Origin of the sequence: Halomonas sp. OfavH-34-E (assembly GCF_024124525.1) — a bacterium.
Lineage (GTDB): Bacteria > Pseudomonadota > Gammaproteobacteria > Pseudomonadales > Halomonadaceae > Halomonas > Halomonas litopenaei.
In genome coordinates, this window is record NZ_JAMXRY010000002.1 from 1 (window position 1) to 186,579 (window position 186,579).

General features: G+C 63.0%; 172 protein-coding genes, 1 tRNA gene and 3 pseudogenes. 96 read left to right on the forward strand and 80 right to left on the reverse strand.

The features are described 5' to 3' along the window. Both waaF and rfaD read right to left on the reverse strand, forming a co-directional pair. Positions 1–963, reverse strand: a 963-nt coding sequence (waaF, locus tag NH448_RS00970; protein ID WP_253028362.1) for a lipopolysaccharide heptosyltransferase II, incomplete at its 3' end; no start/stop codon positions are given. Positions 964–976: 13 nt separating this feature from the next. After that, positions 977–1,933, reverse strand: coding sequence for an ADP-glyceromanno-heptose 6-epimerase (gene rfaD, locus NH448_RS00975; RefSeq protein ID WP_108131940.1), 957 nt, complete (start codon positions 1,931–1,933; stop codon positions 977–979). A gap of 92 nt (positions 1,934–2,025) precedes the next feature. Here rfaD and glyQ point away from each other — a divergent pair, with 92 nt between their 5' ends. Together glyQ and glyS are read left to right on the forward strand one after the other, a co-directional pair. After that, on the forward strand, positions 2,026–2,988 hold the full coding sequence (gene glyQ, locus NH448_RS00980; protein WP_108131941.1) for a glycine--tRNA ligase subunit alpha: 963 nt from the start codon (positions 2,026–2,028) through the stop codon (positions 2,986–2,988). A gap of 2 nt (positions 2,989–2,990) precedes the next feature. Next, entirely contained in the window at positions 2,991–5,057 is a 2,067-nt protein-coding gene (glyS, locus tag NH448_RS00985) for a glycine--tRNA ligase subunit beta (RefSeq protein WP_253028341.1), read from the forward strand. Positions 5,058–5,552: 495 nt separating this feature from the next. On the opposite strand, the gene NH448_RS00990 is transcribed toward glyS, so the two are convergent. Beyond that, complete coding sequence (locus tag NH448_RS00990; RefSeq protein ID WP_253028342.1) at positions 5,553–6,719, reverse strand: zinc-binding dehydrogenase; 1,167 nt, start codon at positions 6,717–6,719, stop codon at positions 5,553–5,555. 204 nt (positions 6,720–6,923) lie between these two features. Between NH448_RS00990 and NH448_RS00995 the strand changes: the two genes are divergently transcribed. Together NH448_RS00995 and gmhB are read left to right on the forward strand one after the other, a co-directional pair. Continuing rightward, complete coding sequence (locus NH448_RS00995; protein WP_253028343.1) at positions 6,924–7,883, forward strand: LysR family transcriptional regulator; 960 nt, start codon at positions 6,924–6,926, stop codon at positions 7,881–7,883. A 501-nt stretch (positions 7,884–8,384) separates the two neighbouring features. Continuing rightward, positions 8,385–8,954 (forward strand): D-glycero-beta-D-manno-heptose 1,7-bisphosphate 7-phosphatase, encoded by a 570-nt coding sequence (gmhB, locus tag NH448_RS01000; RefSeq protein ID WP_124804525.1) that lies wholly within the window; start codon positions 8,385–8,387, stop codon positions 8,952–8,954. A gap of 1,286 nt (positions 8,955–10,240) precedes the next feature. On the opposite strand, the gene gyrB is transcribed toward gmhB, so the two are convergent. Genes gyrB through dnaA form a run of 4 tightly spaced genes read right to left on the reverse strand, consistent with a single transcriptional unit; the run spans position 10,241 to position 16,456 of the window. Continuing rightward, entirely contained in the window at positions 10,241–12,661 is a 2,421-nt protein-coding gene (gyrB, locus tag NH448_RS01005; protein ID WP_045995091.1) for a DNA topoisomerase (ATP-hydrolyzing) subunit B, read from the reverse strand. After that, positions 12,658–13,788 (reverse strand): DNA replication/repair protein RecF, encoded by a 1,131-nt coding sequence (gene recF / locus NH448_RS01010; protein WP_222516260.1) that lies wholly within the window; start codon positions 13,786–13,788, stop codon positions 12,658–12,660. The genes gyrB and recF overlap by 4 nt, the downstream gene beginning before the upstream one ends. 28 nt (positions 13,789–13,816) lie before the next feature. Beyond that, positions 13,817–14,920: a DNA polymerase III subunit beta gene (gene dnaN / locus NH448_RS01015; RefSeq protein ID WP_045995089.1), complete on the reverse strand. Its 1,104-nt coding sequence runs from the start codon at positions 14,918–14,920 to the stop codon at positions 13,817–13,819. Between the two features lie 60 nt (positions 14,921–14,980). Beyond that, positions 14,981–16,456: a chromosomal replication initiator protein DnaA gene (gene dnaA / locus NH448_RS01020; protein WP_045995088.1), complete on the reverse strand. Its 1,476-nt coding sequence runs from the start codon at positions 16,454–16,456 to the stop codon at positions 14,981–14,983. A 600-nt stretch (positions 16,457–17,056) separates the two neighbouring features. On the opposite strand from dnaA, the gene rpmH reads away from it, so the two are divergent. From rpmH to NH448_RS01045, 5 genes are all read left to right on the forward strand, one after another. Next, positions 17,057–17,191 carry a 50S ribosomal protein L34 gene (rpmH, locus tag NH448_RS01025; RefSeq protein ID WP_008959105.1) on the forward strand — a complete coding sequence of 45 codons (135 nt, stop codon included), beginning with the start codon at positions 17,057–17,059 and terminating at the stop codon, positions 17,189–17,191. A 13-nt stretch (positions 17,192–17,204) separates the two neighbouring features. Beyond that, positions 17,205–17,654 (forward strand): ribonuclease P protein component, encoded by a 450-nt coding sequence (gene rnpA, locus NH448_RS01030; RefSeq protein ID WP_253028344.1) that lies wholly within the window; start codon positions 17,205–17,207, stop codon positions 17,652–17,654. A gap of 199 nt (positions 17,655–17,853) precedes the next feature. Further along, complete coding sequence (gene yidC, locus NH448_RS01035; protein WP_108131947.1) at positions 17,854–19,533, forward strand: membrane protein insertase YidC; 1,680 nt, start codon at positions 17,854–17,856, stop codon at positions 19,531–19,533. 153 nt (positions 19,534–19,686) lie between these two features. Further along, the gene (gene mnmE, locus NH448_RS01040) at positions 19,687–21,057 is read left to right on the forward strand and encodes a tRNA uridine-5-carboxymethylaminomethyl(34) synthesis GTPase MnmE (protein ID WP_253028345.1); all 1,371 of its coding nucleotides are present in this window, start codon (positions 19,687–19,689) and stop codon (positions 21,055–21,057) included. A gap of 261 nt (positions 21,058–21,318) precedes the next feature. Further along, positions 21,319–21,891, forward strand: a complete 573-nt coding sequence (locus tag NH448_RS01045) for a hypothetical protein (RefSeq protein ID WP_253028346.1) — start codon at positions 21,319–21,321, stop codon at positions 21,889–21,891. Positions 21,892–21,929: 38 nt separating this feature from the next. Here the strand turns inward: NH448_RS01045 and rlmJ are convergent, their stop codons facing one another. From rlmJ to rdgB, 5 genes and pseudogenes are all read right to left on the reverse strand, one after another. Beyond that, complete coding sequence (gene rlmJ / locus NH448_RS01050; protein ID WP_253028347.1) at positions 21,930–22,805, reverse strand: 23S rRNA (adenine(2030)-N(6))-methyltransferase RlmJ; 876 nt, start codon at positions 22,803–22,805, stop codon at positions 21,930–21,932. 617 nt (positions 22,806–23,422) lie between these two features. Next, a pseudogene (locus tag NH448_RS01055) lies at positions 23,423–23,572 on the reverse strand (OmpA family protein); the annotation flags it as partial. Between the two features lie 51 nt (positions 23,573–23,623). Next, entirely contained in the window at positions 23,624–24,298 is a 675-nt protein-coding gene (locus NH448_RS01060) for an OmpA family protein (protein WP_045992732.1), read from the reverse strand. 38 nt (positions 24,299–24,336) lie between these two features. Then, positions 24,337–25,506 (reverse strand): radical SAM family heme chaperone HemW, encoded by a 1,170-nt coding sequence (hemW, locus tag NH448_RS01065; protein WP_253028348.1) that lies wholly within the window; start codon positions 25,504–25,506, stop codon positions 24,337–24,339. Next, a complete protein-coding gene (rdgB, locus tag NH448_RS01070; RefSeq protein WP_045992730.1) occupies positions 25,506–26,117 on the reverse strand; it encodes an RdgB/HAM1 family non-canonical purine NTP pyrophosphatase in 612 nt (203 codons plus the stop codon). The genes hemW and rdgB overlap by 1 nt, the downstream gene beginning before the upstream one ends. Positions 26,118–26,445: 328 nt before the next feature. On the opposite strand from rdgB, the gene NH448_RS01075 reads away from it, so the two are divergent. Continuing rightward, positions 26,446–27,117, forward strand: a complete 672-nt coding sequence (locus NH448_RS01075) for a LuxR C-terminal-related transcriptional regulator (protein WP_045992729.1) — start codon at positions 26,446–26,448, stop codon at positions 27,115–27,117. A gap of 160 nt (positions 27,118–27,277) precedes the next feature. Here NH448_RS01075 and NH448_RS01080 read toward each other — a convergent pair whose 3' ends face one another. From NH448_RS01080 to NH448_RS01100, 5 genes are all read right to left on the reverse strand, one after another. Next, positions 27,278–28,519: a bifunctional aminoglycoside phosphotransferase/ATP-binding protein gene (locus NH448_RS01080; RefSeq protein ID WP_045992728.1), complete on the reverse strand. Its 1,242-nt coding sequence runs from the start codon at positions 28,517–28,519 to the stop codon at positions 27,278–27,280. Positions 28,520–28,531: 12 nt separating this feature from the next. Further along, positions 28,532–29,824, reverse strand: coding sequence for a glutamate-1-semialdehyde 2,1-aminomutase (hemL, locus tag NH448_RS01085; protein WP_045992727.1), 1,293 nt, complete (start codon positions 29,822–29,824; stop codon positions 28,532–28,534). Between the two features lie 174 nt (positions 29,825–29,998). Continuing rightward, complete coding sequence (locus tag NH448_RS01090) at positions 29,999–30,811, reverse strand: hydroxymethylpyrimidine/phosphomethylpyrimidine kinase (RefSeq protein WP_108131954.1); 813 nt, start codon at positions 30,809–30,811, stop codon at positions 29,999–30,001. A gap of 35 nt (positions 30,812–30,846) precedes the next feature. Continuing rightward, positions 30,847–31,278 carry a protoporphyrinogen oxidase HemJ gene (gene hemJ / locus NH448_RS01095; protein ID WP_045992725.1) on the reverse strand — a complete coding sequence of 144 codons (432 nt, stop codon included), beginning with the start codon at positions 31,276–31,278 and terminating at the stop codon, positions 30,847–30,849. Between the two features lie 9 nt (positions 31,279–31,287). Continuing rightward, entirely contained in the window at positions 31,288–33,234 is a 1,947-nt protein-coding gene (locus tag NH448_RS01100; RefSeq protein WP_253028349.1) for a chloride channel protein, read from the reverse strand. Positions 33,235–33,497: 263 nt separating this feature from the next. On the opposite strand from NH448_RS01100, the gene argC reads away from it, so the two are divergent. The 27 genes from argC (at position 33,498) to NH448_RS01235 (ending at position 64,219) form a co-directional block, all read left to right on the forward strand. Continuing rightward, the gene (gene argC / locus NH448_RS01105; protein WP_108131955.1) at positions 33,498–34,532 is read left to right on the forward strand and encodes an N-acetyl-gamma-glutamyl-phosphate reductase; all 1,035 of its coding nucleotides are present in this window, start codon (positions 33,498–33,500) and stop codon (positions 34,530–34,532) included. A 170-nt stretch (positions 34,533–34,702) separates the two neighbouring features. Continuing rightward, a complete protein-coding gene (gene erpA, locus NH448_RS01110) occupies positions 34,703–35,056 on the forward strand; it encodes an iron-sulfur cluster insertion protein ErpA (RefSeq protein WP_222516265.1) in 354 nt (117 codons plus the stop codon). A 221-nt stretch (positions 35,057–35,277) separates the two neighbouring features. Continuing rightward, the gene (locus tag NH448_RS01115) at positions 35,278–36,033 is read left to right on the forward strand and encodes a transporter substrate-binding domain-containing protein (protein WP_253028350.1); all 756 of its coding nucleotides are present in this window, start codon (positions 35,278–35,280) and stop codon (positions 36,031–36,033) included. Between the two features lie 164 nt (positions 36,034–36,197). Continuing rightward, positions 36,198–36,869: an amino acid ABC transporter permease gene (locus NH448_RS01120; protein ID WP_045992720.1), complete on the forward strand. Its 672-nt coding sequence runs from the start codon at positions 36,198–36,200 to the stop codon at positions 36,867–36,869. A gap of 28 nt (positions 36,870–36,897) precedes the next feature. Continuing rightward, complete coding sequence (locus tag NH448_RS01125; RefSeq protein ID WP_045992719.1) at positions 36,898–37,668, forward strand: amino acid ABC transporter ATP-binding protein; 771 nt, start codon at positions 36,898–36,900, stop codon at positions 37,666–37,668. 540 nt (positions 37,669–38,208) lie between these two features. Continuing rightward, positions 38,209–40,104: a tRNA uridine-5-carboxymethylaminomethyl(34) synthesis enzyme MnmG gene (gene mnmG, locus NH448_RS01130; protein ID WP_253028351.1), complete on the forward strand. Its 1,896-nt coding sequence runs from the start codon at positions 38,209–38,211 to the stop codon at positions 40,102–40,104. Continuing rightward, positions 40,101–40,769 carry a 16S rRNA (guanine(527)-N(7))-methyltransferase RsmG gene (gene rsmG, locus NH448_RS01135; RefSeq protein WP_253028352.1) on the forward strand — a complete coding sequence of 223 codons (669 nt, stop codon included), beginning with the start codon at positions 40,101–40,103 and terminating at the stop codon, positions 40,767–40,769. The genes mnmG and rsmG overlap by 4 nt, the downstream gene beginning before the upstream one ends. Positions 40,770–40,843: 74 nt before the next feature. After that, positions 40,844–41,614: a ParA family protein gene (locus NH448_RS01140; protein WP_045992716.1), complete on the forward strand. Its 771-nt coding sequence runs from the start codon at positions 40,844–40,846 to the stop codon at positions 41,612–41,614. A 66-nt stretch (positions 41,615–41,680) separates the two neighbouring features. Continuing rightward, on the forward strand, positions 41,681–42,604 hold the full coding sequence (locus NH448_RS01145) for a ParB/RepB/Spo0J family partition protein (RefSeq protein WP_045992715.1): 924 nt from the start codon (positions 41,681–41,683) through the stop codon (positions 42,602–42,604). A 278-nt stretch (positions 42,605–42,882) separates the two neighbouring features. After that, complete coding sequence (locus NH448_RS01150; RefSeq protein ID WP_231498561.1) at positions 42,883–43,242, forward strand: ATP synthase subunit I; 360 nt, start codon at positions 42,883–42,885, stop codon at positions 43,240–43,242. A gap of 13 nt (positions 43,243–43,255) precedes the next feature. Beyond that, positions 43,256–44,119 carry a F0F1 ATP synthase subunit A gene (gene atpB, locus NH448_RS01155; protein ID WP_045992713.1) on the forward strand — a complete coding sequence of 288 codons (864 nt, stop codon included), beginning with the start codon at positions 43,256–43,258 and terminating at the stop codon, positions 44,117–44,119. A 79-nt stretch (positions 44,120–44,198) separates the two neighbouring features. Continuing rightward, positions 44,199–44,447: a F0F1 ATP synthase subunit C gene (atpE, locus tag NH448_RS01160; protein ID WP_045992712.1), complete on the forward strand. Its 249-nt coding sequence runs from the start codon at positions 44,199–44,201 to the stop codon at positions 44,445–44,447. Positions 44,448–44,513: 66 nt separating this feature from the next. Continuing rightward, on the forward strand, positions 44,514–44,984 hold the full coding sequence (locus tag NH448_RS01165; RefSeq protein WP_045992711.1) for a F0F1 ATP synthase subunit B: 471 nt from the start codon (positions 44,514–44,516) through the stop codon (positions 44,982–44,984). Positions 44,985–44,995: 11 nt separating this feature from the next. Continuing rightward, complete coding sequence (locus tag NH448_RS01170; protein ID WP_045992710.1) at positions 44,996–45,535, forward strand: F0F1 ATP synthase subunit delta; 540 nt, start codon at positions 44,996–44,998, stop codon at positions 45,533–45,535. Positions 45,536–45,551: 16 nt separating this feature from the next. After that, on the forward strand, positions 45,552–47,096 hold the full coding sequence (gene atpA / locus NH448_RS01175) for a F0F1 ATP synthase subunit alpha (protein WP_045992709.1): 1,545 nt from the start codon (positions 45,552–45,554) through the stop codon (positions 47,094–47,096). Between the two features lie 77 nt (positions 47,097–47,173). Then, complete coding sequence (gene atpG / locus NH448_RS01180; RefSeq protein ID WP_045992708.1) at positions 47,174–48,055, forward strand: F0F1 ATP synthase subunit gamma; 882 nt, start codon at positions 47,174–47,176, stop codon at positions 48,053–48,055. A 41-nt stretch (positions 48,056–48,096) separates the two neighbouring features. Further along, positions 48,097–49,473, forward strand: a complete 1,377-nt coding sequence (gene atpD, locus NH448_RS01185) for a F0F1 ATP synthase subunit beta (protein ID WP_045992707.1) — start codon at positions 48,097–48,099, stop codon at positions 49,471–49,473. Positions 49,474–49,497: 24 nt separating this feature from the next. Beyond that, positions 49,498–49,923, forward strand: a complete 426-nt coding sequence (locus NH448_RS01190; protein ID WP_045992706.1) for a F0F1 ATP synthase subunit epsilon — start codon at positions 49,498–49,500, stop codon at positions 49,921–49,923. 233 nt (positions 49,924–50,156) lie between these two features. Continuing rightward, positions 50,157–51,530 carry a magnesium transporter gene (gene mgtE, locus NH448_RS01195; RefSeq protein ID WP_045992705.1) on the forward strand — a complete coding sequence of 458 codons (1,374 nt, stop codon included), beginning with the start codon at positions 50,157–50,159 and terminating at the stop codon, positions 51,528–51,530. Between the two features lie 110 nt (positions 51,531–51,640). Further along, positions 51,641–52,438 (forward strand): undecaprenyl-diphosphate phosphatase, encoded by a 798-nt coding sequence (locus NH448_RS01200; RefSeq protein WP_045992704.1) that lies wholly within the window; start codon positions 51,641–51,643, stop codon positions 52,436–52,438. Between the two features lie 20 nt (positions 52,439–52,458). After that, positions 52,459–53,568: an FAD:protein FMN transferase gene (locus NH448_RS01205; protein ID WP_253028353.1), complete on the forward strand. Its 1,110-nt coding sequence runs from the start codon at positions 52,459–52,461 to the stop codon at positions 53,566–53,568. Between the two features lie 97 nt (positions 53,569–53,665). Beyond that, positions 53,666–55,030: a bifunctional UDP-N-acetylglucosamine diphosphorylase/glucosamine-1-phosphate N-acetyltransferase GlmU gene (gene glmU / locus NH448_RS01210; protein WP_045992702.1), complete on the forward strand. Its 1,365-nt coding sequence runs from the start codon at positions 53,666–53,668 to the stop codon at positions 55,028–55,030. A 90-nt stretch (positions 55,031–55,120) separates the two neighbouring features. Beyond that, positions 55,121–56,959 (forward strand): glutamine--fructose-6-phosphate transaminase (isomerizing), encoded by a 1,839-nt coding sequence (gene glmS, locus NH448_RS01215; RefSeq protein WP_045992701.1) that lies wholly within the window; start codon positions 55,121–55,123, stop codon positions 56,957–56,959. Positions 56,960–57,526: 567 nt separating this feature from the next. Then, entirely contained in the window at positions 57,527–59,176 is a 1,650-nt protein-coding gene (locus tag NH448_RS01220; RefSeq protein WP_108131965.1) for a BCCT family transporter, read from the forward strand. Positions 59,177–60,224: 1,048 nt separating this feature from the next. Further along, the gene (locus NH448_RS01225; RefSeq protein WP_253028354.1) at positions 60,225–61,529 is read left to right on the forward strand and encodes a DcaP family trimeric outer membrane transporter; all 1,305 of its coding nucleotides are present in this window, start codon (positions 60,225–60,227) and stop codon (positions 61,527–61,529) included. A gap of 194 nt (positions 61,530–61,723) precedes the next feature. Beyond that, a complete protein-coding gene (locus tag NH448_RS01230) occupies positions 61,724–62,572 on the forward strand; it encodes a DUF72 domain-containing protein (protein ID WP_045994478.1) in 849 nt (282 codons plus the stop codon). A 306-nt stretch (positions 62,573–62,878) separates the two neighbouring features. Then, positions 62,879–64,219, forward strand: coding sequence for a sodium-dependent transporter (locus tag NH448_RS01235; RefSeq protein WP_045994479.1), 1,341 nt, complete (start codon positions 62,879–62,881; stop codon positions 64,217–64,219). Positions 64,220–64,663: 444 nt separating this feature from the next. Here the strand turns inward: NH448_RS01235 and NH448_RS01240 are convergent, their stop codons facing one another. After that, positions 64,664–64,876, reverse strand: coding sequence for a PA3496 family putative envelope integrity protein (locus tag NH448_RS01240; protein WP_045994480.1), 213 nt, complete (start codon positions 64,874–64,876; stop codon positions 64,664–64,666). Positions 64,877–65,174: 298 nt separating this feature from the next. Between NH448_RS01240 and hexR the strand changes: the two genes are divergently transcribed. The 4 genes from hexR to NH448_RS01260 all read left to right on the forward strand — a co-directional run bounded on the left by hexR (position 65,175) and on the right by NH448_RS01260 (position 71,061). After that, complete coding sequence (hexR, locus tag NH448_RS01245; protein ID WP_045994481.1) at positions 65,175–66,035, forward strand: transcriptional regulator HexR; 861 nt, start codon at positions 65,175–65,177, stop codon at positions 66,033–66,035. A gap of 84 nt (positions 66,036–66,119) precedes the next feature. Next, positions 66,120–68,324, forward strand: coding sequence for a DNA helicase II (gene uvrD, locus NH448_RS01250; RefSeq protein WP_045994482.1), 2,205 nt, complete (start codon positions 66,120–66,122; stop codon positions 68,322–68,324). A gap of 738 nt (positions 68,325–69,062) precedes the next feature. Then, positions 69,063–69,770 (forward strand): aquaporin Z, encoded by a 708-nt coding sequence (gene aqpZ / locus NH448_RS01255; protein ID WP_045994483.1) that lies wholly within the window; start codon positions 69,063–69,065, stop codon positions 69,768–69,770. Between the two features lie 190 nt (positions 69,771–69,960). Then, positions 69,961–71,061: a TRAP transporter substrate-binding protein gene (locus tag NH448_RS01260; RefSeq protein WP_045994484.1), complete on the forward strand. Its 1,101-nt coding sequence runs from the start codon at positions 69,961–69,963 to the stop codon at positions 71,059–71,061. Between the two features lie 134 nt (positions 71,062–71,195). On the opposite strand, the gene NH448_RS01265 is transcribed toward NH448_RS01260, so the two are convergent. Both NH448_RS01265 and NH448_RS01270 read right to left on the reverse strand, forming a co-directional pair. Beyond that, entirely contained in the window at positions 71,196–71,603 is a 408-nt protein-coding gene (locus NH448_RS01265) for a hotdog domain-containing protein (RefSeq protein WP_083970605.1), read from the reverse strand. A gap of 57 nt (positions 71,604–71,660) precedes the next feature. After that, positions 71,661–71,876, reverse strand: coding sequence for a hypothetical protein (locus NH448_RS01270; protein WP_253028355.1), 216 nt, complete (start codon positions 71,874–71,876; stop codon positions 71,661–71,663). Here NH448_RS01270 and NH448_RS01275 point away from each other — a divergent pair. From NH448_RS01275 to NH448_RS01305, 7 genes are all read left to right on the forward strand, one after another. Next, complete coding sequence (locus tag NH448_RS01275; protein ID WP_083970603.1) at positions 71,875–72,777, forward strand: phosphate ABC transporter substrate-binding protein; 903 nt, start codon at positions 71,875–71,877, stop codon at positions 72,775–72,777. The two genes, NH448_RS01270 and NH448_RS01275, sit on opposite strands and share 2 nt — an antisense overlap. A 150-nt stretch (positions 72,778–72,927) precedes the next feature. Then, positions 72,928–74,070 (forward strand): ABC transporter permease subunit, encoded by a 1,143-nt coding sequence (locus NH448_RS01280; protein ID WP_231498563.1) that lies wholly within the window; start codon positions 72,928–72,930, stop codon positions 74,068–74,070. Further along, the gene (gene pstA / locus NH448_RS01285) at positions 74,067–75,632 is read left to right on the forward strand and encodes a phosphate ABC transporter permease PstA (RefSeq protein WP_239452604.1); all 1,566 of its coding nucleotides are present in this window, start codon (positions 74,067–74,069) and stop codon (positions 75,630–75,632) included. Before NH448_RS01280 ends, pstA begins: the two co-directional genes overlap by 4 nt. Before the next feature lie 86 nt (positions 75,633–75,718). Next, on the forward strand, positions 75,719–76,492 hold the full coding sequence (gene pstB, locus NH448_RS01290; RefSeq protein ID WP_045994491.1) for a phosphate ABC transporter ATP-binding protein PstB: 774 nt from the start codon (positions 75,719–75,721) through the stop codon (positions 76,490–76,492). Between the two features lie 32 nt (positions 76,493–76,524). After that, on the forward strand, positions 76,525–77,259 hold the full coding sequence (gene phoU, locus NH448_RS01295; RefSeq protein ID WP_045994487.1) for a phosphate signaling complex protein PhoU: 735 nt from the start codon (positions 76,525–76,527) through the stop codon (positions 77,257–77,259). A 139-nt stretch (positions 77,260–77,398) separates the two neighbouring features. Further along, positions 77,399–78,127 carry a sulfate transporter CysZ gene (gene cysZ / locus NH448_RS01300; protein WP_045994488.1) on the forward strand — a complete coding sequence of 243 codons (729 nt, stop codon included), beginning with the start codon at positions 77,399–77,401 and terminating at the stop codon, positions 78,125–78,127. Positions 78,128–78,281: 154 nt separating this feature from the next. Beyond that, positions 78,282–78,617 (forward strand): YnfA family protein, encoded by a 336-nt coding sequence (locus tag NH448_RS01305; protein ID WP_204248991.1) that lies wholly within the window; start codon positions 78,282–78,284, stop codon positions 78,615–78,617. A gap of 190 nt (positions 78,618–78,807) precedes the next feature. On the opposite strand, the gene phoR is transcribed toward NH448_RS01305, so the two are convergent. The 4 genes from phoR to NH448_RS01325 form a co-directional block, all read right to left on the reverse strand. Beyond that, positions 78,808–80,136, reverse strand: coding sequence for a phosphate regulon sensor histidine kinase PhoR (gene phoR, locus NH448_RS01310; protein ID WP_045991648.1), 1,329 nt, complete (start codon positions 80,134–80,136; stop codon positions 78,808–78,810). A 60-nt stretch (positions 80,137–80,196) separates the two neighbouring features. After that, positions 80,197–80,886, reverse strand: coding sequence for a phosphate regulon transcriptional regulator PhoB (gene phoB, locus NH448_RS01315; RefSeq protein WP_045991649.1), 690 nt, complete (start codon positions 80,884–80,886; stop codon positions 80,197–80,199). A 114-nt stretch (positions 80,887–81,000) separates the two neighbouring features. Beyond that, positions 81,001–81,894 carry a 4-hydroxybenzoate octaprenyltransferase gene (ubiA, locus tag NH448_RS01320; protein ID WP_045991650.1) on the reverse strand — a complete coding sequence of 298 codons (894 nt, stop codon included), beginning with the start codon at positions 81,892–81,894 and terminating at the stop codon, positions 81,001–81,003. A 197-nt stretch (positions 81,895–82,091) separates the two neighbouring features. Continuing rightward, on the reverse strand, positions 82,092–82,730 hold the full coding sequence (locus NH448_RS01325; RefSeq protein ID WP_083970230.1) for a chorismate lyase: 639 nt from the start codon (positions 82,728–82,730) through the stop codon (positions 82,092–82,094). Between the two features lie 161 nt (positions 82,731–82,891). Here NH448_RS01325 and NH448_RS01330 point away from each other — a divergent pair, with 161 nt between their 5' ends. From NH448_RS01330 to NH448_RS01340, 3 genes are all read left to right on the forward strand, one after another. Next, the gene (locus tag NH448_RS01330) at positions 82,892–84,052 is read left to right on the forward strand and encodes an FAD-dependent oxidoreductase (protein ID WP_045991651.1); all 1,161 of its coding nucleotides are present in this window, start codon (positions 82,892–82,894) and stop codon (positions 84,050–84,052) included. Between the two features lie 342 nt (positions 84,053–84,394). Further along, entirely contained in the window at positions 84,395–84,670 is a 276-nt protein-coding gene (locus NH448_RS01335; RefSeq protein WP_045991652.1) for an HU family DNA-binding protein, read from the forward strand. 91 nt (positions 84,671–84,761) lie between these two features. Then, positions 84,762–85,118, forward strand: a complete 357-nt coding sequence (locus NH448_RS01340) for a hypothetical protein (RefSeq protein WP_045991653.1) — start codon at positions 84,762–84,764, stop codon at positions 85,116–85,118. 45 nt (positions 85,119–85,163) lie between these two features. Here the strand turns inward: NH448_RS01340 and recG are convergent, their stop codons facing one another. Then, positions 85,164–87,245, reverse strand: a complete 2,082-nt coding sequence (gene recG, locus NH448_RS01345) for an ATP-dependent DNA helicase RecG (RefSeq protein ID WP_045991654.1) — start codon at positions 87,243–87,245, stop codon at positions 85,164–85,166. Beyond that, positions 87,242–88,159 (reverse strand): hydrogen peroxide-inducible genes activator, encoded by a 918-nt coding sequence (locus NH448_RS01350; protein ID WP_045991697.1) that lies wholly within the window; start codon positions 88,157–88,159, stop codon positions 87,242–87,244. The genes recG and NH448_RS01350 overlap by 4 nt, the downstream gene beginning before the upstream one ends. 116 nt (positions 88,160–88,275) lie before the next feature. On the opposite strand from NH448_RS01350, the gene NH448_RS01355 reads away from it, so the two are divergent. After that, positions 88,276–89,154, forward strand: coding sequence for an SDR family oxidoreductase (locus NH448_RS01355; protein WP_045991655.1), 879 nt, complete (start codon positions 88,276–88,278; stop codon positions 89,152–89,154). A 338-nt stretch (positions 89,155–89,492) separates the two neighbouring features. Here NH448_RS01355 and NH448_RS01360 read toward each other — a convergent pair whose 3' ends face one another. From NH448_RS01360 to gmk, 6 genes are all read right to left on the reverse strand, one after another. Next, positions 89,493–89,987, reverse strand: a complete 495-nt coding sequence (locus NH448_RS01360; protein WP_052704262.1) for an acyloxyacyl hydrolase — start codon at positions 89,985–89,987, stop codon at positions 89,493–89,495. A gap of 383 nt (positions 89,988–90,370) precedes the next feature. Next, positions 90,371–90,880, reverse strand: a complete 510-nt coding sequence (gene thpR / locus NH448_RS01365; RefSeq protein ID WP_083970231.1) for an RNA 2',3'-cyclic phosphodiesterase — start codon at positions 90,878–90,880, stop codon at positions 90,371–90,373. Between the two features lie 72 nt (positions 90,881–90,952). Next, complete coding sequence (locus tag NH448_RS01370) at positions 90,953–91,342, reverse strand: RidA family protein (protein ID WP_045991656.1); 390 nt, start codon at positions 91,340–91,342, stop codon at positions 90,953–90,955. A gap of 84 nt (positions 91,343–91,426) precedes the next feature. Further along, complete coding sequence (locus NH448_RS01375) at positions 91,427–93,559, reverse strand: RelA/SpoT family protein (RefSeq protein WP_045991657.1); 2,133 nt, start codon at positions 93,557–93,559, stop codon at positions 91,427–91,429. Between the two features lie 63 nt (positions 93,560–93,622). After that, positions 93,623–93,880 (reverse strand): DNA-directed RNA polymerase subunit omega, encoded by a 258-nt coding sequence (gene rpoZ, locus NH448_RS01380; RefSeq protein ID WP_045991658.1) that lies wholly within the window; start codon positions 93,878–93,880, stop codon positions 93,623–93,625. Between the two features lie 243 nt (positions 93,881–94,123). Beyond that, positions 94,124–94,741 (reverse strand): guanylate kinase, encoded by a 618-nt coding sequence (gene gmk / locus NH448_RS01385; RefSeq protein ID WP_045991659.1) that lies wholly within the window; start codon positions 94,739–94,741, stop codon positions 94,124–94,126. 331 nt (positions 94,742–95,072) lie between these two features. Here gmk and NH448_RS01390 point away from each other — a divergent pair, with 331 nt between their 5' ends. Together NH448_RS01390 and NH448_RS01395 are read left to right on the forward strand one after the other, a co-directional pair. Continuing rightward, on the forward strand, positions 95,073–95,891 hold the full coding sequence (locus NH448_RS01390; protein WP_083970232.1) for a 1-acyl-sn-glycerol-3-phosphate acyltransferase: 819 nt from the start codon (positions 95,073–95,075) through the stop codon (positions 95,889–95,891). After that, a complete protein-coding gene (locus tag NH448_RS01395; RefSeq protein ID WP_045991660.1) occupies positions 95,884–96,840 on the forward strand; it encodes a phosphatidate cytidylyltransferase in 957 nt (318 codons plus the stop codon). Before NH448_RS01390 ends, NH448_RS01395 begins: the two co-directional genes overlap by 8 nt. A gap of 256 nt (positions 96,841–97,096) precedes the next feature. Here the strand turns inward: NH448_RS01395 and NH448_RS01400 are convergent, their stop codons facing one another. Beyond that, a complete protein-coding gene (locus NH448_RS01400; protein WP_045991661.1) occupies positions 97,097–98,317 on the reverse strand; it encodes an MFS transporter in 1,221 nt (406 codons plus the stop codon). Between the two features lie 576 nt (positions 98,318–98,893). Between NH448_RS01400 and NH448_RS01405 the strand changes: the two genes are divergently transcribed. From NH448_RS01405 to NH448_RS01420, 4 genes are all read left to right on the forward strand, one after another. Beyond that, positions 98,894–100,387 carry a M28 family metallopeptidase gene (locus NH448_RS01405; RefSeq protein ID WP_052704263.1) on the forward strand — a complete coding sequence of 498 codons (1,494 nt, stop codon included), beginning with the start codon at positions 98,894–98,896 and terminating at the stop codon, positions 100,385–100,387. A 150-nt stretch (positions 100,388–100,537) separates the two neighbouring features. Continuing rightward, positions 100,538–100,843 (forward strand): hypothetical protein, encoded by a 306-nt coding sequence (locus tag NH448_RS01410; protein WP_045991662.1) that lies wholly within the window; start codon positions 100,538–100,540, stop codon positions 100,841–100,843. Positions 100,844–100,951: 108 nt separating this feature from the next. Continuing rightward, a complete protein-coding gene (locus NH448_RS01415) occupies positions 100,952–102,550 on the forward strand; it encodes a M43 family zinc metalloprotease (RefSeq protein ID WP_253028356.1) in 1,599 nt (532 codons plus the stop codon). A gap of 58 nt (positions 102,551–102,608) precedes the next feature. After that, entirely contained in the window at positions 102,609–103,550 is a 942-nt protein-coding gene (locus NH448_RS01420) for an MvdC/MvdD family ATP grasp protein (protein WP_045991663.1), read from the forward strand. 64 nt (positions 103,551–103,614) lie between these two features. Here NH448_RS01420 and hpaI read toward each other — a convergent pair whose 3' ends face one another. The 3 genes from hpaI to NH448_RS01435 all read right to left on the reverse strand — a co-directional run bounded on the left by hpaI (position 103,615) and on the right by NH448_RS01435 (position 107,376). Beyond that, positions 103,615–104,472 (reverse strand): 4-hydroxy-2-oxoheptanedioate aldolase, encoded by an 858-nt coding sequence (gene hpaI / locus NH448_RS01425; protein WP_045991664.1) that lies wholly within the window; start codon positions 104,470–104,472, stop codon positions 103,615–103,617. Positions 104,473–104,493: 21 nt separating this feature from the next. After that, positions 104,494–105,768, reverse strand: coding sequence for an alpha/beta fold hydrolase (locus tag NH448_RS01430; protein ID WP_045991665.1), 1,275 nt, complete (start codon positions 105,766–105,768; stop codon positions 104,494–104,496). Positions 105,769–105,900: 132 nt separating this feature from the next. Next, on the reverse strand, positions 105,901–107,376 hold the full coding sequence (locus NH448_RS01435) for a peptide MFS transporter (RefSeq protein WP_045991666.1): 1,476 nt from the start codon (positions 107,374–107,376) through the stop codon (positions 105,901–105,903). Between the two features lie 354 nt (positions 107,377–107,730). Here NH448_RS01435 and NH448_RS01440 point away from each other — a divergent pair, with 354 nt between their 5' ends. The 5 genes from NH448_RS01440 (at position 107,731) to NH448_RS01460 (ending at position 112,461) form a co-directional block, all read left to right on the forward strand. Next, positions 107,731–108,645, forward strand: coding sequence for an allantoinase PuuE (locus tag NH448_RS01440; RefSeq protein ID WP_045991667.1), 915 nt, complete (start codon positions 107,731–107,733; stop codon positions 108,643–108,645). Between the two features lie 68 nt (positions 108,646–108,713). Then, positions 108,714–109,538, forward strand: coding sequence for a transporter substrate-binding domain-containing protein (locus NH448_RS01445; protein WP_045991668.1), 825 nt, complete (start codon positions 108,714–108,716; stop codon positions 109,536–109,538). Between the two features lie 77 nt (positions 109,539–109,615). Continuing rightward, positions 109,616–110,287 carry an amino acid ABC transporter permease gene (locus NH448_RS01450; RefSeq protein ID WP_045991669.1) on the forward strand — a complete coding sequence of 224 codons (672 nt, stop codon included), beginning with the start codon at positions 109,616–109,618 and terminating at the stop codon, positions 110,285–110,287. A 13-nt stretch (positions 110,288–110,300) separates the two neighbouring features. Further along, a complete protein-coding gene (locus NH448_RS01455) occupies positions 110,301–111,116 on the forward strand; it encodes an amino acid ABC transporter ATP-binding protein (RefSeq protein WP_083970233.1) in 816 nt (271 codons plus the stop codon). A 100-nt stretch (positions 111,117–111,216) separates the two neighbouring features. Beyond that, on the forward strand, positions 111,217–112,461 hold the full coding sequence (locus NH448_RS01460) for a cysteine desulfurase-like protein (RefSeq protein WP_045991670.1): 1,245 nt from the start codon (positions 111,217–111,219) through the stop codon (positions 112,459–112,461). A 138-nt stretch (positions 112,462–112,599) separates the two neighbouring features. On the opposite strand, the gene NH448_RS01465 is transcribed toward NH448_RS01460, so the two are convergent. Then, the gene (locus NH448_RS01465) at positions 112,600–113,316 is read right to left on the reverse strand and encodes a GntR family transcriptional regulator (protein WP_052704264.1); all 717 of its coding nucleotides are present in this window, start codon (positions 113,314–113,316) and stop codon (positions 112,600–112,602) included. 330 nt (positions 113,317–113,646) lie between these two features. Between NH448_RS01465 and NH448_RS01470 the strand changes: the two genes are divergently transcribed. After that, positions 113,647–114,936, forward strand: coding sequence for an aminotransferase class V-fold PLP-dependent enzyme (locus tag NH448_RS01470; RefSeq protein WP_253028357.1), 1,290 nt, complete (start codon positions 113,647–113,649; stop codon positions 114,934–114,936). 38 nt (positions 114,937–114,974) lie between these two features. On the opposite strand, the gene NH448_RS01475 is transcribed toward NH448_RS01470, so the two are convergent. Continuing rightward, positions 114,975–116,741, reverse strand: a complete 1,767-nt coding sequence (locus tag NH448_RS01475) for a SulP family inorganic anion transporter (protein ID WP_045991672.1) — start codon at positions 116,739–116,741, stop codon at positions 114,975–114,977. A 114-nt stretch (positions 116,742–116,855) separates the two neighbouring features. Here NH448_RS01475 and NH448_RS01480 point away from each other — a divergent pair, with 114 nt between their 5' ends. Continuing rightward, entirely contained in the window at positions 116,856–117,692 is an 837-nt protein-coding gene (locus tag NH448_RS01480) for a LysR family transcriptional regulator (RefSeq protein WP_253028358.1), read from the forward strand. A 243-nt stretch (positions 117,693–117,935) separates the two neighbouring features. Further along, positions 117,936–118,793 carry a DUF3800 domain-containing protein gene (locus NH448_RS01485; RefSeq protein ID WP_239452507.1) on the forward strand — a complete coding sequence of 286 codons (858 nt, stop codon included), beginning with the start codon at positions 117,936–117,938 and terminating at the stop codon, positions 118,791–118,793. 721 nt (positions 118,794–119,514) lie between these two features. On the opposite strand, the gene NH448_RS01490 is transcribed toward NH448_RS01485, so the two are convergent. The 8 genes from NH448_RS01490 to NH448_RS01525 all read right to left on the reverse strand — a co-directional run bounded on the left by NH448_RS01490 (position 119,515) and on the right by NH448_RS01525 (position 124,082). Beyond that, a complete protein-coding gene (locus NH448_RS01490; RefSeq protein WP_157032999.1) occupies positions 119,515–119,934 on the reverse strand; it encodes a cytochrome c in 420 nt (139 codons plus the stop codon). Positions 119,935–119,965: 31 nt separating this feature from the next. Then, positions 119,966–120,826, reverse strand: a complete 861-nt coding sequence (locus NH448_RS01495) for a YCF48-related protein (protein ID WP_045991675.1) — start codon at positions 120,824–120,826, stop codon at positions 119,966–119,968. 23 nt (positions 120,827–120,849) lie between these two features. Beyond that, complete coding sequence (locus NH448_RS01500) at positions 120,850–121,593, reverse strand: cytochrome c biogenesis protein CcdA (RefSeq protein ID WP_045991676.1); 744 nt, start codon at positions 121,591–121,593, stop codon at positions 120,850–120,852. Between the two features lie 18 nt (positions 121,594–121,611). Further along, positions 121,612–121,992: a hypothetical protein gene (locus tag NH448_RS01505; protein WP_071211087.1), complete on the reverse strand. Its 381-nt coding sequence runs from the start codon at positions 121,990–121,992 to the stop codon at positions 121,612–121,614. Next, positions 121,989–122,552, reverse strand: coding sequence for a TlpA disulfide reductase family protein (locus tag NH448_RS01510; RefSeq protein WP_071211088.1), 564 nt, complete (start codon positions 122,550–122,552; stop codon positions 121,989–121,991). The genes NH448_RS01505 and NH448_RS01510 overlap by 4 nt, the downstream gene beginning before the upstream one ends. Positions 122,553–122,567: 15 nt before the next feature. Continuing rightward, positions 122,568–123,008, reverse strand: a complete 441-nt coding sequence (locus NH448_RS01515; protein WP_035414165.1) for a DUF411 domain-containing protein — start codon at positions 123,006–123,008, stop codon at positions 122,568–122,570. 64 nt (positions 123,009–123,072) lie between these two features. Then, positions 123,073–123,726, reverse strand: a complete 654-nt coding sequence (locus NH448_RS01520; RefSeq protein WP_045991678.1) for a redoxin domain-containing protein — start codon at positions 123,724–123,726, stop codon at positions 123,073–123,075. Positions 123,727–123,842: 116 nt separating this feature from the next. Continuing rightward, positions 123,843–124,082: a hypothetical protein gene (locus tag NH448_RS01525; RefSeq protein WP_045991679.1), complete on the reverse strand. Its 240-nt coding sequence runs from the start codon at positions 124,080–124,082 to the stop codon at positions 123,843–123,845. A 256-nt stretch (positions 124,083–124,338) separates the two neighbouring features. Here NH448_RS01525 and NH448_RS01530 point away from each other — a divergent pair, with 256 nt between their 5' ends. Next, on the forward strand, positions 124,339–124,767 hold the full coding sequence (locus tag NH448_RS01530) for a MerR family transcriptional regulator (protein ID WP_083970235.1): 429 nt from the start codon (positions 124,339–124,341) through the stop codon (positions 124,765–124,767). On the opposite strand, the gene NH448_RS01535 is transcribed toward NH448_RS01530, so the two are convergent. From NH448_RS01535 to NH448_RS01590, 13 genes are all read right to left on the reverse strand, one after another. Continuing rightward, positions 124,764–125,495, reverse strand: coding sequence for a sulfite exporter TauE/SafE family protein (locus tag NH448_RS01535; RefSeq protein WP_045991681.1), 732 nt, complete (start codon positions 125,493–125,495; stop codon positions 124,764–124,766). The genes NH448_RS01530 and NH448_RS01535 overlap by 4 nt on opposite strands. 31 nt (positions 125,496–125,526) lie before the next feature. After that, positions 125,527–126,036 carry a protein-disulfide reductase DsbD N-terminal domain-containing protein gene (locus NH448_RS01540; protein WP_239452508.1) on the reverse strand — a complete coding sequence of 170 codons (510 nt, stop codon included), beginning with the start codon at positions 126,034–126,036 and terminating at the stop codon, positions 125,527–125,529. Further along, positions 126,033–126,845, reverse strand: a complete 813-nt coding sequence (lgt, locus tag NH448_RS01545; protein ID WP_045991682.1) for a prolipoprotein diacylglyceryl transferase — start codon at positions 126,843–126,845, stop codon at positions 126,033–126,035. The genes NH448_RS01540 and lgt overlap by 4 nt, the downstream gene beginning before the upstream one ends. A 64-nt stretch (positions 126,846–126,909) precedes the next feature. Next, a complete protein-coding gene (gene ccmI, locus NH448_RS01550) occupies positions 126,910–128,157 on the reverse strand; it encodes a c-type cytochrome biogenesis protein CcmI (RefSeq protein WP_045991683.1) in 1,248 nt (415 codons plus the stop codon). After that, positions 128,154–128,630 (reverse strand): cytochrome c-type biogenesis protein, encoded by a 477-nt coding sequence (locus tag NH448_RS01555; RefSeq protein ID WP_045991684.1) that lies wholly within the window; start codon positions 128,628–128,630, stop codon positions 128,154–128,156. Before NH448_RS01555 ends, ccmI begins: the two co-directional genes overlap by 4 nt. Continuing rightward, positions 128,621–129,145: a DsbE family thiol:disulfide interchange protein gene (locus NH448_RS01560; protein ID WP_045991685.1), complete on the reverse strand. Its 525-nt coding sequence runs from the start codon at positions 129,143–129,145 to the stop codon at positions 128,621–128,623. The genes NH448_RS01555 and NH448_RS01560 overlap by 10 nt, the downstream gene beginning before the upstream one ends. Then, positions 129,142–131,130 (reverse strand): heme lyase CcmF/NrfE family subunit, encoded by a 1,989-nt coding sequence (locus NH448_RS01565; protein WP_045991686.1) that lies wholly within the window; start codon positions 131,128–131,130, stop codon positions 129,142–129,144. Before NH448_RS01565 ends, NH448_RS01560 begins: the two co-directional genes overlap by 4 nt. 60 nt (positions 131,131–131,190) lie before the next feature. Beyond that, positions 131,191–131,889 carry a TVP38/TMEM64 family protein gene (locus tag NH448_RS01570; protein ID WP_045991687.1) on the reverse strand — a complete coding sequence of 233 codons (699 nt, stop codon included), beginning with the start codon at positions 131,887–131,889 and terminating at the stop codon, positions 131,191–131,193. Positions 131,890–131,946: 57 nt separating this feature from the next. Further along, complete coding sequence (dsbG, locus tag NH448_RS01575; protein ID WP_052704265.1) at positions 131,947–132,777, reverse strand: thiol:disulfide interchange protein DsbG; 831 nt, start codon at positions 132,775–132,777, stop codon at positions 131,947–131,949. 63 nt (positions 132,778–132,840) lie between these two features. After that, positions 132,841–132,975: a hypothetical protein gene (locus tag NH448_RS23495; protein ID WP_023005305.1), complete on the reverse strand. Its 135-nt coding sequence runs from the start codon at positions 132,973–132,975 to the stop codon at positions 132,841–132,843. Between the two features lie 26 nt (positions 132,976–133,001). Then, the gene (locus NH448_RS01580) at positions 133,002–135,491 is read right to left on the reverse strand and encodes a heavy metal translocating P-type ATPase (RefSeq protein ID WP_213229526.1); all 2,490 of its coding nucleotides are present in this window, start codon (positions 135,489–135,491) and stop codon (positions 133,002–133,004) included. 87 nt (positions 135,492–135,578) lie between these two features. Then, positions 135,579–135,986: a heavy metal-responsive transcriptional regulator gene (locus NH448_RS01585; RefSeq protein ID WP_045991689.1), complete on the reverse strand. Its 408-nt coding sequence runs from the start codon at positions 135,984–135,986 to the stop codon at positions 135,579–135,581. An 82-nt stretch (positions 135,987–136,068) separates the two neighbouring features. Next, complete coding sequence (locus tag NH448_RS01590) at positions 136,069–136,701, reverse strand: peroxiredoxin (protein ID WP_045991690.1); 633 nt, start codon at positions 136,699–136,701, stop codon at positions 136,069–136,071. 251 nt (positions 136,702–136,952) lie between these two features. Between NH448_RS01590 and NH448_RS01595 the strand changes: the two genes are divergently transcribed. From NH448_RS01595 to NH448_RS01615, 5 genes and pseudogenes are all read left to right on the forward strand, one after another. Continuing rightward, positions 136,953–137,675 (forward strand): cytochrome c biogenesis CcdA family protein, encoded by a 723-nt coding sequence (locus NH448_RS01595; protein ID WP_045991691.1) that lies wholly within the window; start codon positions 136,953–136,955, stop codon positions 137,673–137,675. A gap of 100 nt (positions 137,676–137,775) precedes the next feature. Further along, positions 137,776–139,749: pseudogene (locus NH448_RS01600) on the forward strand (heavy metal translocating P-type ATPase). 39 nt (positions 139,750–139,788) lie between these two features. Continuing rightward, positions 139,789–140,115 carry a hypothetical protein gene (locus NH448_RS01605; RefSeq protein ID WP_239452509.1) on the forward strand — a complete coding sequence of 109 codons (327 nt, stop codon included), beginning with the start codon at positions 139,789–139,791 and terminating at the stop codon, positions 140,113–140,115. Between the two features lie 38 nt (positions 140,116–140,153). Continuing rightward, positions 140,154–141,806, forward strand: a complete 1,653-nt coding sequence (locus tag NH448_RS01610; RefSeq protein ID WP_035470148.1) for a multicopper oxidase domain-containing protein — start codon at positions 140,154–140,156, stop codon at positions 141,804–141,806. 67 nt (positions 141,807–141,873) lie between these two features. Then, a complete protein-coding gene (locus NH448_RS01615; protein WP_035470151.1) occupies positions 141,874–142,494 on the forward strand; it encodes a class I SAM-dependent methyltransferase in 621 nt (206 codons plus the stop codon). Here the strand turns inward: NH448_RS01615 and NH448_RS01620 are convergent, their stop codons facing one another. After that, entirely contained in the window at positions 142,495–142,677 is a 183-nt protein-coding gene (locus NH448_RS01620) for a hypothetical protein (protein WP_035470154.1), read from the reverse strand. Positions 142,678–142,909: 232 nt separating this feature from the next. Next, positions 142,910–143,806, reverse strand: a complete 897-nt coding sequence (locus tag NH448_RS01625) for a cation transporter (RefSeq protein ID WP_045991694.1) — start codon at positions 143,804–143,806, stop codon at positions 142,910–142,912. A gap of 97 nt (positions 143,807–143,903) precedes the next feature. Between NH448_RS01625 and cadR the strand changes: the two genes are divergently transcribed. Beyond that, positions 143,904–144,311 carry a Cd(II)/Pb(II)-responsive transcriptional regulator gene (gene cadR, locus NH448_RS01630; protein ID WP_045991695.1) on the forward strand — a complete coding sequence of 136 codons (408 nt, stop codon included), beginning with the start codon at positions 143,904–143,906 and terminating at the stop codon, positions 144,309–144,311. A 280-nt stretch (positions 144,312–144,591) separates the two neighbouring features. Here the strand turns inward: cadR and NH448_RS01635 are convergent, their stop codons facing one another. Further along, on the reverse strand, positions 144,592–145,974 hold the full coding sequence (locus NH448_RS01635) for a DegQ family serine endoprotease (protein WP_045993875.1): 1,383 nt from the start codon (positions 145,972–145,974) through the stop codon (positions 144,592–144,594). Positions 145,975–146,180: 206 nt separating this feature from the next. Here NH448_RS01635 and NH448_RS01640 point away from each other — a divergent pair, with 206 nt between their 5' ends. The 3 genes from NH448_RS01640 to NH448_RS01650 all read left to right on the forward strand — a co-directional run bounded on the left by NH448_RS01640 (position 146,181) and on the right by NH448_RS01650 (position 149,093). Further along, positions 146,181–147,095, forward strand: coding sequence for a cation diffusion facilitator family transporter (locus tag NH448_RS01640; protein ID WP_035470160.1), 915 nt, complete (start codon positions 146,181–146,183; stop codon positions 147,093–147,095). Between the two features lie 139 nt (positions 147,096–147,234). Further along, positions 147,235–147,873 (forward strand): thioredoxin domain-containing protein, encoded by a 639-nt coding sequence (locus NH448_RS01645; RefSeq protein ID WP_231498567.1) that lies wholly within the window; start codon positions 147,235–147,237, stop codon positions 147,871–147,873. Next, positions 147,870–149,093 (forward strand): M23 family metallopeptidase, encoded by a 1,224-nt coding sequence (locus tag NH448_RS01650; protein WP_197037084.1) that lies wholly within the window; start codon positions 147,870–147,872, stop codon positions 149,091–149,093. The genes NH448_RS01645 and NH448_RS01650 overlap by 4 nt, the downstream gene beginning before the upstream one ends. Positions 149,094–149,399: 306 nt before the next feature. Here NH448_RS01650 and NH448_RS01655 read toward each other — a convergent pair whose 3' ends face one another. After that, a complete protein-coding gene (locus tag NH448_RS01655) occupies positions 149,400–149,858 on the reverse strand; it encodes a helix-turn-helix domain-containing protein (RefSeq protein ID WP_035470166.1) in 459 nt (152 codons plus the stop codon). A gap of 89 nt (positions 149,859–149,947) precedes the next feature. Here NH448_RS01655 and NH448_RS01660 point away from each other — a divergent pair, with 89 nt between their 5' ends. The 7 genes from NH448_RS01660 (at position 149,948) to NH448_RS01690 (ending at position 157,368) form a co-directional block, all read left to right on the forward strand. Beyond that, positions 149,948–152,146, forward strand: a complete 2,199-nt coding sequence (locus tag NH448_RS01660; protein ID WP_213231678.1) for a heavy metal translocating P-type ATPase — start codon at positions 149,948–149,950, stop codon at positions 152,144–152,146. Next, positions 152,143–152,646 (forward strand): signal peptidase II, encoded by a 504-nt coding sequence (gene lspA, locus NH448_RS01665; RefSeq protein WP_253028359.1) that lies wholly within the window; start codon positions 152,143–152,145, stop codon positions 152,644–152,646. Before NH448_RS01660 ends, lspA begins: the two co-directional genes overlap by 4 nt. Positions 152,647–152,680: 34 nt before the next feature. Next, complete coding sequence (gene lnt, locus NH448_RS01670) at positions 152,681–154,153, forward strand: apolipoprotein N-acyltransferase (protein ID WP_108131997.1); 1,473 nt, start codon at positions 152,681–152,683, stop codon at positions 154,151–154,153. A 107-nt stretch (positions 154,154–154,260) separates the two neighbouring features. Next, positions 154,261–155,250, forward strand: coding sequence for a L,D-transpeptidase family protein (locus tag NH448_RS01675; RefSeq protein ID WP_231498568.1), 990 nt, complete (start codon positions 154,261–154,263; stop codon positions 155,248–155,250). A gap of 313 nt (positions 155,251–155,563) precedes the next feature. Continuing rightward, the gene (locus NH448_RS01680; RefSeq protein WP_071211138.1) at positions 155,564–156,337 is read left to right on the forward strand and encodes a cytochrome c oxidase assembly protein; all 774 of its coding nucleotides are present in this window, start codon (positions 155,564–155,566) and stop codon (positions 156,335–156,337) included. Further along, entirely contained in the window at positions 156,315–156,779 is a 465-nt protein-coding gene (locus NH448_RS01685; RefSeq protein ID WP_035470183.1) for a copper chaperone PCu(A)C, read from the forward strand. The genes NH448_RS01680 and NH448_RS01685 overlap by 23 nt, the downstream gene beginning before the upstream one ends. Positions 156,780–156,804: 25 nt before the next feature. Continuing rightward, positions 156,805–157,368 (forward strand): SCO family protein, encoded by a 564-nt coding sequence (locus NH448_RS01690; protein WP_231498569.1) that lies wholly within the window; start codon positions 156,805–156,807, stop codon positions 157,366–157,368. Positions 157,369–157,541: 173 nt separating this feature from the next. On the opposite strand, the gene NH448_RS01695 is transcribed toward NH448_RS01690, so the two are convergent. The 8 genes and pseudogenes from NH448_RS01695 to merT form a co-directional block, all read right to left on the reverse strand. Further along, positions 157,542–158,507: an arsenic resistance protein gene (locus NH448_RS01695; protein ID WP_045993867.1), complete on the reverse strand. Its 966-nt coding sequence runs from the start codon at positions 158,505–158,507 to the stop codon at positions 157,542–157,544. A gap of 126 nt (positions 158,508–158,633) precedes the next feature. Beyond that, on the reverse strand, positions 158,634–158,846 hold the full coding sequence (locus NH448_RS01700) for a rhodanese-like domain-containing protein (RefSeq protein WP_052704443.1): 213 nt from the start codon (positions 158,844–158,846) through the stop codon (positions 158,634–158,636). A gap of 15 nt (positions 158,847–158,861) precedes the next feature. Further along, positions 158,862–159,311: a hypothetical protein gene (locus NH448_RS01705; protein WP_045993866.1), complete on the reverse strand. Its 450-nt coding sequence runs from the start codon at positions 159,309–159,311 to the stop codon at positions 158,862–158,864. 54 nt (positions 159,312–159,365) lie between these two features. Then, positions 159,366–159,680, reverse strand: coding sequence for a metalloregulator ArsR/SmtB family transcription factor (locus NH448_RS01710; RefSeq protein ID WP_201771152.1), 315 nt, complete (start codon positions 159,678–159,680; stop codon positions 159,366–159,368). A gap of 70 nt (positions 159,681–159,750) precedes the next feature. Further along, positions 159,751–161,139: pseudogene (gene merA, locus NH448_RS01715) on the reverse strand (mercury(II) reductase); the annotation flags it as partial. Positions 161,140–161,149: 10 nt separating this feature from the next. Next, complete coding sequence (gene merF / locus NH448_RS01720; protein ID WP_045993863.1) at positions 161,150–161,407, reverse strand: mercury resistance system transport protein MerF; 258 nt, start codon at positions 161,405–161,407, stop codon at positions 161,150–161,152. Between the two features lie 2 nt (positions 161,408–161,409). Continuing rightward, entirely contained in the window at positions 161,410–161,706 is a 297-nt protein-coding gene (merP, locus tag NH448_RS01725; RefSeq protein WP_045993862.1) for a mercury resistance system periplasmic binding protein MerP, read from the reverse strand. 12 nt (positions 161,707–161,718) lie between these two features. Further along, on the reverse strand, positions 161,719–162,069 hold the full coding sequence (gene merT, locus NH448_RS01730; protein WP_045993861.1) for a mercuric ion transporter MerT: 351 nt from the start codon (positions 162,067–162,069) through the stop codon (positions 161,719–161,721). Between the two features lie 71 nt (positions 162,070–162,140). On the opposite strand from merT, the gene merR reads away from it, so the two are divergent. After that, positions 162,141–162,548, forward strand: a complete 408-nt coding sequence (gene merR, locus NH448_RS01735; RefSeq protein WP_045993860.1) for an Hg(II)-responsive transcriptional regulator — start codon at positions 162,141–162,143, stop codon at positions 162,546–162,548. 868 nt (positions 162,549–163,416) lie between these two features. On the opposite strand, the gene NH448_RS01740 is transcribed toward merR, so the two are convergent. The 3 genes from NH448_RS01740 to NH448_RS01750 all read right to left on the reverse strand — a co-directional run bounded on the left by NH448_RS01740 (position 163,417) and on the right by NH448_RS01750 (position 167,074). Beyond that, the gene (locus tag NH448_RS01740) at positions 163,417–164,487 is read right to left on the reverse strand and encodes an IS256 family transposase (protein ID WP_213231682.1); all 1,071 of its coding nucleotides are present in this window, start codon (positions 164,485–164,487) and stop codon (positions 163,417–163,419) included. 128 nt (positions 164,488–164,615) lie between these two features. Continuing rightward, positions 164,616–165,836, reverse strand: coding sequence for a site-specific integrase (locus tag NH448_RS01745; RefSeq protein WP_035414229.1), 1,221 nt, complete (start codon positions 165,834–165,836; stop codon positions 164,616–164,618). A gap of 374 nt (positions 165,837–166,210) precedes the next feature. Continuing rightward, positions 166,211–167,074, reverse strand: a complete 864-nt coding sequence (locus tag NH448_RS01750) for a YicC/YloC family endoribonuclease (protein ID WP_213231755.1) — start codon at positions 167,072–167,074, stop codon at positions 166,211–166,213. A 234-nt stretch (positions 167,075–167,308) separates the two neighbouring features. Here NH448_RS01750 and rph point away from each other — a divergent pair, with 234 nt between their 5' ends. Then, positions 167,309–168,046 (forward strand): ribonuclease PH, encoded by a 738-nt coding sequence (gene rph / locus NH448_RS01755; RefSeq protein WP_045992108.1) that lies wholly within the window; start codon positions 167,309–167,311, stop codon positions 168,044–168,046. Between the two features lie 109 nt (positions 168,047–168,155). Here rph and NH448_RS01760 read toward each other — a convergent pair whose 3' ends face one another. Continuing rightward, positions 168,156–168,923: an exodeoxyribonuclease III gene (locus NH448_RS01760; RefSeq protein ID WP_045992107.1), complete on the reverse strand. Its 768-nt coding sequence runs from the start codon at positions 168,921–168,923 to the stop codon at positions 168,156–168,158. Positions 168,924–169,041: 118 nt separating this feature from the next. Here NH448_RS01760 and pyrE point away from each other — a divergent pair, with 118 nt between their 5' ends. The 3 genes from pyrE to rep all read left to right on the forward strand — a co-directional run bounded on the left by pyrE (position 169,042) and on the right by rep (position 172,393). Beyond that, a complete protein-coding gene (gene pyrE, locus NH448_RS01765; RefSeq protein WP_045992106.1) occupies positions 169,042–169,731 on the forward strand; it encodes an orotate phosphoribosyltransferase in 690 nt (229 codons plus the stop codon). Between the two features lie 98 nt (positions 169,732–169,829). Continuing rightward, positions 169,830–170,330, forward strand: a complete 501-nt coding sequence (gene trmL, locus NH448_RS01770) for a tRNA (uridine(34)/cytosine(34)/5-carboxymethylaminomethyluridine(34)-2'-O)-methyltransferase TrmL (protein WP_045992105.1) — start codon at positions 169,830–169,832, stop codon at positions 170,328–170,330. After that, positions 170,327–172,393, forward strand: coding sequence for a DNA helicase Rep (gene rep / locus NH448_RS01775; RefSeq protein ID WP_045992104.1), 2,067 nt, complete (start codon positions 170,327–170,329; stop codon positions 172,391–172,393). Before trmL ends, rep begins: the two co-directional genes overlap by 4 nt. 152 nt (positions 172,394–172,545) lie before the next feature. Here rep and NH448_RS01780 read toward each other — a convergent pair whose 3' ends face one another. Further along, positions 172,546–173,415 carry a c-type cytochrome gene (locus NH448_RS01780; RefSeq protein WP_239452525.1) on the reverse strand — a complete coding sequence of 290 codons (870 nt, stop codon included), beginning with the start codon at positions 173,413–173,415 and terminating at the stop codon, positions 172,546–172,548. A 242-nt stretch (positions 173,416–173,657) separates the two neighbouring features. Here NH448_RS01780 and NH448_RS01785 point away from each other — a divergent pair. Together NH448_RS01785 and NH448_RS01790 are read left to right on the forward strand one after the other, a co-directional pair. Further along, positions 173,658–173,734, forward strand: a tRNA-Arg gene (locus NH448_RS01785). A gap of 134 nt (positions 173,735–173,868) precedes the next feature. After that, positions 173,869–174,015, forward strand: a complete 147-nt coding sequence (locus tag NH448_RS01790; RefSeq protein ID WP_253028360.1) for a hypothetical protein — start codon at positions 173,869–173,871, stop codon at positions 174,013–174,015. Between the two features lie 52 nt (positions 174,016–174,067). Here NH448_RS01790 and NH448_RS01795 read toward each other — a convergent pair whose 3' ends face one another. The 3 genes from NH448_RS01795 to NH448_RS01805 all read right to left on the reverse strand — a co-directional run bounded on the left by NH448_RS01795 (position 174,068) and on the right by NH448_RS01805 (position 179,174). Beyond that, positions 174,068–175,198 carry a polysaccharide lyase family 7 protein gene (locus NH448_RS01795; protein WP_204248930.1) on the reverse strand — a complete coding sequence of 377 codons (1,131 nt, stop codon included), beginning with the start codon at positions 175,196–175,198 and terminating at the stop codon, positions 174,068–174,070. 165 nt (positions 175,199–175,363) lie between these two features. After that, the gene (locus tag NH448_RS01800; RefSeq protein ID WP_045992103.1) at positions 175,364–177,355 is read right to left on the reverse strand and encodes a methyl-accepting chemotaxis protein; all 1,992 of its coding nucleotides are present in this window, start codon (positions 177,353–177,355) and stop codon (positions 175,364–175,366) included. A 337-nt stretch (positions 177,356–177,692) separates the two neighbouring features. Then, positions 177,693–179,174 carry a sodium:solute symporter family protein gene (locus NH448_RS01805; protein ID WP_045992102.1) on the reverse strand — a complete coding sequence of 494 codons (1,482 nt, stop codon included), beginning with the start codon at positions 179,172–179,174 and terminating at the stop codon, positions 177,693–177,695. A gap of 270 nt (positions 179,175–179,444) precedes the next feature. Between NH448_RS01805 and NH448_RS01810 the strand changes: the two genes are divergently transcribed. After that, the gene (locus NH448_RS01810) at positions 179,445–180,341 is read left to right on the forward strand and encodes a LysR family transcriptional regulator (protein ID WP_045992101.1); all 897 of its coding nucleotides are present in this window, start codon (positions 179,445–179,447) and stop codon (positions 180,339–180,341) included. 13 nt (positions 180,342–180,354) lie between these two features. Here the strand turns inward: NH448_RS01810 and NH448_RS01815 are convergent, their stop codons facing one another. After that, entirely contained in the window at positions 180,355–181,563 is a 1,209-nt protein-coding gene (locus NH448_RS01815; RefSeq protein WP_045992100.1) for a M24 family metallopeptidase, read from the reverse strand. Between the two features lie 398 nt (positions 181,564–181,961). Here NH448_RS01815 and NH448_RS01820 point away from each other — a divergent pair, with 398 nt between their 5' ends. From NH448_RS01820 to NH448_RS01840, 5 genes are all read left to right on the forward strand, one after another. After that, on the forward strand, positions 181,962–182,939 hold the full coding sequence (locus tag NH448_RS01820; RefSeq protein ID WP_045992099.1) for a DctP family TRAP transporter solute-binding subunit: 978 nt from the start codon (positions 181,962–181,964) through the stop codon (positions 182,937–182,939). Positions 182,940–182,944: 5 nt separating this feature from the next. Then, positions 182,945–183,445, forward strand: a complete 501-nt coding sequence (locus NH448_RS01825) for a TRAP transporter small permease subunit (protein ID WP_071211098.1) — start codon at positions 182,945–182,947, stop codon at positions 183,443–183,445. Then, on the forward strand, positions 183,442–184,725 hold the full coding sequence (locus NH448_RS01830) for a TRAP transporter large permease (RefSeq protein WP_045992098.1): 1,284 nt from the start codon (positions 183,442–183,444) through the stop codon (positions 184,723–184,725). Before NH448_RS01825 ends, NH448_RS01830 begins: the two co-directional genes overlap by 4 nt. 3 nt (positions 184,726–184,728) lie before the next feature. Then, positions 184,729–185,502 (forward strand): aldolase/citrate lyase family protein, encoded by a 774-nt coding sequence (locus NH448_RS01835; RefSeq protein ID WP_052704300.1) that lies wholly within the window; start codon positions 184,729–184,731, stop codon positions 185,500–185,502. Between the two features lie 36 nt (positions 185,503–185,538). Next, the coding region (locus NH448_RS01840; protein ID WP_253028361.1) for a thiamine pyrophosphate-binding protein at positions 185,539–186,579 on the forward strand (1,041 nt) is incomplete at its 3' end.

Consider the following 186,579-nt stretch of genomic DNA (forward strand, 5'->3'; position numbering starts at 1 on the left):
GGTATGCCCGAGCGGGCAATGTCGCTCGAAGCAGGGCGAGCAGGACAAAGCCAGATAGTGAATCCGGGCGTTGTCGGTCAGCGGCGGCGTATAGGCCGGCGACGAGGAGCCATAGATCGCCTGGATACGCGTCCCTACCGCGGCGGCCACATGCATCAACCCGGAGTCATTGGTCACCACCTGACGACAGTCGCCAAGCAGGTCGACGGCATCCTCCAGGCGGGTCGCGCCACACAGGTTGTGGGCATGCTCGAGACCGGTCACGATCTCCTCGCCCGCCGCGTGATCCTTGGGCCCACCCAGCACCCTTACCTCGAACCCTTGAGCAATCAGCTCCCCGGCCAGGCGATGGAAGTAGGCCAGCGGCCACTGCTTGGCGGGGCCATATTCCGCCCCTGGCATCAGGCCAATGGCAGGACGCACGCCGAGTCGATGTTCATCATGCAACCGCGCCAGGTTGATCGCATCCTGACGCAGCCGTGGCTGGGGAATCTCGAAGTCGCCGGCAGCGGCAGCGTCCGCCGGCAGCCCCAGCGAGACGAAGCGCTTGACGGTCTGGTCGAGCACGTCGCGCTGCAGCTCACGGCGCTCGCTCAACAGGCCAAAACGGTGCTCCCCGGTGAAGCCGGTTCGCCTGGGTATCCGCGCCAGAAAAGGCACCAGTGCCGACTTCCAGGAACGCGGCAGCACGATGGCATGATCGAAGCGTCCCTTGAGCGACCTGGCCAGCCGTCGTCGGGCGGAAAAGCCGAAGACGCCGTGTCCGACGCCCAGCTCGACGACCTCGTCGACCTCATCCATGCGCTCGAGGATCGGCCTCGACCAGGCAGGCGCCACCACCGCCAGGGCGGCGGCACCCTGCTGCTTCAGCGCCTTGAACAACCCCTGGGCCATGACCATGTCACCGACCCAGCTGGGACCGACCACCAGCAGCCGCTGGCCCGCCAGCCGCGGCTGCGCCATGACCGGCGCAGCTTCAGCCATTCAACCACTCCAGGTAGCGGGTCACGCCCTCGGCCACGGTGTGGAATTCCTTGTCGTAGCCGGCCTCGCGCAGCCGCGAGATATCGGCACGGGTGTAGCTCTGGTAGCGCCCCTTGAGCTCTTCCGGGAAGTCGATGTAGTCGATGCGGCCCTTGCCGTAGAAGTCGATGACCGTCTCGCCGATGGTCTTGAACGGCTCGGCGCGGCCGGTACCGAGGTTGTAGATTCCCGACACCTCGGGGTTGTCCAGAAACCACAGATTGACGTCGACCACGTCGCCGACATAGACAAAGTCACGGCTCTGCATGCCCGCGTCGTAGCCGTCCCAGGCGCCGAACAGGCGCAGGTTCTCGCCGGCGCTGATCTGGGTGTGGTGATGGAAGGCCACGCTGGACATCTTGCCCTTGTGCTGCTCGCGGGGACCGTAGACGTTGAAGTAGCGAAAGCCCACCACCTGGGTCTTGAGTTCGGCCTGGCGCGAGCGCACGTACTGGTCGAACAGCAGCTTGGAGTAGCCGTAGACGTTGAGCGGCTTCTCGTGCTCGGGGGACTCCACGAACACCTCGCTGCCGCCGTAGGTGGCCGCCGACGAGGCGTAGAGGAAGGGAATGCCCTCCTGCTCGCAGAAGTGCAAAAGCTCCTTGGAGTAGGTGAAGTTATTCTCCAGCATGAAGCGTCCATCCCACTCGGTGGTGTCCGAGCAGGCACCTTCGTGGAAGATCGCCTCGATGGGCGGAAGCTGGTTCAGCTCGCCGCGCATGTGGGCCTTCACCCGGGACAGGAACTCGTCCTTGTCCATGTAGTCCCCGAGGGTCAGGTCCGCCAGGTTGACGAACTTGGTGCCGTCCCGCAGGTCATCCACCACCAGGATGTCGGTGCGCCCCCGGTCATTGAGGGCCTTGACCAGATTTGAACCGATGAAGCCGGCTCCGCCTGTCACTACGATCATGGGAAAACCTCTGTTGGCGCTGTGCCTATAACCGAATTGCCTGTGATTGTATACTTGACGGCTCGTGAATTCATGGCCAACGGTGCTTCCCAATGACACAGTCGACGCCAGACGTGGCAACCTTCCAGGGCCTGATCCTCGCCCTGCAACAGTACTGGGCCGAACAGGGCTGCGTGATCATGCAGCCGCTGGACATGGAAGTCGGTGCGGGCACCTTTCACCCGGCCACCTTCCTGCGCTCCATCGGACCCGAAACCTGGAACTCGGCGTACGTTCAGCCGTCTCGCCGTCCCACCGATGGCCGCTACGGCGAAAACCCCAATCGCCTGCAGCACTACTACCAGTTCCAGGTGGTCATGAAGCCCTCCCCTGCCAACCTCCAGGAACTGTATCTGGGGTCGCTTGAGCGTCTCGGCATCGACCCTCTGGTCCACGACATCCGCTTCGTCGAGGACAACTGGGAGTCACCGACCCTGGGTGCCTGGGGACTCGGCTGGGAGGTCTGGCTCAACGGCATGGAGGTGACCCAGTTCACCTACTTCCAGCAGGCCGGCGGCATCGAGTGCTTCCCGGTCACCGGTGAGCTGACCTACGGCCTCGAGCGCATCGCCATGTACCTTCAGGACGTGGACAGCGTCTACGACCTGGTATGGACCATCGCGCCCGACGGCTCCCGCGTTACCTACGGTGACGTCTACCTGCAGAACGAGCGCGAGCAGTCCACCTACAACTTCGAGCATGCCGACGTGGACGCCCTGTTCGGCAACTTCGACCACCAGGAAAGCGAGTGCCAGAAGCTGCTCGCCGCCAACCTGCCACTGCCGGCCTACGAGCAGGTACTCAAGGCCTCCCACACCTTCAATATGCTCGACGCCCGCCACGCCATCTCGGTCACCGAACGCCAGCGCTATATCCTGCGCGTGCGCACCATGGCCCGCGACGTGGCCCACGCCTACTACGCCTCACGCAAGGCGGCCGGTTTCCCGCTGGCCCCGGAAGCGCTGCGACGTGAACTTCTCGACGACGAACCCCTTGCCGCACAGGGAGACGCATAAGCATGGCCGCCCACACCCTCTTGCTTGAACTCGGCGTGGAAGAACTTCCGCCGGGAGCCATCGACACTCTCTCCGACGCCTTCGCCGAGGGCGTGCGTCGCGGCCTCGCCGATGCCGGCGTCGACTTCCAGGGCGTCACCGCCTTCGCCTCCCCCCGCCGGCTGGCGGTGCGGGTCGAGGAACTGGCCGACAAGCAGCCCGACCGCGACGTCGAAAAGCGCGGTCCTGCCCTGGCGGCAGCCTTCAAGGATGGCGAGCCAACCAAGGCAGCCCAGGGTTTTGCTCGCTCCTGCGGCGTCAGCGTCGACGACCTGATCCATCTGGAGACCGACAAGGGCACCTGGCTCGGCTACCGCGAGCAGCAACAGGGCGAGGCTACCGTCGCCCTGCTGCCCGCCATCATCGACAAGGCTGTGGCGGCCCTGCCGGTGCCCAAGAACATGCGCTGGGGCGCTTCCCGCATCGAGTTCTCCCGCCCTGTTCACTGGCTGGTAGCGCTCTACGGTGACCAGATCGTACCCGCCACGGTGCTGGGCCTTGAGGCCGGCCGCGTGACCCGCGGACACCGCTTCCACGCCCCCGAGGCCATCGCCCTGAAACATGCCGACGACTACCTCGGTGCCCTGGAGGATGCCTGGGTGCTGGCCGATCGCAGCAAGCGTCGCGAGCGCATTCGCGAACAGGTACTGGCCGAGGCAGAACTGCTCGAAGCCACCGCCGTCATCGACGAGGACCTGCTGGAAGAAGTCAGCGGTCTGGTCGAGTGGCCGGTGGCGCTGACCGGCAGCTTCGACGAGCGCTTCCTCGAGGTGCCGGCGGAATGCCTGATCTCGTCGATGAAGGCCAACCAGAAGTACTTCCACCTTCTGGATGCGGACGGCAAGCTCAAGCCCGCCTTCATTACCGTGTCCAATATCGACAGCCGCGAGCCGGACAAGGTCATCGCCGGCAACGAGAAGGTGATTCGCCCTCGTCTGGCCGATGCCGCCTTCTTCTACGAGACCGACCGCAAGCGCCCGCTCGCCGAGCGCATCGAGGGCCTCTCGAGCGTGGTGTTCCAGAAGCAGCTCGGGACCCTCGCCGACAAGGCCAGACGCAGTGCCAACGTGGCCGCGCACATCGCCAGCCGGACCGGCGGTGACGAGTCCCGCGCTCGCCGTGCTGCGGCCCTGGCCAAGTGTGATCTGGTCACCGAAATGGTGCTCGAGTTCCCGGAGCTTCAGGGCATCATGGGGCGCTACTACGCTGAGCACGATGGCGAAGACGCCGAGGTCGCACGCGCGCTGGAAGAGCAGTACCTGCCGCGGTTTGCCAGCGACGCCATCCCCCAGACCCTGACCGGACAGGCCCTGGCCATCGCCGATCGCCTGGATACCATTACCGGGATCTTCGGCATCGGCCAGCGCCCCAGCGGTACCAAGGACCCCTTCGCCCTGCGCCGTGCTTCCATCGGCGTGCTCAATATCCTGGTCAAGGGTGAGCTGGATCTGGACCTGCGCGAGCTGCTCGAGCTGGCCGTGGCCCAGCATGAGGCGCTGCCCAAGGCAGACGGCCTGGTCGATGACGTCCTTGGCTACATGCTCGATCGCTTCCGTGCCTGGGCCCAGGACGAAGGGATCGGTGCCGAGGTTTACCTGGCGGTGCGTGCACGCCCGGTGACCCGCCCGCTGGACTTCGCCCGTCGCCTGCGCGCCGTGGCGCAATTCGCCACGCGTGATGAAGCCGCCGCCCTGGCCGCCGCCAACAAGCGAGTCGGCAACATCCTGTCCAAGCAGGATCACGATGGACGCACCGAGGTCGACGAGAGCCTGCTCTCCGAGGACGCCGAGAAGGCCCTCAAGAACGCCGTGGCAGCTTGCCAGGAGCAGGTCGCTCCGCTGTTCCAGCAAGCCCGCTACAGCGACGCCCTGGACGTGCTGGCAAGCCTTCGGGCACCGGTGGATGCCTTCTTTGACCAGGTGATGGTCATGGCCGAAGACGAAGCCGTTCGTGCCAATCGTCTGGCCCTGCTGGCAAGCCTCCAGGCGCTGTTCCTCGAAGTAGCGGATATCGCCGAACTGCAGCAGTAATCCTGCCCCAGGTGGTAACGAGGCCGGCCCCGCAAGGGGCCGGCCTTTTTTATATCGACAGGTTGAGCCCGCCTGGCCCACGGCCCCAAAGCTCCTGAGCCCTTCATAGGGGATACCACGGCCGCTACGAACGCAGGAGTGAGCCAATGGGATGTCGCCTGGAGAGTCAAACCTGGCGATGTAGAGAGTGGCACTCGCCACCTACGTTTCACGTGGAACATTGCCCAGATAGTAAGCGCCGGCGGCGACAATGTTTCACGTGGAACATACAGGAGTACAAGCAAGGGCAGGCTCTCGTGTTTCACGTGAAACCCGCCCCGCTTGATGTACTCCCAGTACGACGCCTGGAGCTTGTACCCCGGCACCCGGCCTGAGCCTCACGCCCGCTGCTTTTCTTGGCGCCCCGCCTCCGTCGCTTTACTCAGCGCCCCGACTCTGCCGCTTTACTCAGCGCCCCGCCTCCACCGCCTTGCTCTGAGCCCCGCCTCCGCCGCTTTACTCAGCGATACGTTCCGCCAGCCGCTGATCCATAATCACCAGCGTCTTGCCCAGTTCGAGATCATTGTCCTGCGAGTCAGTTGCCGACAGGCCCACGCTCGGGTGACGCTCGCCGACGGTGCCCGAACGCAAGCCACTGCCAACGGCGCCGTTGGCGAGCCACTCAGGCAAGTCGTCTGCGCTCAGGCGACGCCCGATAGCGGGCCTGAGTCCGTGGCGATCCATATAACGGAGCATGGCCTCCAGGTCGTCACGGCTGCCGACGCTGATCCCTTCCATATGCAGCAACTTGCGAATCGCCGGTCCCACCAGATCACCCTCGACACGACCACTCTCGAGAAAGCCCACCAGGGCGATACGCCCATTGGTAGCCATTGACGGCAGAATGGCATCGACCAGAAACTGCCCGCCCACCACATCGATGGCACGCCCTACGCCCACAGACTCGGTGATGGCCATCACCTGGGAGGCCACGTCGGCCGCCCCGCCCTCCCGACCGATCACCGCGACCGCCCCTAAATCCCTGAGTCGTGATGCCAGAGCGGGTCGCGACGTCACCACAATAGGCCGAGCACCGGCCGCAGCCGCCATCTGCAGGGCCTGCAGCGACACGTTGCCGGTTCCCGCCAACAGCAGGTAACGGCCCTTCAGCTCATCCAGGTCGCCAAGCGACTTCCAGGCCGTGACGCCGGAGATCGCCAATGCAGCGGCTTCATCGAGCCGCCAGCCAGATGGCACGGCAACCAGCGCACGACGCGGAACGATGACCTCCTCCGACAACCAGCCATCACCAGGACCGCCCAGCTTTGAGGCGTGATAGGACTCCTTGAAAGCTCCAGAAATCCAATCGATGGTGTAGTGGCCCAGCACCGGTTGTCCCACCTCGAGATCAACGACATCCCTTCCCGTTTCCAGCACCACCCCAGAGCCTTCAGACAGCGGCACGAAGGGGCGTGGCATCTGCGGCAGATAGCTGCCGTCCTGCAGCGCCCTGTCGCGGTAGTTCAGCCCCACCGCAGCGACCCTGACACGCACTTCTTCGCTGGCCAGGTCACGACGTGCTACCTGGTATTCATGGATTCCTTCAGGCCCCACCCTGTCAGAGCGGAATTGACGAAAGTGACGTAGCGATACCAATGGGCGTAGACGAGCTTCCAGTAACATGGGAACAACCTCCTCGTTGGTCTTCCCCTATCCTGGCCCGTCCGAGACCAGCGCAGTAGCGAAGCTCACGGAGTACTGTCTTGCGCTAGACTCAACAATGAAGCCCCGAGTCAGAGCCGTCTCTCGCCGCACCGGCGCCCATCGACCCTGGCCCCATAGCGACTCGTGCAATGACCAACCCCTGCCTCTGGACGAGAGTGCACCATGCCATCCCATCACGACACACTGGTCGCTGGACTGCTTGCCCTGGTTGAAGTGGCAAGATATGGCTCACTGCGCGCGGCCGGCGAACAGCTCAACCTCACCAGCGGCGCGGTCAGCCGTCGCCTCGATGCGCTGGAGTCTCGGCTCGGGACGAAGCTGTTGCACCGGACCACCCGTGAGGTTTCCCTGACCCTTGCGGGCCGCACCTACCTGGAACGCGCCGTCCCTGCTCTACGGTTACTCGACAGGGCGGCGGATACCTTGCAGAACATCAGTGACCGACCGCGAGGACTGATCCGCCTATCACTACCGGTCAATTTCGGCCGAATCCATATTGCGCCCTTCCTCCCCGAATTTCTCGATCGTCATCCAGACATTGAAGTTGACGCCGACTTCGACGATCGCTTTGTCGATATCGCCTCGTCCGGGCACGATCTGGCAGTGCGAGTCGGGGTGCTCGAGAACTCTCGCTTGGTCGCCCATCCCTTGGCCGCAGATCAGCGCATGCTGGTGGCGTCGAAGGCCTATCTTCAACGCCAGGGTGTACCGCGTCACCCACTGGACCTGCTGCACCACAAGTGCCTTCACTACACACGGTTCCAGGGTATTCAGCGCTGGCCACTTCGCCGTGGCGACGAGATTCACAACGTGCCGGTCAGCGGAAGCTACAGAGCGAACTATGGGCACGCACTGGTGATCGCGGCAGAGGCAGGTATCGGCATCCTTCATACCTCCCGTTCCATCGTCGGGGCCTCGCTTGAAGCCGGCAGGTTGCTCCCCGTGCTCGAGGACTGGTCGCTGCCAGACATCAGCATCCACGCGCTGCTTCCAGGACGGGTTCCGCCAATGCGGGTACGAGCATTGCTCGATCACCTGAAGGACTCGATACCCACATCACTGGCGACAGCCGTCGCGACAGGTTTGCACACCGACACTACGTCGCCACCCCTTTCGGACTAGGCGCTGTCCGAAAAGTCGACGAGCGAAGGTTAGACAAGGCAAAAATCGGTGAGACAGCGCAGTTTACGGGGTGTAAATGAGCATGTTGATCCGATTTTTAACGCCGTATTACCGAGCGCAGGCACTTTTCAGACAAGCCCTAGGGTGTTGCCAGCGACAGCTAAGGGGGCTGGGGTCGCAGCGATCCGTGGCTTACCGAATACGGAGGAACCTGGGATGGTTGTCGCTGGAATGGGCTTGCGTGACACCCTTGCATGACACCCTTGCATGAGGCCCTTTCATGAGGCCCTTGCTACGCCCTCGACATGGGGGGAATAGCACGAGCTTTCGCTGGCAAAGGGTGAGACAGACAGCAACAGCGGCGGGGTTGGCAAGAACTGCAACGAGAGCCACAGACACGGCCTCGTCAGCACCTGATTGTTTCACGTGAAACATGCCCCTACACTGGGCCGATTGCGTGACAGCAACCACCCTTACCCATCGCATAGACTAGGTAGACCCATGGCCCCACGACTCGTCATTCTCGACCGTGACGGAGTGATCAATCAGGACTCCGACAACTACATCAAGTCGCTCGCCGAGTGGGTCCCCTACCCCAGCGCCATCACCGCCATCGCCCGCTTGTCCCAACAGGGCTGGACCGTCGCTGTTGCCACCAACCAGTCAGGCATCGCGCGCGGCTACTACGATGAGGCGACGCTGGAGTCCATGCACACCAGGATGCTGAGCCTGGTGGAGGCCGAGGGCGGTCGGATCGAGCATATCGCCTACTGCCCTCACATTAGCGAGGACCGCTGTGATTGCCGCAAACCCTTGCCCGGTCTGCTCCGCCAGATACAGGATGCGCTTGCACTCGACAGCCTGGAAGGCGCCTGGATGGTGGGCGACAGCTACCGGGATCTCGAGGCAGGCGCTGCCATGGGCTGCCGCCTTGCATTGGTGCGTACCGGCAAGGGCGAGCGCACACTAGCCAAGCATCCAGAACTTGGCCGGACAGACAGCGAGGCAGAGGTCTATGACGATCTCGCTGGTTTTGTCGATCAACTGCTGCAAGGAAACCTGGATACCTAAACGACCCTGCATCAGGCTCGCCCCCTCGCCACCCCTCGCCACCCCTCGGCGAGCCTCCAAGCCTGGGCGCCGACGTGGTTATCCCTTCATCTATCTGCGACTGCCAAGCCCCATGTTTCACGTGAAACATGGCGGCTCGCATTCTTCGTATATCAACGTCCAAACAACAGGTTAGAGCACGGGAAAGCTCTTGCGACTTACCCGCCCGGGAGGTCGTGGTGCTCAATTGTCGGTCTTTCCGTGATGACTGCGAGTACAATGTATCGAGCCCCCTCCGGACAGGTTCCCGCACGTTCCATATAGTGCGACAACCAGGGCACCCGTCTTAAGCGAGAGACTCATCAGGCCCCAAATAACATGACGTGGATAACAAGACGCGGGTAACAAGATCCAGGCAGCAAGACACAGATGGCAAGACGCGGATCGCAAGATGCAGATAGCCAGACACGGTCCCAGCCTTGGAATTTCAGGTCTGATGCCGTGATGTTTCACGTGAAACGTTGCGGAGGAGCGAGGCCACAGACACAGCTCGATTATGGCTTGCCGTACGCTCTCGTCTGTCCCCCCCTTCCCACCATCCCTCCCCCCCCCCTTCCAACAACACCTCCATTCCTCCCTTTCTGATCCCCTCCTTCCATCCCCTTCTTTGAGATGACGCCAGCAGTATCGATACGCTGCCTTTTCGACCACTTCACATGTCAGCGCGCAAGCCAGATACCTTCCTCCGAGTATCTCCCTGGGGCTCGGGTACTCCCCCCTACTCGGCACGAATGCTGATATCGACCAGACATTTGGTATCAAAGAGGCGTGAGTCCTGGCTTGGGCGGTTGGAACTTATATCGCCAGATGTTTCACGTGAAACGTGCAGGCCGCGCCGCTGTCCTCAAGCGCCTGCCCACCGTGCAACCGCCATGGAAACACCGCGCCGTCGTCTTTACTCTACTGACGTCCAGCGACATCCACTGACTTCCATCGCCGACACACCGCGCCCACTCACCACCCACTTACCCGCGTTCGCCAGCAGAATCGGGCGACCCCAGCGTATGGCGTATTGTCAGATCTGCCTTTGCACATTCGCGATACACCCTCGGCCGGGTAGCAATAGAGGCCTGGTGCACCCTGCTCTCTCATACCGGGCCTTTCAAGAATCCAGCCATCCAACCATCTGGCCGCTGGCAAACTACTGATACTAGAACAGAAAAAACCCCGATCCTGAAGATCGGGGTTTTGTCGCGTGATGTTTCACGTGAAACATCGAGGCCATGGGCCTGGGACTTCCTGCTGCACTAGATGTCCAGATTGGCCACCAGAGCGTTGCGCTCGATAAAGTCACGACGCGGTTCGACTTCATCACCCATCAGGGTGTTGAACATCATGTCGGCGGCGACGGCATCTTCGATGGAAACCCGCAGCATACGACGCGTATTGGGATCCATGGTGGTTTCCCACAACTGCTCCGGGTTCATCTCGCCCAGCCCCTTGTAGCGCTGGATCGACAGACCACGCTGTGCCTCGTTCATAAGCCAGTCCAGCGCCTCATAGAAGGTCTTGACCGGCTTCTTGCGCTCACCACGGGCGATATAGGCGCTCTCTTCCAGCAGCCCGTCCAGTGTCTCGCCGAGGCCAGCGATCGCGCGATAGTCAGCGCTGGTGAAGAAGTCCAGGCCCCAGACGTAGTCGGTGGTCACGCCATGGGCAATCAAGGTGACCGCCGGCAGGAAGAACCCGCGTTCATTGTCTTCCTGCAACGAGAAGGTGTAACGCGGCCCCCCCTCGTAGGCCACCAGATCGTCCATTTCCTTCTGCAGGAACTCGATCCAGTTCTGCATGGTGCCGCGATCACGAAGGCTGTTTTCGCCGTCAAGATGTGCCGCATGGACGATCTTGCGCAGCACCTCGCTGGGATAGACCCGCGACAGACGATCGATGCGCTTCATCACATCACGGTACTGGTTCACCAGAGTCTCAAGCTGAGCCCCGCTGATTCCTGGCGCATCTTCACTGACGCACAACCGCGCTCCGTCCAGGGCGGTGGTGGTCAGGTAGTCGATCATCGCCTGCTCATCCTTGAGGTAGAGCTCCTGCTTGCCACGCTTGATCTTGTACAGCGGCGGCTGGGCGATAAACACATGCCCGCGCTCGATCAACTCCGCCATCTGACGGAAGAAGAACGTCAACAGCAGGGTACGAATATGCGAACCGTCCACGTCCGCATCGGTCATGATGATGATCGAGTGATAGCGCAGCTTGTCCGGATTGAACTCCTCACGGCCAATGCCGCAACCCAGGGCAGTGATGAGCGTCCCGACTTCCGCAGACGACAGCATCTTGTCGAAGCGGGCCTTCTCGACGTTGAGGATCTTGCCCTTGAGCGGCAGGATAGCCTGGGTACGCCGGTCACGCCCCTGCTTGGCACTACCCCCGGCCGAGTCACCCTCGACCAGGTAGAGTTCGGACAGACCGGGGTCCTTTTCCTGACAGTCGGCCAGCTTGCCGGGCAGCCCTGCGATGTCCAGGGCGCCTTTGCGGCGGGTCATATCACGCGCCTTGCGCGCCGCCTCACGGGCCCTGGCAGCGTCCAGCATCTTGTTGACGATGGCCTTGGCTTCGTTGGGCTTCTCTACCAGATACTCCGAGAAAGACCGCCCAAGCTCCTGTTCTACCGCAGTTTTCACCTCGGAAGAGACCAGCTTGTCCTTGGTCTGGGAGGAAAACTTCGGGTCCGGCACCTTGACCGAGATGATCGCGGTCAGGCCCTCACGGGCGTCGTCACCGGAGGTGTTCACCTTGGTCTTCTTCAGCAACCCTTCCGCTTCAATATAATGATTGAGCGTACGAGTCAGTGAAGCGCGGAAACCGGCCAGGTGGGTACCGCCATCCCGCTGAGGGATGTTGTTGGTGTAGCAGAAGATGTTCTCGGCGAAGGTATCGTTCCACTGCATCGCCACCTCGACCGCCACGCCATCTTCCCGCTCCACGTTGAAGTGGAAGACAGGGTTGAGCACGGTCTTGTTGGTGTTGAGGTGGTCGACGAAGGCCTTCAGGCCACCTTCATAGTGAAACAGCTCTTCCTTGCCACTACGCTCGTCCAGCAGGCGGATAGCCACACCAGAATTCAGAAACGACAGCTCACGCAGACGCTTGGCCAGAATATCGTAGTGAAACTCGATATTGGCGAAGGTCTCGGGAGACGGACGGAAGTGCACCCGCGAACCGGTCTGCTCGGTCTGCCCCACCACAGCCAGCGGCGACTCGGGGACACCGTGACGATAGATCTGCTCGTGGACCTTGCCAGCACGCCAGATGGTCAGCTTGAGCTCTTCAGACAGCGCATTGACCACCGAGACACCAACGCCGTGCAGGCCGCCAGATACCTTGTAGGAGTTGTCATCGAACTTACCGCCCGCGTGCAACACCGTCATGATCACTTCGGCCGCCGATACGCCTTCCTCTTCATGAATATCGGTCGGAATGCCACGGCCATTGTCACTGACGGTGATGGACTCATCCGGATGGATGATCACCCTGATCTCGCTACAGTGGCCGGCCAGCGCTTCGTCGATGGAGTTGTCCACCAGCTCGAACACCATGTGATGCAGGCCGGTACCATCATCGGTATCGCCGATGTACATCCCGGGCCGCTTGCGTACGGCATCCAGGCCTTTCAGTACCTTGATGCTCGATGAGTCGTAAGCATGTTCGCTCATTGACCACTCCGTCGTGAAGTCTGTCTGTCTATGGCCTGCAGCTGGCCGAAGCCGTCAGCGTCTTGTTTCACGTGAAACATTGCCATCGGCGTATCGGGTTGCCACAGGTCGGCCAGTACCTCGTGATCCACGCTGGTGATGAAGGCCTGGCAGCGCATCCGCTCCAGCCACTGGCAAAAGATCCTTCGGTGGTTCTGGTCCAGTTCGGCGGGCAGATCGTCGATCAAGTAGAGACAGGTCCTGCCTGTCATCTTCTCGAGTAACCGTCCCTGGGCAAGCTTCAGTGCGCTCACGACGAGTTTCTGTTGTCCTCGTGAAAGCACTTCGACCGCTGGTCGTTTGTCGAGTCGAATCGCCAGATCCGCTCGCTGGGGCCCCTGCTGGGTAAATCCCATCTGACGATCGGTGTCGCGTCCCTGCTCGAGCACCTCGGCCAGATCTCGCTGTCGATCCCAGCCACGGCTATAGCGCAGCGTCAGTGATGGCAGTGAAATCAGCCCTTCCAGCGTTTCCTCGAATACCGGGATGAAGGTATCGATCCATTCCCTGCGCAGGATGTCCATGCGCTCGCCCGAAAGCGCCAGCTCATGCTCCCACACTGACAGGGATTGAGGCTCCATTCTACCATGCCTGAGCAGGGCATTCCGATGTTTCAGGGCGCGACGGAAACGCTGCCAGGCCTGCAGGAAGTCATGTTTCACGTGAAACACTCCCCAATCCAGGAACTCCCTCCTGCCGGCGGGAGATCCCTCCAGCAGGCGGAAGGCGTCGGGGTTGATCAACTGCAGGGGCAGGGTCTCCACCAGACGAGACACCCTGTCGAGTCGCTCACCGCCAATGCGCAGCGTCAATTCGCGCTCCTGACGCAGGCGGCGCAAACCGATCGATACAGGGGGATCACCGGCAAGGCGGCCATGCAGGACAAGGGCGTCAGCATCGTGGTGGAGTACCTGGGATAGCCGACGCGCCCGAAAGGACCGCCCCATGCCCAGCAGGTGGATACCTTCGAGCAGGCTGGTCTTGCCGCTGCCGTTGCTTCCAGTGATCAGGTTGATCCCGGAAGATGGTGAAATATCAAAGGCCTGCAAGTTTCGCAGGCCTTGAAACATCAAGCGGTCTAGCGCCATGGAAAGGCCTTGCTGGCAACGAATACCGTCACAGGCGCATCGGCATCACGACATAGAGGGCATCGCCGCCACCGGGTTCTTCCATCAGCGCGCTGCTGTTGGGATCGCCCAGCGTCATCTGCACGCGATCCTCACCCACGGCGTTGAGCACATCGATCAGATAGCCGACGTTGAAGCCGATCTCCATGGCCGGCCCGCTGTATTCGATGGCGATGTTTTCCTCGGCCTCTTCCTGCTCCGGGTTGTTGGCCATCACCCTCAGGTTGCCCTCTTCCAGATTCAGCCGTACCCCACGGTACTTCTCGTTGGAGAGGATGGCGGTACGCGACAGCACCTGACGCAACTCCGAACGTTCAGCGATGAAGACCTTGTCGCCGCCCTTGGGCACGACCCGCTCGTAGTCCGGGAACTTGCCGTCCACCAGCTTGGAGGTGAAGGTGAAGTCCCCGGTGTGAGCACGGATATGGGTAGAGCCCAGGGTCAGGCTGACAGGCTCTTCGGAATCGTCGAGCAGCCGTACCAGTTCGAGTACACCCTTGCGCGGAACGATCAGCTTCTGGGCCGACTCAATGTTGATCTCCACGGGGCGAGAGCTGACCGCCAGGCGGTGGCCGTCGGTAGCCACGGTGCGGACCAGGTTCGGGGCGAACTCCAGCAGCAGGCCATTCAGATAGTAGCGAACGTCCTGCTGCGCCATGGCGAACGAGGTGGCGTCGATCAGCTGCTTGAGGGTCCCCCGCGGCAACGCCAGTTCGACACTGCTCTGACCATCTTCAATATTCGGAAACTCGGCGACCGGAAGCGTGGACAGGGTAAAGCGTGAACGGCCACTGCGCAGCACGGCCCGCCCGTCCTCGATGGACAGCTCCAGCTCGGACTGGTCTGGCAAGGACTTGCAGATGTCCATCAGCTTGCGCGCGGGCACCGTGATGGCGCCAGGCTCATCCACCTGGCTGGCCACGGTGCGGCCGACCAGTTCGACTTCCAGGTCGGTGCCGGTCAAGGCGACCTCGTCCTGTTCGACCTGGATCAGCACGTTGGAGAGCACCGGTAACGTCTGACGGCGCTCGACCACACCGGCCACCAGCGTCAGCGGGCGCAGCAGCGCTTCGCGGGAGATGGAAAATTTCATGTCGGCTCCACTTCTTGTCCGGGAGAGTGAGACGGTCACGCGGTTGATGACGTAGAGACGTTAACTGGTCAAAAGCCGCAACAGATTCTTGTAGTCTTCACGAATATCGGCGCTTTCTTCCTGCAGCGCCTGCACCTTGCGACAGGCATGTAGCACGGTGGTGTGGTCTCGGCCGCCGAAGGCGTCGCCGATTTCCGGAAGACTGTGATTGGTCAGTTCCTTGGCCAGGGCCATGGCGACCTGTCGCGGGCGCGCCACGGAGCGTGAACGCCGCTTGGACAGCAGGTCCGCCAGCTTGATCTTGTAGTACTCCGCCACGGTACGCTGGATGTTGTCCACGCCTACCTGCTTGTCCTGCAGAGCGAGCAGATCCTTGAGCGATTCGCGGATGAAGTCCTGGGTGATCGACTTGCCCATGAAGTGGGAATCGGCGATGACCTTCTTCAGCGCCCCTTCCAGTTCACGCACGTTGGAGCGAATCTTCTGGGCGATGAAGAAAGCCGCATCATGGGGTAGATCCACCTTGGCCTGGTCGGCCTTCTTCATCAGGATCGCCACCCGAGTCTCGAGCTCAGGCGGCTCTATCGCCACCGTCAGCCCCCAGCCAAAACGGGACTTGAGGCGCTCCTCGACACCGCTGATTTCCTTCGGGTAGCGATCCGAGGTCAGGATCATCTGCTGGCCACCCTCAAGCAAGGCATTGAAGGTGTGGAAGAACTCCTCCTGGGAGCGCTCCTTGCCGGCGAAGAACTGGATGTCATCGATCAACAGCGCGTCGACGCTGCGATAGAAGCGCTTGAAGTCATTGATGGCGTTGAGCTGAAGGGCCTTGACCATATCGGCGACGAAGCGCTCCGAGTGAAGATACACCACCCGAGCGTTCTCGCGACGCCCCGCCAGGGCATTGCCCACCGCATGCATCAGGTGGGTCTTACCGAGGCCGACGCCACCATACAGAAACAGCGGGTTGTAGGCTCCCCCAGGGTTCTCCGACACCTGGCGGGATGCCGCCCTGGCAAGCTGGTTGGACTTGCCCTCGACAAACGTCTCGAAGGTGAAGTTGGGATTCAGGCCACTGGAGTGCTTGAGACTGCCCTCGACCTGAACCTGACGCTCACCACCGGGTGGACGCGTGACCGGCGCCTCACCGCCTTCGTCGCGCAGGCGATCGACCTCGCGCTCATCCCCCACATCGCCGCGGGAGCTGGTGTGCACGGCCGCCGAGCGGGCCGGAGCGGCGGAGACAGGATCGCCGAGTTCGCGAGTCTGGGGTGGGGCCGGCGCAGCACGACGACTACCCACCGTCAGCATCACCTTGGGCGGCTTGGCCGGCGCCAACTCCCGCATCAGTTCACTGATACGCTTGGCGTACTTGTCACTGACCCAATCGCGCACGAAGCGGTTGGGTGCCAGCAGCCTGAGCTGATTGGACTCCCCTTCTTCCGCCTGCAGAGGGCGAATCCAGGTGTTGAACTGCTGCGAGCTCAGTTCATCCTGAAGGGTTTGTAGACACTGTTGCCAGAGAGCGAGCGACACGCGAGCTACCTTGGTTGAAGAACGACCGCACATTGTAGCCTTGTCACCACGAGTTATCCACACGAGAACGGCACCGAAACCTAGCTGTGGAAAACCCTTGTACGCCATTCGGAGTTGTGCTGGAACAACTTGCTGGCGAACTAGCCCCTGTGGACAATCTCATCATTGATCCACCGGAACCACACCGCTCCTCCCCGCGGTCTCAACGTTTTCTCCACACTTTTATATGCAACGCAACATGTTGAAATTTCATACGTGAACACGCTTATCCACAAAAACTATCCCCAGTAGTAATAACAACATCAGTCAAGAACTTCTCTTTATTGTTATGTAGCAGTGGGTCATGTCGCGAGGCCGGTCCCGGGTGGCTAGTTCACCCGCCGGTTCGGCTCGAGCAAGAGTTATCCCCAGCCCTCTCGGCCAGACTGGCAGGGGCGAACACCCTGAAACCTGCTTTCTGGCCCGCGAAAAGATTGCACCCAGGGCTTGAAATCACTAAAATATCCGGTCTTGAGCCGAATACCCCCGGGGGCCCGAGCGGATTCCGGGAGCCTCTGGATGTCTATCCGTTCCAAAAAACCACTGTGGGATTAACGAGTTATGAAGCGCACATTCCAACCGAGCGTTCTCAAGCGCAAGCGCGCGCACGGCTTCCGTGCTCGCATGGCCACCAAAAACGGCCGCGCCGTTCTGGCACGTCGTCGTGCCAAGGGCCGCAAGCGCCTGAGCGCCTAAGCGCAGGTCCTTCGTGGCCTGTCTGACCTTTCCCCGGCAATGCCGCTTGCTGACTGCCGGGGACTACCGCCAGGTGTTCGATGGGGCGGTCTACAAGGTTCACGGCAAGGGCCTGATGGCGTTGGCGATTCCCAATGACTTGGGACACCCTCGCCTGGGCCTGGTCTTCAGCAAGAAGAACGTACGCCGGGCCGTCGATCGCAATCGACTGAAACGACTGGCTCGTGAGTCCGTTCGGCATGCACAGCATCGACTTCCCGCCGTGGATATCGTCTTGCTGGCCAGGCGTGGCGTCAACGAGGTCGACAATGACATCGTGCTGCGCCAGCTGTTCGGCATGTGGCGTCGTCTCGAGCGCGAGGCCGAGAAGTCGACTCGTCCCTCGCGGACATCGACGACACCTCGCCACGCGAGTGACACCCGGGGTGACACTCGGTCACAGCCGAAGCAAAGCCGTAACTAGCAGCAAGAGGCTCTTCAATGCCGAACACACTTCGTCCGAGCATGAACGAGTCCCTCTTCCGGCCCCTTGACGTCACCTCTCGCGACGCGGAACGTTTCCGTACGAATACTGGCCTGCCTCCGGCAGGCTTTCGTGTATCTCATGTAGGCGTCTCGCGTGGCGCCATCGGCATGTTCACTTCCCTTCGGGCAGACCCTTCATGGACGTAAAACGACTACTCCTGCTGATCCCCCTGGCGGTGCTCGCCTACCTGATCATGGTGCAGTGGAACCAGGACTACGGTCAGCCGCCCAGCACCCCGGATGCTCCGGCGATCACCAGCAACGCGACCTCAAACGGTGCCGACGCCTCCACGTCGGAAGGCCTGGCGGCACCCAGCTCGGCCAATGATGTCGGCAGCGAGCTGCCAGGCAGCAGCGAGCCCGCTGCCAACAGTCGAGATCTCATTGCGGTCATCACCGACGTCCTCGACGTGCGTATCGACCCCCAGGGTGGCGACATCGTCTACGCCGCCCTCCCCCAGCATCTGATGAGCCAGGATGGGGATCGGCCCTACGTGCTGCTGTCCAACAACAGCACCCTGAGCTACGTCGCTCGCTCTGGACTGCAGCTTGACGGCAACAGCGGTCGTATCGCCTTCTCGCCCGAGAAGACCGAGTACCGCCTGGCCGACGGCCAGGACAGCCTGCAGGTGGACATGACCGCCACCGTCAATGGCATCGACATCGTCAAGCGTTTCACCTTCAGTCGTGACGACTACGCAGTCGACGTCAGCTACCTGCTTGCCAACGCTGGCGAGGAGCCGGTCAGCGCACGCTTCATCGGCCAACTGGCCCGCGACAACAACCCGGATCCGTCCACTGGCCCCAAGATGGGCATGCGCTCCTTCCTCGGCGCGGCGTACTCCTCACCGGAGAACCGCTACGAGAAGATCGACTTCGAGGACATCCAGGCAGGCAACTTCCAGAACCGCGAGGTCGAGGGCGGCTGGGTCGCGATCATCCAGCACTACTTCACTTCCGCCTGGGTACCGCCGCAGCAGCAGGACAACCTGTTCTACGCCGCCACCGACAGTCAGGACCGCAACGTTGCTGCCTTCGCCGGCCAGGCCCAGACCCTGGCACCGGGAGCCGACGCCACCCTGGGTGCCACCCTCTACATGGGCCCCAAGGTGCAGGAGCGGCTTGAGGCCGTGGCACCGAACCTGGAGCTGACCGTCGACTTCGGCTGGCTGTGGTTCATCGCCAATCCGCTGTTCTGGCTGCTCGATCACATCCACGATCTGATCGGCAACTGGGGCTGGTCCATCGTCATCCTGACCATCATGGTCAAGGCTGCCCTGTGGCCGCTGTCTGCCAAGGCCTACAAGTCCATGGCACGCATGCGCAAGCTTGGCCCGGAAATGCAGCGTCTCAAGGAACGCTTCGGCGACGACCGCCAGAAGATGTCCCAGGAGATGATGAAGTTCTACCAGAAGGAAAAGATCAATCCGCTGGGCGGCTGTCTGCCGATCCTGATACAGATGCCGGTATTCATCGCGCTGTACTGGATGCTGCTGGAGTCCGTGGAACTGCGTCACGCGCCCTTCATGCTGTGGATCCAGGACCTGTCGGTGAAGGACCCCTACTTCGTCCTGCCGATCCTGATGGGCGCCTCCATGTTCGTTCAGCAGATGCTCAACCCGACGCCTCCGGACCCGATGCAGGCGAAGATCATGAAGATGCTGCCGATCGTCTTCACCTTCTTCTTCCTGTGGTTCCCGGCCGGTCTGGTCATCTACTGGGTGTGCAACAACTGCATCTCGATCATTCAGCAGTACGTGATCACCCGCAAGATCGAGGAAGACCCCAGCGTCGGCAAGGGCATGAACACCAAGTAAGTCCTCATGCATGACGCTTCCAGACCCCCGCTTCGGCGGGGGTCTGGCGTTTCAGGGCCCGCACCTCTGGCCACAGCCGTTGGCCACACCAGCCGGACTGGCAAAGCCAGGCGCTGCGCCTGACAATACGCCCGATCATCAAGGAGTCTGACCATGACCACGCCTCTCTACACCCAGGACAGCATCTGCGCCCTCGCCACGCCGCCGGGTCGGGGCGGCGTCGGCATCATACGCGTCTCGGGGCCTGCCTGTGGCGCGATTGCCAGCGCCATGCTGGGCCAGGTACCGGAAGCGCGCCAGGCCTTCTACGGACCGTTCAGGGGCGATAACGGGGTAATCGATGAAGGCATCGCGCTGTTTTTCGAAGGGCCACACTCCTTCACCGGCGAAGACGTGCTGGAACTTCAGGGTCACGGCGGCCCGGTGATCATGGACATGCTGCTCGAGCGCTGTGTGGCGCTGGGGGCACGGCTGGCCCGCCCGGGTGAGTTCTCCGAGCGCGCCTTTCTCAATGACAAGCTCGACCTGGCTCAGGCCGAGGCCATCGCCGACCTGATCGACGCCAGCTCCCGTGGCGCCGCCGAAAATGCCTTGCGATCATTGCAGGGTGAGTTCTCCACCCGCGTGCAGTCGCTGGTCCAGGGCCTGATCGAGCTGCGCATGTACGTCGAGGCGGCCATCGACTTCCCCGAGGAGGAGATCGACTTCCTCGCCGCTGGCCATGTCGCGGCCAAGCTTGGCGCGCTCATGACGGAGCTCGCCGAGGTGCGTCGCAGTGCCGGCCAGGGCGCGCTGATGCGCGAAGGCATGAGCGTGGTCATCGCCGGACGGCCCAATGCCGGCAAGTCGAGCCTGCTCAATGCGCTGACCGAACAGGACACCGCCATCGTCACCGATATCGAGGGCACCACCCGGGACGTGTTGCGAGAACATATCCATCTGGACGGCATGCCGCTGCACATCATCGACACCGCCGGCCTGCGCGATACCCCCGACGCGGTGGAAAAGATCGGCGTGGCCCGCGCCTGGAGCGAAATCGAGAAGGCCGACCGGGTCCTGCTGCTGGTGGACGCCACCACCACCGAGGCCACCGACCCCATGGCCATCTGGCCGGAATTCGTCGAGCGCCTGCCGGACGCCTCACGCTTGACCCTGGTGCGCAACAAGGTGGACCAGAGCGGTGAAGCACCGGGACTCGATTTATCCACAACACCTCCTACGCTGCGGCTCTCCGCCAGATCACGTCAGGGTGTGGATAACCTCAAGTCTCACCTCAAGGAGATCATGGGCTTTCAGTCCACCACCGAAGGCCGCTTCTCGGCTCGGCGTCGTCACCTGGACGCCCTTGACCGCGCTCGCGAGGCCCTCGACAACGGCCATGCACAACTCGAAGGCTATGGCGCGGGCGAGCTGCTGGCCGAGGATCTGCGTGATGCCCAGCAGGCGCTGGGGGAGATCACCGGCGAGTTCAGCGCCGACGATCTGCTGGGTGAGATCTTCGGCAGCTTCTGTATCGGCAAGTGAATGCCTGAAAATGCACAAACGCCTTTAAAACAGAGGCTCCTCCGATAGCGAGCACTTACCCACGTTCATGCGCCAGCGATCGCCTCGCCACCCCTTCAGAGATGGCGAAGCCACGCCTGGCGCCGACATGGGGCGCCTGAGGCGTCCGCCATCACTGGTGCCAGGCATCCGCCCCCGGGCCGGCCGCACCGAGGGCTCGTCCAGGGCATCTGTCATACCCGCTACACTGTGGGCAGTGCCCCCTTGCCCACAGGAGTCCCCATGAAAGTCCTTCCCCTGGTTGTCGCAATGGCGCTAGGCAGCGTCTCGCTTTCCGCCCTGGCGGACTGGCAGCTGTCCGGTGACGATTCACGCCTGTGGTTCGGCTCGGTGAAAAACCAGAGCATAGGTGAGACCCACCATCTGGACGGTCTGTCCGGCGGTATCGACGATAGCGGCAAGGTCACCATCGAGGTGGCCACAGAATCGCTGGACACGGGCATCGATATCCGTGATGAACGGATGCTCGAGCACCTGCTGGCCGCGGCCAGCTTCGCGATCTCGGCCCAGGTAGATACCTCCAGCTTCGATTCACTTGGCGTAGGCGAGACCCTGGCGACCAGTATCCCGGTCGATATCAGTCTCGGCTCGGCGTCGACCGAGCAGGAGGCCCAGGTACTGGTGGCAAGACTCGCCGACACACGCTGGCTGGTGGTGTCGGATCAGCCGGTATGGCTAAGCGCAGAATCGCTGGGCTTCGAGGACGGCATCGCCGCCTTGCAGGAAATCGCTGGCCTCTCATCCATCGACCGAACCTCACCGGTGGGCTTTCGCTTGATGTTCGAGGCACCATGACCCGATTGGCGTCTGGCCAGATGACCAACGACCAGGCGCTACTCCTCGACCCACCAGCGCTGCTCGTGGCGCGCTGCGTCACCAAGCAGCGGTAGCCAGTCAGCGATGGCGGCCTGCATGCTGTCGCTGACACCCCAGGGCGGGTTGGCCACCAGCATCCCGCTGCCGTACATGCCGTGACTCGCCCCACCCGGCGGGTGCAGGATCACCTCGCTGCGCCATAGCTTGCGCACACCGCTGGCTCGCAGCCTGTCCAACAGCTCCTGGTGGCGTCCGGCGGGCAGCAGTGGATACCACAGCAGCAGCACCGCGTGGCGGACCTTGCCGAGGGCATGAATCATGGTCTCGGCGACCTCCAGGTACTCCGACTTGCGCTCGAAACTCGGGTCGACCAGCACGCACAGCCGCGGTGTCTTTACCGGGAGCAGTGACCTGAGCCCGGCCAGGCCGTCGCCATGCACGCGTCGAATATTCGCCTGCTGCCCTTCGCCTGCCAGTGACTGCCGGGCCAGGTGGCCGTGCTCACCCGGGTGCAACTCGAACAGGGTCAATCGGTCCTGATCACGCAGTCGATGACCCAGCCACCAGGGCGAGCCCGGGTAGTGGGTCAATTGCTGTGGCCGCGGCTGAACGGTGTCGATCGCCTCAAGCCAGGTCGTCAGCAGTGGATTCTGCACGCCCGCCTTGCCCGTCTCGGTGCGGCTGTCCCACAAGCGCTTGACGCCCGTCTGGTACTCCTTGAGCCGCGCGGTTTCTTCAGCCGCCAACGGATAGCTTCCTCGCCCGGCGTGAGTATCTATAAACGTAATGTAACTGTCTTTACGTAATAGATGATCGATCGTGGCGTAAAGCCACAAGTGTTTATGAACGTCGGCGAAATTGCCGGCATGATAGGCGTGCTGATAGGAAAGCATGGATGGTCTGACCTGGTCGTGGGGCGAAAATCGTTCGCCGAGTCGATGGCGTTACGATAACAGCAAGTAGGGGTCTGCGTGCAGACGTATGGACTCATGACAGACATTGGGCTTTGTCCGGGTAGGTACGCTGTCCCCCCACGAACCCGAGCCGCTGAATATCATGGAGCCATCGCCAGTTATCGCTGTGACCAAGGTTGGGGCAGCAGCAGGGCTTGGGTGAGACCAGACCAGACCAGACCAGACCAGGAAAATTCTAGAGAGTCCTGGAGAGATCTAGGCGCTGTCCGAAAAGTCGACGAGCGAAGGTTAGACAAGGCAAAAATCGGTGAGAAAGCGCAGTTTACGGGGTGTAAATGAGCATTTTGATCCGATTTTTAACGCCGTATTACCGAGCGCAGGCACTTTTCAGACAAGCCCTAGCGGGTCCTGGAGAGACCGGGCAGGAATGAAGAGAAAGGCAGGTATCGAAAAGGCCCGCGCCTCTGTCGAGAGGTGCGGGCCTTGCCGTTGCAGTCGCTGCAACGTCGCGACTTCAGCTACGGGCTATCGACGCAAGCGAGAGAAACCCGCCGAGGGGCAGGCCTCCCTCATACAGGTCAGGCAGCCGAGTCGCCTTACCCCTGCTGGCCGGTCGGCGTCAGGGTAATCTCGACGCGACGGTTCTGGGCACGACCTTCTTCGGTGTTGTTGCTGGCGATCGGCTGGTTTTCACCGTAGCCGCTCACGTACAGACGACCGGAGGCAACACCCTGCCCCTGGAGAATAGAGAAGCCCGCCGAGGGGCAGGCCTCCCTCATACAGGCGGCCGAGTCGCCTTACCCCTGCTGGCCGGTCGGCGTCAGGGTAATCTCGACGCGACGGTTCTGGGCACGACCTTCTTCGGTGTTGTTGCTGGCGATCGGCTGGTTTTCACCGTAGCCGCTCACATACAGACGACCTGAGGCGACACCCTGCCCCTGGAGGTAGCTGCCCACCGACTGAGCACGACGCTCGGACAGACGCTGGTTGTAGCTGGCGTCGCCGGTAGAGTCGGTGTGGCCGGCGATATTGACGCGGGTTTCCGGATACTGGGTCAGCACGTTGGCCACGTCGTTGAGGGCGCTGGTGGCGCCGCCGGTCAGGTCGGCGGAGTCGAAGCCGAAGGTCACGCTACTCGGCATGTTGAGCACGATGTTGTCACCCTGGCGCTCCACGTCGATCCCGGTACCCTGCATGCTCTGACGCAGTTGTTCTTCCTGGCGATCCATATAGACACCGATGCCACCGCCCACGGCGGCGCCCGCAGCGGCACCAATCAAGGCACGGTCACGTTTGCTGGTGCTGCCGTCGCCACTGATGGCGCCGGCTGCGGCACCGACGGCGGCACCCACAGCGGCGCCAATGCCGGTGTTGTTGCGATCGGTCTGGCCAGTGTAAGGATCCGTTGTGGAGCAGCCAGCCAGAATCACGGCGGCTGCCAGCGGGGCGATCAGTCGAGTCTTGCTGCTCATGGCGTCAACGTCTCCTTCCATGTGGTACATCATCCCTTTCAGTCTTCGCTGAACAGGGTCAAAAGGTCGTTCAAGAATAATAGACCTTGCGCAGAAGCTTGAACCCTGGCGGCGTCTTGCACAATAAGTCCCTTTTCACGCGCCTTGTCGATCTTTGGCGACAACTCTGCCACAGAGCGTCCTGTGTGTGCACACCAGGTATCCAGCGATACCCCGTCGACCAGTCTCAGTGCGTTCATCGCGAATTCCAGCGCCACCTCGTCGGGCTTCACCCGTCGATGACCGGCCACGAAACCCCGTGGATCCTGATGTCGCCGCAGGTAAGCCTCGGGCTGGCGAGTCTTCCAGCGACGCTCGATGTGGAAGCCCGACTCGCCCGCCTGGCTGATCTTGCCGTGGGCACCGGCGCCGATCCCCAGATAGTCGCCGAAGCGCCAGTAGTTGAGGTTGTGACGCGCCCGACGCCCGGGCTTCGAGTAGGCCGATATCTCATAGCGTTGAAACCCTGCCGCCTCGAGACGCTCGTGGCCCAGGTCCTGGATATCCCACAGCACCTCTTCTTCCGGTAGCCGCGGTGGCTTGGCATGAAACTCGGTATTGGGCTCCAGCGTCAGCTGATACCAGGACAGGTGTTCCGGCGCCAGCGTGATGGCCCGCTCCAGGTCGGCAAGCGCGAGCTCCGGGGTCTGCCCCGGCAAGCCATGCATCAAGTCCAGATTGAGGTTGTCGAATCCGGCTCGGCGAGCCTCATCGAAGGCGCGCTCGGCGTCCTCGCCGCCATGGATACGACCCAGCGCCGAGAGCTGTGCGTCGTGAAAACTCTGAACGCCAAGCGACAGCCGGTTGATGCCGGCACGGCGATAGTCGGCAAAGCGGCCACGCTCCAGCGTCCCCGGGTTGGCTTCGAGGGTGATCTCGATATCCGAGGCGAAAGGCACCAGCTGGCTCGCCGTATCCAGCAATCGGCGATAGAAATCTCCAGACATCAGACTCGGCGTGCCGCCGCCGATGAAGATGCTGACCAGCTCGCGTCCGTCGGCAAGCCTGGCATCGCTGCGCAGGTCGTCGATCAACGCCGCCAGATAGGCCTCTTCGGGGAGTTCGGCGCCGCGCCCGACACCGTGGGAATTGAAGTCACAGTAGGGACACTTGCGCACGCACCAGGGCACATGGACATACAGCGCCAGCGGCGGAAGACGAGACACCATCACGAACTCGACCGACGCTCGAGTTCGAGCAGCAGCGCCGAGAGGGCGCGACCGCGATGACTCAGTCGGTTCTTCTCCGCCGCGCCGAGTTCAGCGGCGCTGGCGCCCTGATCCGGCAGCCAGAACAGTGGGTCATAGCCAAAGCCGCCCTCACCGCGCGGATGGGCCAGGATCTCGCCACGCCAGTCGGCCTGGACAATCAGTGGCACTGGATCCTCGGGATGCTCGAGCAGCACCAGCACGCACCAGTAGCTGGCACCACGACTCCCTTCGGGCACCTCGGCCATGGCCTCGAGCAACTTGTCGTTATTGCGACCGTCGTCCTTGGGTTCACCGGCAAAGCGGGCGGAATAGATACCGGGGCGACCATCGAGTGCATCCACGGCGAGCCCGGAGTCGTCGGCCAGCGCCGGCAGGCCGCTGATACGGCTGGCTTCCCTCGCCTTGAGCAGGGCATTTTCGACAAAGGTCAGTCCCGTTTCCTCGACCTCTGGAACGGCAAACTCCGACTGGGCGTGAACCTTGATGCCCAGTGGCGCCAGCAGCGCGCCCAGTTCCTTGAGCTTGCCGGCGTTTCCACTGGCCAGCACCAGTTCGGTAAGTTGACTCATGGTGTCGCTCTTGATGGGTAGTTCGATAGAAGACACGTCGGCACTATGCCGGCATGTTTGCCTATACTCTATCATGCGCGGTTTGAATGCCGTTTAAGCACAAAGTTGGAAAAAAGATTCAAAAAATACCGGGAAACTGTCCGAAAATTCGCTATTTTCTAGGACCAAGGTATGAAATATTTCGGTATAACCGTGTATCAAGCCTAACTTTACTATGCAGTAGTTACAGAACCTTACAAAATGAATGAAATAGGCCCATAATGGTCACCACTTACTAGTCATACCCATCCCTGTCAGCAGGCGTCTGCGGGTGCACGGAGACACGACGATGAGCAACAACACAGGACAGATAGTGCTGGTGACTGACCACAACCCTCAGTCACTGCTCTTCATCAACTATATCAAGGACCAATTCCACTGCCCTGTCTCCATCGCCGCCCCCGCCGACACCATCGAGATCGATGACAGTCAGCAGGTGCTGGTATTGATGGACGCCGACCACGTCGACGACGCCGCCATGCAGCATTGGCAGGACGTCAGTGCACGCCACAGCGGCCTGTTGCTCACCGCCTTCAACCTGCGTGACGAAGAGCATGCGCTGGAGGTGCTATCCTTCATGCATCTGCGAGGAGTCTTCTATCGTCAGGACAGCCTCGACAGTATCTGCAAGGGCATCGCCAAGCTGTTCGAGACCGACGATCTGTGGATGTCGCGCTCGCTGATGACTCGCCTGATCGAGTTTTCCCGCCGCCAGCAGCTCAATGCCTATCGACCGGCCTGTGGCCTGACCCAGCGCGAGATGGAGATCATCGGACTGCTGGGCTCCGGCGCCTCCAACATGGAAATTGCCGAACGCCTGTGCGTCAGCGAACACACCGTAAAGTCTCACCTGTACAACGTGTTCAAGAAGATTCGCGTCAGCAATCGCCTGCAGGCGGTCAACTGGGCACGCCAGAATCTCGGCGCACCTCCACCTCGACGCTCCACTGCGACACGCTAAGGCTCGACGACCGAGCCCCGGACCTACGGGGGCACGGATGCCTCTCGGCCGAAATCGAGCAACGGAATGAAGCGACTGCATCGACAACACAGGTGCAGCCAACAAGGACGCCGGCATCGCCGGCGTCCTTGTTGGTGGAGAAAGATACCTGGCTGGTCTCTCACAGCACGCGTATGTGCTCTTCGATCAGGCTGGCCAAGGTCTCCGCCGCGTTGTCGGCCGTGCTGTCCAGCCGCACCAGGTGCAGGCGTTCCTCGTCGGTGAAGTCTTCGAAGGCGTCCTGCTGTGCCGCCAGCACCGCCAGGCTCAACGATTCGTCCCGCTCATTGCGCACCGCGCGTTTGCTGATGCGACGTCTTAGCGTCTCGTCGTCGGCCTCGAAGCTTACCAGCAGCACCGGCAGTCCCCGGGCCTCGGCCTGCCAGCGCAACAGCTCGCGCTGCTTGCGCTCGAGGAAGGTGCCGTCGACACAGACCATGTAACCGGCGTCCAGCAGAATCCCGGCGCAGGCGGCCAGGCGCTGGTAGGTCTTGTCGGTGGCCTCGCGGGTATAGATATCCACAGGCAGATCGTCACTACCCTGTTGTGGATTGAATCCATGCAGCACCAGGCGCTGAACATCAGAGCTCAGTCGCACCGCCCCCTGGCGTCCCACCAGGGTACGGGTGAAGCGGCTCTTGCCGCTGCCCGACACCCCGACGCCGATCACCAGCGGCGGAAAGCGGAACTCCGCGTGGCGCTCCGCCAGGGTCAGGTAGCGGCGGAAACTGTTCATGGTCTCGGCCATCAGCGACGGACGCTCCTGGCCGCTCACCTGGCGACGCTGCAGCGCACGGCGCATGCCCGCCATGGACTCGATGACCTGCAACAGTGACAGGATCCGTGCCAGCTCGTAGTCGCCACTGCGACGTAGATAGCCATCCAGCGCCTGATGGGAGAGCGTCATCTCGCCACGCAGTTCGAGTTCCACCCTGAGACTCGCCAGGTCATGGCCGGGATCTGCCATCTCGGGATAGTCGAAGGGCTTGGGATCTTGGGCGGCACTCTGGGCGACTACCAGACGCCCGTTGTCACACAGACGTACATCGGAGTACTCCATGTACCAACGGCTGGGACGCAGGCGATCCTTGCGCACCTCGATGATCGGAGCGAGACGATCGAATTCCTGATCCAGCCACACCTTGAGGGCGTCCAGGCGCTCGACGTCCTCGTCCCCGGTCAGCAGGGATCGACAGGCCGAGAACTCGGCCTCGCTGCGGTGCTTGAGCACCGTCAGCGGTTCCGGCAAATCGCTCTCCGGCGGCAACGGCTCGGCGTGAAACTCGGCCAGCGCGTCCAGCAGTTCTTCCAGGGTAAATGGCTCCAGCGCGGTGTCCGGCGAAGCGGCGTCATTGCCAGTCATGGTCGGCTCCTGTCAGGCCTGGGTCGTCATCTGGGCGAAGGCTTTCTCGGCAGCGTCCAGGGTCACCTGGATATCCTCCGGCGTGTGTGCACTGGACATGAAGCCAGCCTCGTAGGCCGACGGCGCCAGGTAGACTCCCTGCTCGAGCATGGCGGTGAAGAAACGGCGGAAGGCATCGGCGTCACAGGCGGTGGCCTGGGCAAAGTTCTCGACGCTGCTCTGGGCGGTGAAGAATACCCCGAACATCCCTCCCACGCGCTGGGTGATCATGTCGATACCAGCCTCGCGTGCCCGGCTTTCAAGCCCGTTGCACAGGGTCTCGACACGCTGCGCCAGGGCCTTGTGAAAGCCCGGCTCTTTCAGCTTGGTCAGCAGTGCCACCCCCGCTGCCATGGCCAGCGGATTACCGGCCAGGGTGCCGGCCTGGTACACCGGTCCCAGCGGCGATAGTTCGCTCATGATCTCGCGGCTGCCACCGAAGGCACCCACCGGCATGCCGCCACCGACGATCTTGCCGAGACAGGTCAGATCCGGGGTCACGCCAAAGTGTGCCTGGGCGCCGCCCAGGGCGACACGGAAACCGGTCATCACCTCGTCGAAGATCAGCACACTCTGGTGGCGGTCACAGACCTGGCGCAGGGTCTTGAGGAAGTCGGCACTCGGCGGGATGCAGTTCATGTTGCCGGCCACCGGCTCGACGATGATGCAGGCGATCTGACTGCCGATCTCCTCGAAACAGCGCTCCACCTCGTCGATGTCATTGTAGGACAGCGTGATGGTATGTTCGGCCAGAGCGGCAGGCACCCCGGGAGAACTGGGCTCACCGTGAGTCAGCGCGCCGGACCCCGCCTTGACCAGCAGCGAATCGCTGTGGCCATGGTAGTTGCCCTCGAACTTGACGATCTTGTCCCGCCCGGTAAAACCACGGGCCAGGCGAATCGCCGACATGGTCGCCTCGGTGCCCGAGTTGGTCATGCGCACCATCTCGATGCTCGGGATGATCTCGCAGATCAGCTCCGCCATGGTGGTCTCGACCGCGGTCGGGGTGCCGAAGGACAGGCCCTTGTCGAGGCGCTCGCGCACCGCGCCCAGCACGTCGGGATCGGCATGGCCGGTGATCATCGGTCCCCAGGAGCCCACGTAGTCGACGTAGCGCTTTCCTTCGACATCGAAAAGGTAGGCGCCCTTTGCGCTCTCCATGAACACCGGCGGACGATGCAGCCCCTTGAACGCGCGCACCGGTGAGTTGACGCCACCGGGAATGTGCCGACAGGCCTGTTCGAAGAGCTCAGCGGATGTGGTCATGGCAACCTCTTTGCCCAAAAGTGAAATTCAATCATCGATGCCACAGACATCGATTCAGCGCGACACCGCCTGTGGATAACCCTGTGGAGGGCATGGGATAACCCGGTGAATTGGGCGCCAATACCTTCCAACAGGGGCTGATCGGGGTCTCTCATGCCGACTGCCGTGTCGCCATCATACCTTGACCTCGTCCGGCGAAAAGCGCGGCGTCGGCATTTTCCACAGCCGGCGAGGCAACGACTGCCCCTGGCCGGGCGTCCAGCCATGGGCCAGCGCCTGCCAGGCAAACACCTGAGCCTGCTCACAAGCCTGCACCAGACTTTCTCCCGCCGCCAGTCGCGTAGCCACGGCAGCGGCCAGGGTACAACCGGAACCATGAAAGGTCGCCGGCAAGCGGGGCCAGGTCCACTGACGATCGCTGTCCGGAGTATGCAGGGTATGGGCGACGCGCCCCTTGGCCGTCTGGCCCTCGGGATCATCGGTGCCGGTCACCAGCACCGCCTGGCAGCCCTGGTGCATCAGACTGACACAGCGCTCGGTATCATCCTGGTAGTCGAGCCCGGCCAGGCGTGCCAGTTCGCCGCGATTGGGGGTCAGGATATCGACCCTCGGCAGCAGACGCTCGAAGTAGGCGTCGATCAGCTCCTGGGTAGCAAGCGGTGATCCGCCCCCCGCCTTGAGCACCGGATCAGCAACCACCGGCACACCGGGCCGGCGCCGCACCACATCGACCACCGCGTCCAGCGCCTCGAGGTCGGCGATCAAACCGATCTTGATCGCCGCGATCGGCAGGCTCTCCAGCGCTGCGGCCGCCTGGCGAATGGTCGAGGCCGGCACCGGGTGAACCGCCTGGACGTCGACGAGGTCCTGTACCGTCAGTGCGGTAGGCACGGTCAGCGCCCAGCCTCCGCAGGCGGCCACGCTCTCGGCATCGGCCACCAGGCCGGCACCGCCGGTCGGGTCATGCCCGGCCAGCACCAGCACCATCGGCAGGTGGGGCGAAGTCGAAGGACTCAGGCTATTCAAAAGGGTTTCACCACGGCCAGGATCACGATAGCCACCAGTGCCAGCACCGGCAGTTCATTGAACACACGAAAGAAGGTGGCACTGCGACGGCAACGATCCTCGGCCAGCTGCTTCAGGTAGATCAGGCAGACATGGTGATAGGCCACCAGCGCCACCACCAGCGCCAGCTTGGCGTGCAGCCAGCCCTGGCTCATCAGGGCCGGGTTCAACCACACCAGCAGGGCCCCCAGCAGCAATACCGCCACCATCGAAGGTGTCATGATGCCGCGATAGAGCTTGCGTTCCATCACCATGAAGGTATCCATGCTGGCGTACTCGCCCTTGTCCCGGGCCATGGCGTGGTACACGTAGAGCCGTGGCAGATAGAACATGGCGGCGAACCAGGTCACGATCGACATCAGGTGAAAGGCTTTTATCCACAGATACATGGCGACTCCTCAGGCTGTGGATGGATCAGACAGGCGGTAGTACCGCTCGATGGCATCCCGGGTGATGATACCGGAAATTCGCTTCTGCTTCGGTCGATAGCCGTGTTCCACGTAGAGTCCATCCACCTTGCTTTCGTTCAGCACGTTCAGCGCCTCGGTCAGGGTCGCCTGCAGGTGGATGGCCACCAGGTCCAGTCGCTGGCCGGGGATTTCCAGCAGGTCCAGCAACTCCTCCTTGTCTTCATCGGGGCTGGCCGCCGCTGGTGACACCGGCGGTGGCGAGCGATCGACGTTCTTGCCCGCGATGACATCCGCCTGGCCACCGGGGGCGCCCCCCTTGTCCATCAACACGTCCATGGCGGCATTGTCGTCGCTGGCTTCGCGTTGATCTTCCGGCGCCGACTTGTGTTCCTGTTTCTCCCGCTGTCCCTGCTGCTGCTCCTGCTGCTCGAGCAGATAACGCGCCAGGTCGGCCGCCTTCAGCGCCAGGGTCGGCTTGTCGTCGGTGGAACGTTCGATGATGATCCACACCGGTTTGGCCTCGAGCAATGCCCGAGCCTGGGTCTCCGAGATCCGTCGCCTGGTGCGCACCAGGCTGCGCTCCATCACCGCCGGCACCGACACCCGCGACAACGCCTGCATCAACGGTTGCTGAAGGGGGTGCAGACCATGGCGCTTGACGCTGATAAAGAAGCCGTCACAGCGACACAGCTGGCGCGCGGTCAGGCAGGACACCACCACCGCCAGCATGCCCGGCAACAGAATATGCGGCATATGGGTCAGTTCGAGCAGCGCCATCAGCGCCGCCAGCGGCGCCTGCAATACCGCCCCCATCATCGCCGCCATGCCGATCATCGCGAATAGCCCAGGGTCTGCGGCCTTGTCCGGCCACATCCAGCCCCCGGCAATGCCGAACAGCGCCCCGGCAGCCGCGCCCACCACCAGCACCGGGCCGATGATGCTCACCGGCACCCCGCAGCCTACCGCGAAGGCAGTCAGCAGCAGCTTGCCCAGCACCAGCGCCATCAGAATATCCAGCGTCAGGCGATTGAACAGCGCATCGGACAGGCTGTCGTAGCCGATGCCCTGGACCTGGGGGTAGCACCAGGCCAGTAGCGCCGCCAGGGCACCGACCAGTGCCAGGCGCCACCACAGCGGCAGACTGGCGATGCGCTCCGAGCGCGAGACATGGATGAACAGACCCGCCAGCAGACCGATACCGAAGGCCATGGCGGCGATCCAGTAGATATTGAACAGCGAGCCCATGGACAGATCGGGAACCGCGAAGGCAGGGTCGGCGCCATAGACCAACTGGGAGACCAGGGCTCCCATGCAGGCCGCCAGGATGACCGGCATGAAGCCAACGATGGTGTATTCCATCATCACCACCTCCATGGCGAAGATCACCCCGGCGATGGGCGTATTGAAGGAGGCGGCGATGCCTGCCGCGGTGCCGCAGGCCACCAGCACCCGCAGGCTATTGTGGGGCAGGCGCAGCAATTGACCCAGGCCACTGGAGGCGGCGGCGCCCAGGTGGATCGCCGGACCCTCGCGCCCGGCGGACAGCCCCCCGACCACCGACACCACCCCCACCCACCACTGGTTCAACCAGTTGCGCAGCGGAAAGCGGCCCTGGTGATAGGTCAGGCGTTCGATCACATGGCTGACGCCGATCTTGCGGGCAGCCAGTGGCTGACGCCACAGCAGCACACCAATCACCGTCACCGCGATGATCGGCAGCACCATGCGCAGGCCGGTAGACAACTGCTCGAAGGCTTCGGGATCGTCGTAGGGCATCACCAGCATGGCGCCGACCATCAACGCCAGCCGGAAGACCACCATCAGACTGCCGGTGATCAGCCCCGTCACCACCCCCAGCACGCACAGTTGCGGCAGGGCGTCGACGCTCGCCAGCTGGCGACGGAAGGCATCAAGACTGAGATCGGGCAGGCGCATGGAGGTGTGGGTCGCTTCCTTGAGAGCGAAGGGTCGAGTCCCTGACGCAAGATGAAAGGCAGGCTTACCTTAGGTGACTATCTCTTGTGTATCATAGAACGTGACTTGGCACCCAGGCCGCCGTCATCGTCGTCTCTCGGAACCCCCATCGCCTGGCCCGAGAATCTCCAGGCAGGCCTGTGGCCAGGCCATTCGGCTCGCCTTGCGGGCGGCCACATTTCCATGGCAATGCGCTGAAACAGCAAAGTGCAAAGGAGCGTTACGTGATCAAGGTTGGAATCGTCGGCGGCACCGGTTACACCGGCGTCGAACTGCTCAGGCTGCTGGCGCGCCACCCCGAGGTGGAGGTGGACGCGATCACCTCACGAAGCGAAGCCGGCCTCGGCGTGGCCGAACTCTATCCCAACCTGCGAGGTCACTACGACGAGCTGCGCTTTTCCGAGCCTGACCCGGAGCGCCTGGCGCGCTGCGATGCGGTGTTCTTCGCCACCCCCCACGGCGTCGCCCACGCGCTGGCCGGCGACCTGCTGGAGCGAGGCACCCGGGTGATCGATCTGTCAGCCGACTTCCGGCTGCGCGACGCCGGCGTCTGGGCCGACTGGTACGGCCAGCCTCACGGCGCCCCGGGTCTGCTCGAGGAAGCCGTCTACGGCCTGCCCGAGGTCAGCCGCGATCAGATTCGCCAGGCCCGCCTGATCGCCGTCCCCGGCTGCTATCCCACCGCGGTGCAGCTTGGCTTTCTGCCGCTGCTGGAAGCCGGGCTGATCGACGCCGACCACCTGATCGCCGACTGCAAGTCCGGCGTCACCGGTGCCGGCCGTGGCGCCAAGGTGCCCTCGCTGCTGGCCGAGGCCAGTGAATCGATGAAGGCCTACGGCGCCTCCGGCCATCGCCACCTGCCGGAAATTCGCCAGGGGCTCGGCGACGCCGCCGGGGGTGAGGTCGGGCTGACCTTCGTGCCCCACCTGACGCCGATGATCCGCGGCATCCATGCCACCCTGTACGGGCGCCTGACCGGCGAGCCCGGTGATCTCCAGCGCCTGTTCGAAGACCGCTTCGCCAACGAGCCCTTCGTCGACGTGATGCCCGCCGGCAGCCACCCCGAGACCCGTAGCGTCAAGGGCGCCAACCTTTGCCGCATCGCCGTACATCGCCCCGGCAACAGCGACACCGTGGTGGTGCTGGCCGTCATCGACAACCTGGTCAAGGGCGCCTCCGGCCAGGCCATCCACGCCCTCAATCTGATGTTCGGCTTCGACGAGACGGCCGGTCTCGACGCCCCGGCGATGATGCCCTGAGGCCCATCCCCCCGCTTGCTGCGGGGGGATGTCGACGTAAACAGGCACCTTACCTCCGAGGAAAAGTTGACCCTTTTACTCTGGCTTGGGGATAATGACCGATGCGGTCGACGTCGGCTGATCGGCGACATCGACCGCTTTGACCCTGTTTCTCGACCCCGGGAGCTCTCATGAGCGGTGCCGAATCCTTTGTCCCCACCCCGCTACTGCTGTCCGACAACGCCCAGCGCCGACTCAAGGCACTGATGGCCGAAGACGGCGCCAGCAACATCGCCCTGCGCGTCTATGTCACGGGAGGCGGCTGCTCGGGATTTCAGTACGGCTTCGACGTGGCCGACGGCGTCAACGACGACGACACCGAGATTCCCTTCGGCGATGTCTCGCTGGTGGTCGACCCGCTGTCCTACCAGTACCTGGTCGGCTCCACCATCGACTATGAAGAAGGCCTGGCCGGCGCGCGCTTTCTGGTGCAGAACCCCAACGCCACCACCACCTGTGGTTGCGGCGCCTCCTTTATGGTGTAGCGACCTTGCTGCGCGTCAGCCGACGCGACAGCAACACGCCTCTCCAGACAGCGCTTGATGCAGCCCTTGATGTCACCCTCGACGCAGCCTCCCGGCTGCGTCTTGCGTTGTGTCGTGGCGCCGCCAGCGTTGGCCCAGCGGATTCTCCCCCAACTTGACCCCTTCCCCGCAACTCGCCATGGTAGTTGAGGATTTCACAATAACGTCAACTGGGGAAAAACATGAAAACCGCCCTTACTTCTGCCGCTCTTACCTCCGCCCTGCTCACCTTCGGTGTCATCGGCAGCGCCCAGGCCGAGACCCTGAACGTGGCCACCGACCCGAGCTTCGTGCCGTTCGAGATGATGGACCAGGAATCCGGCGAAATGGTCGGCTTCGACATGGACATCATTGCCGAGCTGGCCGAGCGTGCCGGTTTCGAATACGAACTGCGCACCATGGACTTCAACGGCATCATTCCCGCCGTCCAGACCGGTAACGTCGACATCGCCATCGCCGGTATCACCATCACCGACGAACGTGCCGAGATCGTCGACTTCTCCGACCCCTACTACGACAGCGGTCTGAAGATCCTGGTCAACGCCGACGAAGAAGACGTCAGCGAGATCGATGACCTGTCCGGTATGCGTATCGGCACCAAGATCGGCTCCACCAGCTATGACTTCCTCCAGGAAAACCTGGGCGAGGACGCCGAGATCACCCCCTATCCGGGCACCAGCGACATGTACATGGCCCTGCTCGGTGGCAGCGTCGATGCCGCCTTCTACGACGCCCCCAACGTCGGCTACTTCTCCCAGACCCGTGGCGAAGGCAAGGTCAAGGTCGTTGGTCCGCTGTACGAAGGCCAGCAGTACGGCATCGTCTTCGTCAAGGGCAGCGAGTGGGTAGAGCCGGTCAACGAGGCCCTGGCGGCGATGAAGGAAGACGGCACCTACGACGAGATCCACGCCAAGTGGTTTGGTTCCACCAGCGAGTGATCGCAGTCCATAGCGACCTGGGCAACCGACCTGGGATTCATGGGGGCCGGTACACGACCGGCCCCCTTGGTGTTACCCGGACGTCACCCCGAGGCACTGTCTCGACCCCGGCATCAAGGCCTCTCGCCTTGTCCTGATTTCACGTGCATGACGGAGACCCACTCGTGGACGTCAACTTCCAATTCGACTGGTCGGCGGCGCTGTCCTCCATCCCCCAGCTGCTGACCGGCATCCCCTATACCCTGCTGATTTCCTTCGGCGGTCTGGCCATCGGCTTTGTCATCGGCATCATCTTCGGCCTGTTGCGCATTTCCCCGAGCGCCTGGCTGCGTGTTCCCGCCGTGGCCTACATCGAAATCTTCCGCGGCACCCCGGTACTGGTACAGGTGCTGTTCATCTTCTATGGCCTGCCGAGCATCCTTGGTGGCCCCATCGACGCGGTCACCGCAGGTATCGCTGCCATCGCCGTCAACTCCGGCGCCTACATCTCGGAGATCGTTCGCGGTGGTGTGCAGTCCATCGAGCGCGGCCAGCGCGAGGCCGGCCTGTCGCTGGGCCTGTCCCGCCGCCAGACCTTCCGCTACATCATCTGGCCCCAGTCCTTCCGCCGCATGATCCCGGCGCTGGGCAACCAGGCCATCATCAGCATCAAGGACACCTCGCTGTTCGCCGTCATCGGCGTGGGCGAGCTGGTGCGCCAGGGCCAGATCTACATCGCCACCACCTTCACCGCCCTGGAGGTCTATCTGATGGTGGCGCTGCTCTATCTTGCCATCACCCTTTCCTTGTCCTTCGCCCTGCGCATGCTCGAGCGCAAGGGCCTGGTGGGCCAGTGAGGTGCAACATCCCATGGAAAATTCCGACATGAACCCAGCCTCTCACGCCCAGGGCGAGCCCATCGTCCGTATCGACAAACTCAACAAGCACTTCGGCTCGCTCCACGTGCTCAAGAACATCGACCTTGAGGTGGCCCAGGGCGAAGTGGTGGTCGTCATCGGCGCCAGTGGCTCCGGCAAGTCGACCCTGATCCGCTGCGTCAATGGCCTGGAAGAATTCCAGCAGGGCGCCCTCAGGGTCGACGGCAACGACCTCAAGCCCGACGGCAAGGCCAGCCAGGCACTGCAGACCATCCGCACCGAGGTCGGCATGGTATTCCAGCAGTTCAACCTGTTCCCTCACCTCAGCGTGCGTGACAACGTCACCCTGGCCCCGATGAAGGTGCGCGGCGAAAGCCGTGACAAGGCCGAGGCCACCGCGGAACGGCTGCTCGATCGGGTCGGCATCAAGGACCAGGCCGACAAGTACCCGACCCAGCTCTCCGGCGGTCAGCAGCAACGCGTGGCGCTGGCCCGCGCACTGGCCATGGAGCCCCGTCTGATGCTGTTCGACGAGCCCACCTCGGCGCTGGACCCGGAGATGATCGGTGAGGTGCTCGACGCCATGCGTGAGCTCGCCAGAGAAGGCATGACGATGATGATCGTGACCCACGAGATGGGCTTCGCCCGGGAGGTCGCCGACCGCGTGATCTACATCCACAAGGGGGAGATCGTCGAGCAGGGCAAGCCCGAAGAAGTCTTCGACAATCCGCAGAATGAACGTACCCAGAGCTTCCTGGCGCGGGTGCTCAAGCACTGAAAAAACCGCCCGTTCGAGCCTCTGAAACGCCCTGTCGAGTGATCGACAGGGCGTTTTTTTGGCTTTTTGGGGCTGTGGACAAGATTTTTCACATTTAGCTGCGAAGCCCACTGCCACGGGGGCTGTGGGCAAGTCAGCGAGTTGTTCACCGTCGCGGTGACAACCGCCCCCGAGCTCGGTGGATAACTGGTGGAAGCCGAGCCCTGTGGGCAAGTCATGATTGTGTCCACAGGCAGATAACACGCCATCAAACGCTGGTACGCCCCTTGTCCAACAAAGGATCAACATTGTATCTAGGTGTTTTTTGTAGGTTTAAATGGTTTTTCCACAGAAAGTGTCCACACCAATAGTTACAACCACTACAGAACTTCCTTTCTTATTCTTTTATTTTTTTATAGGTAGGTAAGTGAAGCTCCTGCCTGACAGACGGGGTGTGGAAAACCCTGACGTTTACCCACAGGAGGGTTTATACTGGCCGGCTATTTTTCGTACGAACCCAATATCCAGACCGCTGGCGCGCTGCGCCGAACGAGGTGAACCTTGGAGTATCCCGACCGCTTTGACGTCATCGTCATCGGCGGTGGCCATGCTGGAACGGAAGCTGCCCTGGCCTCTGCCCGCATGGGTTGCCAGACCCTGCTGTTGACCCACAACATCGAGACCCTGGGCCAGATGTCCTGCAATCCCGCCATCGGCGGGATCGGCAAGAGTCATTTGGTCAAGGAAATCGACGCCCTCGGCGGCGCCATGGGATTGGCGACGGACCTGGGCGGGATCCAGTTTCGCGTGCTCAACGCCCGCAAGGGCCCCGCGGTACGGGCGACCCGTGCCCAGGCCGATCGTGTGCGCTACAAGGCCGCGATTCGTGGCATGCTGGAAAACCAGCCGAACCTGACGCTGTTCCAGCAGGCCGCCGGCGACCTGATCGTCGACCAGGACACCGTGCGCGGCGTGGTCACCGAGACCGGACTGCGATTCCTGGCCGAAACCGTGGTGCTGTGCACCGGCACCTTCCTCGGCGGGGTGATCCACATCGGGCTGGACAACAGCCGTGGTGGTCGTGCCGGGGATCCGCCCTCCAACGCCCTGGCCGAGCGTCTGCGCGCCTTGCCGTTTCGGGTCGATCGCCTGAAGACCGGCACCCCGCCGCGCATCGATGCCAAGAGCGTCGATTTCTCGCGCCTCGAGGAGCAGCCGGGCGACAGTCCGACTCCGGTGATGTCCTACCTGGGATCGCGGGACATGCATCCGCGTCAGGTCAGCTGCCATATCGCCCATACCAACGAGCGCACCCACGAGATCATCTTCGACAATCTCGATCGCTCGCCGATGTTCTCCGGGGTGATCGAAGGGGTCGGGCCGCGCTACTGCCCGTCCATCGAGGACAAGGTCCACCGCTTCGCCGACAAGACCAGCCACCAGGTGTTCGTCGAGCCGGAGGGTCTGGATACCCATGAGCTATACCCAAATGGTATTTCGACCTCCTTGCCCTTCGACGTGCAGCTCAAGGTGGTGCGCTCCATCGAAGGTCTCGAGCGGGCCCATATCACCCGTCCGGGCTACGCCATCGAGTACGACTTCTTCGATCCGCGGGACCTGAAGCACTCGCTGGAAACCAAATTTATCCACAACCTGTTTTTCGCCGGCCAGATCAACGGCACCACCGGCTACGAGGAAGCGGGGGCCCAGGGCCTGCTCGCCGGGCTCAACGCCGCGCGTCGCGCCAAGGCGCTCGACGCCTGGTGTCCGCGCCGCGACGAGGCCTACCTCGGGGTGCTGGTGGATGACCTGATCACCCTGGGCACCAAGGAGCCCTACCGCATGTTCACCTCCCGCGCCGAATACCGGCTGTTGCTGCGTGAGGACAACGCCGACATGCGCCTGACCGAACACGGTCGCGCACTGGGGCTGGTGGACGATGAGCGCTGGGCACGGTTCAGCGACAAGCGTGAAGCGGTGGAGCGCGAGAGCGCCCGGCTCAAGGCGACCTGGGTGCAGCCCGGGACCGATGCCGCCGCCACCATCGAGCGAATCACCGGCAAGCCGCTGGCCCGCGAATACTGCCTGATGGACCTGCTCAAGCGCCCGGAACTCGGCTATGCCGACGTGGCTGCGGCCAAGGGTGAGCCGGTGAGTGACGAGACGGTCGCCGAACAGGTCCAGATCCAGGCCAAGTACCAGGGCTACATCGATCGTCAGCAGGACGAGATCGACAAGCTCAAGCGACACGAGTCCATGGCCCTGCCCGCCGATCTCGACTACAGCCGAGTCGAGGGGCTGTCCCACGAGATTCGCCAGAAGCTCGCCGAGGCGCGCCCCGAGACCCTGGCCCAGGCCGGGCGGATCAGCGGGGTGACCCCGGCGGCAGTATCGATCCTGCTGATTCACCTCAAGAAACGCCGGTTGCTCGATGATCGCGAGGTGGCCAGCGGATGAGTCAGGCGATGTCCCCGGCCCTGCAGCAGCGACTGCACGAGCGCTTGAGCGAGGGCCTTGCCGCCCTCGAGATCAAGGCCACCGCCGCCCAGCTTGACCAGCTTCTGGCCCTGGTGGGTCTGTTGCACAAGTGGAACCGGGCCTATAACCTCACGGCGGTACGCGATCCGCTGGACATGGTCTCTCGCCACGTGCTCGACAGCGCCGCGGTGCTGCCCTGGGTCAAGGGCCCACGGGTGCTCGACGTGGGCGCGGGGCCTGGCCTGCCCGGCCTGGTGCTGGCGATCCTCAACCCCGAGCTCGACGTCAGCCTGCTCGACAGCAACGGCAAGAAGGTGCGCTTTCAGCGTCAGGCGGTGATGGAACTTGGGCTTGCCCGGGTGACCCCGATCCAGGCGCGAGTGGAAGCCTATACCCCGGCCGAAGGCGGGTTCGATCAACTGATCTCGCGGGCCTTTGCCAGCCTCGAGGACTTCGTCGAGCTGACCCGGCCGCTGCTGGCGCCCCACGGCCAGTGGCTGGCGATGAAAGGGCCGGCGGTGGACGGCGAGCTTGAACGCCTGGAGGACGACGTGCGCTGTGTCTCGCGCCATGCGTTGAGGGTGCCGTACGAGTCAGCGGGTCGAGAACTGGTTATGCTGGAACCCGAGGCCGGGGGCCGCTAGGCTCGGGCTTGGGGTTCGGTTTCACGATTTTGCCGCCACCAGCCACCCGAGAATTTCCACGCAAGGATGACGTCGTGACCAAAATCATCGCCTTGACCAACCAGAAGGGTGGGGTCGGCAAGACCACCTCTGCCGTCAACCTGGCCGCCAGTCTGGCGTCGCTGGATCGCCGCGTACTGCTGGTCGATCTCGATCCCCAGGGCCACGCCACCATGGGCAGTGGTGTCGACAAGCACAGCCTCGAGGGCAGCGTGCTCGACGTCATCCTGGGCGACAAGCGCCCGGTGGAGGTCATCCTCGACTGCCCCGAGGCGGGCTACGCCCTGCTGCCCGGCAATGGCGACCTGACCGCCGCCGAGGTCGAGCTGCTCGATCGTGGTGAAGGCCGCGAGCGGGCGCTGGCCAAGGCGCTGGACGAAGTCGCCGGCGAGTACGACGTGGTGATGATCGACTGCCCACCGTCGCTGAACATGCTCACCGTCAATGCGCTGACCGCCGCCGATGGGGTACTGATACCGCTGCAGTGCGAGTTCTATGCCCTGGAAGGCCTGTCGGCGCTGCTCGACACCGTCGAGCAGATCAAGGACAGCGTGAATCCGGGCCTCGAGATCTTCGGGATCCTGCGCACCATGTTCGACGCCCGCAACAGCCTGACCCGGGACGTCAGCAAGCAGCTGCGGGACTACTTCGGCGATGCCCTGCTCAAGACCACCATTCCACGCAACGTGCGGGTTGCCGAGGCGCCGAGTCACGGCCTGCCGGTGACCAAGTACGCACGCTTCTCGCGGGGCAGCCAGGCCCACCGGGTGCTGGCCAAGGAACTGATTCGTCGGCTGTCGCTGTAGCCCCGGCCAGGGTGGCAAGGGCCAGCAGTGTCGAATTTTTGAGCGTGCTGTGATGAGGATGAATCGATGACGCGCAAACGCGCCCTGGGACGAGGACTGGATGCGCTGATCGGGGCCGGTGCCCGCCGCCGCGAGAGCCTCGATCTGCCCGAGGTGGATGCCGAGCTGACGACCGACGGCGACGAAGACGCCACGGTGGTGCCGCCTCCCGCGCCGGAGGAACGTCTGGAGCGCCTGCCGCTGGGCCAGCTCAGCCGTGGACGCTACCAGCCAAGGCGCGATATCCAGCCCGAAGCGCTGGAGGAGCTGGCCGACTCGATCCGCGCCCAGGGCGTGATGCAGCCCATCGTGGTGCGTCCGATCGGTCCCGACCGCTATGAGATCATCGCCGGTGAACGCCGCTGGCGGGCCTCCCAGCTGGCCGAGCTGGACGTCATCCCGGCGGTGATCCGCGAGGTGACCGACGAGGTGGCCCTGGCGCTGGCACTGATCGAAAACATCCAGCGTGAGAACCTCAACCCGGTGGAGGAGGCGCTGGCGCTCAAGCGTCTGCTCGACGAATTCGAACTGACCCAGCAGCAGGTCGCTGACGCCGTGGGCCGTTCGCGTACCCAGGTGACCAACCTGCTGCGCCTGCTGGCGCTGGACCCCGAGGTGCAGACGCTGCTCGAACGCGGTGACCTGGACATGGGCCATGCCCGCGCCCTGTTGACCCTGCCGGCGGCCAAGCAGCGCAAGGCGGCCCATGAGGTGGTCAACAAGGACCTGACCGTGCGCGCTACCGAGGCGCTGGTCAAGCAACTGGCCAATGGCAAGCCAAAGGCCGCCAAGACTGCGCCGAATCAGGACGTGGCCCGGCTGGAGACCCGTCTGGCAGATCTGCTCGGCGCCCCGGTCAAGATCAGCCACGGCAAGGCCGGCAAGGGCAAGGTCACCATCCAGTACTCGAGCCTCGACGAGCTCGACGGCATCCTGGGCCACATCCGCTGAGTGGCGACGACCAGAGACAGCGACCGGGTTGCGCGTATCAGCGTAGTAAACCACTTAGGTCGCTAATCACTTTAGCGGCCTTTTCTCCGCATTTGGTCGTAAGCCAGCGCGAAGTGACGACAAATCGTCACGTCTTTGGTTGAAGCCGTTAGGGGGCTTCCCTATAATCGCGCCGGAGTCTGCCGGTGGTCTGTCGCCGGCGATCACGATGGATGACGAGTTCGCGCCAAGAGGCGCGTCGGGAGAGACACTTGGCGGCCAGGATCCAACGACCCCAGGTGCAGCGCCTGCTGATGGCACAGCTCGCTGTGCTGGCGCTGACCAGCGTTGCGGCGGCTGGCATCGACGGTATCTCCGGCGCTTCCTCGGCGGCCCTGGGCGGGCTGGTGGCCTTTTTGCCCAATGTGTTCTTTGCCTGGTGTGTGTTCCGGGCGCAGGGCGCACGCTACTCCAAGGCCATCGTCAACAATTTCTATCGTGCGGAAGCCGGCAAGTTCGGTTTGACGGCGGCGCTGTTCACCCTGGTGTTCATCGCAGTGCCTCCCTCAAACCCGACTTTTTTCTTTGGCGCTTATGTGGTGACGCTGTTCGTTCATTGGCTGGGGCCCTGGCTGGTGAAACGACCGTCGCACACCTGACAACGAGGCAGACATGGCAGGCACGAATCCGACTCCGACGGAATATATCCAGCACCACCTGCAGAACCTGACCTTCGGGCTGCACCCGGACAATGGCTGGTCGATCGCCCATTCCGCCCAGGAAGCTTCTGACATGGGCTTCTGGGCCGTTCACCTCGATACCCTCGGCTGGTCCGTCGGTCTCGGTCTGATCTTCCTGTGGCTGTTCAAGAAGGCGGCCAACACCGCTACCACCGGCGTGCCTGGTGCGCTGCAGAACTTTGTCGAGCTGATGGTCGAGTTCGTCGACAACTCGGTCAAGGACACCTTCCACGGCAAGAGCAAGCTGATCGCGCCGCTGGCGCTGACCATCTTCTGCTGGGTCTTCCTGATGAACCTGATGGACCTGGTGCCGGTGGACTTCCTGCCGCTGCTGGCGGCCAAGATCGGCGCCCTGTTCGGCGCGGACCCGGCCCACGTCTACTTCAAGGTGGTACCGACCACCGACGTCAATGCCACCCTCGGCATGGCGCTGTCCGTGTTCGGCCTGATCATCTTCTACACCATTCGTGCCAAGGGCTTCTCCGGCTTCATCGGTGAGCTGACCCTGCACCCGTTCAACTCACCCAACAAGCTGGTCCAGGCGCTGTTCATCCCGGTCAACTTCCTGCTCGAGACCGTGACCCTGATCGCCAAGCCGATCTCCCTGGCCCTGCGACTGTTCGGCAACCTCTACGCCGGTGAGCTGATCTTCATCCTGATCGCGATGATCGGCCTGTGGCAGCTGCCGCTGCACTTCACCTGGGCGGTGTTCCATATCCTGGTCATCACCCTGCAGGCCTTCATCTTCATGATGCTGACCATCGTCTACATGAGCATGGCGGTGGAGAAGCACTGACGGTTTCGCTTCAACCCTAAACCCTTAACCCTAACCCACTGATAAACCTTAGTTTCAACTAAAAACTGGAGAGACCACCATGGAAGCACAAGTTCTGGGTATGACCGCCATCGCCGTGTCCCTGCTGATCGGCCTGGGTGCACTCGGCACCGCCATCGGCTTCGGTATCCTCGGCGGCAAGTTCCTGGAAGGCGCTGCACGTCAGCCGGAAATGGTTCCGATGCTGCAGGTCAAGATGTTCATCGTCGCCGGCCTGCTGGACGCCGTGACCATGATCGGTGTTGGTATCGCGCTGTTCTTCACCTTCGCTAACCCGTTTGTCGGTTAATGTCCGACCGCTCGTCCCGAGCCGTCGATCCGTTAACCCCAAACCCGTAACGCGAGAGGTGCTGGCGTGAACCTGAACCTTACCCTAGTCGGCCAGGCTATCGCCTTTGCGTTCTTCGTCTGGTTCTGCATGAAGTTTATATGGCCGCCGGTCATGCAAGCTCTGCAGGAACGCCAGAAGAAGATCGCCGATGGTCTGGATGCTGCCAGCCGTGCGGCGCGTGATCTCGAGGTGGCCGAGAAAGAGGCCGACGAGACCCTGCGCAAGAGCAAGCAAGAGGCGGCCGAGATCCTGGAACAGGCCCAGAAACAGGCCAACCAGAAGCTCGAGCAGGCACGCGAAGACGCCCGCCTTGAAGGCGAGCGCATGATTGCCAAGGCCAAGTCCGAGATCGAGCAGGAAGTGGCACGCGCGAAGGAAGACCTGCGCGCACAGGTGTCCCGTCTGGCGGTCCTGGGCGCTGAGCGAATCCTGGAGTCCTCCATCGACGAGAAGCAGCACGCTGCCATCGTCGACAAACTCGCCAAAGAGCTCTGAGGAGGTGCCCCATGGCGGAAACGTCAACTATCGCTCGCCCGTACGCCAAGGCTGCCTTTGAGCACGCCGTGGCCAAGGACGCGCTCGACGAATGGTCCGGCATGCTGGCCAGGGTCGCGCAGGTCGTCGGCGACGACGACATGCGCGCCCGGGTGCTCGGCAATCCCAAGCTGTCCAGCGCACAGAAGGCTGATGTTGTCGTCGACGTCTGTGGTGACGCCGTCAATGACGACCTCAAGAACTTCGTTCGCCTGGTCGGCCAGAAGGGTCGCCTGGCGGCGCTCGGCGCCATCGCCGAGCAGTTCGAGGTGCTCAAGGCCCAGCAGGAAAAGCGGGTAGAGGTGGAAATCGTTTCCGCCTTCCCGCTGGCCGAAGCCCAGGAACAATCGCTCGCGAGTGCACTGGCCAAGCGTCTGAACCGCGAAATCTCCATTACCACTCAGGTGGACAAGACTCTCCTGGGCGGCGTGATCCTGCGTGCCGGCGACACCGTCATCGACGGTTCGGTACGTGGTCGATTGAACCGCCTCCAGGAAGCCCTTTCCGCCTGAGTCTGAGGGACATGGCATGCAGCAACTGAATCCTTCCGAGATCAGCGACATCATCAAGCAGCGTATCGAGAAGCTTGACGTCGCATCCGAAGCCCGTAATCAGGGCACGATCGTCAGCGTATCTGACGGTATCGTGCAGATTCACGGCCTCGCCGACGCAATGTTCGGTGAGATGATCGAATTCCCCGGCGGCATCTTCGGGATGACCCTGAACCTCGAGCGCGACAACGTCGGTGCCGTGGTACTGGGTGATTACCTGCAGCTGGAAGAGGGCATGACTGCCCAGTGTACCGGTCGCATCCTCGAGGTGCCGGTGGGTCCCGAACTGCGCGGCCGCGTGGTCGACGCCCTCGGTAACCCCATCGACGGCAAGGGCGACCTGGGCACCAAGGAAACCGACGCGGTCGAGAAGGTCGCACCTGGCGTCATCACTCGTCAGTCCGTCGACGAGCCGATCCAGACCGGTTTCAAGTCCATCGATGCCATGGTGCCGATCGGCCGCGGTCAGCGTGAGCTGATCATCGGCGACCGTCAGATCGGTAAGTCGGCGATCGCCATCGACGCGATCATCAACCAGAAGGGCACCGGCGTCACCTGTGTCTACGTGGCCATCGGTCAGAAGCAGTCGACCATCGCCAACGTGGTGCGCAAGCTCGAAGAGCACGGCGCCATGGAGCACACCATCGTGGTCGCCGCCGGCGCCGCCGATCCGGCCCCGATGCAGTTCCTCGCCGCCTACTCCGGCTGCACCATGGGCGAGTACTTCCGCGATCGCGGTGAAGACGCGCTGATCGTCTATGACGATCTGTCCAAGCAGGCCGTGGCCTACCGCCAGGTGTCCCTGCTGCTGCGTCGTCCGCCGGGCCGTGAAGCCTTCCCTGGCGACGTCTTCTACCTCCACTCCCGTCTGCTCGAGCGTGCCGCGCGTGTCAACGCCGACTACGTCGAGAAGTTCACCAACGGTGAAGTGAAGGGCAAGACCGGCTCGCTGACCGCACTGCCGATCATCGAGACCCAGGCCGGCGACGTGTCTGCCTTCGTTCCGACCAACGTGATCTCGATCACCGACGGTCAGATCTTCCTCGAGACCGACCTGTTCAACTCAGGCATCCGCCCGGCCATCAACGCCGGTCTGTCGGTGTCTCGTGTGGGTGGCTCGGCACAGACCAAGATCATCAAGAAGCTCGGCGGCAGCGTGCGTCTGGCTCTGGCCCAGTACCGCGAGCTCGCGGCCTTCTCCCAGTTCGCCTCCGACCTGGACGAAGCCACCCGCAAGCAGCTCGAGCACGGTCAGCGCGTCACCGAGCTGATGAAGCAGAAGCAGTACTCGCCGATGTCGGTTGCCGAGATGGCGATCTCCCTGTTTGCCGCCAACGAAGGCTTCCTGGACGACGTCGACGTCAACAAGGTGCTGGACTTCGAACATGCACTCCACGAGTACATGAAGTCCGAGCACGGCGAGTTGCTCGACAAGATCAACGAGTCTGGCGACTACAACGACGAGATCAAGGACGGCCTGAAGCAGGGTCTCGAGAAGTTCAAGTCCTCTCAGAGCTGGTAAGCGTCCACTGGCCCGCCGCAAGGCGGGCCAGATGGTCGAACAGGATTCTGAGGGTCACCGAACAAGGGTAGATCGCCATGGCAGTCGGAAAAGAGATTCGCACGCAGATTGCGAGCATCAAGAACACGCAGAAGATCACCAATGCGATGCAGATGGTGGCGGCGTCGAAGATGCGCAAGACCCAGGAACGGATGTCGGCGAGCAAGCCTTACGCCGAACAGATCCGTCACGTGGTGGGTCATCTCGCCCAGGCCAACCCGGAATACAAGCATCCGTGGATGGAAGAGCGTGAGGCCAAGCGCGTCGGTTACATCGTCGTCTCCAGCGATCGTGGTCTCTGTGGCGGCTTGAACGTCAACCTGTTCAAGGCGACGGTCAAGGACGCTCAGGCGTGGCACGAGAAGGGCGCCGAGCTCGACTTCTGTGCCCTCGGCAGCAAGGCCAGCAGCTTCTTCCGCAAGTATGGGGGAAGCCTGGTCGCCGCCAAGAGTGGCCTGGGGGAAACGCCGAGTCTTGATGATCTGATCGGCAGCGTGAAGGTGATGCTGGATGCCTACGATGAAGGCAAGCTGGATCGTCTTTACGTGGTGCACAACGAATTCGTCAATACCATGACCCAGAAGCCGGTCGTCCGTCAGCTGCTACCGCTGACCGAGGACACCGCAAAGGTCGAGGAAGACGACGAGAACAAGCGTCCCAGCAGCTGGGACTACCTGTATGAGCCGGATGCCAAGGCGCTGCTCGACAGCCTGCTCGTGCGCTACGTTGAAGCGCAGGTGTATCAGGCGGTGGTCGAGAACACAGCGTGCGAGCAGGCGGCACGCATGGTTGCCATGAAGAGCGCGACCGACAACGCGGGCAATCTGATCGACGATCTGGAGCTGGTGTACAACAAGGCCCGTCAGGCGGCCATTACCCAGGAAATCTCCGAGATCGTTGGCGGTGCCGCCGCTGTTTAAGGCATGCAGGTTTCATTTGCAGGTATTAGAGAGGAACCAAGATGAGCGGACGTATCGTACAAATCATCGGCGCGGTGATTGACGTAGAGTTTCCGCGGGACGATGTTCCCAAGGTCTACGACGCGCTGAAGGTCACCGAAAAGGAGACCATCCTCGAAGTCCAGCAGCAGCTGGGCGACGGCGTGGTGCGCTGCATCGCCATGGGCTCGACCGAAGGGCTCAAGCGCGGCATGAACACCGATAACACCGGCGCGGCCATCTCCGTCCCGGTCGGCCAGGAAACCCTGGGCCGCATCATGAACGTGCTCGGCGAGCCGATCGATGAGGCCGGTGAGATCGGCGAGCAGGAGCGCATGCCGATCCACCGCGAGGCTCCGGGCTACGCCGACCAGGCGGCCACCAACGAGCTGCTCGAGACCGGCATCAAGGTCATCGACCTGGTGTGCCCGTTCGCCAAGGGCGGCAAGGTCGGTCTGTTCGGCGGTGCCGGTGTCGGCAAGACCGTCAACATGATGGAGCTGATCCGTAACATCGCCACCGAGCACAGCGGTTACTCCGTGTTCGCCGGTGTCGGTGAGCGTACTCGTGAAGGTAACGACTTCTACCACGAGATGCAGGAGTCCAACGTTCTCGACAAGGTGGCACTGGTCTACGGCCAGATGAACGAGCCGCCCGGGAACCGCCTGCGTGTGGCCCTGACCGGTCTGACCATCGCCGAGAAGTTCCGTGACGAAGGTCGTGACGTACTGTTGTTCGTCGACAACATCTACCGTTACACCCTGGCCGGTACCGAGGTGTCCGCACTGCTGGGCCGTATGCCGTCCGCGGTGGGTTACCAGCCGACCCTGGCCGAGGAGATGGGCGTTCTGCAGGAGCGTATCACCTCCACCAAGACCGGCTCGATCACCTCCGTGCAGGCCGTCTACGTGCCCGCGGATGACTTGACCGACCCGTCTCCGGCGACCACCTTCTCGCACCTGGACGCCACCGTGGTACTGGCGCGTTCCATCGCCGAGCTGGGTATCTATCCGGCCATCGACCCGCTGGACTCCACCTCTCGCCAGCTTGATCCGCTGGTGGTGGGCGACGAGCACTACAACGTCGCGCGCGGTGTTCAGGGCGTGCTCCAGCGCTACAAGGAGCTCAAGGACATCATCGCCATCCTGGGTATGGACGAGCTGTCCGACGAAGACAAGCAGATCGTGGCACGTGCGCGTAAGATCCAGCGCTTCCTGTCACAGCCGTTCTTCGTTGCCGAGGTGTTCACCGGCTCTCCCGGCAAGTACGTGTCGCTGAAGGAGACCATCCGTGGTTTCCAGGGCATCCTGGACGGCGAGTACGACGAGCTGCCCGAGCAGGCCTTCTACATGGTCGGCACCATCGACGAGGCCGTCGAGAAAGCCAACCAGATGAAGTAATCCCTCTAACCGGGAGACGTCATCATGACGAAAACCATCCAATGCGAGATCGTCAGTGCCGAAGCCTCGGTCTACTCCGGTAGTGCCGAGCAGGTGGTGGCGGCTGGCATCCTGGGGGATCTTGGCATCCTGGCCGGCCACACGCCGCTGCTGACCGAGCTGGCTCCGGGCCCTGTGCGGGTGCTCAACGAAGGCAGCGAGGAGCACTTCTACGTCTCCGGCGGCTTTATCGAAGTGCAGCCCGAGAAGGTGATCGTGCTGGCCGACACGGCGGTTCGCGCATCCGATCTGGATGAAGCGGCCGCCGAAGAGGCCCGCAAGCAGGCCATCAAGGCCATGGAGGACAAGTCGGCGGAGCTGGATTACACCCGCGCCGCGGCGGAACTCTCCGAGGCCTTGGCCCAGCTGCGTACCATCCAGCAGCTGCGCAGGAAGGCCGGCAAGGGCTAAGTTCCCTGGCGCCGATGCCCCACGCCCCCCGAATGGCTGACATTCGGGGGGCGTTTTCGTTGGTGATGACGGCAGCGAACCGCGACTGACGCTGCTTCGTTGCTTGCCTTGTGTCTAATGTTCATCCAGACATGGCATCATGTCGCCTTTTCGAGCAGCCCCGATAGGTCGTCTCTTGGGGACACTGCGCCTCAGCGATTTGCGGCAAGGACGCCGGCCATGAGGAGACGCCCATGAATCTGACCCCCAGCCTGGATGCGCACAAGCAGGTGCTGCTGCGTGCCCTCGATCCCCGCGACAGCAAGACGCTGGAAGCCCGCCTGCCCGAGATTCGCTCGGCGGATCTGGCCGAGATCCTCGAGCGAATGATCGAGGATGAGGACCGCCTGGACAGCGCCGTGGCGCTGTTGGCCTGCCTGCCGGTGGGGCGCCAGGCCAGCGTGTTTGGTCACCTGCCGTTCGAGGCCCAGGATGCCATGGCGTCGCGCATCGAGGACGCCTGGCTGTCGCGGATCCTCGACAAGATGGGCTCGGACGAACGTGCCGACCTGTTCAAGGTGCTGGGAGATGATCGCAAGGAGGCGCTGTTACGGCGCATGGCGCGGCGCGAGCGCGAGGCGCTCAAGCGCCTGGCGAGCTACGAAGAGGGCACCGCCGGCGCCCTGATGACCGCCGACTATGTGGCGATCCCGATGGGGCTCACCGTGTCCCGGGCGATGATGCGGGTGCGCCAGACCGCACCCGACGCCGAGACCGTCTACCAGCTGTACGTGGTGGACGAGCACGGCCGCCTGGCCGGCACCATGTCACTGAGACAGCTGATGGTGGCACGGCCCCAGGCGATCATCGACGAGCTGATGATCCACGACGTCATCAGCATCGGTGTGGACGCCGAGCAGGAAGAGGTCGCCCGGGTGGTGGCACGCTACGACCTGCTGGCGTTGCCGGTGACGGACACCGACGAGCGACTGGTCGGCATCGTCACCCACGACGACGCCATGGACGTGGTCGAGTCCGAGGCCACCGAGGACATCCACAAGGGCATGTCGATCGGTCAGCTGGAAGGTGGCGTGTCCCGGGTGCCGCTGTGGAGCCTGTATCGCAAGCGAGTGATCTGGCTGGTATTGCTGGTGTTCGGCAACCTCTTCTCGGGAGCCGGCATCGCCCACTTCGAGGACACCATCGCCGCCCAGGTGACCCTGGTGTTCTTTCTGCCGCTGTTGATCGGCAGCGGTGGCAATGCCGGCGCCCAGGCCGCCACCCTGATGGTGCGAGGCATGGCCACCGGTGACGTCGGCATCAAGGACTGGAGCAAGCTGCTCGGCCGAGAACTGCTGGTGGCAGGCTCGCTGGGACTGACCATGGCCCTGGCGGTGGCCCCCATCGGGGTCATTAGAGGTGGTGAGGCGGTGGCCTTGGTGGTGGCCATCAGCATGATCTGCATCGTCTTGTTCGGCAGCCTGCTCGGCATGTGCCTGCCGTTCGTGCTCGATCGGCTGGGCTGGGATCCGGCCACCGCCTCGGCACCGCTGGTCACCACCCTGATCGACGCCTCCGGGGTGGTCATCTACTTTTCCATCGCCACGCTGGTACTGATGGGAACTTGATCGACCGCAGCGGGGGCGGCCAGGGGCCCCCTGACAGCGGACAAGAACGCCCGTGGAGTGTATGCTCTTGCGGGCGTTTTGCCTGTTACCCCTCGCTTACGGGTCACTCCATGGATTGGCTACAGATTGTCGTTCTCTCCCTGATTCAGGGAATCACCGAATTTCTTCCGGTATCGAGCTCCGCCCACCTGATACTGGTCCCCGTGTTCAGCGACTGGCCGGACCAGGGACTGGCCTTCGACGTGGCCCTGCACCTGGGTAGCCTTGGCGCGGTGGTCATCTATTTCCGCGACGAGATCCTGCGCATGCTGTCGAGCTGGTGTGCCAGCGTCGCCGGTCGCGGCACCGATCAGGACGCTCGGCTGGCCTGGTGGGTGATCCTCGCCACCGTTCCGGTGGGGCTGGCCGGACTGCTGTTCAAGGACGTCATCGAGCAGTATGCCCGCTCGCCCATGGTGCTGGCGTTCGGTCTGATCTTCTTCGGCCTGCTGCTGGGGCTGGCCGACTGGCGCTTCAGGGGTTCGCGCAGCGAGTATCAGCTGCGCTGGAGCGATGCCCTATGGATCGGCATTGGCCAGGCGCTGGCGCTGATCCCAGGCACTTCGCGCTCCGGCATCACCATCACCGTGGCACTGATGCTGGGCATGGGGCGCGAAGCCGCGGCCCGCTTCTCGTTTCTGCTGTCGATTCCGGTGATCGTGCTGGCGGGAGGGCTCGAAGCCTGCGAGCTGATTCAGACGGGTGTCGATGTGCACTGGGGTGACATGGCGCTCGGCACGCTGCTGGCCGGCGTCAGCGCCTACCTGTGCATCCATTTCTTCCTGTCGTTCATCAAGCGCATCGGCATGCAGCCCTTCGTCGTCTATCGCCTGCTGCTTGGTATCGCCCTGATCTGGCTGTTTGGCTGATATATCTGAAGAGACCCCTCATGACTGGATTCAAGACCGCTCGGCGTGGATGGCTGACAACCTGGCTGGCGCCCCTCCTGATGGCACTGCTGGTGTCCGGTTGCAGCGAAGAGACCACTACCCGTTCGCCGATCACCCTGGAAGGCGACATCTTCGGCACCTTCTACCAGATCACCCTGGCCGACCCGCTGACACGCGAGCAGGTCGAGGAGATCGAGCAGGGCGTACTCGACGAGATGCACGCGGTCGACGCCTCCATGTCGACCTGGCGCGAGGATTCGGAGCTGTCCGCCTTCAATCAGTCACCGCTGGGGCAATGGCAGCCGATCTCCGACGAATTCATGGAGGTGCTGGCCATCAGCCAGTCGGTCAACCAGCAGAGCCACGGCGCCTTCGACGTCACCGTCGGTAGCCTGGTCAATCTGTGGAGCTTTGGCCCCGAGGCCCGGCCCCGGGAAATCCCCGAGGAAAACGTACTCGAGCAGCGCCTGACCCAGGTCGGCATGGACGCGCTCGAGATCGACACCGCCGAGGCCCAGGCCCGTCGCCTGCGTGACGTCTACATCGATCTGTCCGGGGTGGCCAAGGGGTTCGCCACCGACGAGGTGGCGGCCTATCTGGATCGTCAGGGTATCGCCAACTACCTGGTCAATCTTGGCGGAGAGGTCAAGGTCAAGGGACGGCGTGACGGCGGCAAGGGGCTGTGGCGCATCGGTATCGAGGTGCCCGAGAACGGCGCGCCCAAGGCTCAGCACGTGGTCGGCCTCGATGATGTCTCGGTGGCGACTTCCGGTGACTACCGTCACTACTTCGAGGCCGATGGCAAGCGCTACTCCCATACCATCGACCCCCGCACAGGGCGCCCCATCACCCATCGGCTGGCCTCGGTGACGGTGGTGCATCCGTCCAATGCCTGGGCCGACGCCTGGGCCACCGCGCTGAGCGTGATGGGCGAAGAGGAAGGCATGCAGGCCGCCATCGACCAGGAGTTGCCGGTGGTGATGCTGGTGCGTCAGGGTGAGGGCTGGGAAAGTCGGGTCAGCCCCGCCTTTGTGACGCGCTTTGGGCAGGAGATGGTCGATACCCTGGGGCTGACGGTGGTGACGGATGTCGACACCCCGCTAGAATAGTAGCGCTGGCCTCTCACGACGGATCACTGAAACCGTTGGTCGGTTCGCTACTGTTGCGATATTTGCTTCGATCTTTTGTTTTAGACAAGGAGTCACGATGAGCCTCGATGTGGTGATTCTCGCCGCCGGACAGGGCACCCGCATGCGCTCGAGCCTGCCCAAGGTGCTGCATACCCTGGCGGGCAAGCCGATGGTCCGTCATGTGGTCGATACCGCCCGGGGTCTCGATGCGGATCGCACCCACGTGGTCATCGGGCACGGTGGCGAGCGGGTTCGCGATGCCCTGGCCGACACCGAGGTTCGCTTTTCCCATCAGGCCGAGCAGAAGGGTACCGGTCACGCCGTCGCGCAGGCGCTGGGCCAGCTTGGCGATGGCAAGGTGCTGGTGCTCTACGGTGACGTGCCGCTGATCCGTCGGCAAACGCTGGCGGCCTTGCTGGAGCAGGTGGACGAGCGCCACATGGGACTTCTGACCGTTACCCTGGACGACCCGGCGGGATACGGCCGCATCGTGCGTGACGACCAAGGCAAGGTGGTGGCCATCGTCGAGCAGAAGGATGCCTCTGAAAGCGAGCTTGCGATCACCGAGTGCAACACCGGCATCATGGCCATGACCAGCGCCCAGCTGAAGCGCTGGTTGCCTGAGCTGTCGTCGGACAACGCCCAGGGCGAGTACTACCTGACCGATGTGATCGCCATGGCCGCCGCCGAGGGCATTGAGGTGGCCACCGCCCAGCCGGCACGGCCGATGGAGGTCGAAGGCGTCAACAATCGCGCCCAGATGGCGCGTCTCGAGCGAGCATACCAGCGTGACATCGCCGAGGCGCTGATGGAAAAGGGCGTGGCCCTGGCCGACCCAGACCGTCTCGACGTGCGTGGCAAGCTGACTTGCGGGCACGACGTCTTCATCGACGTGGGTTGTGTGTTCGAAGGCGAGGTGGAGCTCGGCGAAGGTGTGCGCATCGGCCCCTACTCGGTGGTACGCAACAGCCATGTTGGCGCCGAAAGCGTCATCGAGGCCCACAGCATCGTCGACGGTGCAGTATTGGCCGGGCTGAACCAGATCGGTCCCTTCGCCCGGCTGCGTCCTGGCTCGCGCCTGGCGGTCAAGGCCAAGGTCGGTAACTTTGTCGAAACCAAGAACGCCGAAGTGGGCGAGGGCAGCAAGATCAACCACCTGAGCTACGTGGGTGACGCCCGCCTGGGACGCGAGGTCAATATCGGCGCCGGCACCATCACCTGCAACTATGACGGTGCCAACAAGCACCGCACCGAGATCGGTGACGCCGCCTTCATCGGGTCCAATTCGGCGCTGGTAGCCCCGGTCAGTGTCGGCGAGGGCGCCACCGTCGGTGCCGGCTCCACCATCAGCCGCGACGTCGCCGATCATAGCCTGGCGGTGACGAGGTCCCGCCAGATCGCCAAGGCCAACTGGCCGCGGCCGACCAAGGACGAGGATTGACGGACGCTTCCGCCCGATTCTGCCGTTGCGGCCCCCTCTCGATTGCTGGTCAGCGGTAGCCAATAACGAATCTCTCAAGGAGTGACCCCTATGTGTGGCATCGTCGCCGCGGTGGCCCAGCGCAACGTACAGAACATTCTGCTCGAAGGCCTCAAGCGCCTCGAGTACCGCGGCTATGACAGTGCCGGCATGGCGGTGCGCAGCCCCGAGGGAGAACTGGTGCGCCAGCGCGCGGTGGGCAAGGTGGCCGCGCTCGAGGCGCGACTGGAGGATTCGGCGCTGCCGGGGCTCAGCGGTATTGCTCACACCCGCTGGGCGACCCACGGTCGCCCCAGCGAGCCCAACGCCCATCCCCACCAGTCGCGTGATCGCCTGGCGGTGGTGCATAACGGCATCATCGAGAATCACGAGCAGCTGCGTCGGGAACTCACCGATCAGGGCTATGTGTTCGAGTCCGAGACCGATACCGAGGTGATCGCCCACCTGCTGGAGCGTGAGTCTCGCCTCGACGGTGATCTGCTCAGCGCCTTCCAGCGGGTCGTCGCCGGCCTCGATGGCGCCTACGCCCTGGGGGTCATGGCGGTGGACGAGCCCGATGTGGTGGTCGGCGCGCGCAAGGGCAGCCCGCTGGTGGTCGGCGTCGGCATCGGTGAGGCCTTCCTGGCGTCTGACCCGCTGGCGCTGCTGCCGGTGACCGATCGCTTCATCTATCTGCGTGAAGGCGACGTGGTGCGCCTGTCCGCCAATGGTCGCATCGAGATCTTCGATGCCGAGGGGACCGCCGTCGAGCGTGAGGTCCAGACCTTCGAGCATGGTGACGGCGCCGCCAGCAAGGGCGAGTACCGCCACTTCATGCTCAAGGAGATCCACGAACAGCCGGCGGTGATCGCCGCGGCGCTGGAAGGCCGCCTGGGCGACCGCTCGGTGCTGGTGGAAAGCTTCGGCCCCGATGCCGAGGGACTGTTCCAGCAGGTCCGCCAGATCCATATCGTGGCCTGCGGCACCAGCTATCACGCCGGCATGGTGGCGCGCTACTGGCTCGAGCGCTACACCGGCATCCCGGTGCAGGTGGAGGTCGCCTCCGAGTATCGCTACCGCCAGGTGGTGGTGCCCCAGGGCACCCTGTTCGTGACCCTGTCCCAGTCCGGCGAGACCGCCGACACCCTGGCCGCGCTGCGGTTTGCCATGGAGCAGGACAACTACCTGGGCAGCCTGGGTATCTGCAACGTACCGGGCAGCTCGCTGGTGCGCGAGGCCGACCTGAGCCTGATGACCCAGGCCGGCCCCGAGATCGGTGTGGCCTCCACCAAGGCCTTCACCACCCAGTTGACCGCGCTGATGCTGTTCGCCCTGGCGCTTGGCCGGGTGCGGGGCATGGACGAGGACGAGCAGGCCGAGATCGTCGCCGCTCTGCGGACCCTGCCGGCGCTGTGCAGCCAGGTGCTGGGCCTGGACGAGGCCATCGAGCGGCTATCCATGGCCTTCGCCGAGAAGCACCATGCGCTGTTCCTGGGACGTGGCGCCCACTTCCCCATCGCCCAGGAAGGCGCCTTGAAGCTCAAGGAAATTTCCTACATTCACGCCGAGGCCTACCCGGCGGGCGAGCTCAAGCACGGCCCTCTGGCGCTGGTGGACAGCGAGATGCCGGTGATCTCGGTGGCGCCCAACGACGAATTGCTCGACAAGCTCAAGTCCAACCTGCAGGAGGTCAAGGCTCGAGGCGGCGAGTTGTACGTGTTCGCCGACGAGAATGTCGGCCTGAACGCCAGCGAGGGCATCCAGGTGCTGCACCTGCCCCACGTCCACGAGGCACTGGCGCCGATCCTCTACACCCTGCCGCTGCAGCTATTGTCGTACCACGTGGCGGTGCTCAAGGGGACCGATGTCGATCAGCCGCGCAATCTGGCCAAGTCGGTGACGGTGGAGTAGACATACCGTCGGGCGATAGTATGGCAGCGGTCGCAGACTCGGCGTGACGGAAGGGAAATCTTCCCATCAACTCCAGAGAAGGTGTTGATGCAGTCCGTTCTTGTTCTTGGAGGCTAAAGAGAGTGCGGTGACACCCCGGTGTCCCGCGCTCTTTTTGCTTGGGAATGGGGGCCACTTCAGTTCAGGGATGGAGAGCAAGTCACCGATCAATCAGACAGGACTGCCGCCAAATAGCCCGGCACCGGATTTGACGATATCTCGTTGCGTTCTCGGTGGTGATGATTCTGATGTGCTATACAGTGATCAAGGCGTTGAACGGAAAGCGGCGTCGCTTTCGTTGATATTTCCACGCGTTATTTGCGGTCCCCCCTGTTGTGCTGACCTGCACGGGGTAGAGGGTTTCAGGGGAGGGCTGCTGTTTCCGGTGCACATATTGACGCCGAGAGCTCAATCTTTCCGCTACTGGTAAGGGAGCCTCAGCTCTCATCGCTTGTCCTGTCACACGCAACAGCTGACGTGTGCGAGACTCACTCGGCCAGTGTGTTTCCATCCACAGGAGCATCATTCATGAGTACTCAAAGCGAGCAGGCTCCAACCCCGGTTTCGGACGACATGCAGACGGACTATACCGTCGGGCAGGACAACTTCGAGGGCAGCCTGGGGCCTATCGGCTTCGATATACATAACCGGGTCTTCGCCATCTCGGCGCTGGCCTCGATTGTCTTCATCGTGCTGACGCTGCTGTTCCCCGAGCGAGCCGGTAATCTATTTCAGTCCATTGTCAGCTTCTCCACCGGCACCCTCGACAGCTACTTCATGATCGTGGTGGACGGCTTCATCCTGTTCTGTCTGGCACTGGTCGTGCTGCCATACGGCAAGGTCCGCCTGGGCGGCCCCGACGCCACGCCGGAGTATGGCTACCTGTCCTGGTTTGCGATGCTGTTCGCGGCCGGCATTGGCATCGGCCTGCTGTTCTTCGGCGTGCTGGAACCGGTCTATCACGCCAACGTCTCCTCGCCGCTAGGCACGCCCTCGCCCTTCGGCAGCGACGGGGAACTGAACGCTGAGGCCATCGCCGACGCCACCGCCATGGGGCTGGCCGGCACCTATCTGCACTGGGGCATCCACGGCTGGGCCGTCTACGTGGTGATGGCGCTGGCGCTGTCCATCTTTACCTACAACAAGGGCCTGCCCTTCTCCATCCGTTCGGCGTTCTTCCCGCTGCTGGGTGACCGCGTCTGGGGCTGGTGGGGCCACGTCATCGACATCCTGGCGGTATTCTCGACCCTGTTTGGCCTGGCCACCTCGCTCGGCCTCGGCGCTCAGCAGGCCAACGCCGGCATGAACTTCGTCTTCGGCCTGGACGTCAGCATCACCACTCAGGTGGTCGTGATCGCAGCCGTCACCGCAGTGGCGCTGGTTTCGGTGTGGCGCGGTCTGGAAGGTGGCGTGAAGCGGCTTTCCGAGATCAACATGGGAATGGCCGTGCTGTTCTTCTTCTTCGTGCTGTTCGCCGGCCCGACCCTGGCAGCGCTCGCCGGCTTCTGGGCCGGCCTTGAGACCTACGTGACGAAGTTCATCCCGCTGTCGGCCCCCTTCGGCCGCGAGGACGACGCCTATCGCCAATCCTGGACCATCTTCTACTGGGCCTGGTGGATCAGCTGGGCGCCTTTCGTCGGCATGTTTATCGCCCGCGTCTCCCGGGGGCGCACGGTGCGTGAGTTCGTGATCTGTGTGCTGGTGATCCCGAGTCTGTTCATCTTCATCTGGATGGGCGTGTTCGGCGCCACCGCCCTCGACCAGCTATATGCCAATCCGGCCGGTAGCCTGGTCAAGGAATACGTGATCGACAGCTACAGCCCCGAGCTGTCGCTGTTCGCCATGCTCAACGAGCTGCCGCTGTCGGGCCTGATGTCGACCCTGGGCATTATCCTGGCGCTGATCTTCTTCGTCACCTCGTCGGATTCCGGCTCGCTGGTGATCGATACCATCACCGCCGGTGGCAAGATCGATGCACCGCGCCCTCAGCGCATGTTCTGGGCCACGGTGGAAGGCCTGATTGCCATCGTACTGCTGATCGGCGGCGGACTCTCGGCGCTCCAGGCCGGAGTCACGGCCACCGCGATCCCCTTCTCGGTGGTGATGATTGTGATGTGCTACACCATCATCAAGGCGCTGAACGGCGAGCTTCGTCAGTTACGCCGTCGGGGTGGCTGAGTCCTCTCATCATGCGAAATCTGTCGGCTTTCTTTGGTTGTAGATGCTCTATCTGCTGGCACAACAACGTCGACTGACCCCGTTTTGCTGCATCCAGCTTTGCCCGGCCTCACGAGGTCGGGCTTGTTCCCTTCCTGTTGTGTAGTGCTGAGGGAAGCGTAGGCTCAAGTGTCGCCGCAGATCCAGGAGGTGCGGTCGAGGACAACGCGATATTCCGTCTACCGGGGTATGGCTCCCCCTAGCTCGATAGATCAATGTTTAAGTCATTGATGGTAATGAACACAGTTTTTCTAGATAGGCGCTAGAAGCGTGACGCGATCGGTGCCGGCAGCCCAAATCCACATGAAGTGACGAAGAGCTCTTTCCAGAGTGATGTCGGCCGAGAGGTATCGCCGACGGCGCGACGAGTCAGCGTCATAGCTGCGAGGCCAAAGGTATCCTGGCGCAGCGCCGGGAAGTCTTGAGGCGACAAAGCAGCTTTATCCGGAGTGTTGGTCCTGGGACATCGGAAACCTCGGCCTGCCAGAGGTAGTGCACCTGAATCCCGAGAGGAATGCGGCGCCCCTGGCGGCAGGGTGTTAAAGAGTCAGAATCATTTCAAGTGTCATCTGTGTTGACAGGCTCCGCGCTGCCGGTCCGAGAACCAGATCACAAAAACAGCACGTTGATGCAGTGGTATTTTCTTGAGGTCGGCCAGGCGCCGCTTCTACTGCCTATCGATATATGCTGTACCGGTACTTGATAAAGAAGAAAGCTCGTAATTTTCCATATTTTCCGGTTCTAGCATTATGAATTTGTAAGATATATTTCTATTGTTTTGCTAATTCGGACGCTTCTTTTTCGTGCTTCATTGGGCACAATATCAAACACCGTTCTCTAACCTTCATTCCTATATTCGTTAGTTAAGCGCTTGGTTATACGTGGTCGCCATTCCTGCGAGTGGTTTGCCGGCCATGCCTGGGTCTCCGAGCGTGCAGGCGTCGGTGATTCAGTTCAGCGACAGCCGCCATGACGACCGCCACGACAACGATAATGAAGGGGGACGGCGATGAGCGGATTACGATCCACAAGCGCCTTGCTGACGGGAACGGGCCTTTGTCTGCTGATGCCGATCGCGGCCGAGGCGCAGACGTCGATGCAGGAACTCAATGACCTGAAGGCCCAGATCGAACAGCTCAAGGCCCAACAGCAGGCGGCCATGCAACTGGTTGAACAGCAGCAGGCCCAGATCGATAACCTGATCAACCAGCAGGCCAGCATGCAGCAGGACGTCGCCGACGTCAGCGAGAACGTGGTCAAGCGCACCGACAGTGGCGACTTCCTGGTGGGAGATACCACGGTGTCCTTTGGCGGCTACATCAAGGCTCAGGCGGCGTTCTCCGACAATGGACTCAGCGACGGCAAGGCCAACGAGACGGTGACGGCGGGGCTGTTGCGCGCCACCGACGATGACGCCGACAACCGCGTCAGTTTCAGTGCGCGGGAAACGCGTCTGAGCTTCGGTACCAGTACACCGCTCGGTGGCGATACCATGAAGACCTATATCGAGACGGACTTCTATGGCGCCGACGACGAAGCCAACGAATTTGTTTCTCACTCCTACGCGCCGCGGCTGCGCCACGCCTACCTGAGCTGGGGCAACTGGCTGGCCGGGCAGTACTGGTCAACCTTCATGGATCTCAAGGGGCTTGGCGAGATCGACGCCTTCAGTACCCATACCGGCTCGATCTTCGTGCGCCAGCCACAGCTTCGCTATACCTATCCGCTGGATTGGGGCAGCCTGCAGTTCGCGGTGGAGAATCCCGAGGACGGCGACGACGACCAGGACACCCCGGACATGGTGGCCCGGGTCAATGTGGACCAGGAGTGGGGGCATGTTTCAGCGGCCACCGTGGTCAGGCGCTTCAGCCTGGATGACGCCGAGGACGACGACAGTCGCTGGGGGGCCGGTTACAGCCTGACCGGACGATTCCCGGTGTTCGAAAAAGACGACCTCATGCTGCAGGCCAACTATGGCAACCTGGGACGCTACATGGCGCTAGGCGCCTACCCCAACGCCAAGGTGGAGGACGGCCAGATCAAGATGGTGGAGTCCTGGGGCGCCTCGGCCATCTATCGTCACTACTGGACCGACACGCTGCGCTCGAACATCGCCTACTCGGCGACTGAACTCGACAGCAACGGTACCGGCGATGACACCGACAGCTACGACAGCTTCTTTCTCAACCTGATGTGGTCGCCCTTTGCCAACACCACGCTGTCGGCGGAGTACCAGCGCTACGACCTGGATGAGGTGGATGGCGATACCTTCGACCTGGACAGGGTTCAGTTCTCCGCCAAGTACGACTTCTAGTAGGCTGAAAATCCCCTGTGTCCGTCGGCTTTTCGGACAGAGTCCCGGCTGAGGGCAACAAGCTCCGGCGCTCGGCGCCGCTTGAAGCTTGTCAGCATCTTCCCGTTCGGCAACACCGGGCGGGGCGATGCTATGCTGGCGCCCCTGAAACCGTCGAGTCTGCCTTCTTGAACGATCGATCAGCGCAACCGCCCATGTACATTGGTCTGCCGATGTGGGCCAATCCAGACTGGCGTGGTGGTCTCTACCCACCCCACGCCGGGCGCGAGGGTTGGCTCGATGACTACGCCGCCGTATTCAACGCCGTCGAGGGAAATACCACCTTCTACAGCGGGGCGCCCAGGCCACGGACGGTGGAAGGCTGGTCCCGCCAAGCGCCACCGGGCTTTCGCTTCTGCTTCAAGCTGCCCCAGGCGCTGACACATGCAAAACGATTGCGCCAGGTCGAGACCGATGTGGGTGACTTCGTCGAGGCCCTGTGGCCACTGAAGGACCGCCTCGGGCCGGTCATGATTCAGCTCCCCAGGGACTTTGGTCCTGAGGAGGTGCCTGCTCTGGAGAAGGTTCTAAGAGATTGGCCACAAGACGTACCCTGCGCAGTAGAACTGCGCCACAGTGAATTTTTCCACAAGGGGAGCGCCGAGAGAGATATCAACGCCCTGTTGATAAGTCATGGCGCCGATCGCGTGATGCTGGATGTCAGGCCGTTGTTTTCCGGACCGCCTGAGGCCCATTCGGGATTGATCCAGGCTCGTGCGGAAAAGCCAAGACGCCCACTACACGTGCTCTCTACAGCAAAATTTCCTGTGATACGTTTCATTGGCCATCTTGACAGCGCCATCAACGAGCACTATTTCACCCCCTGGATAGACCAGCTCGCCTTGTGGATAAAACAGGGGAAAACCCCTTTTCTTTTTGTGCATACGGCGGATAATCGCGAGGCCCCGGAACAGGCCAGAAACCTGTACGCCAGAGTCGCCGATAGAATGGGGTGGCAGGCATTGCCCGGGTTTCCGGGAGATCGACAGAATCAGCTGCTTTGACCATTGTTGGCTGGCGTTTGTTATTGTCATACGCTAGTTTTGTCGGCTGTTCGTCACTTGCCACGGGCCAGAGACGGTCGCCTCCTTATCCTTGGATGGTGACTCGCCTGGACCCACCGGTCTCGACCAGCGCGAACCCTGCGCTGGGGAAGAGTGTTGTGCCGGCAGTGATCCTGCTGACATCCGTCAGACCCCTTGTACATCGGTGGATCCGTGACCCGGACCATCGAGGACGTGGCGACTACAAACACAACGCCGTCATTGCATCCGATCGATCGATGACGACACGTATCCGAAGGGTGATTTATGTCCAAAACGACACACGCGCAGTGGTCATCGCGCTTTTCCTTTATCCTCGCCGCCACCGGTTCCGCTGTCGGGCTTGGTAATATCTGGAAGTTTCCCTACATGGTGGGCGAGAGCGGTGGTGCCGCCTTCGTGCTCGTCTACCTGCTGTGCATCGGCCTGATCGGCCTGCCGATCCTGGTCACCGAGTGGATGATCGGTCGGCGTGGGCAAAGCAACCCGGTCAATGCCATGGCCAGCGTCGCGGCCAAGGCCGGTCAGCCCAAGGTCTGGGCCCTGGTCGGCGTCGCCGGGGTCATCGGTGCCTTCCTGATCCTGTCGTTCTACAGCGTGATCGGTGGCTGGTCGCTGTACTACACCCTCGGTAGCGTGACCGGTGACTTCAGCGGCCAGGACGCCGATGGTATCGGCGCCTTGTTCAGCGGCATGCTGGCAAGCCCCGGTCTGCTGCTGCTGTGGCACTCCATCTTCATGCTGCTGGTCATCGGTATCGTTGCTCGCGGCGTGACCAAGGGCCTGGAAGGCGCGGTCAACGTGTTGATGCCGGCCCTGGCGCTGCTGCTGGTGGTGCTGGTGGGTTACGGCATGACCACCGGCCACTTCGGTGAGGCGTTGAACTATCTGTTCAACCCGGACTGGTCAGCACTCAATGGTGAGGTGGTACTGGCGGCGCTGGGACACGCCTTCTTCACCCTGTCACTGGGCATGGGCATCATGATCGCCTACGGCTCCTACCTCGGCGAGAAGGTCGACCTGATCAAGACCGCACGCACCGTGGTGATCATGGATACCGTGATCGCACTCGGCGCGGGCCTGGCGATCTTCCCGATCGTGTTTGCCAACCAGCTCGACCTGGCCTCCGGCCCGAGCCTGATCTTCGTCACCCTGCCGCTGGCCTTTGGCAATATGGGCGGTGGCCTGATCCTGGGGCTGATGTTCTTCCTGCTGCTGACCTTCGCCGCCCTGACCTCGGCCATTTCGCTGCTCGAGCCGGTGGTCGAGTTTGTCGAAGAGCGCACGCCGCTGTCGCGTTCCGCGTCGGCGGTGGTCTCCGGCATCGGCGCCTGGGCGCTGGGTATCGCCGCTCTGCTGTCCTTCAACGTGTGGAGTGACCCGGTACTGTTTGGTCTCGGGGTGTTCGACCTGCTGGACAAGCTGACCAGCAAGTTCATGCTGCCGTTGACCGGCCTGGGTGCCATCCTGTTTGCGGGCTGGTTCCTCAACCGCAAAGGCGTGGCCGAAGACCTCGGTCTGTCCGGTGGCAAGGAAACGTTGTGGGTGTTGTTGACCCGCTTCGTGGCGCCCATCGGTGTGGCGGTGGTGTTCATCTCCAGCCTGTAACAGGCGCCATTGCTGCACGCCAGACCAGAGACCCGGCCTTGTGCCGGGTCTCTGCGTTGATAGGCAATGCCAGACGATCCATCGGAACCGGGCGGCAGGGCAAGACTGCCCGTACAGAGTGACCAGAGGCGGAGGTCAACGAGGTGGCAGTGGGGCCTCAGCGGGAGTCCAACGACCGTCAGTGCTTGTTCATTGATGCCTGCAGCCAAAGACATGCATTTGGGAGAGCATGCCAGGAGGGACGCTTGACGGTGCCTCTGACGCGCCTGGGGCTTTCAGGCGACAGACACCTGATGGCGAGTCTCGTCGGTGCGATTCTCGCAAGGGATGGGCCGGCCGTCGCTCGAGCCAGCGGCCAGGCCCCGAATATGGTACAGACCCGCGTTGTTGGCGGTCTGGCGCACGTCTGGCCGGCGGCCACGCGTGCTGGTTCAGTCTACCGGGTCAGTGCATTTCGTCGTCGTTGCCGTCTTCCGGCAGTTCGGCGATGTCTTCGGATAGACGCTTGAATTCCCGATGAAGCTCGATGCCGCGGCGGGCTCGCAGGTTGCGTTGGGCCGCGGTGCGGGAGCGCCTTTCGTGTTCGGCGACTTCCATGCTCATGAAGATGTCGAGGAGTTCACTCTTGACGGAGGATAACCTTTCGACATTACGCATGATCGATTCTCCTATGCAGTGAATGTGCCGGCATCCAGGACGCTGCGCGACACTGCCCTTTTACTATACCCCAGTTGACAAAAAGATGACGGTGTGGACGTCAATCCTGCAACGTTCTGCCAACGCTAGAAAAAAATCCATCCGGTTGCGCAGGGGCGGCCTGGGGGCTCAATGCATGACGCAGCACAGGGCGCATTTGACGCCGTCATGGGGCATACTGGAACCAGGCCGGATCGATAGCGACGGGCATTGCGCCCTGCCAGCTCCGGGTCCTCCCAGCCAGTCAAAGGAGTAGAGGGTGAGTCGCGCGCTGTTTGATGAAATGCGACGTCGCATGGAGCACTTCCGTCGGTCGGAGCAGAAGGTCGCACGCTTCGTATTGCGCAACCCCGACGAAGTTATCCACATGCGTATCGTCGATCTGGCCACCGAGGCCAAGGTCAGCGAGCCCACGGTGGTACGCTTCTGCCGGGCCCTGGGCTGCAACGGCTTTCAGGACTTCAAGTTGAAGTTGGCGCAGATGCTGGCGTCGGGCAGCCAGTTCGCGCAGTTCTCGATGAATGACAGCGACTCCGTGGCCGAGTTTTCCCACAGCATCTTCGATTCCACGGTGGGAACCCTGCTGTCGATCAGGGACCGGCTCGACAACGAGGCGTTGAACAAGACGATCAACGCCCTGGCCATGGCCAATCGCGTCGAGTTCTACGGCTACGGAGCCTCCGGTGCGGTGGCCTTCGACGCTCAGCACAAGTTTTTCAGGCTGCAGATTTCCACCGCCGCCTACGCCGATCCGCACATGCAGAACATGTCGGCGGTGACCCTCAAGGAAGGCGACGTGGTGGTGGCGATCTCGCAGACCGGCCGCACCCGGGCACTGGTGGCCAGCGTCAAGCTGGCACGGGAGGCGGGCGCCACCGTGGTCGGTCTCTGTCCCAGCGGCTCCCCCCTGGCGGACGAGGTCGACCTGCCGCTGTACATCGATGTGCCCGAAGACACCGAGATCTACACGCCCATGAGTTCCCGTATCGCCCATCTGGTACTGGTCGACGTGCTGGCGGTGGGAGTGGCGAAGACCCGGGGCCCCAAGCTCGCCGAGCAGCTCAAGGCGGTAAAGCGCAGCCTCAACCCGCTGCGCTATCCGGAGTCCGATCCTTCCTGACCGAGGGCGCCCTGCCTGTCCATTTATCCAGCATCGCTGTGATAGACTGGGCGCCCATTTTCGATCTCGAGCGGTGCCTTCTCCATGGACGACGTCACGGCGATCATCGACGGCCTCAATGCGGCGCAGCATGAGGCGGTCTGCGCTCCCCAGGGCAATATGCTGGTGCTCGCCGGCGCCGGTTCCGGCAAGACCCGCGTGCTGGTCCATCGCATCGCCTGGCTGATGCAGGCAGAAGGTCTCTCGCCCTACGCGGTGCTGGCGGTGACCTTCACCAACAAGGCCGCCAGGGAGATGCGCACTCGCCTGGAGGCGTTGCTGGGGATCTCGCTGCGCCACGTCTGGGTGGGTACCTTTCACTCCATCGCCCACCGCCTGCTGCGTACCCATTGGCAGGACGCTCGCCTTCCCCAGCACTTCCAGATCATCGACTCCGATGATCAGCTACGTCTGATCAAGCGCCTGTTGAAGGACAACAAGATCGATGACGAGCGTTTTCCGCCCCGTCAGGTGCAGTCGTTTATCAGCGGCTGCAAAGAGGAGGGATTGCGTCCTCACCAGGTCCGGATCAACGGTGACGCCTACGTGGAGCAGATGGTGGCGCTGTATGACGTCTACCAGCTGACTTGCGAACGTGGCGGCCTGGTCGACTTTGGCGAGCTGCTGCTCAGGAGCCTCGAGCTGTTGCGCGACAATCCTGCTCTGCTGGCCCACTATCAGGAGCGCTTCGCCCACGTACTGGTCGACGAGTTTCAGGATACCAACACCCTGCAGTATGCCTGGCTGAAGCTGTTGACCGGACAGCGCACGCCGATGACGGTAGTCGGCGATGACGACCAGTCGATCTACGGCTGGCGCGGGGCACGGGTGGAGAACATTCGTCGCTTCGAGCAGGAATTCACCGACACCAAAACGGTGCGCCTGGAGCAGAACTATCGCTCCACCAGCGCCATCCTCGACGCCGCCAACGCCCTGATCAAGCAGAACTCGGATCGCATGGGCAAGGAGCTGTGGACCGCCGGCAGTCGTGGCGAACCGATTTCGGTCTACGCCGGTTTCAACGACATGGAGGAGGCGCGCTTCATCGTCGACACCATCAAGGAAAAGGTCGACGAGGGGTTCAAGCGCCAGGAGGTGGCCATCCTCTATCGCTCCAACGCCCAGTCCCGCGTCATCGAGGAGACCCTGATCCGCCAGGGTATGCCCTACCGCATCTACGGGGGCCAGCGCTTCTACGAGCGCCTCGAGATCAAGAACGCCCTGGCCTACCTGCGGCTGCTGCTCAACCGCGACGACGATGCCTCGCTGGAGCGGGTGATCAATGTCCCTGCCCGCGGTATCGGTACCCGCACGGTGGAGGGACTGCGCGATCGCGCCCGTCGTACCGAAGTGTCGCTGTGGCAGGCGATCCACGACACCCTGACCGACGGCTCGCTCAAGGGGCGTGCGGCCAACGCCGTGGGTGCCTTTGCCAATTTGATCGAAGGCCTCGACAACGACACCTCGGGGATGGCGCTTCACGAGATCATCGCCCACGTGAATCAGCGCAGTGGACTGATCGACCATCATCTGAGCGAGAAGGGGGAAAAGGGGCAGGCCCGGGTCGAGAACCTGGAAGAGCTGATCAACGCCGCCCGTGCCTTCACCCAGGGCGAGACGCTGGACAACATCGAAGCCGGGGAGGGCATGGCCGCGCTGGAAGCCTTTCTGGCCGAAGCGGCCCTCAACGCCGGCGAGCACGAGGCCGACGAATTCGAGGACAGCGTCCAGTTGATGACGCTGCACTCGGCCAAGGGACTCGAATTTCCCATCGTGTTCGTGGCCGGGGTCGAGGAAGGCCTGTTTCCCCACCGCATGTCGCTGGAAGAACCCGGGCGCCTGGAGGAGGAGCGCAGGCTCTGCTACGTCGGGGTCACGCGCGCCATGCAGAAGCTCTACCTCACCCACGCCGAGATCCGTCGCATGCACGGCAAGGAGACCTTTCAGCGCCCGTCGCGCTTTCTGCGTGAGTTGCCGGAGTCGCTGCTCGAGGAGGTGCGTCTGCGTGGCCAGGTGTCACGTCCGGTCAGCGCCCGGCCAACGCCGTCGCGCTTCGCCCAGACGACCGTGGAGGCGAGCGGCGATCTACCTGCCTTGTCGCTGGGCCAGCGGGTACGCCATCCGGTATTCGGGGAGGGGGTCATCCTCAACGCCGAAGGAGAGGGCGAGCGGGCCCGTGTCCAGGTCAGCTTCGAAGGCCACGGCGACAAGTGGCTGGTGCTGGGCTTCGCCAAGCTGGAGGCGCTGTAGCGGGGTTTTCGCCCTGTCGGCGAGGCACCGGCGTTCGCCGGTGCCCCTCAGGCAACGTTGGAGGAGGGCTGATCGCAGTCCTCTGGCCTGATCAACAGATGGATGCCTCAGTCATGCCGTGTCGAGTCGCTTCGAACGGCGTGAGGTCCCTTGATTATTCATCGGAAAGGTCGTGGCAGGCATCCTTGGCAGAACTATTGCCATTCAGGAGAAGTAGCTTGCCGTAACTCTTGTGAAATACTCAGAAGCATATAAGACAAACCATAGCTGGCTTGCCGAGATGGCGATGCATCGCTCTTTTGATAAATCCACAAGGTTGATGAAGTTGAATGAAGGGTGGGCGAAGTGGTGATGAGTACTTTTAGTTTGTGGTTATGCTGTTGATTTTAATGGATAATTTTGGTTTATTGCGGAGAGCGGTAAAGCTATTTAAATGGACAGCATAGGGGTGTTTCTTTCCCCCAGATGGATGTTTTATAAAAAAAAGATTGTACCAAGGTGATGTTTTTTTCGATGCCGGACTCCGCCATTCGAGGTAATTGTTTTTCCAACGCGAAGTTATTTAACTCTGCTTTCACCATTCATTGCTTGCTCAAGGTCGTCGGCCGACGAATCCAGGACAGCGTCGCGCCGCTGTGACAGGCAAACTCGCCCCGGCTCCCTCTCGTCTGCGACGAATGGCATGGGCCGGGCAAGGTTGCGAGAGCTGGCGCTCGCACTGAAGAAGGAGAAGCAGGCATGAACAAGTTGGGAGCGGAGTTTTTCGGGACCTTCTGGCTGGTATTGGGAGGATGCGGGAGTGCGGTGCTGGCGGCGGCCTTTCCCGACGTCGGTATCGGCCTGCTCGGGGTCTCCCTGGCCTTCGGCCTTACCGTGCTGACCATGGCCTTCGCCATCGGCCACATTTCTGGCTGTCACCTGAACCCCGCGGTGTCACTGGGGCTCTGCGCTGCGGGACGCTTTCCCGTGTCTCAGCTGCCAGGCTACGTGATCGCGCAGGTGGCCGGCGGCGTGGCGGCGGCAGGGGTGCTCTACCTGGTGGCCTCCGGCCAGGCCGGTTTCTACCTGTCCGGCGGCTTTGCCGCCAACGGCTTCGGTGAGCATTCTCCCGGCGGTTACAGCTTGACCGCGGCGCTGATCACCGAGGTGGTGATGACGGCGATGTTTCTGGTGGTGATCCTCGGTGCCACCGATTCGCGGTCGGCCGCCACGCTGGCACCGATCGCGATAGGCCTGTGTCTGACACTGATCCATCTGATCAGCATCCCGGTGACCAACACCTCGGTCAATCCGGCGCGCAGCACGGCGGTGGCGGTGTTCGTGGGTGACTGGGCGCTGGCGCAGCTGTGGTTATTCTGGGTGGCGCCGCTGATCGGTGGTGTGCTGGGTGCGCTTGTCTACCGCCTGATCGGAAGCGCTCGACCGGTGGGCGAGCAGGCGACCTGAGGTGACTTGAGCAAGACGCAGGAAACCGGCCCGGCCATCGCCGGGCCGACCAGCGTGGTGGTGGCTTGCAGGCGAATTTCGCTTTGCCGCATACTGCTTGGCGGACACCACGCCGAGCGCGGGGAACGGCGCTTCAGCGCGGCTCCCTGCGCTCCCGGCGTCGACACTACAAGCTTCAGGAGCTCGCCCCATGGAACGTCGTTCCTTCCTCAGGACAGCCGGCCTCGGCGCCGCCGGCGTGGCCGCCGCCCCCTTCGTCAATACCGCCAGCGCACAGGAAACCATCACCTGGAACATGGTGACGTCCTGGCCCAAGAACTTTCCGGCCCTCGGCACCGGAGCCAACGATCTGGCAGCGCGTATCGAGCGGATGTCCGGCGGACGCATGAAGGTCAGGGTCCATGGTGCCGGCGAGATGGTACCGCCGATGGAGGTCTTTGACGCAGTGTCCCAGGGAACCGCCGAGATGGGCCACTCCGCTTCCTACTACTGGCGGGGCAAGGTCGCGGCTTCTCAGTTCTTTACCGCCGTGCCATTCGGCATGACCACCACCGAGACCAACGCCTGGCTGTACTACGGCGGCGGCCAGGAGCTGTGGGACGAGCTCTACGCCGACCACAACCTCAAGCCTTTCGCGGTGGGTAACACCGGCACCCAGATGGCTGGCTGGTTCAAGAAGGAAATCAACTCGCTCGAGGATATGCAGGGCCTCAAGCTGCGTCTGCCAGGGCTCGCCGGCGAGGCGATGGCCGGGATCGGCGTGACCACCCTGACCATTCCGGGTAGCGAGATCTTCACTTCCCTGCAGACCGGCGTGCTCGATGCCGCCGACTGGGTGGGGCCCTACAATGATCTGGCCTTTGGTCTGCATCAGGTGGCGGACTACTACTACACCTCGGCCTGGAATGAACCCAGCGCGGTGCTGGAGGGCACGGTCAACCTGGATGCCTGGAATGCGCTGCCCGATGACCTCAAGGCGGTGGTCAACGAAGCCGCCAAGGCCTCCAACCTGGCCATGATCAGCGAATTTGCCTTCCGCAACGCCGAGGCCTTGGACGCTCTGGTCAACGAGCATGGCGTCAAGCTGCGCTCGTTTCCGGAGGAAGTACTGGCGGCCCTGCATGACTCCTCGCAGCAGGTACTGCAGAAGCAAGTCGACAACGACGAGGCGTCGGCGCGGATCTACGAGTCCTATCGCAATTTCCAGAGCCAGGTACGCAAGTTCTCTGACGTCGGTGAATTCGCCTACCTGAAGGCCCGCGATAGCGTACTTGGCCAAGGCGAGTCCTGACGCCAGACGAGGCTCAAAAGTGGTGGCGCAGACCCGGCGGTGACGGGCCTGGCGAGGTGATGAAGGCTAGCGACGGAAAACCAGGCGCGCCACGGGCGCGCCTCTCTTTCACTGGTCTCTCTCGAAGGCCTCGCTCAGGCGTCGGATCGGACGCCGCGTATGCGACCGTTGTCATCCAGTGCCACCATCACATGGCGCGCCTCGGTGACCTTGTGCAGGTCGGCGTCTTCGGCGTCCTGGAGGGACCGGATCCAGACCTCCACGTCGATCTTGATGGAACTGTGGCCGATATCGCGCACCTCGGTGTAGACGCAGACCAGCGAGCCGACACGCACCGGGCACAGAAAGTCCATGCCTTCGATGGCGACGGTGGCGGTACGTCCCATCGCCTCGCGGCTGGCGGTCCATTCCGCGGCCTGATCCATCAGGCCCACCAGCCAACCTGCCGGGATATCGCCGTGGGCATTGGTATGCTGTCGTGTCGCGGCCAGCTGGAGCGTCAGCTGTCCCTTTGGCACGGGAACGTCATCGAGTTCTGTCATCATGGTGGGCGGCGCCTGGTCGTGGATGTTGTTGTGTCGTCATGGTACCCACCCGGGTCAGTCTTTCTCTACCGTTGGTGTCATGAAACGCCCAGGGGAGCGCATGTCTAGGTTGTCGCGTTGCATAGGTGCGCTCAAGCGCACGCTGTTGGCTCCCAGCCGGGGGCCGAGAACGCTGTCGATAGCGGTGTCGAGCGAAGCGCCGGCAGCGGTGTCGAGAGTGGCGCCGGGAGTGGCGTCGAGGCTGGTCTCGGGCCTGGTGCTTTCCTCCATGCTGGTGTCGGCGAAGGTTGCCGCCCATGACGTGGCCGGCTCTCTCGATGCGATAGGCTCGGATACCATGGCGGAGTTGATGCTGCGATGGGGCGAGCAGTTCGAAGAACAGCGACCGGGGGTCAGGCTGCAGCTTCAGGTGGCTGGTTCGGCCAGTGCACCGCCTGCCCTGATCGCCGGCACCACCCTGCTGGGCCCCATGTCCAGACCCATGCAGGAGGACGAGTCCGCGGCCTTCATCGAGCGCCATGGCTACGCGCCAACGCCGGTGGTGGTCGGCAAGGATGCCCTGGTGGTGGTGGTCAATCGCCACAACCCCTTGTCTCGACTGTCTCGAGCAGAGCTCGATGCGATCTTTTCCGACACCCTCGCGTGCGGTGCCAGCGAGAGCATCGAGCGCTGGCAGCAGCTGGGGCTCGAGCGCCCGGGGGGCACCATTCACCTGTATGGCCGCAACGCGGTCTCCGGCACCCATGGATTGTTTCGTCGCCGCGCCCTGTGTGACGGCGAATTCAAGGTATCGGTCATGGTGTCGGCTGGCTCTGCCGCCGTGGTGGCCGCCGTGGGTGACGATCCCGCAGGCATCGGTTACGCCGGCCTGAATCACTTGAATGCGGACGTCAAGGCGGTAGCGATCGGCAACGCCGAAGACGGGATTCTTCCGCGCCGACAATCGCTGCGAAGCGGCGGCTATCCGTTGTCACGGGACCTGTTGATCTACGTCAATCGCCCCCCCGAGGGCGAGCTTCCCGACGTCGAACGGGCCTTTCTCGACATGGTGCTGTCACCCTCGGGCCAGCGGGTGGTCAAGGAGCTGGGTTTCGTGGCGCTGCCGCCGTCTGTGCTGGCCGCTCAGCGACATGCCCTGGGGCTGGCTGAACTACCACGGGACGGGCCTTGAGAGATGCCAGGCCCCGGTCGGGTTGTCATCTGGGTGTCATGAAGTTGTCGTAATCTTTCGCTATATACCGATGGCCCAAGATCAATGTCTGACCCTTCTCCGATAACCTCACTGCACCAGACGAGACAGCGACGTGACCGCCTGGCGACCATGCTGATCACGGCCGGAGGGGTTGGCGTGCTGTTGGCGGTGGTCGCCATTGCGGTATTTCTGCTGGTCGAGGTGCTGCCGCTGTTCTGGCCGGATGGCGCAAGCTTTCCGCTGGAGGCGCTGTGGTCATCGCCAGACGTGAGCGGCGAGCCCGAATATCGCTGGCTGCCCCATCGGCTGGATGACGCCGCGGTGCCCCAGGCGAGCCTGGCCCCGCTGTTGTGGGGCACCTTGGAAGCGGCCGCCTGGGCGTTGGTGGTGGCGATTCCCCTGGCCCTGGGTGCTGCGGCGCACTCCAGCCTGTACATGTCTCCCGGCCTGCGCGCACGGCTCAAGCCGACGCTGGAGCTGATGGAGGCGATGCCCAGCGTGGTGCTGGGGTTTATTGCCGGTCTGGCGCTGGGGCCCTGGGTCGAACGTCACCTGGCGCAGTCGCTGTCGATTGTGGTGGTGCTGCCCGCGGCGGTGGTGCTGCTGGCGTTGGGCTACCGGTGGTTGCCCGATCGGCTGAAGGCTGCCCTGACGTTACGCTGGGCGGCCCTGTGGTTGATCCCCTGCCTGTTGCTGCTGGTGTGGCTGGCGATGAGCGTGGCGCCGATGTGGGAAGGTTGGTGGTTCGATGGCGACCTGCGCCTGTGGGTCGAGGAGTCCTGGGGACTCGACGTGCAGGCACGCAACGCCTTGATCGTCGGGCTGGCCATGGGTTTTGCCGTGATTCCCGGCATCTACGCGCTTGCCGAGGATGCGCTGAGTGATGTGCCTCGGGAGTTGGCCGAAGGCGCCCAGGCCATGGGTGCGACCCGCTGGCAGACGCTCACCCGGGTGATGCTGCCGGTGGCGCTGCCCGGTGTCTTTTCGGCGATCATGATCGGCGCCGGGCGCGCCGTGGGCGAGACCATGATCGTGCTGATGGCCAGTGGCAACAGCGCGCTGATGACGGCGAGCCCGCTGGATGGCTTGAGGTCGCTGGCCTCGAGCATCGCCATCGAACTGCCGGAAGCGGCACCCGGGGGCAGCCACTATCGGCTGCTGCTGCTGGCGGCGCTGGCCCTGTTTGCCTTCACCTTTCTGGTCAACACCCTGGCCGAGGTGGTGCGTGCCCGCCTGAAGCGTCGTTTTACCCGGCGTAAGGGGGACGCATGAAGATTCCCGGCCACACCGCGGTGGGCATGCCCGGCAAGCGGCGCACCCGAGAGGGCCCCTTGGCCTGGTTGGCAGCGGCCTCGGTGGCGCTGTCGCTGATCATGCTGGGGGCCTTGCTGGTGCTGTTGAGCGTCAAGGGCCTGTCCAATTTCTGGCCAGCGACGGTCCACCAGTTGACCCTGAAGGGCGGTGAGACGGTGATAGGGGTTCCCCTGGAGACCCGCGAACTACCTTCCAGGCAGGGGCTGGAGCGGCGCTATCTGACCGCCAATCGTGATGACGGCGGTGGCATCTGGCGGTGGCTCGCCAATGACCAGATCACCGAAGACACCACGCCGGAGGATCTGGTGGTGCTGGAGCGGCGCCACTGGGGCACCTTCTTCGGGCGTCTGGTGGCCTTGCAGTCGGGTGATCAGCGCTTGACCGGTCCGGATGCCTGGACGGTGCTCGAGTCCCGGCTGAAGGAGATCAATGCCCTGCGCGACGAACGTCGGCGTCTGACCCACGACGAGATATTACCGCTGATCCGCAGCATGGAAGACCAGGATGGCCACCGCTCGGAGGATCGGCGTCTGGCCGACCTGCAGCGCCGGGCCAGTGAGCTTCAGCAGCGCATGCAGGGCGACCTGGTGGTGCTCGAGAATGGTCAGGGGCGCCGTCAGGAACAAGCCCTTGCCGAGATACTCGAGGCCTGGCGCCCTAACGCCATGGCCTGGCATGAAAAACTCGGCCACTGGGTGCGGGAGCTGTGGCAGTTTCTGTCCCAGGGGCCACGCGACGCCAATACCGCTGGTGGCGTCTGGCCGGCGATCTTCGGCACCATCCTGATGGTGCTGTTGATGTCGATTCTGGTCACGCCCTTTGGGGTGCTGGCGGCGGTCTATCTCAATGAGGTCGCCCACCAGGGTCGATTGACCCGACTGGTCCGGATCGGCGTGCGCAATCTGGCCGGGGTGCCGTCCATCGTCTACGGCGTGTTCGGCCTGGGGGTCTTCGTCTATGGCATCGGCGGCAGCATCGATCGCTGGTTCTTCGAATCGACGCTGCCCTCGCCGACCTTCGGCACCGGCGGGCTGCTGTGGGCCTCGCTGACCCTGGCGCTGTTGACCTTGCCGGTGGTGATCGTGGCCACCGAAGAAGGTCTTTCGCGGATCCCGCTGCACCAGCGTGAAGGCGCCCTAGCGCTTGGGGCCACGCGCTTCGAGACCTTGACACGGGTGGTGCTGCCGATGGCCACGCCGGCGATGCTGACAGGCCTGATCCTGGCGGTGGCCCGGGCCGCCGGTGAGGTGGCGCCGCTGATGCTGGTCGGGGTCGCCAAGCTGGCGCCGCAGGTGCCGCTGGACGGGGAGTTCCCCTTCCTCCACCTTGAAAGGAAGTTCATGCACCTGGGGTATCACATCTATGACGCGGCCTTTCACTCCAGCGATGTCCAGGCGGCGATGCCGCTGGTGTATGCCACAGCGCTACTGCTGGTCACGGTGATTCTGGTGCTTAACCTGACTGCAATATTCATGCGTCACTATTTGCGTAAGCGTCATGGTGCCCCGGTGCGCCGATGATGCAGGGAGAGGCAATGTCCATCGATGGCGAGCTGCCCAAGCGTCAGCTGGCCCAGGCAAGACTGGGAAATCGACGCGGGGCGGTCATGGAGTTTTCCGCGGCCGATACCTGCCTGGATATCCAGGGTTTGACCCTGGCCTATGGCGGCAAGACGGCGCTCAAGGATCTGACCCTGCGCATTCCACGCCATCGGGTCACGGCCTTTATCGGGCCGTCGGGCTGCGGCAAGTCGACGCTGTTGCGCGCCTTGAATCGTCTGCACGACCTTAATGAGGACGTCAGTCGTCACGGCCAGATTCATCTGGACGGCCACGATATCCATGACCCCAGGGTGGCGGTGGCCGAGCTCAGGCGTCGGGTGGGCATGGTGTTTCAGGCACCGAACCCCTTCCCCATGTCTATCTACGACAACGTCGCCTTTGGCCTGCGTCTGCAGGGAGGCTTGAGCAAGCGCCGCATCGACGATGTGGTCGAATGGGCACTGAAGTCGGCGGCGCTGTGGGACGAGGTCAAGGGGCGTCTACGGGCGTCGGCCTGGTCGCTCTCGGGAGGCCAGCAGCAGCGTCTGGTCATCGCCCGGACCCTGGCGGTGGAACCCGAGGTGCTGTTGCTCGACGAGCCGGCCTCGGCCCTGGATCCGATCTCGACGCTGAAGATCGAGGAGCTGATTCGCACACTCAAGCCGCATCTGACCCTGGTGCTGGTGACCCACAACATGCAGCAGGCGGCGCGGGTGTCGGACTATACGGCGTTTTTGCACAACGGTGAGCTGGTGGAGTACGGCCCGACCGACACCCTGTTCACGCATCCGCGCCTGAGGCGCACCGAAAACTACATCACTGGACGCATGGTGGGCTAGCGTCCCGTCCCATGCTTCTTCAGGAGACCTTCATGGATATCACCAGCGATACCCACAGCCAGCACATCTCGAGGCAGTTCAATCATGAGCTCGAGGAACTCAAGACCCACCTGATGGCCATGGGTGGCCTGGTGGAAAAGCAGGTGCAGGATGCCGTCAGTTCGTTGCTCGACGCCGACTCTGCACTGGCCTCTCGTGTGGTCGACAACGACCGCGCGGTCAATGACATGCAGGTCAAGATCGACGACGAGTGCACCCGCGTGCTGGCACGCCGTCAGCCGGCGGCCTCTGACCTGCGACTGGTGCTGGCGGTGATTCGCGCGGCGTCGGATCTCGAGCGTATCGGTGATGAGGCCAGCAAGATCGCGCGCAACGCCATCGAACTGGTCGACGGCAACAACGGCACCCGCGGCTTCGTCGAGGTGCGCAATATCAGCGAGCACGTGCGTCACATGATGCGTGACGCCCTGACCTCCTTCGCGCGTTTCGACACCGAACTGGCGATGCAGGTGGTGCAGGAAGACGAGCGGGTCGACAGCGAGTACCAGAGCGCCATGCGCTCGCTGATGACCTTCATGATGGAGGATGCGCGTTCGATCTCTCCGGTACTGGGCATCATGTGGATCCTGCGCGCGCTGGAGCGTGTCGGCGATCACGCCAACAACCTGGCCGAGTACGTCATCTATCTGGTCAAGGGCCTGGATATCCGTCACATCGACCCTGACGACCTCAACCAGGAACTGCTCGACGACAGCAGCACGTCTTGACCTCGACGCCCTGAGCGGCGTCAATAGGCCGGCCCCGTCAGGGTCGTTGCCTGCACTCTGAGCATCGGGCCATCGTCGAGACGATGGCCCGATGTCGTTGGGGCACTGTCATCTTCAGCCACTGCCAAGGATCGATGTCATGCTGAATGCCCTCGAGGCGGTCCGCCGCGGAACCCGCCTGGTCTATAGCCAGGGCCTGCGTCGTTATGTGTTTCTTCCCATTCTGGTCAACCTGCTGGTCTACGCCGGCATGCTCAGCTACGTGCTCGGTGAGTTCGGTGGCTGGCTCGATAGCTGGATGGCCATGGTGCCGAGCTGGCTGGAATGGCTCGACTGGCTGATCTGGCCGTTGTTTGTGGTCAGCCTCGTGCTGATCGTGTTCTTCAGCTTTACCCTGGTTACCCACCTGATCGCCGCCCCCTTCTACGGCTTCCTGGCGGCCCGGGCCGAGGTCGAGCTGACCGGCCGCGAGCCCATCGATGATCGTGGCTGGCTCAAGACCGGTCTCGACGCCCTGGGCAGGGAGCTGTTGAAGCTGGCCTATATTCTGCCGCGCATGATCGGGCTGTTTATCCTGAGCTGGATTCCGGTGGTCAACCTGATCGCGCCGCTGTTGTGGGCGGCCTTCAGCGCCTGGGTCATGGCGATCACCTACCTCGACTACCCGATGGACAACAACAAGGTCAGCTTCGCCGACATGCGCAAGCGCCTGTCGGCGCGCTGGTGGCCGAGTCTCAGCTTCGGTGGTCTGGTGACCTTGATCACCTGGATCCCGCTGGCCAACCTGTTTCTGATCCCCGGGGCCGTGGCCGGCGCGGTGCTGATGTGGGATCAGCACTATCGGCAGTTGCCGGTGCTACGGCGTTGAGCAGCACTTTCTTTGGACGTACGGGGTTGAGCAGCGCTTTGAGCACCGTTATCGGCGCTGTCGATGGCCGTACGGCGTTGAGCAGCACTTTGAGCACCGCTATCGGCGCTGTCGATGGCCGTACGGCCTCAAAAGGGGAAAGCAGGGAGTCACCATGACGGCGCTGTTGCCTAGTCTTTTGCTCTATACGGCGGCTGCGCTGGCCGAGATCGCCGGCTGCTTCGCGGTGTGGCGCTGGTGGCGGGATGATGCCTCGGCCTGGTGGCTGCTGCCCGCGGTGATGAGTCTGGTGGCCTTCGCCTGGCTGCTTAGTCAGACCGATGCCGACTATGCCGGGCGTGCCTTTGCCGCCTACGGGGGCGTCTATATCGTGGCGTCACTGGGCTGGCTGTGGTGGGTCGAGCAGCGCCTGCCGGATCGCTGGGACCTGATCGGGGGCGCGCTGTGTCTGGCCGGTGCCGCAGTCATCCTGCTGGGGCCCAGGAGCTGATGGGAGCCCGCTCTGTTCGTTCTGGCGGGGCCTAGGCGCTGTCCGAAAAGTCGACGAGCGAAGGTTAGACAAGGCAAAAATCGGTGAGAAAGCGCAGTTTACGGGGTGTAATTGAGCATTTTGACCGGGCTGGCGCACCAGCCGATTTTTAACGCCGTATTACCGAGCGCAGGCACTTTTCAGACAAGCCCTAGTGCACAGCGCCGGCGCGGCCGAGCGCCACAGGGTCGGCCGCTGCCAGCCGGCTCGAGGGAAAGATGCAGCGGAAGGTTGCGCCCTCGCCGAGCCGGGAGTCGATATCCAGGCGTGCCTCGTGGCGCAGCAGCACATGCTTGACGATGGCCAGTCCCAGGCCGGTACCACCGGTGGCGGTGCTGCGGCCCTTGTCGACCCGGTAGAAACGTTCGGTAAGGCGTGGCAGGTGCCTCGGATCGATGCCTTCGCCGTCGTCTTCCACCTCGAGGCAGGCGCCTTCGCCGTAGGCACGCCAGCGTAGCGTGATATGGGCGCCGTCACCGGCGTAGCGCACCGCATTGAAGGCCAGGTTGGAGACTGCGCTGTGCATCTCCTTCTCGCTGCCGGTGAGACTGCGCGATTCTTCGACGACCACCTCGATCTGCTGGCGGCCGCCTGACAATGCCTCGGCGTCGCGCTTGACCGCCTGCAGCAGGGTGGTGGGGTCGAGGCGAACATGGTCGCTGCCGCCCTGGTCGTTCTCGAGTCGTGACAGCAGCAGCAGGTCGTTGACCAGATTCTGCATGCGGCGCGTCTGGCTCTGCATCTGGGCGACCCCCTTGCCCAGGCGCTCCGGCAGCATGCCGGCCATGTCGCTGTAGGTCTCCAGGTAGCCGGTGAGCACGGTCAACGGCGTGCGCAGCTCGTGGGAGACGTTGGCGACGAAGTCGCGGCGCATCTGTTCCAGGCGATGCAGACGGGTGATATCGCGGGCCATGACCAGGCGTTCATCGTCACCGTACAGGGTGATCTGGAACTGCAGGATCATGTTCTCGTCGATGGGGGAGGGCAGGCTCAGCGGTTCGCGGTAGTCACGGGCATTGAAGTAGCCGACGAAGCGCGGGTCGCGCAGCAGGTTGGTGATGTGCTGGCCGCGGTCCAGTGCCGGCTTCAGGCCGAGCATGCGCTCGGCGGAGCTGTTCCACCACTCCAGGTCGCCGTGGCGATCGAGCATCACCACGCTGTCGCGCATCGCCTCGGACGACTCCTGGATACGCTGCAGGGTCGAGCGCAGGCGGCGCTGAGTGATCCGCTGGCCCTTTTGATAGCGATAGAGGCGATCGAACAGCTCGCCCCACAGGCCACTGGCGGTGGGAGGTTCCTGCTGGGGGCGGTGGGTCAGCCAGTCGTGCATCGCGTGCAGGTTGCGCAGGTGATAGCTGAGCCCAAGCGCCAGGCCAAGGCCGATGCCTACGCTGGACAGCGAGAAGGGCCAGCCCAGCAAGGCGCCGAGACCCACCAGCACGGCCAGGCGCCAGACTTCTCGTCTCCACAGACGACCCACGTCAGTTCTCGGCTCCGTTCACCTCATCCCTCCTGGTGCTGCGTTGCGTCGATGGCTCGCTCAGACCTTGGCCGAAAAGCGATAACCGGTACCGCGTACGGTCTGGATCAGTTGCTGATGGGGTTCCCCCAGGGCCTTGCGCAGGCGGCGGATATGCACGTCGACGGTACGTTCTTCCACGTAGACGTTGCCACCCCAGACCTGATCGAGCAACTGGCCACGGGTGTAGGCGCGCTCCTGGTGGGTCATGAAGAACTGCAGCAGGCGATATTCGGTGGGGCCCATGTCCAGTGACTTGCCGTCGACGCTGACGCGATGGCTGACCGGGTCGAGCTTGAGGCCTTCCACCTCCACCGGGTCCTCGACGCCCCGCGGAGTGGCGCGTCGCAGAACTGCCTTGAGTCTGGCCACCAGTTCTCGCGGCGAGAATGGCTTGGTGATGTAGTCGTCGGCGCCGGCTTCGAGGCCCTGGATCTTGTTGTCCTCCTCACCCTTGGCGGTGAGCAGGATGATCGGCAGCTCTGCGGTGGTTTCCTCGCGCTTGAGCCGGCGGGCCAGTTCGATGCCGCTGGTGCCCGGCATCATCCAGTCCAGCAGCAGCAGGTCTGGCTGGTCATCGACGATGATGGCGTGGGCGGCCTGAGCATTGTCCGCCTCGAGCACCCGGTAGTCGGCCATTTCCAGCGCCACCGCGATCATTTCGCGGATCGGGGCTTCGTCATCGACGATCAGTACGGTCTTGGCGGTCATCCCGGGAGCCTCTTGGTCAGGGTCTTACACTCGACGGTGACAAATGACACCACGTCAATGTGACAATTAGATGACATTGTATCCATTGTCGAGCGACCGAGACGGGCATTTCCCTCACCCGAGGGAGGGATAGAGGCTCAGTCCGAGTCCGGCGAACAGCAATAGGCCCGACCAGTGGTTGTTGAGAAAGGCCTGGAAGCAACGGTCGCGGTCACGGCTCTTGATCAGCCGCTGCTGGTGGACAAAGGTCGCGCCCATGGCCAGCCAGCCGAGCCAGAAGAAGCCGCCCAGCGCCAGCAGGCTGCCGGCCCAGGCCAGCAGCCCCAGGGTAGCCAGCTGCAATAGCGCAATGATGCGGGTGTCCCAGCGGCCGAACAGTACCGCGGTGGACTTGATGCCGATCTTGAGGTCGTCGTCGCGGTCGACCATGGCGTATTCGGTGTCGTAGGCCACGGTCCACAGCACGTTGGCGGTAAACAGCAGCCAGGCGACCATCGGGACTTCGCCGAGCACCGCGCCGAAGGCCATCGGAATGGCCCAGGAGAAGGCTGCGCCCAGCACCACCTGGGGGAAGTGGGTGTAGCGTTTCATGAAGGGATAGCTGGCGGCCAGCACCGCTCCGATCAACGACAGCCACACGGTAAAGCCGTTGGTCAGCCAGACCAGCGCGAAGGCCGATCCCAGCAGGCACACGAACAGCACCTTGGCCTCCCGCTCACTGATGCGGCCGGTGGCCAGCGGTCGGTTCTTGGTGCGTTTGACGTGGCCATCGAAGTGGCGATCGGCGTAGTCGTTGACCACGCAGCCCGCCGCCCGCATCAGGTAGACGCCGGCGACGAAGATCAGCAGGGTGTCACGGGCCGGAATGCCCTCGGAGGCCACCCACAGCGCCCACAGGGTCGGCCACATCAACAGCCAGGTACCGATGGGGCGGTCCAGACGCATCAGCGCCAGAAAGTCGGGAATTCGGTTCAGGTATCCAGGGGGACGCAGCAGCGAACGATCCATCGGTTTCTCTCATGCTCTGGCGCAGGTCAGGCGAAAATGAGGCGTAAGCCGGGCAACAGTCGCTCCTCGGAGAAACATCGCCGAGAAGCCTTGGCGCAGCCTAGCGCGAGCCGACGGCCATGACCAGCCAGGCGGCTCGCTCCGAAGTTGGCGACGGAAGGGCGATGGCGGGGTGACAGCCGGTGAGCGACAGCTAGTCAGCCGGTGGCAGAGGCCGACAGCGACAACGCTCGGCCCATGGTCGGCATAAAGCTCTCCTGCACCAGCAGCACCCAGCCGCTGTGACGAAATACCGAGCGGCGTTGCCACAGTCCGGTATAGCCGTGGATCGGCCTGGTGTTACGGCCGATCTGAATGGCGCTGCGCTCGAGATCGGGCTGGCGAAACAGCCAGCTGCCGAGAGAGGTCTCGCCGAGGCCTTCGAAGGGAGCGTCGTGACGCTCGACGATCGGTGCCACGCTGCGCGCCACCACCCAGGGCTCCTCGTCCACGCACAGGGCGACCTCGCGCAGCCAGGCCTGCTCGTCGCTGGCCAGACCCAGCAGGTGGGCCTCGTCAGGCCACGGCAGGCCCTTGGCCTCCGCCAGCAGGCGTACGCGAAAGTGCCCGGCGCCTGCCGCCTCGATCAGGCGTTCTGTCAGGGAGTCCCGCGAGGCCAGCCAGGCGTGCCAGTCAGCGGGCACCGCGATGCCACCGGAGGCCAGCGACACCCAGCCGGGGTCGACGATATCGGCCGCGTCGGCATTCGGCGAAGAGGCTGTGGCTGGCGCGGGATTACCCGGTTCGGACCCCGAGCGCTCCTCCAGGGAGCGGAATGTGGAAGGAAGCTGTGTCATGCGGCCTCGGCAGGGCTGTCGTCACCGGACGGCGGTGCTCCGGTCGGTCGGCGCATAGTGTACCATGTGGCCCAGCACTCACCCGCTGGTGTGGCCCCGTGCGGGCCGGCCCAGCTTCAACAGCGACCGCCCGGCGGTCGTCGGCAGAGTCGAAGGAAGCGATGCAAGGACCCTTGACCATCATCGGTACCGGCATGGCGGGCATAGGCCTGGCACGCCAGGTGCGGGCGCTGGACGCCCACCGACCGATCACCCTGATCAGCGCCGACTCAGGCGATGACTATTCCAAACCGCTGCTGTCCACCGGCTTCGCCAAGGGCCTGGCGGCGGACCGGCTGGCCGCGCGCTCGGCGCTGGAACTGGCCGATCAACTGGGCGCGGTGGTACGTCCCCACACCAGGGTCGATGCCATCGATCTGGCGTCGCGCACCCTGAGCCTGGGCCAGGAACGCCTGCCCTGGTCGGATCTGGTGATTGCCACCGGTGCCAGCCCCGTGGCGCCCTTCGAGATTCCCGATGCCCTGGCCGGACGGGTGTTCTCGATCAATGATCTCGACGACTATCGGCGTTTTTCGGCAGGCCTCGAGGCGCTGGGGCGCCCGGCTCGGGTGGCCATCGTCGGCCTCGGACTGGTCGGCTGTGAATTTGCCAACGATCTGCACGCCGGTGGTCATCGCGTCTGCCTGGTCGGCCCTGAACCCTCGTTGCTGCCCAGGTTGCTGCCCCGGCGGCTGGGTCAGACCCTGAGCCAGGCCTTCATCGAGGCCGGCATCGACGTCATCCATGGCCGTCTGGTGAGCAGGCTCGAAGGTGCCGGTGGTGACATCGGTGTGCACCTCGACGACGGCCATGAGCTGGAGGCGGATATGGTGCTGGTGGCCACCGGTCTGAAGCCGCGCTCTCGGTTGGCGCGAGAGGCCGGTATCGCGACAGATAATGATGCCATCGCCGTCGATCGCTACCTTAAAAGCTCCGATCCTCGTGTTCATGCGCTGGGTGATGTGGCCTCGGTGGACGGTGTCAATGCCATGTACGTGCAGCCGCTGCAGGCTTCAGCCAAGGCGCTGGCTGCGACCCTGTGCGGTCGTCCCACCCAGGTGCGCTACGGGCCCTGGCCGGTGCTGGTCAAGACGCCGCTGCTGCCGGTGGTGGCGCTGCCGCCGATGACCGACAAGGTGCATTGGCGAATCGAGGCCGACGGCGAGGATATCAGCGCCCTGGCCGAGGATGACGAAGGGCGTCTGCAGGGCTTTGCGTTGACGGGAAAATGCGTTCGTCGGAAAGTCGAACTGGCGCGGGCGGCACCGCCGTTGCTAGGCTAGGTTCGTCAACGGCGCGGGTTGTACGCGATACAGCCGTCGTTGAAGGTGCCACCGAGGCAGGGCAATTCTATCGGGGACGACCGCCACGACGTGTGGCTGGCCGGTGTCGTATCGCCGGTTTCGTACCGATGGAAGAGGCAAGGTCCCGTCGGCGGTGGCTCTCGCTAGTCGAAAGACAGTCAGGAAGCGCTGAGCGCACCGTGATGTTCATCGTCGTGGTCAACGATCCTGTTGTCACGGCGCAGGGCCGGGGACTGCCCGTGTGGACACTCGGACAGTGTTTCCATAACAATGATGCCGGTGTCACGGCACCGGAGTATCAAGCCAAACCAGGAGGGCTGTATGCGCAAGCCAGAACTCGCCGCGGCGATTGCCGAGCGTGCCGATCTATCCAAGGACAAGGCCAGCCAGGTGTTGAACGTCATCCTCGACGAAATCACCGGTAGCGTGTCTTCCGGCCAGGACGTGTCGTTGATCGGCTTCGGCACCTTCACCGTGCGCGAGCGTGCCGCCCGCACCGGCAAGAACCCTCAGACGGGCCAGCCGCTGAAGATTCCCGCCAGCAAGACAGTCGCCTTCAAGCCCGGCAAGGGGCTCAAGGACGCAGTCGCCCGCTGAGGTGACGACTACCACCGCCTGTCCTCCAGGCGGTGGATCGATATCGCGGCCCGGTAGCGGGCCGCGCCTACCCGTCGACCGGTGAGGCAACATGACCCTGAGACTGATGCTGTGGCTGCTGGGCGTCATGCTCAAGCGGGCCTTCAAGCGCAAGGCGCGATTCCGCGAACGTCTGCAAGACCGGGGTGGGCTCGACTGGGGCATCGCCACCGAAGATCTGTCCATCGCGCGCCACTATCGCATGCGTCCCACGGGGATCGAGAGTCAGCGCGGACTGCCAGTGGATCTCGATCTGGAACTACGCTTCCAGGACAGTCAGACCGCGATCAAGGTACTCCGGCGCCCCTCCCAGCGCACCTTCCTCGATGCCATGATGGCCGGCCAGCTGCGACTGGTGGGCGACGCCCAGGATCTTGATCGGCTGCAGCGCCTGCTCAAGCACCTGTGACGCACACCTGATTCATACCCGGCCCACGCCTGGCCCACACCCGGTTCACACCTGGCCATAGCGGCCGGCTTCCTCGCCCAGCCAGCGCCTGATCAGTGGCCTGCTGGCCTCCGCTGCCTGCTCGAGCAGGGCATCGGCCAGTGGAGTGATGCGCGGCAACAGGTCGGCATCGCGCTCCAGGTCGGCGATCTTCATCTGGGCCAGCCCCGTCTGGCGGGTGCCCAGCACCTCTCCGGGGCCACGAATCTCGAGGTCCCTCTCGGCGATGCGGAAGCCGTCGGTGGTCTCGCGCATGACCGACAGGCGCTGTTTGGAAGACTCCGACAGCGGCGGATGGTAGAGCAGCACGCAGTAGCTCTCGGTACTGCCGCGCCCCACCCGGCCACGCAGCTGATGCAGCTGCGATAGCCCCAGACGTTCGGGGTTCTCGATGATCATCAGGCTGGCGTTGGGCACGTCGACACCGACCTCGATGACCGTAGTGGCAACCAGCAGGTCCAGCTCGCCGCTCTTGAAGGCGGCCATCGTCTCGGCCTTCTCGGCCGCCTTCATGCGCCCATGGACCAGGCCGACGGCCAGGCCCGGCAGAGCCTCGGTCAGCTCCTCGTGGGTCACCTCGGCGGCCTGGCAGGTCATCGCCTCGGACTCCTCGATCAGGGTGCAGACCCAGTAGGCCTGGCGGCCCTCGTCGCAGGCCGAGCGGATGCGCTGAATCACCTCGGGCCGGCGTTCGTCCGGCACCACAGCGGTGGTCACCGGGGTACGCCCGGGCGGCAGCTCATCGATCACCGAGACGTCCAGGTCGGCGTAGGCGCTCATCGCCAGGGTGCGAGGAATCGGGGTGGCGGTCATCACCAGCTGATGGGGCGTCAGCCCGCCCTGTTCGCCCTTCTCGCGTAGCGCCAGACGCTGATGCACGCCAAAACGGTGCTGTTCGTCGATGATCGCCAGGCCCAGACGAGAGAACACCACATCATCCTGGAAGATGGCGTGGGTGCCGACGATCATGCGCGCTCGACCGTCGGCGATGGCGGCCTTGGTGTCCAGGCGCGCCTTGCCCTTGAGCTTGCCCGACAGCCAGGCCACGTCGATGTCCAGCGGCGCAAACCAGTCGCGGAAGGCGCGGTAATGCTGCTCGGCCAGCAGTTCGGTGGGGGCCATGATGGCGGCCTGGCAGCCGCCGGCGATGGCCGTCAGTGCCGCCATCGCCGCCACCACGGTCTTGCCCGAACCGACGTCGCCCTGGACCAGGCGCAGCATTGGCGCGGGCCTGGCCAGGTCGGCTCCGATCTCGTCGAGCACGCGACGCTGGGCGCCGGTCAACGAAAACGGCAGCTGGGCCAGAAAGCGAGTCTTCAGGCTTCGACCGCTGGGCAGCTCCGGCGCGCCGTCCGACTGAATGCGCAGGCGCACCTCGCGCAGGCTCAACTGGTGGGCCAGCAGCTCTTCCATGGCCAATCGCCGGGTGGCCGGGTGATGCCCGTCGCTTAGCGCCTCGACGTCGCTGTCGGGGGGCGGATGGTGCAGGGTGGCGAGGCTATCGTGCAGCGAGGCCAGGCCGAAGCGCTGACGCAGGTTTTCCGGCAGGTAGTCCGGCAGCGCCTCGGGGGTCTCTTCGAGCAGCGTCATGGCCTGGTCGATCAGCGCCCGCAGACGTGCCTGGGCAAGCCCCTCGGTGGTGGGGTAGATCGGTGTCAGGTGGTCTTCCACCGGCGGTTCACTGCCACCGATCAGACGATATTCCGGGTGGTAGATCTCCAGACCGGTCGCGCCGGCGCGGGCCTCGCCAAAGGCGCGCACCCGCACGCCGGGGCGAAACTGCTGCTGCTGCGCCGGCGAGAAGTGGAAGAAGCGCAGGCTGAGGATGCCGCTGCCGTCACGTAGTCGTACCAGCAGGCTGCGGCGGCGACCGCGGACCACGTCGGCGGCGGATACCTCACCCTCGACCACCGCCTCGTGTCCCCCTCGCAGGGTGGCGATAGGGGTGATCCGGGTGCGGTCCTGGTAGCGCAACGGCAGGTGAAACAGCAGGTCCTCGATTCGCTCCACCTTGAGCCGGGCCAGCTTCAGGGCCAGCGCCTCGCCGACCCCCTTGAGCGTCGTGACCGGGTCCGCCAGCCCGCTCACGGAGTCTCCGATTCGGCGGCGCGGCAGCGCGCGATGGCTTCGGTCACCGCATCGATGGCCTTGGGCCGGGGAAAGCTGGCGCGCCAGGCGATCGCCACGGTACGTCCGGGGGGGGCTGTGAAGGGGCGGCTGATCAGCATGCCGCTCTCGTAGTGGCTGGTGCCGATGGCCGAGCGTGGCAGCACCGTGATGCCGAGTCCCGAGGCCACCATATGGCGGATGGTCTCGAGCGATCCGCCTTCGGCGGTGAGGGTATTGTTGGGGCTGTTGAGCTTGTGGCTGATCGCCGGGCAGGCCTCGAGGATCTGGTCGCGGAAGCAGTGGCCTTCGCCCAGCAACAGCAGGCGTTCATCGAGGAGGTCTTCCTTGGCGATGGTCTCGCGCTCGGCCCAGGGATGCTCCGCCGGCAGCAGCACCTCGAAGTCTTCCTTGTAGAGCGGCTTGGTGACGACGTCGGTCTCGGTGAACGGCAGCGCCACGATGATGGCGTCGAGCTCGCCATTTCTGAGCTTGCGGCGCAGCCCGCCGGTAAAGCCTTCCTCGATGTACAGCGGCATCTGGGGCGCGCCGCGGGTCAGCTCCGGGATCAGGTGCGGGAACAGATAGGGCCCGATGGTATAGATCGCACCGATACGCAAGGGGCTTGCCAACTGGTCCCGGCCGGCGGTGGCCAGTTCCTTGATGGCGCTGCTTTGCTCCAGTACGCGCTGGGCCTGTTCGACGATCTTTTCGCCGAGGGGTGTGACCTGTACCGTGGACTTGGAGCGCTCGAACAGGGCAACCTCCAGCTCCTCTTCCAGCTTCTTCACCGCCACCGAGAGGGTCGGCTGGGAGACGAAACAGCGCTCGGCGGCGCGGCCAAAGTGGCGCTCCTGAGCCAAGGTTACGATATAGCGGAGTTCTGTTAGAGTCATGATGGTGCCGATCGGCATCCTCTATCCGGGGTATTGATCGAGGCGCCAGACGCTGGACGCGCGGGTCTCCGGGCCGGAGCCTCATAGGGATTTTATATCAGGGGGACGCGGTAAAGGTGAAGACAACGACACTGATTGTTGGTTGTGGCGACATTGGCATAACGCTGGGACGCGAGCTGCTCGCCAGTGGACACCGGGTGATCGGCGCGCGTCGCCGGCCCGAGCGCCTGGCGGATTCGGGTATCGAAGGCGTCAAGGTCGATCTTGCCGACCCCGAGACGCTGGCTGAACTGCCCGATGCCGACATCCTGGTCTACGTGGTCAGCGCCGACCGCTTCGAGGAGGAAGCCTATCGCGCCGCCTACCCCGAGGGCCTGAAGGCGGTACTGGCGACCATGACCACCCGTGACAAGGCGCCTCGCCACGTGTTCTTCGTGTCCTCCACCAGCGTCTACGCCCAGCGCGACGGCGAGGTGGTGGACGAGACCAGCCCGGCTGAACCCACCGGCTTCTCCGGTGTGCTGATGCGAGAGGCCGAGCAGGCGTTGATCGAACATGATCTGCCCGGCAGCGTGGTGCGTTTCTCCGGCATCTACGGCCCTGGGCGTGACCGCCTGATCCGCCAGGTGGGCGAGGGCCGCATCGCGCCGGCGTCGCCGACCATGTACTCCAACCGTATCCACCGCGATGACTGCGCCGGGGTGCTGGCCCATCTGATCGGCAAGGCGCTGGAGGGAGCCACCCTCGAGCCCCTGTACCTGGCCAGTGACACCGAGCCGGCCCCGCTCAACGAGGTAATGACCTGGCTGGCGAAACAGCTCAAGGTGGAATGTACCGAAACCATCCAGTCACCGCTGCGTCGCAGGGCCAGCAAGCGCTGCGACTCCAGCCTGCTGATCGACAGCGGGTATCGCTTCCGTTACCCGACCTTCCGCGACGGCTATACCCAGGTGCTGAAGGAAGGCGGTTTTCTCAAGGCCGGCGTGGTGGAGTAAGGCTGGCGTCGAGCACCGGATCGACGAGGGTTTCAAAAGGTCCGACAGCGCAAGGCCGGCAACGGAAAACTGCCGGCCAGATAGCAGAAAAAGCCCGCAACAAGGTTGCGGGCTTTTTCTTAGCGACTTTTTCTTGCGGACTTTTTTGCGGTAGTGGCAACGCAGAGGCGATCGCTTGCCCCGTCTTGTTCAGGACGAACGGGAGTCACCGCTAAAAATGGCATGACAAGATAGTGCAGCGCACGTCTTGTCCGATAAAAGCGTATTCGTTTTGGTGTCGCGAGTGCGCCGAATGCATCGCCAGGGTCTGACCCTTGTCGGTCACATCCCGCAAGGCTTCAGTAGGCAAGGCGCCAGTTGAGCGCATACAGCTCGAAGCCATCGTTGGGCTCCTTGATACTGGCGTTGGAGTAGTGGGTGGCACTGATCGAAAGATCGCCGTAGGGGCCCATCCGTAGACCCAGGGCGAGACGATCCTCGAACTGGAAGGAGCTCCCCAGATCACGGTCCTCGATATGGGTGTCAATAAAGGCCGAGGCACCGATGCCGCCTTCCACGAAGACGTGGTCCCAGCTGTAGCGCAGCGCAGGACGCAGGTAGAAGGCCTGGTTGGCGCTACGGTCGTCGCCTTCGAACAGGATCACCCCGGTGCCCAGGCGCAGGTCCAGTGAGGGATGATAGCGACTCAGGTCGAAGGTCCAGTCATAGCCCAGATCCAGTGCCCCGGTGCCCTCGCTGGTGGAGCCGAGGCCGAGGGTGGGGCCTGCCGTGGCGGTAGAGGCGAGTCCCATGAGCAGGCAGCAGGCCAGCGGGCGGGCGAGTGAGGTAGTCATGGCGATTCCCCTATCCTTGTTGTGTCCTCGGGTCGTGAATCCGGCTGGCCCGAGCGCTGTTCGTTATTGTCTTTTGCAAATGGCTTTCGACACTGGCATTCGCACTCGTGCCACTGTCGCGTCTTGCCCGGATATCGTTGACGTTGCTGTGCTGTAATACGCTAGTCCCGGGTCCCACCATCGTTCGTGATTCAGGTCACATTCTTCTGCATAGCCGTGAGGTTTCTGCACAGCGGAAAAGCTCTTGTCGATGGGCCAACCCCAGGTAGATCGGTCAACAGGCAGACCCTCCGGGTGTACGAAAGGTGGTGTTCCTGTGCCTGGCCGGAGCCTACGCTCAAGGGTGCCACTATCGGTCAGATGGCAGAGCTACCCATACCGAGTTATCGACTGGATGCCAGCGTGGTATATCGGCTGCCTTCATGACTAATTGATGACTGTATTAGTTGAATTGAAGTATAAGGCCAGCAGAAACAATCTTCTGATAAAGGTTGTGCTGATTGAGTCATCGCACTACGCAGTAACGATACATGGGGACGAAATTGCTGCGGTTGGTGGGGCAGGCCCCATCGGGTGAGCTGTCGCGACAGGTCGCTCTGCAGCTTGAGAAGGGAGTCGGGGGGAGAGGAAGGACCGATCCAGACGATGCCGGGCCGGTGGAAGTAGCCTACGTGGTCGAGGGTCAGCCGACCGGGCGCACAGGGGTAGCGCTGGACCCAGCGACGCAGCTTCAAGGCGGTGGTGTCGCTCTGCTCACCGAGGAAGGCCAGCGTCAGATGAAGGTTGTCGTCGGGGATGCGGCGCCCGCCCAGTTCGGCGTGCAGCCGGTCGGCCAGCCCGCCGAGGCGTTGGCGCAGCGCAGTCGGCGGCGTGAGCGCAAGAAACAGTCGCATCCCCGGGTTGCCCAGGCAGGGAGCGAGGCCGGAAATCCAGACGCCTCGGGCCCTGACCTCAGGCTCCGTCCATCAGTCGCCGATGACCATTACCGCCTCGGCTTCGAACTGGGCGCCCTTGGGCAGGGCCTTGACGCCGACCGCGGCACGCGCCGGGTACGGCTTGGTGAAGACCTCTTCCATCACCTTGTTGACGGTGGCGAAGTTGTCCAGGTCGATCAGGTAGAGGTTGAGCTTGACGATGTCCTGCAGCGTGCCTGCGGCCTCTTCACACACCGCCTTGAGGTTGGTGAAGACCTGGCGCGCCTGGGCCTCGAAGTCGTCGGAAACCAGCTCCATGGTGGCCGGGTCCAGCGGAATCTGGCCAGACATGTAGACGGTGTTGCCGGCCTTGATGGCTTGGGCGTAGGGGCCGATGGCGGCGGGCGCCTGGTCGGTGTTGATGACAGCCTTGTTGCTCATTGTTGACTCCTGATGTCGTGTCAGCGGCAAATAGCAACACCACCACCAGGGCCGTCATCGGGATGACGGCCCTGGCGTCGGGGCTCAATTGCCAAGTCGAGAGATCTTGCCGATATGCGAAAGGTTACGCAGTCGTTTGATGATGCGTGCCAGATGGGTCCGATTACGCACAGAAAGTGTCAGATTGACGATCGAGAGGCGGGCGTCACGCTCCTCGATGCCGATGCGCTCGATATTGGCGTCGGCGTCGGTGATCAGGCCGGCCAGCTCGGCCACCAGGCCGCGACGACTTTCGACCTCGAGGCGAAGCGCCACGGGGAAGTCCTCGTCGATGGTGTCCGACCAGTTGAGCGTCAGCAGCTTCTCCGGGTCGCTCTTCAATTCCTGCAGGTTGCGGCACTCGGAGCGGTGTACCACGATGCCCTTGCCCACCGACAGATGGCCGATGATCGGGTCTCCCGGCAGCGGGTGGCAGCAGCGGGCAAACTTGATCACCATGCCTTCGACGCCGCTGATGGTGACCCTGGAGCTGTCCTCGGCGGCCTCGCTATGGGAAATTCGCTCGCCACGGTGCAGTTCCACCAGGCGACGGGCGATCACCTGGGTCATGCGATTGCCAAGGCCAATGGCTTCGAGCAGGGCGGATTCGCTCTGCAGCTCCATCTCCTTGAGCAGTCGTGCCATGACGTCTTCGCCGACGTCCTCCAGATGCACGCCAAACTCGCCCAGCGCCTTGGTCAGCAGGCGGCGTCCCAGCTGTACCGCTTCGGTATGCTGCTGATGCTTGAGCGCATGGCGGATGGCCGAACGCGCCTTGGCGGTAACGACGAAATTGAGCCAGGCGAGGTTCGGCTTGCCGCCCGGAGAGGTGATGATCTCCAGCGTCTGGCCGCTCTCCAGGCGCGATGACAGCGGGGCCAGATGGCGGTCGATGCGACAGGCGATGCAGGTGTTGCCGATCTCGGTGTGCACGGCGTAGGCGAAGTCGATCACGGTGGCGCCCTGCGGCAGCTCCATGATGTCGCCTTTCGGCGTGAACACGTAGATATCATCGGGGAACAGGTCGTTCTTGACGTGTTCGATGAACTCCAGCGAATCGCCGGCATGGCGCTGCATCTCGAGCAGCCCCTTGACCCATTCCCGGGCCCTGGCGCGGCTGCCTTCGGCGATCGGGTGGGAAGTCTGCCCGGCCTTGTACAGCCAGTGGGCGGCGATACCGTTGTTGGCCATCGCCTCCATTTCCCGGGTACGGATCTGGACCTCGATGGGCATGCCGCTGTTGCCGAACAGGGTGGTATGCAGGCTCTGGTAGCCGTTGGCCTTGGGGATGGCGATGTAGTCCTTGAAGCGCCCCGGGACTGGCTTGTAGAGATTGTGCACCATGCCGAGGATGCGATAGCAGCTGTCGACGTCGTCGGCGATGATGCGAAAGCCGAACACGTCCATGATTTCGGCGAAGGACTTACGCTGGTCGCGCATCTTGCGATAGATCGACAGCAGGTGCTTCTGGCGCCCGATCACCGTGCCCTTGAGCTCGTGCTCGTCGAGCCGGGTCTGCAGCGCATTCTGCACCTGACGGATGGCCGAGCGACGGTTGCCTCTGGCGCTGGCCACGGCGCGCTTGATGCGTTCGGCGCGCATCGGGTGGATGGCCTGGAACGACAGGTCCTCCAGCTCGACCCTGATGGTATTGATGCCGAGGCGGCTGGCCACCCTGGCATAGATCTCGAGCGTCTCCCGGGCGATGCGGCGCTTCTTGTCCGGGCGCAGCGCGCCCAGGGTACGCATGTTGTGCAGCCGGTCGGCCAGCTTGACGATGATTACCCGGATATCCCGGGACATCGCCATGACCATCTTCTGGAAGTTTTCCGCCTGGGCGACGGCCTTGTCCTCGAAGGTGATCTGGGTGAGCTTCGAGACGCCGTCGACCAGTTCGGCCACGGCTTCGCCGAACTGCCCGGCGAGGGCATCCTTGGAGACCCCGGTATCCTCGATGACGTCGTGCAGCATGGCCGCCATCAGGCTCTGATGGTCCATGTGCATGTTGGCGAGGATATTGGCCACCGCCAGCGGGTGGGTCACATAGGGTTCGCCGGAGCGACGACGCTGGCCGTCGTGGGCCTGTTCGGCATAATAGAAGGCACGCCTGACCTGCTGGATTTCCTCGGCGGGCAGATAGCCTCCGAGTCGGTCAGACAGATCGTCGATCGTGAACATGTGGCGTGCCCTGACTGCGTGATGAGAGGTCCGAAGGGCGACCCGCGGCCGCCTTCGGCACGATCATTCCTCGGAGGGCGAGGCCTGGTACTCGGGACGGAAGCGGCTGGGCGCCTCGACCGGCTCGTCCAGCACGCTGTGGTCGATCAGGCCCTCGGCGATCTCGCGCAGCGCCATGACCGTGGGCTTGTCGTTTTCCCAGGGAAGCAGCGCGTCGCGTGAGCCACGGGCCAGCTGCCGGGAGCGCTGGGTGGAAATCATCACCAGCTTGAAACGGTTCTCGACGTGTTCCAGACAATCTTCGACAGTAACTCGCGCCATTGGGCCCTTCCTGATCTGACAGACGGTGTGTCGGGCAGGTGCTGGCCTTTCGCGGTCGGCGAGACGGACTGTGCCCCCGTCGACGATTGCGCCCGGGGGTTGCACCTGCGAAGTGACAGGCTAGATTACTCGAGTCACGCCGCCTGTGACAAGACGCCGGGGTCTGGTTGCAGCGCCGAAAAGCGAGCCGTGGGAGCCGTGGGTTGCCCGCGCTCCTCGGCGACTTGCCTTTGATAGCGTGTTCTAGTCGGACAGAAGCGCCTCGAGCAGCGGGGCATGGCGCTGGCCAAGGCGTGGTGTGGCCAGGCGCTGGCTCACTACCAGGGCGCGCAGCTCGTCCAGGGCGGTGGTGAAGTCGTCGTTGATGACCAGGAAGTCGTATTCGCTGTAGTGGGACATTTCGCTGACCGCCTCACGCATGCGCGCGCTGACCACCTGATGGTCGTCGGTGCCGCGGCTCGACAGGCGGCGTTCAAGCTCTTCCCGCGAAGGCGGCAGGATGAACACCGAGACAGCCTCTGGCATCTGCTCGCGAACCTGGCGGGCGCCTTGCCAGTCGATCTCCAGGATCACGTCCTGACCGGCGGCCAGCAGTGTCTCCACTGCGCTGCGCGAGGTGCCGTAGCAGTTGTCGAAGACCCGAGCGTGCTCGAAGAAGTCACCCTGCTCGATCATCGCCTCGAAGGTGGCCATGTCGACGAAGTGGTAGTTCACGCCGTCGACCTCGCCCGGGCGCATGGGGCGGGTAGTGTGGGAGACCGAGACCTGAATGCCGTCGAGACCCTCGATCAATTCACGCACCAGGCTGGTCTTGCCGGCGCCGGAAGGGGCAGAAACGATAAACAGCGTACCTTGGGACATGGGCGGGGTCTTCACTTGGAGGCCTTGGGGATCGTGCGCCGTTCGCGGGCGACTTCGCGGGCGACAAGGTGGCGAAGTATGGCACAGTTGGGCCTGGGCCTGCATCCGCCCAGGCTGACCCGCGACGTCGCTCGGTGGGGCCATCGCTCCCCCTGGACTCTCCGTGAATTCCCCCTGAACTCCCGTGAAAAAGCGCCGTGGAGAGGGAAACGGGACCGCCTGGGCGTGCGGCGGGATCGGAAAAAGGCAAGCCGATGGCGGCGGGGGATCCGGGGAGCGTCATTCAGCCGGAGCGGAACAACGTCCGAGCATTGGCAGGGGAGCAAAAGACATGAAAGGAACAGCCTGGCGGGCGGCGTTGACGGGGGTGCTGATCCGGCTGGTGGCGCGGCTGGTGACGGCGCCCAGGCCGATCTGGTCGGGGGTCGCGCCGGTGGCACGTCAGCGGCTGTACTTTGCCAATCACTCGAGTCATGGCGACTTCGTGCTGATCTGGACCACCCTGCCGCCGCGCCTGCGGGCGCGCACCCGCCCCGTGGCGGGTGCCGACTACTGGCTGGCGTCACGGCTGCGGCGCTTTCTGATCCACGATGTCTTCAAGGGGGTGCTGGTCGACCGTCAGCGCAAGCCCGGCCAACCTGACCCCCTGGCGGTGCTGCGTGAAGCGCTCGACGGCGGCGACTCGCTGATTCTGTTTCCCGAGGGCACCCGCAATACCGATGACAAGGGCCTTTTGCCGTTCAAGCCGGGGCTCTACCACCTGGCCTGCGACTATCCCGAGGTAGAACTGGTGCCGGTATGGATCGATAACCTCAATCGGGTGCTGCCCAAGGGCGAGGTGGTACCGCTGCCGCTGTTATGCACGCTCAACTACGGCGAGCCGCTGGCTCGGATAGAGGGCGAGGGCAAGGCCGATTTTCTCGCCCGGGCGAAGCGGGCGCTGCAGGCGCTGGCGCCGGCCGGGGCCAGCGTTCCCAGCGACCCCGTGTCTCCCGACACCGCGCCACCCGACACCACGCATCCAGGTTCTACCACCCCTGGCTCTACCACCCCAGCTAACAGCACCCCAGACACCACCACCCCAGCTACCAGCACCCCAGGCTCCGCCACCGAGGCATCTGGCCCCAGGGAGGGGGCGCCGAATGACTGATATCGTGATTCCCGCCGGTCTCGGCACCCTGCTCGCCGCCATCGTCGGGATCTTGCTGGTGGCCAGTAGCGTTGGCTTCGTACTGGCCCGCCGCTATTCGCCCGAGGGCGAAAACGAAGTGATCGAGAACCTCAACCAGCGCATCCGCTCCTGGTGGATCATGACGCTGTTGATGGGTATCGCCCTGCTAGGCGGCAGGACCGGGGTGGTGCTGCTGTTTGCCTTCGCCTCGTTTTCCGCGTTGCGCGAGTTCATCGGCCTGGTGCCGTCACGACGGGCCGATCACTGGGCCCTGGCGCTGGTGTTCTTCGTGGTGCTGCCGGTGCAGTACCTGTTCATCTGGCACCAGTACTACGGCATGTACTCGATCTTCATTCCGGTCTACGCGTTCCTGCTGTTGCCGGTGGTGGCGGCCCTGAGAGGGGATAGTCAGGGCTTTCTCGAGCGGGTCAGCGAGGTCCAGTGGGCGCTGATGGTGTGCGTCTTCTGCGTTTCTCACGTGCCTGCGCTGTTGAGCCTGGACATCCCCGGCTACGAGGGGCGCAACGTGCTGCTGATCGCCTTTCTGATCGTGGTGGTGCAGCTCAGCGATGTCCTGCAGTACGTCTGGGGCAAGCTGCTCGGACGCCAGCGTATCGCCCCCAGGCTATCGCCCTCCAAGACACTGGAAGGCTTCCTCGGCGGGGTGGCCAGTGCCACCCTGGTCGGGGCCGGGTTGGCCTGGATGACCCCCTTTTCCATGGGCCAGGCGGCGCTGCTGGCGCTGATGATCGCGCTGCTCGGCTTCGTCGGGGGACTGGTGATGTCGGCGATCAAGCGCGATCGCGGGATCAAGGACTGGGGTCACCTGATCGAGGGACATGGCGGCTTTATCGATCGTCTGGATTCGGTGATCTTCTCGGCACCGATCTTCTTCCACGTGGTGCGCTACTTCTGGTCGGTGGCATGAGGCCCTGGTGGCGTCATAACGCAATGCATGGACTGGTGGGGTTCGTCGCCATGGGCGGCTGGACCGCCTGGGCAAGGGCGCGGCGCCTGCATCGTTTCCGTGCCGAAGGCGGTAACTAAGCCTGGGGACGCGGCGCGGCGCCTGTCATTGCGGTTCTCGCTTGCCGAAGGCGGTGCCTGAGCCCGGAGACACGGCGCGGCGCCTGACATTGCGCTTTCCGCTCAACGAAGGCGGCGCCTGAGTCCGGGGCGAACGATCAGCTCTCGCTGGCGCAGTCGGTGGCCGCGGCGCGGCGCCTGTCGCTGCGCTTCTCGGCGCGCAGGCCGATATAGAACACCACCAGGCCGCCAAGGGCGAGCCCGGCGCCGACCAGGCCACTGGAGGACCAGGGTGCACCGGCCTTGATGGTCACCCCGGCCAGATAGGCGCCCAGCGCATTGGCGCAGTTGAAGGCGGCGTGATTCATCGAGGCGGCCATGGTCTGGGCGTCGCCGGCCACGTCCATCAGGCGTGTCTGCAGCGCCGGACCCAGCGCCATGCTGGTGCCGACCAGGCCGACGAACAGGATGCCGGTGTAAAGGTTGTCGGCGGCAAAGTAGAAGGCGCCCTGGACCACCAGGCACCACAGCAGGATGCGCGGCACCGCCTTCATTAGATTCTTGTCCGCTGCCCGGGCGCCCACCAGATTGCCGATGATGCCGCCGATGCCGAAGATCGCCAGCACCCAGGGGCCGACCATCTCGGGCATGTCGGCCTGGGCGCGCAGGGTCGGTACCACATAGCTGAACACCGAGAACATGCCGCCAAAGCCGATGCTGGCCACGCCCAGGGTGTAGAGCACCCGCTGTTTGACCAGCGCGGTCAGTTCGCGCTTGGGGCTGGCCTTGACGTCATGCGGCTGACGCGGCACGAACAGCTTGATCAGGCCCATGGTGACAAAGGCCACGACGCCCACCGCGAAGAAGGCGAACTGCCAGCCGAACCACTGGCCGGCCCAGGTGGCCAGCGGCGCGCCGATCACGATGGCGCTGGTCAGCCCCAGCATGACCCGGCTGATGGCTCGGGCGCGTTCTTCCACCGGTACCGCTGCTGCGGCCACCAGGGCAGCCACGCCGAAGTAGGCGCCGTGGGGCAGGCCGGCAAGAAAACGCAGACCGACAAAGGGCCAGAAGCTGGTCGCCAGGGCGCTGGCGATGTTGCCCACGGCGAACACCAGCATCAGGCAGATCAGCAGGGTGCGCCGGGGCACCCGCGCGGCCAGCGCCGAGATCAGCGGCGCACCGACCACTACCCCCAGGGCATAGGCGGAGATGGCGTAGCCGACGTCGGCGGCGCTGACCGACAGGTCCTGGGCGACACGCTCCATCAAGCCCATGATCACGAACTCGCTGGTACCGATGCCAAAGCCACCGAGGGCCAGGGCGAGCTCCGCCAGGCGAGGATGACGAGCTCTGAGATGGGTGATGGAGATTGCCATCGGGCCTCCTGGAAAACGAAAACGATCCCGACGGGTGTCGAGATCGTAAATTTACGACAAAAGTATAAGGCATCCGAAAGGTGGGTTCTAGCGCCGAAAACGTCAATCTTGTCGATTAGATAGGGCTAAAATGCGGGTAAGTGACGGTTATGTGTCGTCGAGCCGGGGAGCTCTCCAGCGCCACGGCGAGCTATCGTGTTGTTAATTTTACCACTGTGAAAAAGCGCTCAGCTTTAGCGCATTTCTGTTGAAGAAGTTTCACCTATACGCAGTGTACTGTTTTTCTGTGCTCTTTTTTTGACACGACCAGCAGGCTGATCTCTTCAAAATTCTCCACTGCGCTTAACATTTGGTTGAAAATCAATAGCCTGGCATGTGTTCACCGGCAAGTGATCGTGCCGATGTCGACGCGTGATTGTCGTGACGAGTGATGGCGGCGAGTGAGGAACGAACTACCTTAGTAGTTCAGTACCACCCGACTAAGTCCGTTGAGCCCCACTCCTCGGTTCAGCGGCGGTCGTCGTGGCGACGCCGAAACCGATGGTTCGGTGCACGCGCTGACGGCAGGGAGTCGACATGAAGGTCGAACTGCATCAGGCAAGGAGCGGCGACGCGACGCTGACCGAGCGCGTCGAGAAAGCCGGTGGCTGGCTGGTGGAGGCTGGACGCAAACGGCTGCTGGTCGCCGCCAACGCCCGCTGGCGGGCCGTCCGCGAGGCCACGAGCCTGCATGACGCCGATGACGCGATGGTCCAGGACCTGGGCCAGGGAAGACTGCACGGCGTCTGCCAGAAGGGCCGGCTGTTCCAGCAGGCCCATCCCGAGGTTCCGGTGCTGCTGGATGCGGGGCGCTATCTGGTGGTGGACCTGCCCAGGTCCGAGGCGGCCAGGATCAACAAGCCTCTTGAGCAAAGTGAAGCGCCCTGCTTCCGCCTGTTCCCTTTAAGCGAATCGACCCGTCTGTTTCGCCAGGTTGCGCCTCGTCGCGACGCTACAGGATCCCGGGCCGTCGACGCTGTCGTCGCGTCGGCCTCCCAGGCCCGCTACGTCACCCTGCTGAGTCAGCTGGTGTCCTATCCGACGCGTCTATCATCGAGCGCCGAGTACGCTCAGGCGGTGGACTGGGCCGAGTCTCAGCTGACTACGGCGGGGCTGGCCGTGGATCGCCAGCAGGTATCGCTGCCCGGCGGCGCCAGCAGCATCAACCTGCTGGCGCGGCTGCCGGGGCAGGCCGCCAGCCCCCGTCACTGGCTGGTGGTCGCTCACCTGGACAGCGTCAACCATCAGGGCGGTCCGTCCGCACCGGCGCCGGGCGCCGACGACAACGCCAGTGGCTCGGCGGCGCTGATGCTGATGGCCGAGGTGCTGGCCGGGCAGCGTTTCGATGATGACCTGAGCTTTGTGCTGTTCGGCGGCGAGGAGCAGGGGCTGCACGGTAGCCGCCAGTTCGTGGCGGGACTCTCCGCTGCCGAGCGGGGGCGCATCGCCGGGGTGCTCAATATGGACATGATCGGCTCGATCAACGCCACACCTGCGGCGGTACTGCTGGAAGGCGCGCCCCTCAGCCAGGACATGATCGATGGCCTGAGTGCGGCGGGAGGCCGCTTCACCGATCTCGAACTGCAGGTCTCGCTCAACCCCTTTGCCAGTGATCATGTGCCCTTTATCGACGCCGGAATACCCGCCGTGCTGACCATCGAAGGGGCCGACGGCGCCAATGACGCCATCCATGGACCGAACGATGTCCTGGCCACGGTGGATCCGTCCTACGCCATGAAGATCGTGGCAATGAACCTGGGGTTTGTGGCCACCAGCGCCGGCCTGCACGCGGTCGACGCCCCACCCCTGCCGGAATGCCACTGTCGTGGCGACGAGCGCCACCACCTGGGCGACCCCTGGCGCCAGCTCGAGGCCCATCATGAAGCCCTGCTGGCCCAGTATCGTCGCTGGCAGGGACAAGGCGTCTGGTCGGCGCAGCTGGACGCCGGCTGGCGTCAGGCCTGGCAGCGGTTGGAGTTGCTGCGCTCGCGCAGGGGATGGGAGCGACGGTCTCGGTCGACAGGCCGTTGAACGAGCCAGTGGCAAGGCCGCTCACCCAGCCACTCAGCCAGCCACTCACCCAGCCATTAACCCAGCCAGTGATCGAGTGACGCCCCGGCGAGACGAGAACAGGCAAGACAAGATCAGGTAAAGCAAGACAAGACCGATCAGGAGGAGGTGATGCCAAAGGACCTGTGCGGAGACTGGATCGAGATGCGCGAGGAAGGCATCGGCGACTGCACGGTGCTGCGGCACCCGGATTCGCCGGCTGTCACCCCCTCGCGGATGCCGCGAAGGCGCCTGTGTCTGCACCAGGACGGCGCCGTCGAGCTCCACACCGGAGACGCCGCCGACCGCCTTGCCTGCGATGCCCGTGGTCAGTGGCGGCGTGATGGCGATCAACTGCACCTGACACTGCCCGGTTGGGACGGTGACTACGATATCGATGCGCTGGAGGACGATCTTCTGATCATTACCCGTCATTGAGGCCACCAACGCCGCCAATACCGTGCGTTGTGGGGCCACTTGAGGCCAGTTGCTGGCCATTGAACCTGTACTCACGACGCCGACCGGCTGGCCGGCGGGGAGGCTTGCATGTCCGATAACACCACCCATCCGGAACGGTGTCGCTGTTGTGGCACCATGTCGGTTCACCGGCGACTGCTGGATCAGGACCCCGGTTATGCCAGGCGGCGATCGCGCATTGAGGAACACGCCTTTCGTGCCATGCGCGGCACCATCGTCCAGCGTCCGGGGTGCACCCGCATCCCGGTGGTCGTCCACGTGGTCTACAACACCGACGAGCAGAACATCTCGCGGGAGCAGATCGACAGCCAGATCGAGATCCTCAATGAGGACTTTCGCAAGACCAATGCCGACATCTCGACGGTACCTGCGCCCTTCGCGCCGGTGGCCGCCGATGCCAGGCTATTGTTTGCGCTGGCCACCAGCGATCCCGACGGCAACCCCACCGATGGCATCACCCGCACCCGCACCGACGTCAGCGGTTTTGTCGATGACGACAAAGTCAAGGCCGACGCCAGCGGCGGCAAGGATGCCTGGCCCGCAGACGAATACCTCAATATCTGGGTTTGCCCGCTTTCCGGTGGCCTGCTCGGCTACGCCCAGTTCCCCGGCGGACCCGCCGCCACCGACGGCGTGGTGGTGACCTACACCGGCTTCGGCAACATGGGCACCGCCCGGGCGCCGTTCGACCTGGGGCGCACCACTACCCACGAGATAGGCCACTGGCTCAATCTCTTTCATATCTGGGGAGACGACGGCACCGGCTGCTCTGGCTCGGACTTCGTCGACGACACCCCCAACCAGGGCGGCGCCAACCTGGGCAAGCCGACTTTTCCCAAGGTGTCCTGCGACAACGGCCCCGATGGCGACATGTTCATGAACTACATGGACTACGTCGACGACGACACCATGGTGATGTTCACCGAGGGCCAGGTGGCACGAATGCAGGCCTGCCTGGATGGCCCCCGTAGCGCCATCGGCGAGATGGTGTCGTGCACGCCGTTGCACCCCAAGGCGCTGCCGAAGGACACCCCCAAGGAGTTCACCAAGGAACCGCCAAAAGAGCGGCCCAAGGATAACCCCAAGGAGTTCGTCAAGGAGCCGGTCAAGGAGAGCGTCAAGGAGGGACCGAAGGACCTGATCAAGGATGGCCCCAAGGATGGCGTCAAGGATGGGATCAAGGATGGTATCAAGGACGGCATCAAGGACGGCGGCAAGGAGTTGCCCAAGGACAACCCCAAGGACTTTGGCAAGGATCCAGGCCTGGAGCCGGGCAAATGGAAGCCGCTTGACCCGCCTCCCAAGCAGATCTTCGAAGTGCCGACCAAGCAACTGGTGGAAGGCCCCGTGGGCGGCAAGCAGGCCTTCGAGAATCCGCTACCGGGGGGCTGGGGCAACCAGCCCGTCCAGCCCATGCAACCGATGCAACCAGTCCAGCCGCTGCAGCCCTTTGTGCTGGCCACCGGTCAGGCGCCGTCGGGCGCCTCGCTCAAGCCGCCGGTGGCGGACGGCGGAGGCGAGCAGGATCAGAGCCAGGCGTTGCTTGGCGAGTACGCTCAACTGCTGGCGCAGTACGCCCAGCTCTACCAGCAGGGCATGCTCGATCAGCAGGGGATGCTGGCCTGGCAGCAGGCCTGGGCGGCCTACGTGCAGCTTGGTGGACGGTGAGCGATGACAGGACCCGCGGGCACCCTGTCGGTGCCCGCCTTTTTCGAGGGAGCCGAGCATGATCCTGATCCTGTCGTTTGCCGACAATGCCCATGTCGAGCGGGTACTGCCCCATCTTCACTCGCCGGTGGAGGTGATCGACGTCGCCGACTTCCCCCGGCGTCTGGGAATCCTGGCCTACGCAGGTGCCAGCGGTGACAGCCTGTGGCTGGAACTTGGCGACGGGCGCCGGCTGGCCCTGGACGAGGTGCGCTCGGTATGGAACCGGCGCATCCGTTCCTTTGATCTGGACCCTGCCCTGGGCGACGGCACCGAACGGCTGTTTGCCTGGTCCGAGACCCAGGAGGCGGTGCTTGGTCTGTGGTATGCCCTGGATAGCTTCTGGATGAACCATCCGCTGGCCGACGAACGCGCCCAGCGCAAGCTGACCCAGCATCGTCTGGCCCACCGGCTGGGGCTCGAGATTCCCGATACCCTGATCACCAATCGCCCGGACGCCGCTGCCGAGTTTATTGCCCGCCACGGCGATGGTGGAGTGGTGCGCAAGGCCTTTCGCAATATCGTCGAGGCGCCGCGAGAGACCCTCAAGGTCGGCCAGGACGAGATGGCCAGGCTCGAGGCGGTTCGTCTGGCGCCGGTGATCTTTCAGGAGTACATCCCGCTGGCGCTGGACCTGCGCGTCACCGCGGTGGCCGGCGAGATGTTCGCGACCGCCTTCAGGAGCGAGCCGCAGTACGAGGTCGACTACCGCAGTGGCGTGGGCAGCGCCGAGGTTTTCCCCTATACCCTGCCGGATGAGGTGGAGACCGGACTGCGCGCGCTGATGAGAGAGCTTGGACTGGCCTACGGCGCCATCGATCTAAGGGTCACACCCGAGGGGCGTCATGTGTTCTTCGAGGTCAATCCGGCCGGCGAGTACCTGTTCGCCAGCGAACGCAGCGGCCAGCCGATTCCCCAGGCCATCGCCGCCGCCCTGGAGCGCGGCGGCGGCGAGTGGTGACGTCCCCGGCCGGTGGCAGCAGGGCCCCCGGTCGGTGGGATCAGGGCCCCCGGCCGGTATCAGGTCAGTAGGGTCCCTGGGACCCGTCGCCAGCGCTGGTGGATGAGTCTTCCTGCGAATCGGCCGCCTGCGGGCCAAGCGCAAACTCTGATGCACGCTGGCGCACCGCCTGCATCATCAGGCTGACGTCGAGCCCCACCGCCACGAAGCTGGCACCAAGGGAGAGATAGTGTCTGGCAAGCTCCGGGTCACCGGTGAGCACGCCGGCGGCCTTGCCGCTGGCAACGATGCGGGCGATGGCCTCGTCGATGGCGGCCTGGACCTCGGGATGGCCCGCGTCACCGAGATGGCCCATGGAAGCGGCCAGGTCGGCGGGTCCGACAAAGACCCCGTCGACGCCGTCCACCGCGCAGATCGCTTCGAGGTTATCCAGCGCGGTCACGCTCTCCGCTTGGACCAGTAGGCAGATCTCGTCGTTGGCCCGATGCACATAGTCAGGCCGTGCATTCCAGCGTGACGCCCGGACGATGGCGGAGGCTTCACCTCGCACCCCGTCCGGTGGGTAGCGGGTGGCGGCGACCATGGCGCGGGCCTGCTCCGGGGTGTCGATCATCGGCACCAGCAGGGTCTGGGCGCCGATGTCCAGCAGTTGCTTGATCCGCGCCGTCTCGCCGTTCACCACCCGAACCACCGGGTGGCTGTCGTAGGCGGCGACCGCCTGCAGCTGGGCGAGCATGGAGCGCACATCATTGGGGCCGTGCTCGCCGTCGATCAGCAGCCAGTCGAAGCCGGCGCTGGCGCACATCTCTGCGCAGTAGGGGTCGCCCAGCGACAGCCACAGGCCGATTCTGGCCTGGCCACTGGCCATGGCGGTCTTGAAGGGATTGCCGGCGGGGACACCCGCGCAGTGGGAAGGGGTCATGGGCAGCGTCCTTGATGAGTGTCAATCGTCCAGCATCGCCTTGAGCCGACGGAACACCCCGGGGTCCTGGCGCAGCCCGTCGTGCTCGTACTCGTTGGTGATCCAGTAGCGTAGCCGCGGGATCGCCTCGGCGGTGGCCAGCGACAGCTCGGCGTCCACGTACATGTCGTCGAAGTAGATCAGCGCCGCCACCGGCACCCGGTTGGCGGCGAGCTGTCTGGCGTCGTAGAAGGGGCTGGCCAGAGGTCGCCGGGCCAGCTGGTGTACCGCCCCACGGAAGGGCTTGAGGGCGCGAATCTCGTCGAACATCCAGGGGTAGATCATCTCGCCGGTCAGCCTGAGCGGGCGATGACGCTCGTCGAACTGCGGCCCCTGCTGGCGCTCGGCGGCCCAGTCGCACAGGCGCTCAGGGTTGGCGTAGATGTTCTCGTGGATGGCGCCGAACAGCGGATTCTCGTCGAAGCCGGTCAGCGTCATCACCTCCACCAGAAAGTGATGGTTGAGGGCGCTTCGCGTATCGTCGGTGAAGGCCTCCTCGAGCAGCCAGTGGAGCTGCTCGGCGCCGTCACCCATGCCCAGCATCAGTCCCAGGCTCTGGAAGCGGCGCACGCTCAGTCGGTCGCCGTCGGGCAGGCGGACATCGTGGTCCAGCAGATGGTCGGCGATGGCGTCGATCCGCTCGCGATCATCGGGAAAGCGCGCCAGATACGCCTCAAGCTTGCGCTCCACCCGACGGTGCGTGCGCCGATAGACCTCGTCGGGGTCGGCGTCGAGCGCCGGCAAGCCGCCGGTGATATAGCAGCGGCTCAGGCCCTGGGGTGCGTAGGACAGGTAGGTCAGGGTCAGAAATCCGCCGTAGCTCTGGCCCAGCGTGGTCCAGGTGGCGCCCTGATAGCGGGTCTTGCGCAGGTGCTCGAAGTCCGCGACCACCGCGTGGGCGTCGAAGCAGGCCAGGTAGTCACCGCCTGCCTCGTCACTTTCGAAGGCGGCCATGGTGGCCTCGGGGATGCGCGAACTGCGTCCGGTGCCACGCTGGTCGGGCAGGATCACCCGATAGTGCTTGAGCGCCTCGTGCAGCCATCCCGGTCCATTGGCGGTGGGGCGTGGCGACTTGCCGCCTGGGCCACCCTGCAGGAACAGCAACAGCGGCAGTTCCTCGTCGACACGGTCTGACGCGCAGACCTCGCGGTAGAACAGGCTCAGGGTCTCGCCGCTGTCCGGGTGGGACCAGTCCAGCGGCACCTCGAGGCGATGGTCGCTGATGGAAAGGCCCGGGATGGCGTGGTCGGAAGGCATGCCTACATCCTGTGTCGAGAGAGTGTCGAGAGAGCGTCGAAAGAGTATCCGGGCGGCCATGGCCGCCCGGTGCCGAAAGAGACAAGGTCGGCCAGCTTCTTGTTGCCAGCGCTGGCCGACCCTGGCGGTAGCTCAGTCTGCGCCGCGCATGGCCCGGCGAATGAACGGCAGGCAGGCCGCCAGCAGCAGGGCGCTGACGCCACCGATGGCCGCCATGGCAATAAAGTAGCCGACTTCGGTGTCCTCGGTATAGAAGGCGCCGAGCTTGCCGCCGGCGGCGAAGCCGAGCGCCAGCGAGAGAAAGAACAGTGCCATCATCTGGGTCTGGAAGGCCCGCGGTGCGAGCTTGGTGGTCACCGACAGCCCGATCGGCGACAGGCACAGCTCCGAGGCGGTGAAGCCCAGCAGCAACAGCACCAGCATGGCCAGCGGCATGTTCGACCCTTCGCTGCCGAGAAACGGCAGGTAGCCGAGGAAGGTGGCGCCGATGATCGCCATGGCGATCACGAACTTGCCGGCCGACGACGGCTGGCGCTTGCCCAGCGTCGTCCACAACCAGGCGAACACCCCCGAGAACAGGATGATGGTCAGCGCCTGCACCGATACCAGCCAACCCACCGGAATCTCCCAGCCGAACAGGCTGCGATCCACGCGCTGATCGAAGAAGGCGGTGATCACGGTGTAGGACTGGCTGTACAGCGCCCAGTAGGCGGCGCTGGTCAGAAACAGCGGAATGAACGCCAGCACCCGGCTGCGTTCCTCGGGGCTTACGTGGGTGGAGCGCAGGATCACCGCAAAGTAGCAGAGCGCCGCTACAGCGATGATGCCAAGCATCACCCCGGACAGATTGTCGGCACGAATCCAGCCCGCCAGGGCCGCGCCGACCACGAGGGCGAGCACCACCAGGGCGATGCCCAGATAGCGCTTGAGGGTCGCCGGCGCGATGGGGTCCGGTGCGGCCTTCTGATCATCGGGCAGCCCCTTGCGTCCCGCCGTGTACTGGGCCAGACCGATCGCCATGCCCACGGCGGCGATGCCGAAGCCATAGTGGAAGCCGGCGTTCTGCTGCAGCAGACCGGTCAGCAACGGGCCGACGAAGCCGCCGATATTGATACCCAGATAGAAGATCGAGAAGCCGGCGTCGCGCCGGGGGCTGCCGGGCTCGTACAGGGACCCCACCAGCGCCGAGCAGGTGGCCTTGACCCCGCCGCTGCCCAGCGCCACCAGAATCAAGCCGGCGGTGACGCCGTAGACACCGGGCAGGATGGCCAGGGCGATATGCCCGAGCATGACCACGATGCCCGAATAGAACAGGGTGCGTTCGGCGCCGAACACCCGGTCGGCGAACCAGCCGCCGAGGATGGTGGCCAGATAGACCGAACTGCCGTAGGCACCGACGATACCGATGGCCACCGACTGGTCGATCGCCAGGCCCCCACGGCTGGCCTCGTAGTACAGGTAGATCAACAGGATCGCCTGCATGCCATAGAACGAAAAGCGCTCCCACACCTCCATGCCGAACAGGGTGGCGAGAGGCCAGGGATGGCCGAAGAAGCGGCGTTTGCCGCTGTCGCCGTGCTGGCGGGCGGCGGCCTCGGTGGTTTTCATCGGGAGCTCCTGCTTTGACGAGAAAATCGGAACGAAAAATACATTTTCCGCCCATGAAAACCCTAAAGCGTTGCGAATTACAGGGCAAAACCCATGTCCGTGATCGGAAAGGCCACGACGAAAAACGACAAGCGGGAGCGAGGACGTTGGCTCGCAGAAAAGCGGGATCTACTGCTGGATAGCCGGCCCATCCCCCACCATTGGCTAGTTGCCATTTGCGCTGCGAGTACGGTTGTGCTTTATTGTTCACATCGCACGCAGAATTGCGTGCAATCCTGACAAGGCCGACAGACGGTCGATAACAACACCAACAATCAGGGTCGTCGCATGCTTGGCGACCTCAGGAGAAACGGGATGCTCCCGCAGCGTGATCTGGTCGGCTACGCCGATACTCCCCCCACCGGGGCCTGGCCCAATGGCGCCCGCCTGGCGGTCAATATCGTGGTCAACTACGAGGAGGGCTCTGAAAGGTCCTTCGCCATGGGCGACGACGACCAGGAGTCGATGACCGAGTGGGGGAGTTACGTAACTCCCGCCGGCACCCGTAATCTGGCGATGGAGTCGATGTACGAGTACGGCTCGCGGGTCGGCATCTGGCGCATCCTCGACATCCTGCGCGAGGCCGACGTGCGTTCGACCTTCTTTGCCTGCGCGGTGGCGCTGGAGCAGAACCCCCGCGTTGCCCGTGTCGCCAGCGCCGATGGCCACGAATTCTGCAGCCACGGCTATCGCTGGGAGGAGGTCTTTCGCCTCAGCGAAGACGAGGAACGCGAGCATATCCGCCTGGCCATCGAGTCGATCACCGCCACCACAGGCAAGCGCCCGGTGGGCTGGTACTGCCGCTACGGACCCAGCGTGCGCACCCGGCGCCTTTTGATAGAAGAGGGTGGCTTCCTCTACGACTCCGACGCCTACAACGACGATGTACCCTACTTCACCGAAGTGGCGGGCAGTCGTCAGCTGGTGGTGCCCTACACCACCGACATGAATGACTTCCGCTTCTGGCTTTCTCCTGGGCTTACCTCGGGACGCGAGTTTCTCGACAACCTCAAGGAAGGCTTCGACGTGCTGTTCGAGGAATCGGCCCGTGGCCCCAGGATGATGTCCGTCGGCCTGCATCCGCGCATGGTCGGGCGCCCCGGCAAGATTCGTGCGCTCAAGGACTTTATTGCCTATGCCCAGGCCCACGAGGGCGTATGGTTCGCCACCCGTGAAGAGATCGCCCGGGCCTGGCTTGCCCGGGAAGGTGAAGCGACCGGCGTCGTCTGACGTCGCCGGTGAACCCCCGTGTTTTCTGCTGTACCCGCAACAACGACAATAACCAGAGGAAATATTCCATGAGCCTTTCCTACAAGACCTTCTCCAAGACATTCTCCAAGCGTTCCCTGGTGCTGGCCACCGCGCTTTCCGCCGGCCTGGCAGCAGGCGGCGTGATGGCCGAGACCCTCAAGGTCGGTGCCAACATCGGCAACCTGCCCTGGGAGTTCCAGGACGACAGCGGTGACTACGTCGGCTTCGAGATCGACCTGGTCAACGAGGTCGGCAGCCGCCTGGGCTACGACGAGGTCGAGATCAGCAACATTCCGTTCAATGGCCTGTTCTCGGCGGTACAGTCCGGGCGCATCGACGTGGCGGTGTCCTCCATCACCATCACCGACGAGCGTCTGGAGTCGGTGTCCTTCGCCCAGCCCTACTACGACAGCGACCAGTCCCTGGCGACCCACACCAGCAAGGGCATCAGCGGGCTCGAGGACCTGGACGGCAAGGTGGTCGGCGTCGATACCGGCTCCACCGGCGACATCTGGACCAGCGAGAACCAGGAGCAGTACGGCATCAAGGAAATCCGTCGTTATGAAGGCCTGCAGCCGGCCATGCTGGACCTGTCCAGCGGCCGCCTGGACGCCTACATCTCCGACATTCCGGCGGTGCAGTACTACGTGCGTGACAAGCCCAGCCTCGAGGTGGTCAGCCGCATCCCCAGCGGTGAGCAGTACTCGATGATGTTTGCCAAGGACGCCGAGCTTGCCACCAAGGCCAGCGAAGTGATCAGCGAACTCAAGCAGGAAGGCTTTATCGCCGAGCTGCACGAGACCTGGTTCGGCGCCGCTCCGGATGCCGGCACCAGCACCGTCGAAGTGCGCGATATGCCTTCCGCCCAGTAAACCTGGCCCAGCAAGTCCCGTGGCCGCGGCGGTGACCGCCGCGGCCAGCGTATTACCCTCGATCGTGGAGACGATCCATGGACCTGGTCCAGACATTCTTCAACTGGGAGGTGCTGGTGCGCACCTTCCCGATGCTCCTGCAGGGGCTCGGCATGACCCTGATGCTGGGCTTTCTGAGCATCCTGCTGGGGCTGATCGGCGGGCTGGGGCTGGCGCTGTTGCGCCTCTACGGCCCCAAGCCGCTGCGTTTTCTCACCATCGCCTACATCGACGTCTTTCGCTCACTGCCGGTGCTGGTGTGGCTGGTCATCGTCTACTACGCGCTGCCGTTCGTCGGCATCACCCTGTCACCGTTCGCCGCGGCCTGTACCGCCCTGACCATGATCTCCAGCGCCTACGCCGCCGAGATCTACCGCGCCGGTATCGAGGCGGTGCCACGGGGCCAGTTCGAGGCCGCCCAGTCGATCGGCCTTAGCCAGTATCGGATGATGTGCGACGTGGTCCTGCCCCAGGCGATCCGGCTGATCATTCCGCCGCTGACCAGCAACTGCATCAACGTGATGAAGGACACCGCCCTGGCCTCGGTGGTGGCCATGCCCGACCTGCTCAAGCAGGCCACCCAGGCCCAGGCGCTGGCGGCCAACCCGACACCGCTGATCGGCGCGGCGCTACTCTACCTGGCGGTGCTGCTGCCACTGGTGCGCCTGGTCGGTCTGCTCGAGAAACGCTTCGCCCAGGGCCGGGCCTGACAGGAGAACTGCCATGATCAATGAAACCCGGATAACCCAGGGCACTACCCAGGGCACTACCCTTCCCCCGCTCGAGGCTGGTCTGCCCGAGGCGCCCAGAGCGATCATCTCGCTCGAAGGGGTCAACAAGTACTACGGCGACTTCCACGCCCTCAAGAACATCGACCTCAAGGTACGCGAAGGCGAGGTGGTGGCGATCCTCGGCCCGTCGGGCTCCGGCAAGTCGACGCTGATCCGCTGCATCAATCATCTGGAGGCCTATAGCGCCGGCGACATCTATGTCGACAGCGTGCGGGTCCAGCCCGGCCCCGAGCTGATCGAGGTGCGCAAGGACGTCGGCATGGTGTTCCAGAGCTTCAACCTGTTTCCCAACATGACGGTGCTGGAGAACGTGACCCTGGGGCCGATCCGGGTGCGCGGCATGAGCCCGGGGGATGCCCAGGCGCGGGCCAAGGAGTTGCTGGAAAAGGTCGGCATCGCCGAGCAGATGTACAAGTATCCAAGCGCCCTGTCCGGCGGTCAGCAGCAGCGGGTCGGCATCGCCCGGGCGCTGGCCAATGAACCGCGCGTGTTGCTGTTCGATGAGCCCACATCGGCGCTGGACCCGGAGATGGTCGGCGAGGTGCTCGACGTCATCAAGACCCTGGCCGGCACCGGCGTGACCATGCTGCTGGTGACCCACGAGATGGGCTTCGCCCGCCATGTCGCCGACCGGGTGATCTTCATGGAGGCCGGCCAGATCGTCGAGGAAGGCGCTCCCGAACAGATCTTCTCGGCACCGCAGGAAGACCGAACTCGCGCCTTTTTCCAGTCGGTGCTGGCTCACTGAGTCGTGGCGCCTGTTCGACGGCTGGCCGGCGCTTGTTTCGCCCCAGCCTTGTCTCTCGACGTCCATGTATCGCCTCTCGACCCCTATTCAAGGACTTCCCATGTCACTCGATTCATCCTCAGACGCTCGCCTTGATCTGACACACGTCAGAGCCCAGTTTCCCTCGCTTGAAAGCGACTGGGTGTTCATGGACAACGCCGGCGGCGCCCAGGTGCCGAAGATGGTGGTGGAACGCATCAGCGACTATCTGCTGGGCGACAACGTGCAGCTCGGCGCGAGCTACGCCCCCAGCCAGAATTCCAAGGCCAAGGTCGATGCCGGTCGCCAGGCGGTGGCGACGCTGGTCAATGCCCGCCACGTGGAAGAGCTGGTGTTTGGCCCCAGTTCGACCATCCAGTTCCGCCTGCTGGCCGACGCCATGGCCAGCCAGTTCGCCCCGGGTGACGAGATCATCGTCACCAACACCGACCACGAGAGCCACGTCGGCCCCTGGATGCGCCTCGAGCAGCGCGGCGTCAAGCTGCGCTTCTGGAACTGCAATCCCGAGACCCTGGAACTCGAGCTGGACACCCTGGCGGAACTGCTCAACGAGCGCACCCGCCTGGTCTGCGTGACCCACGTCTCTAACCTGCTCGGCACCATCAATCCGATCAAGCGGATCGCCGCCATGGCCCACGACGCCGGTGCTCGCATCTGTGTCGATGGGGTGGCCTTCGCCCCCCACCGGGCCATCGACGTCCAGGACTGGGATGTCGACTACTACGGCTTCAGTCTGTACAAGGTATTCGGTCCCCACCACGCGGTGCTCTATGTGAAAAAGGAGTGCCTGCTGGAGCTGGATAATATCTACCATCACTTCTTCACGCGTGAGCAGATTCCAGGAAAGATGGAGCCTGGAAATCCCAACTACGAGCTGACCTACGCCGCCACCGGTATCCTGGATTATCTGACCTCACTGACGGGCGATAATGGTGAAGGTGATAAGCGGAAAAAGCTGGAAACAGCCTTCGATACCATCGCCAAGCATGAAGCGATATTGAGCAAGAAACTGCTCGATTATCTCGCTGGAAAAGAAGGCGTTCGCATCATCGGAAGGCGGGATTCCGATATCGAACATCGCGTCGCGACCATCAGCTTTACCGTGGAAGGGCATCAGTCTGACGAGATCGTGCGCAAGATCGACGAGGCCAAGGTAGGAATCCGCTACGGCGACTTCTACGCCCGTCGCCTGACCGAGGACCTCGGTCTGATGGACATCCAGGGCGTGGTGCGGGTGTCCATGGTGCACTACAACACCGAGGCCGAGGTGGACCGACTGATCGAGGCGCTGGACGCCGCACTCTGATGGCGTGGGCCAGAAGCTGGCAATGACGTCGTGGAAATGCAGAAAAGGGGCTTCTGGCCCCTTTTCTGCTACGCATGTCCCAGGCTCAGGGCCGGCCCTGTCTCCTGCTTGCGTTGGTTTTTCGGCCTGGCCCGCCCTTTATCCCAGCGGATCGTCGATGTCGATATCGTAGATGTTGGCCTCGGCGCGGCGGCGCTCGGACAGGTCCAGGCTGTAGAAGATGTGGCGACAGTGCTCCATCATCGACGCGGCGGCGCCCTCGGCGTCGCGCTTTTCGATCAGATCGACCAGGGACTGGTGCTCGTGGGTCAGGCACAGCACGCCGGTGGAGCGTTCGTAGAGCGACTGGATGATGCAGAAGCGTCGAATGATCGGACGCACGATGGCGATCAGCTCGTCGTTGCCGGTCAGCTCCGCCAGCATCAGGTGAAAGTCGCCGGAGATACGATTGACGCTGGGCTGGTGCTCCTCGAACACCTGATGCTCCAGCGCCAGGTGGCGACGTAGCGTGGCGATACCTTCGGCGTCGATGCGCTCGCAGGCGATCCGCGCTACCGCGCCCTCGATATGCAGCCGCGTCTCGAAGATATCGTAGGCTTCCTTCACCGATGGCAGCGAGACGAAGGCTCCCCGGTGCATCTCGAAGCGTACCAGGCGTTCCGCCGTCAGTCGGTTCAGTGCGCGACGCACCCGGCTACGCGGCGTCTTGAAGGCGCTGGCGAGCTTGGCTTCGTTCAAACGCTCGCCGGGACGCAGACGCTTGTCGATCAGGGCGTCGACGATGCGGTCATAGACGAGCTCCTCGGCCAGGGCTTCCGGCTTGGATGGTGCAGCGGAGGTGGCGTCACTCGTCATGGCATTGTCTCGCCAGAAGGCTCGCCCATCATCAGGGGAAAATTACCGGGATGGTTGAGCATTGTGAAAGGTGAAATGGCGTCAATTTACGGCCATCGTGCAAGGGACAGATTATCACGATGTCGCTCGAACGGTAACGTTGGATCGACCAAAGTTCCGGCGCCCAGTGTGCTGCATTTTTGCCATCCGGTCAGCCAGGGCGTACTACTATGAGCAAGCTTCTCGATAACTCCGGACGAACCAGGAGGGATCGGGTAGCGTCCCTTGCCTCGTTCTGGCGCCCGGCTGGGGGTGAGGTTCGCTGTTCCGCTGCCATCAAGGAACGATCAGATGCAGACATTGAAACCTTCCATCAAGGCGAGCGTGGCGGTATTTGACGACGCCCTGATGAGTCAGGTGCGCGCTCGCTTTCACCACGTCGACCGCTGCCCCTACACCGGCCCCCGGATATTCTTCGAGAACGCCGGCGGATCTCTGACGCTCAAGGCCGTGGTGGCACGCATGGCCGAAGTCGCCGCATTACCGGACAACGATCATCGCGACAATGACGCTTCCCGGGCCATTTCGTGCATGATCGATGACGGTCGCGACGCCATGGCCAGCCTGCTGGGGGTAGAGGACGGCATCGTGTTTGGCGGCGAGACCGGCACCGAGTGCCTGTTCCGGGTGATTCGCGCCGCCGCCAGTGCCGCGCCAGCGGGTGGCAACATCGTCGCCTGCGAGCTCGAGCACCCCGCCACCTTTGACGCCACCGCGCAGTGGGCGAGGCGCACCGGCAGGCAGCGGCTGACGGTGCCCTTCGATCCGCATCAGGGGCGCGCCACCGCCGAGGACTATGCCCGCGTCGTGACGCCGGAGACCCGTGTGGCCACTATCCTGCACACCAGCCCGGTGACCGGCATGACCCAGGACGTGGCCACCATCGCCGAGGCGATTCGCGCCATCGCACCGGACTGCTACATCATCGTCGATGGCATCCAGCATGCCCCCCATGGTGCGTTGGCGGTATCGCACTACGGCGTCGATGCCTACGCGGTGTCGCTGTACAAGGTGTTCTGCCCGTTCAACGACGGCTACGCCTGGGTCTCGCCGCGACTGGGTTGCGTCGATCACGACCGCGTGGCGGGCAAGCCGGATGACGCCTGGGAGCTGGGTAGCCGCGATCCTGGCGCCTGGGCCGGCGCCCACGAGATGGTCCGCTATCTCGAGTGGTTGGGAGGACATTTCACTGACAAGAGCGAGCGCCGGCAGCGGCTGTTGGCCGCCGGTCAGGCCATGCATGATCAGGAGGCGGCGCTGATGCGTCGGCTGATCGACGGCGCCGATGGCGTCACCGGACTCAGGGACCTGCCCGGCGTGACCCTGATCGGCGAGGCGGATTCGCCCTGGCGGGAGGGGGCGGTCTCGTTTTGCGTGAAGCACCGAGACGCACTGGAGATCGTCGCCGAGCTTGGCCAGCGTGGCATCCGCGTCCACGCCCGCAAGGACGACGCCTACTCCGGCAATATCCTGCGCCCCCTGGGCCTGCCCTCGGTCACCCGGGTGTCGTTGGCCCACTACAACACCCCACTCGAAGTGGACGCCTGCCTGGCGGCGCTGAAGGACGTCCTCGGAGCCTGAAGCGGCTCCGCTGCTTCGTCCACCCGGTCCGGCGCTGATCAGATCTGGCTTGCCAGGACACCGTGTTCAGGCGAGGGCTTCGACGCGCACTCGCCGAAGACACGCTTGGCGCAGCCCTGGCAGACGTCTGGATCCAGCGCCGGGGTAATGGAGGTGATGGCCGCCTCGGTGGTCTCGAAGAAGCGCGCTTCGCCGATTCGCTTCAGATCCCCGCGACGGCACAGCTCATCCATCACCGTACCCTTGAGCGAGCTGATCATCAGCTCGCCCCCCTGGTCCGTCAGGCGACGGACCTCCTGCAGCAGCATCTCCACGCCCGCCGTGTCGATGAAATTGATGCCCTTGCCGATGATCAGCGCACGGGAGCCCGGCTCGGCGGTGAAGGCGCGAAGATGCCGCTGTACGTGGTCGGTGGCGCCGAAGAACAGCGAGCCGTCGATGCGCAGTATCTTGAGCTGTGGACACTGCTCGAGCTGGTAGCGTCTGACGTTGCGAATGAGCCGCCGGGGATGATCTTGGCGCGGCGCCACTTCAAGGACGGTGGGACGCGAGGTGCGCTTTAGATAGAGCACCAGTGACAGCAGCACGCCGATATAGATGGCGAACTCCAGTGCCACCAGCAGGGTAGCGGAGACGGTGGCGACCAGCACCATCGCCTCGTGGCGACTGACGCGTACCAGATGGACGATGTGCGGGACGTCGATCAGGTTCCAGGCGATCAGCAGGATGCCTCCAGCCATGGCGGGTAGCGGCAGATAAGCGGTGATCCCCGGGGCGAAGATCAGGATCAGCGACAGCAGCAGGGCGGCGAACACCGAGGCCAGCGGGGTGCGGGCGCCTGCGTCATAGTTGGCACCGGAGCGGGTAAACGAGCCCGAACTGGCGTAGCAGGAGAAGAAGCCCCCCACGATATTGGACACACCCTGGCCGATGAATTCCTGATTGCCGTCGATCACCTGACGCGAGCGCAGGGCAATGGCGCGGGCGATGGATACCGCTTCGATCAGCCCCAGCAGGGCGATGGCGAAGGCGCCGGAGGTCAGCACACGCAGGCTGTCCGGCGTCAGTTCGGGCAGCGTAACGGGTGGCAGGGTCCCGGGCAGGGCGCCGACCAGCGCCACACCGTGGGCGGCGCCATCGATCCACCAGCAGGCCAGGCTGCCGGCGGCCAGCCCCAGCAGCAGGTGAGGACTACGACGATGGAGGCGTCGTGCTACCAGCGAGGTGATCAGCGAGATCAGCCCGATGGCCAATGCGTAGAGGTTGATATCCGGCAGCGCCCGGAACAGCGCTGACAGCTCGGCCAGGAATCCCTGAGCGTCGATGGACACGCCAAGCAGGTGCTCCATCTGACTGGTGGCGATCAGGATGGCCGCACCAGAGGTGAAGCCGATGACCACCGTGTGAGAGATGAAACTCACCAGATTGCCGAGGCGCAAGAGCCCCATGGCCAGCTGGATCAGTCCGACCAGGAGCGTGATGGTCAGCGCCGCTCCCAGGTATTGGTCGGGTGTCAGCGTGCCGAGGCCGCCGATCACGCTGGCCAGCACGATGGAGAGCGCCGCAGTGGGGCCTGAGATCATGTGCCAGGAACTGCCGAACAGCGCCGCCACCGTGGCCGCGACGATCGCCGTGTAGAGCCCGACCTCCGGTGGCAGCCCGGCGATGAAGGCATAGGCCACGCCCTGTGGCAGTACCAGGATGGCGCCGGTAAGGCCCGCCATCATGTCCGCCGACAGGGTGCGGCGGTCGAGGCCGCGTCCCCAGCGCAGGAAGGGCAGATAACGCTTGGGGGAAAACGCCATGGCGGAACCTCAGGTGGGCAGAAGTAGGGGGTCGGGCAAGCCTAGAGAAATGCGGGTATCCTGAAAAACAAAATTTTTTGCGCTTCACGAACAAAAAAACCGCATAGGTGAGCCGTGGATACCCAACTGCTGAAGACCTTTCTCGAGGTCAGCCGGCTGCGCAATTTCGGCAAGGCCGCAGAGAGCCTCTGTGTCTCGCCCTCGACGGTCAGCGCACGCATTCGTCAACTCGAGGCGCAGCTGGGGTTGTCGCTGTTCAGCCGAGGCCATCACCACATCGGTTTGACCCCTGCCGGGGAGCGCATGGAGCGCCACGCCCGCTTTCTGCTCGACGCCTGGGAGCGAGCCTACGAGGACACCGCCCTGAGCGAGCGGCACCAGCGGCGTCTGGTGGTGGCGGGGGTCGCCAGCCTCTGGGATATCTTCCTGCAGGACTGGCTCGCCACCATCTACCGCGCCTACCCGACCCTGGGCGTTCGCGCCGAAGAGAGCACCCCGCTGCGGGTGGTCGAGAAGCTGGAGCGCAACATGGTCGACGTCGGCTTCCTCTACGACACCCCGCGCATCAGTGGTGTCGGGGTCGAGGAGGTGGCGACCATCCCGCTGGTGATGGTCTCAAGCCAGCCGGATAGACGCGCCGAGCAGGCGGTGGGCGAAGGCTACATACGGGTCGAGGGGGGCACGGCGTTTGCCAGCATCCACGAGAGCAGCTTTCCGCAGCGCCAACTGGCGCGCGGCAGAGTCAACAGCGGCCGCATCGCCCTCGGCCTGCTGCTCGAGTGTGGCGGCGCCGCTTACCTGCCCCAGGACATCGTCGCCCCTTGGTGTGACCGGCAGCGGCTGTTCGTGGTCAAGGACGCGCCCGTCATCGAGCTAAAGGCCTATGTGGCCTACCACTGGCACGGCGAGCACCGCGAATTGATCAGCGAGTTGATCGAGCATCTGGGGTGATCTGCTATGGAGTCTGTGTTGCTTGCGCAGGTCGCTGCGTCATTGTTCCTGAGCCTTGCTCAAGCAACTGATCGGTCGGGGGGGAGTGAAGGCGCTGTTCTATCTTGGCCTTCCGCAATCACTTGGCAGAGAAACTTTCGCTGGGAGTTAAGGAAGCCGAAGCGGATGGCGTTTGATAGTAGTATTTTGGATTAGAGAGATGGAAGTTCCTTTAGAGCTTGGTGCGGAAGAGAGGTGGTAGAGATGAAGGATGGTGAGGCGGGTCAACTTCCCCTTTTCGAGTTCAGTGAGGAAAATGTTAATGTTTCGAGATCTAGTACAGAGTCATCTGATGAAATGCATGATGAATTCGGGAAATATATCGTATATGTAGACGAAAGTGGCGATCATGGTCTTTCAAGTATTGATCCAAACTATCCAGTCTTTGTTCTAGCCTTTTGTGTTTTTCATAAGCGTCATTATAGTGAAGCAATTGTTCCTTCTTTGGAAAAGTTCAAGTTCAACTATTTTGGGCATGATCAAGTGGTTTTGCATGAGCATGAGATTCGAAAGGAAAAAGGAGTATTTAGTTTTTTCAAAAATCGAGATCATAAGAACCAGTTCATGACGGGGCTGTCTGGCATCGTAGAAAAAAGCAATTTCATCCTTATTAGTTGTACTATAGATAAGCGGGAGCTGAAGAAGCAGAATGGTAATAAATCAAACCCATATCATCTTTCTTTACGTTTCTGTATGGAAACTTTGTACGAATTTCTTCAGGAAAAAGGTGAGGAAAATAAAAAGACTCACGTAGTGGTTGAGTGTCGAGGGAAAAAAGAAGATAGAGAACTGGAGTTGGAATTTCGTCGGATCTGTGATGGAAGCAATCAGGCAGGGATTCAACTGCCATTTGACGTGGTGTTTTCCGACAAAAAGACCATGTCTTCAGGACTTCAGCTTGCGGACCTCGTCGCCCGTCCTATCGGTCTAAAAGTTATTAGAAAAGAACAGAGAAACAAAGCGTTTGATATACTGAAAAAGAAGTTCTATTGCGATGGTGGCCGGGAAGATGCGGGAGATGGATACGAGGGAAGGGGTATGAAGGTCTATCCGGAAACCTGAGTTCGTATCGCTAAGGCTTGTCTGAAAAGTGTTTGCGCTTGCCGGCTTTTTTGATAAGCCTAAGCATGTACACAAAAAAGCGAAAAGCCCCGATGAAACCACCGAGGCTGTAGCGCCGACCGGGAACTCCCAATCCACTTGACTATCATGCTAGTAGATTCGCTAGCCAGGGTCAAGACGTCTTCTGTGCTGAGCGCTCGGCTGGCCTTGGCGGATACAGCGGCCCTCACTCAATATTCTGAATATGAAGATGTAATTTGATGTTTTTTATTTATAAAACAGTTGGTTGGTTTTATTTTGTGCATAGTTTTTTGTTTGTTCCTACCCATCTTACTCCCCATCTGGTAGGAGAGAGACAGTCCTAGCTGAGAGCAAATGCAAACCTACCACAATCAGCTCAAGGTGACGCTCTCGCAGTGGGCTTCGTGCGTGCGATGAAATGTCCACCATCTCTGGGCTGGTATTGAGAGTAATGTCAGCAGCGTAGTGGTGAAAATGCCGCTACTGACCTTGGGGGCGTGCATGATGTCCTGTTCAAGGCTTCCCAGACACCGTTCGCTGCGGGGAACCTTCTTCTTGTTCTGTTGCTGAGCCTGAGCGGCAGAAATCTGCTTCATCGGTTGGCTTTGGTCAGACAGTGGCAAGAAAGCCAGGTTTTACCCTGCGGTTGACTCTCCGTCAGCTGCGGAGGTGTTTACGCAGCGCTTCCCTAGCCCCACAGCTAATCACTCTGCGACGGAAATGGGGCTCCCTCGCTTTCTTCCGCCTGATGACGTCGTTGCTCCGGCGTCCATAGCGTCTTGAGATAGTTCACCACGGAGCGGATCTCGGCGGGGGTCAGGACATTCTCGAAGGCCGGCATGGTGAGTCTCTCGGTCTTGTTCCAGGGATCGCGCCATCCCTCGGCGACGATTCGGTAGAGCATCGCATCGGAGTGTTTCCAGGTATGCCCCTCCGGCCCGTGAGGGGGAGCGGGCAATTCGCCCTGGGCATTCTGGCGCTCCCAGTTCGGCTGGCCCTCGCCCTCGCTGCCGTGGCAGCTGGCACAGTACTGCTGGTAGATCCTTTCTCCCTCTTCCAGCCGAGAGGTATCGCGCGAAGAGGCGCCACCCCCCGCCATGGCCTGCCAGGCGGCACTCATCAGCAGCCACGTTGTGACAAGGATCAAGCGCTTACGCATCGAGGGGTGTCCAGGTTTGGCCCTGATCTTCGCTGCGCATGAGCTCCCCCTCGCGATCCAGGGCGTAGAGCGTTCCTTTCGGCGCAAGCGCAAGCGCGACGAGCGTCGGGCCATCACCCTTTACTTGCTGCCACTCCTGGCCGCCATTGACGCTGCGCCACAGTCCTTGCTCCGTGGCCACATAGACGTGCTCGGGATCGTCGAGCTTGTAGGCCAGATCATAGACCCTGCCTGCATCGAGCTCTCCGGTCGGTCGCCAACCGCAGAAGCAGTCCATCGACAGGCGAACCGCATCGTCGGACACCGCATAGATCCAGCCGGTCTGCATGCTACCCTCCATATCGGAGTGGACGAGCCGACGAACGGCCTGGGCAGGACCGCTATCCATCTTCTTCCAGGTCGTGCCGGCATCTTCGCTCTGGTAGAGGCCGTCATCGACGACAACAGCATAAAGCGTTTCTGGCTGGTTACGATGCACGGTGAATGCGATAACGTTTTGGCTAGGCAGACCCTCATCGATCTCGTGCCAGCTTTCTCCCTGATTGATGCTGCGCTGCACTCCGATCGAGGGGCCCGCGATATAGAGAGCCTGTTCGGCGGTTGCCGATACCGTCACCAACCGTCCCTCCGCTACTTCGTCGGGCAAGGGAATCATCGTCCAGGCCGCTCGGCCATCCGTGCGTTCGAAAAGCTGGTTGGCCTGGACCTTGAGCAGCCGTTCGCCTGTTTGGTCATAACTCAGCGACGGCAATGCCTCCTCGGCGGCCCCGGCCATACTGACGAAGCTCAGACTGGCCATGACCCAGCTCGTCAGTGACAGGGCACGCCAGAAGCGACTCGTGATCTTGTTCATTGCAATATTTCCTCGAATAATGGCTAGCCGATGCTGCCTAGCGCCGGGAAGGTGCGCAATAACCAATAGGACAGCTCGGTCAGTTTGCCGGTGATCATCAAGATGCCCATCAGGATCATGATCAGCCCGGCCGCCAGATGCGTGACCCGGCCCCAGCGGCGCAGAAATTTCTGGTGTTGCAGGAAGCGATCGAGTGACACCGCCGTCAACAGAAAGGGCACCCCCAGGCCCAGCGAATAGATGCCGAGCAACGCCATTCCGCTCGGGGCATTGGCCGTCGAGGCGCTGACGGTCAGAATGGCGCCCAGGATCGGGCCGATACAGGGGGTCCAGCCGAACGCGAACGCCACACCCAGCAGATAAGCCGCACTGGGCCCCCCGCCCGCTTCCTTAAGCCTGCCGATAAATCGCCATTCTCGCTGTAACCAATGCAGCGGAATGAGCCCGGTCATGAAGGCACCGAACAGGATGACGATGATACCGCCGACCAGGTTGGCTTCCTGGCGGTAGACCAGCAGCAGGCGACCGATGGCCGTGGCACTGGCACCCAGCATCAGGAATACCGTGGAGAACCCGAGCACGAACCATATTGACTGGGTCAATACCCGGAGCCGCTCCCGCCGGTCCGCTTCCCGTATCTGCCCCAGCGAGCGCCCGGCCACGAAGGAGAGATAGCTAGGCACGAGCGGCAAGACACAGGGCGAAGCGAACGAGGTCAGGCCCGCCAGAAAGGCCGTGGCCAGGCCGATATTGGCAACTTCCCACATCCCCCCTTAATCCCGTGGCTAGGCTTGGAGCTTGGAGTCGGGGCGCTCGGATGGCACCTGGTGATCCGCTGCTTGGCGATTGGCAGATGCCGTCTCCGTGGTTACCGCGGTAGAGGCTTCCACGTTGGCTTGGACGTCAGGGGCTTCGCCCGGCTCGGTAGCCTTGCCTTTCTTGTCCTTGCATTTCAGCATACACATTGCTCCACACATGACGAGGCAAGGCAACAGGGTCACCAGGATAGGGGCGATGCCCAGCAGGACCAGTTGATCCCAGCCCATGGCAAGACCACCAGCCACCGCCACAGCGCCCAGCAGCATCCAGGGGCGTGGGCCTGTTACCAGGCCTTTCAGTCCGGCTTTCTCTTGGCCCTTTTGGGGCTTGTCGTCACAGCAACTCATGGCGCGTCCTCCTGGGTGGTTTCTATGGTTTCGGCAAGAAAGTCGATCATTTCAGGGGTATCCCACTCGGCCTCCCCGACCAGGCGTCCGATCTCCCTGCCCTGGCGGTCGAGCAGAAGCGTCGTGGGAATACCCACGGCACTGAGGTTCGCGCTGGCCATGCCGGTTGGATCGACGTAGGGAGCGAGATGCTCGATCCCCACCTCCTGATAGAATTCGTTGACGACCTCGATGCCTTTGCGATCGATCGAGAGTGCGACGACCTCGAAATCCGTACCACCCAATTCAGCCTGGAGGGCATCCAGGGTGGGCATTTCCTCGCGGCAAGGGCCACACCATGTCGCCCAGATGTTGAGCAGGATCAGCTTTCCTCCGAAAGTGGTCAGCGTCAGCGGGGTACCGTCGCCAGCCTCGAAGCTAATTTCCGACACCTCGCGTGGGCTTTCCCAGAGAAGAAACCCATTCGGCCCCACACGTTTGGGTGGTTCGGCGACGGCCAAAGAGGTGATCATTCCCCACAATGCCACCGCTACCCAACTGGTCCCGATCAGTTGTCTCATGACCAAGGCTCACCTTCAGTGGGTGGCGTAAACTTCAGGGGTATCGGTCGGCTGAAAGGCCAGGGTGTAAACCTCCAGTGGGCCCTGTTTCTCGCCCGACATCCCCGGTGAGCCAAGTGGCATTCCGGGTACGCTCAGGCCTTTGATGAAAGGTTTCTCTTCGAGTACCTGGGTCACGCTTTCCACGGGTACGTGGCCCTCGAAGACATAGTTGTCGATGAGCGTGGTATGGCAACCCTGCAGTTTCTCGGAAACATCGTGTTCGGCTTTCATCTTCGCGAGATCGTGAGTATCGATTGTCTCCACTTCGAACCCGTTTCGTTCGAGATACTTGGCATATTCGGCGCAACAGCCACAGTTGGGGTTCTTGTAGAGGGTTGCCGACGTCTCGGCTGCCAACCCTGTCAGGGGGAAGGTCAATAGAGAAGCGATGGTCAGCGCTTTCCAGTGTTTCATACGCTAAGGCTCCATAGAGTTCACGAGAACGTTCGGCAGCTAGGCCGGCTATACTCTCGCGGCATTAATCGAAGGTGTTGACGACAGTATGGCGAATGCGATCCCACACACCGGTGGATAATGTCTCTGGTCCTTCTGCCAACACCTTTACATAGTAAACTAGGTGCTCCGGATCGAATTTGAGCCCATGAAAGCGGGCCCGTATCCGTCCTGATTGGTCGATGACATGAGTCACAACGCCATGCGCCTGGACGCCCTCGGCCACATCGTCGAATTTCAGACCGTAGGCTTCCGCGACCTGGCGTGTGGTGTCGACAAACTCATTTTCGCTTCGATAAAGAAACCGCCAGTTGGCGGGGTCCAGATCGAAATTTTCACCGTAGGCCCGCATGTTGTTGTGCGTGCCGGCAAAGTCCTCGCTGTCGGTAGCGATGGTGATAAATTCAACATCATCTCGTAGGCCGGTATCGTTGACTCGCTCTTGCACCTCGGCAATCAGGTTCATATGCACCGGGCAGGCTTCTTGATAGCGCGAGTGGATGATATTGAGCACCACGACGCTTTGTTCCAAGTCGGAAGACGACACGCCATTGCTGTCTGTATTATTCAACGAAAATTCCGGCGATGGCTGGTCGATGAATTGGGCGTAACGTTCCCACTCTTGCAGCTCTTCCTCGGTATCTTCGAGGGAATGGGAAAAGGCAGGAGAACTGGGCATCAATGCCAAGACGAGTAGTGGTGTATACAGCTCTTTTTCACGTACCGTCCTCCCTTCGCGTTACCCAGTTCTAACGAAGGCTGCTCCTATGCGGAGCAGCCCCGGCCAGTGCCACTTCAGGTGTTGCTGTCGGTTTCATGGCCTTGTTGCATATTTTCCATCATGGCATTGCAGTTTTTCATCATGGTATTCATTTCACGCATCATTCCCATCATGTCGTGCATGCTGCCCTCCTGCATCATGTCGCCCTCCATTGGCGTCTGCTGATTCTCTTCCTGCGCAAGAAGCGAGCCGGCTCCGAAGCTGCTGGCGACGATGATGGCGGCAGTCAAGATTGCTGTGTGACGTTTCCGCATGACACTTCTCCTCAATCTTTCTGGGAATCACCTTTCCACCAGCAAGGCTGATAGAAGGCCTGGCTTGGATTTCTACCTGGCAGCAGCGCTGCTTGCTGGAAAGATATCCTTAAAGCCAACTTCAAGGTCAAGACTTTATTTTTTGCGTTCCCGCTTTATGCAGCAGGCCACCAGTTGAACGCTACAGCCATACCTTGACCTTTGGGCGGCCTCACGGTTGTAGGCTGTCTGAAAACGGGCAGGTGAGGAAAAGACAATGCGAGTCACTGAACTGGCTCGGGCTGGTGGGGTCACTGCGGAAACGGTACGCCACTACACCCGTGAGGGGTTGTTACGACCGCAACGGGACTCGCGCAACGGCTATCAACTCTATGACGAGAAGGCACTGGGTCGCCTGCGTCTCATTAATTGCCTTCGCTCTTTGGGAGTCGGTCTCCCAGACATCAAGCAGATATTGACCTGGGCGGAGCACGACATGCCTCCGGTTAGCGATACGTACGCTCCCCTGGCTGAACAAGGGCGCTACATTCGCTCGCGGATCCATGAACTCCAGGCGATAGCGCGATGGTTGGAAAGCATCGACCATGATGATGGTTCCGAGGCCCCTAGCCTGAAGCAACTGATCGAATCGCTGGGATCGGCACAACCGGCTATCGTGACGGATGGCCCGTGCGGTTGCCATTAGTGATGCGACGGCGCCATGCTGGCCATATCGTCCATGCCGGTCATGGAGTGCAGATGCCAGAGTTGCCTGACGGCAAACGCGATGATCAGCAACGCCGCCAGCGTGCGGGTCGCTGGATGGCGAATCCATAGCGAGATGCGCCGGGCAGCCATACCGGTCGCCAGGACGACGGGGAGGGTGCCAAGCCCGAAGGCCCCCATCATCGCCGCGGCGCGTAGCGGCTCGGCTACGGCCAGACTCCAGGCCAGCATTGAATAGATCAGCCCGCAGGGCATCCAGCCCCAGATCGAGCCCAGCGCGAAGGCCTGGGGTACCTTCACGACGGGCATCAAGCCTCGACCTAGCGGTTCGATACGCCACCACAGGGAGCGACCCAGGGCTTCGATACGTAGCAACCCCTTCCACCAGTTGGCGATATACAGCGCCATCAGAATCAGCATGACCGCCGCCAGGATACGCAGCACCAGGGCGATGCCGTCCAGGGCATGATTGAGCACGGAGCCGAGTAGCGCCACCAGAGCGCCGGCGATCATGTAACTGCTGATGCGGCCCAGGTTGTAGCCGAGCAGCAGGCCGGCCAGGCGTCCCGGCTGCCGCATGCTGGAGGGCACGGCAAAGGTCAGGGCACTCATGATCCCGCCACACATGCCGATGCAGTGCGCCCCTCCGAGCAGGCCGAAGACGAAGGCCGCCGCCAGCGGCGGCAGGCTGAGGTCGGTGGGATCCAATCAAGGCGCTCCTTCTTCGCTATTCCCAGTATCACGAGGAGGAGAATCGAAGGCTGCCGGAGGGGGAACCGTACAGCGCGTCGAGCTCGACCAGCTCGGGCGGATAGCAGAGTCCCAGGTCGGAACACCCCTGAAAGGTCACCGTGATGGCCAGCGGCTCGGCAGCGGTGTCGCTCGCCTCGATGGACGCACTGAATACCACCTGGTCATAGAACACCTCGATTTCCCCCAGAGACGCGTGCACCATGGGTTCGCCGGGGGGAATTGCCAGCTCACCGAAACTGACGCCCGGAGAGCGACTTTCCAGTGCAAACCGATGGCGGTGGAGGTAATAGTCCTCGGCAATGACGAAACCGACGTAGAGCCGCCTATCGTCTCGCCAGGCGCTGGCCCGGAAGGCTTCTTTAGTCGCCAGGAATTCCCGTTGAGCCGAGGTACCGAAGGGGGAGCTCTTGCCACTGCCCGCGGGAAACTCTCCACGGGCCGCTACCGGTGTGGCGACGAACAGCAGCACCAGCAGAAAGGTGAAGGCCGTGTTCATGAGGCCGCCGCCGTTTTCGCCCTATCCACTGGCTGACGCATTGACCAGACAACCAGAGCCAGCCCCGCGATGAGCATCGGCAGGGTCAACAGCTGCCCCATGGTCAGCCAGCCGAAGGCGATGAAACCCAACTGGGGGTCGGGCAGGCGCACGAACTCCACGGCGAAGCGGAAAGCGCCATACAGCACCAGGAACAGCCCCGAGATGAGGCCTCGCTGGCGAGGTCGACGCGACAACCACCACAGCATGACAAACAGCACCACGCCTTCCAGGGTGAACTCATAAAGCGCTGAAGGGTGCCGCGGCTCGGGCCCCAGCCCCATCATAGGGGGGAAGGCCATGGCCCAGGGAACGTCACTGATGCGCCCCGGCAACTCGTGATTGATGAAGTTGCCGAGGCGCCCGGCGCCCAGGCCAATCGGCACCAACGGGGCGATGAAATCGGTCAGCTGAAAGAAGGCCAGACGGTGCTTGCGGGCAAACAGCAGGGCGGCGATGAGCACACCGGCCAACCCGCCATGGAAGCTCATGCCCCCGTCCCAGACCCTGAAGAGCCACAAGGGGTTAGCCAGCAACTGGTCGAGCCCGTAGAACAGCGCATAGCCCAGGCGGCCACCCAAGATGACCCCCACGGCACCGTAAAAAATCAGATCGCCGATATCATCGTGGCTCAGGCCCAGGCGGTGGGCACGACGACGCCCCAGCCACCAGGCGGCGACCAGCCCGACCACGTACATCAGGCCATACCAGTGAATCTGCACGGGACCAAGGGAAATGGCCACGGGATCAATCTGAGGGTATTGCAGCATGGTTCTTCCTTAATGCTCTGACAGCCAAGTCGCGTTGCCGAGACTGCGTTTACGATCAGCCTGGCTACTCAACGATGCGATCGATGGAAATTTCGACCGGCGAGTCCGACTCGCCGAGTGTCACCGGTCCCGCCTCGCCGACAAGATCGCCTAGCTGCGGGGTAGCTTCGCCCGATGCGGAGACGCGCACCGTCAGGCGCACCTCATTGACTTGGGAGAGTCGCGCCCGGGGTGTCATGGCATCGTTGTCGCCCAAGGTCAGCTCGAGTGGCAGGTCGCTAACCGTGACCCGCTCCACCGCCAGTGGCGGCAATTCACCGGCCACGTCGCGGGCGATGACGAACACCGTGTCGCCCGGCGCGGCCCGCTCGCGGAGCGATTCGGCGAGGCCGACCCTGACCGCGAGCGACGCGCCATCCTGCGCGGCCTGATGAGCATCGACCTGGTCGGACGAGGCGTCCAGGCGCTGTTGTGCCACGGCAATGCCCTCCCGCAGCGCCTCCGCCGAGCCGGGGTCGTCGAAACCGGCGATCGCGCGCCGCCAGTAATCGATGGCCTCTTCATAGCGGGCGCGATCGAAGGCATGGATGCCCAGCATGCCGAGCACGGTGGGCTGGCGTGGATCCTGACCGAGGATCTCGTCGACCAGTGCCTGGACCTCGTCGGTCAGCGAGCGGTTGGCGACGAAGAATTGGATCTGTGCCAACTGCGCCAGCAGGGAAGGCTGTCGACCCTCCAGTTCGATCAGGCGCTCGATCGCGGCGATGGCATCACGTCCCCGATTGCCGTCCCGGTACAGCGGAAACAGCGACATCCACACCTTGGGATTGTCCGGCTGTCGCTTGGCCTGCTCCTCGAGCCGCTCGATCAGCATCGTCAGCGAGCCGTCAGGCGAGTTGCGCACCTCCTGATGCACGGCATACAGTGCCAGATCGCCCTCCGCGCCTTCCCGCTGATACCAGAGCAGACTGGCCACCACCAACGCCACCATCACCAGCGGTACCAATAGTCGGCCGGCCTGGGGCGACTCAAGCGGTGTGCGGCGGCGTACCTGGGTATCCTCGAGCAGGCTGCGTTCGAGCTCCAGCCGACCCTCCTCGACTCGCGCGGTGTCGAGCTCGCCGCGTGCATGGGCCGTTTCCAGCGAGGCCAGGCGCTGACGATAGACCGCCACGTTCTGTGCATCGGTGCGCTGCTTGGCTTCGAAGGCCTGCTGAGCATCGTGCAGCGGGCGGGTCCGTCTCAGCGGCAGGATCACGAGCCACAGGGCAGGCAACAGTACCAGGGCGATGCCCAACCAGAGCAGATTCATTTGCTCCCCTCGCGGTTAATCAGGGCGTTGAGGCGCTCGCGCTCCTCGGCGCTGAGCGCTCGAACCCGGACATGCTTTCGTTTGCGGACGAAGACCGCCACGATCAGCCCGCCGATTAATACCAGCGCGGCCGGCAGTCCCCACAGCAGCCAGGTACGCTCGTCGAGTCGCGGGTTATAGAGCACGAACTCACCGAAGCGCGCGACCATGTAATCGAGGATCTCTTTATCGGATCGCCCGTCGCGTAACAAATCTGCGACGCGTTCGCGCATGTCGGCAGCCACCGGAGAGTTGGAGCTGTCGATGGCCTGGGCATCGCATTTGGGACAGCGCAATGAGGCAGTAAGATCACGATAGCGTTCGGCCATTACTGGCCTCTCGAAGTCACGCACCTCGATAGCCGAATCCGCCAGCACAGGGACCGACGTTATCAACAAGAGCAACAGCAGGCCGGCCCGGGTCATCAACGCCATCTGCCCACCTCCTGCACGACACGTTCGACATCCTCGGGAGTGATATAGCCCGTGTGCTTATAGCGAATGATGCCCTCGGCATCGACGAGGAAGGTCTCCGGCACACCGTAGACGCCGAGCTCGAACCCCAGGTCGCCATCCGGATCGAAGATATTGACTTCGAAGGGGTCGCCGAACTCGTCGAGAAACTCCCGCCCCTTGACGCGGGTGTCCTTGTAGTTGATGCCGACCAAGCGCACGCCGCGCTCAGCGAGTGTCAGCAGCTGGGGCATTTCCTCCTTGCAGGTCGGGCACCACTCGGCCCAGACATTGACCAGCGTGACCTGCCCGTGCAACAGCGACTCATCGACCCGGGCACCGGGATCCTTCAGTGTCGAGAGGGAAAAGGCAGGAAACTGCTGGGCTAGCAGTGCCGAATTGCGGGTACTGGGATCCATGGCCAAGCCTCGGTAGAGAAAGAAACCCAGTCCCAGGAAAACCAGCAAGGGGAAAAGCAGTAACAGTCGCCGTTTCATGTATGGACCTCACGGAGGAGAGTGGAGTCAGCTGCCACTGAGCGCTGACGCCGATAGCGACGGTCCGCCACCGCCAGCAGACCGCCAGTGGCCATCAACAACGCCCCCAGCCAGAGCCAGCGTACGAACGGCTTGATCTGGATTCGCATGGCCCAGGCACCGTCACCCAAGTCTTCGCCCAGCGCCACGTAAATGTCCTGCAGCAGCCCAGGGCGCAGGGCGACGTCGGTCATGGGCTGACCGCGGGCAATATACAATCGCTTCTCGGGCCGTAGGGTGGTGACATGCTGGCCATCACGTGCCACCTCAAGGGCTGCCGTATCGGCCAGGAAATTGGGACCGCGGCGCTCGCTCAGGTCGGTCATGGTGAAGCTGTAGCCGCCTATCTCGACACGCTCCCCCACGGCAAGACGTACGTTACGCTCGATGGCATAGTTCGACACCATGGCCACGCCCACGATGGTGATGGCCATGCCCAGATGGCCGACTACCATGCCCCAATGCGCCAGCGACAGCTTGCGCAAGCCGGCCAGGGGTGAGGAGGCATGGCGGGTCTTGTCGAACAGGTCACGCATCAACGCCAGCACGACCCACAGGGCCATGACCAGCCCCAGCGCCACGGCGGCGTTCCATTCTCCGCCGTAGAGGAACGGAACCGCCGCCGCCATGATCAGCGCGGCGATGCCGGACCAAAGTAGTCGGCGCATCAACTCGCGCCCCGCCATCTGCTTCCAGCGCGCCACGGGGCCTAGCCCCATGAAGGCGCACAGCAGCACGGTCAGCGGCACGAATAGCGTATTGAAGTACGGTGGGCCGACGCTGATCTTGCCCAGCCCCAGGGCATCGAGAATCAGCGGATAGACCGTGCCCAGCAAAACGGTCACGGTCATGACGACCAAGAGGATATTATTGATCAGCAACAGCGCATCACGAGACAACCAGCCGAAGCCCACATTGCCGCTCATCCGCGGCGCACGCAGGGCAAAGATCAGCAAGGAAGCGCCCACCGTGAACCCCAGCAGTGCCAGAATGAAGATGCCCCGTGACGGGTCATTGGCGAAGGCATGCACCGACGTCAGCACCCCGGAGCGCACCAGGAAGGTGCCCAGCAGCGACAGCGAAAAGGTAAAGATCGCCAGCAGGGCGGTCCAGCTCTTGAAGGTGCCACGCTTTTCCGTGACCGCCAGCGAATGGATGAGCGCCGTCCCGGTCAGCCAGGGCAGGAACGAGGCGTTCTCCACCGGGTCCCAAAACCACCAGCCGCCCCACCCCAGCTCGTAGTAGGCCCACCAACTACCCAGCGCGATGCCCATGGTGAGGAAGGCCCAAGCAATATTGGTCCAGGGCCGCACCCAGCGTGTCCAGGCGGCATCGAGCCGCCCTCCCAGCAAGGCAGCGATGGCAAAGGCGAAAGCCACCGAGAAGCCCACATAGCCCATATAGAGCATGGGAGGATGGAGGATCAGCCCGACGTCCTGTAGCAGCGGGTTGAGATCGGCGCCGTCCTGAGGCACTCCCGGCAGCAGACGTTCGAAAGGGCTCGAGGTGATCAGGATGAACAGCAAGAATCCGGTGCTGACCATGCCCATGACCCCCAGGACACGGGCCAGCATGTCACGCGGCAGGTTGCGCGAGAACAGGCTGACGGCGAAGCCCCAGCCGCTGAGGATCAGGCTCCATAGCAGCACCGAGCCTTCGTGCCCCCCCCACACCGCCGTGAGCTTGTAATACCACGGCAGCATCGAGTTGGAGTTGTTGGCCACATAGGACACGCTGAAATCGTCGAGCAGGAAGCTCGCGGTCAGGCTGGCATAGGCCACCAGCAAGAAGGCGAACTGCCCCCATGCCATGGGCTCGGCGAAGGCCATCCAGAGTGGGCGGCGGAGCGTGACGCCCGCTAACGGAGTCAGCGCCTGTATAAACGCCAGGCCCAGCGCCATGATCAGCGCGAAGAGACCGAGTTCAGGAATGATTTTGACGAGCATAGGGATTCCATCTTGAGTCGCGTGATTTCTTGGGGCGAGGCGATCGGCCTCGGCAGCCCATCAATTCGAGCTAGTCCGTCGCTTTCGATGCCGAGTCCAAACGAGTTTCGCCAGGAGCGGCAGGAGCGTGACCCCACTGGCCAGGATCAGCGCGACCGTGAGGCCGCGGGAGTCGGCGGTAATCAGGACTTCGCCGAACATGACGATCAGGTACGCCGTCGGAAGTACGCCGGCCAGCGTGGCAATCAAGAAACGCCAGAAGGCCAGCGGTGTCAGGCCCGCCGCATAGCTGACGGCATCGAATGAAATAAATGGCACCAAACGCGAGGCGAAAACGAAAAGCATCAACCCTGTCTGAGAGCGCTCCTTTCCCAGCCAATCCAACATAGGACGTATGCGCGACCAGCGATGGATCACCTCGCAGCCAAGCAGGCGGGCAATGCCGAAGGCGAGCAACGCGCCGGCCTCGGCACCGATGACCACATACGCCGTCCCCCATAGAGGGCCGTAGATCGCACCGGCCACCATGGCGATCGGCCCACTGGGTATCGGGCTCATGACAATGGCCGCTATCATCATGGCGATAATGGTCAATGGCCCCCAGCCCCCCAACTGGCCAACCCACTCACGCAGAGCCTGCTTATTGGTGAGCGTCGATAAGGCACCGGTCTCCATCAGGATCCAATAGAGGGTCACCAAGCCAATCAGCACAGAAGCTCCCAATATGAGCCTGTGCTTTACACCGAGCGTGCTTGCCATACTCATCTCAGTTGTGTGAGATGACATCTCATGTCACCCCTGTGCCGTTATGGCGTGTCATTCGACACCCAATATGTCGCGAAGCCGGTCGGTCGACACCGCACCATTGATGCGCTGCACATTACCTTCTTCATCGCGGTAATAGCTGGTCGGCGTTCCCGTGGCGCCGGCCTCGCGCATGAGCTGGGCATGCCGCCTAAGAAGCGCTCGACTCTCCTCCGACGGCACCACCGGACTGATGCCGCCATTGCGGAAGTTCAATTCATGGGTTTCGAGGGCTTTGGTTGGGTCATTCGACTCAAGGATCGCGGCCGCCTTGCGGAGACTGTCCTCTGACAGAACGCCGACCAGCACATGACGAAGCTGAAGCTCACCTTGATCGATTAGAGACCGTGAGCTCTTCCACAGCGCATTGCAGTAGGGACAATTGGGGTCGGTCAGCGTATACACGATATGTGACGCACTATCAGGTCCTTCCGGAATAAAGCGAGTGTCCTCGAACGCGCTCCAGGTAGCTTCCAGCATCGGTTCCAGCACCAGAGCTTGAAGTTGGTTTTCCATTACAGCGTTGCCCTGAGGATCAATTAAGGTACCGATGATGGCGTGGTCGGAAGTGGAGGGAATATAAGCCGCCACGGGCTCATTATCATAGGACAAGGCATAACCTTGTATATCTCCCGGGGCATTAAAGGTTCCGTGGAATTTGAGTCCTTGATCCAATAATGCCGTAATCGATGCGGGTAGGGGGGCTCCCGTATCGGCTGTACTAATGGCCTGGTGGCCGTCAAGAGAATCGCCCCCCGTTTCCTCCGCCAGAGCGGGGAGCGTAATGAGACCGAACAGCCCTACAACAGCAAGGCAATAAGTGGAGTAGATGATTTTCTTCATGAACGGCCTCTTCATCGCTCTCTGATCAACCCGGGGAATCGAACCTGTCGTAGCGATTGGTTGTCAGCTATCACGCTTCTTTCCGAAGAACAGATACTTGGCGAGCGCGGCGACGCCAAGCACCAACGCAATAATCAGCAGGATGGAAATGAGCCCCATCCCCGCCATCCCCCACGTGCATGCTTCGCTTCCCATCATCTTGGTCTCCTATTAAATTTTGCTACTCAGACTTGGTGGGCCCGAACCGCCTGGGGTTCACCGCTCGTCACCGGCGAAGCGTCATCGATATCCGGCGTGAAGCGGCGTAGCCGCAACGAGTTGGTCAACACGAAGACGCTGGAGACGCTCATGGCGGCTGCCGCCAGCATGGGGCTGAGCAATACGCCGATGAACGGATAGAGCACGCCCGCCGCCACGGGGATCAGCGCCACGTTGTAGCCATAGGCCCAGACGAAATTCCCGATGATGGTCCGGTGGGTGCGCTTGGAGAGTGCCACGGCATTGACGATGCCCCGCAGGTCGCCACGCATCAGCACGATATCACCGGCCTCGATGGCGATATCCGTCCCGGTACCGATGGCGATGCCCACGTCTGCCTGCGCCAACGCCGGCGCATCGTTGATCCCGTCGCCCACGAAGGCGACCTTACCGCCCTCGGCCTGTAGTCGCTTGATCTCGTCTGCCTTCTGGTCAGGCAGCACCTCGGCGAGTACGCGCTGAATGCCGACCTGTCGGGCGATGGCGTCGGCGGTGGCGCGGTTGTCGCCGGTGAGCATCGCCACTTCCAGCCCCAGCGCCTTGAGTGCTGAAATGGCTTCGGCCGAGCCCTCCTTGAGCGGATCGGCCACCGCGATGACCGCGGCGAGTCGGCCGTCCACCGCGGCATAGAGGGGGCTCTTGGCATCCTCGGCAAGCGCCTTGGCGCGCTCTTCCGCCTTGCCGAGCCCAATCCCGAGCCGGTTCATGTAGCGATCGGCCCCTACGTAAAGCCGGTGACCGGCGACGTCGGCTTCGATGCCGTAGCCCGGCTCGGCGCTGAAATGGCTGACGGCCGGCAGCTCGAGTCCACGCGCCTGGGCGCCGCGCACGATGGCATCGGCGATGGGGTGCTCGCTCTGGGCTTCCACTGCCGCGACCAGTCGCAGCACCTCATTCTCGTGCCCCTCGATCACTTCGAAGTCGGTCAGCTCGGGGCGACCCTGAGTCAGGGTGCCGGTCTTGTCCAGCACGACGGTATCCATCTTGGCCAGCGTCTCGAGCGCCGCGCCCTTGCGAAACAGCACCCCCATCTCGGCCCCCTTGCCGCTACTGACCATGATCGCAGTCGGGGTGGCCAGGCCCATCGCGCAGGGGCAGGCGATCAGCAGCACACTCACCGTGGTGACGAAGGCGAAGGACAGCGCCGGGGCCGGCCCGACGGCGAACCACACCCCGAAGGTGATCAGGGCGATGGCGATGACCACGGGCACGAAGACACCGGCGATCTTGTCGGCCAACTGCTGGATCGGGGGTTTCTCGGCCTGTGCCGCTTCCACCATCTTGACGATCTGTGACAGCACGGTGTCGGCACCGACCCGAGTGGCGCGGAAGGTAAGCGCGCCGTTCTTGTTGATGGTGCCGCCGACGACTTCGGCATCCTGCTGCTTGGCAACCGGTACCGGTTCGCCACTGATCATCGACTCGTCGACGAAGGAATGGCCTTCTTCAACGATGCCATCCACCGGGATACGCTCGCCCGGGCGGGCCAGGATGCGATCGCCGGGCACGACGGCCTCGATCGGCACCTCGACCGCTTCGCCATCGCGGATGACGCGGGCGGTTTTCGCCTGCAACTGCAGGAGCTTCTTGATCGCCTCGGAGGTACGGCCTTTGGCGATGTGCTCGAAGTAGCGTCCCAACAGGATCAGCGTCACGATCACCGCCGCCGCCTCGAAGTAGCTCACGGCGGTATCAGCCGGGAAAAAGCCGGGTACCAGCAGAGCGGCGACCGAATAGAAGTAGGCGGCGCTCGAGCCGATCATGACCAGACTGTTCATGCCCGGGTTGAGATGTCGAAGTTCGGCATAACCACCGCGATAGAAGCGCGCCCCGGCATAGAACTGCACGGGCGTGGTCAGCAGCCACTCGACGCCCATCCAGCCGCGATGCGGCATCAGACTCGCCAAGAGCGCATCAAAGTCGGGAATCACTTTTCCCATGGCGATGATGACCACCGGGATGGTGAGCACTGCCGCGAGAATGACCCGGTGGAGAAGCTGTCGTCCCTCGCGATCCTCGTCGTCCGCCTGCTGCTGCGACTCGGTTTCCTGCGGTTCATAGCCCGCCTCGCGGATGGCATGCTGAATGCGTGCCAGCGATACGGTCCCCGGCAGGAAACGGACGAAGGCCTTCTGGGTGGCGAGATTGACACTCACCTCCACCATGCCGGGCAGCTTGCCGAGCGCTCGTTCTATCCGCGAGACGCAGGATCCGCAGCTCATGCCGGCGACGGGAATCTCGAGGCTCTCCACCACCGGCTGATAGCCCGCCGTTACGATAGCGTCGAGCAGGCTGGCCGTCGTGGAGCCTCCCTCTATCTGGATCGCCGCCTTCTGTGTGGCCAGGTTCACCTGAGCGTTAATCACGCCCGGCTGCTGGCCGAGGGCCCGCTCAACCCGTCCGACGCAGGACGCACAGGACATGCCCCGAATCTCGATATCGACGTTTTCCGCCATTGCGGTCTCCCCCAACTTGGTTCTTCATCAGCCCAGCGTGCGCGCTTCGGGACTCCTGCGTTACACTGCCAGAAGCGACGAGGCCGCTCATTCGTCCCTATCGGCGATGGCGTCGACGATGGGGCAGCCTTCCTGCATCGGTCCTTCGCCTGTACATTCTTCAAGCGTTTTGGACAGCACAGCCTCGATTTGCGAGAGATGCTTGATCTGCTCGCGAATCTTGTGCAGCTTCTCGCCGGCGATGCGCTTGGCCTGTGCCCGGTCGCCGTTGGCATCCTGGAGGATCAACAGCTCACGGATCTCGTCGAGCGTAAAGCCCCACTGCTTGGCATGGACGATGAATTGCAACCGGGCCACGGCATCCAGGGGATAACGCCGATAGTTGGCTTCCGTCCGTGGGGGGGCGGGCATGAGCTTCTCTTTCTCGTAATATCGGATCGCCTGACTGGCGATCCCACTACGTTCGGCAAGCTCACCGATACTGAGGGTTTGCATGGCTTCACCTCTCGTACTGTGAATCGGAGCTTCTAGCCGCCCGACTGGGCCGGGCAGCCTGAGTCACGAGTCGTGACTTCGACTAGTCCGGTTGGCGCACGACCCGCAGATAGGGTGTCTTGGCATCCCAGCCGTCGGGGAAGTGTTGTCTGGCGTCGTCATCCGTGAGCGATGGCAAGATGATGACATCGTCACCGGTTTGCCAGTCGACGGGCGTTGCAACCTTGTGCTTGTCGGTTAGCTGAAGCGAGTCGATGACCCGCAGGATTTCGTCGACGTTGCGCCCGGTGCTGGGCGGATAGGTCAAGGTCAGGCGAATTTTCTTGTCGGAATCGATAATGAAGACGGTACGCACCGTCACCTTGGGGTCGGCTTTCGGGTGGATCATTCCATACAGCGTCGCCACCACCTGGTCTTCGTCCGCCAGTAGGGGATAGTTCAGGGCCGCGCCCTGGGTCTGCTCGATATCCTTCGCCCAGTCGTGGTGAGAAGCGAGGGGGTCGACCGATACTCCCACCAGCTTGACGCCACGCGCGGCGAACTCGTCCTTTCGCCTGGCAAACGCGCCAAGTTCCGTGGTACAGACTGGCGTATAATCGGCGGGGTGCGAGAACAGTACGGCCCAGTCCTTGCCCAGCCACTGATGAAAGCCAAGCGTGCCTTCGGTGGATTCGATCGTGAAATCGGGAGCTATCTCCCCTAGCTGTAGGGTCATCTCACTATCCTTATCTATGGTAAGTGTCGGATGATGCACTACGCACGATAACCTTTAAGTCAACTTTAAGGTCAAGGGCTTTCGAGGAAAGGAGTCTATTCTTTTACGTTATATCAAAAGGCATTAACTCATGGATGACTTTGAGGTAGGCGCAACCCTTAGAATTCTCTGCCTAACCATGTCCGAAGTAGGCGGCCGGCCCCAGGCTGCTTCGCGCCCAGCACCTTGCCCCCCCCAGGAAGCGTAACGCCTTGGAATCTCTCTCTTCTATCGGTCTGATTGGCGCCTTCGCCGGCGGGTTGGTTTCCTTCTTCTCGCCCTGCACCTTGCCGCTGTTGCCGGCCTACCTGTCGGTGGTCACGGGCGGGAGTGCCGGCAAGGCCGATAGACGCCTGGAGGCATTGATCCTCAGTGCCTTCTTCGTCTTCGGCTTCAGCGTCGTGTTCATCCTGTTGGGACTCGGCGCCAGTGGTATCGGCCAGCTGATGCGGGGGTATCGCCAGGAATTCAACTGGGTCGCCGGCTCGGCGGTGATCGTGCTGGGCCTGTTCATGACCGGTGTGTTCCGGTTGCCGCTGTTCCAGCGCACCCTTCAGTTCACACCGAACGTCCAGGGTGGCTCCCCGCTGTCGGCGACGGTGTTCGGGATCTCCTTCGCCATCGGCTGGACGCCCTGTATCGGCCCCATCCTGGGCGCCATCCTGATGGCCACCTCCAGCGCCGCCAGTGCCCAGGCCGGCATGCTCTATCTCAGCGCCTACTCGGCGGGCCTGGCGCTGCCTTTTCTCGCCAGCACCCTGCTGATCAATCGATTCGCCCTGCATCGGCAAAGTCTGGGTAGGTGGAGCGCCTATGCTCGCCCAGTCGCCGGCACGATCGTTATCCTGATGGGCATCGCCATCGTCTCGGGCACCATGACGCGGCTTTCCAGCATCATGGTCGACTGGTTTCCCTCGCTGGCGACACTGGGATAGTCGGGTCGGCGGCGGTGGCAAGGTGTAACCTGTTCATATCAGCGAGGAGAAACGCCACCGACCACGCAACAGAAACCTTTTGTACAATGGAGGGTTCTTCATGGAAAAAGACCCCGTTTGTGGCATGAGCGTCGATCCCGCCTCGACGGAGAGCGTCGAGCATCGCGGTGAGCGTTACTATTTCTGTAGCAAGCAGTGCGCCGAGCACTTTCGCGAGGATCCAGGCGCCGTGCTTGCCGCCACCTCGGCGGCTGCGTCGAAGCCCAGTGGCAAGGCCAATTATTTCTGCCCCATGTGTTCTGGCGTAGAGAGCGAGGAGCCGGGGGAGTGTCCCAAGTGCGGCATGGCGCTGGAACCCGTCAAGCCGCAACCGTCGTCGAGGGTCCAGTATACCTGCCCCATGCATCCGGAGGTGCGGCAGGATGAGCCCGGCGACTGCCCCAAGTGTGGCATGGCACTCGAGCTCACCCGCGTTTCCGGAGAGGAACGCAGCTTCGAGTTTCTCGAGATGTTCCGACGCTTCTGGGTGGGCGGCCTGCTGACGCTGCCGGTGTTGTTCGTCGCCATGGGCAGCGTGCTGCCCGGTATCGGCCCTTGGGTGGATGAGGTGCTGCCCGCCGGCAGTGGTCACTGGATCGAACTGATCTTTGCCACGCCCGTGGTGCTATGGGCCGGATGGCCATTCTTCCTGCGTGGTTGGAAGTCCCTCGTCACACGCAACCTCAGCATGTTCACGCTGATCGCCCTCGGTGTGGGGGCGGCCTATGGCTACAGTGTCGTCGCCACGCTCGCCCCTGGGATATTCCCGGCCACTTTCCGTGACGCCGATGGCTCGGTCGGCGTGTATTTCGAGGCGGCGGCGGTGATCGTCGTGCTGATCCTGCTCGGTCAAGTGATCGAGGCCCGCGCCCGCGAGAAGACCGGCAGTGCGCTGCGCGCGATCCTCGATCTCGCGCCGCCGACCGCACGACGCATCGATGCCGAGGGCAATGACGAGGAGGTCTCGCTCGACGAGCTGTGTACCGGTGACCGTCTACGGGTACGCCCCGGTGACAAGGTGCCGGTCGATGGCGAGGTGCTCGAAGGCCACAGCACGCTGGACGAGTCGATGGTGACCGGGGAGTCCCTTCCCGTCGAGAAGCGCGAGGGCGACACGGTCATCGGCGGCACCGTGAGTGGTCAGGGCAGCTTCGTCATGCGCGCCGACAAGGTCGGCGAGGACACGGTGCTTTCGCAGATCGCGGAAATGGTGGCCGAAGCGCAGCGTTCGCAGCCGCCCGTTCAGCGGCTTGCCGATGTGGTCGCCGGCTATTTCGTCCCCGCGGTGGTTATCGTGGCGATCCTGGCATTTATTGCCTGAGGGATCTGGGGGCCACCGCCGGCGATGGCCTACGCGGTGATCGCCGCGGTATCGGTGCTGATCATCGCGTGTCCCTGTGCGCTCGGCTTGGCGACGCCGATGTCGATCCAGGTTGGGGTCGGTCGCGGGGCCCGGGCGGGCGTGTTGATCAAGAATGCCGAGGCACTGGAACGTTTCGAGAAAGTCGACACCCTGGTCGTCGACAAGACCGGCACCCTCACAGAGGGTAAACCCCGGGTCGTATCCCTCAAGCCCGTTTCCGGCAGTGATGAAGCGCAGTTGCTGCAACTTGCCGGCAGCCTCGAGCGAGGCAGCGAACATCCGTTGGCCGAGGCCATTGTCAGTGCTGCGCAAGAGCATCATGTCGAGCTGAGCGATGCCAGCGATTTCGAGGCGGTGACCGGCATGGGGGTCACCGGTCGGGTCGAAGGACGCGAGCTTGCGCTTGGCAATGCCCGGCTGCTCGAAACACGTGGTGTGGAGGCGCGGGAATGGACGCAGCGTGCCGAGACGCTGCAAGCCGAAGGGCAAACCGTGATGTTCCTGGTGGCCGATGATCAGGTCATGGGACTCATCGGTGTCGCGGACCCGATCAAGGAAACCACCGCACAGGCGATCCGGACGCTCAAAGAGGATGGCCTGCGCCTGGTTATGCTCACCGGCGACAACCGTACCACCGCCGAAGCCGTGGCGCGCCAACTTGGTATCGACTAAATTGAAGCGGACGTACTGCCGGAAGATAAAGGGCGTATCGTGCGCGAGCATCGCGAGGCCGGGCGCGTGGTCGCCATGGGCACGGGGACCGATGTCGCCATCCAGAGCGCGGGGGTGACTCTGGTGAGAGGGGATCTCTCCGGCATTGTTCGCTCCCGCCATCTCAGTCGCTGGGTGATGCGCAATATCCGCCAGAACCTGTTTTTCGCCTTCGTCTACAACAGCCTGGGGGTGCCTCTGGCCGCCGGGGCGCTGTTTCCGTTCACCGGCTGGCTGCTCAGTCCCATCTACGCCGCCGCCGCGATGAGCCTGAGCTCGGTCTCGGTCATCGCCAACGCACTGCGGCTACGCGCCGCCAAGCTATGAGCCGGGGCCGCCGACAACCATAGAGGAGGGGGAGCATCATGGCTTATGTCGACCTGCAGCGACGTAGCGTATTGCGCCGCATCGGCGGTGTGGCGGCGTTGTCGACCCTGGTGGGGGCCGGGGTATGGACCGGGAGATATCGCCCCGCTCTGCGGGCGGCGTCCGCGTCAACGGCCATGGAGGGGCCCTTCGACGTCGACCTGCGTGTGCGAGCCCGTCCCGACAAGGTGGCTATCCTGCCCGGTGCGCCGAGCGACGTCTGGCGCTACACGGCCGAGCGAATCGTCGGGCCTGAAGATACCCTGACGCCCGTGGGTGAGAGTTATACGGGGCCATTGATTCGCCTGCGTCGTGGTCAGCGCTTGCGGGTACGCATCGACAACGATCTCCCCGAAGACACCACCGTGCATTGGCATGGTCTGCACGTACCACCGGACGTGGATGGTCAACCGCGCCTGCCGATCGCGCCAGCGACGAGCATGGCGGTCGCCTTCGATGTCGTGGATCGTGCCGGTCTGTACTGGTACCACCCCCATCCTCACGGCCCCGATGGTGGCCGGGTTGGCTTTCAGAGTTACGCCGGCCTTGCCGGTCCACTGATCATCAACGACGACGCCGAGCGTGCCTTGGAGCTCCCCGACGGAGAGCGGGAACTGGTCCTCATCCTGCAGGATCGCACCTTTAGCAATGGCAATGAGCTTCAGTACATCGACGATGGTGGCATGGGGGCGATGATGACCCGCATGCAGGGCTTTCGCGGGGAGCGGGTACTGGTGAACGGCCACCCGGACGCGCGACGCGAAGTGTCCACGCAGCCATATCGATTGCGCCTGCTCAACGGCTCCAACTCGCGCATCTACAAGCTGGCCTGGAGCGATGGCCGGGCGGTGACCGTCATCGGCACCGACGGTGGCCTGCTCGCCAAGCCCGAGCGGCGCCGCTCGGTCACACTGGCGCCGGCCCAACGGATCGATCTGTGGGTCGATTTTGGCGACACCGAGCCGGGAGAGTCCGTACAGCTGGTGAGCGAGGAGTACCAACTCGGCATGATGGGCGAGCGAATGGGCGACATGATGGACCGGGGCATGATGGGCGATCGAATGGGCGGCATGATGGATCGAGGGATGATGGGTGATCGAATGGGCGAGATGATGGATCGAGGCATGATGCGCGACATGATGGGAAGCGAGCGGCTCTCGCTAGTTACCTTCGCCGTCGTCGCACGGGCGAACGATGCGGAAACCCTGCCGGAACGCTTGGCCCAAGACCTGCCGGCCTCCCCGGTTCAGGCCGATACGCCAGTACGCCGCTTCGAGCTGGGCATGCGCATGATGCAGGGGTTCACGATCAACGGCCGGCAGATGGAGGGCGCGACGGTGGCAGATGACGAGATCGTCCGGCTGGCGCAGACGGAGATCTGGGAGTTCGTCAACAACACCATGATGCCGCACCCCATGCACGTTCATGGACTGCAATTCCTGGTTCAGGAGCGGATATCGGCGGGCGGCAAGACGGACCTGCACGATGGGATCATCGACGCGGGATTGCATGACACGGTGCTGGTGTTCCCGGAGGAACGGGTGCGCATCGCTCTGACCTTCAAGGACTTCGAGGGGTTCTACATGTACCACTGCCACACCATGGAGCATGAGGATGCCGGTATGATGCGCTACTTCAAGGTGGTGGCATAACGAACCGGTCTGGTTTCGATCACACCGTATTTCGATCACCTGGCAACCACACGGGATGACGATACAGATGTCCTTCTACGAGAATCGTGTTCTGCCGCATTTCCTCCACCTGGCGTGTGGCAACACGGTGGTCGATCGTCAGCGGGCGGCCGTGGTGCCGCAAGCCCGGGGCCGTGTTCTGGAGGTGGGTATGGGGTCCGGGCTCAATATTCCCCACTACGATCCGGACCGGGTCGAGCTGGTCTGGGGGCTCGAGCCTTCCGAAGGCATGCGACGCAAGGCCCGCCACAACGTCGCCAGCGCACAGTTCGAGGTGCGCTGGCTGGACCTGCCGGGCGAGGAGGTCCCTCTCGACGACAACAGTGTCGATACCGTGGTGCTCACCTACACCCTGTGCACGATTCCGGACTGGCACCGGGCGTTGGAGCAGATGCGTCGCGTGCTCAAGCCGGGTGGCCAACTGCTGTTCTGCGAACACGGCACGGCGCCCGACGAAGCCGTACGCCAGTGGCAGCGCCGTATCAATCCCCTGTGGCGCAGAGTGGCGGGGGGCTGCCATCTCAACCGCGACATACCCGAGCTTATCGGGCACGCAGGCTTCGGTATCCAGCGGATGGAGACGGGCTATCTTTCGAAGGTCCCGAGGTTCGCTGGCTTCAATTTCTGGGGGGGGGCTGTTCCCCGCTGATCAAGCTCGCGTGTAATGAGGCGATTCCCCGAACAACTGGCCATCCACTTCGATGGCGGTGCCATCCACGAACACTGGCACATAGCTCAGGGTCTTGACCTGATAGTCCAGGATCGGCGGCGCCAAGTGCCTTGCCCAGTAGCGAGCGATGCTCTGGAGCGCGTCGAGGTGGACCGTCCCCATGCGTACCAGGTATTTGCCGAGGCGGCCTCTCGCCGGCACGGTCTCGATGCCCAGCTGCTTCGCCGTGACCGGATCCTGACGAAAGGCGTCCAGATCGGACGCGCGCCATTGCCCGTGGCGAGGGAGGCCACCAGGCTCCAGAGTGTCTTCGCAACACTGGCGTCGTGCTTGAGGTGACTTTGCTAGGTGAACTGGCTCAGCAGGCCACTGAATAGCTATTAATAGACATTATTTAACCCTTGAGCGCCAGAATGCGCCTGGCACCGTTGAGCACAATGACCCCCGCGATGGTGCCGATAATCAGATCCGGATAATTGGTTCCGGTCCACGCGACCAAGGCGCCGGCGGTGATGACCCCCAGGTTGATCACCACGTCATTGGCCGAGAATATCCAGCTTGCCTTCATGTGCGCCCCGCCCTCTCGATGTTTGGATATCAGCAGCAGACAACTGGTATTGGCAATCAATGCGACGAATGCAATCGCCATCATCATCAGCGATTCAGGCTCGCTACCGAATACAAAGCGCCTGACCACCTCTGCGAGTACGCCAACCGCCAGAATCAGTTGGAGCACACCTGCAAGATGCGCGGCACGCACCTGCATTTTTACGCTATGCCCAACCGCATACAGGGCGAGCCCGTACACGGCCGCATCGGCAAAATTGTCCAGGGATTCTCCAATCAGGCCGGTGGAGTGCGCGATCAGGCCGGCCGTCATTTCCACCACGAACAGGACCGCATTGATACCGAGCAACCAACGCAGGGTGCCGGACTCCTGCGCGGCAGAGGCCGACGTGTCACCGACCGCCTTGATCGACTCAGGATCGGCAGCGGCCGTTTCCTGAAGCGAGGCTCCTAGCCCCAAGGTTGTCAGTTTTGCGGTGATGGGCTCGACCTCGCCGTCATGCACGACCTCTAATCGGCGGTTCGACAAGTCGAAGGACAGCACCCGAATCTCCTCAAAGCCGTTCAGGGCAAGGCGAATCATTCGCTCTTCCGATGGACAGTCCATCTTCGGCACGGCATAAACGCTGACCCATTTCCCCGATGCTTCGGAGGAGCGACGCATATCGGTATCCGCTATGGGCGTCGCATCGCCGTCACAGGGGGCTCCACAGGTTTTGCTCATGATACGACTCCACTTGAATATTATCGGGCTATCATTTAAAACCATATAGTCACTATAAGGTCAACAGAGCGGAGAGAATCCGTTGAGGAGGAGCTTGGTGCGTATTGGTCAGTTGGCAGAGTTGGTAGGGGTCGATACACAGACGATCCGCTTCTATGAACGACAGGGCCTGTTACCGTCGCCTGAACGGCAGGAGAACGGTTACCGTGTCTATACCGAGGAACATGGTGAGCGGCTGGCTTTCATTTGTCGCTGCAGAATCCTGGACCTGTCGCTAGCAGAGATTCACGAGCTACAGAGGTATCAGGACGACCCTCACCAACCTTGTGCCGCCGTGAACGCTTTGCTCGATGATCACATCTCTCACGTGCGCTCGCAGATAACCGCTCTACAGGCGCTTGAGAAACAACTCGTTTCACTGAGAGCGAGTTGCAACGATGGCCGGGAAGTTGAGGCGTGTGGGGTTCTTGCTGGAATTAGCGAGGGAAGCATGCACCAACAGTAGGTTGACGCATCAACCATTAAATCCGGATACCCTCCCCAGCCGTGCATTAGGGCTTGTCTGAAAAGTGCCTACGCTCGGTAATACGGCGTTAAAAATCGGATCAACATGCTCATTCACACCCCGTAAACTGCGCTGTCTCACTGATTTTTGCCTTGTCTAACCTTCGCTCGCCGACTTTTCGGACAGAGCCTAGAATGTACGAGAGTCTGAAGAAACGCCCCAGCGATCCTGTTCGCCAGGGCGCCGCTGTGCTGATGTATTGAACGCTACTCAGTCGCGGTTAGTCACCATTGCCCACTCGCAGGGCCACGAAGTAGGTGCGGCCTTCGCGGTTGAGCAGAACAGGCACCGCTTGATCATCTGGCAGGCGGGTCAGCATCTCCTTCAGCTGTTCCGGACTCTCTACCGGCTGCTGGCCCAGTCTGACCAGCACATCGCCGGGGCGAATGCCGACGGCAGCGGCATGTCCGGCGGGGGCCACCTTGACGATGCGCACCCCGTGATCGATGCCAAGCCGACGCTTCTCCATGTCGTTCAACGGCTGAACCGCGATGCCCAGTCGAACCGGGTCGCCATCGGATTGACCGGGGCCGGCATCCGGCCACTCGCCAACTTCCACCGTGATGGTCTCCTGCTGACCATCGCGCAACACGGAGAGATCAACGTCTTCGCCGGGGGCCGTCTCACCGATCAGGCGCGGCAGCGTGGTGGAGTGGTCCACTTCCTGGCCGTTCACCTCAAGGATGACATCACCGGCCTTGAGGCCGCCTTCTGTCCCAGGGCTGCCGGGCTCGACCTGGGCAATCAAGGCACCCTCGGCCTGCTCCATGCCGAAGGACTCCGCCAGGTCCTTGGATACCGGCTGGATGCTGACGCCCAGCCAGCCGCGGCTCACGTACCCCTCTTCACGGAGCTGGTTGGCCACATCCAGTGCCACATCAATGGGAATGGCGAAGGAGAGGCCCATGTAGCCTCCACTACGGGTCAGGATCTGGGAATTAATGCCCACGACCTCACCGTCGAGGTTAAACAGTGGTCCGCCCGAGTTGCCCGGGTTGATCGCCACATCGGTCTGGATGAAGGGAACGTAGACGTCTTGGGGCAGGGTGCGGTTGATGGCACTGATGATCCCGGACGTCACCGAGTGGTCGAAGCCGAAGGGTGAGCCTATGGCGGCGACCCACTGGCCGACCTGGAGGTTGTCGGAGTTGCCCAGTTGCAGGGTGGGTAGGTTATCCGCCTCGACCTTGAGGACCGCCACATCGGTCTTCTCGTCGGCCCCCACCAGCTCGGCCGAGAGTTCGCGACGGTCGTTGAGGCGCACCAGAATCTTGTCGGCCTCCTTGACCACGTGCGCGTTGGTCATGATGTAGCCGTCTTGATCGAAGATGAAGCCCGACCCCAGTGACCGACGCGGCTCTTCATTGCGATTGGGCGCACCGCCAGGTGGCATCGGGAAGCGGTCGTCGAAGAAGTCACGGAAGATCTCCGGCACCTCCTGCCCCCCAAATTGCCGTGAGGACGTCATGGACCTCTCGACCTTGCGGGAGGTGGAGATGTTGACCACGGCCGGCGCGGCCTCGTCGACCAGTTCCGTGAAGTCCGGCAGCTGTGGCTCGGCGAGGGCTGGCGTTGCCACCATCAGTAGTAAAGCTAAGCTCATCAGCCAGGCGTGCGAGTAAGGCTTGGGTATCACAATGGGCTCCTTCCGGGAGCATGGAACATGGTAGCAAACTTGGTACAGTGCCCACTATGCAAAGTTCCGTACTCCTAACCCCGGCTCGGCCTTCAACAGAGTTCGGGCTTGAAGCTTGAGTTGCTATAGGTTTTATACTGCTGGGTCATCAGGTGACACCACAAGGATGACGCATGGGACATCATCACGATCATCCCCATCTTGCCCCCACCTCTGGTGACCGTCGGGTGAGTATCGCCATCTGGGCCAACGGGATATTGACCCTTGCCCAGATCGTTGGGGGCATTCTGGCGGGAAGCCTCTCGCTGATCGCGGATGCGCTGCACAATTTTTCCGACATGGCTGCGCTTGTCATTGCGTTTGCTGCCCGCAAGATCGCGAGACGACCGCCCGACTCACAGATGACGTTTGGCTATGGCCGAATCGAGGTTGTCGCAGCGCTGATCAACTACACCACCCTCATTATCGTTGGCATTTATCTAATTTACGAAGGCTTCATGCGCATGATCAACCCGCCAGAGATTCAGGGCTGGATAGTCGTTATCATTGGCATTGTCGCTCTTCTTGTCGATGCGCTAACGGCCTTGCTCACCTGGTCGATGCAAAAACATAGCGTCAATATCCGCGCCCTCTTCCTGCACAACCTGTCTGATGCCTTTGCGTCCATCGCCGTGATCATCGGGGGCTCACTGATTCTGCTGTATGACATGCGTTGGGTAGACCCCGCGATTACGATCGGTATTGCACTCTATATTCTCTATCTTGCCTTTACGGAGATAGGTACCCCTATCCGGACACTGATGCTGGGCTCGCCACCCGATGTCGATGGTCAATCCGTCATTGATCTCCTGCGCAGCGTCGAAGGGGTTGAGGATGTGCATCATGTTCACCTATGGCAAATGCAGGAGAATACCGCCGCGCTTGACTGCCACGTGGTGACGACGGAAGCCGGCTGGCAGCAGCTCGAGGCGATCAAGGCGGATATCAAAGCTCAGCTGAAAGCGCGCTTTGGCATTGGCCACTCCAGCTTGGAATTCGAGCATATTGATTATGCACATCAGGATGCCAACCTTTATGGGCATGGATAACACGCCACTATTCGCCGACTTAGGCACCCAACAGCGGCTGAGCTCCACTCAGCAGTATCCTGAGCTTTTTTAAACCTAACTCTTTGAAATTGAGAGAAAAATGTACAAAAAGGCGACGTTTATCCTGGCCGGAGCGTTGATGCTGACGGCCATCATCGTGATCGTGTCGAGGCCCTCGTTGTTGGGCATGGGCGCCGAGACGGCGAGCCGAGAGGGTGCACAGGCCGAGAATTCGCTGGTGCGCGCGCACTCGCCGGTCCTAGGATCGGAAGAGGCACCGGTGACGGTCGTGGAGTTCTTCGACCCGGCCTGTGAGGCCTGCCGTGCCTTCTATCCGCTGACCAAACGCATCCTGGAAGCCTACCCCGAGAAGGTGCGGCTGGTGGTGCGCTACACCCCCTTCCACGGAGACGTATCCGAAACCGCCATTCGCGTGCTCGAAGTGGCCAGGCGCCAGGATGCCTTCCAACCGGTGCTGGAGGCGCTGCTGGCTCGGCAGAGCCAGTGGGCGGCTCATGGCAGTGTCGATGAGGAAGCGATCATGGAGATCGCCAGCGAGGCCGGACTGAACAGAGCCACAGCCGAAGAGCAGCTCAATTCACCAGAGGTACAGGCGGTCTTCGACCAGGACAAGGCTGACGTCGAGGCCAACCAGATCAGCAAGACGCCGACCTTCTTCGTCAATGGCGAGCTGTTGGACCCCTTCGGCATGCAGGAGCTGGTCGACGCCGTTAACCGTGAGGTAGCCGAGGTCTCCGGCGAAGGGGATGCATCATGACACGACGCTGGTTGCTAGCGGGACTGATGGTCCTGAGCCCCGTGTTGGCTGAAGCCCGTTGGCAAGAGCGTGCCGGATTATCACCGGCCAAGCCGGTATCGGCCAGGGCACAAGGTCGCGTCGCCCAAGAGCTCACTGTGGCACCAGGGGATACCCTGGACGCACTGCTGCAGCAGCTTGGCGTGGATGCCGAGATGCGCACCCAAGCGGCGACCTCGCTGGCGAACAGGTTCGACCCGAGACGATTGCTGCCCGGAGATCGTATCACTTTCACCTCTATGGCGACGGGACAGCCGGTGTCGGTGGCCATCGAGCGTGACTCGGGTATTCAGTACGTCGTCACCCTGGGTGAGCGTCCGTCGACGCGCATTGTCCAGCCTCGCCTCGACACCCTGACCTTGGGTCGTGAAGTAGATGTCAAGACGTCACTCTATGCCGCCTTGGAGGCTGAGGAGATACCCAGGCGTTTCGCAGCAGAGCTTGACATGCTGCTGGGCGGACTCATGGACACACGCCGTGATATCGCGGGGGGCGAGCGCCTGCAATTACTGTGGGAAGAAGATCGCCGTGAGGATGGCACTCGAGTCGGGCCTCCCCGTCTGACCTATATGAGGTTGGTTGACCAGGGGGAGCGGCTGGAGGTGCTGTGGCCGGCGGACCAGAGAACCACCGTGATGCTATTTAAAAATGGTAGCCTCTTGGACTCCTTGCAGATTCCGGTTCTCGGCGCACGCCTGACATCTCCCTTCGGCAACCGGCGCCATCCCGTATCCGGAGAGGTCCGACGTCATGACGGTATCGATCTTGCCGCGCCTCGCGGCACCCCGGTCATGGCCACCGCACGGGGGCGCATTTCCTTCATCGGTCGCCGGGGAGGTTATGGTCGTGTCGTCGAGATAGAGCACGAGACGGGCACCATCAGTCGCTATACGCACCTCAGCCGGTTCGTCGCCAGGCTGGCGGTCGGGGACTCCATCAAGGCCGGCGAAAAACTGGGTGAGGTAGGGGCCTCCGGACTCGCCACGGGGCCCAACCTGCACTACGAGGTGAGAGTGGATGACCGCCCCGTGGATCCTCTCGAGGAAGGGCAACTCATCCTTCTGAGTGAGTCACCCACACGCCAGGAGTATCGCAGCGCACTTTTCGAGGCTCGGACACGTCTGCAAAAAAACATTGGAACGTCCGCTGCTCCCGATCTGGCCGCATTGGACAATCGATAAGCCACCAGGCGGGCTTGCGATGCAACCCGCCTCGGTGGGCACGATCTGCCTATCGTCATGAGACCCTACCGCCTCAGCGGCAATCGCTTCACCCGGGAAGGGGTTATGGAAGGTATCTCGACAGTCACGCTGGGTTTTTAGGCAGCCTCACCGCCGGCGTGATGGTGTATGTCATTGGCCATGAGATCACTCCCGAGACCATCGCAGCGGTCACCAGAACAAGGCGACCCTGGGAGTCTCAATGGAGCATGGTGATCATGCTGCTCCTGAATGTCTCAACTAGGGCACGCTGGGACGCGCAGGAGGTTACCCAAAGTCGTGAGCGCCTTTGTGGGCTGTCTCACTGATACACAGCTGGTGATCACTCAGCACCTCGATGATCCGGCAGCTTTCGACTTTCCCCCCATCACACTGGCTCACCATCCGCCTGAGCTCGTCACGCAGTGCCGAGAGCCGCTGCAGACGTGACTCCACTTCCTCCAGGTGATGCTTGGCAACGGCATCGACCTCCTGACAGGACATGTCGGGCTGGTCGGACATCGCCAGTAGCTCACGTACCGCATCCACCGAGAAGCCGAAGTCCCGGGCATGGCGAATGAAGGTCAGCCGTCTGACGGCGCGCTCGTCGTAGCGACGCTGACCCCCTTCAGTCCGTAAGGTGTTTTCAAGCAGCTCGATGCGCTCATAGTAACGCACCGTTTCAGGCTGGCAGCCGGTACGGCGAGCCAACTCCCCGATACCGATGGCATGGCTAATCTCCGGCATCCTGATGCTCCTCTTGCATGACTTGAACCTGTAGTTGCTACAGGGATTATGCTTCCGGACAAGATTAAGACATTCGGAGAGGCAGCGCCATGACCGAACCAACGCAAGGCACCATCCCGTCGACGCTGACACTGCAGGTGGAAGGCATGGACTGCGGCGGCTGCGAGCGCAAGGTAGAGGCCGCTCTGGGCCGCCTGGAGGGCATCGGGGAGGTGTCGGCCAGTTCGGTCACCGGATCGGTGAGGATTCACCCTCAACAGGATACGACGCCTTCTCATGAGGCGATCGAGCGGATCCTTAACGAGCTCGGCTACCAGCTTGCCACCGATGATGAGGGAGATGAGGCGGATGCCGCTCCGGCCTCTTGGTGGCAGAGCGCCAAGGGACGCTTGGTGCTCGTCACGGGGGGGCTGCTGGCTCTGGCCTTCGTTCTCCGCCTGGTCTGGCCTAGCCTAGGCAACTGGCCCTTCGTCGCGGCCACCCTGGTGGGGTTGGTGCCCATTGCACAAGGCGCCTGGGGTGCGCTGAAGATGCGCAACCCCTTCACCATCGAGATGCTGATGAGCATCGCCGCCTTGGGGGCCCTGGCCATCAATGCCGCCGCCGAAGCGGCGGTGGTGGTCTTCCTGTTCGCCGTAGGCGAGTTGCTGGAGGGGGTGGCCGCGTCGAGGGCGCGACGCAGCATCTCGGCCCTGGCGGACCTGACGCCGTCCACGGCGAGGCTGATGGAGGATGGGGATACCCGTGAGGTCTCGGCCGCCTCGCTCACGCCTGGGCAGCGAGTCCTGGTGCGACCGGGCGACCGCGTGCCCTGCGATGGACGTATTCTGACCGGCGAATCCGACCTGGATGAGTCACCGATCAACGGGGAGTCGGTGCCCCGCACGCGGGCGCCGGGGGACGACGTCTTTGCCGGCACGGTCAACCTCGATGCCGCCCTGGAGGTGGAGGTAACCCGCGGCGCCGAGGACAACACCATCGCACGGGTCATCCGCCTGGTGGAGGAGGCCCAGGCCGCCAAGGCGCCGGTGGCACGTTTCATCGACCGCTTCGCTCGCTACTACATGCCGGCGGTGGTGGGGCTCGCCCTGCTGATGGCGGTGGTGCCGCCGCTGGTCTCGACCATGGCCTGGTCGGAATCGATCTATCGCGCCCTGGCCCTGCTGTTGATCGCCTGTCCCTGTGCTCTGGTGATCTCAACCCCCGCGGCGATCGCTGCCGGCCTCTCGGCGGGCGCCCGGCGGGGCCTGCTGATCAAGGGCGGCGCGGTGCTCGAACAGCTGGGTAAGCTGCGGACGGTGGCGCTGGACAAGACCGGCACCCTCACCGCCGGCACCCCCAAGGTCACCGACGTGGAGGACTGGGCCACTGGCCAGGGCACGCAAGAGATCCTGAGGCTGGCGGCTGGGATGGAACGTGACTCCAGCCACCCCATCGCCACGGCCATCCTCGCCCACGCTGAGCAGTTGGGCCTTTCCCTTCCACTGGCGAGTGAGAGCCGCGCCCTGTCGGGCCGAGGGGTCTCCGGTCGGGTCGAGGGGCGTGAGTTGAGCCTGATCACCCCCCGCCACCTGGCAGAGCAGGCCGCCCTCGATCACGATCTGACCGCTCGGATCGCCGAGCTGGAACACGCCGGCAAGACTCTCGCCGTGCTGGTCGAAGGCGAGCGCCCGCTGGGCCTGATCGCCGTGCGCGATGAACCACGCGACGATGCCCGGGAGGGGCTGACGGCGCTGTCGCGCCTGGGCGTGCAGGCGGTGATGCTCAGCGGTGACAATGCGCGTACCGTCGCGGCCATCGGTGACAGCCTGGGCATCGAGGCACATGGCGAGCTGATGCCCGAGGAAAAGGCCCAGCGCGTTCGTGACTGGCAGGCCGCCGGCCGAGGCCCAGTCGGCAAGGTGGGCGACGGTATCAACGATGCGCCGGCGCTGGCCGCGGCAGAGGTGGGCATCGCCATGGGCGGCGGCACGGATGTGGCACTGGAAACCGCGGATGCGGCGCTGCTCAAGAACCGCGTCGGCGGCATCGCCGAGCTGATCGCCCTGTCCCGGGCCACGCTGCGCAACGTCAAGACCAACGTCGCCCTGGCGCTGGGCCTGAAGGCCATCTTCCTGGTGACCACGGCGCTGGGCATCACCGGCATGTGGATCGCGGTGATGGCGGATACCGGCGCCACCGTGCTGGTGACCCTGAACGCCATGCGGCTGCTGGGCTATCGCTTCTCGCCAGGCAATAATGCCACGACTGGCTCGGCAAGCCCGCGCTACCAGGAAGCCACGTCATGAGGACAGAGCGGATACCGACAGTGCCGCGCCGCTGGTACTGGTTGGCATTGGCCGTTATGGTCGGCCTGGCCGACCAGGCCATCAAGGGGCTGGTGCAGGCGCTGATGCCGTATGGCCAGACCATCCCGCTAGCCCCGTTCTTCAATTGGGGCCACTGGTGGAACACGGGAGCGGCCTTCAGCTTCCTCGCCGATGCAGGCGGCTGGCAGCGCTATCTCTTCTTGGGCGTGACAGGGATGGTGACTATTGTCCTGACGATCCTGCTGTGCAGGCCCAGGCCCCGTCTGGAGGCGCTGGGGTACAGCTTGATGCTGGGTGGCGCGCTGGGCAATGGCATCGACCGCCTGGTACGAGGGTATGTCGTAGACTACCTGGACGTCTACTGGCATGAGTGGCACTGGCCCGCCTTCAACCTGGCGGATATCGCCCTGTTCCTGGGTGTCATCGCCTTTGCGATTGCGGCCTTACGTGAGCGTCCCTCCCCCAGAGCGTCTGAGTAACGGCATGGATGCAGAGAACCTGCCAGTCCGGTACATGACGCTTGCCGGCCGGATCTCTCCGGCCCTCGGCTGTTTCCTGGCCCTGACCGCCGGGGGACTGACCACTCTCAGCGCCGCGCCCTTTGCGCTGTGGTGGCTGGGCCCGGTGGCGGTGGCACTGGTCTATTCCGGCATCCATGTCCTGACACCCGCTCAGGCCGGCCTCCGCGGCTGGTGCTATGGGGTGGGCCTGTTCGGCTCCGGTGCCTCCTGGGTCTTCGTCGCGATCCACGACTACGGCTATACGGGGGCGCCCCTGGCGCTCTTCCTCACCGGCCTGTTCGTGGCCAGCCTGGCGCTGTTCTTCGCCGTCCCCTTCTGGCTCTATCGCCGCGTCACGGGCCCACGCCTGGCCTTCCTCAGCTTCGCCGGCATCTGGGTACTCAGCGAGTGGCTGCGCACCTGGCTGTTTACCGGGTTTCCCTGGCTGCTGCTGGGCACGTCCCAGGTAGACTCGCCGCTGGCGGCCTGGGCCCCGGTGGGCGGGGTCTATCTGCTGTCGCTGATCACCGCCCTGACCGGCACCCTGGGCGTGGAACTGCTGAGACGACGCTGGTGGGCCGCGGCGCCCATCGCTGTTCTCTGGCTAGCCCCGATGGCCTTGCCGACCCAGTGGACCTTCCCGGCCGGCGAGCCGCTGCGGGTCGCCCTGCTGCAGGGCAACCTGGATCAGGCGATCAAGTGGACTCCCGAGGGGCAGCGCGAGGCGGCCAGTATCTATACGGCGTTGACCCTTGCACAGTCCAACGACTTCGACCTGGTTGTCTGGCCCGAGGCGGCCCTGCCGATGCTCGAGGAGGAGGCCCGGCCAATACTGGAGCGGGTGCAGTCCAACCTCGCCCCCGACACCGCCTTGCTCACCGGCATCCTGCAGCGCGACGGCGGCGACTACTACAACGGCGTGATCGGCCTGGGTAACGCCGAGGGAAAGTACCGTAAGGCGCGCCTGGTGCCCTTCGGCGAGTACCTGCCGTTGGAGAGCCTGCTCGCCGGCACCATCGCCTTCTTCGACCTGCCCATGCCCACCATGACGCCTGGCACCGACGATCAGGAACCGCTGCGCGCCGCCGGAACCACCATCGGTAACGCCATCTGCTACGAGATCATCTATGCCGACCGGGTGGCCGAGCAGGCGCGCGACGCCGAGCTGCTGCTGACGGTCTCCAACGACACCTGGTTCGGACGCTCCATCGGCCCCCTGCAGCATCTGCAGATGGCCCGCCTGCGCGCCCTGGAGAACGGCCGCTATCTGATCCGCGCCACCAGCAACGGGGTGACCGCCATCGTCGATACTCAGGGCCGTGTCACGGCCCGCGCACCACAGTTCTTGGCGACGAGCCTCCGCGGCGAGGCGCTGCCCATGGTGGGGAACACACCGTTCACACGTACCGGTAGCTGGCCGACCTGGGTGTTGGCCGCCTTACTGGTGCTGCTTGGATGGAAACTCAACACACGTCGGTCTGGATGATAATAGTCCAGTCGAAAAGGGAGAGAATAATGGCTTTATCGGAACGTCACTCTAGTACAGCGAGGAAAGGTCCATGGTGGCAGCTCCGAGCACGCTCAGTGGTGGGGGTGCTGGTCGGTTGGCTGGCACTCATTAGCGTTGCTCAGGCCGAAGAGGAGAACGAGTGGCCCCGCGGCCACTATCCGCTGCCTGAGGAAGGCAATGTGATCGGCGACACCTACCGCATAACGGTGGATGATCGAGGAGATACCCTGCTCGATATCGCCAGGCGACACAACCTGGGGTACAGGGAGATCGTGCGCGCCAATCCGGATGTGAGTCTCTGGATTCCCGGCGAGGGTACCGAGGTGACCATACCCGGGCGCTTCATCCTGCCCGATGCTGAGCGCACCGGGATCGTCATCAACATCGCCGAGCTGCGCCTCTACTACTATCCGGAGGTTGACGATGGTGAAACGCCACGCGTTGAGACCTATCCCATCGGCATCGGTCGTGAAGGCTTCGGTACCCCCCTCGGTGTCACCGAAACCACCATGAATATCGAGAACCCTGCCTGGTACCCACCCGAGTCGGTCCAGCGTGAAGCCAGGGCACGCGGTGAGAAGGCGCCCAGCGTGGTGCCTCCGGGTCCGGATAATCCACTGGGGGATCATGCCATTATCCTGGGTTTCGACGGTTACTTGATTCATGGCACCAACCAGCCGGATGGTATCGGCATGCGTGCCAGCCGTGGCTGTATTCGCATGTTCCCTGAGGACATCGAGTCGATTTTCGACCGCGTGCCACCGAACACCCAGGTCCAAATCGTCAACCAACCCATCAAGATCGGCTGGGAGGAAGAGCAGCCGCTGGTTCAGGCATTCCCGCCGCTGGAAGAAGAAGGGCACAGCATGTCCGCGTTGGAAGACACCGTCACACGCCTCAACCAACGCGGTGTCGAGGGCTTGAGCTTCGATGATGGACAGCTTCGCGGCCTATTGGATGACCCCAGCGGTCGCATGGTGTCCCTGAACCCCAAGCCGGCGCCGGAACCGGATAGAAAGCACGACACTGGCTACAAGGGTATCTACGCAGAAATCGCGCTGCGTAGGCCATGACGACGACATGGCGAGTCTTGTCAGTCTCGTGAGCTGACTCGGTCGTGGCTTATCCAAGGTCTATCGCCCTCTGCATGGCCACTGGCGGTGCGTTGGGGCTCGGCCTTCCTCGCCTACCAGGCACCGAGGTGCGGGCTCTGGCTTTGCCTGCGTTTATAGGCCCACCTTGCCGCATGGTGCGGCGGGCTCCTAAGCTCACCATTGGCGTGCCGATTCTGGGGAGGGAAGGGCTATCGAGCTCGACGTCGCTCTGGGCTACCTGCTGCCGTGGGAGTTCTCACTGACCTGGTCGGCGAGCTGCCTGCTGGCCATCGTGCTCTACCTGCGAGGCCTGCGGCAGCGCAGACGGCGCGGCGAGGCCACCGGCGCGGGCCGAATCCTGGCCTACCTGCTGGGTGTCGCCACCATCTATGGCGTCACCCAGACTCATTACGACTACCTCGCCCAGTACATGTTCTTTACCCATCGGGCCCAGCACCTGGTGCTGCATCACGCCGGCCCCCTCCTGATCGCCCTGGCCGCCCCCTTGCCGGTACTGGCAGACGGCTTGCCGACTCGAATCAGACCCTTCCCCGGGTGGAGCCTGGCCGCGCGCCTGCTGCGTCCTGTTTATCGGACTCTGCAGCATCCACTGATCGCCCCCCTACTGTTCGTCGGGCTGATCTATTTCTGGCTGATTCCCGAGATCCACTTCGACGCCATGCTCAGCGCTGATCTCTATCAGGTGATGAACTGGAGCATGGCGCTGGATGGGTTGCTGTTCTGGTGGCTGATCCTGGATCGCCGCTCGCCGCAACAAGGCGGTCTCGGCTATGGCAAGCGTGTCGCCATCCTGTTGGCGGTGATCCCCCCGCAAATTCTCCTGGGCGCCTATATCACCTTCAGTCGCGACGTGATCTTCGATGTCTACGAGGTTTGCGGTCGCGCCTGGCCGCTGGATCCTCTGACTGACCAACTCCTCGGCGGCCTGCTGACCTGGATTCCCGCCTCGATGATGAGTGCCATTGGGGTTCTGATCATTCTCAGCTTTCTGTTCCGTGACGCCCGCAAGGAGGATGCCGCTGATGTCTCTCACGCCACACGCTAGTCTGCCGCGCCTGGCGAAACGCTGGTGCTGGGCCTTCCTGCTGCTGATCGCGACGCCCGGCACGGTGGCTGCTGCCGAACTGCAGGTCAGCGAGGCGCGTCTTCGGCTTCTGCCCGGGGACCTGCCCGCGGCAGGCTATTTCACCCTCACGAATACCAGTGAGAAGGGCGTCACCCTGACAGGAGCGGATAGCCCCGCTTTCGGCAATGTCACCATGCATCGCACTGTCAATCAGGATGGCATCACCAGTATGCAACCCGTCGCCCAATTAGAACTGGCAGCGGGGGAGCAGATCGAGTTCGCACCGGGGGGCTATCATCTCATGCTCATGAAACGGACTCGCCCCCTCGTTGTTAGTGACGACATCGAGGTGAACCTTCATTTCGCCGGCGAGCAGCGACAGCGTGTCACCTTCCGCGCCGTGGCGCCGACAGCACAGTAGGGGGAGCAGGATGCACCGATGGATCATGGCACTATTCGTGACCCTATGGCTTGCGGGCTGCAGCGAGCCGCCTTGGCAGACCAAGGATATCTCGGGGCTCATGCCTCCCCTGGCGTTCGAGCTTGTCGACGAGAACGGCAAAGACGTCAACGCCGATCAGTTCCTCGGCAAGAGCACACTGCTGTTCTTCGGCTTCACTCACTGCCCCGATGTCTGTCCCACCACCCTCGCGCGCCTCGACGCCGCCACCCAACGCATGGGTGAGGCGGCGCGCGACGACATTCAGGTGCTCTTCGTCTCGGTCGACCCTCGTCGCGATGACGCCGAGACGTTGCGAGAGTACACGGATGCCTTCGGCCCCCAGTTCATCGGCCTCACGGGGGATAAAGCGGCCCTCGATGAACTGACACGCCGCTATCGGGTGACCTACGGGTATGGCGAAGAGGACAGCGAAGGCAACTATGATGTGTCGCACTCCAGCGCTGTTTTCGCCTTCAATGATCAGGGAGAGGCGCGCCTGCTGATCCGCGACAGCGATCCTATGGAGGCCGTGGTTGCCGACCTCGAAAGGCTTGCCAGCGGTGCCTGAGTAGTCACTGTCCATCGCCCCTATCTTCCGTAGAGGATCGGTACGGTTCAGGGGGCTGCCGAGGGGGGCTTGGCTAGGAGTACGGTGCAAGGTTCGTCGTTGCGCCTTGAGGCAGCCGAACACGACGTTCGATCACATTTTACTCCTGGAAATTGGATGGGGAGCTGCAAGGGCTATGTGTGAGAGGGCTCCGGGATCAACTTGCCTGGCACCCATCTCAGGTACACCACCATGCCGAACAGCTCGACCAGCGACTGGAAGACGATGACCACCACGGCGGCTTGCCAGGCATCGGGCAGCGTCAGGGCGATGGGTAGCACCACGAAGGAGTTGCGTGTGCCGAAGCTGAAGGTCAGAGTCCTGGCTGATGGCGCGGAGAGCCGGAAGAGCCTGCCGAGGGTCTTGCCCAGGATGGCGGCAAAGGCCAGGTAGGCGACGAAGATCGGCAGCACTTGCAGCAAGACCCCGCCGAGGCCGGCCACGGTCGTCACCTGGGAGGCCGCGATGACAAAGACCACCAGTGCCAGCAGGGGTACGGGCAGTAGGCCCAGGCCATGAACCCACCGTCTGGCATTGAGGTGACGCTCGGCCAGCCGCTCGGTCACCCAGGCCAGGGCCAAGGGGGTGAGAATCAATCCCGCGAAGGCGCTGAGGAGGTGGGTGCTGATCGCTGCCTGGAACCACTCCGCGCCCAGAAAGAGCCAGAGATAGACCGGTAAAGCCAGCAACTGCATGAGCAACAGCACCGGCGTGGCGGCAATGGCTCGGCCCGCATCGCCCTTGCCTAGGTGGGTGAAGCTGATGAACCAGTCGGTGCAGGGGACCAGCAGCACCAGTAGTACGCCGGCCTGCACGGCGGGCTTCAGAGGCAACATGGCCATCAGCCCACCTAGGACCATGGGAATCACCACGAAATTACCGAGCAGCAGCGCCGCCAGGAAGCGCCAATCCTTGAAGCCCTGGCCGATCCGCGTCAGCGGCACCTGGGTGAAGGTGGCATAGAGCAACCCACCAAGCAGCGGCCAGAGGAAGGCTTCGAGCCGGGCAGTCGCGTCTGGCTGGCGAAGCCCGATGGCCAGGCCCGCCAGGATAAAGAGTAGATAGATCCAGGATTGCTGCCGTTCCATCCAGTCGCGCACGGGCAAGCGTCCCTCTCAGTGTTCCAGTAACAACCCGTCGGCCTGCCAGGCCCGTTTACCGCCCACATAGTGGAAGACCGCCTTGTAGCCGAGGCGGGTCAGGCGCTCGGCGGCACGGCCGGCCCGCTAGCAGTCCTCGCTGGCGCAGTACACGACGATGGTCGCCTGCTTGTCGGGAAGCCGTCGGGGCGCCTCGTCCAGGATATCGTCGGAGACGATGTTGATGGCCCCCGGCAGGTGCCCCTTGGCGAAGGCAGCGGCCGGCAGGGTATCCACCAGGGCGACGTTCCGGTACCGCCGCTGCCAATCCCGCAGGGTCGCGGTATCGATCGTTGGCATGGCAGATCTCCGGGCTCAGGCGTGAGACGGCTTGGCAACGTAGCGGTCCAGTCCCCACAGTAGCAGGCCGAACAGCAGGTGCGGCAGGGCGGACGCCGGGATCAGCTGGGGACCGATCGCCAGGCCGGCGAACCCCCAGCCCACCACGGGGAAGAACACCACCAGGATCACCCCCCATAGCACGGCGGCCAGGCCCAGCGCGGTCGGTAGGGTCTTGCGCGGGAAATAGCGCACGAACACCCCCGACCAGAAAGTCACGTAGGCCGTATGGAAGAGCAGGCCGACTGGCAACGGCAGAGACCGCCCTAGCAGAGTCTCGGCGAAGGCCAGGGATGGTGGCTGCGGGAAGGGCGATACGCCGGCTTTCAGCAATGTCACCATCACGATGGCGGTCAGCGCCGACACCGCGATGCCGATGCCGATAGACCTGAGCCAAGAAGGTTTGGCGCGAGTGGTTTGGATCATCTTGCGCTCCTCTTGATGACGTTGATGAGTGATCTTTGAGAAACCGGCGGCACCTTACCGGCTGCCGGAGGTGGGGCAGCGGGGGCCACAGCTGGCGTCTGACTCACGACAGCAAGCGCCGACCAGGTGGTCCGTCATTGCCAGCAAGGCGTCGAACTCCGCGCGGTAATAGACGAACTGGCCCTCACGGCGCGACGCAACCAGGCCTGCGACCGCGAGTTTCTGCAAGTGGAAGGTCAGTGCATTCGGCGCCGTACCCAGCCGCTCGGCGAGCTTGCCTGCCGCCAGGCCGGCAGGCCCTGCCGCCGCTAGCTGACGAATGGCCGCCAGGCGGACGGGGTGAGCAAGAGCGGCTAGCTTGGCTGCCACGAGGTCATCATCATATTGGTCCATGATTCAACGTTAGATGAAACAATGATTTCATGCAATATTGAAATCATTACCCCGCACAGCAGGACAACTGCGTCACGTCCTTGGTGAAGGTCTGGGCGCAGAGCTTGAGGCCTTCCACCATGGTCAGGTAGGGGAACAGCTCATCGCCGATGGCCTGTACCGTCATGCGCGCGCGGAGTGCCATCACTGCCGTCTGGATCAGCTCGCCGGCGTCCCCCGCCACCGCCTGCACCCCCAGCAACCGCCCCGAGTCGCGTTCGGCCACCATCTTGATGAAACCACCGGTGTCGAAATTGACCAGCGCACGCGGCACGTTCTCCAGATCGAGCACGCGGGTCTCCACGTCAAAGCCCTGCTCGAGTGCCTGGGCTTCCGTGAGGCCGACGGTGGCCACCTGGGGATCGGTGAAGATCACCTCCGGCATGGCGCTGAGGTCTAGGGTGGCATCGCCCCCGGTCATGTTGACGGCGGCCCGACTGCCCCCGGCGGCGGCGACATAGACGAACTCCGGCTGATCGGTGCAGTCACCGGCGGCATAGAGGCTCGGTACCGTGGTTTGCAGGTGCTCATCCACCAGAATCGCCCCGCGCACGGTTTCCACGCCGATGCTCGCCAGGTTCAGGGCCTCGGTATTGGGTGTCCGTCCGGTGGCCACCAGCAGTTGGTCCGCACGAAGGGTCCCGGCGTTGGTGTCCAGCACGAACTCGCCATTGGTATAGTCCACGCGGCTGGCCTGGGACTGATTGAGCACCTCGATGCCCTCGCAGTAGAAGGCTGCCTCTACGGCCTCACCCACCGCCGGGTCTTCCTGGGAGAGCAGACGGCTGCGGGCCAGCACCGTGACCCGGCTGCCCAGCCGGGCGAAGGCCTGGGCCAGTTCCAAGGCCACCACCGAGGCCCCGATCACGATCAGCTGTTCGGGAAGGGTGTCCAGGGCCAGTGCGCTGGTGGAGGTTAGGTATGGGGTATCGGCCAGGCCCGGCACCGGCGGCTCTGCCGGTCGGGCGCCGGTGCCGATGAAGGCGCGATCGAAGCGGACGGTTTGCTCGCCGCCCTCATTCAGCGTGACCGTCAGGCTATGGGCATCGACGAACCGCGCCTCCCCCTTCAGGACCGTGATGGCCGGGTGGGCGCGGAGTATGCCTTCATACTTGGCATCGCGCAGTTCCTCGACACGCCGCTGTTGCTGCTCGAGCAGCTTGGCCCAATCTACCACCGGCGCTTGGCTGCTCAGGCCGGCATCGAAGGGGCTTTCCGTGCGCCAGTGGGCGATATGGGCAGCGCGAATCATGATCTTGGAAGGTACACAGCCGGTGTTGACGCAGGTGCCGCCGAGGGTGCCGCGTTCTATCAGGGTGATGCGGGCGCCGCGTTCGGCGGCCTTTAGAGCCGCCGCCATGGCGGCTCCACCGCTGCCGATCACCGCGATGTGCGGGTTCTTGTCATCACTCATGAGGGGAATTCCTTGAATCGGTAGAGGCGTTGTCACCCCAGGCGTCGTATTGCTTCTTGCGCCATAGCGCATAGAGGGTCAGGCCGATGAAGAAGGCCAGGGCAGGAAGCAGCACCACGTCCAGATAGCCGGTCAGTGCCGCCAGGCCAACGGTGCCAAGCAGGATCACCAGGATGGGTGTAAAGCAGCACAGCGCCATCAGGACGGTGCCAATCACGCTTGCGCGCAGCAGGGTCTTGGGGTTCTTCATGGTCACTCCCGATCCGCTTCCGAGGGTGTCGGGGATGAGGGGTAGCCGGCGTTGGTGGTGGCTTCGGTCAATGCTTCGACGGACGTTCGTGAATCGTCGAAGGTGACCACCGCCTCACGATCCGGGTAGCTCACATCGACTTGCGAGACGCCGTCTACCTTGTTGAGGGCGGCCTTGACGGTGAGAGGGCAAGCGGCACAGGTTATGCCCGGCACCGACAACGTCACGGTCTGCGGGGCGGCCCAGGCCGACGTAGCGAGCGTCGCGGAAAGCACAATACAGGCAGCGAGTCGTTTCATAGTGATCTCCTCTTAATAGAACAGGGGCAGGAGGTAAGGAAACAGCAGCGCGATCAGCACCAAGGCAGCGACGATCCAGAAGATGGCTTTATACGTCGTGCGAACCTGTGGCATCGCGCAGGTTTCGTCTGGCTTACAAGCGGTGGCAGGCCGGTAGATTCGGCGCCAGGCGAAAAACAACGCCACCAGTGCCACTCCCACGAAGAACGGGCGATAGGGTTCCAGGGCCGTCAGGTTGCCGATCCAGACGCCCGAGAAGCCCAGTGCGACCAGCACAAGCGGCCCGAGACAGCAGGTCGAAGCGAGGATCGCAGCGAGGCCGCCGGCTGCCAGGGCACCACGACCGTTCTTGGATTCCGGCATGAGATTGTCCTTCTGAATTCTTGGTCGATACGCTAACGTTACTTCCGTAGTCAACTACGGAGTCAAGCTCGATGAATGAGGCACCGGAAAATCTGACCATCGGCACCTTTGCCCAAGCGGCCGGGGTCAATGTGGAAACGATCCGCTTCTATCAGCACAGGGGGTTGTTGCCGACGCCGGAGCGCCCTCCTGGCGGCATCCGGCGCTATGGCAGCGCCGACGTGGCGCGCGTGAAATTCGTGAAAGCGGCGCAGCGGCTGGGATTCAGCCTGGACGAGATCGGGCAGCTACTGGCTCTGGAGGATGGTGCTCATTGCAGCGAGGCGGCGGAACTGGCGTCACAGCGGCTTGACGACGTGCGCGCCCGGCTGGCTGATCTGACCCGCATCGAGGTCGCCTTATCCCGGCTGGTCGATGAATGCCATGTGCATCAAGGGAAGGTGTCGTGCCCGCTGATCGCCGCCCTGCATGACTGGTAGGTCATGCAGGGGCTCGTCGTTGTGGTGCTGCCAGCTTCTGACATTCCATGCAGCCATCTTTTGAAACTTACAGTCTTGAAGAACTCCGACATGCGATGCAGCGAAGACCTTGACAGCTGTTGGGGGCCAGCAGGGCTTCCATGATGGAGTTGATACGTCTGTTGGGTGAAAATTTCATGCTTGGCCTCCCAAGTTAGTGGGCTGTGGATAGAGATGGCGACGTTATTGCGCCGTGCCGCCTTGTGCGGCGTTTTATGTCGCTACCTAATGATTTCCGTATCTCACAGCATAAAAGCGGCTCTGGGCCGCTCAGCGCCATTTCGTGGGAAAGAGGGTGGTGATCGAGACGATAAGTCGCCTCTACTGTCTCGGCCGTGTAGTCGCCTAGCTTGAGAAGCCTGAGGTATCACCGCTAACGAGGGGGATCGGGAAGAGCGGGTGCCAGAGGTCCGTGTGATAGGCTTTGCGAGATATTCGATGGCGAAAAGGCACGAGGTAGGGAATGACGGATCATAGTCAGGATAACCACGAGTCTCATCCAGTGGGACACGAGGGAGCTAGTACCAGGCACCGGCGGCAGAGGTTTGGCCTGAGTGAGCATTGGCGTGAGCAAGCTAGGAAGGTGGCTTCTGATGAGCTTGATGATGCCGCAGAGACTTCACCTATGCCCGATACAGGACCTTCTTTTTCGTTTCCCAATGCATCACACGATGATGAGCCACCGGTCACTGTGAAGTCGCTCTTTCACGACCCCGAAACTCAGAGCGTACTCAATGCACCTTGGCCCTACAGCCCATCGGAACCTGTGTTAAGCAATGAGCCTGTTGCTGCTCGTTTTGGAGTTATCGTCAAATCTGGTGGATGGCGGTCAGGCCGCATTCCTGTCTGATTGATCGGCTACCTGCTCCCCGTCCTGGAACTTGACGTTGCTGACGACCAGCTCCAACTTCTGGAAGTGCTTGATCCGCCTCCAGCGTTTCTGGGCAGTCTGGAGCAGTTTGAAGACCATCGCCAGGGTCGTATCCCGGGAGCCGCAGTTCCGGCTGCGCTTCGTCCTCAGACGGACCGTGGCGAAGGTCGACTCGATCGGGTTGGTAGTGCGGATGTGCACCCAGTGCTCTGCCGGAAAGTCGTAGAACGCCAGCAGTTCATCCCGATCCTTGGCCAGGCATTCCATCGCCTGGGGGTACTTGGCGCCAAAGCGCTTCAGCGTGCGGTCGAAGGCCTGATGGGCTGCCTCGCGCGTCTCAGCCATCCAGATCTCGTGAAGGTCGGCCTTGACCTTGGGCTGCACCGACTTGGGCAGCTTGTTCAGCACATTGGCGGTCTTGTGAACCCAGCAACGCTGGTGCGCCGTGGCTGGATAGATCTTGCTCAGTGCCTTCCAGAAGCCCAACGCACCGTCGCCGATCGCCAGCTTGGGGGATTCCGTCAGGCCACGCTCTCGCAGGCCCGTGAGCAGCTCTTTCCAGCTGGCTTCCGACTCGCGATGGCCATCCTCGACGGCAACCAGTTCCTTGCGGCCATGTGCCGTGACGCCAACGATCACCAGCAAACACAGGCGGTCATCCAGACGCACGTTGCTGTAGACGCCATCGGCCCACCAGTAGACGTAACGGCGGTCCGCCAGATCCCGCTGACACCAGGCCTTGCGTTCGTCTAACCACTGGGCCTTCAATCGCGAGACCGTGTTGGCCGACAGGCCCTTCGCCTGGTCACCCAGCAGAGCCGACAGAGCCTCCTGATAATCGTCGGTGGAGATGCCCTTGAGATAGAGCCAGGGAATCAGCTCCTCGACGCTGCGGGCCCGCTTCAGGTAGGGCGGCAACAGGGTGCTGTTGAAGCAGGCCTTGCCGCCACTCCGGTCCCGTACCTTGGGCACCTTGACGGTGACCTCGGGTTCTGGCTGCGATAGGGCTCGGAGGGCAGAATCGGTCATGGCGTATCCACTCGTGTTGATTGAGATCTTGGTCGTGATCAATCAACAGGATACGCCACCCTTCCGACCTCCTCCCGTACACCAGAAATCACCATAGCTCGTTGGTGTGTAGAAATTTACGTTGTGAGTTAGGGAAGATTTATTGCAGGGCCAAGAAGGTTTGCGACCTTGATAATCGCTTCTTTTCGCTCGTCGAAGTAGTCGTAACGGTCGTAGATGCCTTCGACGCCCTTGAGCTTGTGATTCAAGCAACGCTCCGCGACATGCCCCGGTACACCAACGGCAGCGAGCAAGCTGCGGCAGGTGCGGCGTAGATCATGCACAGTAAACTCGGTGATATCGCCCATCCGGTTCTCTGGTTGCGGCTTCTTGCCAGGCTCCTTGCCAAATAGCTTGGCAATGGCACGATTCAGCGTGTCTTTGCCCATGTGGGCCCGCTTACTGCTGCGGCGATTAGGAAAGACATAGTCCGAGCCGCAGGCACGGATCTTGAGCTCTTCCAGCCAGCCGATGGTTTGCGGTGGGAGGGGAATGACGATCCCGGCGCCTGTCTTACTGCGCTCACCGCTCAGGTTCCACCGGCCGTTCTTAAGGTCGAATTCTGACCACTGGGCTTCGGTAAGTTCGGTCTTACGTACCCCCAGGACGAGCAGTAGCGCGCAGGCGAGGTAGTTGTCGCGGCTGAAGCTGTCGCTATTGTCTCTGAAGGCTTGGAAAACGTTGCGAATCTCATCGAGGCTCAAAACCCTATCGCGGCTTTTCTCAATACCGCCTGCGTCGTTGACGTTGAAAGCGGATGCTGGGTTGTAAGTTAAAATTCCCAGTTTTATGGCGTGGTTGAACATCTGTTTAAGATACATCAGTGTGTCATTAGCTATTGTCGGCCTACCGCTATTTGTTACTCTTCTAATTATTTCACGGATATCAATTGGGGTGACAGCATCCAGCGATCTACCCCCGATGAGGGGCGCCACTTCTTTTTTGTATATCCGCTTTGGGATAGCTGGGTGCTTGAGTCTTCTCTCTAGCTCTGGGTACCAGTCAGCAAACAGGTCCTCCACTGTCCTGATCAAGGCTTGGCTATCGCGTTTGCGTTCCTCGATGGGGTCAAGGCCTTCGCGTATAGACTTCTGGTTTTCAACCGCTTTCGTCCGAGCCTCGGCGAGAGAGAGGTGGGCATGTTTGCCCAGCGTCATCTCACGCCGCTTGCCAAACAGCGTGTATCGCAACATCCAGTAAGGAGTTCCTTTCCTCGGTATCATCAGGTATAGGCCGTTGCCGTCGCTGTAGCGCCCTGCTTTACCCTCCTTGACAAGCGACTGGCTCTTCTTGGCGGTAAGGCTTCCCATTATTTCCTCTCGTCCCCCGCGGAAAATAAAACAAACGACCGTTTGATAACTACTCGGGCTAGGCTTGGGCTAGATAGTCGGCTTAATGTCATATGAGCTCGTCACTGGCGCCTAGTGGGCCTTTTTCCAACGGCATTTAGAGTGCCAGCGGGCACCCCCCCACTTGCTCCCGGTCATGCACTCGGATCGACATAGTTGGGGAGTATCTGTAAGGGTATGTGTCGGAGGGAGGAGAGGCAATACTTTTTCTCCCCGTTTTACTCCCCTATATGATCTGGATTTCCGGGGAGGTTGGTGGAACTTGGTGGACTTCTTGCACCTTTTTTCCATTTAAAAACAGTGGTTTAATGGTTTTTGATGGCCTTTGGTGGATTCTACTCGATGTTCTGAATCTGCTCGCGCATCTGCTCGATAAGCACCTTCAATTCCACCGCGCAGCGGGTGGTGTCGGCGACCACGGACTTGGACGACAGGGTGTTGGCCTCGCGGTTCAGCTCCTGCATCAGGAAGTCCAGGCGACGGCCGATGGGGCCCTTCTGCTTAAGCTGGCGGCCGACTTCGGTGACGTGGGTATCGAGGCGGTCGAGCTCCTCGGCGACGTCGGCCTTCTGGGCCATCAGCACCACCTCGGCCTCGAGCCGGTGGGGGTCGAGCTCGACATTGAGGTTGGCGAGTTTCTCCTCGAGCTGGGTGCGCTGACGTTCGAGGATCTGCGGCATCCTTTCGCGTACCTCGGCCACCAGCTCATGGATGGCCGCCAGGCGCTCCTCGATCAGCGCCTTGAGCTGCTCGCCTTCCCGCGCACGGCCTTCCACCAGGTCATTCAGGGCCTGCTTGAACATCTGGTTGGCGGCTTGCTTGACCGCGTCCAGATCGAGCCCACCGCCTTCGAGCACCCCAGGATGGCCGAGCATGGCCAGGGCGTCGGGCATGTGCACCTCGGGCAGGGTGGCGCGTACCTCGGCCAGTGCCGATGACAGGGCGGCGAGGCGCTCGTGGTTGACGCTCAGGCTGTCGCTCTTGTCGCTGGCATCGAAGCGCAGGGTGCACTCGATCTTGCCCCGGGCCAGGCGCTTGCGCAGCGCGTCGCGGGAGCCGGGTTCGAGGTCACGCAGGGCCTCGGGCAGACGGAAGTGCGGCTCCAGGTAGCGCTGGTTCACGCTGCGCAGCTCGAGCTGCAGGCTGCCCCACTCGGCCTCGAGGTCCTGGCGAGAAAAGGCGGTCATGCTGTGAACCATGGCGGGTCTCCTGGCGATTTCCTGGCGATTTCCTGGCGATTCCCTGCTGTAGGGCACGGTGGTGCCGCAGGGCCGTCGAGGGTGGGCTCGACACCGGTGAGCGCAGTGTACCCGATTCATCGGCCAAGGCGTGTAGAATGGGCGGCCTTCGTTTTCCATTCCATGATCGACGTCGTCCCCTTCGCTGCGCCAGGCGATGCCGCGGCAAGAGGCGTGTCGACCAAGAGAGGTGCCATGTCCACGGACATCCGTCGTCCCAGCGGACGCGCTTTTGACCAGACCCGCGAGATTCGTCTCACCCGCGACTACACCCGCCACGCCGAAGGCTCGGTGCTGGTCGAGTTCGGTGACACCAAGGTGCTGTGCAACGCCAGCGTCGAGGCCGGCGTGCCGCGCTGGTTGCGGGGCAAGAAGCAGGGCTGGGTCACCGCCGAGTACGGCATGCTGCCGAGGGCGACCCACTCGCGCAGCGGGCGCGAGGCGTCACGCGGCAAGCAGGGCGGTCGCACCCTGGAGATCCAGCGTCTGATCGGGCGTTCGCTGCGTGCGGCGGTGAACCTGAAGAAGCTTGGCGAGTTCACCATCACCGTGGACTGCGACGTGATCCAGGCCGATGGTGGCACGCGTACCGCTTCGATTACCGGGGGCTGTGTGGCGCTGATCGACGCCATCCGCTACCTGCAGCGCGAGAAGCTGATCAAGACCGACCCCTTTTCGCAGCTGGTAAGCTCGGTGTCGGTGGGGCTCTATCGCGGTCAGCCGGTGGTGGATCTCGACTACCCGGAAGACTCCAGCGCCGATACCGACATGAACGTGGTGCTGAGCGAATCCGGCGAGCTGATCGAGGTCCAGGGCACGGCGGAGTCCGGCACCTTCACCCGTGGTCAGCTCAACGCCATGCTGGATCTGGCCGAAAAGGCCGGGAACGAGCTGTTCGAGCACCAGCGTGAGGCGCTCGGCAATCGCGCCTGAGCGGTCGCCGTGACGAGATGAGTCGCATGAACGAAGGCGCCGGCCCCCTGAGGGGCCGGCGCTTTCGTGTCCGGCCCCGGACTCGGGCCAGACGGCGACGAAGGGAGGCTTACAGTTGCAGGTCGTACTCGACGATCAGCGGCGCGAACTCCGAGAAGGTGGCGTCGTAGTCGATCCAGGCGTCGGTGATATGGCGACGGAAGTTCGGCCCGACGATCTGGTAGTCCAGGCGCCAGCCCTCCTGACGGGAGCGCGGCTGATCCTGGTCCAGCGCCGGCCACCAGGTGTACTCGTCACCGTCGCGGTTGATCTCGCGGAAGGTGTCGATGAAGCCGGTGGGACCGAACACCTGGTCCATCCAGGCGCGCTCTTCGGCCTTGAAGCCGGGCGTCGTCTGGTTGTCGGCCCAGTTGGCCAGATCGATGGTCTTGTGGGCGATGTGCCAGGTGCCGCAGATGATGTACTCGCGGCGCTTGCGAGCCATCTTCGACAGGTATTCCTGGTACTGGGCCATGAACGCCTGCTTGGCGTCAGGATCGCTGCCGTCGGGCATCAGGAAGCTGGCGATCGAGAAGCGATCGTAGTCGGCCTGCAGAAAGCGTCCTTCATGGTCGCACTGGGGGAAGCCCAGGCCGTACATGATGGCCTTGGGGATCTTGCGGCAGTAGAGGCCGACCCCTGAGAAACCGTCCTGTTCGGCGTCGAGGAAGTAACCCTCGTAGCCCTCAGGATAAAGAATGCTGTCGTCCAGCTCGAAGCTTTTGGCCTTGATGTTCTGGACGCAGACAACGTCGGCGTCCTGGTTGGCGAGCCAGTCGAGAAAGCCTCGACCGACGGCCTCGCGGATGCCGTTTACATTGATGGTGGCGATTTTCATACGTGGTCCCTTTTGCGTCGCGCGTGTATGATACCCGACGTTTCGACGTTTGGGTAAATGGCCGGTCGAGAAAAACGTGATAAGGCCAGGCAATTGGACAGGAGGCCTCGTGGCTGACATGGCACCTCAACCGCCAGGCGCGGCGCGCCTTCATCCCTACCAGCGGGAGTTCATCGAGTTCGCCATCGGCGAGGGCGTGCTCAGTTTCGGTGAGTTCACCCTGAAGTCGGGGCGGGTGAGCCCGTACTTCTTCAACGCCGGCCTGTTCAAGACCGGCCGCGCCCTGGCGCGCCTCGGGCGCTTCTACGCCAAGGCCATCGAGCAAAGCGGGATCGAGGCCGACGTGCTGTTCGGGCCGGCCTACAAGGGCATTTCGCTGGCGGCGACCACCGCCGTGGCGCTGGCTGATCATCATGACCGTGATCTGCCCTTTGCGTTCAATCGCAAGGAGGCCAAGGACCACGGCGAAGGCGGCAACATCGTCGGGGCCGCGCTCGACGGTCGCATCATGATCATCGATGACGTGATCACCGCCGGTACGGCGATCCGTGAGGTGATGGGGCTGATCGACGGCGCCGGCGCCCAGGCCGCCGGGGTGGTGGTGGCGCTGGATCGGCAGGAGCGCGCCAGCGACGACACCGACAAGAGCGCCATCCAGCAGGTGCAGGCCGAGTTCGGCATCCCGGTGGTCAGCATCGTCGGCCTCGACCAGGTGCTGGCCTACCTCGAACAGAGCGGGGGCGATACCCTCAAACCCCACGCCGAGGCCATCCGTGCCTACCGCGAACGCTACGGCGTCAGCGCCTGAGTCGCTATGGCTTCCTTGCGCCGAGGTCTTCCTCCCTGGAAGGCCTCGGTGATCTCCCTGCCTCACATCGTCCTCCGCCGCGATCCTGGTGATGTCCAATGCTCGACGTGGTGCTCTATCAACCCGAGATTCCGCCGAACACCGGCAATCTGATACGCCTGTGCGCCAATACCGGATTTCGCCTGCACCTTATTGAGCCGTTAGGCTTTACCCTAGACGATAAGCGCCTCAGGCGCGCGGGGCTGGACTACCATGAGTGGGCGCGGGTCCGGGTCCACGCCGACTGGCAGACGTTCATCGAAGAGGTTTCGCCTTCTCGGGTCTTCGCCGTCTCGACCCGCGGGCGGCGTGGTTACCACGAGCCCGACTATCGTTCCGGCGACGCCCTGGTGTTCGGCCCCGAGACCCGTGGCCTGCCCCAGGCGATGCTCGATTCACTGCCGCCGGAGCAGCGCCTGCGCATCCCGATGCTGCCGGACAGCCGCAGCCTGAACCTGTCCAACGCCTGTGCGGTGCTGGTGTTCGAGGCCTGGCGACAACTCGATTTCGACGGCGCGGCGCGACTCGATGTCCAGCCCGGCGCCCAGGACGACGCATGAATGCACCTGTGAAGACGATCCGTGAACGCATCCGTGGCCTCAACCCGCGTCAGCGCGAGGCCGTGCACTTCATCGACGGTCCCTGCCTGGTGCTGGCCGGGGCCGGCTCCGGCAAGACCAGCGTGATCACCACCAAGATCGCCTACCTGATCCAGGAGTGCGGCATGAGCGCCCGGCGCATCGCCGCGGTGACCTTTACCAACAAGGCCGCCCGCGAGATGAAGGAGCGGGTCAGCTCGATGCTGCAGGGGCGTGAAGGCCACGGCCTGACGGTGTCGACCTTCCACACGCTCGGCCTCAACATCATTCGCGGCGAGCTCAAGGCGCTGGGCTACAAGCCGGGCTTTTCACTGTTCGATCCGGAAGACGCCAAGGCGCTGCTGCGCGATCTGATGAACAAGGACGCCCAGGTCGACGCCGACCAGATCAATCAGGTCCAGGGAGTGATCTCCAACTGGAAGAACGACCTGATCCTGCCCGGCCAGGCGCTGTCCCACGCCGCCACCGAAGACGAGCAGTACGCCGCCCGGGTCTATGAGGCCTACGTTCGCCACCTCAAGGCCTACAACGCGGTGGACTTCGATGACCTGATCCTGCTGCCGGTGGTGCTGCTGCGCGACGACCCCGAGGCGCTGGCCCGCTGGCGGCGCAAGATCCACTACATGCTGGTGGACGAGTATCAGGACACCAACGTCAGCCAGTACATGCTGGTACGCATGCTGATGGCCGAGCGCCAGACCTTCACCGTGGTCGGCGACGATGACCAGTCGATCTACGCCTGGCGCGGTGCCCGGCCGGAGAACCTGGTGACCCTGGGCGAGGACTTTCCGCGGCTCAAGGTGATCAAGCTGGAGCAGAACTACCGCTCCACCGGCACCATCCTGCGCGCCGCCAACACCCTGATCGCCAATAACCCCCACGTCTACGACAAGACCCTGTGGTCGGACATGGGCCAGGGCGATCCGATCCGGGTGGTGGTCACGCGCCACGAGGAGGCCGAGACCGAGCGGGTCGCCAGCGAGATCCTGACCCGCCGGATCAAGGAGCGCGCCGAATGGCGCGACTTCGCGGTGCTCTACCGCGGCAACTTCCAGGCACGCCTGCTGGAATTGAAGCTGCAGCACTACCAGATTCCCTACAAGTTGTCCGGCGGCACCTCGTTCTTCTCCCGGGGCGAGATCAAGGACGCCATGGCCTACCTGCGGCTGTTGATCAATCCGGCCGACGACAACGCCTTCCTGCGTATCGTCAACGTGCCGCGTCGCGAGATCGGCCCGACCACCCTGGAAAAGCTTGCCAACTACGCCACCGAGCGCGGCGTCTCGTTGTTTGCCGCCTGTCACGAGCTGGGCCTGGCCGAGCAGCTGCCGGCCCGCGCGGTGGAGCGCCTGACGCGGTTCACCCACTTTATCGATGGCGTGCGCCGACGCATGGACCAGGGCGATGCCATCGCCGCGATCCGCGAGATGATACGCGAGATGGACTACGAGGCCTGGCTCTACCAGAACGCCAGCGCCCCCACCATCGCCGAGCGGCGCATGGCCAACGTGTGGATCCTGATCGACCAGCTCGAGAAGTCGATGCAGGCCGATCCGGAAGAGAACACCGCCAGCACCGATACCGAAACCGACGACGTGGAATCGGCGATCTCGCGCCTGGTATTGCGCGATATCCTCGAGCAACAAGCGGAAGAAGATGACTCGGATCGTGTGCAGTTGCTGACCATGCACGCCTCCAAGGGCCTCGAGTTCCCCCACGTCTACCTGATGGGTCTCGAGGAAGAGCTGTTGCCTCACCGCAACTCCATCGAGGCCGGCACCGTTGAGGAGGAGCGCCGTCTGGCCTACGTTGGCATCACCCGTGCCCGGCGTACCCTGACCATGACGCTGGCGCGCCAGCGCAAGGCCTACGGAGAGCTGATGGACTGCGCCCCGAGCCGCTTCCTCGACGAGTTGCCGCCGGATGATCTGGAGTGGGAAGGACGCGCCGACCGGGAGGACCCCGAGCGCAAGCAGGAGCGGGGCAAGAGCGCCATCGCCGGGCTGCGCTCGCTGCTGGACTGAATCCATCCACAGTCGCTGGATCGCCACAGGCTGTGGATAAGCCCGATGGCATCAAGGCTTGGCACGACCCGAGTGCAGGACCAGGCCTCGCCAGCAGACCAACGCAAACGGGGCGCCCATGGGCGCCCCGCTGCTATATCGCGTGAGTCGATTTACTGGGTCATGTAAATGACGGCCGCCTTGATCTCGTCATCGGACAGACTCGGGTTGCCACCCTTGGGCGGCATCGCGTTGAAACCGTTGATGGCGTGGTCATAGAGGGTGTCCATGCCCTTGGCCAGGCGCGGCTCCCAGGCGGCGGCGTCACCGCGAACCGGGGCGCCGGCGACACCGGCTTCATGGCACGCCATGCAGATGCCGCCGTATACCGCTTCACCATCGATGGCCGCCACCGCCGGGTCGACCTCGGCAGAGCCTGCATTGGCCGCAGCGGCGTCGTCGCCACCTGCTTCGTCGCCAGCCGCATCGGTGGCGGCAGCGTCCTCACCTGCTGCTGCTTCACCGGCAGCGGCGCTGTCATCCGATGCTGTCTCTTCGGCAGGGGCCGCCTCGCTGGCGCCTGCGTCGCTTGACGGCACTTCCATCACCGGCTCGACCAGGTAAGCCACCGCCGCATGGACTTCTTCATCGGACAGGTTCGGGTTGCCGCCACGGGCCGGCATCGCATTGAAACCGTTAAGAGCGTGATCCAGCAGGGTGTCGAAGCCCTTGGTGGTGCGTTCGGCCCAGCCCGCTTCGTCGCCACGCTTGGGTGCGCCGGCGACGCCGGTATCGTGGCAGGCCATGCAGATGCCGCCGTAGACGGCTTCGCCATCGACGCCACCGCCCGACGCTGCGGCGTCACCGCCGCCTGACGCGGCGGCCATGGCGCTGCCGCATTCCTGGCCTTCGAGGCACACAGAACCTACCGGGGCCAGGCGCTCGGCCATGGCCTCACGCTCGGCATCGTCCTGTGCCATCGCCTGGCCGGAGCCCAGGCCCAGGGTGATCAGACACCCCATGATCAGCTTGCTGGATTTCACTCTCACCACCTCTGTAACGGTCGCTTGATGGAAGTTATTGTTGGTGGCGCCGAGCACGGCCATCGTCCCTATCGCCGGGCGTCACGCTGTGCCGGCAGTATAGCGAGATCGCTCGAGACGGGAAAATGTCGCCCGTCGCCGGGAAGGTGGCGCCACGGGCCTCGGGCACGGCCTTGGGTGGACACCAGCGGGTGCGCAAGGTAGGATATGGCTCGCCGCGTGACAGGTTCAGGCGGCACCGCGCGCCCTTAGCTCAGCTGGATAGAGCGTTGCCCTCCGGAGGCAAAGGTCAAAGGTTCGAATCCTTTAGGGCGCGCCATAGAATTCAAGGGCTTACGACACTGTCGTAGGCCCTTTTTCATGTCTGGATGGTAGGTCGGCAGGGGGGCATCGAGCGCTCGAATCGGGCCATTTACTGCCGTTGAATTTGCCCATTGCTGCACGAGCACATGCTTGAAAGTGCACGGTTTTCTGCCGAAGTTCGCCCTTGAGGCGAAAGCGTCTTTGCTGATCTGGATCAAGTCGGCCTTTGTTGCCGAACGCCGTTGGCCAGGAGCAAGCGGCAGCTTCGCCCCTGGCGTGAACGTTACGCTTCTCTGACGTGGACGTTGCTCTTCTCTGGCGTGGACGTTTCCGGGCGCTCGCTAGACGCTTACTCGACCGGGCCGCTATCCAGCTCGCTGAACACGACCTGGGCGTAGTCGCCGTGTTGCTGGTCGGTCTCCCACACCCCGGTACCCAGGCAGGCGCCAGATTCCGGCTTGGTGTTGCACTGGTTATAGGAACCCGCCTTGAAGTACATCCAGTCACCGGCGTAGCCGTGCGGATGGTCGGCCTCGTCGACCTCGCCGTCGGGACCGACGTTGTCGGCCAGGTTCTGCTCGAAGGTGCGGGTGGGGTGGCCGTCTGACGCGAAGGTCAGGTGCATGACGTCGTCCTTGACCTCGACCCGATAGCGGAAGCTCTCGCCCAGGGCGATGCCCGCCTCGCCCGGATCCTCGCTGCCGCTCCAGTCGTTGCCCCACACCGCGTGGCTGATATCGATGCGCTCGGGGTCATCCTTCTCGAGGTTGCGTTCGTAGTTCCAGAACACCGAGCCGGTCTCGTGGTCGGGAAACTTCTTGTAGTAGATCTTCAGCGGTTCGTTGCCGTGGCCGAAGCCATTGTCCTGGGCCAGCACCGCTTCGTCCTTGCCGGCGTGGATCTGGCCGATGACCACCGAGTAGGCTGCCGCCCGGTCGGGCTTGTCGGTGCGCTCGGCGACGTGATCGACCCGCAGGGTGGCATCGAGGTAGCCGCCGATCTGGGCGTAGCGGTCAGCCTCGGGGTGGGAGGCGAGGGCAAAGTTCTGCTCAGGTGCCTTGGGGCCGAAGGCGTCGTCGGCGCCGGCCAGCATCTGGCGCAGTTCCGTGCGTGCATTGCTGGAATTGGGGGTGGTGAAGGCGCTATTGGGGGTCACGAAGACCAGATGATTGTTGTTGTTCAGATAGTAGTAGTCCGGATGTTGATAGGACTGAAGCTCGCCGACCGATATCTCGTCGACGTCGTCGTCGCCGTCAGCGTCCATGGGCAGGGTCAACTTCCAGGTCGTGAGGTCGAAGACCTGCGCCGGTGGCGTACCCTCGTCGGCGGCCATGGAGGATACACCGAAGGAGGAGACGGCCAGGGCCGACAGCGCGACGATCAGGGGCTTGCGAAGGGGGTGTCGAAGAGACTGGTAAAGGGGCTGGCAAAGGGAATGGCGGTGGGAGAGAAAACGGCTGAGATGGTCGTGTTCGAGCACGGCGTTGTTCCTTGTTGTGCTGGGGTGGCATCAGCAAGGCTAGAATTGCGTTTCAATATTGTCAAAGATGATTCATCAAAAATAAAACGAGGTTTTGTTTGTATGGGTTCCATGCCTGATAAAAAAACCGCCCGGAAGGGCGGCAAGGCGGGGAACCTGTAGGGCCTACGCGTGGCAGTCGACAAGGGTGGCCTGGGGTGAGCCGATAAGCGGCCCGTCTTCCGACGTGGCGTGAAGGGCCGTTGGCACATCGACCTTGAAGCGGCCCACCAGCGAGGCCATGTCGCGAGCCCGCTTGTCGAGGGACTCGCTGGCGGTGGCAACGCGTTCGACCAGGCCGGTGTTGCGCTGGGTGACGTCCTCGAGTTGCGCCAGTGCCTGAGTGATCTGTTCGATACCCAGCGACTGCTCGGTCGCCGCGGTGGAAATCTCCGACACCAGGGTCGCCGTCTGCTGGGCATGCTCGGAGATGGTGACCAGCGCCTCGCTGGTGGAAGCCACCAGTCGCTCCCCCTTGTCGACCCGCTGCGTACTGGTGGTGATCAACCGGCGGATCAGGGTGGCTTCCTCTGCGCAGCGGCTGGCGAGTTTCTGCACCTCCGAGGCCACCACCGAAAACCCTCGACCCTGGTCGCCGGCGCGTGCCGCCTCCACCGAAGCGTTCAGGGCCAGAATATTGGTCTGGAAGGCGATGTCGTCGATGGCCTCGACGATCCTGGTGACTTCCTGGTTGGCGTCGCGAATCTGTTCCATGGCTGTGTGGGTCTGGGCGGCGGTCTGGCTCAGGTCGTTGGCGCGGCAGGCGACTTCACGGGTCATTTCCTGCGCCTGGCGAGCGGAGTCCGAGGTCTGCTTCACGGTGGCGGTGATCTGCTCCATGCTGGAAGCGGTCTGGATCAGTGAGGCCGCCTGCTGCTCCGTTCTGCTCGCCAGGTCCTGGTTGCCCCGGGTGATTTCTCCACTGACCACCTCGACGGCGCTGGCGCTCTTCTTCAGGTTGACCACCAGGCTGGCAATATTGCTCAGCGAGTCGTTGAAGGCGCGGTAAAGCTGAGACAGCTCGTCCTTGCCAGGGACCTCCAGTCGCTTGGTCAGGTCATCCTTCTGCTCGCGGATGTCTGCCAGGGCAGCCTTGAGGGGACGAACCACGCTACGGGCGGTGATGATCGAAAAGGCAAGGGTGACGAGCAAGACGGCAAGCATGACCAGGGCGTGCTTGAGCAGGTAGCTGAAGGACGCTTTCTGCAAGTCGTCAATACGTGCCAGAAGGTACTGCTCTGCCGACCGGGAGATCTGCTGAATGCCATCGATATACTCGGTCTGGGCCTCGAACCACTCCTGGTGATCGATACCGAAGCCGCCGCTTGAGGCCTTTTCGAGGACCACGCTGCGCATGGCATTCAAACGCTCGCCAAGTGCGCTGTCGGTCAGCGTCTTGAGCTCCTCCTGAACCCTCGGTGATGAAAGCTCGAAGAAGTTCTTCTTGTGCACATCGGACTTCACGATCAACGAAAGCAGCTTCCTGAACATTGCAGGCGATATCGCGTCGGCGCTGAAAGATGCCGCCAGTACCGCCCGTTCTATGCCGGCCAGCTCCTTGATGTTCAAAAGGTCATAATAGGCCGTCAGCTGACGGGCGACCTCTCCCTGGTCGACGCCAAAGGTCAGCTTGGCGACGATATCGATCAGTGCCTCGTTGATGTTGGTATAAGCGTCTGTCGATGCTTCGGCAGTTATGTCGAGACCATCGACCTTGCGCCGTAGGTCATCCTTTCCCTCAAGCAGACGCTTCGCCAGATCGACCTGTGCTTCGATTCGAGGGTCGTGACGGGAAAAATCGATGTCAGCGATGTAGCGGTCAAATGATTCGGCCTGGGTATTGGTCGCCTCACGTTGCACTGGTAGCTCTGTATGAAAGTTGCGGCCCTGACTGCTGAGAAAGGCGGCCGTCATCCCCCGTTCGCGCTGAAGTTCGTGCACCAGATTGGCCGAATGACGCCCGAGGATCGCCACCTCTTGAAGATTGTCCATCCGGGTAACGACCGCCTGACGTTCCAGCACCGTGGAGAGCGTCATCCACAGGATGGAAAGCAGCGGCAAGAAAAGCACCAGGAAGAACTTTCTTCCCATGGTCAGGCGATCAAGGAGTGATGTCATTGGCAGCGGGCTCATGCTGGGAGGGGCCAACCGGCAGTCCTGGCATGAGCGAAGTCATTTCCTGGCTTGCTCATCGCTCGGACTGCCTCCGATTAGCAGCGATGCCAGGGTTATCGACCCATGAAAGCGTCAAGTTGAGAGGAATATGCTAAAGCGCTTCGCACCAATGATCTGGGTCATGAGAGCAGCCGGTTCTCGGCCATGATGCTCAGGTTTGACCGCGACTATTCGCTGGGTGACGGAGGTTTCACGAGAATGGCCGCCTCGGAAGGCGGCTTGTCTTTTTGCCTAAACCTCAGAACCCTGGTCCTGAGGCGAGTCGGAGGGATGTTTTCGGTCAAGCAGGGTGGTCAGGGAGGGATGCGTTCGGATGGCGGGCATGGGCGCGATGGCTACGGCCGACGAGGGTCACGCCGATATACAGAGCCGACGACACCACGCAGCCGGTCAGCGGACCGATCAACCAGCCCACATCGGCGAACAGCATCATGTAGCCGCTGGTGAAGAAGCCGCCGAGCATGGCCGCCAGCGCCCCCCAGGCCGAGCCCTGCCAGAAGGTCGAGATGAACACCGGGCCGATCAGGCTGGCGAGCAGGGTGCCGGTGCCGAGGATACCGAGCCAGGACAGCATGAAGGGCGGTGCGTAGAGCATCATCAGCAGCGCCAGCACCCCGAGCACCAGCACCGCGGCCCGGTTCAGGCCCAGGACACGCCGTGCCGAAGGCTGGCGTTCGGCAAAGATCGCCAGGCGCAGGTCGTGGGAGACGCTGGAGGCCACGGTGTGCAAAAGGGAGTTGGCGGTGGACTTCATGGCGAAGATGATGAACAAGGTGATGACGCCCTGGATCGCCGGATGCATGAACTGCTCGAGATAGACCGGCATGGCGCTGTCGGGGTCCGCCAGTCCCGGCAGCTTGACCCTGACGTAGAGCCCGACCAGCGGAATCAGACTGAGCAGGCCGCCGAGCACCGCGACGTAGATACCGACCTTGTGCAGCTTGACCTCGGGCTTGAAGGCCAGGAAGCGGATCGCCATGAACGGCAGCACCGCCGCGAACAGAAAGGCGTAGGGCAGGACCAGGAAGACGTTGCCTCGGGAGGCGCCGTAGTGGGCCCCGTTGGTCGGGTTCAGCAGCTCCGGGTCGATGGCGTTCAAGCCGCTTTCCCACTCGTTCACGTCAATGGTGGTCAGCATCTGGATGACGATGATGACCGCCGCCAGGGCCATGCCCCAGACCATGATGGTGTCGGTCCAGGCTACCGCGGCCAGCCCCCCGAGCATGGTGTAGAGGATGATCACCCCGACCATCAGCATGGCGCTCTGGTCGAGCTCGATGCCCAGCCAGCTGGCACCCAGAAGCCCCACCGCCTTGATCTGACTGGTCAGGAAGACCAGTAGCAGCACTACGGTGATGATCGCCGATACCGCCTGCAGCACTCGCCCCATGGCGCCGCCGCCGTGGGACTGGCCGATGTACTCGGGGATGGTGTTGCTGCCCATCTCGATCGCCTTGCGCTGCATGAAGCGGGCGAAGTAGAGCACCGCGATGACCATCGCCGGTGCAAAGAAGAAGTTGCCCAGCACCTCGATGGCACCAAACTGGTAGGTGACCCCGGGCGAGCCCATGAAGCCCCAGCCGCTGAATCCGGTGGCAACGATGGTACCGGCACCGACGAAGGCCCCCAGCGAGCGCCCGGCGACCAGGAAGCCGGCGGCGTCATCCTTGCGCATGCGCCGCGAGGACAGGTAGCCCAGATAGAGCATCAGGCCGAAGGTCATCAGCAGAAGCGCCCAATTGAACAGGGTAAAGGAATCCATGTGCGTCACCTCGGTTGGCGGGCCTTGAGTTCTCGACGCAGGTAGGCTGCACCGGTGTGAATCAGCATGTAGAGCGTTAGAATGGCAAAGGTGGTCAATACCCAGGAGTTCATGAGGAAGCCTCTATTGTTTGTTGTTGGACGTCGACAATCGGCAGTCGTCGAGAGGTAGCGTCGATTTCCATCGACAGATTCAAGGTATTTTCTTGCCGCTGATGCGACCAATAAGAACGACAAATCGATGCATGATCTATGCCAATGAGGCCCCAGGTTGAAGACGATACCGAGTGAGTTATTGCGTACCTTCGTGACCATCAATGAGCTGGGAGGCTTTACCGCGGCAGGAGAGCGCCTGGGGCGTTCCCAGCCCGCCATCAGCCTGCAGATGAAGAAGCTCGAGGAGATGCTGGGTACTCGCCTGTTTCTGCGCGGAAGTCAGCTGGAAATGACCCAGGATGGTGACTATCTCTACCAGGAAGCCAGGGCCATGCTGGCGATCAATGACCGGCTGGTGGAGAAGCTTTGCGGAGGGGGCGTCAGTGGCAAGGTAAGGCTAGGTATTCCCAACGATTTCGAGCTGGCATTTGTGCCGCGAGTGCTGAGGAATCTGGCGCGGGTCTACCCCAATATCGAGGTCGAGGTCGACTGTGAGATCAGCAGGGTCATACTCCAGCGTTTTCACCGGCATCACTACGATATCGCCCTGGTGATGGAGCCGGAAAGGGTCGACGATGATCGCGATGCTCGGGATATCCGGGTAGATGACCTGGTCTGGGTGGTCGGCGACACGGCATTGCTCGAGGGTGAAGCGCCGCTGCCTCTGGTCACCTATCCCCTGGGGTGCCTGTACCGCTCGGCGGCGGAAGCGGCGTTGAGGGCCAGGGCGATGCCCTATCGGGTGAGCTACGCCAGTACCAGCCTGCTCGGTATCTTCACCGCGGTGGAAGAGGGCCTGGGTGTGACCGCCCTGGCGCGCAGCGTCAGCCCCGACCACTTGCACTGCGTGGATGGGGCGGACCGGCTGCCCGAGCTTGGACGGGTGACCTTCGGCCTGCACTACCAGACCGGCGAGCTGTCCGTGGCGGCGCACCACGTGCTGAACTACCTCAGGGCCGGGCTCGCCGACATGGGGGGCGAGCGGCCCCCCATGTCACGTCCCGGCCGGTGATCGCCGGATCGGTTCAACCCACGATGTTGTGCGCCGGCCCGTAGGGGAAGCCGGTGATATTGTCGGCGCCGTCTTCCTTGACCACCAGGATGTCGTGCTCGCGGTAGCCACCGGCGCCGGGCTGGCCTTCGGGAATCATCAGCATGGGCTCCATCGACACCACCATGTTGGGCTCCAGTACGGTATCGATGTCCTCGCGCAGTTCGAGACCCGCCTCGCGGCCGTAGTAGTGGCTCAGGGTGCCGAAGGAGTGCCCGTAGCCAAAGGTGCGGTACTTGAGAACGTCGTGTCTGGCGAAGATCTCGTTGAGCTCGTGGGCGATGTCGCTGCAGCGGGCACCGGGGCGAATCAGCTGCTGTCCGCGCTCATGGACCTCGCAGTTGATTTCCCACAGCCGCAGATGGGCATCGCTTGCGTGCTCGCAGAACAGGGTGCGCTCCAGCGCCGTGTAGTAGCCCGAGATCATCGGGAAGGTGTTGAGGCTCAGGATGTCGCCGGGGCGCACGCGACGGCTGGTGACCGGATTGTGGGCGCCGTCGGTGTTGATGCCGGACTGGAACCATACCCAGGTGTCCATCAGCTCGCTCTGCGGGTAGGTCTTGGCGATCTCGCGCACCATGGCGCTCTGGCCGGCCAGGGCCACCTCGTACTCGGGCACCCCGGCGGCGATGGCGTCGCGTACCGCGACACCGCCCACGTCGGCGATACGCGCCCCCTGACGGATCAGCGCGATCTCTTCGGCGGACTTGATCATGCGCATCTGCATGGTGGGTACGCCGATGTCGACCAGCTCCACCTCGCCAAGGGCGCTTTCCAGCTTGTCGCGGTTGGCCAGGGTCAGATGGTCGAACTCCACCCCGATGCGTCGCTTGCCTTCGCATAGCCGCATGATGGCCTTGAAGAAGTTGTCCTTCTGCCAGTCGGTGTAGACGATGTTGTCGCCCAGACGGTTGCGCCGATACGGTTGGCCGCCGTCGATGTTGGCGGTAACGGTAGTAAAGCCTTCCTGGGTCACCACCAGTCCATAGTCGCGGCCAAAGCGACAATAGACGAAGTCACTGAAGTAATTGATGTTGTGATAGGAGGTCAGGACCACGGCGTCGACCTGCTGCTCGGCCATGTGCTGGCGCAGACGGGCTAGGCGGCCCTGCATCTCGGCGTCGCTGAAGGTGGGGGTGACCTTTTCACCGTTGGGGATCTCGATCAGAGAGGGCAGTTGCATAGGGGCTCCTTGTAATTCTTGGCCGACAGGGCGGTGGTTCTCATCCTGCGCTGGCGCCAGCCTCGACGCTGACCACCACGCTGGATTGACTATCGCCGTGGAGCCGTCAACGGCGCCAATCACAACCGCAAATGCCCCCATTTGCGCCAGAAAAATGGTTCTTGAACAGTGCGTTAAAGGAGTGTCTGGAAGCGCTTGTGGTTGCCGCCCGAGGCCTGTCGAAGGGCCACCCTGACCACTGTCCAATGGCTTTGCATAAATCAGGCTTATGCAAAGCATAAAATCTTGAAAATTGTCTAATACGCCTACCTGGCCGAGTCTCAAGCGACGCCTGTCTTGCCGTTAATAAAGCGGTGGCGGGCCCAGATCACAATCACAATGACTCAACGGGTACCCCCATGACCTCCAGGATGCTCCCCCTGCTGGCGCTTGGCGCCTTCGCCGGTCTTTCCACCTCGGCCCAAGCCCTCGACATCAAGCTCGGCCACGTGCTGGCCCCTACCCATAGCTGGCATATCGCCGCCGAAGGCTTCGCCGACGAGGTGCGCGAGGCCACCGAGGGTCGCGTCAACTTCCAGGTCTTCCCCAGCGGCCAGCTCGGCAACGAAAAGACCATGGTCGAAGGCATGCAGATCGGCAGCGTTCCCGCCGGGGTGATCGGCTGCGGCTCCTTCCAGCCGCTGGACGCCCGCTTCGGCATCGTCGAGCTGCCCTACTCCTGGGCGGACCGCCAGGACGCCTACGCCGCCTACGACGGTGAGCTGGGCGAGGCGCTGGAAGCCATCGCTTCCGACTACAACATGAAGATCCTGTCCTGGTGGGAGAACGGCTTTCGCCACGTCACCAACAACCAGGGCCCGGTCGAGACCCCCGAGGACCTGGCCGGCCTGAAGATCCGGGTAACCCCGGACAAGATGCGCCTGGATACCTTCACCGCGCTTGGCGCGAGTCCGGCCCCGCTGTCCTTCGGCGAGCTCTACTCGGCGCTGCAGCAGGGGGTATTCGACGCCCAGGAAAATCCGCTGTCGATCATCCATTCCTCGTCCTTCTTCGAGGTCCAGGACTACGTCTCGCTGACCGGACACGTATGGGCACCGGCCTGCCTGACCGTCGCCAACAACGTCTGGCAGCGCCTGTCCGAGGACGACCAGGCGGTAGTCCAGCAGTTGGCCGACGCCTGGCGTGACGAACAGCGTCGGATGACCCAGGAGGACGACTCGCGTCTTGTGGCCGAGCTCGAGGCCGAGGGCATGAGCGTCAACGAGGTCGATACCGCGCCGTTCAATGCCGCCGTCCAGGGCGTCTGGGCCGACTACGAAGACGTCTTTGGCAGCGACCTGATGGCGCTGGTGAAGCGCTATCGCGAAGGGCAGTGAGCGCGATGACCGTGCACGGCCTGCTGCATCCCGTGGCGCGTTTCGTCTCGCGCCTGTGCCTGGCGCTGGCCGGCATCGGCGCCGCCCTGCTGGCGGCGCTGGTCGCCTACTCGGTGTTCATGCGCTGGGTGGTGGGGGCACCGCCCCACTGGGCCGAAGAGCTGCCCCAGCTGGTGCTGGTGTGGACCGCGCTGCTGGCCGGCGTGGCCTGCACCTACAAGCGCAGCCACCTGAGCGCCGGACTGATGCCGCTGCTGGTGAGTTCCCCCGCCGTTCGCAGAGGGATCACCCGGGCCACTGACCTGCTGCTGCTGGTGATGCTGCTGTTGCTGGCCAAGGCTGGCTGGGACCTGGCCTGGCTGACCATGAGCCAGACCACCACGGCGCTGCAGCTACCTGCGGGGCTGGTGTATCTGTCGGTGCCGGTGTGCTGCGCCGGCATGGCGCTGGCGCAGTGTGACCATCTGCTGGCGCGCCAGCCGCTGCCACAGGAGGACGCCTCATGACCCTTGGTGCCTTGACCCTGGTGGGCGTCTTCGCCCTGGCGATCCTGATCGACATTCCCATCGCCTTCGGCCTGATCCTGGCGGTGCTGTCCTATCTGCTGATGTTCGGCGCGGCGCCGATGATGGTCTCTGCTCAGCAGTTCGTGGCGGGCATGGAGAGCTTCACCCTGCTGGCCATTCCGCTGTTCGTGATGGCCGCCCAGTTGATGAATCACGCCGGACTGACCCAGCGTCTGGTGCGCCTGTGCATGGCGCTGGTGGGCGACATCCGCGGCGGCCTGGCGGTGGTCGCGGTGCTGGCCTGCATGATGTTCGGGGCGCTGTCAGGCTCTGGCGTGGCCGACGTCATCGCCATCGGCAGCATGCTGCTGCCGGCGATGCAGCGCAGCGGCTATCACCGCGGCTTCAGCAGCGCCCTGGTGGGCACCGCCAGCTCCATCGGCACGGTGATCCCGCCGAGCATCGTGATGATCGTCTACGGCACCACCTCCAACACCTCGGTGGGCAAGCTGTTCATGGGCGGCGTGATCCCCGGCCTGCTTTTGACCCTGGCGCTGGTGGGGGTGGCCATCTATGTGTCACGCCGCAACGGCTGGTCCGGCGGTACCCGGCCCGAGCCCGGCGAGCGCAAGCGTGCCTTTATCGCCGCCCTGCCGGCGCTGTTGGTGCCGGTGCTGATCATCGGAGGCATCCGCTTCGGCGTCTTCACCCCCACCGAAGCCGCCGCCTCGGCCATCGTCTATGCGCTGATCGTCGGCACCCTGGTCTATCGCAGCCTGAGCCTTCGGGACATCGTCGACAGCGTCATTGCCACCGCGGAGACCTCCGGCGCCATCCTGGTCATCATCGGTGCCGCCGGCATGTTCGCCTGGGGCCTGACCTACGAACAGGTGCCCCAGGCCATCGCCACACTGATCGGCGAGATCACCGACAGCCGCTACGGCGTACTGCTGCTGCTGACCGTGGTGTTGCTGGTGCTCGGCTCCTTCATGGAAAGCATCGCCATCATCATCATCGTCACCCCCATCGTCATGCCGCTGTTGGTGCAGTACGGCATCGACCCGGTGCACTTCGGGGTGCTGCTGACGGTGAACCTGGCGATCGGCGCCAACACCCCGCCGCTGGGGGTCGACCTGATGGCCGCCTGCCGCATCGCCGGAATCAGCGTGATGGAGTCGTTGCGCTACCTGGGGCTGATGCTCGGGGCGATGGTCGCGGTACTGCTGCTGATCACCTTTGTGCCCGACATCGTGCTGTTCCTGCCGAACCTGATGGAGTGACCCATGGAGCCCCTGATCCCGACTCCTTCGTCCCGGGCCTCCTCGGCCCAGTCCCCCAAGCCCCTGGCCCAGTGTCGCAGCTGGCTGTTCGTGCCGGGGCATGACCCGGCACGCCTGGACCAGGCGCTGGACAGCGGCGCCGAGGCCATCATCGTCGACCTGGAGGAGTTCACCCCGGCCGCCGATCGCCGCCAGGCCTGCGACGACTTTGTCGCCTTCGCCGAGCGCTGCCGGCAGCACCAGCGGCTGCCCATGGCGCGCATCAACCCGCTGACCCAGGGCGGCAAGGGCGAGCTGGCGGCGCTGATGCGGGCACGACCTGCGGCCATCTTCCTGCCCCAGGTCGAGTCCTCCATGGACATCGTGCTGCTGGCCCTGGCACTGGCCCGCGAAGAGCGTCGCGTCGGCCTCGAACAGGGCTGTACCGCGCTGATACCGACGCTGGAGAGCGCCGCCGGTGTGGGCGCCGCAGCGGAGATCCTCAAGGCAAGTCCAAGGGTAAACGCGGCGCTTCTCGGCAGTGGCGATCTGTCGCGTGATCTGGGCATCGCCGCCGACGCCGAGCCAGGCGAGCGGGCCAGCGTCCTGGCGCCCTGGCGCCAGCGCTTCGTCGACGCCTGCGCCAAGGCCGAGTGTCTGGCCATCGACGGCCCCTGGCCTTACCGCGAGGGCTTCGAGCAAGACCTCGAGTGGGCCATGGCGCGGGGCTTTCGTGCCCGCTGCGTGGTGCTGCCCGAACACATCGCCCCGCTGCACCGCGCCCTGACAGACGCCTGAACCGTCTTTACCAACAACGATATCGAGAACCCTGACATGAGCCTGCCAGCCTCCACGCTTTCGCCAACCACGTCCCTTGCGCGCCGTAATGGCGGCCAGATCCTGATGGGCCAGTTGCGCGCCCACGGCGCCCGCCGGGTCTTTCTGGTGCCAGGGGAAAGCTATCTGCCCTGCATCGACGCCCTCAACGAGCATCGGGGCGCCATCGAGCCCATCGTCTGTCGTCAGGAAAGCGGCGCCGCCTACATGGCCGAGGCCTACGGCAAGCTGACCAACGAGCCGGGCATCTGCTTCGTGACCCGTGGCCCGGGGGCCACCAACGCCTCCATCGGGGTGCATACCGCCTTTCAGGACTCGACCCCGATGATCCTGTTCATCGGCCAGGTAGGGAACGACTTCGTCGAGCGCGAGGCCTTTCAGGAGATCGACTACCGTCGCATGTTCGGCCCCATGGCCAAGTGGGTCGCCCAGATCGATGCCACCGATCGTATCCCCGAGTACATCGCCCGGGCCTATCGCGTCGCCACCAGCGGGCGTCCCGGTCCGGTGGTGCTGGCGTTGCCGGAAGACACCCTGTGGGGCGAGGCCGAGGTGGCCGACGCCCAGCCCATGGCCAAGCTGCATTCCCACCCCGGCGCGGCTCAGCTCGAGGCGCTCAAGGCGCGTCTGGCCGAGGCCGAGCGGCCCTTCCTGCTGATCGGTGGCAGCGGCTGGACGGCACAGGCTCAGGCCCAGATGGCGGCCTTCGCCGAGCGTTTCGATCTGCCGGTGGGGGTGGCCTGGCGCCGGCTCGAGTGCTTCGACCAGCGCGATCCGCGCTTTGTCGGCCACGTCGGCTTCGCCATGGACGACGCCCTGCGCGAGCGGCTTGAGCATAGCGACCTGCTGATCGCCGTCGGCACCCGCATGGGCGAGGCCACCAGCGAAGGCTACTCGTGGATCCAGTCGCCGACTCCGCGCCAGACGCTGGTGCACGTCTACCCGGATCCCGAAGAGCTGGGCCGGGTCTATCATGCCGAGCTTGCCATCAACGCCGACGTGGTGGGCTTCGCCGCCGCCCTGGACGGGCTGGCGCCG

Coding starts and splice junctions, on each gene's coding strand:
- rfaD (WP_108131940.1), bottom strand. CDS start 1,933: ATGATCGTAGTGACAGGCGGAGCCGGCTTCATCGGTTCAAATCTGGTC.
- glyQ (WP_108131941.1), top strand. CDS start 2,026: ATGACACAGTCGACGCCAGACGTGGCAACCTTCCAGGGCCTGATCCTC.
- glyS (WP_253028341.1), top strand. CDS start 2,991: ATGGCCGCCCACACCCTCTTGCTTGAACTCGGCGTGGAAGAACTTCCG.
- NH448_RS00990 (WP_253028342.1), bottom strand. CDS start 6,719: ATGTTACTGGAAGCTCGTCTACGCCCATTGGTATCGCTACGTCACTTT.
- NH448_RS00995 (WP_253028343.1), top strand. CDS start 6,924: ATGCCATCCCATCACGACACACTGGTCGCTGGACTGCTTGCCCTGGTT.
- gmhB (WP_124804525.1), top strand. CDS start 8,385: ATGGCCCCACGACTCGTCATTCTCGACCGTGACGGAGTGATCAATCAG.
- gyrB (WP_045995091.1), bottom strand. CDS start 12,661: ATGAGCGAACATGCTTACGACTCATCGAGCATCAAGGTACTGAAAGGC.
- recF (WP_222516260.1), bottom strand. CDS start 13,788: ATGGCGCTAGACCGCTTGATGTTTCAAGGCCTGCGAAACTTGCAGGCC.
- dnaN (WP_045995089.1), bottom strand. CDS start 14,920: ATGAAATTTTCCATCTCCCGCGAAGCGCTGCTGCGCCCGCTGACGCTG.
- rpmH (WP_008959105.1), top strand. CDS start 17,057: ATGAAGCGCACATTCCAACCGAGCGTTCTCAAGCGCAAGCGCGCGCAC.
- yidC (WP_108131947.1), top strand. CDS start 17,854: ATGGACGTAAAACGACTACTCCTGCTGATCCCCCTGGCGGTGCTCGCC.
- mnmE (WP_253028345.1), top strand. CDS start 19,687: ATGACCACGCCTCTCTACACCCAGGACAGCATCTGCGCCCTCGCCACG.
- NH448_RS01045 (WP_253028346.1), top strand. CDS start 21,319: ATGAAAGTCCTTCCCCTGGTTGTCGCAATGGCGCTAGGCAGCGTCTCG.
- rlmJ (WP_253028347.1), bottom strand. CDS start 22,805: ATGCTTTCCTATCAGCACGCCTATCATGCCGGCAATTTCGCCGACGTT.
- NH448_RS01060 (WP_045992732.1), bottom strand. CDS start 24,298: ATGAGCAGCAAGACTCGACTGATCGCCCCGCTGGCAGCCGCCGTGATT.
- hemW (WP_253028348.1), bottom strand. CDS start 25,506: ATGGTGTCTCGTCTTCCGCCGCTGGCGCTGTATGTCCATGTGCCCTGG.
- rdgB (WP_045992730.1), bottom strand. CDS start 26,117: ATGAGTCAACTTACCGAACTGGTGCTGGCCAGTGGAAACGCCGGCAAG.
- NH448_RS01075 (WP_045992729.1), top strand. CDS start 26,446: ATGAGCAACAACACAGGACAGATAGTGCTGGTGACTGACCACAACCCT.
- NH448_RS01080 (WP_045992728.1), bottom strand. CDS start 28,519: ATGACTGGCAATGACGCCGCTTCGCCGGACACCGCGCTGGAGCCATTT.
- hemL (WP_045992727.1), bottom strand. CDS start 29,824: ATGACCACATCCGCTGAGCTCTTCGAACAGGCCTGTCGGCACATTCCC.
- NH448_RS01090 (WP_108131954.1), bottom strand. CDS start 30,811: ATGGTGCTGGTGCTGGCCGGGCATGACCCGACCGGCGGTGCCGGCCTG.
- hemJ (WP_045992725.1), bottom strand. CDS start 31,278: ATGTATCTGTGGATAAAAGCCTTTCACCTGATGTCGATCGTGACCTGG.
- NH448_RS01100 (WP_253028349.1), bottom strand. CDS start 33,234: ATGCGCCTGCCCGATCTCAGTCTTGATGCCTTCCGTCGCCAGCTGGCG.
- erpA (WP_222516265.1), top strand. CDS start 34,703: ATGAGCGGTGCCGAATCCTTTGTCCCCACCCCGCTACTGCTGTCCGAC.
- NH448_RS01115 (WP_253028350.1), top strand. CDS start 35,278: ATGAAAACCGCCCTTACTTCTGCCGCTCTTACCTCCGCCCTGCTCACC.
- NH448_RS01125 (WP_045992719.1), top strand. CDS start 36,898: ATGAACCCAGCCTCTCACGCCCAGGGCGAGCCCATCGTCCGTATCGAC.
- rsmG (WP_253028352.1), top strand. CDS start 40,101: ATGAGTCAGGCGATGTCCCCGGCCCTGCAGCAGCGACTGCACGAGCGC.
- NH448_RS01145 (WP_045992715.1), top strand. CDS start 41,681: ATGACGCGCAAACGCGCCCTGGGACGAGGACTGGATGCGCTGATCGGG.
- atpB (WP_045992713.1), top strand. CDS start 43,256: ATGGCAGGCACGAATCCGACTCCGACGGAATATATCCAGCACCACCTG.
- atpE (WP_045992712.1), top strand. CDS start 44,199: ATGGAAGCACAAGTTCTGGGTATGACCGCCATCGCCGTGTCCCTGCTG.
- NH448_RS01170 (WP_045992710.1), top strand. CDS start 44,996: ATGGCGGAAACGTCAACTATCGCTCGCCCGTACGCCAAGGCTGCCTTT.
- atpA (WP_045992709.1), top strand. CDS start 45,552: ATGCAGCAACTGAATCCTTCCGAGATCAGCGACATCATCAAGCAGCGT.
- atpG (WP_045992708.1), top strand. CDS start 47,174: ATGGCAGTCGGAAAAGAGATTCGCACGCAGATTGCGAGCATCAAGAAC.
- atpD (WP_045992707.1), top strand. CDS start 48,097: ATGAGCGGACGTATCGTACAAATCATCGGCGCGGTGATTGACGTAGAG.
- NH448_RS01190 (WP_045992706.1), top strand. CDS start 49,498: ATGACGAAAACCATCCAATGCGAGATCGTCAGTGCCGAAGCCTCGGTC.
- mgtE (WP_045992705.1), top strand. CDS start 50,157: ATGAATCTGACCCCCAGCCTGGATGCGCACAAGCAGGTGCTGCTGCGT.
- NH448_RS01200 (WP_045992704.1), top strand. CDS start 51,641: ATGGATTGGCTACAGATTGTCGTTCTCTCCCTGATTCAGGGAATCACC.
- NH448_RS01205 (WP_253028353.1), top strand. CDS start 52,459: ATGACTGGATTCAAGACCGCTCGGCGTGGATGGCTGACAACCTGGCTG.
- glmU (WP_045992702.1), top strand. CDS start 53,666: ATGAGCCTCGATGTGGTGATTCTCGCCGCCGGACAGGGCACCCGCATG.
- glmS (WP_045992701.1), top strand. CDS start 55,121: ATGTGTGGCATCGTCGCCGCGGTGGCCCAGCGCAACGTACAGAACATT.
- NH448_RS01220 (WP_108131965.1), top strand. CDS start 57,527: ATGAGTACTCAAAGCGAGCAGGCTCCAACCCCGGTTTCGGACGACATG.
- NH448_RS01225 (WP_253028354.1), top strand. CDS start 60,225: ATGAGCGGATTACGATCCACAAGCGCCTTGCTGACGGGAACGGGCCTT.
- NH448_RS01230 (WP_045994478.1), top strand. CDS start 61,724: ATGTACATTGGTCTGCCGATGTGGGCCAATCCAGACTGGCGTGGTGGT.
- NH448_RS01235 (WP_045994479.1), top strand. CDS start 62,879: ATGTCCAAAACGACACACGCGCAGTGGTCATCGCGCTTTTCCTTTATC.
- NH448_RS01240 (WP_045994480.1), bottom strand. CDS start 64,876: ATGCGTAATGTCGAAAGGTTATCCTCCGTCAAGAGTGAACTCCTCGAC.
- uvrD (WP_045994482.1), top strand. CDS start 66,120: ATGGACGACGTCACGGCGATCATCGACGGCCTCAATGCGGCGCAGCAT.
- aqpZ (WP_045994483.1), top strand. CDS start 69,063: ATGAACAAGTTGGGAGCGGAGTTTTTCGGGACCTTCTGGCTGGTATTG.
- NH448_RS01260 (WP_045994484.1), top strand. CDS start 69,961: ATGGAACGTCGTTCCTTCCTCAGGACAGCCGGCCTCGGCGCCGCCGGC.
- NH448_RS01265 (WP_083970605.1), bottom strand. CDS start 71,603: ATGACAGAACTCGATGACGTTCCCGTGCCAAAGGGACAGCTGACGCTC.
- NH448_RS01275 (WP_083970603.1), top strand. CDS start 71,875: ATGCTGGTGTCGGCGAAGGTTGCCGCCCATGACGTGGCCGGCTCTCTC.
- NH448_RS01270 (WP_253028355.1), bottom strand. CDS start 71,876: ATGGAGGAAAGCACCAGGCCCGAGACCAGCCTCGACGCCACTCCCGGC.
- NH448_RS01280 (WP_231498563.1), top strand. CDS start 72,928: ATGCTGATCACGGCCGGAGGGGTTGGCGTGCTGTTGGCGGTGGTCGCC.
- pstA (WP_239452604.1), top strand. CDS start 74,067: ATGAAGATTCCCGGCCACACCGCGGTGGGCATGCCCGGCAAGCGGCGC.
- pstB (WP_045994491.1), top strand. CDS start 75,719: ATGGAGTTTTCCGCGGCCGATACCTGCCTGGATATCCAGGGTTTGACC.
- phoU (WP_045994487.1), top strand. CDS start 76,525: ATGGATATCACCAGCGATACCCACAGCCAGCACATCTCGAGGCAGTTC.
- cysZ (WP_045994488.1), top strand. CDS start 77,399: ATGCTGAATGCCCTCGAGGCGGTCCGCCGCGGAACCCGCCTGGTCTAT.
- NH448_RS01305 (WP_204248991.1), top strand. CDS start 78,282: ATGACGGCGCTGTTGCCTAGTCTTTTGCTCTATACGGCGGCTGCGCTG.
- phoB (WP_045991649.1), bottom strand. CDS start 80,886: ATGACCGCCAAGACCGTACTGATCGTCGATGACGAAGCCCCGATCCGC.
- ubiA (WP_045991650.1), bottom strand. CDS start 81,894: ATGGATCGTTCGCTGCTGCGTCCCCCTGGATACCTGAACCGAATTCCC.
- NH448_RS01325 (WP_083970230.1), bottom strand. CDS start 82,730: ATGACACAGCTTCCTTCCACATTCCGCTCCCTGGAGGAGCGCTCGGGG.
- NH448_RS01330 (WP_045991651.1), top strand. CDS start 82,892: ATGCAAGGACCCTTGACCATCATCGGTACCGGCATGGCGGGCATAGGC.
- NH448_RS01335 (WP_045991652.1), top strand. CDS start 84,395: ATGCGCAAGCCAGAACTCGCCGCGGCGATTGCCGAGCGTGCCGATCTA.
- NH448_RS01340 (WP_045991653.1), top strand. CDS start 84,762: ATGACCCTGAGACTGATGCTGTGGCTGCTGGGCGTCATGCTCAAGCGG.
- NH448_RS01350 (WP_045991697.1), bottom strand. CDS start 88,159: ATGACTCTAACAGAACTCCGCTATATCGTAACCTTGGCTCAGGAGCGC.
- NH448_RS01360 (WP_052704262.1), bottom strand. CDS start 89,987: ATGACTACCTCACTCGCCCGCCCGCTGGCCTGCTGCCTGCTCATGGGA.
- thpR (WP_083970231.1), bottom strand. CDS start 90,880: ATGCGACTGTTTCTTGCGCTCACGCCGCCGACTGCGCTGCGCCAACGC.
- NH448_RS01370 (WP_045991656.1), bottom strand. CDS start 91,342: ATGAGCAACAAGGCTGTCATCAACACCGACCAGGCGCCCGCCGCCATC.
- NH448_RS01375 (WP_045991657.1), bottom strand. CDS start 93,559: ATGTTCACGATCGACGATCTGTCTGACCGACTCGGAGGCTATCTGCCC.
- rpoZ (WP_045991658.1), bottom strand. CDS start 93,880: ATGGCGCGAGTTACTGTCGAAGATTGTCTGGAACACGTCGAGAACCGT.
- gmk (WP_045991659.1), bottom strand. CDS start 94,741: ATGTCCCAAGGTACGCTGTTTATCGTTTCTGCCCCTTCCGGCGCCGGC.
- NH448_RS01390 (WP_083970232.1), top strand. CDS start 95,073: ATGAAAGGAACAGCCTGGCGGGCGGCGTTGACGGGGGTGCTGATCCGG.
- NH448_RS01395 (WP_045991660.1), top strand. CDS start 95,884: ATGACTGATATCGTGATTCCCGCCGGTCTCGGCACCCTGCTCGCCGCC.
- NH448_RS01400 (WP_045991661.1), bottom strand. CDS start 98,317: ATGGCAATCTCCATCACCCATCTCAGAGCTCGTCATCCTCGCCTGGCG.
- NH448_RS01405 (WP_052704263.1), top strand. CDS start 98,894: ATGAAGGTCGAACTGCATCAGGCAAGGAGCGGCGACGCGACGCTGACC.
- NH448_RS01410 (WP_045991662.1), top strand. CDS start 100,538: ATGCCAAAGGACCTGTGCGGAGACTGGATCGAGATGCGCGAGGAAGGC.
- NH448_RS01415 (WP_253028356.1), top strand. CDS start 100,952: ATGTCCGATAACACCACCCATCCGGAACGGTGTCGCTGTTGTGGCACC.
- NH448_RS01420 (WP_045991663.1), top strand. CDS start 102,609: ATGATCCTGATCCTGTCGTTTGCCGACAATGCCCATGTCGAGCGGGTA.
- hpaI (WP_045991664.1), bottom strand. CDS start 104,472: ATGACCCCTTCCCACTGCGCGGGTGTCCCCGCCGGCAATCCCTTCAAG.
- NH448_RS01430 (WP_045991665.1), bottom strand. CDS start 105,768: ATGCCTTCCGACCACGCCATCCCGGGCCTTTCCATCAGCGACCATCGC.
- NH448_RS01435 (WP_045991666.1), bottom strand. CDS start 107,376: ATGAAAACCACCGAGGCCGCCGCCCGCCAGCACGGCGACAGCGGCAAA.
- NH448_RS01440 (WP_045991667.1), top strand. CDS start 107,731: ATGCTCCCGCAGCGTGATCTGGTCGGCTACGCCGATACTCCCCCCACC.
- NH448_RS01445 (WP_045991668.1), top strand. CDS start 108,714: ATGAGCCTTTCCTACAAGACCTTCTCCAAGACATTCTCCAAGCGTTCC.
- NH448_RS01450 (WP_045991669.1), top strand. CDS start 109,616: ATGGACCTGGTCCAGACATTCTTCAACTGGGAGGTGCTGGTGCGCACC.
- NH448_RS01455 (WP_083970233.1), top strand. CDS start 110,301: ATGATCAATGAAACCCGGATAACCCAGGGCACTACCCAGGGCACTACC.
- NH448_RS01460 (WP_045991670.1), top strand. CDS start 111,217: ATGTCACTCGATTCATCCTCAGACGCTCGCCTTGATCTGACACACGTC.
- NH448_RS01465 (WP_052704264.1), bottom strand. CDS start 113,316: ATGACGAGTGACGCCACCTCCGCTGCACCATCCAAGCCGGAAGCCCTG.
- NH448_RS01470 (WP_253028357.1), top strand. CDS start 113,647: ATGCAGACATTGAAACCTTCCATCAAGGCGAGCGTGGCGGTATTTGAC.
- NH448_RS01475 (WP_045991672.1), bottom strand. CDS start 116,741: ATGGCGTTTTCCCCCAAGCGTTATCTGCCCTTCCTGCGCTGGGGACGC.
- NH448_RS01485 (WP_239452507.1), top strand. CDS start 117,936: ATGAAGGATGGTGAGGCGGGTCAACTTCCCCTTTTCGAGTTCAGTGAG.
- NH448_RS01490 (WP_157032999.1), bottom strand. CDS start 119,934: ATGAGTGCCGCCTGGCAGGCCATGGCGGGGGGTGGCGCCTCTTCGCGC.
- NH448_RS01495 (WP_045991675.1), bottom strand. CDS start 120,826: ATGAACAAGATCACGAGTCGCTTCTGGCGTGCCCTGTCACTGACGAGC.
- NH448_RS01500 (WP_045991676.1), bottom strand. CDS start 121,593: ATGTGGGAAGTTGCCAATATCGGCCTGGCCACGGCCTTTCTGGCGGGC.
- NH448_RS01505 (WP_071211087.1), bottom strand. CDS start 121,992: ATGAGTTGCTGTGACGACAAGCCCCAAAAGGGCCAAGAGAAAGCCGGA.
- NH448_RS01510 (WP_071211088.1), bottom strand. CDS start 122,552: ATGAGACAACTGATCGGGACCAGTTGGGTAGCGGTGGCATTGTGGGGA.
- NH448_RS01515 (WP_035414165.1), bottom strand. CDS start 123,008: ATGAAACACTGGAAAGCGCTGACCATCGCTTCTCTATTGACCTTCCCC.
- NH448_RS01520 (WP_045991678.1), bottom strand. CDS start 123,726: ATGCCCAGTTCTCCTGCCTTTTCCCATTCCCTCGAAGATACCGAGGAA.
- NH448_RS01525 (WP_045991679.1), bottom strand. CDS start 124,082: ATGCGGAAACGTCACACAGCAATCTTGACTGCCGCCATCATCGTCGCC.
- NH448_RS01530 (WP_083970235.1), top strand. CDS start 124,339: ATGCGAGTCACTGAACTGGCTCGGGCTGGTGGGGTCACTGCGGAAACG.
- NH448_RS01540 (WP_239452508.1), bottom strand. CDS start 126,036: ATGAACACGGCCTTCACCTTTCTGCTGGTGCTGCTGTTCGTCGCCACA.
- lgt (WP_045991682.1), bottom strand. CDS start 126,845: ATGCTGCAATACCCTCAGATTGATCCCGTGGCCATTTCCCTTGGTCCC.
- ccmI (WP_045991683.1), bottom strand. CDS start 128,157: ATGAATCTGCTCTGGTTGGGCATCGCCCTGGTACTGTTGCCTGCCCTG.
- NH448_RS01555 (WP_045991684.1), bottom strand. CDS start 128,630: ATGGCGTTGATGACCCGGGCCGGCCTGCTGTTGCTCTTGTTGATAACG.
- NH448_RS01560 (WP_045991685.1), bottom strand. CDS start 129,145: ATGAAACGGCGACTGTTACTGCTTTTCCCCTTGCTGGTTTTCCTGGGA.
- NH448_RS01565 (WP_045991686.1), bottom strand. CDS start 131,130: ATGCTCGTCAAAATCATTCCTGAACTCGGTCTCTTCGCGCTGATCATG.
- NH448_RS01570 (WP_045991687.1), bottom strand. CDS start 131,889: ATGGCAAGCACGCTCGGTGTAAAGCACAGGCTCATATTGGGAGCTTCT.
- dsbG (WP_052704265.1), bottom strand. CDS start 132,777: ATGAAGAAAATCATCTACTCCACTTATTGCCTTGCTGTTGTAGGGCTG.
- NH448_RS23495 (WP_023005305.1), bottom strand. CDS start 132,975: ATGATGGGAAGCGAAGCATGCACGTGGGGGATGGCGGGGATGGGGCTC.
- NH448_RS01580 (WP_213229526.1), bottom strand. CDS start 135,491: ATGGCGGAAAACGTCGATATCGAGATTCGGGGCATGTCCTGTGCGTCC.
- NH448_RS01585 (WP_045991689.1), bottom strand. CDS start 135,986: ATGCAAACCCTCAGTATCGGTGAGCTTGCCGAACGTAGTGGGATCGCC.
- NH448_RS01590 (WP_045991690.1), bottom strand. CDS start 136,701: ATGACCCTACAGCTAGGGGAGATAGCTCCCGATTTCACGATCGAATCC.
- NH448_RS01610 (WP_035470148.1), top strand. CDS start 140,154: ATGGCTTATGTCGACCTGCAGCGACGTAGCGTATTGCGCCGCATCGGC.
- NH448_RS01615 (WP_035470151.1), top strand. CDS start 141,874: ATGTCCTTCTACGAGAATCGTGTTCTGCCGCATTTCCTCCACCTGGCG.
- NH448_RS01620 (WP_035470154.1), bottom strand. CDS start 142,677: ATGGGGACGGTCCACCTCGACGCGCTCCAGAGCATCGCTCGCTACTGG.
- NH448_RS01625 (WP_045991694.1), bottom strand. CDS start 143,806: ATGAGCAAAACCTGTGGAGCCCCCTGTGACGGCGATGCGACGCCCATA.
- NH448_RS01635 (WP_045993875.1), bottom strand. CDS start 145,974: ATGAGCTTAGCTTTACTACTGATGGTGGCAACGCCAGCCCTCGCCGAG.
- NH448_RS01640 (WP_035470160.1), top strand. CDS start 146,181: ATGGGACATCATCACGATCATCCCCATCTTGCCCCCACCTCTGGTGAC.
- NH448_RS01645 (WP_231498567.1), top strand. CDS start 147,235: ATGCTGACGGCCATCATCGTGATCGTGTCGAGGCCCTCGTTGTTGGGC.
- NH448_RS01650 (WP_197037084.1), top strand. CDS start 147,870: ATGACACGACGCTGGTTGCTAGCGGGACTGATGGTCCTGAGCCCCGTG.
- NH448_RS01655 (WP_035470166.1), bottom strand. CDS start 149,858: ATGCCGGAGATTAGCCATGCCATCGGTATCGGGGAGTTGGCTCGCCGT.
- NH448_RS01660 (WP_213231678.1), top strand. CDS start 149,948: ATGACCGAACCAACGCAAGGCACCATCCCGTCGACGCTGACACTGCAG.
- lspA (WP_253028359.1), top strand. CDS start 152,143: ATGAGGACAGAGCGGATACCGACAGTGCCGCGCCGCTGGTACTGGTTG.
- lnt (WP_108131997.1), top strand. CDS start 152,681: ATGACGCTTGCCGGCCGGATCTCTCCGGCCCTCGGCTGTTTCCTGGCC.
- NH448_RS01685 (WP_035470183.1), top strand. CDS start 156,315: ATGTCTCTCACGCCACACGCTAGTCTGCCGCGCCTGGCGAAACGCTGG.
- NH448_RS01690 (WP_231498569.1), top strand. CDS start 156,805: ATGGCACTATTCGTGACCCTATGGCTTGCGGGCTGCAGCGAGCCGCCT.
- NH448_RS01700 (WP_052704443.1), bottom strand. CDS start 158,846: ATGCCAACGATCGATACCGCGACCCTGCGGGATTGGCAGCGGCGGTAC.
- NH448_RS01705 (WP_045993866.1), bottom strand. CDS start 159,311: ATGATCCAAACCACTCGCGCCAAACCTTCTTGGCTCAGGTCTATCGGC.
- merF (WP_045993863.1), bottom strand. CDS start 161,407: ATGAAGAACCCCAAGACCCTGCTGCGCGCAAGCGTGATTGGCACCGTC.
- merP (WP_045993862.1), bottom strand. CDS start 161,706: ATGAAACGACTCGCTGCCTGTATTGTGCTTTCCGCGACGCTCGCTACG.
- merT (WP_045993861.1), bottom strand. CDS start 162,069: ATGCCGGAATCCAAGAACGGTCGTGGTGCCCTGGCAGCCGGCGGCCTC.
- merR (WP_045993860.1), top strand. CDS start 162,141: ATGAATGAGGCACCGGAAAATCTGACCATCGGCACCTTTGCCCAAGCG.
- NH448_RS01740 (WP_213231682.1), bottom strand. CDS start 164,487: ATGACCGATTCTGCCCTCCGAGCCCTATCGCAGCCAGAACCCGAGGTC.
- NH448_RS01745 (WP_035414229.1), bottom strand. CDS start 165,836: ATGGGAAGCCTTACCGCCAAGAAGAGCCAGTCGCTTGTCAAGGAGGGT.
- NH448_RS01750 (WP_213231755.1), bottom strand. CDS start 167,074: ATGGTTCACAGCATGACCGCCTTTTCTCGCCAGGACCTCGAGGCCGAG.
- rph (WP_045992108.1), top strand. CDS start 167,309: ATGTCCACGGACATCCGTCGTCCCAGCGGACGCGCTTTTGACCAGACC.
- NH448_RS01760 (WP_045992107.1), bottom strand. CDS start 168,923: ATGAAAATCGCCACCATCAATGTAAACGGCATCCGCGAGGCCGTCGGT.
- pyrE (WP_045992106.1), top strand. CDS start 169,042: ATGGCACCTCAACCGCCAGGCGCGGCGCGCCTTCATCCCTACCAGCGG.
- trmL (WP_045992105.1), top strand. CDS start 169,830: ATGCTCGACGTGGTGCTCTATCAACCCGAGATTCCGCCGAACACCGGC.
- rep (WP_045992104.1), top strand. CDS start 170,327: ATGAATGCACCTGTGAAGACGATCCGTGAACGCATCCGTGGCCTCAAC.
- NH448_RS01800 (WP_045992103.1), bottom strand. CDS start 177,355: ATGACATCACTCCTTGATCGCCTGACCATGGGAAGAAAGTTCTTCCTG.
- NH448_RS01805 (WP_045992102.1), bottom strand. CDS start 179,174: ATGGATTCCTTTACCCTGTTCAATTGGGCGCTTCTGCTGATGACCTTC.
- NH448_RS01815 (WP_045992100.1), bottom strand. CDS start 181,563: ATGCAACTGCCCTCTCTGATCGAGATCCCCAACGGTGAAAAGGTCACC.
- NH448_RS01820 (WP_045992099.1), top strand. CDS start 181,962: ATGACCTCCAGGATGCTCCCCCTGCTGGCGCTTGGCGCCTTCGCCGGT.
- NH448_RS01825 (WP_071211098.1), top strand. CDS start 182,945: ATGACCGTGCACGGCCTGCTGCATCCCGTGGCGCGTTTCGTCTCGCGC.
- NH448_RS01830 (WP_045992098.1), top strand. CDS start 183,442: ATGACCCTTGGTGCCTTGACCCTGGTGGGCGTCTTCGCCCTGGCGATC.
- NH448_RS01835 (WP_052704300.1), top strand. CDS start 184,729: ATGGAGCCCCTGATCCCGACTCCTTCGTCCCGGGCCTCCTCGGCCCAG.